Source organism: Cytobacillus sp. IB215316 (assembly GCF_033963865.1).
GTDB lineage: Bacteria > Bacillota > Bacilli > Bacillales > SM2101 > Nanhaiella > Nanhaiella sioensis.
Genome location: NZ_JAXBMC010000003.1, coordinates 230,687 through 400,183, shown reverse-complemented (window position 1 = coordinate 400,183; position 169,497 = coordinate 230,687). Strand labels below are relative to the sequence as shown.

Sequence of the window (169,497 nt, the reverse complement as noted above, 5' to 3'; positions counted from 1 at the left end):
GCACGCCGCCAGCGTTCGTCCTGAGCCAGGATCAAACTCTCCAATAAAGTTTGATTGCTCATTTGTTCAAAAAATTAACGTTGACGCTTTTGCTTTGTTTAGTTTTCAAAGAACATTGTTCTGTGTTATCGCTCAGAGGCGACTTAATTAATATAACATCTTCAACACTTGAGTGTCAATATGTTTTTTTATTTTTTCTGAAGTAGCTGTTTACTAACAGCGACAAGAAATAATATATCACGATAATTATCTTAATGCAACATGTTTTTAAAGAAAAAGAATATTGTTTTAAAAAAGTGTAACTCAATTTATAACATTAAATCTTGTAGTAACTATTTTTTTATATCATATATATGATATGTAGGCACTAAAAGCTATTTTGTATAAGGGGGAGATAAAATGATTATTATAAACGATACGCTATTTGACCCAATCGATTTAGATATAAATTATTTCTCTGGTCCACAACAAGAGATCATTAATAAAATGGCTTACTATCCAGAAAGATATGTATATGATAATATTAAACAGTTTCAATTTGAAATACATGTTAGAAGTGAAACTGTTAAAGCAGCAAAAGATTTGTTTGAAAGTGGTGTAAAGTTTGCCACTTTTGCAAATTCAAAATGTAATGAAGAGTATTGGGATCTTACAGATATGGGTGCCTTTGAATTAAAAGAAGGAATTAAACCATCGACAGGGATTCGAGATATTTTTAACAACGGGGTAAAATATGCTTTTGAATGTGCAACGGCTATGGTCATAACCTTTTATAAAGCACTATTAGAATCAATTGATGAACAAGATTTCAATAGATTATTTGCGAACCTTACCCTTTATGATTGGCATTACGATAAAGATTTAGGTTTAATAACGAAAGCAGGGAATGACTTTCTACCAGGTGATTGTATTTATTTTAACAACCCAGACTATAATCCTGCTACACCTGAGTGGCAAGGTGAAAACGCGATTGTTCTTGAAGACGATTTATATTTCGGGCATGGGATTGGAATAAAGACTGCTGAAGAAATGATAGAAGCACTAAATAAAAGAAGGAGAATGGGATCACTCGAGTCTGCATACCTGTTATCTCAAACATCAAGACCTAATTACAAAGCTTTGTCAGTGTATCGAAAAGAAATAAGACTTACTCATTCCATTAACTCATTTAAAATGATTATTGCTAACATAGGTAATAAAAACTATATAATGTAATGACTCTTTTCAATAACTTTGTTGCTATTGTTTTAATACATGTTTATTTCCTCGTAACAAAATCAACAAGCAATGCGAAAACAGCCTTCTCAAATGTACTACAGCTTTTACTTGATATCAAAAACTACTATTTGATTGACTTTCCAAACCTTCTTGCATTGCTTTCTACTATAAAATACGCAATTGCAAAAATGATAATGGCACCACCTATTACTTGTGTCCAAATCACTTGTTCACCTAGAATGAAGTATGCCAAAATTGAGGCTCCTACTGGTTCGAATAAAATACCTATTGAAACAGTTGCCGTACTTAACCACTTTAACGTCCAATTAAAAAGGCTATGTCCAAGCAAGGTTGGAACAATTGCCAACAATAAAAAGTAATACCAATCAGCCGTCGGGTATTGCAATAATGGATAACCTAGTAACACTACATAAATAAATAATGTGATCGTACTCACTCCGTAAACAACAAAAGTATATGTAATGACTGCTAAGCGTTTTCTAGTATACTGACCTAATAACAAATAAGCTGTAACCATAACACACGCAAAGATAGCTAGTATATCTCCAAGCAGTGCACTACCATTTAGTCTTAAATCCCCTATGCTAATAATAAAGCTACCGATAATAGCTAACAAACCAGTCATAAATGCTTTAAATGTTATTCTTTCTTGAAAAAACACCATTGTTCCTACAAATGCAAATAACGGTTGAAGTGATACAAATACAACAGAACTCGCTACAGATGTATACTGCAAAGATTCAAACCAAAGGATAAAATGAAAAGCTAAAAAAATACCTGCTCCAATTGAATATATCCATTCTCGCTTAGACATGAGAGCCATTTCTTTCATATTTTTAATCAGGAAAATTGGCGAAATAAATAGAACTGCAAACAGCATCCTATAAAATGCGATAACAGGTGCCGGTGCTGTAATGACTTTTACGATTACCGCAGAAGTAGAAACAGAAATAACCCCTATAATAAGTGCAGCATAAGGATTTAAGATTAATTTTTTCATAATAACCCTTTCTCTTGTAACGATAACTTATTGAACAATAAACATAAACTAGACTAGCACACACATATTCCCCTTCAATATCTAAAGAGCTAAGCTAAAGGGTCTATACCAAAATTGGTTCAGACCCTCAGCTAACTTATTTTTACTTAACGTTCTTCTCGTAAACTTTGTTGCTAATATTATCAAATTGGTACCAAAAAAGTGGTTTTACATGGTTAGTCATTCTTGTACAGTAGAAAAGGTGCCACGAACGCTAGTTGACTACGTGCTTATTTCTTAATATGAAAAACAACAATCACTGCGAAAGCAGCATTACTATACAAACAAGATGAAATATTTTAAGAGCTCAACAATTATAATAGTAGAAAAGATACACGAACATAAGACATATACGCGCTCATACCATAGAACGAAAAGCAATAATCAATACGAAAAACAGCTTTACTAAAATACTAACTGATCACACACTACTTTACTAGAACCTTATTAATCTCTTCATGCGTACCTAAATTGTGTGCTGTAATGGTTGAAGGGGATAGAGCATATAGTACATTATCAATATAGATAAGTCGGTATATTTCGTTCTCCCAATCTGGGTACAAAATATTATCTTGTTGATGTGTTACCGTTGAGTTTAACTGGAAACCATTCTCCAAATCTAAATGATATATATATCCACCTTGAAATGAAAAGATTTGTTCAAATTCACTATCTACTTTGTTATTATAAACTGCAATTGGAAACGCGAATAAGTTCATATCCTTGTTAAATAGTAATGCTTTATGGTCATAATTCAATGGTGAGTAAGTTCCCCTACCTCCAATAATTTCTGTGAATTTTTGTTGTGGATTTGTTACATCAGTAATATCGAAAAGTGAAATTTTCACTCCATCTGTTATAACTCTAGGCTCTAAATTCGGATCTTTATTAGCAATGAGTGTAGTATTTTGCCCAAAGCCGATAATATGATTTTCGTCATAAGGATGTAAATAGTTACTGAATCCAGGGATTTTTAATTCTCCCAATACAGCTGGCTTATTAGGATTACTCAAATCGAGAACAAATAATGGATCTACTTGTTTAAATGTGACAACATAAGCTCTGTCATTCATAAACCTAACTGAATAAATTCGCTCACCCATTGCTAAATCCTCTAATGAACCTACTGTGGTCATTTTGTCGTCCAAAACATATAAGTTATTTGAGGACGGGCGTTCATCACTCCACACCTGGCCTGAAGTTGTAGCAATACGAAAATACCCTTCAGCTTCATCCATAGAAAACTGATTTAATACTGTTCCAGGAACTTCACCATAGCTATAAAACTTTACATCTGAACCATCAATTGAGAATTTATATATTTCAGTACTTTGTGTAAATGTTTCTTCCATGAGCCTTTCGAAATTAGTTATCATCGGAAACTTAGTAACCGCTACATAGAGATTATCCTTAGACATATAGATATTGTGTCCACTACCCAACCAAGTTGTTACTTTCATCTCTTCATCAGGTTTTTTTACATCAAACGTTCCTATCATCATATAATTGGCTTCTTTTGAATCCGGAATATAACTTATTTCATCATAATTCACCATTTGTAAATCATCACTCACAGCTGAATCATAATAACTTGGTCGTAAATCAATTTGCTCCTCATCTTTCATTATCCAATAATGAGGATATTGATTAGCCACGAGATAGATAATTGAATCCACTTTCCTCGCTGTTACATAACTTCCTTCTAAAGAAACTGCTTTCACTTCTATTGGATTATCACGTTTAGTTATATCATATACATATGCGTTTGTGACCTGCTCTATAGGAGCAATTAAACTCCTTTTTGCTTCCTCATAATATTGTGTACCGTAAGTTGAGCCAATTACAATTAGTTTGTCACCTTCAATAAATAATTGTGAAGGAGAAAACTCCTTGTTAGAAATAGTCGCCACTACCTCCATATCATCCGCTGGAACGGCCTTTGTAATGATCACATCCTGGTTAGAAATATGGTAAATAAATTCTCCATCAGTTTTTACTCTATCCGCCTCATCTACACCTTGTACTTGATTATTCGTTTCTGAATACGAATTGCCTTCTGATAATGTAGATACTTCAGCATCTGCCTTTTCTTCCATAACTGTCATATCTCTGTTCGTTTCATAGAAATCAATAATGTCTTGGAAATATTCATGTAGCTCTTCTTTTGATCCAATTGTAGGGATTTCAGGTATGACTGTGAAAGAAAATGTCGTATTAGAAGGTAATCGTTTCCCGGACTCTAGAGCGACTTCCGAAGTAATAACAAGTGTATAGTCCTCCTTCACTTCATAGCCGTCTGCTGGAGCAGTAATCGTTAATAGCTTATTATCTTCACTTAACAGTAGACTAACGTCAACCTTTTTATTCTGGCTATTTTTTATATAGACAGATTGTGAAGAAATGGTTGATTCATCCACTGGTGATGAAAATGAAATTTCCCACATTTTATTTGGTAAGACGACTGATTGTTCATTAAGATCTATTAAGTCACTCGCAATGGCTGGACGAAATTGATAAAAGAACAAGCCAAACAGAAAGCTTAACGCTACTATACAAAAGCTAATTACAGAGAACTTCTTCATTTCTGTTCCACCTTTCTGAAAATTGTCTAAGGGCACCCCTATACTCTCATAACAATAGACGACAGTTGGTGGGAAATGTTACACACAATGGTTAATATGACCTATCCCGTTTTTTAAATGTTTTATCATATTCTCTATGTCTTGGTCATCATATCTATTCATACAGGCAATTTGCAGCCAATTATTCGCTTTTAAATAGCTACTTTCATAATGAAGATAGTATCCCTGTATATATAATTCATCTCCTATATCGGTAGAAAGCAAGTGCGAGGGAACAACGATTGTCATAATACCTGGTGATGAAAACTCTTCATCTACCAAAATCTTCAAGCCTATGCCCTCCACTTCTGATCGTATGAACGAATATTGTTTACGTATATGAGTGAACTTTTCTAATGTTTCATAGCTATCTAATGCAGTATGAAGTGCATGTAATAAATTGGATGAGTAAGAGAAAGCCACTCCTTCATTTTCGATATAAATACCTAAATCTAAGTATTTCGGAATAAGTGGAGAAGATTTTATTGATTTATTGTGATAGACAAACGATATGCCAGTGTAAGCTCCTAATCCCTTCCCACTTACCCCTGAGGCTAAAAAAACATCCTCCAAATCTACAGGTATGATCCCGACCGTACTTATACAATCTAAACACAGTCTAATATTATGTGTTGTGCTCAGTTCTTTAAGTCCGTCAATATCATTTATCATTCCTGTAGATGTTTCACAATGAACTGCCCATAACCATGAATATTCTGATTGGTGTATTTTTCTTTTAATTTCTTCTGAGCAAAACGGTTCTCCCCACGTTTTTTCTATCATATCAAATTGCAGCCCACATCTATTAGCATGGTCTACTAACCTGTTTCCGAACTCACCATTTACAAGGATTAGCCCTTTTCCTCTGTTTAGCTTTAATTGCATAGCTATCATGTCATTTGCTAGTGTCCCAGTCCCCATTAGCAACTGTACATTCATAGCATTCGTTAAATTACATAGTTTCCCTTTTACTTTACTCAATAATTTATGAAATTCAGTAGATCGATGAGAAATCGGCTTTTCATTTAACGCTTCTGTAACTTCATCTCTAATAGATACAGGTCCGGGTAGAAACGATTTCATTGTCGGCATCAAACGTCCAGCCACTGATTCTTCAAATGTATCTCTAGTTAAATACATCGGTTGGAAATAAGCATCTTCTTTCCCTACGAGCTGTGAAAATGGCTGAAAGCCCAATTGAGCATATAATTTAGCTCTGCGAGTTGTTCCCGATATTACAGCTAGATCATACCCTTTTTTCAAACAATACCTAGCTAATAATTGAGCAATCCCTACAAACACCCGCCCATTACGATACTCTTTTTTTACAGCTAACAATCTTATTTCACATGGAAAATAAGCATTAACAGGTAACTGTCCTTCTATTTTCCCTATCTTTTTGTCTAATGAAAATGGCCTATTATGTCGCAAAGCAACCATCCCAATTACTTCATCTCGGTGCTTACATATTAGGTATGTATTTTCATCATGAAATTGGTCTACTAATTCCTTTGATTTATTCGAACCATGTTGTGGAATTTCCTCTACAAAAGTTTCATAGTTTAAGGAATGAATTTGATTCAATTCATCAGCGTTTTTTGCAACTTTATAAATGTATCCCATATCCATCAGCTCCGTTTATAAATTATGAGGTTATTAATAACGGGAAATATATAATTAACTTTTCTTTATCTTGGATCGACACCTTAAGTTTTAATACCTACTTTTTCCATTTCAAGGAAATGTTATCTCTATGAGCAAAAATAATAATTAAAACAATAAATATTGCAATAACAACACTCAGTATTGAATAATTTAGAAATAACAATATTAGTGGCAACAAAGAAATTGCGGCTAAACCAGCAAGTGTAAAACTACGCATAACTAAATAACAAACGAAAAAGAATATTAACAACAATAAACAAATTAGCTCATCAAACACAATCAATCCACCTAATAATGTTGATATTCCCTTTCCACCCTTGAAACGAAGTGTGATAGGCCAAATATGACCTATTACAACAAGTAGTAGGCAAAGCAATTGAAATTCTAGTGAAAATGACAGCAGTTTTGCAATTCCAACAACAACTGCTCCTTTTAATGCATCACCACAGAACGTAAGAATAAAACCTTTTTTTCCAACAATACGTCCGGTGTTACGCGCACCAATATTTCCACTTCCATGATCTCGTATATCAACACCTGCGTAAAACTTGGTTACAAAAAGGCCTGTCATGATCGTACCAAGTAAATATGACACAAGACCAAAGATCAAAATATTCATCCAATGCCTCCTAAATAAAATCGTATATTTTATTAATTGGCTCTTTTCGTTAACATTGTTACTATTGTTATTAAATTAGAAATTGTTAAATAGTTTTGTTACTTGAGTCAGCCTTTTGAGTTAGAGTTGCTTCCATGCTTAAGTATTAATACGTTTAACAACAAGCGATGTAAAAAAAACTATTGAATGCTCAATCCCTTAAGTAATATCTAAATGATTAGAAAATTCTTATCATTACAAATACTGTACTTGTAAAATATTTTAACATACGAATGTATATTTCTCTTCTAAAATACTTATCTAAAGGTGATGCTTTATGATTGAAACTTCTCATTTGTTACAACTAGGCTTATCCGCCATTTTAGGCTTGATTATAGGTTTAGAGCGGGAATTGAAGAGGAAACCCGTTGGGTTAAAGACAAGTCTTGTTATATCTATTGTAAGTTGTTTATTAACGATTGTATCAATTGAGTCTGCTTACCAATTTCCGGACAGCAATCGCATCACAATGGATCCATTGCGCTTAGCTGCTCAAATCGTTTCAGGGATTGGCTTTTTAGGTGCTGGTGTTATATTACGGAGAGGAAATGACAGTATTTCAGGATTAACGACAGCTGCAATGATATGGGGAGCTGCTGGCATAGGTATCGCTGTAGGAGCAGGCTTTTATTGGGCAGCAATTGCAGGCGTTATCTTACTCATCATTAGTGTTGAAATCGTACCCATCTTAATTGGCTTACTAGGTCCAAAAAAACTACGTGAAAAAGAAATTCTACTTAAACTCATCGTTCAAGACAATACCCAAGTTTCAAACATACTTACTAGCCTTCAACAGGAAGAAATCACACTAAAGCATATTCGGATTAAAGATTCTGAAGAAACTAAGTTGATCCAAATGAAAATAACCGTCGATCAAAAACGCTATACAACAGATGTGTACTATACAGTTCAAAAAATCCCAGGTGTGAGCAGTATTGAAATAGAGAGCCTGTAACGTCACTTTACATTCTAAAAATATGGCTATTGATCTATGTTCAGAATTCATGCTATCATTTTCCATATAAGGGGCATTAGCTCAGCTGGGAGAGCGCTACACTGGCAGTGTAGAGGTCAGCGGTTCGAGCCCGCTATGCTCCATTATACGATAAAACTTACAAAAATCCCGTCACATCAACATTGGCGGGATTTTGTATGTCCAATGACTTACCGCTAGCTTGGGGCAGAAAACAGCTCCTATTGTCCACGCTGCATAGTGCTAGCGAAAATAAGGCCCTTTTGTTGCGTAAGTAATACGTAGCAAATGGAGGAACAAATTATGACACATTCGGAGAATTAATCGTGGACTTTCATTATGAATCTGAAATTTAGCGAACAAATGATTAAGAATGCGGTTAAAAACGTAATTGAACATGGGAAAAAGGCCACAAGTGTGGTTTACTGAAGGAATTTTGGTATGAATTTTGCTACATTAGTTATTAATACAAACATCGGCAAGCCTTGGAACATAAATAATATGTAGCGAAGGAAAGCTTCGCCTTGCTGAACTAGTAATTTACCCCGTTTAATTATGAACGGGGCTTTTTCAATACTCACGATTAATATTTGAGCATATATTAAAACATACGAATTAGTAAAGGAGGTCGGTCGCTCGGTGGTTCTGGCTTATGTAACAAATATAGACGGTGGTAGTATCTCGGTTATTGATACGAAAACTCATAGCGTGATTGCTACAATGTCAGTCGGTATGAATCCTCAAGATGTTGCATTCACACCGGACGGTAAAATCGCTTATGTCACCAATAGTGGTGGTGTGACTGTATCCGTTATTGATACGAAAACTCATAGCGTTATCTCTTCTGTTCAAGTGGGTGCGAGGCCAGCTTTCGTTGAATTTACACCTGATGGTAAACTTGCTTATGTGACGGGACGTGGAGATACTGTAGTTTCGGTAATTGATGTAAAAACACACAGTGTGGTTGCTACTGTGGAGGTTGGTGATGGCCCATTTTATATTTCGTTTACTCCTGATGGAAAACTCGCCTATGTGACAAATCCGAGTACTGTATGCGTTATTGACGTGAAAACTCATTCCGTTATAGCAACTATAAATGTTGAAGGAACCCTGCAAGATACAAAACTTTCTCCCAATGGTAAACTCGCTTATGTAACTGGCTCTAATGGAAATGACCCTTCTACAGTTTCAGTTATCGATGTAAAGACGCATTCTGTTATTGCTTCTATTTCAGTTGGAATCATGTCGTTTAGAGTAGCATTTACACCAGATGGAAAGCTTGCTTACGTCACTAATATATTTGATAACACTGTGTCAGTCATCGATGTTAAAACGCATAGCGTAATTGCGACGATTCAGACAGGAGGCCTTGTATTTGATGTCTCTGTAACACCCGATGGAAAATTTGCTTATTTTTCAGTAATAAGTAATAACGTGACTAATGCTATCTGTGTTATTGATACGAAAACACACATAATTATTTCTAACATAGATACCGACGTTTTATCCGGTACTGGTCTTTTTATCAATTTCACTCCCGATGGAAAATTAGCATATCTCCCGAATAATAATAACCCGGGCACTGTAACAGCCATTGACGTTAAAACGCACTCTATCATCGCCTCCATTCCAGCTGGTACTAATCCATTTAATTTGGCCTTCACACCGAATTAGCCCCACTCAATGCGAACGGGGCTGTTTTCGGAGGGAGTCCGAAAAGGCTTATCAACCAGTAAGTCAGTATATCCTGTCTATCTAACTCTTATTCACAGCCCATACAAACATCACTACCACATGCGACCAAGTACACGCCTCAACGTACCGTTTGCCTTTTGAAATTCCTAATCCTACTCCCAGTCCAGGCTAACTCTTGATCTATATTCATGAATGAGGATTGCACATTTGTAAGGAGGTAAGTATGATGGTTTTGGCTTATGTAGTAAACAACGATGACATTGGTAACTCAGGTTCTGTGTCTGTTATTGATATTAAAAAACACTCCACAATCGCCACAATCCCTTTTAGTAATATTCCAACTAATATTAACATCACTCCGAACGGAAAACTCGCTTATGTTTTAATTACAGATATAACTAATGCAGTTAGTTTAGTATCCGCCATTGATATAAAAACACATTCCATAATCGCTACTATGCAAATTGGTAGTACTGCTGGTTTCTTCTCACAAAACGTTGATATATCTTTCACACCTGATGGAAAACTCGCCTATGCGACTATTAGTGGGACAAATATCGTATCAGCTATAGATACCAAAACACACTCAGTTATTGCAACTGTGCCCGTAAATATACGTCCAGAAGCTTTTGCCTTTACACCTAATGGGAAATTAGCTTATGTAGTGAATAATGCTAATATAGGTAGTGTATCGGTCATCGACACGAAGACACATTCAGTGATTGCGAATGTAGCCGTTGGAGCTAGACCGATTGGTGCAGCAATAACACCTGACGGAAAGCTCGTTTATGTTATAAACTTTTCATCTAACAACGTATCTGTTATTGATGCGAAAACGCAAACTCATATAACTACGCTACGCGTCGGAATAGAACCTGCCAGTTTAGCTATTACACCAGATGGAAAACTAACCTATGTTGTAAATTCAAATTCAAATGATATAGGTTCTGTTTCAGTAATTGACGTACAAACTCAATCCGTTATCAGTACTATTCCTGTAGGAAATAATGATAACCGACCAAATAATATTTCTATATCACCAAATGGCAATTTTGCATATGTCGGTACTTTAAGTGGCACAACAGTCACTGTTATAGATACAAAATCTCATTTAGTTATAGCTACAATCCTAGTAGACAGCGGTCAACGTTTTGTGGAATTTACTCCAGATGGGAAATTAGCATACGTTGGGTGTGATTCGCAAAATACTGTCGCAGTTATAGATACAAAATCTCATTCAATCATTGCAAATGTTCTTGTTGGAGGTGCTCCAGAAGCTATTGCTTTTACATCAAACTAACCTCTTCGTAATAAAGTGAATTTTTGGCTTAGGACACCAACTCTCTAGCGTATTATTCACACCACCATTATCGAGTACAAAATCGTCAACACATAGCATGTCATACACAAACATTCAAAAGAACTCCGCTCAATTAAGAACGGAGCGTTATATTTTGCTTAGAATATTATTTTCTCCTTTATCTAGATTATGCAGTAGGATAAGAGTTATAAGGAACAGTATAAATATACTGGTCTGTATGTTCATTGTACTGAAGCCCATTTTCATTTAATCCGTAAGAAAATGAATATTTTATTCTATCCCCATCTTTTATAGGAACATAGTAGATCCATGTCCCATCAGACATTTGCTGCATACGTTCATTTATCACAGTATCATTATTTAACCGATAGCTAATACTAACTCCTGATAGATCTTTATTTTCTTTAGGAGTAAATACAAATTTTACAGCATCCACATAATAATAACTTACCGCTTTTGGTGATTTAGATATATCAATCGTACTATCTGTATCAGTTTGATGATGCTCATTATAAGTAATTTCTAGCGTATTATCTGAATCCATATAAACAATAGTATTAATATCTTTGCTTACACCTTGCTCATAATCTAACTTTATATCATTTTCAGTTCGAGCAATATTCGAGATACGCAAATTGGTAAATGCCCCATTAAAGACATTCGTTTTTCCATCAGTTGACCCTATATACATAACATCGTCAATATAAGATAATGATGATGAAACTGTCTCACCTATTTTTTCGCCATTAACAAAAGCTTTAGTTACATGCTGTCCATCATCATTCATACTATAAGTCATAGCTACAAAAATTTGATGTCCAACTTGTGCTACACCATCGCTAGAGTTGATTCTATCATAAGAATTTCCAACCGCTTCAAAAGAAATCCTACCATTGCTATTAAAAAATATCGTTGTTTTCTTTCCATTATTTTCATTATGAGCTTGAAAAACACGTTCAAAGTCTGTTAATTCATAAGGTGTTACCACAGCTTCAATCGTATACTCATTTGGATTAATGAGCACATTTCGAAAGTGATCTATCAATTGTGGCGTAAATTTATTATATGGTTCATTAAAAACCATACTTTGCTGGAGTGTGAGAGCAACTTCCTTTATATCTTTCCATCTAGAGTTAGCAATGTCCATTTGTGGGTTTAATAGAGCCGGATGATTATCAACATCGGTTTTATTTAAGACATTAATTAGTTGTTCAAAGCTATAATCAAGAACTACCCATGCATCCCTAATATTTGTAAATGTCAGGTTATTTGCAACAGTATTGATTTTGTCGATCAAAGATTGTATTTCATTTTGAAAGTTACTTAATGTGTTAATTTCATCATTTAATTTGTCAATATCATTTTGATCACTTATTTTGTCCTTCTGTAATTGAGTATTATCATATTTTTGTACATATGTTACGGTACACCCGTAATAGTTACAAGTTGTAACAGGTGTTTTCTCTTTCATTTTCTTATTTAGATCATCTATTTCATTCTGAAGTGCTTTGATCTCATTTTGATCATGAGATATTTGCGAGCCTACCTCATTATAGTCATCTGTAAAGTTAGTAACATCATTCGTTAAATCAGCATCAAAGCTATTTAACTTAGGTTGAACTTCATCAATTGTTGCTAGTTTTTCAGCAACTTTACCTTTCATGTCTGATAGTAATGATATTAACTGATTACTAGCACCAGCATGATCATTCAATTCACTAATAAGTTCCTTGGCTTGTGTATAAGCTTGCTCAAAATCGTTGCTATAATCGACCACATCACTAACAACCTTATACATTTGATTATTTATATCGTATAACCATGTATCAGCATGCTCTTTAGATGTTAGCTGATGGTCTGCAAAACTAGCACTTGAACCTAGTTCATCTTCAATCGTTTTTTCTTTAATTGCTAGTGCATATTCTTCTACCTGCTGAATCATATGAGACAAATTATTAACATTATCTTGTATTTGTACAGGGTCTATAGATATATCATTTTCAGCATTTGTTATTACAGTCGTATCAGAGTCGACCTCAGCAGCGTATGAATGATTTGTCATTACCGTATTAAGAAAAAACATTGCAATTAACAATAGTGGAAAATACTTTCTTCTCAAAATCCTCACCCCTTCACTAAAAGTGGACTCTTCATATGAACCTACTAAATATTAGCTAGACTCCATACACTAAAAGAAACAAGGATAATAGTAATTAATAATTGAAGAAATATAATAGGAAATTTCTTTGTAAAATTCCTTCTCGTATCCTTAACTAAATAAATCAAAATTAATACATAAATGAAAGCTAATAATAAACCAAGTACACCTACAATTTCATTCATTCGGACAAAAGATATGGAGATCACCCATGCGATAAGTAACCCGTACTTCAGAGACACTAACATGCTGTAATACCGATTATTTTCCATTTACCTTATCTCCTTTTCACTATTTTAACTGGGCTTATCCATGCAATGAATAATTTATAGCTGCCCCTTACTTTTAATTAAAGTTGTATACGGGGCAGCTCATATTGTTAATTTGTAATTGTTATTGTTGCTACATCTGAATAAACTGTGCCATCAAATGCCCTAACTGTATAAGTGTGTTCACCTGTAGGAGCATTATCTCCTGATAATACAACACTTGTATTTGTTAGTTTACTTTGTTTTACTACGCCATCAAGTGAGACATCATACGTGATATTATCTCCGTTAATTTTTGAAGCAAAAGTCGGCTTGTCCCAATTTAAAGTAACTGAAGCGTTACTACTATTTGCTGTTAAATTTGTTGGTGCATCAAATTGGTAAGCGTCAAGATCAGCAACAGATACAGCTTGGCCAAATGTGTTTAGTAAATTTGTATCTGCATAAACAGCTGCCCATTTACTTTGAGATATCTTAAGCTCTGCTTTAGCTCTTGAGATTTTATCTTCTACATTAGTATCAGCAGTTGTCAGGTGATCAAGTAAATAACCTAAGTCATTTTGTAAAGTAACCCACGTATCTTTTACATCATTAAGTGCTACAATCGCTTTGTCTATTTTATCAACCATTAAACTAACTTGTTCTTCGGCAATTTTAAATCCTGCTGATTGTTTTTGTAAATCAGTTAATTCATCCATTGCTGCGATGTACTCCCGCTTAACATCATTAATTTTTGATTGATAAACACCAACTGATGTACCGACTCCTCCCCCAACTGCTAGTATCCCACCAGCAGCCATACCTCCAATAATCCATGGAGATGTTTCAGGCGCAACAGCTAGCACTACCCCTGCTCCTATCCATAACGCTACTCCAGCTCCAGCAGAAGCGAGAGCAACATCTAATTCTTGTTGTCTAAGTGAATCCATCTGTTTTTCAAAGTTTGCAATATCTTTATTTAATTGATCAATTGCATAACCATCTTCCCCATTTTTCCCTAGCCATGTATCAAGTTGGTCTTTGTCACTTTTTAAATCTGTTGAATCCTTAGTAAGGTCAGTACTAAAGGCTTTCATGTCTTCAATCGTGTTATTTACATTTGTTACGTTGTCATTCGTTTCATCAATCATAGCTTCTATCATTTCTTTTGCACTATCTATATCTGATGAATTTAAATATTCAATAGCATAATCAGAATAGTACTGAAAGTCATCAGCAGAAGACCTTATATCGTTGTTCAGTTTAATCATTTTGGGTTCAAGGTCATCTCTCCAATAAGAGGCATTTTGTTTGGCTGTTGCTTGATGTATATCAATAGGAACTGTTACTAGTTTCCCATCATCGTCATTAAACTGAATCTGTTTAATAGTTCCTTGTGCTAATATTGTATTTGCATAAATATCAAGTGCAAGTTTATCAGAAATCAACTGTTGTGCCCGATTCTGAAACAAATCTATATTGTCTCCCATCTCAGAATCTTGTAGCTGAGTATCTTCAACTGTAACTACTTCCTCTGCAAATACATTATATGGGATTGAATTCCCTGCAATTGTTAATGCTAGTAAAGATGCCGTAACTACTTTTGTTGTTTTTTTCATTGTAAGCCTCTCCCTTTATTAGTATCATTTTTTTTCATACTTTTCGTAAACATTGTTTTGACCTAATTACATCAATTAAGACGTTGCCATAGCTTAAGAAAATCATAGATTTTAGTACAAAAAAACAACATGTTATTTAAAAGCGAAGTAATTTACTCTAAATAATTCAGCTTCCAGTAGTAGCATTTTCAACAGAATTTTTTAAATGAAGTTGATTGTTAATATAGCTAGCTTGGGCACCATTGTTTTGCCAGCTCTGTTTAGCGTTAAGTAATATATTACGTATTTCTTGAATACTAATATCACCCTGTTCAAATTTATCTTTTAAGTTTTGAATTCCAACATAGGCGGAATCCCATTCCTTATATAGATTTCTAGTTGATTGAATAATACCATCATTAGCATTATAGAAATTACTAAGCTGTAGCTGTATGCCAGCTAAAATTGCAGCTTGACTTTGTATTCCTTTTAACCCTAGGACAATATCATTATATTGTTCGGTCAGTTCTTTTACCTTTTCTTGTTTTTCCTGCAATTCCTTATTTCCATTCACCGCACCATATATGATCGTAAATGTAGCTAAAGCAATTCCTATCGGGGTTGGGGTCAGCTCGAATTCCACAGCCATTTCTAGTAAATAGGTCGTGAGTTCAAGCCCTACAACTCCAGCTTCTATATACTCTCCAGTTAAGATTGTATTTTCATTAGAAATTTCAACTCCTAAGTCATGAAGCTGTTCAAGAACCAGTTTACTTTTTTCATCTTCTAATTCAATTGTATTCAGTGCTGTGGTAGCTGCATTTTGAAAATTAAAGTGATCTTCCTGTAAATCGTCTTTATACACTTGATATGAAAACATCGTATCGTTTGCATCGTCCCGATAGTATTGTATGTCTGACTGCAATAAATCTAATAAATCTTTGAAGTCATTACGCGCTTGTTCATCCCCAGCTTCAATGTTATCTAAAGCCTCAATAAGAAGATCATAATAAACAGTGAATTCGTCAGCAAAATCTACAACATCAAGGTCCCTATCAATTAACAATTCATTTAAATTATTCGTATAATCACTAGCATGATCTCTAGCAATTTGTTGATAGGTAGGTAAATCTGGAAGTATGTCTGATTGAATCGTTCCTTGTGTTGATATTGCTGTTTTATATGAATCCATAATCACTTTACTAGCAGCAATTTCGTTTAATACTTTTTGCATATTAACAGGTGCAAGAATGATATCCTCTGTAGTTACATCAGAAACTACGCCTTGATTTGCTTGAGCAAACGCATAATTTGGCAAGATTGTGCTCGTGGCTAAAGTTGCTGCTAATGCTGTAGCAGCTATTGACTTCGTTGATAACCTCAAATTATTTTTCCTCCTATCTTGTGGAATAGATTTGAAATTCATTTAATAGATAACTTGTTTAACACTGTAGATACATGATAAATAATAAAATTGTTGAAAGTTTGATAGGAGTGTGAAGGAAGAAAGAAAGATTATGTGATAATGATGTGATTTTAATATTTACAAAATATTACAATTCTAATATTAGCAAAGCAGGAATGCTCATTATGTATTCTAGCTGTCTGAATTTGACGTGAGTCGATATACTTGAGCAAATAAATTAAATGAGCCCTGCTCATACCAAACAGGGCTTTACGGAGGATATCAATGAATTGTGTCTTATTATTCCGCACATGGTCGCTTATTATACTAGACAATATAGATCATCATTTTATCAACTATACACACCTTTTCAGACAATTAGTCATTACCAGCTTTTATGTTCATATGTTGTTACTAGGAATTTAATATCAAGTCTAATATAATGATTTTAAAAGCTCTGTAGGAGGATCGATATGTCCATTTATAAAGCAGGGAAAAATTTGTATAGATTGACTAAAGTTCTTAGAAGCAGCAAATCAATTAACAAAGGGACAGTTGGAAAAAAAATGATATTTAAATTAGGAAAGAAAGCACTAAGGAAAATGTTGAAATAAAGAATGAACAAAAGCGTTGATACATTTATATCAGCGCCTTTTCTCTCTCAACCTCCTTCACTTTTCCTTTGGCTGTTTTGCATTGATTGTTGCTTTTCCTACTAAGAACTAAATACGTAAAAACCAGCTATTTGTGACACCTTTTCTCATTTAAAATGAGGTCAATTGCCAAAAAAAGATTAATTTCTTTTCTTAAATAGTCTCGATAGCAACAAAGTTTACGAAAAGAGCCTTTTCTTTAAATATCCACCCCTTTCTCTTCGATTTGTAGGACACACCATTTCATAACCCTCTCATTAGCTCTTTGATTCTATACTTGGTAACTTCTCCGATCAAATTTAGTTTGAGAATTATAAACTGCCGATTAGAAAGATTTTTAAAAGACTTCTTTTGAAATCTTTGTTAAGTTTTTCACTAAATTAGTACCATCAGGAGTGACTTGATCATATTAGTCATTATGCTACTTAAGAAAAGATGTCACGAACTCTAGATACGTACGTGTTTATTCCCTTTGAAAAACAACAAACTTTGCTAAAACAGCATTTTGGTCTTAGCATTTATAAGAATTAGAGTGCTTAAATAAATTTTTTCATTTCATTCAACTTTTCATCCACCTTGATACGTCTATATCGTATAGGGCAAAAAACACCAAAGGAGGGAAGAATGTTATGAACAAGAGAAAAGGAATATCAGAACAACAACTGACGGAATTCATCTTGGAACACAAACAGAAATGCTATAGATTAGCCTATAGTTATGTAAAAAACTCTGAGGATGCATTAGATATTGTTCAAGAATCGATACAGAAAGCCCTAACATCCATTCATACTCTCCAAGATAAAAATTCTTTGAAAAGTTGGTACTATCGTATAGTCGTTAATACCTCTTTGGATTTTATAAGGAAGAAGAAAAAAGTTAGCGTAGTTGATACACATACAATGGAGTTAATAAGTCCAAGCAAATACGACAACTATGAACAGCTTAATTTGGAAATGATCATCGAGTACTTACCAGATAAATATAAAACTATTATCATTCTTAAATATTTTGAAGACTTAACATTAGAACAGGTTGCAAATGTGTTAAATGAGAATGTGAGCACGATCAAATCCCGCTTATACAAGGCTCTACAATTATTACGTATAAAAATTGACGATGATTATTTAGAGGAGGCAAATATAGATGAAAAAACACTTTACCAAAGCACAAGAAGAGTATAATCGCATTCCGGTCCCTAAAGAGTTAGATGACGTCGTTAATAAAGCATTAATGCAAGGTAGGAAGAAAAAGAAAAAGTGGTATTTAGCTGGATTAGCTGCCGCAACGATACTTTTTGTATCTAGCCTTAATATTAATCCAACAGTTGCTAGTACATTATCAGAAACTCCCATCATTGGTAGTATAGTGAAGGTACTTACTTTTAGAGAGTATGAAGTAACGGATGAAAAATTTAGTGTAGATATTAAAGTACCTGCCGTTCAAGATATGGAAAATTCCTCATTAGAAACAACCTTAAATGAAAAATACCTTGAAGAAAGCCAACAGCTATTTAATGATTTTATGGCAAAAATGGAAGATGAAAAGGATTCTGGAGGGAATTTCGCTCTTTCCAGTGATTATGAAGTTAAGACAGATAATGAACAAATTTTATCTATAGGTAGACTCGTTGTTGATGTCGCAGGATCAGCTCAACAAACAATTCAATATGATACGATTGATAAAGAAAATGAATTACTAATCACCCTCCCTAGCCTGTTTAAAGATGAAAGCTATGTGGAGGTGATAAGTGAAAATATTTTAAATCAAATGACAAACATGATTGAAAACGAAGAACTTACGTTTTGGATTTCACATCCAGATGTCAACATGCAATATTTAAGACGAGATCCGTGGGGAAAAATTCAACCTGACCAACAATTTTATATAAACAACGATGGTAAGTTAGTCATTTCGTTTGATGAATCAGCAGTTGCCCCTGCTTACTATGGAATAGTATGGTTTGAAATCCCAACTGAAGTACTTTCTGATATTCTCGTCTCTAATACGTACTTAAAATAGCTATATTAAATTAAATTGCTTGAGGGCTTTGTTAGGAGGCTGGGACAAAACCCAATTAAAATGAAGAAACCGCACGAAATCAAATTTATAAACCTTGATTTCGTGCGATTTTTTTTTGCGTAATGTATAAAAACCAGTTAGTTTTCCACTTATGTCCCAGCCTCCTAATTATTAGTTTTTATATTTCTATACAGGCCTTTTACATCATACATTTTTGACATATTACAAACTGTCATTTATTATTTCTACATGGATTAATCGATACTTAAGAACAAAGATCACCAAACGACAAACAGCTATCCAGTTAAGTACAAAACACGAAAAGGACGACGACTATGGATGCGAAATCACAAAATAATATAGAGCAAATGAGATCATTCAAAAAAGATTTAATTCGCTTTATGATGTCTTACAAGTTTGCTTTAGCTGAAGTGAATACGAAAATTGATATATTAAAACAAGAATTTCAATATATACACGACTATAATCCCATTGAGCATACTAACTCTCGCTTGAAGTCCCCAGAAAGCATATTAAGGAAGATCGATAGAAAAGGTATTGGCCTTTCACTACCTTATATAAGCGAAAACATTAAGGATATTGCAGGAATTCGTATTACTTGTTCTTTTATATCTGATATTTACAAAATAAAAGACATGCTAGAACAACAAAAAGATATAACAGTCATTGAGTGTAAGGATTATATCGAATATCCAAAACCAAATGGCTACCAAAGCCTCCATTTAATTATCCAAATTCCTATTTTCATGTCTGATAGAGAAGATCTAGTTCCTGTAGAAATTCAAATTCGTACGATTGCCATGGATTTCTGGGCAAGTTTAGAGCACAAAATATATTATAAATATAATAAGGAAATTCCAGTAAGAATCAAAAATGAGCTCAAAGAAGCAGCTGATACCGCTGCTAAATTAGATAAGAAAATGGAAGATTTACACAAAGAAATGAATCAAATTAAACAATTATCGCAGCATGAGGATATTCTTGGGGAACAACTGGCAAACAATGACACATTTAAACTAATACCAGCCATGTTTATGTCGGAATTTAATAAGAACAATAAGAACTAGCTATTTTAAGCCTTCCTTTAAATTAGGAGGAGTATCGTCTCCTCCTAATTTAACCATAAATATAATAGTACGTTAACTTAATTATTGTTCATAAGAGTTGGAGTGTTAAGCTCGAAAATAATCCCCTCTCCAATTAACAATGTCCTTCTTAATTTGTTTCCTTTTCAAATTTTCTTTTACGGCTTTCTCACAAAGTGTAGGAAATTCTTCGTCGCTAGCAAATCGTAACGCAATAATTTGATCGATTGTCAAATTAGAATCTAATAACCTACCTGTTAACACATACGCTCTTAAATTCTCTTCTGTTCGAATGACACGATCTTGTAATTTCAAAATATACTCTCGAACGAGAATAAACGTGATCATTAATCCAACTACCCCTACTAACATTAATGTTGCAGGCCAAACTGACTCACCATCTGATAAAGCAAACACTAAATTTACAATGGCTCCAATAAATGCAGCAAGAATAATTGGTAGACCTATAAAATGGTATGGTACATGGTAGCGAGTATGGTTTTTAAAATTTTGTTCTTTCAAATAAAGCGCCCCTTTACTGTTAAAATATTCTATAAATTCAGAATATCATAACAGTGACAACAATGGAACAATTTACTAAACTTAGACAAATATACCTATAATGTCTTAAATACTAGATAATAATTTCATACTACCCTTTAAGTAAAAAATCATTACCATCAAGATCTTTAAACTGAACAAATGTCCCCCATTCCATTTTTTTCGGTTCATCTAAAAACTCTACACCATTTGTTTTTAACATTTCGTATGTAGCTTGTACATTGTCACACTCAAACACAATGGATGCCTGCTTCTCATTCCAATCTTTCATCATGACCTTCGGATATATTACTAAATGAGATTGCGCACCTTTTGGAGCTACTTCTAGCCAATTAGCATTTGGTCCCATTGGGAATTCTGCCACTACTTCAAATCCTACTTGTTCTGTCCAAAAGTGTTTTGCTTTTTGCTGATCATCTACATACACTGCAACTGTTGCAATCTTATTAATCATTGATTCTAACCTCCATTCTTCTTACTACCACCATTGTAACTTATATGATCAAGATGACAACGGTTTTAATTTGCTTCTCTTCGTAAGCTTTGCTATTTTAATACCACGATTGCTAGATGCTTACATATTTTATTTCTTAGACCCCAAAAACCTACTTATGCAAAAAAAGTGGGAATCTCATCATTGAGAGTTCACCACTTTACGTGAATCCTATTCGTTTAAACCTCTTCTAACTCAGCAATCGGTACAGACCGTTTTTCATGATGATTACCTCTCATATGGACTGTAGCAACATTCCCTTGCTCATCACAACTATCAATCCAAACAGACACGCCGTTATAATGAACAGTTATATCATTTGGTGATGAAATGATTTGTTTCGCTCGTTTTATATCCATTACTATGCCTCCATCTTTTTAAAAGACTTATTTTCGTAGAAATTAACGCGTTACAACTAAAAATCATGTCATCTAATTAATATTAAAGTAAAACCATTTCTAGCTGTTTTACTGTCGTAAAAATAATTACAACGGTTACGAAAAGAGTCTTTTGTAATTTTCACTCCACCAATATCATTACAAAAAAAAGAAAAATTTATGCAAAATTGTCCAAATATCGAACACACTATTAGCATACATATTATTTTTCTAGACTAAATTTGAAAGGGCGAACAGCAATGAAAATGACAAATGATGAGAAACAAGTGCTAAGCGATACGATTGATCGCTTAAATGAAGGGCTTGATTCAATCATTGCTCTATATAACGAATCAGAGACAGACAAGCCAATTCTTGACTTTGAGGATGATGTGATTACCGCTATTGAACAAGCAAAGGAAAAGTATGGAGACCAAAATATAAATGATCATCTTAATAATATTATGAGAGAAATTCTCTCCATGATGACGTGACTCAGCTTCTGAATGAAATACTTATAGGCTTCAAAAAATTGAGAGGTGTACTTTTAGATTGGAGGTTAGGCCGTGAAAGTTGGTGGGCTATTAGCATCGTACTTACGTTGGCATGTTGTTTATAGGATACTATCCATTATTATTATAATGATTATCCTATTCGGTACAATTATTCATTTACTTGAACCAAACCAATTTCCTACAATATTTGATGGAATTTGGTGGGCAATCATCACTACTTCAACTGTTGGTTACGGTGACTTCGTTCCAGCTTCAACGATTGGAAGGCTGGTCGCTATTATTCTCATCTTAGCTGGGACAGGCTTTGTTACAACATACTTTGTTACTCTTGCGGCTACAGCAGTTGCTAAGGAGAACGAATTTATGGAGGGAAAAATCTCTTTTAAAGGAGAACATCAAATTATTATTATAGGCTGGAATGGTCGTGCGTACGAAACGATCACTCACCTTTCAAAACTTAAGCCAGCGATTGAAATTATCTTAATAGACGAGTCATTAGAGCACAATCCATTACCAAACAAAAATGTTCATTTTATAAAAGGAAACCCTTCACAGGATGATACTCTAAAAAAAGCGAATGTTAATTCAGCAATTATGGCGTTAATTACAGCTGATCAAAGCAAGGATGAATTAACTGCAGATATGAATTCTATACTAACACTTTTAGCAATCAAGGGGTTGAATTGTAACATATATAGTATTGTTGAAATCTTAACATCACATCACGTGAACAACGCTGAACGTGCAGGTGCAGATGAGATAGTCGAAACGACCAAGTTATCAAGTTATGTAATGGTCAATAGTCTACTATCACATGGAATGGCCCACACATTACTCAAAATGCTCGATCATCTAAAAGGCAGTAAAATCATGTACATACAAACGACAACAGACCTAATTAATCAAACATTCCGTGATGTTAGCCACAGTTTACTTTGCAAACGTATTTTATTAATAGGAGTCAAAAGAGGAGATGAATCTTATGTCAACCCCTCTCACTCTTTTCTAATTAAGGCACAAGACGAACTGTTAGTCATAATGGATTAGTGAAGTAACCTCTCTTCTAAATCTATAATGAGGGACTTCCCCATATCTACATATTTCGTTGGGACAGTTGCATCAGGATCTTCTGGCTCTGAAAACTGATTAAATGAAGCATTCACATTTCCAACATGTACGTTATCATCTAAACCAACTTGGTATTTATGTGTCAATAAGAATGGGGTACCAAGTTCAACGGTTGCTCCTTCTGAATCTAATTGACCATCGACAGCTTCAAAAGGAATACGAAGAAAATGATAGCCGACCTCGTTGGCAATTTTATAATCAAATGAGCCATGATCATAATCCCAATTTCCACCAATAACATAACCTAAAGGTTTTAGCTCTTGTTCCAACTTAAATAATTTAAAAGTTGTACCCGTTATCTTTGATGATAATTCAATCATTTTGTAACACGTCCTTTAGCTTTTGCTGTTTTCTATTAGCTTGTTGCTTTTTATGACTAGATGACAACCCCCATAGCTGTTATTACGTTCGTTGTCACTATCCTTACTTAGAAAAACTTATCATAGCTTGTTTAAAATGATGTAACTGAATTAAATAATATGTTGCTGTAATTGCAATAGCAATAAAGTTCACGATTTGGTGCCTTAGTAATAATAGCAACAACATTGTCAAAAAGAGCCTTACTCTTGTATTAGGTTAACCATCTATATATCATTCATCCATATGTATAATTGAACAAAAATAAAAAAGCTTGAGGAAAATCCCCTCAAGCTTCATTCATAATTATTACATTAATTCATTAATCATTAAGTCGCTTTTCTAGCTCAGCCTTCTTCTCTTCGAAACCAGGCTTCCCTAATAGTGCAAACATGTTTACTTTATATGCTTCAACACCTGGTTGATCAAATGGATTTACACCTAATAAATATCCACTCATGGCGCAAGCTTTTTCAAAGAAGTATACTAAATAACCGAATGAATACTCATTAAGCTCTGGAATTGAAACAGTTAAATTTGGTACTCCCCCATCTGTGTGAGCAAGCATGGTACCTTCAAATGCCTTTTTATTAACGAAATCGACTGTTTTACCAGCAAGGTAGTTTAAGCCATCTAAATCACTACTTGCCTCTTCAATCGTTAATTCATGACGAGATTTCTCCACATGAAGAATCGTTTCAAATAAATCACGACGACCTTCTTGGACATATTGTCCTAATGAATGTAAATCAGTAGAGAAATTTGCTGATGAAGGGAAAATACCTTTTTGATCCTTCCCTTCACTTTCACCAAACAACTGCTTCCACCATTCAGCAAAGTATTGAAGCGATGGCTCATAATTTATTAACATTTCTATCGTTTTACCTTTATTGTAAAGTACATTCCGAACAACTGCATATTGATAAGCACCGTTTTCTTCCAACTCTGAGTTAGAAAATTCGTTGCCAGCATCTTGAGCTCCTCGCATCATTTCTTCAATATTAGCACCACTAACTGCTATTGGTAATAATCCAACAGCAGTGAGTACTGAATAGCGCCCACCTACATCATCAGGAATGATAAATGATTCATATCCTTCTTCAGTAGCCAGAGTTTTCAATGCACCTCTAGCTTGATCGGTGGTAGCATAAATTCTTTTTCTTGCCTCGTCAATTCCATATTTTTCTTCAAGCATTTTTCGGAAAATACGGAAAGCAATAGCTGGCTCAGTTGTCGTACCAGATTTTGAAATGACATTAATAGAGAAATCTTTGCCCTCTAATACGTCCATCACATCTTTCATATACGACGAGCTAATATTATTACCTACAAAAATAATTTGTGGTGTAGTTCTTTGCTCTTTTGATAGCGATGAATAGAAAGAATGATTTAACATATCAATGGCAGCTCGTGCACCTAAATATGATCCACCAATTCCGATGACTAACAATATTTCAGAATCACCTTTAATTTTTTCTGCGCTTTTTTGAATGCGTGAGAATTCCTCTTTATTATAATCTGTAGGTAAATCAACCCACCCTAAAAAATCATTTCCTGCACCAGTTTTTTCATGCAAAGAATGATGAGCTACTTTTACCGCATCACGTAAATATGTAATTTCATGTTCTGAAAAAAACGATAATGCTTTTGAATAATCAAACTTAATATATGACATCTTGTTAACCTCCAAACTGAATAATAAATCTTTATAAATACCACTTTAGCGAAAGCCTGTGAGTAAATCAAGAACACCACCCTTATGTAAGCGTCTCCAAAATAAAATATTTTATGACAATATAGAAAAGCGGAGCCGACTGTTTAACCTCGACAAGGGTTGGAATATTTTCAACTGAAGACGCTTTTGATCTTCTGGTGAAAGGACGAAGTGACTCGAGGAGTGTAGGTGCTGAAGCTAGATAAACGCAAATAATATGTTTATCACTCGTTTTGTTATAAAGGATTAAGTGCGTTAACTTTACAAATAGTAAGCGAAGGCACCTCATTCTCCTTATATTAAGCTAAATGAGTTTGTCGATAATTAGTAAAACCCTTTCACCATCTATTCTTCTAATTGCTTCTCTTTTTTAATAAAACGGCTCATAATTATAAAAATCAGCCAACATATGATTACGATAATACCCGATAACATTCCTGTACCTAATATCACCCATCCACCAACTATTATTAGCAAGAATAAATGAATTGCAAGTACAATATTTGCAATAATTAGAGGGTAGGTTAATCTTCTTCTCTTTTCAAAATTTTCCGTAATGAAATACAATCCAAGAACAAAAAGAATAATTGGCAGTGCATAAATGACAAACTCCATATTTTTTCCTCCTAACACTAATGAGGATTTGTTAAAAAATTTACAGCTATTTTTATAACAGTTAACTGAGCTCTTACGATCGTTATTGTTTAAAGAAAAAAATATTTCAAATGCTCTAGTTGTATACATGTTTATGTCTTTTCCAACATTTAATGAGAGGAAAGCTCATTCTATTACCCTCACCTAATTTAATTTTACCATTATATTACAATTGTTTCATCAAATAATACAAGATAAAAAAGTTCAAATTCACATAGATGCATAAGGATCGTACAAAAGTAATGGCTTTTTTCGAAACTTGTTTTTTACCTATCTTTTAGTAACTGATATGTATAATATAATTGCTATAATCTCTAGAGAAGAAAAGATGCCACGAACGTTAGCAACATACGTGGGCTTATATCTAAGACGAATAGCAATAATTAATGCGAAAACAACCAATAGTAAAAGACCAATTACAATCGTAATTGGTCTATACTTATTTATACTACTCATTATTTTTAGCTAACTATTTTATAGTGACATTTTTAAAATGGTTAGTACATTCTCTTTGTTTAGCTTTTTAAAATTACCAAAATCACCATAAACAACAGTTTTTTCAGCCATTACTTCAAGGTTCGAATCATCAATGTCATAATCCGCAAGTCGTGAAGGTGCGCCAATACTTGACCAGAATGCACTAAGTTTATCAATGCCTTCCAATGCGATTTCACGATCACTCTTACCTTCTGGATTTACTTCAAATACTCTTATCGCTAATTGTTTAAACCTACCTACATTTTCATCAAGGACATGTCTCATCCAGTTTGGAAATAAAATCGCTAAACCGCCTGCATGTGGAATATCGTATACAGCTGATACAGCGTGCTCAATATTATGAGTTGCCCAATCTCCACGATAACCCATGCTTAACATACCATTTAAGGCAATCGTACCATTGTATAATATCGTTTCTCTATGCTCGTAGCTCTCTAAGTCTTCAAGCAGTTTCGGAGCTGTATCGATGACAGTTTTTAGTACTGCTTCACACATTTGATCTTGCAAAGGTGTATTTGAAACGTTATGAAAATATTGCTCAAATACATGACTCATCATATCAACCATACCATAAATTGTTTGATCTCTAGGTACTGAAAATGTATTGGTCGGATCAAGAATGGAGAATTTAGGGAATACTAAAGGACTTCCCCAGCCATATTTTTCTTGAGTTTCCCAATTTGTTATTACAGAACCTGCGTTCATTTCTGACCCAGTTGCAGCAAGTGTTAACACAGTTCCTAATGGTAATGCAGCTTCAGGAACTGCTTTTCTACTCATAAAATCCCATACATCTCCATCATATTTCGCACCAGCAGCAATAGCCTTTGAACAATCAATTACACTGCCGCCACCTACAGCTAATATAAATTCAATACCTTCATTCTTACAAATCTCCACACCTTTTCTTACTGTTGATAAACGTGGATTCGGTTCAACTCCTGCTAATTCAACAAACTCAGCATCAATTTCTGAGAAAATTGATGTAACTTTTTCATAAATACCGTTGCGCTTAATACTTCCCCCACCATAAACGAGCAGTACTTTTTTTCCATATTGAGGTATTTCTGTTTTCAATTGTTCTAATTGATCATTACCAAAAATTAGTTTTGTTGGATTAAAAAACGTGAAATTATTCATAACATCCTTCCTTTCACTAACATTATGATTTAAGGAATACAAAATCGCAAGCTCCCTGCTCAGTCCAAGACAAGGCTATCCTGCCCGAGCAAATCGAGAAAGTAAAGTGAAAGATTTTCACTCTAAAATAAGCTTGTCACCTTCTGATGTGTGAATTGACCCCTACAGTTATACTTATCTTTTTATAAAGCTCTATTCATAAACTTTGCTGCTATTGTTATTAGTTAAGGCTCTTTTCGTATATTTTGTTGCTTATATTATTAATTTAGGACAATAAAATAAGATATTAAGTATCATCGTATAAATTAGAAAAGAAAAGATGCACCGAACTAGCATGAAATACGTGTTTATATTCTATGTACGAAAAACAACTATTGGTTTGAAAACGCAGCTGAAAAAGGCTCTTTTCGTATACTTTGTTGCTTATATTATTAATTTAGGACAATAAAATAAGATATTAGGTATCATCGTATAAATTAGAAAAGAAAAGATGCAATGAGCTAGCATGAAATACGAATTTATATTCTATGTACGAAAAACAACTATTAGTTTGAAAACGCAGTTGAAAAAGGCTCTTTTCGTATATTTTGTTGCTTGTATTATTAAATTAGAACAACAAAATAAAACATAAGATGTCATCGTATAGAGAAAAATAAAAGATGCCAACGACACCTGTATATCCAATGCAAGTGCAAACAGTCAAATAAAAAAATTAAAGATCATGAATATTTTTCCTTAAATATGCCAAAATATATATTAATTAAGATAAAAAGGAGGCAATATATTATGGGTACTATGCAACGAATCGCACTTGTTTTTACTATTATTGGGGCTATAAATTGGGGGCTAATTGGATTTTTTCAATTCGACTTAGTTGGAGCAATCTTTAATGGGCAAGGTTCCGCTCTTTCAAGAATTATTTTTGGTATCGTTGGAATTGCAGGCCTCATTAATTTAGGGATATTATTCAAGCCTTCTGAGGAATTTGGAACAAGTACCGAGCCTAGAACGACTAGATGATATCACTTATGTCATGAAACTTATGTTAAATCAAAAAAATCGCCTTAAAAGGTAGGCGATTTTTTGATTTGAACTGAGCTGTTTTTATGACTAAAGATCCCCACATTAATAACGAGGAAATCTTTCATCGAATGGATAGAGATTCCACAAGATTCACTGATGCTCAAGTTTACTTATGTGGGGTTTATTTTTTTATTAAATCTTCTCGCTTAGACTGTTCAATCCACTCTTCAAGTTTCTCTTTTAAAGTATTAAAGCCTTGTTGTTCATCCATTTCCGTTACTGGCATTTGTATTTGACGTTTTTTAGGTTTTTTAGGTTTTTCAGTTTCAGCAGGTGCCTCTTGCGTCGCACGGATAGATAACCCTATTTTACCTGCTTCCTCATCAATGGATAGAACTTTAACATTAACTTCGTCTCCAACCTTCACATGGTCATTAATATCTTTTACATATCCGTGAGTAATTTCAGAGATATGAACTAACCCTTGTGTATTTTCATCTAAGGCAACAAACGCTCCATAAGGTTGAACACCTGTAACTTTACCTACAACAACACTTCCAATTGCAAATTTTTCAGACATGAAAACACTCCTAAACCGATATTCTTATTTCGTTTATACGCAATTAAACATTATATCATAAACAATAAGTTACCTCAAAGCAAATTTTCTATCTATTTTTATATAATTTGCAAATTGGACTAAAAATATGAGCATAACAAAGAAAACCATATTAGACGTATACTTCATCAATAACTAATATATTTTGTATTTACCTATCAAGTTTAAACCTTTACACTCCTAAAAAATCACTCCTACATTTAATCACTAAATATTCATATTTATAGTGATTTTTTTACTTTCAATCATGGTAAAATATTTATAAGAAATGAATGTGCTAGGAGGGAGCAAAAATGGGTACACTCGGATCAAACATTAAAATGTACAGAATGCAAAAAAAGCTAAGCCAGCGGGAATTGGCTATGAAGATTCGTGTAGGTACTGGTACGATTGAGAAATATGAATCTGGTGCACAACTCCCTGACACCCAAACAATATTAAAAATATCAACTGTACTAGATATCCCAGCACCAGAACTGTTAGAACAAATTTATCAAATAAATTCGGGGTTTGACGAAGAAATTGAACACCTTATAAAAGAAGTTGGCACTGAAAAATCAAAGCTCATATTACGTAAGGCAAAAGAATTTAGCGAGGAAGATTTCTTAAAAGTGATGCAAATGCTTTATGATATAAAATATGAACAGAAATAACAAAATGACGATAGATTTTAACCGCACTTGAACACATACTACGATTATTATCTTACACAAAATATTTTCAGACAAAACCATAATGGTTTTGTCTTTTTATTACGTTCTATTGGCAACCTTTGTTGTTATTTAATACCTTAATATCAAATTAGGAAAACAACGATTGATAAGAAACAACTTTCTAATAATGGCTATGCAGCCAGCCAAGTTAGCTATTTATAAAGCGATTAATACGTTTGATTGCTTCTTGCAATTGTTCCATTGATGAAGCATACGAACAACGGATATGCCCTTCTCCGCTCTCACCAAACACATCTCCAGGTACAACAGCGACCTTTTCTTGTATCAATAATTTTTCAGCAAATTGTTCAGAGGTCAACCCAGTACTTTTTATGGAAGGAAATGCATAAAATGCTCCCCCTGGTAGATGGCAATCGAGACCGATATCGACTAATGATTGCACAAAGTAGTTACGACGACGTCTATAGCTTTTTTTCATTCCATCAACATCCTGACGTCCATTTTTTAATGCTTCAATCGCACCGTATTGAACTGGGGTCGGTGCACACATCATGGAATACTGATGAATTTTGAGCATAGCCTGTAAAAGTTCAGCAGGAGCAGCAACATATCCTAATCGCCAGCCTGTCATTGCAAAACCTTTAGAAAAACCGTTTATTACAATCGTACGCTCTCTCATGCCATTTACATTTGCTATACTATAGTGCTGCTCATCGTAGGAAAGTTCAGAATATATTTCATCTGATATAACTACTAAATTGTACTGATCAACAATTTCTGCTATAGCTTCAAGCTCTTCTTTTGTTAACACCGCTCCTGTAGGATTGTTTGGTGAGCAAATCATAATCGCTTTAGTTTTCTCAGATATCACTTTTTCAATATGCTCTGGCTTTAGCTTAAATTGATCAGTTTCCGTTGTTTGTATAGCGATTGGTTTACCACCAGCTAATGTAACTAATGGTGCATACGAGACAAAACTCGGTTCAACAACAATCACTTCATCTCCTTGATTAACAATAGCTCTTAAAGCGAGATCAAGAGCTTGACTTGCCCCAACTGTAACAAGAATCTCTTGATCTGGGTTATACTGGAGCATATATTGGCTCTTTAAATATGATGCTATTTCCTGTCTCAGTTCAAGTAACCCTGCATTAGCAGTATATGACGTATACCCTTGTTCCAATGATAGTATACACGCCTCACGTATACTCCACCCTGTCACAAAATCAGGTTCGCCAACCCCTAATGAAATAACTCCATCCATACTAGCAGCTAGATCAAAAAAACGACGAATCCCAGATGGTTTTAAACTTAAAACTGTATCTGATAAAAATGATTTTTCTGTATGAATCATGGTGACACCACGATACGCTGATCTTTATCATCCTGATCGAACACTGTACCATCATGTTTATATTTTTTTAACATAAAATGAGTCGTCGTTGAGATTACAGAATCAAGTGTAGACAACTTTTCAGAAACAAAGTTGGCGACCTCTGGCATTGATCGACCTTCAATGACGACTGATAAATCATACGCTCCACTCATTAAATAGACAGATTTCACTTCCGGATAACGATATATACGTTCAGCAACTTCGTCAAAACCAACCCCACGCTTAGGAGTTACTTTTACGTCGATCATTGCAGTTACATTTTCGAGACCGTTGACTTTATTCCAATCTATCATTGGAACATATTGGACAATAACTTTAGAATTTTCTAATTTTTTAATACTTGCTTCAACTTCCTCTGTTGACAAAGAAACCATTTTTGCGATTGTTTGCGCAGGTAAACGACAATCAGCTTCTAGAACCTCAAGAATCTCAATTTCTTTTTGTGATAATTTCACGCATATCTCCTCCGCTTTTTTTCGTATACACTGTTAGAATTTCTTCTGTTAATTTATTTATTATAGCATTTCGGCAATTAATTCGTTAATACCTGAAATGCAATATGAACTTGAGTACCTTCTCCTACTTTACTGTAAAATGATATATTTCCATTATGGGCTACAACAATTTGTTTAACAATCGCTAAGCCGAGGCCGGTTCCTCCATCTTTCCGAGTACGCGCTTTATTTATACGATAAAACCTTTCACCTAATTGATTTAGATGCTTTTCATCCATTCCTATCCCTGTATCTGAAATGATTAGCTCACATTGATTATTTTTTGCTTTCTTTAACTGAACTGAAATATTACCACCTTTTTCAGTATAATGAATAGCATTATCTATAAGGTTATGAATGATTTGTTCAATACGATCTTCATCAGCATAAATAATAATTTCTGGATCCAACATCATGTTAAGTGAAATTTCACTTTCAAGCAAAATTGGTTCGTAAATTGCTAACGATTCTTCAATTAATTGTGAAAATACTAGTGGTACCTTTGTTAAGTTGTACACACTACTCTCTAGCTTTGATAAGTCAAGTAAATCATGCACGAGTCGTTGCATTCGAGCAGCCTCACGATGAATCAATTTAAGGTATCGCTGTATATCCTCCTGTTTTTTTACGACGCCATCGACAATTGCTTCACTATAACCTTTTACATAACTAATAGGTGTGCGTAACTCATGGGAAACATTGGCTAGAAATTCTTTCTTACGCTCATCCTCTTTTGCAATAGCACATGCCATATCGTTAAAAGCTTGTGCAAGCTTACCGATTTCGTCATTTGTTGTAATTTCTACTCGTTCTGTATAATTCCCCATAGACATGTGTTGGGCAGCTTGCTCAAGTTGCTTGAGCGGCTTAATTAGTGTTGTAATAATTTTCCTTCCAAGGAGAATGGATAAAATGACAAATAAAATAGCAACTGGAATCCATAAGTTAGTAATATCATTGATCATATCAGTAATATTCGCTAAAGGGGTATATAAATAAACAATGCCTTCTAGTCTATTTCCATCTAATAGAGGAATGATAACACCTAAAATTTGATGTCCCATTTTTTGTTCATATCCTATTTTGGATATGTGTTCACCTCTTAATAGTCGCTCTCTATCTTCTTCATCAATATAAGATTCATAATCAATATCAAACGGTAGACACGCACTTAATTCTCGAGGGTTTGTTATTAGCAACACTTCCGGCTCAGACATTTGGTTGTACCAATTAATTTGGTCAATTAATTGGTCTGTTATTTCTCCACCATTATAATTAGTCGCAAGTTGAGAGCCTTCTTCTTGAAGCGTTTTTCTTACATTTTCAACATAGTATTTTTCATAAAAATAATTTGATAATATATATGAAAAAAAAATTGTCCCAATAATGGCGAGACTAATAGTAATCCAAATTTTATGTGCTAACGTCAAATTTCTGATCATTGTAAACATCTTTTCACACCTCTAACTTATAACCGATACCCCATACAGTTCTAATCGAATCTCCAAACTCACCCAACTTTATTCTAAGCGTTTTAATATGTGTATCGACTGTTCTTACACCACCCTTATAATCAAAGCCCCAAACCCCTTCTAATAATTGCTCTCTACTCAATGCTTGACCTAGATGTTTACAAAAGAATAACAATAAATCAAACTCTTTAAGTGTTAACCCAATAGAGCTACCATTTATGCGCACTTTGCGACCTTTTTCGTTAATTTCTAATGAGCCAAATTTAACAAATAAACCCTCTTCATTATGCATGCCTTGATTTGTTCTACGTAAAACTGCATCAATTCGAGCAATTAATTCACTTGGACTAAAGGGCTTTACAATATAATCATCCGCCCCCATTTTCAAACCGTATACACGATCCCACTCTTCACCTCTAGCAGTTAAAAAGATAATCGGTATGTTGGAGGTTTGACGTAGCTTCTCGCAAAATGTAAAGCCATCGATATCAGGCATCATTACATCAAGAATGATGATATCAATATTAGTCTTATCGAGTATGTTAAATGCCTCATTACCATCAGATGCATGGTATGTTTCAAAATTATCGCGCTCAACATACATTTGAATAAGGTTTCTCATATCCTCTTCATCATCAACGATCATTACTTTCTTCTTCTCAGTCATCATCGTTCACCTTCTCTTTTAATTAACTGAAATGGCCCTTTGCCTACTTTGATAGTGCTTGTTATTTCCATTGTTTTTTGGTCAATAACATACACCTCATCACTATCATAGCTGGTGATATAAAGCTCATCATTCATTGCAACCATTTCAACAGGATTCACACCTACATTTATTGCTGATATCTCTTCATATGTACTTGGATTGAATTTGCGAATCATGCTTGATCCATGACTGAGGACAAAAATCCCCTCTTTTGATTCTGAGAAAAATATTGGCATTGTTGGAGCTGCAATTTCCTCCTTCAGTTTTCCTGATTCTAGTGAAAACACGCTAATATTCGTCTCAATTTTATTTGCATTACCATGCCCCCCTAGCCACAATTCTTTTTCCGCTTCTCGTAATAGTCCTCCAGTAGGCAAAGGATTTATGTTAAACGTATCGATAACCACATTATGAATAGCATCTACTACGGATAAACTTGTATCATCTATATTAACGACATATATTCTTTCTCCATCATTTGATTCAAACATACTAAATGGACGCTTCCCAATTTTTATTTCATTAAGCTCCTCACCAGTTAGAGAAAATTTTCGGATAGAATTTCTATTTTGGTCAACAAGATAAATACTGTTTTTATCAGAGGAAAGAATTCCATTTACAATTCCTGTTCCAGTTTTCCAAGGGGTTAATTCTTTCCCTGTGGATAATTCATACAAATAAGCACTTTCTTCATTCTTCCCATATAACATTAGTGTATCTTGATCAGGGAACATCAGCCCTCCTGTAACTGCTCTATTTATTTCCCAAGACTCCGTCTGTTCCTTATTAGAAATATCTATAAAAGATAGACTTGCATCCTTTATATTTACCGATAGTACAGATGATTGATGAGGGTTAATTGGCTTAAATTGTTGTGTGTTACTGCATCCTACAAGTAAAATGATTAGCATAACAGTAAGCATCAATACTTTTCGTTGAAACATATTTTTCACTCCTATATAGGGTTCAAACAATGAATCTTAGTTTGTATAATGAGTTATAGGTGGAATTTGTCAATCAGTCAAATAAGAATCCAACCTGCTATGTTCAAATATACTTAAGCTAATAGTTGTTCTTGCAATCATTATACATTTAAATTGTGTTCAAACAGTGAAGTTCATCTGCTATTGTTTAAGCGAATGGTTCTTAGTTCAACAACTAATTGACTTAATCAAGATGATTCGTATGCCTTTGAACCGGTGTATAAATATTTACATACTCTAAAAGCAATGTTGTTGCTCGTACTAAGAAATTAAACACGCACACAACTAGCGTTCGTGGCATCTTTTCATCTTTACAACGATGACTAACATATAAAACCACTTTTTATGGTGCTAATTTAGAAACAATAGCAAAGAATTTACAAAAAGAGCCTTTTTAAAAAGAAGTATACTAAAAAGAGGTAGGTGTGAAGAGCATGGATAATCATTTTTTTGATCAAGTCATTGATCGGAGACATTCAAATTCTGTTAAGTGGGATGGTACTAAACGTGTTTTTGGTGTAGATGATGTGTTGCCAATGTGGGTTGCAGATATGGATTTCAAGGCACCCCCACAAGTATTAAAAGCAATACAGTCTAGAGTAGAGCACGGTATTTTTGGCTACTCAGAACCACCTCTATCAACGAAAAAAGCTATTCAAAAATGGGTAAACAATAGGCATCATTGGAATATCCGAGATAGCTGGATAACTTACTCGTCAGGTATTGTACCCGCATTGGCAACTGCCATAGAAGCGTACACAAAACCTGGGGATAAGGTTATGATGCAAACACCAGTCTATCCACCGTTCTTTGACCTTGTCATAAAAAATAACCGAATTCCAGTCTATCATTCTTTTGATTTAGACGATGGCAAATTCGAAATTAACTTTGACAAACTAGAACAATTAATTGATAAACAAACAAAATTGTTCTTTCTATGCAATCCTCACAACCCTGGTGGAAAAGTTTGGACTAAAGGTGAGCTAACAAAACTTGGTGAAATATGCTCATTACATAACATTACCATTATCTCAGATGAAATTCATTCAGATATTATTTTAGCAGGCACCCATATTCCAATTGCATCAATTGATGAAAAGTTTGCTCAGCGAACTATTACTTGTATCGCACCAAGTAAAACATTTAACCTTGCGGGTCTTCAAACAGCTGCTATTATTACACCTAATACTCAGCTAAGATTAGCTTTTCAAAAAGTACAACAAAGGCAAGGGTTCTATACAGTAAATGCACTGGGTATGGTTGCTATGGAAGCAGCCTATCATTATGGAGAAGTTTGGCTAGAGAGCTTGATTGCATACTTGAAAGAAAATATTATGATTGTTGATCGTTATCTCAAACAACATCTACCTAGCCTAAAAATGATTAAGCCCGATGCTTCATATTTGATCTGGATAGATTGCCGTAATCTACACATGACAGATGAACAACTTAAGAGAGAATTATTAGTAGAAGGTAAACTAGCTTTGGAACCAGGCAGTAAGTTTGGTATTGCTGGTAATGGATTTGTTAGAATGAACATTGGTTGCCCAAAACAAACTTTATATGATGGATTAAATAGACTAAAGAAAGCACTAGGATGAGTAACAAACATATATAAAATCCTTTAATTTTACAAGCAATTTTTTCATGTATTTCTTTTAAAAGTCATTGTAAATCAGGTGGGGTAAATTCTCCACCTGATTTACATATCAACATTTATTAATGGCTTTTTTTGTTTCATTTTGTTCCCTAAATCACTAAGTAACAAGTATGTAAAAACTAAGTGTTCACGGCACCTTTGCTTCTTTATCTACTTACTGTGGTCATTTAATCACACTAGCAATTTTATAATATAACACTAAACAGCAATCTTAGTTATCATCCATTTATTCCTCTTCCTTCTCTTCTTTATCTTTTTCATTTTTATCAGATGTTTCTTCACCTTTGCTTTGCTCTTTAGAAATAACCCCACAAGCAATTCTTTCACCTGCATCCCCTGCTGGCTGACTCATTCCATCATCCTTATCTTGATGAATAACGAGCGCTGTACCTTCCATAGTAAGTAATGAATTTTTATCTTCTTTTAACGTAACTTCTGGGGCAGTAATATCTACTTTTACATTTCCATCATCTTTAACGGTAATATTGGGTAAGTCTCCTGCATGTGGGCCTTCAGGCTGTAACAGACCATGGTCTTTATCTTCTGGATTAAAATGATTACCCGCTGACTTAAAATCTGGAGGTTCACATTTACCAGTTTCATGTATATGTATTGCATGCTCGCCTTCAGGTAAGCCCTCTAAATCAAGCTCTATTTTTACACCTTTGCTTTGCTCTGAAAATTTTGCTGTTCCAAGTGAATCTCCATCAGCATTATACATTTCTACATCTACCTTTGTTGGGTTTTCTTCTGTACAACCTATCGTCAAAACAGAAATAAATAACAAAGGAAATAGTACTTTATACATTGTTACCTCCAAAAACACATTTTTCTTATATATTTCCCGCTATCCATTCCAAATATACAAAGGCTTATTGCGTTATTTTCTTGCTTTTGTAGCTAAATTAGAAAAGCTACTAATGGATTTATTCCGCTGACATCATCGTTAGAATAGAAAAGATGCCACATGAGCTTAGTTTAAACATTTTTTTGGATAGTACAAAAAAATAAGGCGATAACAGCCTATACAAAAAAAACCTACTGAAATTTACTCAGTAGGGTCTTTAATTTGGTGTTTCTCCTCTAATATTTTTGCTCTTTGTTCCTCACGTGCTGAAACTTTTTTAAATATAACGAATGTGACAAAAGCACCGATGGCAAATATAACAAAGGTTAACACTGCCGGTATATACTCCGTTTTATCTTCAGGGAAATACAAAAACAAATATAAAATAGCGAGTATTTTCATCTACACAACCCTTTCCAGCTACTCAATCACGCTAATTGATTCGATAATTACCGGTTCAATTGGTTTATCATTCTCTCCAACTTCAACGTTAGCAATTGCATCGACAATATCCATTCCTTCTATTACTTGTCCAAAAACAGTATGTTTAAAATCTAAATGTGGGGTTCCACCATTTTCAACATAGTATGCGATTATTTCTTTAGGAAAACCTGCTTTTTCCAATTCCGCTTCAAACCCAGAAGGAAGATTTTTATTTTGAACGATAAAAAATTGACTACCATTCGTATTTGGTCCACTGTTTGCCATTGATAGTGCTCCTCTAATATTAAAAAGCTGACGTGAAAATTCATCTTCAAAAGGTTGACCGTAAATACTCTCTCCGCCATACCCATTCCCTTCTGGGTCGCCACCTTGAATCATAAAATCATTAATAACTCGATGGAATGTTACTCCATCATAATAGCCATTTTCACTATGTGTAAGGAAATTTTCAACTGTCTTTGGCGCCATCTCTGGAAATAGCTTAATTGTAATTATACCCATTGTTGTTTTCATTTCTACAACTGGAAAATTTGTAGTCTCATCCGATAATTGAGGATACTCAACCTGATCCTCAGTTTCTTCTTCGTTGTTTTCTTCTTGTTGTTCATCATTTTCCTCATCGACTTGCTCTTGTTGTACTTGATCTGATGAAGTATTTTCCTCCTTCACTTCCGCAGTGCCACAGGCAGCAAGTATGAAAAATAGACTTGATATCATAACAATCATTTTTTTCATGGTTTTAGTCTCCCTCTTTTTTTATATCAACTATTATCATATAAAAAAAGCAAGTCCACCACCAGTAAAAACTAATCTTTTGTCAAGATGCACTTTTTACTTCATAATTAAAGTTAAATATGAAAGCTCTTTTCGTATACTTTGTTGCTATATTATTTGAATGATGTTGGTTATCTAAGTATGTCATCATTTTTACGATGATTAAATGCTACATAAGCTAACCTTGATAAACTAGAAACAATGCGAAAACAGCAAATATAAATGAATGGAGGAATCAGTTTTGACACAAAATCACTTCCAAACCGGCGACATTGTTACGGCGATATATAAGACTGGGAAATATGTTGGAGAAATTACTAACATTCGGGAAAATCATTATTTAGTCAAGATTAAAGCTGTTATTACCCACCCAATGCAAGGGGATCTACATAATCCTAAACAAATTAACGTCCCATTGTTTCATGAACGTCGCGCGTTAGCCTTTGGTGAACAAGCAAATATCCCCAAGAAGATGGTAAAGCAATATAACGGTAACATCCTAGACTATGAAAAATCTTTACGCACAGCTCTTGAGCTTATGAAAGAACAACTGCAAGAAGACAACAGTGCATGGGCACTTCAAAGTATTGATAACTTATTAAATCTAGAAAAAGAATATTTTTAAAAAGGGTCTGTCACCACGGTTATTTTACAGCTAAAGAATGTTACAAATACCATTTGTAACCATGTGCCAATATTAGCGTAAATAACACCCGGTTATGCTTTAATCATAGTTAACATGAGTACCCTAGATAACCTCTAACCTTAAGAGTCCATTAATTTCTTTTAAGCATCTTTCTTTTAAAAAGGCTGTTTTCGCATTGATTGTTGCTTTTCGTTCAAAGGTATAGGCACGTATACACCTAGCGTTCGTGGCATTAGCTCTCATAAAACTCATCATACTGTCGAATTTTAGTGAAAAAAACAACAAAGTTTACGAAAAGAGCTTAAAAATAGCTAAATATAAGCAATGTTTCGTCAACTTAGCGATCGTATTAAATGATTTCTTTCTGTAGCTTTCTCATATATAATATGTTGATAACAATATCTTACATCTAAGAGGTGTTTGTCATTTCAATTAAAAATAGAAATCTACTAATCATGTGGTTTGCAAACTTTTTTGTTGCTGCAAGTGCCACAATGATCATGCCATTCTTATCCCTTTTCATTGAAACGATGGGGGATTTTTCTGCTGACTATGTACAACGTTGGGCTGGTTTTGTATTTGGAATAACTTTTTTAACTGCTTTTTTTATGTCTCCTATATGGGGAAGGTTCGGAGATAAACATGGCCATAAAAAGGTTCTGTTAATATCTGGGTCAGGAATTGCGTTATGTACTCTATTGATAGCATTTGTTCAAAGTGTTGAGCAACTTTTTACTTTACGTCTTTTGATGGGCGTAGTGACAGGCTTTATCCCCACCTCCTTAGCTCTTATATCTGCGCAAACTCCAAAAGAAGAAGCAGGTAAGACTTTAGGCACATTACAAATGGGTACTGTTTCAGGTGGGCTCTTCGGTCCTTTGTTAGGTGGTTTATTAGCTGATGCTGTGGGCTTCCAATATACTTTCATTCTTACATCAGCTGGTATATTACTAGCTACGATTGTCGTTTTACTTGGAATTAAAGAAGTTAGACAAAGTAAGAAGAAAGATAAACAAGAAACATACTCTAGAAAAGAGGTACTTACCCATATCTTACACCAGCCAATACTCATTACCATTCTCTTAGTAACTACTTTGATCCAAATTGCGAATTTTAGTGTTCAACCTTTGCTAGCATTATACGTCATTGACCTTACCAATGGATCAAATATAGCATTTTTGGCAGGTATGGCTTTTTCTGCAACGGGCTTCGGTAACTTACTAGCAACAAGACAGTGGGGTAATTTAGGTGATAAAATTGGTCATGAAAAAGTACTTGTCCTTCTGCTAGTATTTTCTTCTATTACGTTTATTCCTCAAGGATTTGCACATTCATTTTGGCAACTTGTTGTTGCTAGATTCATTTTCGGTATAGCAGTAGGTGGTTTAATCCCCTGTACAACTGCATATATCCGTCAAGTTGCACCAGTTGCTATGCAAGGTGAAGTACTCGGATACAATGTTAGTTTTCGGTTTTTAGGTAATGTCATCGGACCAATGATGGGTGGCGTGTTATCTGGTTATTTTGGCATATCTTCTGTATTTTTTACTACTTCAGTATTATTTTTACTTGCTGCATGTATACTGTGGGGAGCTATTCATTATGTAAATAGACACTCCGAAAAGGCTCACTATTCATAGTGAATAGATTAGTTTTTTTCAAAATGCTGTTTTTGCATTAATTTGATTGCTGCTTTTCATCTATAGATATTAGCACGTATACAATCACATTCGTGGCATCTTTTTCTACATTTAATATTAAAGAGTTCTCATAATAATGTTCATTTTTAGGAAAAATAGTAACAAAGGTGACGAAAAGAGCCTTAAGAAAAAAAAATATGTTCATAAATGAACCAGGCTAATAGCCTACTTTCTTCCTATATAAAGAGAGGTTATTAGCCTAAAAAAAAACAAAGAATAAATTTATTCTTTGTTTGAGTCTAACAGTAAAAACACATATAATGTTCTTTAGAGAACTGAGGACATAAGGAGGAAAGTTATGAAAAACGTTGTCATTCATAAAATGGTGAAGTTTATTTTAACCGAAGGACACCTTAAGGGCTACTGGGATAAACATGGTCATGATTTAGATTTTGGTTCTTTAACGAATGAGCAACTCGTAAGCTTGGCGAAAAAAGTTTTGAATAATGCCTCTCATAGTCAACTTGAGCAACATGTTGTTGGCCGTGGCTGGCGGACGGAAGATGAAACAGTTGGAAAGCTTTTACTGGAAGATAATTCAGAAAAAGATGAACATATTGAAGTGATTGATACATCCGTCTCTGGCTCTAAATCAAAAAAACTACTAATCGACAGATTGTTAAAAGTCGATTGTGAGAAAGGCGACTTTTCTTTTTTTGTCGAAGACTTAAATATTGATGTAACAGCACTTGTATGTCCAAAATGTGGTGGAAAAGTTATCGCTGACAACTAGAAGCTACAGATAAATATTAGAGGAGTGAATATCATTGTATGAAGCAGTAACAACGGGAGTAAGTGACTTCCAATATTTTGCAGCTATTGCGATATTTCTAATATCGTATGCATTTATCATTACAGAAAAAATTAACCGTGCTGTCATCGCCCTTTTAGGTGCTGGATTAATGATCTTCTTAGGCATTGTTGATTTAGAAGCAGCTTATGAGCACCATATTGAATGGGAAACTATTACCTTATTAATTGGTATGATGATTCTTGTTTCTATTACGAGTCAATCAGGAGTTTTCCAATATGTTGCCATTAAAACGGCAAAACTAGCTAAAGGGAAGCCGATGAATATCCTACTTGCGCTTTCGCTGTTGACTGCAGTAGGCTCAGCATTTTTAGATAATGTAACGACAGTATTACTAATCGTACCTGTTACATTTTCTATTACACGAATTTTGAAAGTAAATCCAGTTCCTTTTTTAATTTCAGAAATCATCTTTTCGAATATCGGTGGTACTGCAACACTTGTTGGTGACCCTCCGAACATTATGATTGGTTCAGCAAACTCACATTTAACGTTTAATATGTTTTTAGTTAATTTAGCTCCAATCGTGCTTGTAATTATGGCTGTTACTTTTGTTATTATCTACTTTATCTATCGAAAACAAATGAAGGCAGACCCAGCTCTTATTGATAAATTAATGAACTTAAACGAAAAAGATTACATAAAAGACACTGTTTTAATGAAAAAATCATTATCAGTGCTTCTTTTAACAATCTTAGGTTTCTTTGTACTTCATAGTATCTTCCATATTCCTGCGGCAGTTATTGCAATGGCAGGAGCAACATTGTTAATGCTAATTGGTGTGAAAGAGCATGATTTAGAAGAAGTGTTTGCATCTGTTGAATGGGTAACAATCTTCTTCTTCGTAGGTTTGTTTACATTAGTAGGTGGACTTATTGATATTGGTTTAATTGGAAGCTTAGCTGAAAAAGCACTAGAGGTAACAGGTGGAGATATTGGTACAGCATCTCTTTTAATACTTTGGGTATCAGGTGTTGCTTCTGCAACAATTGATAACATTCCTTTTGTTGCTACGATGATTCCATTAATTCAAGATATGGCAGTTGGAATGGGCTTAACTCCAGCTTCACCGGAAATAGATGTATTATGGTGGTCACTCGCTCTTGGTGCTTGTTTAGGTGGAAATGGTACACTTATTGGAGCATCTGCAAACGTGATTGTAGCTGGTATGGCATCTAGAGAAGGTAAAGGATTTAGCTATATTGAATTCTTAAAAATTGGTGCACCGATTACAATCGTTTCACTTATCATCGCACATGTATATGTTTGGTTGAGATTTTTATAATATCTAAAAGCCTTTTTAAGAGGAGATTGGTCACTTATTATTGATCAATTTCCTCTTTTTATTGCGTTGGGGGTAATCATAAAGCTTTGTTGCTATTGTTAGTAATTAGTAAACTAGTTAAGACACATATCACACAACAGTCATCGTTTTAAAGAAGAAAAGATGCCGCGAACTCGCATTATTTACCGTATTTAATTACTTAGTACGAACAACTACAATTAGTTCGAGAACAGGTATAACTAAGGCTCTTTTCTTATACTTTTTGCTATTGTAATTAAATTTAAACAGGTGCTTAGCTATATTAAGCTATGTCGTCTTACAAGAAAGAAAAGATGCCGCGAACTCGCATTATTTACCGTATTTAATTACTTGGTACGAACAACTACAATTAATTCGAGAACAGGTATAACTAAGGCTCTTTTCTTATACTTTTTGCTATTGTTATTAAATTTAAACAGGTGCTTAGATGTATTAAGCTATGTCGTGTCATCTTACAAGAAAAGATGCCACGAACTCGTACTAAATACCGTATTTAAATACTTAATACGAACAACTACAATTAGTTCAAGAACAGGTATACCTAAGGCTCTTTTCTTATACTTTGTTGATATCTAAGCTAAATTAAAGCAGCTAGATGGTTATTTTTTATACAATGTAACACCTCAACAACACCAAATGATTACTCTTTATCAGAACGAAAGGAAAGAATACAGTGAAAACACACTTCATTTGTATCATCACATAATTTCCCACAATTCCTTGATAATTCTTTGACAATATTGCCTATAATATAATATATAAGTAATGTCTAAGCCCACAATGTCACGATTGAAAAGGAGGTTAGCCCTTTTCTTAACACCTAAGAAAAAGTTATAATGAAAATACCTTAAGGGGCGTAAATACATACGCCTCTTATGGTTGTGAAGACATATATGAGGAGGCTTTTTTCCATTGAGTTATTCAATATATCTAGTTGAGGATGAAATGAATTTAAACCAAATATTAACAACGTATTTGCAAAATGAGGGGTGGCATGTAAAATCGTTTCATACAGGACTTGACGCTAAGAACTCAATTAAAGAGCAGCCAAACCTATGGATTTTAGATATAATGCTCCCTGATATAGATGGCTATGAATTAATTAAAGCCATTAAAGAGCATGATGAGCAAACACCGGTTATTTTTATTTCAGCTCGTGATGAGGATCTAGACCGTATCATCGGTTTGGAATTAGGAAGCGATGATTACTTAGCTAAACCGTTTTTACCAAAGGAGTTAGTTATCCGCACAAAAAAACTATTAACTAGAGTTTATGGCAAGCAAACCGTACATAATGCCATTCATTATGGAAATTATGTGATTAACGAAGAAAAGCGAACCGTACACATAGAGAATGAAGAGGTTGTACTATCATCAAAGGAATTTGATTTATTATTATTGTTCGTTAAAAACATAGGGCAAGCATTTTCCCGTGAACAGGTTCTTGATTATATTTGGGGGAGTGATTACTTCGGTTCAGACAGAGTTGTTGATGATTTAGTACGGAGAGTTCGTAAAAAGGTTACAGAATTGCGTGTAGAAACATTATATGGCTTCGGATATCGAACGGTTGAATCAACATGAAAAATTGGCCCCTGTCAATTCAAATTTCTGTTGTATTTGCTGGATTAATCATTTTTATCGGTGTGACATTAGTTACATTTATTCCTAACACACTAAACTCTTTTTTTACAAACGAAATTTTCACGACAATTGAAAACTCACAGCTACAGATGACCAATGATTATACACCTTCAGAAAACTCACTTGAACAACAACAAAGTGAACAAAATGCGCGCTCCGTAAACCACGTTGTGTTAGATTTTAAGGGGAACATTGTAGAAAACGCTATCCTTCCAAAACAAACATTAGCTAACATGTACATTAATGCTCGGAGACAAAAGGAAGGAACTGCTCGTTATGAAACGCTTGTTCAAGGACAGACAATCTATTACACCATTAGTAAAATACAGATATTGCGACAACCAAGGGTTGTTGAACAAGGTTTTATCATTTCTTTTATGTGGGATTCATACCGTAAAGAGCTAGTACACACACTATTTTCTCGGCTAGTACAGTTAATGTTATTCGTCTTAATTGGTGGACTCTTATTAGCATTTTTGTTTGCAAAATGGCTATCAAAACCTATTGTTCAAATGAAAGAGCATGTACATCATATTGCAAACAGACAGTGGGATGAACCAATGGTTGTTAAACGACGAGATGAAATAGGTGTTTTATCTCAATCGATAGAAAAAATGAGAGTACAGCTAAAAGAGCAGGATACAGCGCAACAAACCATGCTTCAACACGTATCTCACGATTTAAAAACACCTGTGATGGTCATACGAAGCTTTGCTCAAGCAATTCGTGACGGAATTTATCCAAATGGTACGATAGAACAAACTGCTGAAACGATTGAAAACGAATCGAAAAGATTGGAAACAAAAATCAAGGACTTACTCTATCTTACTAAGCTCAATTATCTCGCCCAGCAACAAACTATGGATGAAACATTTAACGTAAAAGAGGTCATTGAAGAGGTTTATTCACAATTCCAGCTTCAACGTTCAGATATTCAATTTGAACTATCTCTTTTAAGCATTACGATAACTGGTGATCGTGAGCAATGGAGAATAGCCTTTGAAAATATTATTGATAATGCCTTAAGATATGTGAACAATATAATCAAAATTACTATGAATAAAGAATATGGACAAATAATTATTTCAATTTGGAACGATGGACCCACTATTCCAGATGATGAGATCGAAGACCTATTTAAGCCCTATACAAAAGGTAAGCAAGGAAATTTTGGCCTTGGTTTGACCATTGTAAAACGAATCGTAGATATACACAATGCAGAGATTACTGTCTTTAATAGAAATCATGGTGTAGAGTTTTTATTTCGAATTCCTCTATCGAAAAATGAATAAGCTATTTTTTTCGCAATAAAACCACTGCAAATAACAGATAAGATAAAAGAAATATAAGGACTGGGATAACTACCTTAAGTTCCACCATTATAACTCTCCTTATCACTTTGTATGAGGGACCACACCCTTAGTTTAACAAATAGTATTAAGGAGAGTATAAACCATTTGTAAGAATATTATTAAGATTGTTAATTTTTGTCTCGTCCTCCATTCCTAATATATAGTCGTAAGTTTCCTTCCTTAAAAACAATGACAACTATACAATCTAGAAATTTAAGTAAATAACAGCAGAACCTCATACATCTTCTCGAAAAAACAAAATTCGCAATATTTGACATTTTTCTTCGTTTAAAATATAATAAATTCTGGGAATATATTTTTCCGAGGAGATCGATATATGACAATGAATAAATTTAACATTCATTTAAACAAAGAAGAACAACAATTCTCTGTTTTTACTTTTATCGCTTCTGTTATTTTAATGATAGCAGTGTTTTTTTTTAATAATACTCATGTCATCTCTGAACAATTTTACTTTCCTATTTATATTATTGTCGGATTTATTTGTATAGCAGTTACCACTACTATCTCAACACAAAACGGATTTATTCCTCCCTCAAAAATGTCACGGCGACAATTATACATAAGTACTACTTTTTGGACTCTCTCATTATTAAATCTATTTAGACTCTTGTCTTATGATGGAATGCCTCAGTTTATAGTCACCCATTCCATAGAAACTTCTGCATGGTTCTGGATAATCATCCAAGTGTTATTAGCTTCATCATTATTTGTTATTTATTATTCTAATGATTTAGTACTGATCACACATAAAAAGTGGATTATTTATAGTATTTCTACACTAGTATCAATTATCTTATTTATGTCACTTTCTAAATGGGCTATTCATTTTCCTAAGTTATACGACATGAATGGTGGCATAACACCGATACATAGACTTTTAACATACTTTGTATGCTTGTTCTATTTTGCAACTATTGTTATACTCCACAAACGTTACCGATCTGTTAAGATGTATTCATATTTAATAATCATAAACGCACTAATCTTATTTATACTGGGTCAATTGTTGGTCATTTTTTCGCAATATCACCATGATTTCATAACCCTTCTTGGACAAATATATTTTCTTATCGGAACTCTTTTCATGTTGAAAGGAATATACCTTACAACAATAGCAGGGCCAATGAATCAACAGCGAAGAGTAGAAAAGGCACTCTATACAAATGAAAAAAAATTATCCGTTATTGTTGAAACAATTCCAAGTTCAATTATTATTGTAAATCGAGAGGGCGACCTTACATTTATAAACCCTGCCTTTGAAAACTTAATTGGTTTAAAAAAAGAAGATATTCTACAAAAAAACGTAGCTGATCCTTTTTGGAAAATATCCAAACTAGATGGTACACCCATCCTTAGTAGTCAATTTATTTATGAACCCATATTAGCAACCAAAACTGCTATTATGAATAAACACTGCTTTCTTGAACATAGTGATGGTCATAAACTAGTTCTTTCTGTTAATGCTGCTCCTATATTTGATGACAATCAAGAAATTACGAATATTATATATTCACTAAATGATATTACTGCTTATTGGAAAGCCCAAAACAAGATTAACGAACTTGCTTTTTACGATGAATTGACACACCTACCCAACCGACAATTATTTATTAATAAAGTCAGTCAAGCAATAAAGAATCAGTTACTCGGCAAAAATATTGTCATATTGTATATAAATTTAGATCGCTTCGAAAACGTAAATCATTCGCTTGGACATGATTTAGGTGATTTGTTTTTACAAACAATTGCCAAAAGGCTTAATTCATTAACAAATGATCAAATTTCGGTTGCAAAGGTAAGTGCTGCTTTCGCAGTCTTGATTGAGAACATTCATGAACAACATGCAGATCAATATGCACAAGATATATTATCAACAATCCAAGAACCAATTGTAGCCAAAGGCTTTACCTTCCATATTACAGCTAGTATTGGTATCTCAATATATCCTAAACATGGAACAGATGTAGACACTCTTATAAAAAATGCTAGTACTGCACTATACAAGGCAAAAGAGGTTGGGAATACATATAAGACTTTTGATCAAGAAATGACGAAAGAGGCATATGAACAGATCATGATCGAAAGTGAATTAAGAAATGCTATTGAAAAAAATGAATTAACATTGCATTATCAGCCTCAGATTAATGTTCTATCTGGAGAAATAGTTGGTGTAGAAGCATTGATACGATGGGTTCATCCACAAAAAGGGTACATATCTCCTGCAACTTTCATTCCTATTGCTGAAAAGACAGGATTAATAGTACCTTTAGGACAATGGGTATTAGAAACAACTTGCCAACAACTGAAAAAATGGCATAACAAAGGATTTAATACATTAAAGGCATCGGTTAATTTGTCAATGCGCCAATTTTTTCAACATAATCTAAGGGACACAGTTCAACATGCTTTAATTAAGTCACAGCTTGACCCACATTTCCTAGAACTAGAAGTAACAGAAAGTGTAACAATTGATATAGACAGAGCACTTAATGTACTTGATGATTTAAAAAAAATCGGGGTTCAAATCGCAATTGATGATTTCGGAACAGGTTATAGTTCTCTTAGTCATATAAAAAATTTTCCAGTAGATAAATTAAAAATTGATAAATCTTTTATATGTGATATAACAAATAACCCGAAAGATGCTGCTATTGTCTCTAGTATTACAACAATGGCCCAACAGTTAAACCTTAAGGTCATAGCAGAAGGCGTTGAAACTGAGGAACAAGTAAAATACTTAGATAAATTACGATGCCATACAATTCAAGGTTATTACTATAGTAAACCTATAACAGCAGAGTCTTTTGAAGATTTGCTAAAACCTAAAGTATCATAAGTAAACTGAAGAAAACTTGAATAGTAGTAAATCAGGTGGGAAGCCTACTCCACCTGATTGAAAAATCAATCAAAAAAAATCTGCTTCCTTATCTCTTCAATCTCAAGTTTCCAAGGATCAACAAATGAGTTTCTTGTAACATAGAAATGTATAATTTTTTGAACCGCCCCTAAGTCTTCTCCATAATATTCAATTTTTAGAGGAATGTCTACAACCAGAGATCCAGTGCTGTTTTCAGAAGGTATAGGTGATGTTCGGGCAATCCCTTCTAATGAATTAAATTTATTGAAATAGTCCTCTGCAACCATTCTTTTACCTCCTATTATACTTGCTGAAAATATATGTAAGTCGCGTTGGTTGACACTAAACAAAAAAGAATCAATTAGCTCCATTGGAGATATAGATAAAAAATATTCACCAGTGATGCCTGCTGCTTTTCGAACCATTAATTGATGAGAGAAATCTTCACTTCTTGATGAATGGGTTGTACTAGATTTGAAATGTATACAAAAGTGCCCGGGGAATCCATTAATTAAAGCACCACTTCCGTGAGGCATACCATGCATTGAAGCAGCAATTTTCTGATGATCAGCCATAATAATGATTGCACGTCTATTCCAGCTCCACTTCCCATTAAATATTTGTTTCATGATTTTGGTATCCTCTTTAGTAATTGGCTGGACGTCAGCATGCTTACTTCCTGCTCTTCGTTGACCATTGAAGGATAAACCTGTTTCAATATCAATAATTTTAAACGTACTATACTTTGGAATTATCTCATTAACTTGTTCCCAAGGGATGATCGTACCATAGTGCTGAGCTTTAAGTTTTTGTTGTATATCTTTAAGTTGTGAAACTAACTTACTTGGAATATTCCACTTTTTTTGTTGTTTAATATTGTAAAGTTGCCAGTTGTTATTTACATAAAACTTTTGGTTCACTCCATTACTTTTTATTACGATAAAAGTATCTGTTAACGGCATATGCTCTGTTGTATGCACACCTTTACTGTCTTTTAACTTTGAAATAATTTCCTTTGATTTTATTGTCATTTTACTTTCGTAAAGAGATGTTGGTGAGGATTTCACAATAATTGTTACTGTATGATTTTGCTTGGCCGCAGCAATTGAACTTGACATTCCAAAACTAATAAATAATATTACAAAGAAAATTGTTAATCTCATGCTCTTCCCTCTTCAAATATTAATATATATACCCAATTATTATTTACAAGAACATGACTGATAATCATAGTAAAACTTGGTCACACGAAAAAAGCTTGTAGAACTTTCGCTCTACAAGCTTTTAATTACTTCCTCATTCGTACCCTATACTGTAATTGCTGTTTCAATTCTTTGCTACATGCTGTTTTCGTATTAATTGTTGTTTTTCGTACTAGTTAATAAACACGGATACAACTAAAGCTTTGTATCATCTTTTCTTCTAAAAAATGATGATACATTTTTTGTAAATAACAACAAAGGTTACGAAAGATGCTTGCGAAAAACAATCATAAAATATTTGATTTAGTAAAAGTAGCGATGAAGCTTGGGCATCAAACCTTTAGTCATTACTGTCACTAAATCGTTCAACAAATGTTGCTAGTGTTCTTACCATTACTCCTGTAGGACCTGCTGGACCTAAATCATGTTGAGACCTAGTTGTTGCAGTTCCAGCAATATCAAGATGAACCCAAGGTGTATCCTCTGCAAATTCACCAATGAACGTTCCTGCCATAATGGCATGACCTTCCCGCCCAGGTGAGTTATTTAAATCTGCCATTTTACTATTACGTACTCTTTCTTTGTCTTTTTTTGTAATTGGTAAACGCCAAATTGGTTCGCTAGCTTCATAAGACGCTTCAAGTAGCTTTTCAAACAGCGGTTCATTATTTGTCATTGCACCTGTCATATCTTCGCCTAAAGCAACGATAACACCACCAGTTAAAGTAGCAACATCAATAAGGTAATTAGCTCCGTGCTGCTTTGCATATGTTATTCCATCTGCCAACGCTAATCTACCTTCTGCATCTGTATTTAGTACTTCAATAGTCTTCCCACTCATTGCAGTAATAACATCATCAGGTTTCAGTGCGTTACCACTAATCATGTTGTCAGTTGATGGTATAACAGCAACTACATTTTGATCTGGACGTAACTCTCCAATCACTTCCATAGCACCAAGCACGGATGCTGCCCCACCCATATCTGATTTCATACCTACAATCCCATTTTTAGGTTTAATTGAGTAACCACCTGTATCAAAAGTTATACCTTTCCCAACTAAGCCAATCACGTTCTCCCATTTCTCTTGTGCTTGATATTTAAGTACAATCATTTTAGGTGGTTCAACAGAGCCTTGATTTACCGCAAGAAATGCGCCCATACCTAATTTTTCCATATCTTCTTTTTCTAAAATCTCATACTCAAATTCATACCTTTTTGCTAGTTCAATAGCATAATTTGCCATATCAGTTGCAGTTAGCATATTTCCAGGTAAATTTACAAGTGTGCGTGCAGAGTTTGTACCTTTTCCATATGCATATCCAACTGCCAGACTAGCCTCAATTTCCTTAATATCATGTTCGCTGTATACTGTTATATGTGTTATTTCTTTTTTAGGTTCATTCGCCTTTTGTTTATAGTTAGCAAATTGATATGTAGCTAGTGGTAACGCTTCACCTATGGCATGTGATGTATCAAATACATCGATATTTTTTGTTGCAAACGAATCTACTGCAATTGCGACCTCTTCAAATTTCTCATTTCTTAGTTGTTTAAATAATTTACCAAAAGCTTGTTGAACAATCTCAAATGTAAGTTGTTCTTCTTTTCCTAAGCCAACGAAATAAAAACGCTTTATAGGTGATTTTCCTAGTGTATGTACTTTTGAAATAACCTTCTTCTTTGCTGAAATATCCCCATCCTTTAACATGTTAGTAATTTGACCTTCCAGAACAGTGTCAACCTCAGCAGCTAAGCCACTCAACTGTTTATTTTTCTCAAATAAACCGATGACAATGACTTCACATGATTGAGTAAAATCTAAATCATTTTTCACAATAAACATTGTTATACACCTCCACATATATGATAACGAATAAATTTACAAAAAGAAAACATTTCAAATTATTCTTCTCGTTCCTCATTTAAGTATAATAATAATGTAGGTAGTTTAGGCAAACCATCAATGTGTTCGAAAGAAACCCGATCCACATCTTGTGGTATAATAATAAGGCATTTTTCAATAAATTCATTGACTTCTTCCAAATTAATACCCCAATAAGATGGACGGTATTTCTGAATATATTGATGCCCTGCTCTCATCATTAAACGTGCGCCTTCTACATTTCCATAGCCATAATGATAAAGCGCTACTGTCATTTGAAGAAGTCCTTTTAAAAAGTAATTATGCTTTTCAGTCATCCATATTTCTTCAAGAAGGTCATGACATGTGTAATAATCTCCTTCATTAAATTTAATAAAAAATTGATAGTATTCTAATGGATAATTGGCCAAAGTATTTTACCTCCAAAAAGCGTAAGCGCTCGCACTTCTAAATGGGTGAGCACATTAGCTAGATCTTTTAAGGTATCCCTTGGGGATGAATGCTGAAACTGGACATTTAGAAAAGCGTATCATATTCTTTTAATTATATCAGCAAGAAAGGGCGTTTTAGTCAAATGGAATTAATGTCAAATTTTCCTTTATGGTCTGCATTACTTGCAATCTTCTTTGCACAATTTGTCAAAGTTCCAATTCAGTTTTTTGCTACTAAAAAAATTGATTGGTCATTACTAACTAGTACAGGAGGAATGCCCAGCTCTCATTCGGCTGCTGTAACAGCATTAACGACAGGCATTGCTATAGAAGAGGGGTTTGGTTCACCTATATTTGCCCTATCGACTGTATTTGCAATTATCGTTATGTTTGATGCAACTGGTGTCAGACGCCACGCCGGTGAACAAGCAACTGTGTTAAATCAACTAGTGTCAGACTTCAATAAATTCGTTGGAGAAGCAAAATTATGGCCTAAAAAACCTCAAGAAGAAAAGCGTAAGGAGTTGAAAGAATTATTAGGTCACCAGCCTATTGAAGTGTTCTTTGGTGGCTTAACTGGAATTTTTTTAACGCTCCTTTTACAATATTTGATTAGCATGTAAAAAATGGTGACTCTATAATTTATGAGTCACCATCACCTTTATGTTAGGCTATTTATATTGATTATTATTTTTTGTATAACCAAATCAATTTGTACAAAACTAAAATTCATGGTCCCATGGCATACGTTTAAAACCACCTCTTGCTGTTCTATAGGTAACAATAACAACAAAACTTTTGAAAAAAACTTATATTAATTTTTTGAGTTTATATATTGTTGTCTAAACACTTGCATAGATTCATTTTCATTTAAGACCGTTAAATCTTGCTCAGTAAGCTTACCTGATCCTCGCTCAATAATATAAACTTCAACAGTTTTTTTACCCCATTCTTCATACACTTCTTCAACAGTTTCGTAGTACAAATCAATTTTATTACCTTTAATGGCACCGCCTTTATCCGCAACAACACCATACCCATAATCCGGGATAAATAAAATTGTTCCAATTGGAAAAACTCTAAGGTCTGCAGCTACAGTTGAATATAAATCTCTTTTCACCTTCACCCCAGAGTATGTAATACCATATTGTGGATGACTTGGTGTTTTTCCAGTTGACTCAAAGCCTGCAGTATATCCTGTTGCTGTCACCTTCATTGAAGGATATTTACTCCAGTCAAGATCCTCAAGACTTAGTTCCGCATTTACCTCTTCACTTGATGAAATTTCAGTTGGATTTACAGCAATTCTGTTTAACAATTTTGAAGGTAAACTTATGTCCCTCTGTAAATAATTATATTCCGGTAAAAACTCTTCCTGTACTAAAGTAGATTTATGATAGTTATTTTGCACCCAACCGATAATTGACTTAGCCTCAACACCGGAAAATGACTGAAAAGTAACAAATAACGCAGCAACCAACAGCATAGTCATTACTGCTCTTCTAGTAATAGTTCTTAGTAAACTCATTTTTTATTTTTCACTCCTCTCACGAATCTATTACTTTCCAAAAAGAGAAAGAAATATTCATGAGAGAGGAAAAATTATTGTAACTATAGCATATCGATTGAAATTTGATTGACGATGTCACTTAGTTAAAACAATGAAATTATCACGTTATTGTTGAGATATTCAATATGTGAAAATAACAAAAATTAACAACAAAAAAAAGACCTCAAAATTTTGAGATCTCCGTTTAGAACATTTGGTAACCTTTTGCCCGTAATATTTTTATTGTAATTCCTGAGCAAATAGCACCAATTAAACCGCTAGCTAATATGATAACATCAGCTGGAGCTAACGATATAAAATTTTCATATAAATCTGTAAATGATGCACTTGGTTCAGTAAAATAATCTATAAATCTGACCTTGTCAATAATTAGTATAAAAATAAGTGGGCTAATAATTGCCATAATCCAAGTCATTCGTAAAACCATATTTAGAAGGAATCCAATTCCAAAGAATAAAATAAAAAATAACAGTATTGAAATGATTAAAACCGGTACACTCATTTCCATCCTACTCACCTCCAGCTACCACCATTAAGTGTACTGAATGATGGTATAGGGGTCAAGTACAAAACACTTTACTATAAGCTTTCATTCAAACTATGAAGATTAAAGAACCATTATAATGTGAACGTATTAATCTGCTTATTCATTTTACTGTCGTGTAATGTTCATTGTTCTATTTCTTGCCACTACCACCACAGTTAGTACATGTTTCTGATCCACCTAATAATAGTTGAATATAACCTTTGCCAGAGCAATATGGGCATTCTTTTTTGTCTGTTGAAATAGCTTCCATTAATAACACCCTCCATTAAGTTTTTATTTTAATTTAAATTTTCTGATAATATTACCAACAATTTTATAATAAGGAAAGGTACGTTATTGACGAAAAAGTACTTATGTAAGCGATTACAAAGGTCTTATACAACTGTATCCTTCTTTAATCACACTTTTTCAAATAATTAAAGAAGGCTAAAGTACGTCGATGAGAAAAATAAGAGAAATTTATACGATCAGAACTTAAAGAAACAATTTATATTTTGTATAACCAAATTGACTACCAGGGTTTATGTCGTCATACATCTTTCTGTTTTGCAATTCCTTTTGTGAAAAACGGATGAGTAATATTGATGAATCTGGATCTTTCACTAAGTCATCAGGTGAGATAAATGCTGCGTCATACAACTCTTTTTCTTGAATAACGATTTCCTCACTCTGAGCTTTTAATGAGAACAACACCATATTATCACTTATGTCATTACTTATAACACCTGTTCTCAAGCCAATCATTCCTTCTATTTCGCAAGCAATTCCCGTTTCTTCGTAAACCTCTCGCAAAATAGCTTCATCTAATGTTTCATTATGTTCTACAAATCCAGCAGGAAAGGACCATTTATTTTTGAGTCCACCGTATTTCTTCTTAACAACTAGCCATTCCCCATTATTTGATGTCACTACACCTGCAACTGCTAGCCATACTTTACCTCTATCTTCTCTCCCCATATTTATACAACTCCCATGTTATTTATCGTCTTACTATATACAAACCACATGCATGTATCTTATCGGACGCAAATATTAATTTTACATACTCTTTGTAATTTTAGGTAATGATGGTAATAAGTTCACCAAAAGAACCTAAAAAAAGCAATAGCACAAGTTTTATGCAATTGCTTTTTTTAGGTTTAGCTATTTTCGCATAGATTGTTGCTTTTAGCTAGTAGCACATTATACGAAAAGAGCCTTATGTTTAAAATATATTAAATTTTCCTTTTTTCATTACTAATGACGGTCCGCCTACTAAAAATAGCGCGCGATTATCTACCATTTTTTTCATAAATGAAGCTTTTGAGCCTGTGATTTTCTTACCGAATACAACACCAATGGCATCATCTTCACCCAATGAACATACTGTTCCTTTTATATCTGGTTTAAATTGTTCTAATTCTCCTTGTTCTCTTACGAGGACAGCTAAATTTTTCGCACATGTTTCTCCTTGTTGCATTGCAATTTGTGCTGTCGGTGGATATGGTCGATTAATTTCTTCGTTTATCATTAATGAACAATCACCTACGATAAATACATCATCATGTCCAGGAGCACGTAAATCAGCTTCTACCTTTACTCGACCACGCATTGATTCAAAGCCTGAATTTTCAACGATACTATTTCCACGAACACCCGCTGCCCATACAACAGTTTCTGACTTAATTTCTTCTACTTCGTCGCCTTTTGCAACAATAATACCTTCTGTTGTACATTCTTTTATAGCAGTACCTATTTTAAATTCTACACCTTTACGTTCTAAATGACCTACCGCATATTCAACTAACTCTGGATCAAATCCTGGTAATACAGTTGGTGCTGCTTCTACACATATAATACGTGGTTTATGTTCATCAATATCGTATTCACGACATAACTCAGGTATACGATTTGCTAGTTCTCCAACAAACTCAATACCAGTGAAGCCAGCTCCTCCTACAACGATCGTTAAACGTTCATCACGATTTTCACTGTCATTATTATAGTTAGCAAATTGATATTCAATATGTTCTCTTATTCGACGAGCAGCATTAATATTTGCAATTGAAAAAGCATGCTCTTTTAAGCCTTTAATACCGAAAGTTTCAGACTCAAATCCTAATCCGACAACTAAATAATCATAAGTTATTTCATTATTCTCAAGTACAACCAACTTCTCTTCACGCTTAATTTCTACTACTGTATCTTGGATAAAGTTAACTTTTCTGTTATCTATTACATTATTAATTGGATAACGTACACGATCATGATGTAATGTACCAGCCGATGCCTCATGTAACCACGTACTTTCATAGTGATAGCTATTTTTATTTATTAACGTAATTTCAGCTTCGTTAACGCCTAAATATTTTTGCAGACGAACTGTTGTCATTAATCCACCATAACCTGCACCTAATATAACTATTTTTGGTTTTCTCAACCGTATCACATCCACCTTTAATAAATTATATTGCGGTTATACTTATCATTCACCGCTATGAGATTTTTTATCGTTTTTTCTTTATGAAAAGCTTGGTATCTACCAATATAGTATTTTTTTCCAAGTTCATGAACAAAGAACAATGTGAATTTCTTCACTTACTAAATCAAAACACTATCAAAAAATATAGGTATGATAAGGGTTAAATTTGTCACAAAAATTTAACATATTTCCTATATTACATAATATTCTTTTTATACATGTTTTTCAAGCACAAATTCTACATTTATAAACTTAAGAATATTTAAAAAATAACCTTTTTCTTCAACGTTTCGACAAATTTTACACTTTAGTCCAATAATGGAGTTTTTTAAACTGTCACAATTTAATAAATCAAAAATTTCTGCATTTATGCTTAAGATATTTTTGAATGCATGTGGTATGATAAATAGTGCAGAAACAAATATACTATTAAATGTAGCTTCACATATGGGGGGATTTGGTTTGAAAGAAGATCAAAAAGTGTATGACATTACCATTATTGGTGGAGGTCCTTCAGGATTGTTTACGGCTTTCTACGGGGGAATGCGGCAGGCTAGTGTAAAAATTATCGAAAGCCTTCCACAATTAGGTGGACAATTATCAGCACTATATCCAGAAAAGTACATTTATGATGTAGCTGGATTCCCGAAAATCCGGGCTCAAGAGCTAATTGATAATCTAAAAGAGCAAATGGAAAAGTTTTCACCAACCATTTGTTTAGATCAATCTGTAGACAAGCTAGAGAAGCAAGAAGACGAAGTTTTTAAGCTAATAACAAATAGTGAGATACATTATTCTAAAACAATTATCATTACTGCTGGTAATGGTGCGTTTCAGCCTCGTAGAATTGACCTTGAAAAAGCTACAGAATATGAAGGGAAAAACCTTCACTACTTTATAGATGATTTACAAAAATTCAAAGGTAAAAAAGTAGTCGTGTGTGGTGGAGGAGATTCAGCTGTAGATTGGTCACTAATGTTAGAGCCAATTGCAGAGAAAGTATCCATTATTCACCGTCGTGATAAATTCCGTGCACATGAACACAGTGTAGAAAATTTAATAAATTCAAAGGTTGACATAAAAACACCTTATGTTCCTGTTGAAATTATTGGGGATGAAAAGGCTATTAAACAAATTGTCTTAGAGAAAGCTAAAGAAGGAACAAAAGAAGTGATTGATGTAGATGACGTTATTGTTAACTTTGGCTTCGTTTCATCTCTTGGTCCTATTAAAGAATGGGGACTTGAAATCGAAAAAAATTCTATCGTTGTAAACTCTAAGCAGGAAACCAATATTCAAGGTATTTATGCTGCTGGAGATATTTGTACGTATGACGGCAAAGTAAAGCTAATTGCTTCTGGCTTTGGTGAAGCACCTACCGCTGTTAATAACGCAAAGTCATACATTGATCCAAAAGCAAAGCTACAGCCATTACACAGTTCATCTATGTTCTAAAATGAACGCTCTTTTCGTTAATTAAAATTCACCAAATAATATGCTTTATTAAAATCAGCGATCATAAAAAACATAACAACCATTTTTCCAATGTAGGAAAGATGGTTGTTTTTTAATTATTACTTATCTCACTAAGATTTAAACACGTAAGCATCTATAGCGATCGTGACATCTTTTCTACTTTGCTAATGATGGAATTTGTAAAAAACTAATCATACTGTCCATTTTTAGTAATAATAGCAACAAAGTTTACGAAAAAAGCCTTTCATAAAGGATAGTCAAATTCTTAATATGAGCAACTACGTTACTGTGCACCTATTAGCCGATTTTATCAATTTATCGCACGATAGACTAATGAATCAAACCTCTATGTTTATTATTGAATAGACTAGTAATAAAAGAAAAGAGGTGAATTCATTGAACTGTAACTGTCTATTTAATTCTTGTGAATGTAAATGTACGTATGAGAGATGGAATGAGATTCCTTATGCTGGAGAAAGTGAGCCTCCTAAAAACCCTGAGGAACCCTATTCAGGATCATGGTCAACTTACTATATTAAGCGATGTGGCAATCAGTTTATTACTCTTCCAAACAAAGAACCTATTTATTTCTCTATTAAAAACCCAAATTATATAGATTGGAATGAACAACTAGAGAAAGTATTAGAAGTAAGAGATAACCTAGATGATCATAAAAAAACTGTAGCGAAATATTGGGGTACAGGTGTTGCGACGAAGCAATGGACACCAATTATTGATCGACTCATTGACACATATGGTGTCACAGCACCTAGAGCTGCTAGAATATTGGGTGCGGTGCAAAGTGCCATAAATGATACATTTGTCATTACTTGGTTTTATAAATTCCTATGGCTTGTCGCAAGGCCTGATCAGCTAGACCAAGAGTTAGCAACCGTTGTTTGTACACCAAGACACCCTACGTATCCTTCAGGCCATGCCGCTGTTGCTGGTTGTGCTGCAGAGTTATTAAAATATTTCTTCCCAGGGGAATCGTTAAGATTAGACGAATTAGCTGAAGAATGTGCCATTTCTCGATTATATGGACTCGTTCATTTTCCTATTGACAATGATGAAGGACTAAGCCTTGGGAGACAAATCGGTCAAGTTGTTGTTAACAATCTCAAGAAGGAAGTTGACTCACAATGTGACCCAATTGATACGCCATATGAGGATAACCTACACGCAGATCTCATGCCACCTCCGTATGAACAAGTCATTCCATTTGATTTCAATACTGAGTGCCAATCATTAGTCATACCTGACGATGACTAATATGAATAATATACAACAATCCACAATACCCCAGTAAAACCACTGTATAGGAGCGCTCCTATACAGTTTTTATGTAAATATTGTGGATATTGTGAATAAACTGTGGATAAAACTGTTAAAAAGTTAACTCTTTTGATAAATACTAGGCAAAGTAAATGAACTAAGATGTGTGACAGTTTCATTAAAAGGTTTTAACATCTTAGATTTTATTAATGAATTTTCTATATATTAATAATTTTTATTAATAATTATCTATATTCTTTTTCCCTTCAAAAAGTTATATTGATGCTGTTTTTATGCCACTTCAATATCTTTATGTATGAATAATAATGTTATTCATGAACTTTGAGAATATATTAGTTCCGTGGAAAGGTTGAGTTTCATTATACATTCTCAATATATATTTTTTAAAGCTGTGGACATTGTGCGTAAACTGTGGATAAAATTGTTAATAACTTCAACCTGCTAAAGGATAGTGCCGGCAACTTAGGTAAAATATTTACTTTACCTTTTATACACGCTCCTTCTTATTTTAATCATTGCTTTACATAAAAAGCGCTAAACTCGTTCGAAATCTTTTCTATGTTCTATAAAAATCATATTATAGACGTAAATTACTCAATTGTAGCTAATAAAAAGCAGCAAAGTTTACGAAAAGAGCCTTTATATAGTATCAATATTTTCAAAGAGAATAATAGAGTGTAGTAAATACCCTTCTCTACACTCTAAGGATGAATCTTTTGTTGTAGTTAAGATTTACTTATTACACAGATAGTTTATTAATTTGATAAATGTATTCAGGATACGATACTGCATCTCCTAAAATGGACATATACCAAGTAGCTGTTTCATTTGAATTTTTGTTCTCAAGAAGTTTGTTTAGAAAATATATTTCAGAGAAGTGCGTATCTTGAAATGAATGGTTTCTTAATTTCTTTTTTGCTTCAAATCTCCTTTGAAGGCGGTATAAACATAATAACATCCAACGAAAGTATATTGCTTGAAGCTGGGGATCCTTCGTTTCATCATATAGTGAAGTAAAGTCCTTTAATGCTTCTTCAAACTCTCTTTCAATGAAAGGACGATACCCTTTATGATTGATTAATATTTGATTATTATCGGATTGAACTGGACTATAGCAAATATCTTCTACATGATTTTGTATATTTTTATGGTATGCGACGACTTCCCAACGAGCAATTTTTAAGGAGCTATCAATTTCGTATACGACTGGAATTTTTATGACAGATGCTTTTGTTATATTTAATAGTTTAAGAAATTTAATGTAATCGCTTGGATTAATAAATGCATCTTCTGAAATTCCTATGTTCCAATCTTCCTCTGTATGTTGTCGCTTTACTTTAAATGATGCAACCTTCTTATAATAATCATAAATTTCATCTATAGTCACATGCCATTTAAATTGCTTGGCGGTAGAAAGCCCATTCGTTATAAGTAAATCAACTAATTCATCGTCATCTAGCACTTTTTTGATTTTACTAGTTAAGTCTATCGGATCCCTAATTCTACATAGTAGAACATTCTCTCGGTCAATAGCATATTCTAGTACGCCATCATTTTCCGTCGTAACGACAGGACAACCACAAGACATGGCTTCTAATGGTGGAAGAGAAAAGCTTTCATAATGAGACGCAGATACATATAATCTCGCACCTCTATATAAATCTGCGATTGTACTTTGACTAGGTTGAACGAAGGCTTTTGTAACCTTATTTCTCATGTCGTTTGACGGCTCCTCAGGTGTTATCCAAAACAACGATATATCGTATTCTTGTTGAATGACTTGATACGCTTCAATAATTTCACGTATACCTTTAAAAGAAGCAGATTCTGCACCCACCATTAGCATATACGGCTTCTCTGATTTGAATGAAGAACTTCCATCGTAAAAGATGCTTTCATCTATTGCGTTATGAATGACACTTGCTTCTCGACCATAATTTTTATTAATTAATTTAGCTGCATTTTTCGATACTGTATATATAAATGTTGGCAGTTCATATTGACGTTTAATAAATACCTTTAACGTGTCATTCATACTTTCATAATCAAACAAGTGAAAGTCACCTTGTTCAAAATAAACAACTGGCGCAATACCTGTGTCTATACAGGATTGAATATGATCCCAGTAGGTTGCAACAATAACATCACAATTTGGTATTCCTTTCGCTAATTCGATCGTAAATGGAACTTGTATATAAGTAGCATCAATTGGATACCAATGAGGTTTTTCAAAATGTGTCACAATTGTAACTTTAATGCCAAGGCGTGTTAAACGATTAACATGCTCAAAAATAATTTTTACTCCCCCACTTACAGCTACACTAGACATCACATAAACGATTTGAAATGAGTCTTCGGCTTTGTCTTTTTGGCATAAGACCTGTTTTTCAGACATGTGTTGTTGAGCTAATCGCTTGTTAAATTCTTTTAATTTTAGTTCTTCGTACATACTAGCCTCCTTACATTTAGTTGATGAAAAAAATTATACTTCGTATGACATATCATATTAGTAAAAATGATAAGGGTGTTGTCTTGAGGCTCAAAGATCACATAAGAATACTGCAAACATATTATGTTGTATTGATATATCAAAACAGGAGGGCGATCTGTGGTTACAATCAGTTTATGTATGATCGTTAAAGATGAAGAACAAACACTTGAGAATTGTTTAATCAGTGTCAAGGACGCTTGTGAGGAAATCATTATTGTGGACACTGGATCTACAGATAAAACGAAAAAAATCGCTTCAAAATATACAGACAAAATCATTGATTATAAATGGATTGATGATTTTGCTGATGCAAGAAACTTTGCTTTTAGCCATGCTACTAAAGAATACATCCTTTGGTTAGATGCAGATGATGTGGTTCAGCAAGAAGATTTTAAAAAATTATTACAGCTTAAACAGACACTTGACGAGTCTATAGATGCTGTATCTATGATCTACAATATCGCCTTTGATGAGTATGGGAATCCAACGTTTAGTTATAGAAGAAATCGTTTAGTAAAACGAGTAAATCAGTTTAAGTGGTTCGGAGTTGTGCATGAGTATTTATCAGTTTCAGGAAATACTATACAATCAGATATTGCGATCAGTCACCATAAGCATCTAAAGAAGAATGATGTGAGTGAAGGTAGGAATCTAAGAATCTATGAAAACCGTATAAAAAAAGGGGAAGACTTTACTCCGAGAGATTTGTATTACTATGCTAATGAGTTAAAAGATCACCAGTTCTACAATAAAGCCATTAGTTATTATGAGGAATTTTTAGCTACTGAAAAAGGTTGGATAGAGGATGAAATTAGGGCATGTCTTAATTTAGCTGACTGTTATATCCACTTTGGAGACAAAGATGAAGAATTGAATGCTTTATTGAAATCGTTAAAGTATGACTATCCACGTCCAGAAATTTGCTGTCGTTTAGGGAGCTACTTCATGGAAAAGAATGCTTATGAAACAGCAACATTTTGGTTTCACACAGCTCTTCATAAAAGAGATACAAATACCGACGGATTTCAACAACCTGCATACTCTACATGGTTTCCTCATTTGCAACTATGTGTATGCTATTGGAATTTAGGTGATGTAGATCAGTCTATTAAACATAATAAGGAGGCTGAGAAATACCGTCCGAATGATGAAAGTGTGAAATATAATCATCAATTTTTTTCAGAATACATGAAGGAAAATACAGCTAAACAAACAGATGGATAGGCCATTAAACACTATGAGTATTTCACAATTCAAACTTAACCTACAAAATTCCCTAACATCCGGAGTTGTAATAAATATATAGCCGTTTGATAAGAGATTATACCTTTATATAGAATCTACATCACTTCCTACCATATACAATACTGTGGGGAAGCTTTGTTGCATCAGCACAAAAATAATGAAACGTACATTCACTTTTTAAATGCACTAAAGCTCAAAGCTGATTATGTGACACCTATGCAAAACTTAAAAGCAATAGGTCAAATGATAGGTCTTAATTTACTATATAAATATAGAAATAAATATTACAAGGGTAGCTACCCGGTTAATAGTAATTCTTGTACTTAGAAAGTTGGTGTATATAACTTGTATTCATGGCCTTTGCAATATTCTTTTGTACTGTGAAATAAATTTAAAAACCCCATCAAAAATTATTAGTTAAGTTCTGTTTATATGCCTTTTTTTAAGTCATGCAAGCCTTTTTAAGTAAGAATATGGATATTACACCCAACCAATTTTATAAAACGAGCATAAATATAAATAGAATAAGGAGGTGTCAAGAATGTATAATTACGATGAAGATTGCACGTGTAGAGTCGTTCCACAACCAAAACCTGGACCACAAGGACCTCCAGGAAAACCTGGACCACAAGGACCAATGGGTGCTACGGGCGCTATGGGTCCCACTGGTGCTACTGGGATGACTGGTGCTACTGGGATGACTGGTGCTACTGGGATGACTGGTGCTACTGGGATGGGTCCGACGACGATATTTTTAGGTACAGACCAAACACTCACCCCTCCATTCCAGAATTTCATAGGATTAGGTATAATAGGTACTTTTGAACAAACTGCTGTAGCTGTACCGCGGGCTGCTACTACTATAGAACTTACATTTAGCGTGAAGCGGGGTAATGTTTTAAACATTAACCAAACGGCAACTGCTAACGTTTTTATGGATAACATGTGTACCGGTGCCCCTCAACAGCCCCCTCTCGTTTCTGTTCAGATAACTGGTGATGGTAGTACTTGTTGTGCTTCTGCTATGGCCCCTGTTACTCTTATGGGATGTGAATCTCTATCCGTACAAATTGATATAGGTGCTGGTGGCAACCTAACCAATGGTGTTGCTGCAACTATCACATTGACCTAACTGATTAAAAAAAGGGCACAATAGGAATTACCATACTCCTATTGTGCTTTCTTTAAGTGTTTTTTAATAAATATTGAATTAACAAATTTTATATAGCTTAATTTTTCCCTCTAAACTGAAAGTATTAAAGCCATGTCTCTTACCCTTATACCGACATTTTCGTTTACGATTAAGCTAGTATTAAATAATTCATCAGCCTTTTCCAAATCCCTATAGAATATAATTGGTACACTCAAAGTTCATTTTAGCCAGTCAATATATAACTTCGCTTTTCATGAGACAACAAAACTCTACGTTGAAGATTTTTTCTTGTATCATTATGTTTACTTTTATTATGGTTGCTTCAATGACATAGAAAAGGCCTCTTAACGGTTGTAGATACCATTCGCCGTTAAGAAGCCTATTTATATTTACAACCATCAATCGTCGTTTTAGGGGTTGTTATTAATACCACAACATGTAACATCTATAAACCTGATGCTCTTTTATCAACTAACACTCCTCAGGTGCACCCTCATTCGTTGCTGTACGGAACGATGAACCACAGCCACAATTCGCAATGGCATTCGGATTATCGATCGTAAAGCCTCCGCCCATTAAAGATTGTTTGTAATCAATTTTTACTCCCTTTAATATTGGTGCGCTTTCCTCATCAATGACCATTTGAATCCCGTGTTGTTCGAATTGGATGTCACTTTCTGCTACCTCATGTTCAAAGCCCATGCCATACGATAGTCCACTACATCCGCCACCTTGGACTCCGATGCGCAGAAGAGCTCCTTCTTCTTCATTTTCTTTCTTCATCGCATTGATTTGATGTGCTGCTGATTCAGTTATTTCTAATATATCACTCATTCATCTTCCCTCCAATCTGAGTTTTTAATTGTCTAGCTTTGCCTCATAGCCGCGCAAGTCGATTCAACTTAAAGATGACTATTGTACTTTTATTTTTCTTTTAGTATACCTTTCCCGTTTTGGCTATACAAATAATTAGTCCTGTCATAGCATGGGATTCTAAAGGTAGAAATTGATATATCTTCTAGTAGTAATACGTGCCCGTACAAATTGTTTCAGCAGGCCCTGTCATCATGACATTCCCTTCATTTGTCCATGTGATGCGTAAATCTCCACCTGCTAAATGTACAAGTGTTTCTTTATTACGTATCGTCTTTTCATTTAATACAGATGCGACTACTGCTGCGCATGCACCTGTTCCACAAGCTTGAGTAATACCTGATCCTCTCTCCCAAACTCGGAAATGAAGTTCGTGATCATTAACGACTTCAACATACTCAACATTAATTCCTTCTGGGAACCTTGCATCCTTCTCTATTAATGGTCCTTCTGACGTTAATGGAGCCTCATCAATATGTTCAACGTAAAAAATAGCATGTGGGTTCCCCATAGAGACAAGTGTCACTTCTCGCTCTTCACCAGCAAAAATATTTTTCTCACTTACAACAGCTTCCTTCTCATCACCAACCATAGGAATTTGAGAACGTTTTAGTTGTGGTTTGCCCATATCTATCGTTATACTAATGACCTTGCCTTCCTCTTCTTGAATTTGCGCATGTACAACACCTGATAGTGTTTCGATTGGAAATGCCTTGTCACTCACTATTTTATGTTCGTACACATATTTCGCAACACATCTGAGACCATTTCCGCAGTTTTTCCCTTCTGAACCGTCATTATTAAAAATTCTCATTTTCGCAGCTGCTACTTCTGACGGACAAATTAAAATCATTCCGTCTGATCCAATTCCTGTATTCACATTAGAAATTTTTATTGCAAGCTCAGCTAATTGTGATTCTTTAAGATTTTCCTCGAACATATTTACATATATATAATTATTGCCTAGACCATGCATTTTAGTGAAAGTCAGTTGATTCATTGCAACATACCCTCCATATATTTTTTCGTTCCGTTAGTCTTCATGTATATTGTACTCATTTTTTGTTCATACTGGAATTATCCCCCGTATGATATCGTCCTTCATATTATTTGAAGGACTTCTTTTTGTTTCTTTCGACTCATTATTAGCAGTACTAATTTCATATATTTTACGATATAATTATATAAATATTATTTTGTGCTTAGGAAATATAAACTGCTAGTTAGGAAGGAAGCAACATGAATACTATCCCTCCATTATATGATTATAAACCTACATGCTTGCTATGTAAAAAAACTTATACTACTAAAAAGGTTAGATCACGTTATACGAAGGTTTCTCTTCATGAGTCAGATTTCTGTCCTCAATATAAAAATGAAGAATACGATCCTTCACTTTATTATATTTGTGTGTGCCCTCATTGTGGGTTTTCTAGTTCAAATAAGTTTGAATCGGCTTTCCCGCCTTTAACGATTGAAACGATTGAAAAAAATATTTGTGACAACTGGGCAGGTAAAAATTACTGTGGGATTCGGACAAAGAAAGATGCCATTGATACATATAAGTTAGCAATATATAGTGCATTACTTAAGAAAGAAAAACATATAACAATTGCTGGGATGTATCTTCGTACAGCTTGGTTATATCGTAAATTAACAAATCAAAAACAAGAACAACGTTTTATGAAGTTAGCACTAGAGGAGTATATTCAGTCGTATATGACCCACGACTTTAACTTTACCCAAATGTCTGAAATTCGTATCTTGTATATGATTGGAGAATTGAATCGAAGACTTGGTAACGATGAACAAGCTATTCGATATTTTTCAAAAGTTCTTGAACAGCAAAATAACACGATTGAATACGGAATCATTAACATGACGAGAGAACGTTGGTATGAAATCCGTCAGGATCGCCAAATGGTCACTCTCGATTAGGACAGTTGTTGTTGGATTATTAATCTTAGAGCATGAAGATTAAAGCAAATTGAGCAGGTACCTTATCAATTTAAGAAAGCTATAGCATGACCAAACATAATAGTAATCAAAAAAAGTGCACTAATAAATGAGTGCACTTTGTTTATTCTGTTACGACATATATTATTTTTTGTACCAAGAATTAAATACGAATTACGAAGCACTTTTCCTTCAATAAAATGACGGCAGTCAAATTAATTTTCAATTTAGTACCATTAGCAACAGAATTTACGAAAAGAGTCTCATTAAAACATCGGATTATCCTCTAAATATTGATTTATATTATTTACGAGTTCATCAGCATCTTTTCCTACAACAATCTCTCCGTTGACAAGTGCAAACAAGGATTGGGCACATTTACCACAATAGCCTAAACATCCATACTCAATGATATCTAAATTTGGATCCTTCTCAAGCCTTTCACGTGCTTGTTGACCACCATTAGCTAAATTACTAATACAAAATTCAATAATAGGCTTCATTTTTTTCACCTCTCATCGATTTTATATGCTACTCATTTTTTGCTGTTTCGTCAACAATATTGCTCAAATTTTGTCAAGAAATATGGAATATTTGTTGTTATTTTGTCGTAATTTAGTTATACTTTTTTATGGTTTCATCATTATTTAGTTATTAACCATATTAATATGTATAACATTATATATTTTATAGAAAATTTATGAAGTACGTATCGTAATCTCTTACTTTTTTAACAAAGGGGAAGTCAACAATGAAAAACCTTGTCATTCTTGGTGGCGGATACGGTGGTATGCGTATCCTTCATCGCCTTTTACCCAACGAACTACCAAATGATGTCCAAGTTACTCTAGTTGATCGCATTCCATATCATTGTTTAAAAACCGAATACTATGCTCTGGCAGCTGGTACCATTTCAGATACGCATGTACGAGTATCTTTTCCTGAGCACGATCGGTTGAACCTCTTATATGGAGAAGTTACGAACATTAATTTGGAAGATAAAACTGTTGAATTTCAAGATCGAGAACCGTTATCTTATGATGATTTAATCATTGGTTTAGGCTGTGAAGACAAATATCATGGCGTTCCTGGAGCGCAAGAATATACGTACAGTATTCAAACAATTGATAATTCACGAGACACTTACCAAAAGCTTAATAACTTACCAGCAGGTTCCACTGTCTCTATTGTAGGTGCAGGACTAAGCGGCGTAGAGTTAGCAAGTGAATTACATGAAAGCCGCGTTGATTTAAACATCAAACTATTCGATCGTGGAAAACACATTTTATCGATGTTCCCTGAACGTTTAAGTAAGTATGTTGAATCATGGTTTTTAGAACATAACATAGAGTTAATTAACAATGCTTGTATTACGAAAGTAGAAGAAAATGTCTTATATAATCATGATGAAGGTATCTCAAGTGATGCAATTGTTTGGACAGCAGGCATTCAGCCAAATAAAGTCGTTCAAGCTTTACCTGCCGAAAAAGATGCACAAGGACGCGTAGTATTAACGAACCAGCATAACATTCCTGAAAATGAAAATGTCTATGTAGTTGGTGATTGTGCAAGCCTGCCACACGCACCTAGCGCACAACTCGCTGAAGGGCAAGCTGAACAAATCGTTCAAGTGCTTCTAAAGCGCTGGAATAATGAAGAACCACCAAGCGAATTCCCACCAATTAAATTAAAGGGTGTTCTAGGTTCTTTAGGTAAAAAACATGGTTTCGGTTTACTTGCAGATAGACCTCTCATGGGAAGAGTTCCTCGCCTATTAAAATCAGGAATTCTTTGGATGTATAAAAATCACAGGGGATAAACTTGGCCTCTGATTATCATCCAACATACCTCGAGCTACATTTAGAATGTCACAAGCGGGTTGACCACCCTAGAGCATATCAATACCAGAGGCTTTTGCCTCTGATTTTAATAAAACGTCATCAATGGCTGGCTATAACTATGCCAGGAGATTGACTAAATTACATGGTACATTAAACAAGAAAAGACGGGCTGTTACCCGTCTTTTAACTGTATTTTTTGCTATTAACCTTATTAAACGAGCTTTGGATTGCCTTCACTTAGTCATATGCTTGTTATCCTTGTTGATAGCCGTATTTCTCCATTTCTTCAAATACAGCTTTTAATTTAGGGTTCCCTTCACCAACAATATTGTCATTAATAACAACTACTGGATAAAACATATCCTCTTCTATCACTCTAGTAGCGAAGCTCTGTTTGTCCTTCTTTGAAGGGGGAGCATATATATCAACATATGATATTGTAAATGGCTGATTAGGAAATTTTCTCGTTATTGCAGCATCCAACCATTCATATGTTTCTTTCGAAGATGGTAAGTTTACACAACTAGGACATAATACTTCCGTACCGTATACACAAACTTCTACTTGTTGTAATATAGTCATAGGGTAAGACACTCCTCTTTTTCAGTGTTCTTATCTTATTGTACAAGAAAACGATTGCTAACGAAACTTTTTCTGTAACCCAATCGGTAAATATCCAAGTTCGTACGATAGATTTTTTTCATTACACTGTTTATAATAGATAATAAGGAAAGGAGTCGATAATCTTGGCTGAATTAGCAATGGAAGAACAAGTACAAGAAGTTTTAGATAAACTTCGCCCATTTCTTTTACGTGACGGAGGAGATTGTGAATTAGTTGACGTAGAAGAAGGTATTGTAAAGTTACGTTTATTAGGTGCATGTGGTAGTTGTCCGAGTTCCACAATTACATTAAAAGCAGGTATTGAGCGTGCACTTCTAGAGGAAGTACCAGGTGTAGTAGAAGTAGAACAGGTTTTCTAACCTGATATAATATGTCATATTGGTCATCCACCACTAGTTCACTAGTGCTAGAGCAAGACAATATGAAAAGCGAAACCTTCCTGAATGGAGGTTTCGCTTTTTTATTATATTGTTTTTGCATTGATTTTTTTGTTGTTCATCGTAAAATATAAACACGGAAAATACCTGTGATCTCGTCGCAATTTTTCTTCTATAAGACGATACCATTCGCTTACGACCTCACTGTGTTGCAATTTTATATAAATAACAACAAAATCTTATGAAAAGAACTTTTATTTACAGTAGACCGAGCTTTTATGGTCAGTTAATCTTTACAGTATAGTCAGTTCACTTCTTCCTTTTCTTTCGATGTTTGAACTACCGTGCTCCCTTGATTGTCTACAGAAAGAAATTCTATTTTATGTTGAGAAAAGCTGCTTTGTAGGGATTTTTGAAGATTTGCACCTTTACCTTTTTCAGCAAAACAAATAATTGTTGGTCCAGCTCCACTTAATGCTGTACCAAAGGCACCGTATCTTCTCGCACAAGAGCTAATTTCGTCTATGTCAGGAACGAGCTTTGATCGATATGGTTGATGAAAAAGGTCTAGCTCCATCATTTTTCCCGCAAGCGTCCAATTTTTAGTCAATAAAGAGCTTATTAACACATTACTAATTGAGCTTGCTTCAACAGCCTTTGAGAATGCAAAATCACTTGGAAGGACACTTCTAGCTTCAGCAGTTTTCAATTCAAATCCAGGTATCACGACTACAATATCGACATCAAAATCATGTACTGCGATAATGTCAGTTTCATGTTGACGGTGGCTACCGATTATTAACCCTCCATAAATGGATGCACCAACATTATCAGGGTGCCCTTCATATAAGCTAGCAAATCTAAGCTTTTCATCATTTGTCAGATGCAAATCACATAACACATTCGCTAGTTCGATTCCTGCAACAATGGCAGCTGCGCTACTACCAAGCCCTCTAGCAAGTGGAATTTCACCAGTAACGTCTACATAGCATGGAGTTAACTCTTTTTCATGTATATCAGCTACTTTTTGTGCAACTTGAAATATGAGATTATCTTTACCCGTCGGAATATCTCTTAACTCGTCTGTCAGCGAATGAAATAACCATTGTGTACTTCTCTGTACTTCAAGTGTTAAGTAGCGTGAAACAGCTAAGCCGATAGAATCAAACCCTGGTCCTAAGTTGGACGTACTGCCTGGTACTTTTATCACGATCCGTTCATTCATAGTCACGAATGAACAGCTCCTTGAATATGATCAAATACAACTTTCTCGTCATTCGGCAATACAACAGGCTTAATTTCTGTTGAATCAATGGCAACATTTGGATCCTTTAAGCCATTCCCAGTCAAAACAGCCACAACTTTGCTTCCTTTGATCATTTCTCCACTCTTTAGTTGTTTTATTACTCCTGCTATTGAGGCACAAGATGCAGGCTCTGCAAAGATACCTTCACTACGTGCTAACAGACGATATGCTGCTAAAATCTCATCATCTGTTACTTCATCAATTTTACCGTTTGATGATTTAGCTGCATCAACTGCATAATCCCAGCTAGCTGGATTTCCGATCCGGATCGCTGTAGCAATAGTTTCTGGGTTTTTAATTACTTCACCTCTTACAATCGCAGCTGATCCTTCTGCTTCGAAACCTCTCATTTGTGGTAAACCTGTCTCATGCTTTTCATTGTATTCTTTAAAACCTTTCCAATATGCGGTAATATTTCCTGCGTTACCAACAGGGATAGCTAGCACATCAGGGGCAGAACCTAATTGGTCACATATTTCAAATGCTGACGTTTTTTGCCCTTCTATTCTATATGGATTCACCGAGTTCACTAGCGTAACTGGCGCAATTTCACTAAGCTTACGAACCATTGTTAGCGCATGGTCAAAGTTTCCTTCAATTGCAAATATCTCTGCCCCATACATGACTGCTTGAGCAAGTTTCCCCATGGCAATTTTCCCATCAGGAATGACAATTATACATCGCATACCAGCACGAGATGCATATGCGGCAGCTGCGGCTGAAGTATTTCCAGTGGAAGCACAAATCACTGTGTCACTGCCTTCCTCTTTTGCTTTTGCTACAGCCATTACCATCCCTCGATCTTTAAATGAACCAGTTGGATTTGCACCTTCTATTTTGACATATAGGTCAATCCCTAGCTCCTTTGAGAGATTGTCAGCTCGGATTAATGGTGTATTACCTTCATGTAAACTTAGTAATGGTGTGTTATCAGTAATCGGCAAATAACCCTTGTAATGATGTAATAATCCTTTCCAAGCCATTATACATTCTCTCCCTCTATGCGATATGAACTTTTCACTTCATAAATAACATCTAAATCCTGTAATTGCTGCAAAATTTGCTCATAATCTTGTAATGAAGCGTGATGTGTCACTAATACGATTTCCGCTAAATCACTTTCTTTTAAAGGTAACTGTAATATTTTTTCAAAGCTTACATCTCGTGCTGTAAATAGACCCGTTATTTTCGCAAAAGCTCCAACTTGATCCTTCACATGGATACGTAAAAAGTATTTTGAAAGAATTTCTGAAGCCGCTTTAAGTTGCTTATCATATTGTGGAGTAATAAAGCTATTTCCATTAATACCAAGTCTCATGTTTTTCATTACTCCAACCAAATCTGAAACTACTGCAGTAGCTGTTGGTAAGCTACCAGCCCCTGGGCCATAAAACATTGTTTCTCCTACTGCTTCACCATAAACATATACGGCATTGTACTCGTCATTTACTGATGCTAACGGGTGTGACTCCGGAAGTAGCGTCGGTTGGACACTGACTTCAACTCGATCACCACTTCTATTCGCCAAACCAACAAGCTTCATTGTATATCCTAATTGCTTACTATATTGAAGATCCTCTTCCGTAATATCTGTTATACCTTTCACTGAAACGTCTTCTAAATCAATATTCATCGAAAAGCCGAGGGTAGCCAATATTGCCATTTTCCTTGCGGCATCTAATCCTTCAACATCTGCAGTTGGATCTGCTTCCGCATACCCCAATTGTTGTGCTTCTGCTAGCACCTCATCATAAGGACTACCAAATTTATTCATTTTCGTTAAAATAAAGTTTGTTGTCCCATTTACAATTCCCATCATTTTAGTTATTCGATCTGAAGCAAGACCGTCTACTAAGCCTCTTAAAATTGGAATTCCGCCTGCGACACTCGCTTCATAGAAAATATCACAACCGTTTTCTGCAGCAACTGTTAACAATTCTGATCCATATAACGCCATAAGGTCTTTATTTGCTGTAACAATATTTTTCTTATTTCTGAGTGCATCTAAAATATGTGAACGGGTTTCATCTACTCCACCCATTACTTCGATGATAACGTCGATGTCAGGATCATTAATCACATCATCAACATTCGTTGTGAGCACAGATGCATCTATCTTAACATCCCTATCTTTATTAACATCTTTTACAACGATTTTCTTAATTTTCACCGGACAGCCGACCTGATGCATAAGACGATCTTGATGGTTTTCAATAATTTTCACAACACCGGAGCCTACTGTTCCAAGACCTAATAACCCAACTGAAATTGACTGTACCATACTCCCCACCTCGTTCATTGTTTTCTCCATAGAAACATTTGTTTATATATAAAAGACATTATAGAGAGTATTACATATGATTACAAGCCTTTTTTTAAATGCAAAAATGTAATCGCATACTTTTATAATGACTGTTTTTTAGTGATTAGTTGTTGTATATCGTACTAAATTATAGACATGTATACAACTTGCCTTTCTTGGTAATCTATTTTCTTCAAAGCACAGTTCTTATGATTCAAAATACAGTTTACAAAATGAGCTTATATAAAAACCTCACTTATATAACCATTCCAATTTCTTTAATGATCCTTGCTGGTTTACGTGAGACAAGTAATCATATACTTCTTTAAGAAAATGCTCATACTGCTTTGTTGTTTGTAAGATGTTATCTAAAGCTTTTATATTCCTTTCTGCATTTTCTTGTTTATTATTACGATAATATTCTTCAATACAATCGAAATAATGTATCGGAAATAGTAAACGAGCAAACAATATTCTAATAAAAAAAGGAGATAGTTGCTTGGAGCGTCCATAATGATAAATAAATTGAGGAATTGTTCGGTTGTCAAACTTACCAGCTCTAAAATATTGGTGTCGCAACCACTCAGCAATATCTCTTGACGGATGATCAAAAACCCAATCTGTAGGAAACCTTACAAGCTGTTGATGTGACCATGTATTTTCTGTAAACCGCTGATGACAAACTGTTGCAGAATCTACTGGTTGTGGTTGTTCATCTAATTCTGTATCAACAAGAAATTGAATAGCGTTTTCTGTTATACCTAAGTAGTATGGAAATGAGCATAGAAATTTTTCATCGAAAGCATTTAGATTTTCTGCTCTTACTTTTCTCCCCCAGAATATTTCCATTTGATCAAGCCTTTTTTCCCATAAGTATTTCCACTGTCCAATCCTAGCAGTTCTCGTTACTGAATATGGAAACCCACGACCTATATGATGGAATTTGGCAAGTTCCTTTGCTATATGTACATGTTTTTTGTACGTAAAATTTTTATATTGTAACAAAGCATACCTTTGGTCATTAATAAGGGCAAACAATAAATTACTCTTAGCAGGTACGAACGTTGCAGTGAATTGGTCTCCTTTTTGAACAAAATACTTACTAAACTGATCAAGTTCCATTATTTCTTCATCTTCAAGATGATCAACACGGACTGCAACATAGGATGTACGGTTATTTCTAAGTGAAAGGAAACTACCTGGATTTGAAAAGCTCTCATTCACAGATATTCCAAAAAATTCATCTATTTGCTCTTTGTTCATTTTATTCTCCTTTCTTCACCATAATAAAGGCAATCTCATAATGGCTTAACTTAGCTAATTTACTTATATGTATGCTGCTAATTACTTGAATAATCTACAATGCTCCTTTATGATATAGAAAACAATCTGGCAAAATTTTTCACATTCTTAACAATGAACTAGTAAAATATAAGAAAAGTGAGAGCTAGAGCCATCGATGAAAACTTCCATAAAACATGAAGGTTTCTGTTCGTAAGATATGTATCTCATAGGTAATGTTAAAAAACAACTACATTCCATATGAGACGCTTAAATGTAAGAAAAAAACACTTAGGAATCAGGTGACTACAATGGAAATTGAAAAAAGCAACCAAATCGAAGCGAGCGCTAGAGAGCTATTAATTCAAAGAGGTGTTACAATCGATGATATTGCTGACCTTGTATATTTTTTACAAGTGAAATATCATCCAGATTTAACGAAGGAAGTATGTAAAGATAATATTGAACGTGTTTTATCTAAACGTGAAGTACAAAATGCTATATTGACAGGAATTCAATTAGACATTCTTGCAGAAAAAGGCTTACTTGAAGAACCACTTCTTTCAACAATTACTGAAGATGAAGGGTTATATGGGGTTGACGAAATACTCGCCTTATCAATTGTCAATGTATATGGTTCAATCGGGTTTACTAACTATGGATATATTGACAAAGAAAAACCTGGCATACTTAAAGATTTAAATGATAAATCCTCAGGTAAATGTCATACATTTTTAGACGATATCGTAGGAGCGATTGCAGCAGCTGCCTCAAGTCGACTTGCCCACAGATTCGCAAACACAGAGTAAGAAGAAAGGTGGAAGTGCCTTGAACATCCCCGACAAGCACTGGAGCCATTTCACATGAAGGCGCTTTTTGCCTTCGGGTGAAATGGTGAAGTGACTCGAGGGGATAGGCACAGCAGCTGGACAAGAAGAAAAGCGGAAGGTGCCCGCTTATCGACGACAAGCATAAGCCAGTTCGGCATGGAGGTTGCTTTTTAACCATCTTGACGGATTGGCTTATGACCTCGAGACGATGGCACCTGTAGCTAGACATGTAGAAAAGCGAATGTGCCTTGAACATCCCAAACAAGCACTGGAGCCATTTCACATAAGGTGCTTTTTGCCTTCGGGTGTATGCTTGCAATGACCTCGAGAGGCTAGGATGCAAACTTGAAATACCTTGCAACGTTAAAGGTTTATGTAAGAAAAAAAACTGTTAAAACGCTTAGAATTGAATGCACGTCAAATTGTTAAACAGTATCTAACAATTTGACGTGCAGTTTTTATGTGCTAAATATATTTTATTACGATGTTAATTAAACATTTTGTTGCGAATTAAACTTCTTAATGAAAGATGATGCGGTTTTTCCAACAGATTAAATAAGTTCCATCCATTCTTCTAAAGTATTGATGACGTGTGTTGGCTGCTGCTTATACCCTTTTAATAATTCCTTAGTCGTCACACCTGTATGAACTAATAACGTATCCATACCAGCATTCATACCTGCTAGAATATCTGTATCGTAATTATCTCCAACCATCACAGTATTTTCTTTAGCCACACCAAGTACTTTTAGGGCTTGGTCTACAATTATTTTTTCTGGTTTACCTATAAAGATTGGATCAACTTGAGTTGAAACAGTAATAACAGATGTTAGTGAACCGTTACCTGGTAATAACCCTCTCTCTGTTGGGATTGCAATATCACCATTTGTTGAAATAAAAGTTGCTCCATCTCTTACAGCAAGACAACCTAATGCAAGTTTCTCATAATTAATACTTCGATCAATCCCTACTACAACAAAATCGGGTTTGTTATCCTTTAATTCAATTCCTTGATCAGTTAATGCTGTTTGAATACCTTCCTCCCCTATTACGTATGCACTGGCATGCTCTTTTTGTTCTGATATGTAGTTAGCAGTTGCCATACTAGTCGTAAAAACCTGCTCTTCTGTAGACGGTATATCAAAATCTCTAAGCTTTTGTGCTACTTGTGCTGGTGTTCGAGAAGAATTATTCGTTACAAATAAATAGGGGATATTATTCTTGTATAATTTTTTCACAAAATCACTCGCTGCATCAATTTTATCTTTTCCCCTATACATGGTTCCATCTAAATCAATTAAATAGCCTTCATATTTCTTTGACATGTTACACTCTCCTAAATAGTCATTGTGCTTTCTTATCTTATCAAAAAAAACACTTTCTATAAAAAATAGAAAGCGTTTACTTTATTTTTTTCTATTCTCTGATGGCTTTTTTACTTCGTAACGACAATAATCATCGCCTTTTGCTAAACAAGAGCATGCAGTCACATCAGTTTTAAGTACATCTTTAAATAGTTGTAATTCACAAGCACATGCTTGTTCATAGTGCTCAGCAACTTCGGAAATTGGACAATTAAATTCGTTAATGTAAAATACGTCATCGTCTTTTTGTTCAATTTCTGCCATATATCCATTTTCATTTTGAATAGAAGCAAGTTCTTTAATTTTTTCCTCAAATGTTTTATTCTTCAATCGATCGTCATATCTTTTCGTCAATCGGTCTAATCTATTTTGGAAAAGTTGATGAATCATTTCTTGTCCGCCTATTTTATGAATATCTTCCAGGAACTCTAAGGTAACTGATTTATAATTTCGAGGAAATAGTTCTTCACCTTTAGCTGATAATTGATAGACATGTATAGGTCTACCAATTGCTTGACGTACAAGTGTAGATTGTATATATAAATCTCTTTCTAATGTATTTAAGTGTCTTCTAACAGCCATTTCTGTTATTCCAAGCTCATTAGCAAGTTCAATAACAGTCAGACGCTTTTTGAATTTAAGCAGCCTTAAAATTTCATCACGAGTTGAAGAGGATTTATTTTGCATGTACTTTCACCATCCTCTTCTTATTGTATACGATTTTACATGTTATAACAATTAATACGTTGCAAACAGCAGGCTACCATAGCATGCTATCGTTCATTTCTAAATGCTGATACTGGGCCTAATTCATTAGCTAAATAGTTTAGAACAGACGACGAAAATGTTTTAATACAGGCTATGTTATTCTGTACTTCAGCTATTAATTGTTTATGGTTTATATGTAAATAATCATGGACAACCATTTTACGGTAACGAATTATATTTTTAAGTGCCTCACCATCATCTTTGGAAACGACCTTTTCATCAATTAATATATCTATTATATCTTCATAACTTCCTGGATCTCGCATAATGAATCCATCAATGATTAAATTTCCTACATCTAGTACCGACTCAATCATAATATGTACTATTCGTTCCAATGCTAATTGTTCAATTTGCCCATTGAATGTTTGTTTACTTTCAAATAATTGCACATGATTATCTAAAAAGACTAATGTTACTTCTATTTTTTGTCTATCAACAAAATACATATGAGTCTCCTTTCAACTTACAAACTTGCACTTACCCTTATTCTACCACATCATAAGGTCCGATATTGTTGCTGCTTCCCTCCTAAATATTCAGATACTCATAAGAAAGTTGCGTGGTTGATTCATACGATATAATATACTAATAGTAAGGAGGGAGTACATATGAGTGAACGTTTCTTTTTATATGATGAAACTGCACAAACAACGACAAGATTTGTGAGCTTCATGGGAGAGCATCAACGTTTTGATTTGGCAATTATTAAATCAGATAAATATTACGGTAAGCACCTTGTCTTAAACTTACTAAGTAATAAATTTGCTATTATAGGTCAAGACGATTTGGATGAACCTGGGTTTCTTGAGGGAGCTTATCAGCTTAGTGAAGAAGACGCACATGAGTTGCGCTCATTTTTAGAAGAGATTGTATAATTCAGTCTGTTCACTGGGAATAATACCAATAGATCTAACTTTAAGCTGTTGGTATTATTCCAAAAAGTAGGTGTAGCCATCATGAATAATAATAAGAATGAATCTTACTCAGATTTTAATAATGTAGAAGCAATGAAAAATTATCTAGTTCCAGAACAACTCCCTGAAGGTCCTTATGGCTCACCTCGGGGACAAGAAGAGCAAGTTGAGAATAAAAGCTCCTCATGGGAGCCAAGTCAACGATATTATAGTGCATTTAACTATGAGGTTAAATCACTACATCATGATATTCCTCGCAAATTTCCTGGTGCACACCCTCCACATGACAAATAAAGTGCTCATGTGTTATGGCAAACCCTTGTCGTAAACTTTGTTTTCTATTTTTACAATATCACAAAGCTAGGTCTTTTAAACTTTGTGCTTTTTTACTTACTTTAAGCAACAGATGTGTACGATATGATTTTTATAGCCTTTAAAGGTAAAAGGTGCTAAACATGATTAGCCCTTATGACGAAAAGCAACAATTAATGGGAAAACAGCCTTAACAAAACAAAAGATATGGCTTAAGGCTAGTTGTATGTTGGCCTCTAATACGTCATGACAATAGTATTGATACTAGCTTACTTTTTTTTATTCTTCACTTTTCGCAAGACAAAATACGCACAGCCAAAATTACAATATTCAAATAAATACTCTGAGATTGAACTAATCTTTGTATCAAATGTTGCTTTTTGATTTTGATCTTCAAAAAAGCCTCGTAACCTTAATTGATTATAACCCCAATCCCCTACTATGTAGTCATACTTATTTAAAATATCTGAATATCTCGCTCGGAAATCCTCTTCTTTAAACCCATCTTTTATATTTTCAACTAATTCAAAACAATGGTTATTAATACAAATCATTAAATATACCTCCTACAGAAAAAGAAGTTCTTACCTTATTTTTACCATAAAAATTATAGAATTACCATTCGATTACTCTTATAAAACTGTTTCAATTGCACAATGTTAGTATATGAGGAGGTGTTTGAATTGAACAAAACGATGATACTGCTAGTCAGCATATCGAGTGCTTTTTATTTAACAGCTTGTGCAACCAATGCAGGAGAAAAACAAGCACTTTATGAAAGAAACGGTACAACAGTTAATGTTACAGATCGCAACGATTTATATAATGAAACAAACTTGAGAAACGATAGAGAGCCTACTCGTTATGGATATGTGAGACATCAGAAAAACCCTATACCTGGAAAAGATACATCATATGATCAGATGGCTAAATTAGACAAAGAACAAGCAGCTGACGTAATTGGAAAGTTATGCACTCAGCTACCGAACGTTTCAGATGTAGCCACACTCGTCACTGATGAAGAAGTATTAATCGCTTATGAAACTGAATCAGATGATAGAGACTTGATTGCCGAGCAAGTAAAGAGAACTGCAACATCAGTTGTTCCAGGCTACTACGATATTATTGTTGCAGATAATCTAGAAATAAGCAAAGAAATTGAAAGGTATGGAGCCTTGGATGCATCTAATAGTAGTATCGATAAATCACTTAGAGAAACCATTAAGAAAATGTTGACATATCCTCAAGGAACAGACTTTAATTCAAACAAATTGAAAGACCAAGACATGATGTCAAAATAAAGTTCATTATACACTGAAGTCCAGCATTGTAGCTGGACTTCTCATTTAAAAAATATTTATGCTTCCTGCGCTTTCTTTGCAGCTGCATTAACTTGTTCATCGGCATGATATGAAGAGCGAACAAGCGGACCAGACTCACAATGACTAAAGCCTTTACTTAACGCAATTTCTTTAAATTCAGCAAATTCATCAGGGTGATAATATTTCACAACAGGTAAATGACTCTTAGAAGGTTGTAAATATTGCCCAATTGTAAGAATATCAACTTGATTTTCTCGTAAATCATCCATAGCCTCTATAAGATCTTCCTTCGTTTCACCTAAGCCAATCATAATACTTGACTTAGTTGGAATATCTGGCTGCATTTCTTTCGCTCTTCTTAAAAATTCTAAAGAACGCTCATATTTTGCTCTAGCCCTTACTCGATCCGATAATCGCTTAACTGTTTCAATGTTATGATTTAAAATATCGGGACGTGCATCCATTAATGTTTTCAAATTATCATATTTTCCTCCCATATCAGAAGGGAGCACCTCTATAGATGTAAGTGGGCTTTTCCTTCTAATAGCCCGAACAGTTTCTGCAAACACTTCACTTCCACCATCTTTTAAATCATCACGTGCAACAGCTGTAACGACCACATGCTTTAAATTCATTAACTGGACAGAATCAGCAACACGTTCAGGCTCTTGCCAGTCAAGCTCTGTAGGCAAGCCTGTTTTTACTGCACAAAAACGACACGCTCTCGTACATATATCTCCTAAAATCATAAATGTCGCCGTTCTTCGCTCAGCCCAACATTCGTGTATATTTGGGCACTTCGCTTCTTCACATACAGTATGTAGCTTCTTTTCTCGCATCATTTTTTTAAGGCCTGTATAATTTTCGTTCGTATTTAATTTTATTTTCAGCCATTCCGGTTTACGTTTATATTCCTGTTTGTTAGCCAATTTTATCAACTCCAATTTATAGCTATCTCATTAATTATATATCCAAACAATGTGTGTATCCAAATTTCAAGCTTTTTGCATTGATTATTGCTTTTGCACAAAGATACATATCCCACTAGTTCATGACATCTTATCAAATTTCATCAAGCTGTAGTTTACAAATGAACAACAAAGTAAACTAAAAAAGCCCCATCCAATGTTATTTCTTCTGTCACTTTACCACATTTCTCAAGAAACGAACAAGAAAAAAGAATTACCAAGAATTTCTACTCGATTTTTATTATTAAAATACTACTTAGCTACAAACTAACATTAAGTAGCTCAGAGAGGGATCAAAGGAGCTTCACCAACAGAATTAACATGAGAAGGCTTAGCTTTAAGCGCTCAAGTTTGTGCGGTAATGGATACGAGTGATATAGCAAACAAACTCAAATTTTTTCCTCACTTTTTTAACACCTTTAATAGAAGGGAGAAATGAATTTCGTGCAACGTATTTCTATGGTATTATTAATCATTTTTGCAATCCTTTTTACTGAAACGTATGTCGTTCATGCTGAGGAAAAAAATGTACAACAAACTTACAATGAACGAATGGGACTATACAAGAAATTTGAAGCAGTCACACAAATCCCGTGGTATTATTTAGCAGCTGTTGATCAATATGAACGTAATGTACGACGAATTAGGAGGGACATTCCTGATGACGAAGGGATTATAGGTGTTTATATTAATTCAGATATGTGGACAGGTCCCTTAAATCCAAACAAAGCTGATCAAGACCTCTATTCCATTCAATTATTTGGCGGCATAGGAATGGACGGTGATGGTGATGGTTTAGCTGATCAGCAAAATGGGGAAGATGTTCTATATACCTTTACTCAACACTTTTTAGCTAATGGAACAGACCATGAAAGTATTAAAATTGCATTGTGGGATTATTATAAACGTGATATATCTGTTGATGTAATATTAAGTCATGCCAAATTGTATCAAACATATGGGAAGCTAGATCTTACTCAACACGCATTTCCTGTATCTTTAAATAGTAATTATAGTTATAGAAGTACTTGGGGGTATGCTAGGAGTTGGGGAGGCAGACGAAGCCACGAAGGAACTGATATTTTTGCTAATTATGGAACACCTGTACGCTCTACATGCTATGGAGTTGTTGAAATCAAGGGGTGGAATAGGCTCGGTGGCTGGAGGATAGGGATCCGTGACATTTCTAACACGTATCATTACTACGCACATTTAAATGGTTTTGCAGATAATATTAAGGTTGGTCAAGTTGTAGAGCCAGGTCAGGTCATCGGCTCTGTCGGTAGCACTGGTTATGGACCACCAGGAACTGCTGGAAAATTCCCTCCTCATTTGCATTATGGAATGTATAAAGACAATGGAAACATCGAATGGTCATTTGATCCATATCCGCATTTAAAAGCATGGGAACGACAAGAACGAAATAAGTAATAAAACTAAGCAGTTTGCTATGAATAAAATAGGTGGCCTATCAACTGAATGCGTATTTTGTCTTCTAACTTCAGACAAAAAAGCGAGCACACGTTTATCTTCTTAAGCTAAAGGCAAAGGTGCAATAAAAAGCATCGACAATGTAACTGTCGATGCTTTTTATTAGTTATTTTTTCTTCGCTTTTATAACAGCATTTGTTACACTTGCTGCTAAACCACCCCAAATGATAAGAATACCTAGGACCATCATTACGATTGCACTACCATCCATTACCCAGATACCTCCTTATCTTTTTTCACTTGTAAAGCTTTACTATCCCATTTTTTAAATGTGAATATGACACCAATAAGCATTGCGCCTATCGCAACTGTCCAACCCCAATTAAAAATGAATTCTCTTGGATAGTCTCCATATTCTGATATCAGGTTCGTCTTTAAGTTCTCAAACATCATATATCCTAATACGACTGGAGTAATAACTCCTAAACAAACTTTCCACCATAGACCTAGCTTGATATCTGAAATGGCATTTGCATGATTTTGAAGATTTTTCAAATCTCTTGCAATCCAAGCGACTAAGATAACTTCAAACAGTCCTGCTAATGCTACACCGAAGTTATTAATGAATGCATCTGCTACATCAAGGAAATTCAATCCCCCTTGTGTTGCAAAAACCAATGAGATAACCGCTGAAAGACCTCCAGCAAAAAATACAGCAGCTGTTCTCGACAATTTAAACTTATCTTGTACAGCAGCAATGTACGTCTCAGTAATTGATATTAATGATGATAATCCTGCAAGTACTAATGATCCGAAGAACAATACTCCGAACACTTCGTTCAATGCTGGGAACGAGTTAATTATTTCAGGGAATACCATAAAGGCTAAGCCAACTCCACCACTAACTACTTCATCAACAGAAGCACCTTGAGCTGTAGCCAAAAACCCTAATACACTAAATACTCCAATACCAGCTAATAATTCAAATGATGAGTTACTGAACCCTGTAATAAATGCGTTGTTTGTAATATCCGATTTTTTCGGAAGGTAACTAGAATAAGTAATCATGATCGCGAACGCAATAGATAAACTGAAGAAAATTTGTCCGTATGCTGCAACCCAAACCGTACCATCGGAAAGAGCACTCCAATCAGGCTTAAAGAACGCGTTTAGACCTGTAATTGCTCCATCAAGAGTTACTGCACGGATAACGATAATTAAAAATAATACAACGAGTGCTGGAATAAAAATTTTATTCGCAATCTCAATACCTTTTTTAACTCCCGCAAATAATACCCCTAGTGTTACAACCCAGACGATAATTAAAGGAATAAGTACTCCTGGAACAAGACTTCCAAAGCTTCCTGCGTCTGTAACTTGTAAATAATCACCTACTAAAAAGTCAACTGGTTTATCCCCCCAGCCTAGGTTAAAGGCAAATACAGTATAGCTCATTGCCCAGGCAATGATAACAGAATAATACGTTGAAATGACAAAGGCTATTGCAACCTGCCACCAACCAAGCCATTCTGAGCCTTTACTTACTTTTGCATATGATAGAGGGGCTGAGCCACGATATTTATGGCCGATTGTAAATTCCATAACAAGAAGTGGAATACCGGCAGTTATTAATGCGAATAAGTACGGTAAAAAGAATGCTCCTCCCCCATTTTCATACGCTGTTGCTGGGAAGCGCCAAATATTACCTAGGCCGATAGCTGAACCTACTGCTGCTAAAATAAACCCAGCACGCGTTCCCCACTGTGGACGATTATCCATATTTGCATTACCTCCTTTTAATATTTTACCTCTCCGTATCTAGTAAATAAGAATGATATCTACTCGACTAAATTTAAACGGAAAGTTTTATATATTCTGATTATTTAATATAATCTATTCATAGTATAGCTAGTTCTAATGACATTTGTCAAAACATTATTTGTTTTTTTACAAAAAAGATATTTCAAAATAATGGATATAAATAAACCATTGGTAGAGTATGCTCAAATGCTATTATTCATAAGGTTTTTAAGCTAAATTTAGATGTAAAAAGAAAGGATCAGCTCTTACAACTCATTATTTTGTATAATATATTAGAGTACCTAACCTTTATACTTTCAATGAGTGCTTAAGCTAATCCTTTTGGCTCACTTGCAATTCTATTTATTATTGTATGCGGCATTTACAGCCTGAGAACTACTACTTTGTTTCTGCTTGGCAAAAATAAATATACCAACTAACATTAAGAGTACAACAGCTAACCCTATTAAAGTACTATTCGTAAATCCTAATACTAAATAGCCTATAGAAGCTACTACTGCTGCAATAATAGCATATGGAAGCTGCGTCAATACATGATCAATATGATGACTTCCAGCCCCTGTTGAAGATAAAATCGTCGTATCTGAAATCGGTGAACAATGGTCTCCGAATACTGAGCCAGCTAAGACAGCAGACATTGCTGGAAGCAATATTGTTATATCTACTGTAGCCGCAATTTGTCCAGCAATCGGAAGCATTAAACCAAACGTTCCCCATGATGTACCAGTAGAAAACGCCATAATCCCAGCAATAAGAAACATGATAACTGGTATCATACCAATATTTAAGTTCGAACTTTCCACAAGTCCTGCTAAATATACACCTGTTTCTAATTGACCAATTAAATCAACAATCATCCATGCTAATAATAAGATCCAAATTGCAGGAAGCATTGATTTAATCCCTTCAACAATGCCTTTCGGAATTAATTCAAAAGATATTTTTTGAGAAATCGTAGCCTGTCTTATAAACATAATTAAAGTAATTAACAGACCGAATAAACCACCGTATAACAATGAACCCGTTACATCTGTATTTTCAAATATAGCTAGTGCAGTAACGGGAGTTCCCTCAGCAACATTTGCCCAACCTGTCCAAATCATCGCTACGACTACACCTACAATTAAAGCTATAATAGGAAGTACTAAATCCCAAACTGAGCCTTTGTCACTCACAGGTAAATTTTCTTTCAATTCACCAGGTACTTCTTTTTTGTCTGGGTCAACAACATTCCCAGAATCAACAGCTCTTTGCTCATGCGTTTTCATAGCACCTAAATTAACATTATAAATGCTGACTATAAACACCATTGCTATTGCTGAGATAACGTAAAAATTCATCGGAATCATTTGTACAAATGCAGCAAACGGTGTTATATCTGCAACACTATGTGCCGCTAGGATCGTACCAATTATACCGATAATGTATGCTCCCCAACTTGATACAGGTGATACTACACATATCGGCGCCGAAGTCGAATCGATCAAATAAGCTAGCTTTGCTCGAGAGATGCGATGACGATCTGTAAGGGGTCTGCTCACTTGTCCTACTGCCAAGCTGTTAAAATAATCATCAATAAATATAATAATCCCTAAAAATGCAGTAACTAGATGTGCCCCTACTCTAGTTTTTACACGCTTTAATGCCCACTCTCCGAAAGCTCTACTACCACCTGAAATAGAAATAAATGCAGTAATTAATCCTAATAATAGTAAAAAGAAAATAATATACACATTCCAAGTATTAAGAGCTCCGTCTGATACAAAGATTGCTGAAAAACTACCCCACATTGACTTACCAGCTTCGGTAATAGAGAATTCATGAAGAAGTAGAGCAGCAGACAAAATCCCTACCCCTAGTGAAAGTAAAACTCTTCTCGTGACAATAACCATAAGTATTGCCAACAGTGGTGGAATTAGCGAATAAATTGTTCCACTCATTTAAATAACCTCCTAAAAATTTTTTTTGGAGGGCTACTAATTTAAATAAAATGAAACAAGCACAAAAAGAGTAATGATAGAAAATAACCTATCATTACTCTTTGTAATGTTATGTTATCCTCCATCACGATCAGTAGCCCTCCATTATGAAATATGCAACGATGCTTTCCATAATGACAGTGTTACCCTTATTCAAGGTAACCCCAGCAAAAATATTTTCGACAAATTATTTTCACTTCGGCAAAAAATCCTTTCAGCTATGATCATCGTTGTCATCCTTACATAGCCTAATCATACTTTTTGCGTCCTCTACCTCATCGATCAGATAAGGTTAATTATTCAGTTTGAAATTATTATATCAATAAAATGTAGTTAAAACAAGCTTAATTCATAGGAATTTCAATAGAAGGTTGAGTATCGCCACCGCCATTATAAAAATCAGGTACTTTACCTTGAAAGACTTTACTATCTAATATGACATCTGTTTTTACTGGAACTGTTTCAGTAGCAAACGGGATGACAACCTGCACATTTACCTCTAATTCTACTTTCACAATTAGTAACACATTATTAATCCCCCATGGCTCCATTTCATATATTACATTGGGCTTCACACTACCAACCATATAAAAAAGAACTGGTATGGACGGTCCTAAATTACCTAACAAGGCATTATTAGTTGCTTGCCCTAGTGGTATATTAAAGATAACACCGTTACCTTCTTCATCACCTTCTGTTTCGATATCTACATCTGGTACCTCTAGTTCATTTACCTTGCCTTTCCGTACTTTCGCAAGGTTTTGTTGAACCCTATTTGTTATTTGTGCTGATATACTATTAATAACGCCAGTATTGATGTTAGTAATATAAATATAGCCATCCTCATCTGTAGTTACATTATTAGTTAGTCCTTCAGTCTCCATTCCTTCTTTGATCTGCTTATTTACTGCATTATTTATGACTAATGTAGCAATTCGTTCTGATTCTTTCTCAGCCACATCCATCAACGTCGGTGTTATTCCCTTATTAATAATCCATAAACCAGTAGCAGTAGAAAAGATAAAAAAGACAAACGTTAATAAAAAAACATACCGAAAGGGTAGCGGCCCTTTTTTTCGAAAACGGCGGTTGTATAGTGACAAAACAAGATCCCCCCTTACAAGCTATATGTATGCAGACAAGGGGGATTTAACGCTAGAATTTTGGTATTAATTTCTCCTTATTACTTGTAAATGTTCGCATTTCACAATCAACGATAACAATGTGCAACTCTTTACTTAAATTAATATCATACGGATAAGTGAGAATTTGCCCTTTTTCTTCTAATATACGAATAATTGGACGATCACTACTATTTGGGTTTTGTTTTGCCACAATACCTTTTCGACCATCACTTAAAACAACACCTAAACCATCTGGGTAAATCGCTACAGCTTTGCGGAAAGCTTCTACAATATTTTTTTCAAATTGAGTTCCAGATCCAGAATATAAAATCTCCAATCCTTCATGGGGAAGCATAGCCTTTCGATATACACGATTAGATGCTACTGCATCAAAAACATCAGCGACAGCGATTAGTCGTGCAAGGTAGTGAATTTCATTTCCTTTTATGCCCCTTGGATATCCAGATCCATCTAGCCTTTCATGATGTTGATATGCACAGTGAGCTGCTACCAAAGGTATTGTATCAATCTTGCGAAGTGCATCAAATCCATATTCCGTATGTTTCTTCACTTCTTCAAATTCTTCATATGTTAACTTACCTGGCTTAAGTAATATATTCTTAGGTACCATTAATTTCCCAATATCATGAAATAATGCACCAATACCAATTGTCTCTAACTCTTTATTTGTTAAATTCAATTCTAGACCAATCGCTAGCGAATACATTGTTACATTTAACGAGTGGTTAAAAATATAGTGTTCATACGAAAAAATGTCTGCTAAAAGTGTGAATAAATCTTTATTTGACTTTAATTCTTGAAGTAATTGATCAACAATTTTTTTGAAACGTTGTGAAGCTTCATAAAATGCTGATGATTTCAAAAATTGTTTTGGATTTTTAACCTCTAAAAATGTATGTTCAATTTCTTTTATGGCTTCCTTCCGTAAATCGATAGAAATTGCTTGTTTTGGGTTAATATCATTTGTTCGGTTATCATTTATGTATACAAAAGTTATACCTAACTGTTTTAATCGTTGAATCATTCGGTTAGTTAACTCAATATCATTATTTATCAAGGTTTGTCCAAAATCATTGTATATAGGCTTAGCTAATTTCGTGCCTTGATGTATTGAATCTACTGATACTAGTCTCATAAAATACTCCTCACAATTATAGTGATGGCTACTCAAGATTCTATGTAAAAGTATACACTATTTTAAACGTTAACATTGTCTCCTCCTCCCAAAAACTGAATCATTAGACAAATTTTACTTAAAAAATAGTCTGCTAAACATCTAGTTTACCAGACTACTCCATCTTTAAAAGCGCTTCTTTTCCTTTCATGCCACTTACAATGCCTAGCTTTTCTGCTCCGAGTGTTACCGATTCTAAAGGTGCATCTAGTAATTGTTCAATTGTCCTTACCCCGACTGCTCTTCCAGCTATGATTCCTCTTTCTTTCAGCTTTTCATTAAGCAAGGCTACATCAAGCGCACCACACATTATATACCCTTTATCATTCGTTACTGCCATGAAATTCGTCTTAGGAAGCTTTACAGTAATGGCAGTAAATTGTTGATTTTCAATTATGATTGGTGTCATTGTTATCATTGCGAAAACTCCCCCTCTCCTCCTTGTATCACTCCATGAAAAGGAAAAAACAACGGTATAAATGTTTTTATAATCAGCATAACCTTGTTACAAACTGAAATTAAGTCATTATACGCTATTAGAACGTCTTTAACGTCTTTAACGTCTTTAACCTCTCAAAAACTAAACTAGCAGCCACGAAATAACAGTTAACAGTTACATGCTGGAGGATTAGGAAGCATTCTTACTGTGCCCTCATATGAACCTCTTACTTGGTTACATGTAGGTTGAATAGTATTTGGTGTTATATTCATACACACATCGTTAGGAACGCCATCAATACATGAATTCACAAAACTAGCCTGTTCACCTTGTATTTCAAGCGCACATACATTCTTTGCTACAATCGATTTTTTCTGTCCTGGGAATACTCTAATTTCTTTTACTACATCATTTGTAGGTGATAATAATCTTGCGACAATTGTACAATTTTCTATTTGATTAGAATCTGAAGCAGGCATAGTTGGATCACAGTAAATCGAGTCATTTTGAATATTAATACACCAATCTCCTGCACACGTTGAACACTCGTATTGATCTACTACAGGCATCAATGAAGATGGGTCTATACAATCTTGAACGATACAACCGCTTATTTCACATAAACAACAATCCTCGATATTAATGTTACAATCACCTTTCGCGGTCTTACCACAACAGCTGGAAGTGCTTATATGTTTAACCATACTGAAATATCACTCCTAATATCTTGTATTATGCTACATGGTATGATATTTCTCTTAATCATGTTTACGCTTATGCCTACCTCTCAAGAAAAAGGCTCAGACTTTCTCTAAATCAAATTAACTAGTTCATATTGTGTATTGGTTACTTTCCCTTTGCACAATGTTGTTTTCGCTTCTATTGTTTATCGTACTAAGTAATTAAACACGTATTTAAATTTATGTCGTGGCATCTCTTCTTTTTATATAACGTAGATATTCTCACGAAACCTCTTGTAGCTGTGATTTTGTAATGATTGTACTACTTAGTTTTCGAAAAGAGCTTTACGTAAAGCTGTTTTCGCTTCCATTGTGGTTTGTCGGACTAAGTAATTAAACATGTACACAATTACAAGTCGTGGCATCTTTTTTTATTCAAAACTATGGCAACTGTAAATGATGACTACTACTAACTTTTCTTATTTTTGCAGCATTGAAGTTAGTTTTCAAAAAAAGAAGCCTTGCATTTAGCAATTTGTATAATTTATTTTGTGAATGAAACGGTACAAGCATGAATATGAATAGAAGCATAACGACTGATATAAGAGGAGGAATATGAATGAAGAAGGGGATATTTTTGCTGTTCGGCATATTGTTTATCGTGAGTGGATGTAGCCAAGCTGCTTCATACGACCTTTGTGGTTATGGATCTATGTTTTCGTTAGATGGAGATGGCTTTTTACTTGTCGAACCATCAGCAACAGTCTCGTATACAATTAATGAAAAAGTAGGTGCAATTGAGAGACAAATCGAGGAAGAGTACCACCCTGTTAATCACTTAGTCTCCAACCATTTAGAAGAAGGAACAGTCATTTATTCTGTCATGGAAGACCCCACTCTTATGATTGCAAAAATCAATAATGATGAGTATGCCTTATTCGAAAAAATTGATGAATGAATAGGGATAGGGAACATTACCCATGAAAGTAAAAATGACCTTCATGGGTAATGTTGATGGTGCTAGTCTATTTCACCATCCTGGAGGCTACGTTATCTGTATATATGAATGTTGAACTCATCTTCTAAAATAAATCCAGCTGTTTTGATGATAAACCATTATATTGTATCTCTAACATTGAAATTAACTGCTTGGCGTTGTCAGCTGCATCTCCCCCAGAATTATTATTAAACAACACATATATATTTTCAGAATTCTTCTTCAGTTGATGTAGATTTTTTATCCACTGCTCCAGCTCTACATCATTATATCGGTATAAATATCTAATTTCTCTCCAGTTACTAGAATTAGGTTTATTCCAGCCATGGACATTACGGCCATGAAAACGGACGAGTGTTTTTTGCTCATTTGTTGTATTAAGGATCGTTGGAATTGAACCTTCTCCTGCTTGGGGTTCGTCACATATACTATGTATCCAACCTTCTTGAATCATAAACTGTATCGTTTTATGTCGGTAATGATCAATAAACCATGATTGATGCCTAAATTCGAGGGCACATGGAATTTCCTGCATTCTTTCACGACAGTAACGTAAATAATCTACATGCTCCTTTTTACAATCAAACCAAGGCGGAAATTGAAATAGCACCATAGCGAGTTTTTTTCTTTCTATTAAAGGTTTCAGCGATTCTCTAAAGTCATTAAACATCTCTTCTATGTTATTAAATGGTACTTTCCCTCGTAAATGCCTAGTCATCCCTTGATATGCTTTAACAATAAATTGAAAGGAATTCGGTGTTTCATTTGCCCACTTCTCCATATTTTGTAGTGGTTGAATGGCATAAAAGGACGCATCTAGCTCTACGATTGGAAAATGAGCACTATAATGATGTAGCTTATCACGTGAGGAAGCCTTGTTTGGATATAAACTATCGTGATCACCCCAGCCTGTAAGACCGATGTAAATCATAATAACCTCCTATAAAATATAACGATGAACAACGCAAATTAAGAAAAGAACCCACAATATATGTGAGTTCTTTAACCATTATAAATTATCCGATTGAACCTTCCATTTCAAATTTGATCAGTCGGTTCATTTCAACAGCGTATTCCATTGGGAGCTCCTTAGTAAATGGTTCGATAAAGCCCATTACGATCATTTCTGTTGCTTCTTGCTCAGAAATACCACGACTCATTAAATAGAATAACTGTTCTTCAGACACTTTTGAAACCTTCGCTTCGTGCTCTAACGATATATTATCATTTAAAATCTCGTTATATGGAATTGTATCTGAAGTAGATTTATTATCCATAATTAACGTATCACATTCGATGTTAGATCTTGATCCTTCTGCTTTACGACCAAAATGAACAATTCCACGATAAGTTACTTTTCCACCTTGCTTTGAGATCGATTTCGATACAATTGTTGACGATGTGTTAGGTGCAAGATGGATCATTTTCGCTCCAGCATCTTGATGCTGTCCTTTACCAGCGATCGCAATCGACAATGTCATCCCTCTTGCGCCTGCACCTTTCAAAATAACAGCTGGGTATTTCATTGTTAGCTTCGAACCGATGTTACCATCAATCCATTCCATCGTAGCATTTTCTTCACATACCGCACGCTTTGTTACGAGATTAAAGACATTATTTGCCCAGTTCTGAATCGTCGTATAACGACAATACGCGTCTTTCTTAATAATAATTTCTACGACAGCACTGTGTAATGAATTTGTTGTATAAACTGGTGCCGTACAACCTTCTACATAATGAACGTGTGCACCTTCATCAACAATGATAAGTGTACGTTCAAACTGTCCCATATTTTCAGAATTGATTCTGAAATATGCTTGTAAAGGTGTATCTACCTTAACTCCAGGTGGAACATAAATAAACGATCCGCCTGACCATACTGCAGAGTTTAATGCAGCGAATTTATTATCAGTTGGTGGAATGACTTTCCCCCAATGCTCTCTGAAGATATCTTCATTTTCTTTTAGAGCAGAATCAGTGTCTTTGAACACAATTCCAAGATCTTCAAGGTCTTCCTTCATATTGTGATAAACGACTTCAGATTCATACTGCGCAGATACTCCAGCTAAATATTTTTGTTCTGCTTCAGGAATACCTAGTTTATCAAAAGTTGTTTTAATTTCGTCTGGAACTTCATCCCATGATTTCTCGGATTTTTCAGATGGCTTCACATAATATGTGATGTCATCAAAATTCAAGCTCGCTAAATCTCCACCCCATTGTGGCATCGCTTGATTATAAAAATGCTCTAGCGACTTCAAACGAAAGTCGAGCATCCATTGTGGCTCTTCCTTCATGCGAGAAATTTCTTCAACAATTTCTTTAGTTAAACCTCGTTTTGAACGGAAAATCGACACATCTTTATCCGCAAAACCGTATTTATAATCCCCTATTTCAGGCATTTTTTTTGCCATTGATCGCAGCCTCCTTTAACTAAATGTTCATCAGATGAGAAAGTTGGACATTTTCACGTCCTCTCAGTTACTCTTTCCCTTGTAAACCTTTTTCCATAGCCTTCCATGCAAGTGTTGCACATTTTATTCTCGCTGGAAATTTTGAAACTCCTTGTAAAGCTTCAATATCACCTAAATCGATATCATCGTCATACTCTTTGCCCTGCATCATATCTGAGAAGATTTTTGAAAGTTCCATTGCCTTTGAAATTGGCTGGCCTTTTATCGCTTGTGTCATCATGGACGCAGATGACATTGAAATTGAACAGCCATCCCCTTCAAATTTTGCATCAACAACTTTTCCATCTTCTACTTTCATCGTTAAATGAATCCGATCACCACATGTTGGATTATTCATATCCACCGTTACGCTATCTTCTTCAATAGCACCTCGATTACGTGGTTTTTTGTAATGATCCATAATCACTTGACGGTATAGCTGATCAAGATTGGCATTAAAAGACATTGCTAAAGTACTCCTTTGTTTTAATTAATGAAGAAACAAAACGATCTACATCCTCTTCATTATTATATATATAGAAGCTAGCACGGGCAGTAGCCGAAACATTTAACCATTTCATTAATGGCTGAGCACAATGGTGTCCAGCCCTTACTGCAATTCCATCAGCATCTAATACCGTTGCTACATCATGTGGATGTACGTCATTAACATTAAACGTAACTAACCCAGCTCGTTTGCTTGGCCCATATACAGTACATCCATCGACCTCCGATAGTCTGTGTAAAGCATATTGAGCTAATGTATGTTCATGTGCTTCAATCTTATCTAGTCCAATTTCTTCAAGAAAATCAATCGCTGCTCCAAAACCAATCGCACCTGCAATAATCGGTGTTCCACCTTCAAACTTCCAAGGTAGCTCTTTCCATGTCGATTCATATAAGTCAACGAAATCAATCATTTCTCCACCGAACTCAACTGGTTCCATATGTTCAAGTATATGTTTTTTTCCGTATAATACTCCTACTCCTGTCGGTCCGCACATTTTATGAGCAGAAAAGGCGTAGAAGTCACAATCTAAGTCTTGGACATCTACTTTCATATGCGGAGTACTTTGGGCTCCGTCAACAACCATAACAGCACCGTGCTTATGAGCAATCTTCGTAATTTCTTTAATAGGGTTAATTGTACCTAACACGTTGGAAACGTATACCATCGATACAATCTTCGTGTTATCCGTTATTGTGTTTTCTACATCCTCTAAGGAGATTGTGCCGTCTTCCTGTAAGGGTAAGTATTTCAAAGTCGCTCCAGTTGCTTTTGCAAGCTGTTGCCAAGGAATAATATTACTATGGTGCTCCATGTAGGTAATGACAATTTCATCACCTTCTGCAAGGTTGGCACGGCCATAACTAGCTGCAACTGTATTAAGTGCAGTAGTTGTACCGCGTGTAAAAATAACTTCCTCAGTGCTTCTTGCATTAATAAATTTTCGAACCTTTTCTCGCGCGCCTTCATAGCCATCTGTAGCCTTTGTACCTAAAGTATGAACACCACGGTGTACGTTAGAATTGTACTGGCGGTAATATTGATCAAGTGCTTCAATAACAGATGTTGGTTTCTGTGAAGTCGCTGCGCTGTCCAGATAAACTAAGCTGTTTCCATTAACCTCTTGGTTTAGAATCGGGAACATATCACGAATATCTTGGATATTCATTATTTTACTTTCCTTTCGATTACCTCAACTAACTGTTCTTTAACCGAATCAATTGGAAGCTCGTTAACAACAGGTGCTAAAAAGCCATGAATAACGAGACGTTCCGCTTCTTCCTTCGGCAACCCACGACTCATTAAATAATATAGTTGAATTGGATCAACTCGACCAACAGATGCAGCGTGTCCAGCTGTTACATCATCTTCATCAATTAATAGAATCGGGTTTGCATCTCCGCGTGCTTTTTCACTAAGCATAAGAACGCGTGATTCTTGTTCTGCATTAGATTTTGAAGCCCCATGCTCAATCTTTCCAATGCCATTAAAGATAGAAGAAGCTGCCTCTTTCATAACACCATGCTTTAAAATATAACCTTCAGAATGCTTCCCATGGTGCACTACACTCGTTGTGAAATTTTGAGTCTGCTCACCGCGGCCAACAACCACAGTTTTAGTATCTCCGTAAGATCCATCACCAATAAGATGGGTAATATTTTCCGATACCGTATCTCCGTCATTCATTAGGCCTAATGCCCACTCAATTTTCGCATCTCGACCAGCTACTCCACGGCGATTTACGTAAGTCGTAACACCTTGTGCCAGATTATCAACGGCACCATACGTTACTTTGGCATTCGTGTTTGCAAACACTTCCGTAATAATGTTAACAACTCCGTCATTAACCTCCGTAGTAGAAATATAGTTCTCTACATAAGTGACCGAGCTATTATCTTCAGCAACTATAATCACATGGTTCATTAATGTAGCGTCTGCATCATCGTGTACATATACAGCCTGAATCGGTGTATCAACCTCTACATTTTTCGGAACGTAAACGAATACTCCTCCGTTCATTAAAGCTCCATGTAATGCTGTTAGTCGGTGCTCATCAATCTTTACTCCATCGTTCATATAATACTTCTGTAAAAGATCACTATGTTCACGTGCTGCAGTTTGGATATCAGCTAATATAACACCCTTCGCTGTTAAATTCTGTGGTAACGTTAAAAATGCAGCTGTATTATTACGTTGAATATATAGGCTTTTATCATCTTTTTCACTTTCAATAAGTGCCTTTACCTCACTTGAAAGTTCGTCTAACGATGTATATTTTTCGCTATTTACTAGGTGGTTCTTAAAATTAGTAAAATTCCATTTATCTATTTTAGTTTTATCAGGTTTTGGCAGAGGTAACTCTTCATATTTCGCAAGAGCTTGTAAGCGGAGATCTAGTAACCATTCAGGTTCACCTAGTTCTTTTGACAAGCCTCTAATATAATCCTGATCGAATGCATGTTTCGTATCAATTGTTGACATGTCCATCCTCCTAACGCTTACGCTTCTTGGCCTACTGTTTCATCTTCAATTCCAAGCTCATGTTTAATCCAGTCATAGCCTTCTGCTTCAAGACGTTGAGCTAGCTCAGGACCACCTGATTTAACAACACGGCCTTGCATCATTACATGTACTTTGTCTGGAGTAATATAGTTTAATAGACGTTGATAGTGAGTAATAATTAAACAACCGAACTCAGAACTTCTCAACTCATTAATACCTTTGGAAACAACTTTTAACGCATCGATATCTAGACCTGAGTCAATTTCATCTAAAATTGCAATCTTCGGCTCAAGCATCATTAATTGCAAAATTTCATTACGTTTTTTCTCACCGCCTGAGAAACCCTCATTTAAGTAACGTTGTGCCATATCTGGGTCCATTTCTAAGAAGTCCATTTGCTTATCCATTTTACGAATAAACTTCATTAATGAGATTTCATCGCCTTCTTCACGACGAGAATTAATAGATGAACGTAAAAAGTCTGCGTTTGTTACACCACTAATTTCACTTGGATATTGCATAGCAAGGAATAGACCAGCACGCGCACGCTCATCTACTTCCATTTCCAGCACATCTTCACCGTCCAGTGTTATGCTACCTTGCGTTACTTCATATTTTGGATGACCCATGATTGCTGCAGATAAGGTTGATTTACCTGTACCATTAGGTCCCATAATCGCGTGAATTTCTCCACCTTTTATGTCAAGGTCTACCCCTTTTAGAATTTCTTTACCGTCAATAGAAACATGAAGATCTCTAATTGTTAATGTTGATGCTGCCATTACTATACCTCCAATTTATCTTCTATACTATTTGTTTAAATACTTTCATTCTCATTTTATTCTCATTACAATCTTATAACAAATGAAAAGTATTAGCAACCATTTAACACCATAGCTATACTTTTTAAATAAAAAAGTTTAAAAAGTATTTTCTTTCATTATATGTAGAAAAGTAAAGATTGTCTTCGACATATATTGTTTGCATAAAAAACAAAAAACATCCAAAATACACATCAAACTCATTATACGATAATAAGAAGAAAAAACCAGTGAAATCACTGGTTTTTCTTCTTATTTCTTATTCCGAAACAGGGACAACTGCTCCTTCAAATTCTTCAATAATATAATTTTGGATTTCTTCTGAGCGCAAAGCGTTAACTAATTCGACAATTTCCTTATTTTTTTCATCACCACTACGCACAGCAATAATATTTACATAAGGAGAATCAGCGCCTTCAATTGCTATAGCATCATCTAACGGATTTAATCCAGCATCAATCGCATAGTTTGTATTGATTAAAATAGCATCACCTTCGTCATTATTATAAAACTCAGGTAATAAAGCAGCGTCGATTTCAGCTTCAAATTCCAGATTTTTTGGATTTTCTACAATATCATCAAGTGTTGCTGCTACTTTTTCAACATCATCTGCTAACTTAATTAAGCCCTGTGATTCTAGCATTGTTAAAATACGCCCATGATCAGCCACTGAATTACTCATAATAATTACAGCGCCTTCTGGTAATTCATCTAAGCTGCTATATTTTTGTGAATATACTCCGATTGGTTCAATATGAACGCCACCTGCATTCACGAAATCATAGCCTACATCAGCCATTTGCGATTCTAAATATGGTATATGTTGAAAATAGTTAGCATCAAGGTCACCACTATCTAAATCTTCATTCGGTAAAATATAATCTTGATATGTTTCTATAACTAAATCAATTCCCTTGTCAGCTAATATCGGTTGTACTTGTTCTAAAATCTCCGCATGCGGTACATTCGAAGCTCCAACTACTAATTGCTTGTTCTCTTCTGATGCTTGATTAGTTTGACTCTTTTCTGATGAACTTTCTTTCTCACTCGTTCCACATGCTGCCAAAGCAAAAACTACGAGTAATGTACTTACGATTGCAAATATTTTTTTCATGATGATCTTCTCCTATCTTTTGTCTATTTTTGATGTTATAAAATCTCCAATGTATTGGAGGATAAACACTATAATAAGAATAAAAATGGTTGCTACAACAACAACATCGGTATGACGGCGAGAGAAACCTTCTAAATAAGCCAAATTCCCCAGCCCCCCCGCACCGATAATTCCAGCCATGGCAGTATAACCAACTAGAGCAATTGCTGTCACTGTAATTCCTGATATGAGTGCAGGAAGTGCTTCAGGTAGCAGCACCTTGAAAACGATGGTTCTTGTTTTCGCCCCCATAGACCGTGCCGCCTCAATAACACCTTTATCAATCTCTCGCAATGCAATTTCTACCATTCTTGCGTAGAAAGGTGCTGCTCCAATTACGAGAGCAGGTAAAGCGGCATTTGCTCCTCTAATTGTCCCAAGCATGAATTTTGTTAACGGAATTAATAAAATGATTAAAATAATGAATGGTATAGAACGAAAAATGTTTACAAAACTACTGATGATTGTATTAATCAGCTTATGTTCCAATAGGTTGTCCTTCGATGTTAGAAAAAGTAAGAGCCCTAAAATAACACCAAAAACAAATGTTGCAATCACCGATGTAACAGTCATATATAACGTTTCAAATGTTGCTTCCCACATTTTTTCCCAATTAACGTTTACAAATAGTTGACTAACCATGCTGTATCACCTCCACTGTCACATGTTTTTCCTTTATATATGTGATCGAGCGGTTTATCTCTTCATCGGTTCCTGTCATATGAATAAACAATGTGCCATATGCACCGTGCTGTGTATGTGAGATCTTTCCTTGTATAATATTAATACCAATATTAAACTGGCGGATTAATTCTGCTATTAAAGGTTGTTCAGCATCATCCCCAACAAACAATAGCTTAATTACTTTACCTTCAGGGTAGCTTTCTAAAATATGCTCAATTGTTTCTGTCGCTTCTTCTGGTTCTGTAATTTGCTTAACAAACTGCTGAGTAATAGAAGCTTTCGGTTGCTGAAACACCGATAACACTTCACCTTGTTCAACAATGCTGCCATCTTCCATTACAGCTACACGGTGACATATTTTACGAATCACATGCATTTCATGAGTGATTAACACAATTGTGAGACCTAGCTTTTTATTAATATCCACAAGCAGTTCAAGAATTGAGTCTGTTGTTTGTGGATCAAGTGCTGAGGTTGCTTCATCACATAATAATACTTTCGGACGATTTGCTAAAGCACGAGCTATTCCAACTCGCTGCTTTTGGCCACCACTTAGTTGTGAAGGATACGCATTTTCTCTTCCCTCCAACCCTACTAGCTTGATTAGCTCATCAACCCTTTTCAACCGTTCTTTTTTACGAATACCAGCAATTTCTAATGGAAATGATATATTCTCCCTTACAGTTCTTGACCAAAGCAAATTAAAATGCTGAAAAATCATACTAATTTCTTGTCGTGATTTACGTAACTCATCCCCTTTAATAGAGGTCATATCATAATTATTGATCGTAATTGTTCCTTCTGTTGTTGCTTCAAGCTGGTTTAACAAACGAATGAGTGTACTTTTCCCTGCGCCACTGTAACCAATAATGCCAAATATTTCACCCTTGCCAATATTCACATTGACATTATCTACAGCAACTACTTCTCCTTCTTGAGATTGATATACTTTTTTTACCCCAGATAGCTTTATCAAAAGGCTCACCTACTTCCTTAATCATATTATTCATATAAGTTTAGTGCGTTTTATGTTACAAACTAAACGATCTGCCAAATTTAGCTCTTCTAGCAGCTAGATAGTCGTTTTATCCATTATCATTGTTTTATCAAAGGCTCTTTTCGTAAAATTTGTTTCTATCGTTAACAATTCAGCAACTATAGTTGTTGTTGATTTTCAAAAGATTAGATGGCATGAACTATAGTTGTATATTTGTTTACTTCTTCATACAAACTACAACAATCATTATGAAAACAGCATGTGTAAAAGATAAGATATTACGAATACCAAATGAATACATGTTTATATTTTTGTACGAACAGCAACATTTAATGCGTAATCAACCTAATAGAAAAGCTTAACAACAAAATTAAAAAGCCTTTCCGCACATATGAGCAGAAAGGCTTAATTATATTCCTTTCTCTCATCTATCAAAGCATACGCTTCGTGTGAATTGGCACCATTTCAACTTCACCGTTGATGGTTGCCGGGCTTCATAGGGCACATCCCTCCACCTCTCTTGATAAGAGTATATATCAATGTTTTATTTATTCATTTTTAAAATTACATTTCAAAATTAATCTCTTTTAAAAAGTATAGTTGTGATTCTATCACGCTCATTTATATGTGTCAATGAATATCTTTATGGAATTTACATCCAAAACACATATCAATTCACCCTAATTATTTACTTTGAGTTAGTCCTGTAGCTGTCTCTATTGCTTGCTCTAAGTCTTCTAATAGGTCGTCAATATTCTCAATTCCAACTGACAATCTTATCAAATCTTCTGTTACACCTGAAGATTTTAAGCCCTCGGTACTTAATTGTTGATGTGTTGTACTTGCTGGATGGATAATCAAGCTTTTAGCATCACCTACGTTTGCTACATGCGACCATAGCTTCACATGATTAATTACTTTAGCGCCTGCTTCTCTCCCTCCTTTAATGCCGAACACAACGATGGACCCACTACCTTTTGGTAAATATTTTTTAGCAAGTTCTTTTGCAGGATGATCTTTATGGTCGGGATACAAAACCCACTCTACAGCAGGGTGTTTCGCTAAATATTCAACGACTTTCCTGGCATTATTAATATGTTCTTTCATCCGAACATGTAATGTTTCTAGTCCAAGGTTAAATTGATAAGCATTAAATGGACTTAATGAAGCACCTAAATCCCTTAATAATTGCACCCTAGCTTTGACGATAAATGCACTTTCTCCAAGTGCTTCTGCGTATATAAGATTATTGTAGCTTGGGTCAGGGGTTATAAAGTCTGGGAACTTCTCAGAATTCCAATTGAATTTGCCTCCATCAACGATTATTCCCCCTAAAGTCGTACCATTTCCTAAAAGCCACTTTGTAGCAGAATGAATGACAATATCAGCACCATAGTCAATCGGTCTACACAGATAAGGAGTAGCAAATGTATTATCAATGATTAGCGGAATTCCAGCTTCGTGAGCAATTGAAGCAACCTTCTCAATATCCAATACGTGTAAGCTTGGATTACCAATTGTTTCAGCAAATATTGCTTTTGTTTTAGAAGAAATGGCCTTTGCAAAATTTTCAGGTTGGGAAGGGTCAACGAAGTGAGTTGTTATACCATATTTCGGCAATGTGTTAGCTAATAAATTATACGTTCCACCATATAAAGTAGATGCTGCAACAATTTCATCATCTACTCCTGCTAGATTAAGAATCGCAGTCGTTATAGCAGCCATTCCACTTGATAATGCTAATCCACCAATTCCACCTTCAAGTAATGCCACTCTTTCCTCCAAAACAGTTACAGTAGGGTTGTGTATCCGTGAGTAAATATATCCTTCTTCTTGGAGTGAGAATAAATTAGCTGCATGGCTCGTATCCTTGAATCTAAATGCATTTGATTGATAAATTGGTACTGCTCTTGCACCTGTCACTGGGTCAGCTTCTAATCCTCCATGGACACTCAAAGTTTCTAAACGATAATCTTTCTCCTTACGCATTTTTTTCTTCCCCTTCCCCTTTAATATTTAAAGCAAATAAAGATTCTAGTAAAAGAATGTATCTGAATTTCCCTTGGCAAATGATACTTTGTCGACTTATCAATTTTTGTAACTTTTCTTTACCAGATAACAATTCGTAAAACTGTTGGGGTTCAGCACCTAATGAAATGTCTGCAGGACTTTGTTGCCGATTGCTCAGCTCCAATCCCCTTGCTGTTAACACAACTTGAACTTTCTCTTTATTACTTTCAAAATTAACAATGATTGCTTGGTTAGGTAGGAGTAGGTTTAAGTGTGAATTTTGAACGAACCTATTATTAAACTCGTTAAGAAATAAACTAAGTTCCATACATTCAGTTACGATAAACATATAACTAGCTGTTCTACATGTGTATAGGAGTACTTCACCAATTCATACAACCTAGTACAACAAACAAGTAATATATTTTCGGTAACTTCTCTCCCCCCTCGTTCCTTAGAATTATAAGAAAGTGTGCAAATGTTTAGACCATCTTCTACAAGCGTCGGAACCATCCCATATAAAGGAGACTATTCAATTTAGTTAACGTGTTTATTATCTAAATTGAATAGGCTCTTTAGCTGAACAGCCAAAAGAGTAAAGAACTTTTATATCCTCTATTAACTGAACCTTAGGTCACTTTTGCTCTTCTAGGTACGTGAAACAACTCGTAACGCTAAACATCCTGTAAAGCTTAAGGTCAACAAAATATTTTTATTATTTTAAAATTTTCGATATTTCAAGGCAAACTCCTTCAAGAAATTAAAAGTAATGCCGAGCTACCTATTTCTGAGCGCTCACTCCCTTGATGAGATTCAGGTTTTCCACAACTGAATTTGTTTTTGTTCAAATTACTGGAGGAGTATGGAAGCTGACCCAGATAAAAGGACTCTATCAGCCCTCACAAGGGATAGAGCCACCTAATCTGAAGCGAGTTTTTCCATCATATAATTGGATAAATGGCCTCGAGGAGAATGGCTCTAAAGTCTGGAAATAAGATATAGTTTTTTAATAGAGAACAAATGTTAATCTAGGTCCTTTAAGTGCTTATATAATACGTCTACGGATTGAAAAGCATAGATACGCTTAATGACCATATTATTTTTAAATATGAGCAAGCACGGTACACTTTGAATTTCGTACCGTTCTGCCATGTCAGGAACATAGTTAACATCCACTTTACCAAACTCTATTGAAGGTACAATTTCTTTTACAACGCCAAGCATTCGTTCTGCTAATTGACAAGTTCCACAAAGTGGCGTATAGAAATATACTCCCTTTAAACCTGAAGCTTGTAAAACCTTGTTTATTTGGTCTGTCCATTGCTGCATAATGCTTAAACCCCTTATAAGTATTGTCTTTTCACTATAAAATTTGCACGGAATAAAACTGCTGCAATATGTTTTAACGGAGCAGCTGCAACTTCACGATACACTTTATCAATATAAATATGTTGCGCTTCAGGAAACTCTCTTTTAAATTGCTGACGGAGCTTGTTACCAGCTTCATCAGCATCAACAAGAACAAATACATCTTGATGAAATGTTGAATCAATAATTTCGTCCAATTTAGTCACACTTAGCGTCCCATTTGTACAAATGATTTCTATTGGTTCATTTAAAACGTTTTCGACTTGCTGTTTATCAGTTTTCCCTTCAACAATAATGACTTTATTAATCTCAATAATCGCCATCGACATCACCCTCGTTGAACAATTCATGAACTTAATAACTAATTTCACATTAGTAGTTTATGTTATTCAAACTACGAATCTACACGCAATATCTTCTCTTCTAAAACAGATAAGTAATACAAATTTCAAATAACGTTTATGAATTTTTGCATGGTCTCTTTTCATAACTTCGTTGCAATTTTGATGAGTATTATGATAGCTCAAAAATTGTAAATATAGAAAGATGCCACGATTGTTAGATGTATACGTTCTCATTATCTTAACAATGCTAAAACAGCTAGCATCATCGCCATATTGTCTATGAAAAAACAGTGGAGCTGTTACCCCACTGTTTCAAATATCGACCTTAATATTGGTGAAGATAACTTAATCTTCCTTTGTCATTTCCTCATATTGTTCAGCTGACATTAAGCTTTCAACTTCACTCATATCAGCAGGCTTGATTACAACCATCCAAGCTTTTTCATATGGAGATTCATTTACGAATTCAGGCGTATCGTTTAAGTCTTCGTTAACTTCTAATACTTTGCCACTAATTGGAGCATATAATTCAGATACTGTTTTCACAGATTCAACACTACCAAATGGTTCATTGATTTCTATTTCATCACCCGGTTCTGGTAATTCAACGAAAACAATATCTCCAAGTTCTGATTGAGCAAAATGAGTAATTCCTATGCGGACTTGATCTCCTTCAATACGTACCCACTCATGTTCTTCAGAATAACGCAATTCCTTCGGTGTATTCATTTCAACAATCCCTCCAACATTTATAATCATTTTATATATATTAAAAGATGACCGTTTTAACAGTACCTTCTAATTTCAATGACTACCCCCAAGTGTCTTCAAATTGCTTTTCATTAAACCCTACCGTCACAGCACTGCCATTCGTTACGATGGGACGCTTGAGTAACATGCCATCACTTGCTAGAATATCTAATAATTCAGCCTCTGAAGCAGCTTTGACCTTATCCTTTAATCCAAGCTCACGATACTTTTTCCCACTCGTATTAAAGAACTTTTTAAGTTCTAATCCACTTTTATGATATAATTCTTCGATTTTTTCTCTCGAAGGGGGATTATCAACAATATGTAATTCTTCATAAGAAACATGATGTTCATCTAACCATTTTTTTGCTTTACGACATGTTCCACATTTCGGATACCAATAAAAAGATACCATATAATTCCACCACCCAACGACTTTTTTTGAGGGTTTGCAAACGAGAAACTTGGTCAAAATTCCCCTCTTCAAATGAATATTATCATATTTTTAATTAAATGCATAATCAAGAATTCACTTGTTATAACCTTCTCAGTTTTATTCGTCTTTTATTTTGTTATTCCTGCAATTCTTCTTGAGAAAAATAATCTTAATTTCGTAAGTAACTAGGCCCTATTGGACAGTACTAGTAACCTTTTATAATAAGACTCTTTGCTTAAAATAGCTCTTATTACGAAAAGCAACAATTTATGAGAACCCAGCCTTTAAGTGGCTCTTTACACAGGCTTTGTTGCCATAATTACGATTTAAACGATGCATATCATTATCTCAGACGCCAGGTGTATGTTTCTTCGTATGTAAATATAGTGGTTAAAAAAAGCTCCCATTTTACAGGAGCTTTTTTCAAGTAATGGCCAATATTTCGGTGTTGTTAAACTGTATAGCGTTCTGCTTCAATTAGTACTGCTGCAGCTTCACGCTTTTTAGCAATTACGTTAATCGGAGTATAACGAGTGAACTTGCGTAGTGATGATAGCATCATGCGAAGTGTATCACCTTGCTCTGTTGCAACAAGTGTTTCTTTTGCATGCGCTTCGATTTCGTTAAATGCTTCTTGGCAATAAATTTGTGTATATAAAAGTTTTTGGTTGTTTTTCTCTAGCCCAGTTTTGTTGATTGCTTTTTCTGTACGTAAGACAGCTGATTCCATTGCATATAAGTTGTTGACAATATCTGCAATATTTATTAAAATTTCTTGTTCTTTTTCAAGCTTTGGACCAAACTTTTGTGCAGCTAAACCAGCTACCATGATACCTATTTTCTTCGCATTTTTCACTAAATATTTTTCTTGTTCTAGTGGCTCATCACCAACCTCTTCAGGCATCATCATCATTAACTCTTCCTGTAAAGCTTGTGCTTTTTGTAATAGTGGAAGCTCGCCTTTCATTGCTTTACGTAAAAATGTCCCTGGTACAAGTAAGCGATTGATTTCATTTGTTCCTTCGAAAATACGATTAATACGAGAATCTCTGTATGCTCTTTCTACTTCATATTCAGCCATGAAGCCGTATCCACCATGAATTTGAACGGCTTCGTCAACAACATAGTCAAGTGTTTCAGAACCCATTACCTTCCCAAGGGAACATTCAATCGCATATTCGCCAACTGCTTTCCCTACTTCTCTGCCGTCTTTAACTTGTTCTGGTGTAAGAGCACCCATACGATCTTCAAATAAACCAACTGTTCTATAGATAGAGCTTTCAGAAGCATATAATTTTGATGCCATCGTACCGAATTTTTCTTGTGTTAAAGAGAATTTAGATATTGGTGTTTTGAATTGTTGACGTTGGTTAGCATATTGAATTGATACGTCTAACCCACGTTTTGCTGCTCCTGTTGTCCCTAGTCCAAGCTTATAACGACCAATATTCAAAATGTTAAAGGCAATGACATGCCCTTTTCCAGCTTCACCTAAAAGATTTTCTTTTGGTACATGTACATCCTCTAAAATGAGTGTACGAGTTGAAGAGCATTTAATACCCATTTTCTTTTCTTCAGGACCAGTAGAAACACCCTCTAAATCACGATCAACGATAAATGCTGTGAAATGCTCGCCATCGATTTTTGCGTATACGACGAATACGTCAGCGAAACCAGCATTTGTAATCCACTGCTTTTCTCCATTTAACACATAATGTGTTCCCTCTGCATTAAGTTTGGCAGTTGTTTTTGCGCCTAATGCATCTGAACCACTACCTGGCTCTGTTAAAGCATATGCAGCAATCTTTTCACCTACCGCTAGGTCAGGTAAATACTTCTTCTTTTGTTCTTCGCTACCGAATAATACAATTGGTAACGAACCGATTCCAACATGAGCACCGAAAGTAACCGAAAAGCCACCAGCTCTTGACATCTTTTCTGTAATAAGTGCTGAACTAATTTTATCTAACTCAAGACCACCATACTCTTCAGGAACATCTGCTCCTAATAGTCCTAGCTCACCCATTTGTTTTAATAGCTTAACCGAACGGTCAAATTCATGGTTTTCAATATGATCTAGCTGTGGCACAACCTCATTAACAACAAAATCTTCTGTTGTTTTACCTATCATAATTTGTTCATCTGTATAATCCTCTGGTGTAAATACTGCATCTGAACTAATATCTTCAACTAAAAAGCTGCCACCCTTTACTAATTGTTTAGTTGTATCTGACATTTTAATTTCCTCCTATAAAATAGTGTGTTGTTATTTATTCTATTGCAGTGCTAGTCATTCCCCTGTGACTAACACTGCTTTATGATTCCGACCAAATACCCCCTATTTGTTCCGAACACTCTATACTAATTCAAATACCCCAGCAGCACCCATTCCGCCACCAATACACATCGTTACAATCCCAAATTGTTCGTTACGGCGTTTCATTTCATGAATAAGAGATAACGTAAGTTTAGCTCCAGTACAACCAAGTGGATGCCCTAATGCAATTGCCCCACCATTCACGTTAACCTTTTCTTCATCTAAACCTAATTCACGAATAACTTGAATTGATTGTGAAGCAAACGCCTCATTTAATTCGAATAAACCAATATCAGCTAATTCTAACCCAGCTAATTTTAATGCTTTAGGAACAGCTACAACCGGTCCAACTCCCATGATTTCTGGCGGTACTCCACCGACTGCAAATGAACGGAATTTAGCCATCGGCTTCAAGCCAGATGAATCAGCTTTTTCTCTATCCATCACCATCACCGCAGCTGCACCGTCACTCGTTTGCGAAGCATTACCAGCTGTTACAGATCCTGTGACAGAAAATGCTGGTCTAAGTTTCGCTAATCCTTCAACAGAGGAATCCGGGCGTACACCTTCATCTTGAGAAAATTGAATTGTTTTTTCTTGAACTTTATTGTCTTTACCTACTGAACGCATTGTAACGTCTACTGGTACGATTTCGTCAGCAAACTTTCCTTCTGAAATTGCATTCGCTGCTTTCTGATGGCTTCGCACAGCAAATGCATCCTGTTCTTCTCTCGTAATACCATATTTCATTGCAACTTGTTCAGCTGTATGCCCCATGCCCATGTAATATTCTGGTGCACTCTCAGCAAGCTTCGCATTTGGACGAACAACATGACCCATCATTGGTACTAAACTCATTGATTCTGCCCCACCAGCAATAACTGTATCTGCGTGACCAAGCATGATTTTCTCTGCACCGTAGGCGATTGTTTGTAAGCCAGATGAACAATATCTATTTACTGTAACTGCTGGAACGGTGTAAGGTAACCCAGCAAGCGCCCCAATATTTCTAGCCATATTTAATCCTTGTTCTGCCTCTGGCATTGCACAACCAATGATTAAATCATCTATATTACCTTCATAGTTACCTGCACGTTTTAATGTTTCCTTTACTGCAGCAGCCCCTAAATCATCAGGACGTACATCTTTTAATGTCCCTTTCTTTGCTTTACCAACCGGTGTTCGAGCACCAGCAACAATAACAGCTTCTCTCACATCATTCCCCCGCTTTTCTCCGTATTTTTTCGAATAGGTGGAAGCATTTTTAGACGATGTTCAAAAACTATGCTTATTTAAGAAATACTGATCCACATAATTACTGCAAAACTCACATAGATGTTCTTTCCTAATCTCTATCCAGCCTTTTTGAACACATAGTAGTTATTATTAATTGCGTAACGGCTTACCTTTTACTAACATGTGTTGCATACGTTGCTGTGTTTTTGGTTCTCCAATTAAGCTAACGAACGCTTCACGTTCTAAATCAAGTAAGTATTGCTCATCAACCTTTGTTCCAAATGGTACTTTACCACCTGCAATAACGTGTGACAGTTTTTTCGCAATTGTTAAGTCGTGATCGGAGATATATCCAGATAAATGCATATTTTGTGCTCCTAATAATAATGTTGCATATCCTGTTTCCCCAACCACTGGAACCATCTCACGTTTAGGAGCTTGATAGCCTTTATCATAAAGTGATATGACAGCTTGTTTTGCATCATGGATAAGATGATCTCCATTAAAGCTAATGCCGTCTTGTTTTGTTAAGAAATTATAGTTTCGAGCATCAGGTCCAGATGTTGACACTTTAGCCATTGCTATCGTTTCGAATACTTTATTTGCGACAGCTTGCAGATCAAAATCTACACCTTTTGGCATTGTTTTCAGATGGTTAATGTAAAGCTCTTTATTACCACCACCACCTGGAATTAAACCTACACCAACTTCAACTAAGCCCATATATGTTTCACTTGATGCTTGAATCTGACTTGTCGGTAAGCTAATTTCTGTACCGCCGCCTAACGTCATAGCGAATGGTGCGGCAACAACTGGCTTAGCACTATATTTCACATTCATCATTGCTTGTTGGAAATGACGTATAACCATTTCAATTTCAAAGAAATTATCGTCCTGTGCTTCCATAAGCATCATTGCTAGATTAGCTCCGACACAGAAGTTTTTACCTTGGTTTCCTATTACTAATCCTTTATAGTTACGATCGACTTCTTCAAGAGAATAATTAACCATTTGAATGATGTCTAATCCAATGGCATTATTCGGAGAATGGAACTCTAAAAGTGCTACATCATTACCAATATCTATTAAACTAGCACCACTATTTTTCTTAATAACTCCATTTTTCTCTTTTAAACTCTTAAGATGAACAATTTTTTCGTTTTCCTTTAGCAGCTTGTATTCATCTTTGTCTAAGTATGCAACTCCACCGTTCTCTTTTTTATAGAAGGAAGTAATACCGTTTGAAAGCATTTCTTCTATCCACGCTGGAATCTCTTGTCCTTCAGACTTCATTTTGTTTACTGATTTCTCTAAACCGATTGCATCCCACATTTCAAATGGACCGATTTCCCAACCAAAGCCCCACTTCATCGCTTTATCAATTGCAACGATGTCATCTGCAATCTCACCTAATAGTTCAGCAGAATACAAGAGTGCTGGGCTAATAATATTCCATAGCAGTGCCCCAGCTCTATCGTCTGCATATACAAGCGCTTTCAATTTCTCAGGAAGCTTCTTAATTTGTTTACTCATTTCGATAGATGGTGCTTTTAGCTTTGTTCTTGGCTCATACTCAAACGTTTCTGGATTTAATTGTAAAATCTCTTTTCCTTTTTTCAAGAAAAAGCCTTGACCAGTTTTACTACCTAACCAACCTTTTTCAACCATCTTTTTCATAAATGCTGGAGTAACAAATACTTCTTTATCCTTACCTTCAACATTATCGTATACGTTTTTTGCAACGTGAACGAATGTATCTAAACCGACAACATCAAGCGTGCGGAAAGTTGCACTTTTTGGTCTACCAATTAATGGACCGGTTACCGAGTCAACTTCACCGGCGCTGTAGCCACCTTTTAACATTTCATTTACAGTGATGTGAAGCCCATAAGTTCCAATTCGATTGGCAATAAAATTAGGTGTATCCTTCGCTTCAACTACACCTTTTCCTAGTTTTTCTTCTCCATACTGCTTAATAAAAGATAAAACTTCAGGAGAAGTATCCTTTGTAGGTATAACCTCCAACAGTTTTAAATAGCGTGGCGGGTTAAAGAAGTGTGTTCCAAGAAAGTGTTTTTTGAAATCATCGGAACGACCTTCTGCCATTGCCTCGATTGATATTCCAGAAGTATTAGAACTTACGATACTTCCTGGCTTTCTTACTTGTTCAATACGTTCAAATACTTGTTTCTTAATTTCTAAATTTTCTACAACAACTTCAATTATCCAATCACATTCAGAAAGCCTTTCCATGTCATCTTCCATGTTACCTGCTTCAATTAACACAATATTGTCCTTTGACATTAGCGGAGCTGGCTTTTGTTTTAACAGTTTTTTAATTGCTTGAGAGCTTAACCGATTTCTTACACTTTTATCTTCTAATGTTAGCCCCTTAGCTTTTTCATCGTCTGCTAACTCTCGAGGTACAATATCTAATAATATAGTGGGAACCCCAATATTAGCTAAGTGTGCTGCTATTCCAGAGCCCATTACACCTGAACCAAGAACAGCTGCTTTTTTAATATGTTGGACCATTCCATTTCTCCTCCTCTGACTCTTTGAATGAATACTCATTCATTTTACTGTCAAAAAAAATACTGCCTACCTAGAATGAGTTCCTTTAATTATAAATATAAATGATTTTTCAAATTTTCGCAATATAGAAGCAATAAAATAGGTAATTTTTTTCAAAATACAACATTATTCTACAAGAAGATTAACAACGTTCTATAACGAATGGCTATTTTTCCTATGAAAAAAAAATGTAGTTATGTGCGTGCTTATTACGAAAAGCAACAATTAATGCAAAAACATCCTTATGTAAAGAGCCCCATAATTATTATCTTGATAAAAATGTTCACTTTGGAAACGTTAATAAAATGGAGGTGATGCGAAATGGCACGCATGAAGAAGAGTCCATCAAAAGCGGGAGTAAGCGCAGCAAGTGTAAAAGGGAATGCTGGTCCTACGGTTGAAAATGAGGGTGGAAAAACTCAAAGCCAAAATCAGCAATATAAAAAGCATAATATGCAACCCGAGGAATAAAAAGGCGTTTTACCGGTTAAACAATAGCGGAATGTCCGTTAATTACAATACTAAGACAGGTATACACACGAAGGCGTATTGCCTTCGTGTGAAATCATGGTCTGGGTTAAGCTTTATGATGGATATTCAGTCAACAGATAAACTTTAAATTTTTCCCTTTTACTAGCCGAAATGTATGGTTTACTATCCAAATTTGCACTTACACTTGTCAAATATGCTGTTTACTGTCCAAACTGCCTATACTATACCATGCGCTTTAACGCATCTGCTACGAATTCAACATTTGTTCCTACAATTACTTGAATATGATTGTCATCTACTTTCATAACTCCGTGAGCACCATGTTTCTTTAATGAAGCTTCTCTTATAGCACTGCTGTCTTTCACCTCTAATCGAAGTCGAGTGGCGCAGTTATCTATACTAGTAATATTCTCTTTACCACCTAAATCTTGTAGGAAGCTCTCAGCCATTGTAGTATATTTATCACCTGTTCCAGCTGATGCGCTAGGATCCTCCTCAATTGCCTCATCCTCTCGGCCTGGTGTTTTAATATTCATAACCTTTATAAGAACATAAAATACGATGAAGTAAATTACTCCATAAATTAATCCTACTACTAATAGTAAAAGAGGTTTTTGGGCAATTCCAAAATTCAATAAATAATCTGTAACACCCGCTGAAAATCCAAAACCGTCCTGGATGCCAAGTAAGTTCGTCACTACCATTGAACTCGCCGTTAATAATGCGTGAATAACATACAAAAGTGGTGCGATAAACATAAACGTAAATTCTATCGGTTCAGTAATACCTGTTAAAAATGACGTTAAAGCAATTCCTATCAGTGCGCCAGAAACTTGTTTTCTTCGTTCAGGTTTTGCGGCAGCTATCATTGCTAGGCATGCTGCGGGAAGGCCAAACATCATGATTGGAAAGAAGCCCGTCATAAATTGACCTGCTGTTGGGTCACCAGCAAAGAAGCGATTTAAATCCCCTGTTGCTCCTCCATATTCGCCGAACACAAACCAAACTAAGGTGTTTATGACATGATGAAGTCCTAACGGAATTAACAAACGGTTTAAGAAGCCGAAAACGCCAACACCAACTGCACCTGCACCAATAATCCATTCACCTAAACTATTAATCCCCTCTTGAATAGGTGGCCAAATAAACCCTAATGGCAAAGCAATTATAAGCATCACGATAGATGTAACAATTGGAACGAACCTTCTTCCTCCAAAAAAGGCTAACCATTCTGGCAATTTTATATCATGATAGCGATTATACAATTGACCACTTATAATCCCCGCTAAAATACCACCTAGAACCCCCATATTAATTTCATCATTAATAGCTTGCGTTGCATCTGTTAAGACAAAATATCCGACTGCACCTGCTAGTGCTGCAGCACCGTGATTATCTTTTGATAATCCTATTGCAATCCCTATTGCAAAGATGAGTGATAAATTAGCAAATAATGCTCCACCAGCAGCAGATATAAACGGGATATTTAATATATCCTCTGCTCCAAAACGAAGTAATAATGCTGCGGCTGGTAATACAGCAATTGGTAGCATAAGTGACTTCCCAATTCTTTGTAAAAATTTAAACATTTTTCATCTCCCCAATTCTATAAAAGATGTGTGACTCTATCTTTATATTGATTAATTAAATCCTGATTGTGGATATCTGAGCCTTGTACGTTTCCACTTAAGAAAATGGGTGGTTTAATATTTTTCTTTAATAGAATATTAATGGTCTCTACGATTACACTATTTATAATTGCAGTATTAATAATTGTAGAAGTTGGTCCAAATGGTTGCTGTAGTCGATCGTCAGTCATGACAGCATCTCCTATAGGAGTATAATTATCTATTACAAGATCGACGACTTCGTGCAAGCGTTTTTGATCTATATGCCTTGACTTTACATGTTTTGAAAAATCAAGCGATGTTAAAGCGATCACTTGAGCCCCTTTACTCTTTGCATATAGCGCAGCATCAATCGGAACTGGATTAATACCTGAAGTAGACACAACGATAAAAACATCATTTTCTTGAATTTGATATTTTTCAAGGTTAACTTCTATAAAATTATTAACCCTTTCAAGCATTGAAGACCTGACTGGGCCTTTAAATAACATTAAATCTTCTATAAGAATAGGGTTTACACATGCTAGCCCCCCTGCGCGATAGAAGATTTCCTCTGAGATGATATGTGAATGTCCACAACCAAATATATGAATAATGCCTTCTTTTTCAAGTGTATTTGCTAATATTGATGCAGCGTTTGTTAATGTTTGTTCATTGGATTTCACCTTATTAAGCAATCTTTCAACTTCATCCAAATATTGAATAAGCATACATCCACCCCCAAGAAAATAAGCTCCGCTTCCTTAATAAATTTTTTTTTATATTCTCCCTATACATCACCCCATTTTTTTTATTCATGACCAAATGACAGATTTGAGTCTAAAGTGCAACTTACAAAGAAAGTGACCTTTAATTAATGGTGATATTAATTTTACATCTCGGTGGCCATTCTTTAAGGCTGTTTTCGCGTTGATTGTTGCTTTTCATTCTAAGATGTCGATCGTTTGTGGCATCTTTTCTACTATTACAATGATTAAGCTCTCTTAAAACTCATCTTACTGTCCAATTTAAGTAAAAATAGCATCAAAGTTAAGCCTTCTTTTATTTAGTAGTAATGTTAAGGTCACTATTGAACATAATGTAGCTCTCGTTTAATTAACTTAATTTTCTGATATTTAAGCGGTGCATGAACGTTTATTTTGTAAACGCATTCATAATTTGCACCGATAGAGAGTTTTTCAACCTCTCCATCAACTTGCTAAAACATGCAATTAATATTTTACAGGTAGCCTAGTGGAACAACTATATCGTATCATTATAATATATAGTTGTCTATACCAATTTTTATATATGTATAGTTGTCTAGACAACTGATAATTAACATGATATGATATAGAAAAAAGCATAAGGAGTTTTCGATATGCTTATTAAAGGCTTAACAATTTATGCTGAAGATAGAATGATTGAACAAGGTACTATTAAGATTACTGATGGCAAAATTGAGTCAATCAGTCAACACATAGATGAAATTGATACTAACATCATTCAATTTCCTAACACTTATAAATGTCTGCCTGGGTTGATTGATGTTCATATTCATGGTGCACATGGTTCTGATATTATGGATGCCTCTTCACATGCACTGGATACAATTTCGAAAGCATTACCACAAGAAGGGACAACTAGTTATCTAGCTACAACAATTACACAACATCAATCAAAAATAGAACAGGCATTATTCAATGTCGGTAACTATATGGAATCTCAGAATGATGGTCAAGCTGAAATATTAGGAGTTCACCTTGAAGGTCCATTTATTAATTCACAAAAAGCAGGAGCACAACCTTATGATTACATTTTAGAGGGAGATATATCATTATTTAAAAGCTGGCAAAAGCTTTCAGGTAACAATATTAAACTGGTGACGCTAGCACCCGAAATAAACAATGGTTTGGCCTTGATTAAATATTTAAGTTCAAATGGCGTTGTTGCTTCTATCGGGCATTCAAACGCTACTTATGATCAAGTAGTTGATGCCATTAGTGTTGGAGCATCTCACATTACTCATCTATTTAACGGCATGAGCGGCTTACATCATCGAGAACCAGGTGTTGTAGGTGCAGCAATGATGCGAGATGAATTATTTGTTGAAATGATTGTTGATGGTATACACGTTTCTCCTAAAATGATTGAACTTGCTTACCGTTACATTGGATGTGAGCGAACAATTCTAGTTACCGATGCGATGCGTGCAAAATGTTTAAGAAATGGCATCTATGACTTAGGTGGTCAAAATGTACACGTGAAAAATGGTAAAGCAACTTTGGATGGAGGAGCATTAGCTGGTAGTTTATTAACGATGGATCAAGCAATGCAAAATATCTTGACTTACACAAATGCACCTCTTACTGAATTAACCATAATTGCCTCAAAGAATCCTGCTAAACAATGTGGCGTCTTTGATCGTAAAGGTAGTATAAAAGAAAATAAAGATGCAGACCTTATTATTTTAGATGAACAAAACAATCTAGTTATGACTATCTGTCGAGGAGTTATCTCATACGAGAGATAAATACACGAGGTGAATTTCTCATGAAAATCATACAAGCAGAAGACTACCATGATTTGAGTATTAAAGCCGCTCAACATATTATAAAAAACATACAAAACGAGCCAGATCTTGTTTTAGGTTTAGCGACTGGTAGTACACCTAAAGGTACTTATAAACAAATGATTAATGATTTTCAAAAAAATAACACATCTTATCGTTATGTAAAGACTATTAATTTAGATGAATATGTAGGCTTAGCTAAGGATGACATAAATAGTTACTTTACATTTATGAATGAGCATCTTTTTAATCATATTAATATTCCTTATTCCCAAACACATATTCCGAACGGAATGGCAAAGGATTTACAAAGAGAGTGCAATAACTACGATAGGCTTATTCATTCATTAGGTGGCATAGACCTACAATTATTAGGCATCGGACACAATGGGCATATAGGCTTTAATGAACCATATACTTCCTTTAACACCCGTACGCATATTGTAAAATTAACCTCATCAACTCGATATGCAAATGAACGATTTTTTCAACATATCAATGAAGTTCCTAAATATGCGATTACGATGGGTATTCAAACTATACTTGAAAGTAAACAGATACTTTTACTTATATCAGGTAAAGATAAACGAAAAACTGTCCATAAACTATTAGTAGAACAAAATATGAGCGAAGAATTTCCTGCATCTTCCTTATATGATCATTCACATGTTACAATCATAGCAGATAAAGCAGCGCTTTCACTAACTTAATAGCGAAAGGAGAGCTAGAAATGATCGACAGAGAATCACCTGTGCCAATCTATTATCAAATCGAAGAATATATAAAGAATTTAATAGATAATGAAGAACTCAACCCTGGTGATGCGATTCCTTCAGAAAGAGAATTTTCTGAACAATTTAGTGTAAGCCGCATGACCATCAGACAGGCGATTATAAACTTAGTTAATGAAGGATATTTATATAGACAAAAAGGCAGAGGTACTTTCGTTGGTGATAAGAAAATAGAACAAACATTACAAGGCTTAACAAGCTTTACTGAGGATATGGAAAAAAGAGGGATGAAACCAGGAAGTAAACTTCTTAAATTTGAGCTTATTCCAGCAAGCCGTAGTATTTCAAACAAGCTATTAATAAATGAACATGACCCTCTATATGAAATAAAACGGATAAGATTTGCTGACGACTTACCGATGGCAATTGAAACAACCTATATACCTGCAAATTTGGTAAAAGGCCTAACCGAAGACATAGTCAATCGTTCACTTTATTCTTACATTGAAAATGAACTAGGTTTACAAATAGACTCTGCGAAGCAAATTATTGAGTCGTCAATTGCGAGAGCAGATGAAGCGAAAGATTTAGGTATAAATAAAAATGCACCAATATTATATATTCGGCGACAAACTAAGTTAACCAACGGGCAGCCGCTAGAGCTCGTTAAATCAGTTTATCGAGCTGATCGATATAAATTTGTTATTAATATGAAGAGAAATTAACATTATTATTATTTTAAAATAACAAAAGAGCCTTTCGTTAATGGATGATGAATTTATCGAATGGCTCTTTTCGTAACCTTTGTTGCTAGAGTGACAATATTAGCAAAACAAAATGATTTATAATTCATTGACGTCATTTTATATCAAGAAATAATATATGCCGTGTTAATGTTTAAGTACGAAACACAAAATTAATGCGAGAACAGTTGACAAAAGCTGTTTATGTTTTTGTCCAAAAAATAACAATCAATACTAATCTCTAAGATAAAGTGAAATAGGCTTAAGAGTTAGACAATAAGGACTCAGAATCTACTTCCCTAGAGATTATCATCTTAGTATGAATATAACCCCAGAGTATAATAAAATCACCAGCCCTATTCACTAAAACCATCTATCGAATAAGGCTGGGTTTATCTTGATAATTTATCATTCTACTATTTTATTCTTTCACTAATTATACAAAGTTATGGAGAAGTCCAAAAATCTTTATTTTTTGACCATTCCCTTTACTACAAACGCAACATTTGCTGGTCTTTCCGCTAACCTACGCATAAAGTAGCCATACCAATCTGTTCCATATGGTACGTACACTCTCATTTTATATCCTTCATTTGAAAGCTCCAGTTGGCGTTCTGTTCTTATTCCATATAACATTTGAAACTCGAATTGATCATTCGGAATATTGTGCTCTTTAACGAGTTGTTTAGTATATTCTATAATCGCATCATCGTGGCTTGCTACAGCTGTATAATTCCCATTTAATAAATGCATTTTTATAATTTTTTTAAGGTTGTCATCTACATCTTTCTTATCAGGAAATGCTACTTCAGGGGATTCTTTGTATGCCCCTTTTACTAGCCGTAGATTAGGATGATAGTCATTTAAGTCTTCAATATCTTTTTCTGTTCTATATAAATATGATTGGATAACTGTCCCTACATTATCAAACTCTTTTCTTAACTCTTTGAAAATATCTATTGTTTTCTGGCATCGAGAATAGTCTTCCATATCGATAGTAACGAACACACCATTGTCTTTTGCAGCTTGTAAAATTCTACGCATATTGCTCATTACCACTTGGTCAGATATATCCAAACCCATAGAAGTCATTTTTAATGATAGCTGTGAATCTAAATTTTCTCTACCAATTGCCTTAATTGCTTCAATTGACTGATCTGCCATTTCGTTAGCTTCTTTTTCGTTATCAACAAATTCACCTAAATAGTCAATTGTTACAACTAGCCCTTTACTATTTAGCTCTTTAATCACATCAACAGCAAGGTTAATCGTTTCCCCTGCAACAAACCTACCTGCACCAAAACGCAAACCGTATTTTTTTGCTAACTTTGTCATAGGTTTATTCTTTGATAAAAATAAGAAAAAGTTTTTCATCACTTGTTCCAATTTATAATAACCTCCTTTTTGTAACCGCATTCATTTGAGTTAGCAGAGTCCTCAAAAAGTGTGGAAAAAGATGTTGTATAAACTTTGTACAAGCTAACCTGAAATGAGCTTTTCTTTTCGTAGTTTGAGTAAATCTCATTTCGTAGCTATGTGTAATTTCACTGTTCATGATCGTATGTGTTTTTTCGAGGAGTTAGTAGCCCTACTTTAATACGCCTACCACCATGATTTCTTCTTCGTACTTTTTAAACTCGCATTTTTAAGAAGGCTGTATTTATTTTTCTACTAGCCAGCATTATTTTATCATCTTTTATTATTTTTGAATATAATTTAACGCTATTTTTGTCGAAAATATGACAAATTGTTTAACAGGCTATTTTCACAGTGGTTGTTGCTTTTCGTTTTAAGTTTTTCTAACGTTCGTGTCATCTTTTCAACATTAAGATCAAACCCAATTTTAATGTCCATTTTTAGTAATAATAGCAACAAAGTTTACGATAAAAGCGTTAATAATAATTTGTATAGGTATTAGCCGTTAGGGAAGGATAAATTTTGAAGTTAATAAGGAGGGTTTAATGATGCAGCAACAAAATATGACTCAAAACCAAACAATGGCAATGCCACAGCCACCACAAGTAATATCAACAAAAGACTCGATGTACTTAACTGACATGCTTTCTTGGAATTTATTAGCTATGAAGAAAGCACATTTCTTTGCTAGACAATGTCAAGATCAAGAAATTATATCAGCTATAGAGCGAGCTGGACAAATGCATCAACGACATTACGGTATAATAATGTCCCATTTGCAAAATAACAATCAGCCAACCCAACCAATGCAATAAGGAGGTAACATCATCAATGAATAATCAAAACAAAATTCAAAACCCAAAAACACCGACACCTCAAACACCTGAAATGAACGAACGTGATTTTTTAAATGACATGCTTGCAACTGAAAAATATATGACAGATTCTTACTGTACAGCATTGAATGAAGCAAGTCATCAAGCACTTTATCAAGATATACAAAATGTCTTTAACGAAACACAAAATTGTCAAAGACAGCTATACAACCTAATGTTCCAAAAAGGTTGGTACAAAATCGAGGCTAGTGAACAACAGAAGCTACAACAATCTTATCAACAATTCCAAGGCTATACGAGTCAATTTCCATATAACAATATGACCCAATAAGAAAAATCTCTCATCCGGATTCTCCCCGACAAGCGCTTTATTTAAAGGTGCTTGTTGTTTTTTATTAGAACTTGAGGTTAGGGAAATAACATTTCGGCAACCAGTCTAACCAAAGCTTCCTTTAACAAAGTAGGACACACACAACTCTTTGTGTCTGCCCTACTTTGATGTACGATGTTCTTCATTTAATTGTTTAATTTCAGCGATAACCTTCTTCATTTCTTCCTTTGCATCTGGGTACATTTCATTCCAATGCTTAGCCAATGCAGGCATGCTTTTCGCAATATGAGTATAAAGCGCCCACATCTCAACCTTTTTGATTGTATCAGGAGTATGTTGACCAACTAATAAATCAGTATATTTTTCAAGTAAACCGTCAAACTGCTCTATAAATTTTTGTTCCACCATTTCAGCCCCTTTGAACAAATACTTTAACTGTATATATTATAATCTTACACTTTACTACATACAATTTATTACTCCTAAAAAAGAAAGGGTTGTTTCGATGAATTCGTACCCTTATTACAATCCTTTTCCTAAACAGCAAAATAAAAGACACACCCAACATGACAAAGTTGAGCCACATATCATTGTCGAAGGACGTGGGAAAGTAACTGTAAAACCGGACCTAGTTTCTATGCAATTCGGTGTTATTACTGAGGATCAGAGCGCCACCACTGCTCAACAACAAAATGCATTACAGTCAACACAGCTTATTCGTTCTTTAATTGAGTTGGGAATTGACAAAAATGATATTGAAACAATGGCATATAACGTATTTCCAAAGTATAAAACAGTTGATAACGAAAGCATACTCGAAGGATTTAAAGTTACACACCAGTTAAAAATTACGGTTCGAAACAGCCATATGTCTGGCGAAATTTATGATGTAGCATTTCAAAATGGAGCTAGCAGTGCTGGAAGGTTAAGTTTTGAATTATCAGATCCTGACCCCTACTATCTGCAGGCTCTACAAGCTGCTGTAAATCATGCCATTCGAAAAGCTGCTGTCATTGCAGAAACGATTCATGCACAAATTAATCAAGCTCCTACAAAGATTAAAGAGCTTGGTCACCCTCCATACAGGACATTTTCTGAAGATCAACCACTTATGTCTACAACAATTACTCCTACTACTTCCATTCTGCCTAGAGAAATTAGCATAACTGCGGAAATTGAAGCTCAATTTGATTATAAGAACTAGCCTGTTGATCAAGTCCTCAAAAAAGCAAGAGCCTAGCTATACTAATTGTTCTTCTTGACTAATCTACCCAAAAACGGCTATTCTCGCATTGGTTGTTGCTATACGTACTAATATATAAGCACGTATCCATCTAGTGTACCGGGCATCTTTTCTACTTTTACAATTATTAAGCTCTAATAAAATTCATCATATTGTCCATTGTTCATAAGAATAGCAACAAAGTTTACGAAAATAGCCTATAAACAAACAGCCAGGGAGAGAGTATGCTCTCTCCCTGGCTGTCTTATTGTATAGCCTTTTACTAGTCAAACCTTCTTTTCTTATAAGTAATTAACGTAACAGCAATCGCTACAACTACCCAAATAAGAAGAATAAACAGATTTCCAAAAATATCGCTATAGCTTCCAGTATCATTAAATTGAGTCCACATATAATTAAATTGCTCACTCGGTAAATAGCTTACTAGCTTTATAATCAATTCATTATCTGTCACCGAAGTGAATATAGAACCCATTCCTAATATGACCAAAATTGGCATTCCAACTACTCCGGTTTCCATTACTGTACGAGAAAGTAAACCTATCATTGTACCAACCGAAATATATATAATCAATCCTACAATTAACATCAATATAAAGAGTGGTAAAGATACCATCTGAAAATCACTAAGAAACATAACACCAGCAACGACAACCATTGTAGCTGCGGCTGATAATGTACTTTTTCCTACTAGAATCTCCAATGTACTAGCTGGTGAAAGTAATAGTCCTCTCAGTGTATTTTTTTCTTTTTCTTCAGCGACTATAGAAGCTTGTACGAAAGTCCCTACTAGCGTAAAAGTTAAATTAATTATAAACATTTGAGAGATTCCATCATTACTACCTACTCTACCAAAATAAGCTGCAAGTACTAAAGGCATAGCGATTGTTAACAGCATGTAAGAATTTTTAAGTAAATCAATCCAGTCCTTAATAAAGATTGCATTTACTCTTTTCAATGAAAATATCATACTAATTCCCTCCCAGTTAATTGTACAAAAATATCTCCGAGTGTCGGCTCATTTGAATGTATAGAAACAATATCACCTGATTTCATCAGTTCATAAATTTGTTCTGCCCCTTTTTCATCCTTATCTACAACTATAGTTCGATCCCCTTTTAGTAATAACGAAATGGAAGGATCTGCAAATTTAGTACGTAAATTTTGAGGTGTATCGAGTAACTCAATCTCGCCATTATTAAGAAATGCAACACGATCACAAATCTCTTCTGCCTCTAACATGTCATGTGTTGTTAAAAAGATTGTCGTTCCCTCTTCATTTAATTGGCGCAAACCATTGTGAATATTTTTCGTATTTGCTGGATCCAATGCTGATGTTGGCTCATCTAAAAATAATAGGTCAGGCTTATGAAGAATAGCACGAGCCAACGTCACTCTTTGCTTCATTCCTTTAGATAGCTTTTTAACTTGTGTTTTTTTCTCATTAACTAGGTTGACAGATTCTAATACTTCATCAATTCTGTTCACATCCACATCATATAGCTTACAATAGAGCACAAGATTATCGTAAACAGACAGTCGATCATATAGCCCACTATTATCTGTTAATACACCAATTCTTTTCATATAAGCAGGATCTTTTAATTTGCTTACATGTTCTCCGAACACTTGAACCTCTCCAGATGTATGTAGAAGTTGAGATGTTAATATTTTAATAGTTGTTGTTTTTCCTGATCCGCTTGGACCTAAGAAACCGAAAGTCTCCCCTTTTTTTACATTAAAAGAAACATCCTTCAAAGCTACTTTATTTTTAAATGACTTAACTAAATTACTTACTTCAATAATATTGTTCATAACATTAACTCCTTTTCCTAAAATTTTCGATTTAGTTAATTGTTTGTTTCGCTGTTGTATTTAGTATAGGCTCATTTCTTTTTACTAGCATTAAATTTTAGGTGAAAAGAGTATATCTGTTGATGAATAAATCCTTTTTATAGATGATTGGCGTTTCAAATTATGTATTATCATCAAATTTTATATTCCAATTATGCCCTTCAAATCATTTAATTTACCTTTTGATAACGGGATTGAGCTTTTTTTCGCATCATCTAGAATTAAACTATAACTATTACGTGTCCAGGTTATAACTTCTCTTACCTTTTGCAAGTTTACAATATAAGAACGATGGCACCTGAAGAAACCAAATGGATATAAGCGATCAAATAATTCATTTAATGTATAAGAACACGCAAAAGTCTCCCCTTTCACATGTAAATGAGCGATTCCGTCATTACTTTCAATAAAATCTATTTCTGTTGGATCAAAGAGAATGATCTTTTCATTCACTTTAGCCGGAATCTTTTCAAAACGAACTTGAGTATTGATTACTTGATCCTCTTCAACATCTTGAATATTTTTCTCAGTCATTTCCGCATTTGAAGCTGCTTTATTATTTGTCGGCCTGTTGTTATTCTTAATAATCTCCTCTTTAACGCCTTCGCCATCAGCTACATCTATCTTTTTTAACCCTTCTCCATTCAAACGATACACACAGTTCGTCATAATAATCGCATTTTCAAGATCGCTCGTCGTCAATAATATTGCTTTCCCCTGCTCAGCAAGTTCTTCAATTATCCTTTTTACAATCATTTTACTTTCAATATCAACATTTTGTGTTGGTTCTTCCATGATGAAAAACTGTGGATCTTGTAAAATTACCCGGGCAATTTGCAAACGCTTCTTTTCAGAAAAGCTAAGCTTGTCGATTTTTGTATTCTGTTTATCTATTAAACCAACCATTTTAACAATAACTCCAATATCGCCATCCACATTATACAGCCGCTTAATGAATTGTAAATATTGTTTCGGTGTCAGGCGTTCATAATAGCCATCATCAGACAATAGGACACCTATGTTAGGACTTATATCTTTAAAATTACCAATAAATGGTTTTTGAAAATAATTAATTTCTCCTCCAGATTTAGGTAATCTATCGGTCAGTATTTGAATGAATTGTCCACCAACTTCAATGTTACATTGGATTGCAACGATGTCTCCATTATGTATTGTTAAGTCTATAGGTGGGAATAAGACCGTATTCCCAATATTCCTTTCAAGCTTTTTCACACTTAATATGCCCATAGCTTCTTCACCCCTGTTTAATCCAAAGTTGTAATAAGGTACCTATTTATTCCTAGATTATACATTAAAACTATAAACATAATGCAAAAATAAAAAAATGAAGATCAAAAAATTCATTTTTTATCCCTTCTACTTCATAATATTAAGTGATATGAAAATTAAGGAGTTGGTTATGTTGAATTCAATATCAAGCACAGTTTCATTACATAATGGCATTGATATGCCATGGTTAGGGTTGGGGGTATATAAGACTGAGGATGGCAAGCAAGTAATAGATGCAGTTAAAGCTGCTATTCGTGCTGGGTACCGAAGCATTGACACAGCAGCAATATACAAAAATGAAGAAGGTGTCGGGCAAGCGATTAAACAAAGCGAGATACCCCGTGAACAATTATTTATTACATCAAAGGTTTGGAACTCTGATCAAGGCTTTGAATCAACTTTACGTGCTTTTGAAGAAAGTCTTGCGAGACTTAACCTCGACTACTTAGACCTTTATCTTATTCACTGGCCTGTAGAAGGCAAATACAAAGAAACGTGGCGCGCTCTCGAACAGCTTTATAAAGATGGAAAGGTCCGTGCAATTGGTGTAAGTAACTTCCACGTCCATCATTTACAAGATTTATTAACTGAAGCAGAAATAAAGCCTATGGTGAATCAAGTAGAATTCCATCCAAAATTATTACAAGAAGAGTTGCGTAACTTTTGCCGAGATCATCAAATTCAGTTTGAAGCTTGGTCACCTTTAATGCACGGAAAATTACTAGATAACGAACTTTTAACTGAGATTGCAAACAAACATAACAAAACAGTAGCTCAAGTAATTTTAAGATGGGATTTACAAAGTGGTGTAGTAACAATACCAAAATCAACAAAAGAGCATCGAATCATTGAAAATGCTTCTATCTTTGATTTTGAATTAACAAATGAAGAAATGCGTACAATAAATGACTTAAATGAAGATTTACGTTTCGGACCAGATCCCGATAATTTTGACTTTTAATAGAAAGTAATTGTCTTAACTGTTGAAGGGGCTATCTCATTACTTGTGAACAACTTAGTAAGCCCCTTTTAAATTTAACATTATTTATTTTCTCTGTTGAGATTCGCTGTTGTCCTTTGTCCAATAAAAACTTTCTTAGTTTATTTGAACCTCATTTTCTCAACTTCATATATGCTGATGGATCTAGTTCTTCACTCTCAATAACGACGGCTGTTAATCCATCATTTGACACAGTTTCATGCCACTCACCTTTGTTCCAAAACACTGCATGCCCAGCTTCTACATATTGTATTTCATCATTTTCACCTCTAACAGTGCCACTTCCACTTACGACTAATAGCAGCTGATCAGAAACTGCTTGATGATAGCCAACGATGCCTTCTTTATTTAGATACATGAATCCAATATGAGCTTTTTTATCTATGATACCTATACGCGACATGACAAAGTTTGAATCAAATCGTGTTATTTCTTTTCCCATATTTCTATTAAACTGATATATTTTCATTTATGACTCCCCCTACCATTTAATTTCAAGCGTTTAATTTTCAGTTAACTTAAATACAAAAAAAAAATATAATTTTACATTTTATAGCAACTGTTATTTTTTAGAGAAGTCTATTAACCTATTTTCTGGAATAGGAGAATTGCCTATATCTTTTGACAACATAATGAGCTCATTACATAAAAAACGACTGCGTCTTGATGGGTATGTAGGTTCCATATTTTCACCTATACAGACTCTCTCAGGTTGAACATTAAAAGTCCCAATTGGCACTTCATTAACTTTAGCATTATCAAAGTAAATTCGAAAATATTCGTTTTCATTCCAAGTTAACCTAACTGTTCTTTGTTTTTCACAGCATAACATTGGTGTATCAATAATAACTGAATTTACTTTTTGATCTAATGAGAGCCAAACCTTAAATTTTCGTTGATGAACATTGTAAAAGCATAAGAAAAAATTATTTTCAATAGCTGTAGGATATGAATTATCTCGAATCATAAAAAAATATATATAATCTGGATTTGATATGCCCTCCATTGATTTAGTATTAAAAGTCCATTCAATCATACCTTCCTTCTTATTGAAAGGAATATTAAGTGATTTTCGGCTATCAGGAGAAATCCAAGTACCATTGGATCCATAATTTTTGTAGTAAATCATATTATTTAGATTAAAATCACAATGTGCAGCTTCTTCAACCTTAGGTGGGTTTAGTAAATATACATATCTGTCTACTTTATTAAGTGCCTTTGCTTTATACTTTTTTAGTTTACTTTTAATCATAAATACGTTCTCCCCTTTTTTCGTCAATAAAAAAATCATCCCCATAGAAAGTTTGTTTAAACGAGGATGACTATATATTCTATTTCAATACTTTGAAAAAAATGTTAGTTCACAAAAAATTATGACCATCTACTAGCCATGACGCATACCTTCTAAATACTAGTTTATTTATTTCGGTTTCAATAACAATAAATGCGCATTTTTCTGGTAGTTATCAGAATCTGTGCTTGTCACATGATACTCTCCTTCAGCCCAGCTTTCCATTTGATCGTGGTAGTTTTTACTTAATACGTGTCCGCTTTGACCAGGTCCAACAACACTATAGCTTGTTGTCATATCAGCTAAATCTTGTATTACTCGCCATGATGCACCGTGATTAACTTCTCCTGTTTCTCTATTCCAACTAGCTGCTTTGACAGTAATATTACTACCGCTTACCGGGATTGGTGATGAGTTAAATAATAAATTTAATGGTTTAATTGCGGCAAGAGGGTGACTAAAAATAATTTCGTGAAAATTGCCCCATTTCCACTTATCTACATTATTCCCTTGTAGCTCAGCCGCTTTGTCAATAGCTCGCTGTAATGCATTCAAAACAACTTTGTCTAATCCCCCTGCGTCTTCAATCCACGGCCCTGGATTTCCTCCAATTGCCCTTCGAATCAGTTCATCAACAACTTGTGATTTTCCCCTAAAGAAACTGATCATATCCTCGTCGATCTTATCTTCAAACAACACATTTGAGATTTCTTCCATCCAAAAATGAAAAACGAGCGGTTCGGCTAAGTCCTTATCATCAATAAAATTCCATTGACGCATTTTACTTAACACTTCATCATCAATCGATCTTAGTTGAACATTATTTAATAGCGATAAGAACATTGGTACAAACTCTTCTGCGTATAAGTTCTTGTTATCAAGTTGAAGGTTTTTCATATCCTCCATTGAAAATGTATCTTTACTTAATAACACATCGCGAATCCGTTGTTGTCGATATGGCTGCGCCCATATATTTGACAGATGATAGGGATAACTATCATCAACTACTTTATTATTTGCAGTCGAAATAAACCCTTCTTCTGGATTTACGATCGTTGGGAGCTCCTCCCAAGGAACAAAGCCTTCCCATTCATACTCACCTGTCCAACCAGGAACAGGTACAAGACTGGTCCCATTCTTTCGAATTGGAATTAACCCATTTGCACGATAAGCAATCGTTCCATCTATTGACGCAAAAACAAAATTAGAAGCTGGGGCATAAAAGTATGTGAGTGCGTCTTTAAAATCATCCCAGTTCTCAGCCCTCCCAAATTTCAATACTACTTCAAGCTCTGGTGAAGGTTCGAGTGCCGTCCATTTCAGCGCAAGTGCTGTTTCTGGCTTCTCATCATGCGCAAACTCAGAAATAATAGGCCCATGACGGGTTTCTAGAACTTGATAATCAATGTCTTCTCCATCTTTAACAGCAATTGGCTCTTGTATGACTGTTGCTTTTTCCCATTCACCCATGTATTCAAATTCTAAGTCATTTTCTGGATTCCTTTTTTCAATATATAAATCTTGTACATCAGGACCAACATTCGTAATTCCCCACGCTATATGCTCATTTCTTCCAAGGATGATTCCAGGTGCTCCCGGTACAATTACACCGCTTACTTCAAAATTTGATGTTTTTAGATGTGTTTCAAACCATATAGAAGGAGTTGCAAGCCCGAGATGAGGATCATTCGCAATATATGGATAGCCCGATTCGGTTTTTTCCCCTGCTACAACCCAATTATTACTTCCATTTAACTCATTTGGCATATGAGCAGCTGCCAAGCTTTGTTTCACATCAAGTGGATTTTCACGTAATGCTTGCAAAATAGTTGCCCCGTCTTCAGGGTATGTCGGGAACAGATCAAATGTTTGTTCGTCAGAAAAATTTTGAGCTAAGTAATAGCGGAAAGCTTGCCCCTCCCAATGACCTCCTAAGTCATACGCCATATACTTACCTACAAGAATTGAATCATAAACAGTCCACTTGTCCGGTTTATAACCCATTAACCGAAATTCAACAGCAAGCCCCCCCTCTTCATTAACTGTATCGATGAATGCATTTACCCCATTGGTATAAGCTGTTAATATTCGCTGTGTCTCTTCTGATAAAATATCCCATGTCTCATTTGCAACACGATGTAAGCCAATTGTGCGGAAAAATTTGTCCGTATCGACTGCACTTTCACCAATGACTTCACTTAATTGACCTGATGCTTGACGTCGAATTAAATCCATTTGAAACAGACGCTCTTGTGCGGTCACGTACCCTTGAGCAAAAAACAAATCTTGTAAATTATTTGCTTCAATATGAGGAATACCCATTTCATCACGGTATACGGAAACTTCTTGTTGTAATCCACTAATTATAATTTCACCTTTTGTTTTTGGTTTACTTTGTAGAACGTAAATATATCCGGCTGTAAGCAACAGAGCGCAAACAATAATAATTGTAAATATACTATAGAATACTACCCGACGACGTTTCGTATTAAAAAGAAGTCGCTTACTTTTTTCTGATGGTGCCTCCAATAAACTCACCCCCTTTTATTATATTAATATTCATAATATTCTAATAAAAAGAACATAATCCTTTATATTACATATACTCATACCTATGCGCAGTATTAACGAAAAACTAATCTGGTGGAATTTATGTGCTTCTAACAAATATCAACCAAATGTATACAGAACTAAAACATCGGGTTTTATAGGTTCTTTTCGTAAACTTACTTTAATTTTTGTTACAAAAATTTGAGCAACTGATGTGTATGATATGATTTTTATAGTTTTTAGAGAAGAAAAAATGCCACGAGCATTAGATATATTCATGTTTAGGTCTTATTACGAAAATCAACAATCAATGGGAAACAGTCTTTTCAAAGTTTATAAAAACTCATGAATGACATCATAAAAAAAGATAGGAAATTAAAAAACTAGGTGGAGAAAATACTCCACCTAGATTAGAAAAATGATGCTACAACTGCTTATTAAGGTATGTATTAAAACTTAGTGTCTGGCTCATTTTGTGTAACGGCCGTATCCTATAAAAAACATTGCCCCTCACCTCGATAGGTTGCATATTCTCCTACGATTTCACCTTGTGAAATACCATACAAACACGAAAATCTCTCACATAGTTCACCACTTTTGGCATGGCGGAAAAATATCGGATCACCTAAAGATAAAGGTTCTGACCCTTCATAGAAAACCGGTGTTTGAACTTCTCCCGCCCCTTCCAAGGCATGCAAGCGAGCACCTGATGGCAAATACGGCTTAGGTATTTTATCATTTCCAACTGCACCTGAAGCTATATATCCACCACCAAGACATGTATAATACCGATCTTTCGGAGTTCTAACAATCTCTAACGCATAGCCTGCAGCAGGTTTATATTGGAAATCTTGATAAGAATCAAACAAGCTTGGTGAAAAAAATCCGGAACCTACTGTTACTTCCGTAACAACGTGCTCTTTACAAGTTGATGATAGGCTCCCTGTACCGCCTCCGTTAACGAACCTCAATGAAAAACCAAGATCTTCTACCCTTTTAACAACCTCTGCTCTTCTTTCACTAATCGCTTGAATCGAATGACTTTTTAGCTTTCTTACAATAAAGTTTTTTGCTGATTTTCCTGCTACAGCATCACCTACACCAGCAACCTGCGCTTCGTAACCCATTATGCCGTCTAGTTTAACGTATTGGCATTTTTTTATTACTTGCCCAATGTCATCCACATGTTTGGCAGATTGCAAAGGTGAGCGGTATACACCGAATCGAAAGCGTGGAAAATCGACAGACATATCTACGTCTATACAAATGGGGATCACCACGTTATACGTTGCACCAACTTGGTCAATTAGCTTAACATGTTCTACAGAATCAACCATTAACGTGATTAAAAAGCCTTGCTTAACCTGCTCTGCAATTGCTGTTAAATACGATTGATCTACAACAGGGTAAGCAATTAACACATCATTAAAACCATAATTAGCTAAGAAAATTGCCTCATTAGCAGTAAAGCACATAATGCCTTCAAACTGTTCATTACTTTCAATAATTCGTTTCATTATCGGTACACTTCTTATTGATTTACTACCCAAGCGTATTTTTTTTCCGTTACTGGCCTTTAAAATTTCTGTGATATTATCATCAAGTAAATCCAGATCAATATAAGCAAATGGTTTTTGTATATGCTGTAAAGTGTCTTTATAATATTGATAATTCATGTAAATCGCCTACTTCCTTATCAAATTAAAAAAATTCTACGATATCTCCCACTATTTTAACAGAAATTTCTGACAACAATCTACCTATTATCATATTCATAATTTTACTCTTTCAGTAAAAAATATAGAGGATCAATGTACTAACAATATAAAGGAGCTGAAAAAATGTGTTCAAAATTGTATTTGATTCGTATTGGGTTCGTTAGCGCATTATGCTTCGCAATTATTACAGGCTGCGGTACACCTAATGCTAATGAAGAGACCGGCGAAAATGCAGCTGGAGAAGAAACAACTGAAGAGCAAAATGAAACAAATGAAGAAGCACCCCAAGCTTCAACGGTTAATATCCCTGCTGAAAATATTATGTCTACCTTATGGCATCAAACGTCTGGCGAACGAAATGCTTTATATTATCAAGGATATAATATTGGCAAAATGATGCTTGACCAAAATTTGACAGAGAATATTGAAAAGAAGAGAGCAATCGTTTTAGACCTTGATGAAACTGTTTTAGATAATGACCCGTACCAAGCGTATGCGGCTGTAAATGAGGTTGAATATCCTGAAGGATGGGATGATTGGATTAACTCGGCTAGCGCAGAGCTTTTACCTGGTGCACTTGAATTTCTACAATATGCTGACGAACAAGGTGTTGATATTTACTACATTTCAAACCGTAAAGAAGAACAAAAGGAAGCTACAATTAAAAATATGGAGTATCACGGAATTCCTCAAAGTACTGAAGACCGTATTTTGTTGAAAACAGATGAATCCAGTAAGAAAGCAAGAAGGGATCAAGTTCTAGCGGACCATGAAATCATTCTTCTCTTCGGAGATAATTTAGCAGATTTTGCTGATGTTTTTGATAAACAGACTGTTCCAGAGCGTAACTCTTCGGTAGATGACTTAAAGGCTGATTTCGGTTCAAAGTTCATAGTATTTCCTAATCCAATGTATGGCGATTGGGAAGGAGCTGTATATGATTTCAACTGGGATTTAACACCTGAAGAGAAAGATGATAAAAGGAAAAAGGCTATGAAACCATTCGAACGAGCAAGCTAATAGTAAATGTAATAAACATACTCAAGGAGGAGCAATATGACTACAACCAATGTTGATTTAACAACTGTAATTAATGACAGACACTCTATCCGGGTTTATGACCCTTCAGTAAAAATTGATAAAAATGAGCTTAACGACATGATTCAGGAAGCAGCAAAAGCTCCTTCCGCATGGAACCTTCAGCATTGGAAATTTTTAGTTATTGATGACCCAGACTTACAAAATACCTTATTGCCGATTGCCTTCAATCAGCAACAAGTCGTTGATGCGTCAGCAGTCATTGCCATTTTAGGTGACCTTGAAGCAAATAAAAATGCTGAACGAGTTTACAGTGAAGCAGTTGCAGCTGGATTTATGACAGAAGAAGCAAAGTCCACATTAATTGGACAAATAAATGGAGCATACCAATCTCCAGAAGCGGCTCTTCATTCTGCCATACTTAATCCTTCCCTTGCGGCTATGCAGCTCATGCTCATAGCAAAAGCGCGAGGTTATGACACTTGCTCTATGGCTGGCTACGATAGCGCACAGTTCATCAAAACATTTAACATTCCTTCACGGTACGTACCAGTCATGTTATTAACGATTGGAAAAAAAGCGAAAGATGCCCATGCAACAAATCGTTTTCCTGTAGAAGATATAACACTTTATAACAATTTTTAACTAAGTGAGGAGCACCTGCAAAAGATGCTCCTTCTAATTATCATGATATAATACTCCTTATCACATAAAGGAGATCTCAATTAATGATTATTCATGATAAGATTTATGGCAATTTTGAAATTGATGGTGTATTAAAAGAGCTCATCCTATCTCCTCCTGTTCAAAGACTTAAGAAGGTTCATCAAGGAGGAGCTTGCTATTTAATGAATGAAAAATGGAACATAACCCGCTACGATCATTCTATTGGTGTAATGTTGCTAATAAGAAAACTTGGTGGCTGTCTAGAGGAACAAATTGCTGGATTATTACACGATGTATCACACACAGCTTTCTCTCATGTTGTCGATTACGTATACGAAAATGAGAATGAAGATTTTCATGAACGAATATTTGACAAGATCATTGAGCAGTCTGATATCCCTACTATCCTCTCAAACCATGGGCATGACTATAAAGAAATACTCTTCCCCATGGAACAATGGTCAATTTTAGAACAGCCTTTACCGGAGCTATGCGCTGATAGAATCGATTATACACTTCGAGATATGCATAGTTATTTTAATATTTCAAAGGATGAAATAAACAAATTTTTGAATTCATTAATTGTAAAAGAAGAGAAAATCTGTGTAAAATCACTTCAAAGTGCCGAATGGTTTACTGAAACATACTATAAAGAGGTCATTGATTTTTTCATGAGTCCAGAAAATGTTTATAGCTACCATCTTTTAAGCAAAGCTATAAAAATCTCCTTACAGCATAAATTAATAACATCAGATGATTTGTTAGACGATGATTACACCCTATTGAGTAAACTAACCACCAGTAATAATGCTGAAATACTCGCAATCCTACAACAAATCAATAGCAATGTGAAGTTAGAGCTCAATAATACCCATTACGATATTCACGGAAAACATAAAGCAAGACTCATTGATCCAGCTGTTGTTATAAACAATTTTATTAAGAAAGCATCGGAACTCTCCACATCGGTAGCACAACTTAATGACCACGCAGCACACAAGTTTCGTGAAGGCGTGTTTATAAAAATCGTATAGCATATTGTAAACAAAAGAAGAATGGGTGTTGACTAGTATCTTTTAATGGTGAATTACATAGTTGTTAAACAAATGGACTTACCAATAACAGTAAGTCCATCTACATCTTTATCGAGTTTTGTCGAAAGACTGATAAATTTAACAATCTGACCCATAAAACTGTAAAATTGACCGATAAGAGCTACCATTAAGTCGGAAAAATGTTCAAATAAAGATTTATATAGAAGATTACGATGCATCATTTGTTTGATCCTCTGAAACAGACTCTTCAGTTTCTTCTTCCTTCACTTCCGGGTCCTCTTTTACACTCTCCTCTACTTCTTGTTCTTCATCAATTACCGGCTCGTTATATCGCAAAACGACCATAACCTTTCGTTTGAGCTGACTTTCTAAGACACTTTCAATCGTCTTCTTAAATTGATCATCTAAGATGGATCCCCCGTCAATAGTGAGTTCAACTAAATACGCCCCTGTCCCACGCTGATACTGAAACATAAAATCTTCAAGTTCTGTACCTTCGAATAATAGCAGCTTTTCTGATACCACTTGTTCGATAACTTCTTCAGGTGTACCTGTTTCGATGACTTCAACGATTTTTTCTTCAGGTTTTGGAAATAACGACTGAAAAGCATTAGTGGAAGTCTCATTACTTACTTTTTGAACGAGTGTCACATCTGCCTCCAATTTTACAGGTGAAGCTAACTTATATTCCAAACTATTCTCAAGCTTGCGAATATCCTCTGGATAGATCACTCTTTCAGTATTTAATTCTGTATTAATCGTATATTCATTTTCCTCTTTGTTAAATTCAACGGACACAATTTTTGATTCAGGTGAGAGAACAGTTAATCCTTCTTCAAGTGCGTTCCTAATTGTTTTCTCTGTCCTGTCGGCCTCTATAGAATTCGCCATAAATATGATCAATGGGATACAAATTAAGAGGAGCAATGTAAATGGATAAATGATGTTATTCGTCACTAGTCTACTAAACAATGTCTTGCGTTCTTCGTTAACGGATATGTTTAAATAATTTGATAGCGTCGGATTGGTAAATCCAGCAATTTTAAAAATAATAATACCTATCACGATAATTGCTACCATATTTGCAAGAAATAAAAGTAATGCACCTGCAGCGTATTGAAATTCTTGCTTGGCAATCGTAATTCCAACTACACATAATGGCGGCATTAACGCGGTAGCTATCGCCACCCCAGGTAGTGTAGCACCTGACCGATAACATATCGCATACGTCCCTGCGGCCCCAGAAGCTAAAGCAATAATTAAATCAATTAATGTAGGCTCTGTTCTAGAAAGAATTTCTGGTGTTAAATCTGATACCGGTAGTAGCAAGGTTAATAGTGCTGACAAGATGATCGCAATTGATGCCCCTATAAACTCTGCTTTTATCGTCACCCTCAATAATTTGTTATTTCCGTTAATCAATGCAAGTGCACTACCTAGTATAGGATTCATCAGCGGTGCTATTAACATGGCGCCTATAATTACCGCGGTACTATTTGATAATAAACCGTATGTTGCTACTGAACATGACAATACAACCATGACGTAATAATATGTATCTGGTCTAGCTTCTTTCCTTATACTTTTAATAATCCGATTTCTATCATTTACTGATAGTATCCGTTTAAGCTTTTTTACCTCATTTACGTGCCCAAGTTCATCGGCATCGTTTATTCTTTCTTCCATATTATTTAGTCCTCACTAGTTTTAAATGAATTATACATCTGATCTTAATAGATTAGAAGATTATTGTAAAAATAACCTAGTCAACACATGCTTTTATTGTGAGAAAAACAAAACAATCGTATCCAAATTAGGAAAATGCTACAATAATATTTATGGGAGTTTCACTAGTACTAGTGAGGAGGGTACATACATGGAACAAGCACCAATTATTGAAGTTAAAAAACTTGTGAAAAGGTATGGGGATTTCACCGCTGTCAACGGCGTGGAGTTCAATGTTTATAAAGGTGAAGTATTTGGCTTATTAGGGCCGAATGGTGCAGGCAAAACAACAACGATGGAGATGTTAGTCGGCCTACGTAAACCAGATGATGGCACAGCAACAATTGCAACTTTTGATATAAAAAAAGAAATGAAAAAGGTTAAAAATGTGATCGGTGTTCAACTACAATCTACTTCATTATTTGAGTTACTTAAAGTTGAAGAGATTTTAGAGCTATATGCAAGTTTTTATCCTACTAACGTCTCAATTCCAGCATTAATTGACGAAATGATATTGACTGAAAAGAAAAATGATCGGGTTAAAGCTCTGTCTGGTGGACAAAAGCAACGTCTAGCAATCGCGCTAGCTTTAATTCATGATCCGCAAATTTTATTTCTTGATGAGCCGACAACAGGATTAGATCCACAAGCAAGAAGAACCTTATGGGACATTATTCTTAAATTAAAAGAAAGAGGTAAATCCATTATGCTGTCTACACATTATATGGATGAAGCTCATATCTTATGTGATCGCATTGCTATCATGGATCGAGGTCATTTAATCGCATTAGATACACCTCCGAACTTAGTAAAGAACCTTCAATCAGATAGTGCCGTTGAATTTCGACTACAAGGTGGAAATGGCACAGATTTCTCACACATCGATGGCGTCAAACAAGTTGGTCAACGAGAAGATGTGTATGTTCTATATACAGATCATTTGCAAAACACGTTAACGAGCCTCATCGAAACAGCTTCAAATGAACATCTTGAATTAATTGACTTACAAACGAGAACCGCCACATTAGAAGATGTGTTTATACATATGACAGGAAGGAGTTTGAGAGAGGAATGAAAGCGTATTGGCAATTAACTTTAGCTCAGCTTCGCATATTTGCACGTAATCGGCAAGTATTATTTTGGACATTATTTTTCCCCGTATTTCTCATGCTCATGCTCGGCTCATTCCTCGGATCAGGCAACAGCATCTCTCTCTCATTAGCTATTATAGATGAAGAGAAATCGGAGTCGAGTAGTGAATTTATTGCAGTTTTTGAAAACAATGAAACGATTCAATTAGAACAAGACATCACCGAAGAAGACGCTTTAGATCTATTAAAGAAAGGAGATTTTCAGCTAGTAGTCATTATTCCTGAAGGTTTTTCTGAAAGTATGACCGAAGTAAATGAAGATGAACCTGTATTTCAGATCCCAGTCTATTATAATGAAACAAATTTTGCAGTTTCTCAAATTGGCTTAACACTTGTTGATAGTGTAGTTGATGGAATTAGTAAGCAAATGGTTGACTATCATCCTGTCGTAGTAACAGAAGCACAAGGTGTTGAAGCCTTGGATCTACAATATATTGATTTTCTTGTACCAGGAATCGTTGCAATGATGATTATGAGTAACAACATGAACGGTGTTGCAGGACAAATTTCAGCGTGGAGAGAGCGAGGCATTTTACGTAGAATGCAAGGCACAACACTTAAGGCTTCAACTTTTATTGCTGCACAAATAACAGCAAGATTATTACTTAATGGCTTACAAGCAATGATTGTTTTGCTTATTGGAAATATCGTTTTTGATGTTCAAGTAAGTGGCTCATGGCTTAACCTTACCTTATTTGTTATATTAGGAACGTTAGCATTTATGGCTATTGGCTTTATTATTGCCGGAATTGCCAAAACACCAGAAAGTGCAGCTCCAATTGCAGGCTTTCTGTCATTCCCTATGCTATTTTTAGGAGGCGTATTTTTCCCAATTAACAATATGCCTGATTTTTTACAGCCTGTTGTTAAATTGCTTCCTATTTCACATCTGAGCACAGCTTTACGTGAAATTATGAATGTAGGTGCGTCACTGACAACTATGTGGCTAGAAGCGATCATCTTGATCGGTTGGCTTATAGGTGCATTTATCGTGGCGAGCTTCACGTTTAAGTGGGAATAATGACAACTATAAGTTATAATGTATTTCCTGTAGAGTTAATTTTTTATGTCTTACTATATTTTTAAAAATAGTCATTTATATTAATATAATCTTAAAAAGCCGATGTAATCATTTTAAAGTTACATCGGCTTTAATTATTGTTATTTTTTTAACTGTTATTAATTATTTATATTATTCCCACGAAATGTAAAGTGATATTTTATAAGTCGTTGGCCCTTTCTGGATCGATTATATCAGCTTGTTTAGCATCAAATGATAATACTAGGTTATCGATAGAATCACCTTTTTGGTGATTTTGATTATTATTATCTTCATATGTAATAATAATTTCAACTTCAACCGGCTGAACATCATCAGGTGTTAAAGCTGCATTGATAATATTTTTTTCATCAGCTGATTTTGCAGCAAGTAAAGAAACACCATCTAGTCCATCAATAAGTTCATCATCTACACGTATTTCTATTTTGAGGTCCTCATCTAATTGATTTAAAGAATCGTCGGTATCAATTGGGTTTGCGTCTGTAAGTTCATAGTTCATATCAAACAATACTTCTTGGATATCTAGTGTACCTATATTCGATAATTCAATTGTTCTTGTCATCTGTTCACCTGGTAATAGATTTGATACTTTAAACAATGCCGTATGTGATGGATCTGCTAGTAAATCTAAATTACCTGCTGTAATCTTATTGCCTGCAATTTCTTCTGTTTCAGTAATAAATGCAAATGTCCCACCTAGTAAAGATATTCCCATTATCAAAGATCCTATTGCCAACCCTAATTTCGTTTTCTTCTTCATCTTATATTCCTCCTTATGTTTTATATAAACCTTTATAAAAAACTTGGTGTAACTACGAATACTTCTAAAGTTCTTTTCCCCTGCTTTTAGATGTATCTGTAAATATTTCCTTAAATAAACTAAGTGCGTAGAGGATAAATAATATAGCTGGGACGAGTAGAAGAGTAGCACTACCCACCTTTGATTTCGAGTAATTAGCAATATACCCCATGTATGGGATAGTAAACCCGTCGTATTCTGCAACTACTTGTTTTGACCATACTTCATTTGTATCTGGCGTCGCGTTATTATCTCCTTTGGTCGTATAAAAAACATCGCCATTCTCATTTCTCACATCTATAACACGATGTGTTATGAGTACATTTTCGTCTCTCATATAGGTGATGACGTCCCCTTTATTAAAACGAGTCATATCTCCACCAGGCTTTACCGCAATGATCGATCCAGCTTTTATTGAAGGTTCCATCGATCCAGATAACACTGTTTTAACTTGATATCCAAATATGGTAGGCTCATTTGCAGAAAATCGCGAAATGACTATTAATAAAACCATTATAAGAAAAACTGACCCTAAAAGAATATTTAACAGCATACTCACTCTTTTTTGAAGTTTCATCTCTAGCCCCTTTATTTTTAAATATATAACTCTACTACAACAGTTGGAGCGAACTATAAGTATAGTCCACTCTATATCATTGAGATTGAGTAGATGTCAGCAATCACTACTATATCAATGAGTATATTCATACTCATCCGAATCAAATGCTGCTGTACCAGAGGAGTAAGTATAAAAGAATAATACAATATCACCATTTGTTAGATCATTGATTGTATACACCCATGATTCATCATTATTAGCTGTGGCAATGTTTTGTTGTTGTGCACCATTTATTGTATAGTGTAAATCTACAAAACTAGTTCCAGCTATGTTTGGTGTGAATATAAAAGTTGCACTGTCACCATTGTTTATCATTTCAATTGTAAAGTCTTCATGCTCAATCGTTTCGTCAACAATGTCTGCAGTATCTGTTAAAACATCAACTGTGCTTCCAGTTGATTGATTACCTGACTCATCTTTTGCAATAACTGTAAATGAATATGTTGTATTTTCTGTCAATCCAATAACCTCATAGTTTGTCAATGTTGTACTGTCTATATAAACTCCATTTTGATAAATATCATAATTTACTACCCCAACATTATCAATAGATTCATCCCAAATAATCATTATAGTCGTAGCACTTTTTGCTGATACAATAAGGTTATTAGGTGGTGCAGGTGCTTCTGTGTCATTTCGTATGATTCCTCCACCTAATCCTACGATATAGCTATATTGATCTGATTCATATGCTGGCTGACCTAAAGTATATGTGTACGAGAAATCAATCGTATCACCTTCACTCAGATCTATGATTGTATATTCCCATTGTCCTTCATTTTCGTTCATGCGAACATTTTGCTGTACCCCACCATTGACAGCATAGTGTAGATCTACGAAGTCTGACACACCATTAGTCGGATTGAACATGATTGTAACTTCGTTGCCATGATCAATAACTTCGATGGTATATTCGTCTTCAACGATTATATAGTCATTATTACCTATTGGTTCTTCATCGGTTGTCACTTCTATAAGATCACTTGCGTTAGATTCATTTCCTGCCGCATCTTTGGCAATTACTTTAAATGAATATGTGCTGTTATTTGTTAATTCTGTAACATGATATACAGTCGATACCGTACTAGCTATGATTTCTCCATCTTGATAAATATCATACTCTACTACTTTGATATTATCTGTTGCAGCATCCCATGCTATAGTCACTGTTGAATCACTTTTTTGTATGTATGTAAGGTTTGTTGGTGCCGTAGGTGGTTCTGCATCAGGCGTACTTCCTCCACTAGATCCAACGGTATAGCTATATTCAGGTGTGTCATTTGCTTGTCCGCCTAATGTATATGTAAATGAATAATCGATCGTATCCCCTGCACTTAACCCTCCGATTGTATATTCCCATGTTCCTCCATCGGCATTCATACGTACATTTTGCTGTGTACCATCTTCAACATCATAATGTAAATCTACGAAGCTAGATTGACTACCTTTAGGAGTAAACCTTAATGTAACTTCGTTGTTTTGATCAAGTATTTCAATTATGTACTGTGCGGCATTCGTTGTCACAATTAACAGGTTGCTTGCAATTGATTGATTACCAGCAGCGTCCTTGGCAACTACTTCAAATGTATATGTCGTGTTTTCTGCTAATCCAGAGACATGGAAAGTAGTTGTTGTTGTAGAGGAAATAAGCACTCCATTTTGATAAATATCATAGCTTTCAATTGCTATATTGTCAGTTGCTGCTGACCAAAGTAAATCTACTGTTGTTTCACTTTTATTAGTAAATCTCAGATTTGTTGGTGCTGATGGTGAGTCACTGTCTACAGAAGTAGTTGTAATGAAACCAGCGAATGTTTCCTTATCAGTAAAAAATGAGGACGTTGGTGAGGTAAAAGTGTGTAATGATACTAATCCTACATAGGAAATAACTACTAAATAGATTAAAAGTCTACTAAAAATAAATGCTATTGTTCCCAATAAGAGCCTCACCTCATTCAATTTGTGAGTGAACTTTTTACTACGCATTCAACTCAGTAAACCATTATACTGTACTATACTAAGTAATTGTACCTAAAAAAAATTACCATTTTAACCTAATTCATACTATCACTTTTTTATTCATCGTTCAAGAGCAATGTTTGATTGAAAAACCACTTCTCATGAACGAAAAAAAGACACATATTTCCCCCTAAGTATTTTTCATTCAGTTTTGTCGTATACTTGTTGTTAGTTACAGTAAATTACGAAAGCAAAACGTGATGATATGCGCTTTGTCTTTGTTATGTAGTAGATAAAAAGATGAAACGATAGTTGTATACTTGTTTATTTTGTTAGCAAAACAATCCAAATCAACAATAACCTTTCATTAAAAACAAAAAGATTGTATTTCATATTTAAATTACTTACCATTCGTAATTTGTAATATAGAAATACAACCGTTCTAAAAAATTCTTTCTTTATCCAAGTAACTTTTCTTCGTTAAGAATTGATCGTACGATATGTGATGCAGAATTTTCGAAAAGAGAAAAATAGTTTAGTGGGGTTCTTTTCGGAAAAAGCTGTTTTTGAATTCTTTTTGGAGATACCCCTTTTGTGTGAAGTGTAAGTACTTTATGTTGAATGTCTTCCAAGTAGGCTAACTTTATAGCAATTTTATTTCTTCCATCCTCAATCACCCCTGCATGAGAGCAAAACATTGTTGTGAAATCGTACGTTAATATTTTTTTCATAGATTCGATTAATACAGGAACAGATTCAAACGCAAACATGGATTTCGGTCGTGACATTAAGTAAAGATCGCCACTGAATAACCAACCAGTATCCTTGTTAAATAAGACAACATGATCGTGAGCATGGCCTGGGGTATGAATGACTTCAAATTTATATTTCTCTGTTTCGATAATTGGAGGGATTGCTTGAGGGGTAAAAGGCTTCCTATTTCCCCAAAATAACCTTCTATACAATGGTATTGGTTTTACGTGAGTGCAGTCATCTACACCTGATTCGTGCACATACATCGGCACATCATAATGACCTTGTATCCATTTCGATAACCCTGTATGGTCTTCATGATGATGAGTATGAACAACTTGTGTAAAAGGTATCGTTTTTAAATGTGATTTTAAGACATCCTCAATGCTGCTGGGACCAGTATCAATTAACAAACCATCAACAAAGTATAGATAGCTTTTTAGCTTAACGTTCATAAAAGAGACAGTGGACTGGACTATTTTTACTCCTTGATAATCAAAATGAGTTAGCACCTTTTTCATTCCTTTCAAGTCCATCTTTTTATAACAGTATAATTTATTTGATAAAATACTTACAAGTAATTTTTAGATAATTATGAATTTTAGTTATGAAATGGAATTTTATAATAAACATAAGAATGACAAACTATTATGCTAGTCAAATTTCTTAGTGAATGATTAATAACATACTGTATACTTTATCCCAAAGCCCCTTTTGAAAGTATCATGATAGACTTACTGTTAAACGAGATAAAGATATTAAATATGAAATACTTGAGGATGACTATATAAAAATTACTCATGTGTCATTAGATCAGAATGAAAATGATCAACAAACGCGATGAATTATACAATAATTAAAGACAATGTATTCACAAGTTTTGAACTTTTAAAGAAAGCAACAGATTTAGATATTGATACGGAATGGTCGCAGGAACAGAAAGTTAATGCCCAGGCGGACTAGAAGGAGTTCCAGTAAAGAAAAAAGAAGGATAAAAAAAGCAGCGAATAATGCCTTTTTCTATCCTTCTATTATATCTGGTCACTTCTGCTAAGCTGCAATACTTATAGTTAAGTAATCAACAGTTTTGCTTATCATTCACCTAATTCAGTTCCTTCAGCTTGTTTACCATTTCTTCTAATATAATGAATAATGAAGGTAACAGCGAATACCGCTAATAAAACTCCAAAAAACAGTCCTTCTTCGACATGGATGCCTAAAGTAGCAGCAGCAAGCATTTTTAGACCGATAATAGCAATTAACACAAATGCAGCTGTTTCAAGCTCAGGTATACGCTCTATAAGCGCTAAAAATACTTGAGCAATACCACGCATCATTAATACACCTAACATACCACCGATAAAAATAACCCAAATCTCACTCGAGACTCCAAAAGCAGCTATAACACTATCAATACTGAAAGCAATGTCCATGAGCTCCACAGCAAGCACTGTTCTCCAAAAGCCCATTTTCTTGTTTTTCACTTTTTTCTCGCTATGCTTCTTGATAAAGTGGGAAATCGCAAGCCAAAGCAAATATGCTCCACCGAGAATTTTTACCCACGTAATTTTTATTAAAATGACACCTAAGCCGATAGCAATAAAGCGGAACACATAAGCACCAAGAATACCATAGAATAAAGCTTTCTTCTTTTGCTTTTCAGGAAGGTGTTTGACCATAACCGCTAAAACTAACGCATTATCAGCCGATAATAAACCTTCTAAAATAATTAAACTACCGATAATAGTCCAATTAGTAGGATCTGATACGACTTGTTTAATTGCTTCTAATGAAAAAAATGATGCATAGCTATTAAATATTTCTTGAAAAAACTCTATCATAAAGCTTCATTTTCCCCTTCAATTACGACCTTATCGATCTTAATAATATATCCATTGTAACTTTTGCTAGATTGTATGATTTAGCTCTAGTACAAAAAAGCTTTCTAGTTTTTTATTTTTATCTCTCTTTTTCTAATTGGATTTTAATGCTCACAAATTCTAATTATAATCGTTTCTTACATGTAAGTAAATAAATACTCCGAACCATAAGATAATAGAAGATATTAACAAAGATCTATCCCATTCACTACATTTCTTATGGACTACGTTAAACAGCATAAATCAGGTGGCTAGTTTCTCCACCTGATCTTGTACTTTCAATAAATATGAGTGATTCAACCTTTAATCTAGGTATATATTGGCATCTTTTACTTAAGCTCTTCTCATAAAACTTTGTTTTTATTAACAAATTTGTACCATAAGAAGTGGCTTTATATTTTCGTCATCATTTTACAGTCGAACAGATGCCACGAACATTAGTGATATTCGTGTTTAAAGCAACAATTAAAATGGAAACAGCCTTTCCCTTCAAACCTCTTAAGCTGTTCCGATTTTTAAAGATAGCAACAGATTTCATTTTAGCTACCTATTTTACTTAATAACAATTCGAACCGTGTCGTTTCCTACCTTTACTTCTTCAAAATTAGTTAACGATTCAACAAATTCAAGTTCGTTCACTAATAAATTCTCACGTAATAAATGTTCAAAGCTATTCACTGCTTGTAGCATTTCATCATCAAGCTGCAGTGAAATATCGATTCTTTTTTCAACAGGTAACAATAATTTCTTACGATATTCCTGAACTGCACGAATGAGCTCTCGAACTTTCCCTTCATGTAAAAGATCAGCTGTCAATTGTGTGTCCAGAAGAACCGTAACTGAAGCTCCTTCTGCCATTTGATATTCGCCAATTGTTGATTTTTCTACAATGATATCCTCTAAACTTACCTGAAACTTCTTACCATCAATTTCCACAGTAAGTTCTTCCGTTTCTAACAGAGCTGCCACTTTACTTGCTGATTGACTCTGAAGATACTGATGAATGTGACTGCTGTATTTGCCATATTTAGAGCCAGCTTTTTTAAAATTTAACTTTAAGGAATAATGAAAATATCGACTCTCATTACTCTCATTCATAATCACTTTAACATTTAATTCTTCTTTAATGATGTCAGTATGACTTTGTAACCGTGTGAACTTCTCATCTTTGGTCATGATAATAAGCTGTTGAAGTGGCTGTTTCACTTTCAATCCTGCATTATTCCGAGCTTGCCTTCCGAGTTCTACAATTTGGCGTGTTGCATCCATTTCAAGTTCAAGCTGATGATTAATGATTGTATCGTCCACTACAGGATAGTCGCTTAAGTGTACACTTTCTCCCGTCAAGTTCTCAAAAACATCATCGGCAACAAAAGGAGTGAACGGAGCTAACAATTGACTACTTTTCGTTAGCACTTCATAAAGCGTCGCATATGCAGCTAGCTTATCATCGTCCATTCCCTCACGCCAAAAACGCTGGCGCGTTCTTCTTACATACCAATTGCTTACTTCATCCATAAAAGTATTTAATAACCTTGCAGCTAAAGTAAATTGGTAATCATCAACATACAACTTTACTCCTCGGATCGTACTATTTAAGCGAGATAATACCCAATGATCTAAGCTCGAATAATGAACATTTGTAAATAAATCAGGTGAGATTTGATCAATGCTTGCATATAAAGTATAAAAACTATGCACATTTACAAACGTGTCAACGAGCTTAGACTTAGCTTCAGCAACGACTGCTTTGGAAAAACGCTTCGAGTTCCAAGGAGCACTGTCTGCTATAAGCGCCCACCTTAACGCATCTGCACCAAATTCTTCAATTAATTCTAGTGGATCAAGAACATTCCCTTTACTTTTAGACATCTTTTGGCCGTTTTCATCGAGAATATGACCGAGTGAAAGTACTCTTTTATATGGAGCTTTTCCTGTGAATAATGTCGAGATTGCTAACAAACTATAAAACCAACCTCTAGTTTGATCAATACCTTCGGCAATAACATCAGCAGGAAATTGATCTTTAAACAATTCTCCGTTCTCAAATGGGTAGTGGTGTTGGGCAAATGGCATTGAGCCACTGTCAAACCATACATCCACTACCTCTGGAGTACGGTTCATATTGCCCCCACAGCTTCGACATTCAACCTTCACATCGTCAACATAAGGTTTATGCAGTTCCAAATCTTTATCAACATGCTCTACACTGTTCGCTTGCAACTCCTGAATGCTTTTTGGGACAAATTGTTGATCGCACTGTTCACATGTCCAAATGTTTAGAGGCGTTCCCCAATATCGATTTCTACTTATATTCCAATCAACAACATTTTCTAAAAATTTGCCGAACCTTCCGTGCTTCACATGTTCTGGGTGCCATGTGACCTGTTCGTTATTCCTAAGTAAGCGATCCTTTACAGCAGTCATTTTAATGAACCAGCTATCTGTCGCATAGTACAGTAACGGTGAGTCACACCTCCAACAAAAAGGATAACTATGCTCATATTTTTGCTTATGAAACAAAAGATTGTTTGCTGCTAAATATTTGATAATATCTACATCACAATCTTTCACAAACCTCCCTGCAAACATCTGAAGGTCATCTGTGTAACGTCCTGATTCATTGACTACATTGACGAAGCTTAACTCATATTGTTGTGCAGCGCGATAATCATCTTCTCCATATGCTGGTGCAATATGGACGACACCCGTTCCGTTACTATCAGTTACAAAATCCGCCTCAATAACAATATGACCCTTCTCTACAGAGATGTTGTCAAATGGAGCGTCATACGCTATTCCTACTAGCTCATCCCCCTTCATTCGTGAAAGAAGTTGATAATTTTCTTGTAGTACATTTTCAGCTAATGCTTCTGCTACGTAATACACCTCTTTACCTTTTTTAGCTTTTACATAGGTTATTTGAGGATTAATAGCTAATGCAACATTTGCAGGAAGCGTCCAAGGTGTTGTCGTCCAACCAAGAAGATATTCATGTTCACGATCTTTGATAGGAAATTTAACAGTTACACTTAAATCCTTTACATCTTTATATCCTTGTGCAACTTCATGGGAGCTTAACGATGTTTGGCAACTAGGACAATATGGTGACACACGATGTCCTTTATATAAAAGTCCTTGCTCATGAATCGTTCCAAGAATATGCCATACACTTTCGATATAACTATTTTCTAATGTCACATACGGATCCTCTACATCCACCCAATAGCCAATTAGCTCTGTAAAGGTGCTCCATTGTTGTTCATAAGCAAACACACTTTCTTTACACTTGTTTATAAATTTTTCGATCCCATATTTTTCGATATCATGCTTACCCGATATTCCTAATTGCTTTTCAACACCTAATTCTACAGGTAAGCCATGTGTATCCCATCCTGCTTTGCGTAACACTTTATATCCAGCCATCGTTTTATAACGTGCGACTAAATCTTTAATAACACGACCTAACACGTGCCCTGCATGGGGTAAACCATTTGCAGTGGGCGGTCCTTCGTAAAATACAAAGCTTGTGCTTTCTTCTCTATTGCTAATTGATTGTTTAAATGTATCCTCTTTTTTCCAACGTTGTTGGACTCTCTTTTCTCTATCGCTTGCTTGTTCTTTCACATCAACCTTTCTCACAGTACCACTCCTTTTAATTTTGGCTGTTTCGTATTATTGTTTTCGTTTTGAAAGTTTCATGGCATCTTCATACCATGATTGACTGTTGTAATTTAATAAGGCTGTTTTCGCATTGATTGTTGCTTTTCGTACTTAGATTTATAGGACCAATTCCTCTAGAGTTCGTACCATCTTTTCTACTTCATACTGTCCATATTTAGTAAAAATAACAACAAAGCTTATGACAAGAGCCTTTAATAAACGTAACAAAGGATACGAAAAGAGCTTAAAAGCACACAAAAAACCCCATCCCTATAAAGGGACGGGGTATCCGCGGTACCACCCTTTTTCTATCGACGCCGGTCAATAGCACTTAGCAACGTACAATCATACGTGTTCCTATTAACGGGGGAAATCCGTTCAAGCTTACTTCATTCAGCTTGACTTCTCGGAGATGATTGTTCAACTAAAGTCCGAACGCTAGCTTTCAGCACCTACTAGCTCTCTGGAGGACGGATCATTTAGTTTACTTGTTCTCGTCATCAAATTTTGTGTGCTTTTATTAAAAAGTATATTAATGGATATTTATTTTGGTGTCAAGAAATTTCTCATACACTTGCTGATTAGTTAATGATGTCATCAATAAGCCCATATTCCTTTGCTTCTTCTGCACTCATGAAATTGTCTCTATCTGTATCTCTAGACACCTTATCGAGTGATTGCCCTGTCCGATCAGCAATGATTTGATTAATATGTGATCGAAGCTTGACAATTCGGTTAGCTGAAATTTCTATATCTGTCGCTTGACCTTTAGCACCTCCTAAAGGCTGATGAATCATAATTTCACTATTTGGAAGCGCATAACGTTTCCCTTTTGTTCCACCAAGTAAAAGCATAGCACCAAAGGATGCCGCCATACCAGTGCATATCGTTCGTACATCAGGTTGGATATATTGCATCGTATCAAAAATTGCAAAACCTGCTGAAGTCGAACCTCCTGGACTGTTAATATAGAGTGAAATATCTTTCTCTTCATCATTAGCTTGTAAAAATAATAGCTGTGCTACTACACTTTGTGCCATATGGTCATTGATTTCTTCACTAACCATAATAATTCGATCCTTCAAAAGCCTTGAGTATATATCATAGGAACGCTCTCCACGACTTGTTTGTTCAATGACATAAGGTATTGTACTCATTTCTTTCCTCCATCATCATATTTATCTATGCTGCCATAGAAACTATGCCTACCCGAGAGGATATTGGACGTATCAACTTACTATTACATACTGGCTTTTCACTATCACTACTTAGAGAATCAATACTTGGAATCACGCGGATAAGTATTTCAGGATCATGCATTTTTAATGACAAATAAAGTGAAGTGATTAACTGTTCTTGTTCTTGCTCTGGCCACAAGCAATGAACTGGTGACAATGGATCATCAAGTGAAATGTTTTTTATCCGCTTTTTTCCACGATGAAGTATACTTTTAACAGCCGTTTCTGTCGTTGTTAAAATATTTGCAATTTCAGTAATTTGATATTGAAATGCTTCCTTTAAAATAAAAACGACTGCTTGCTTTGGTGTTAATTTTGACACTAATTTTTGGATGATATCTAAAGAATGCTCTAAGTGATCAACGTCAGTAACAATCGTTTCTGGAGTAGATTCAATTGTTTCTCGCTGTCTTTTTCGACAACTATCAATCCATTGGTGATAAGCTATTTTATTTAACAATGCGGAATTCATATCAGGCAAATCCTTATACCGCTGTAGTGCCTTGAGCAATGTTTCTTGTACAAGGTCATCCCCATCCCAACTATTTTGAGAAAGAAAATGACAGTATTTTGTTAGCTTTTGATAATGCTTCTCTAATTCATTTAATGACAAGGCTGCATGTTGATCGTCCAAGTTCGTGCAAGATTTAGCATTTGTGTACACATCTACTCCTCCTTTTTGCACCTCTCAATATATAAAACGAATAACGATAAAAAAAAGATACGGGTGATAAAATTTTTTCATGCCTTTTTTCAACAAACTTAAAAGCAAGATCATGAATTACAAGTCTTTACTAACAACATCACAGTTAATCAAAGGTCATCCTTCTAGCTTAGTATTCTCTTTTAAAGTACGTTTCACCATTAGTCATTATTCGGTCAATAACATCCCATTATTTTACCAATTTACATTTCATTTACTAAATATTAGTAATTTATCCATACCTCTTTTACATTTTTCTCTTAAACTATTATATGATCAAACATATAGGGAGGAAATAATGTTATGAAAAAATGGAATTGGAAGAAGTCACTGTTACCTGTGGCACTTGTTAGTACATTAACAGTAAGCAGTATCGGCCTTTTGCATGGTGAAGAAAAAGTTGTTAATGCAGCCTCATCAAAAAATGGCAAAGTAAAGAATGTGATCTTTATGGTCGGTGACGGAATGGGTGTTCCTTATATGACAGCTCTTCGTTATATGAATGATAATCCAGACACAATAAAATATGAAGAAACAGCTTTCGATCCATACTTAGTGGGATTACAAACTACATACCCAGACGATCATGAAGAAAATGTTGTTGATTCTGCTGCAGCTGCAACTGCAATGTCTGGTGGAGTAAAAACATATAATGGCGCTATTGCTGTAGATAACGATAAATCAGATGTAAAAACAATTCTTGAGCAAGCAAAAGAAGATGGTATGGCAACAGGTTTAGTAGCTACATCACAAATCAATCACGCAACACCTGCTGCATATGCTGCTCACGATGAATCTAGAAAGAATTACGATCAAATCGCTGATGATTATTATGATGACCTCATTAACGGAGGGCATAAAGTGGACGTATTGCTTGGAGGCGGTACATCATACTTTGATCGCGAAGATCGCAACTTAACTAAGTTATTCCAAAAGGATGGATATAGTTATGTTACAACACGTGATGAATTGTTAAAAGATAAAAACGACCAAATTCTAGGTTTATTTGCTCCAAAAGGTATGGACAAAATGATTGACCGTACTGCTGACATTCCTTCTTTACAAGATATGACAAAAACAGCAATTGACCGCTTAAGCAAGGATAAAGACGGCTTTTTCCTAATGATAGAAGGCAGTCAAATAGATTGGGCGGGTCACGATAATGATATCGTCGCAGCGATGAGCGAAATGCAAGATTTTGAAAATGCCTTTAAAGAAGTGATTGAGTTTGCGAAAAAAGATGGTGACACACTTGTTGTTGTGACAGCTGACCATTCAACTGGAGGTTTCTCTATCGGCGCTAACGGTGTTTATAATTTCTTCGTTGAACCGATCAAAGCATTTAAGAAAACGCCTGATTTCATTGCTAATGAAATTGTTGAAGGATTAGAGGTAGAAAAAGCCCTAAGTAAGTACATCGATTTAGAATTAACTAAAGAAGAAATACAAGCTGTAAAAGATGCTGCTAAAGCAGAAGAAGATACATTAACTGTTATTGACAATGCTATCGAAGCTATCGTAAATACTCGTTCTCTATCTGGCTGGACGACAAGTGGACATACTGGTGAAGAAGTACCAGTATATGCATATGGTCCTCAAAAGGAACTATTTGCAGGCTTCATTGACAATACAGACCACGGAAAAATCATTGCTGAATTATTAGAAGTTAAGAACAAGAAAAAGTAGGTTTTAAGAGGGTGCTATCATTTGATGGTACCCTCTATCTCATATTTATGTGAAATTTTCGAGCGCTTGTGGTCTTCAAAATGAAGCAATTAGTCAGGCTTACTCACCCTTCCACCATTTGTCTGTTCGATATTTTCACAGCAGTGGTTGCTATTCTAAGAAATAAAGACTTATAAAATGGCGTTTCGTCTTACTTTTTTAAAGCGATGACAATGGCAGAGAATCCCATTTGGCCTTGTGATTTCTTACAAACAGCCGCAAAGTTACGATAATAGTGTTCATGTAAAATATGAACCTAGCAAAACAAATTAAATTCAAAGTTAATGAGTCATATCTTGTTGTTTTAATATTTCAACCGTACCAGTCTCACCGTTAATTCTAACCATTTGTCCATCCTTCAATGTTGCTGTTGCAGAAGGTATACCGACAACTGCAGGAATCCCATATTCTCTTGCTACAATTCCACCGTGACTAACAGGACCACCATACTCCATGATTAGCCCTTTTGCAGTCATGAATAACGGTGTCCAAGCAGGGTTCGTACTTTCAGTAACAAGAATCTCCCCTTCTAATAACTCAGCTTTATTCGGGTCAAAAATAACCCTTACTTTGCCCTCATAAATACCTGCTGATAAAGGAACACCTTGAAGAATTTTGCTATGGGGATCAACATTTTGAGCTGAATAATATGTTTCTCCAGTATTTAATACAATGCGAGGGATCGTTGTTCTAGCAAACTCCCTTTTATATACCTCTTTGTTCGTTAGAATGGTAAGCCTTAATTGCTCCCTACTTCTTATATCCTGCGTCCTTAAAAAAAAGATATCTTCTTGATCTTCAATTAATCCTTGCTGTTCATACAACTGACCTACTTCTAACATAACCTCTCTGGCAAGTGCCAACATTCTGACGATATCAAACTTTGGATACTCTCTCATTCCAGCAGCTATTCGATAATCAATAATCATCTTTCTCATTTTCCTAGCTCTTCTTTTGCCTTTTAATACTTTAATTCTCTCATATATTTCATTAATTAACTGATCTGCTTTTTGCGCATTCCCATGAACTTCCTCAATGTTCCGATTGTACATTTGATCTACCATGTATGATTTTATTAAGTTCATGATATATGCTGGATCCTCCGACCATCTCTTCACACCAAAATCTAATTCAATCGTACTTCTGTGTCCAAATTCCTTTAACAACTGTCGCACTTTAGGGTGATTTTTTGTTGGTTCTATCCCCTCTTCATCAAAGTACTTTGCCAAATAATTAAGTTCCATACCTAATTCAACAGTTATACAATTTGGGAATGATTTTGTTAGCGGAACGATATCAAAATCATCACCTAACATTTTCGAGAGCTTTTTACTAATTTTTGAGAAATTAGCAAATTCCACACAATATAAGGCTTGCTTCTGAGATAATATGAATGCGTTGACAAGTGTATCCTTAATAAAATCCAACTTCTCTTCAACAGTTTGGAGAGAACATGCGAGCTTCATATGTTCTTCTACTACAGCATGACCTATCTTCTTCATCTGTCCATATCTGTCTTCGGAAGCGATTTTATTAGCTTCAACATATGGCTTAACCATACTAATAGCATATTTAATGATGCCCCAAGGTATTTTAAATTTGATTCCTTGGTTAGTAAACTGTTTTCCATGATGTTTTAATACAGCATTCATCGTACCTTCGAGTGGGAGATCGTTTCCCGCAAAAGCTTTCGCAAATTGCTTTCCAACAAATTTATTTGCTAATAAATAAGTGATATCAGCAAATATTCTTCCACCGGCCTCTTTTACAAACCCACCATCCAATGGCTTATTGCGACTTGTCATCACGTTTACGATCGTCGGAACCATATGCCCAAACAGCTCAAATCCTAACGGTGTAAAAGGCTCCTTCATTCCTAGCATAACTGTACTTACTGATAAATATGCTCTAAGTTTTTTATCTTGAATAAAACTGTCTATCGGGAATAATGAAGTGATGTCTCTTGACTGAACAATATATAATTCATCGTTATGATCTATAGCAAACTCAATGTCTTGAGGTTTACTAAAGTATGCCTCAACCATAATAGCTTCTTTCACAATCGATTCGATGTGCAGATTTTCCAATGAACTACCGTTCTTCAAACCGTCCCTTATTGGTACATATTCAATCCCATCTTCACCATATTGACACAAGCGTTCTTTTGAAGATAGTTCTTCTATCAGTACCTTTCCATTCGACTTCGCTACCGTATACTGATCTGGATTCACTTCACCACTTACAATCGCTTCCCCAAGCCCATAAGATCCATTAATGTATACCTCATTTCTATTCCCTGTAATTGGGTTTGCTGTAAATACAATACCGGATAACTTAGAATTGATCATCTCTTGAATGACGACACTATGAGTAAAACCTGACGTAACATCATACTTAGTTCTATAATCAATTGCTCTTTCATTCCAGAGGGACTGCCAACATAATAGAACTTTGTCAATGATATCTTTTCGTGTTACGTTTAAATACGTGCTATATTGCCCAGCAAAACTCATTCCAGGTAAATCTTCAACAGTTGAACTACTTCTAACAGCTACACGTTTACTAGCGATTTTAGTCAATTGATCTTCAATACGCTTTTGTAATTCTATTGAAAACAACTCTTTAGTGAATAATGATTTGATAGTCAAGGATTTCTCTTTCGCTGACGTCTCTTCATTTAAAATCCTGCTAATTTTTTCTCCTATGAAATTTTTTTGAATATATGAATTATAAGCATCAGAAGTAATAACAAAGCCATTTGGTACATTTAAGCCTTGATTATACATTTTGCTCAAATTGTACCCTTTGCCGCCAACAGCTTGAAAATCTTCCTCTCCTATTTCATAAAACCATCTAATCATCAAATTCCTCCTTATGCTCAAGCCGCTTTCTAGATTGCTGAACGTATTGAAGGGCTACTTCTTTAATTTGAATCATATTACTAGAAACACCTAATTCACGATTGATAAGATTTTCATTAAAAGCTAACAACATTTCAAATTCTTCATATGCTTCGACATCGGTAGAAAAAATAAGCTTTCTACATATTGAAACTACTCTAATCATTTCCCTAGACCATAATCCAGCCAACATATTTGGGTGTTTAACATGAAAGACTCCTTCTCGAACACCTTGCAAAATGAGCCGTGTATATAATTCCGTCGTCATTACTTCAAATTGACTAGCAAAATTTTTTAGAATGATATGATTTCCATTAAATGAAAAGATTTTTCTCATTTTTGGCCATTCAGGAATTTTGCCAAGCTTGTATTCAATCAGCTGTGCAAAAATATGATTCCATAATTCAATAGTTGAACGTTGTTGATGTTGAAGAAGCTTCTCATAATCAGTTTTTAATTCATCTATATAACGCGAGGTGATTGCTTCGAGAATTTCATCTTTCGATTTGAAATGATGATAAAATCCTCCTTTGGAACTGCCAGCTAAATTAATAATTTCTGATACTGTTGCTTTTTCAAACCCTTTTTCCGCAAACAAATCAAACGCTGCTTGTATAATCTTATCTTTTAACTCCAACTTATTAGCCTCCTTTTCAAACAAACCGACCGGCGGTCTGTTAAATGTATCTTACAATAAATTGCAAGTTCAGTCAAAGAAAATACCCTTATTGTGTAGGATTAATACTCTTGAAGATAATAACTGTTGTTAACACTATTTAAATTTTCAGAATAAATTGACTTTTTAGACGATGTGTAATATACTATCATTCACATAAGAATTCCGGAATTTATAAAAAAGGGGAACGGATATGCAAAATATAAATGGGAAAGTTGTCATCATTACTGGTGCTGGGAGCGGTTTAGGGAAAGAAACTGCCATTGCCTTTGCTAAATGTGGAGCTAATGTAGTTATTTGTGGACGGGAGTATGCTAAGCTTGAAGAGGTTGAGCGCTACATCACAAGTCAGTATAATGTTAAAGTTCTGCCTATCCGTGCAGATGTTTCATCCCAATCTGATGTTAGAATGCTTATACAGGCAGCTACGGCTAAGTTCGAACGGATTGACATATTAATCAATAACGCGGCTGTATTTGAACAATATCACATTTTCGAAAGCCCCTTGGATTCATGGGAGTACCAAATAACGAATAATGCTACAAGTGTATTCTTAATGATAAGAGAATGTTTACCAGTTATGAGAAGCCAAAAGTCAGGACAGATCATCAACATTACTTCAGGCCTAGCGAAGGAAGGTGCTGCTGGTTTTGGTGCCTACGCTGCCAGCAAAGCGGCCATTGAAGCATTATCCTATACTGTAGATGATGAAGAACATAAAAATGGCATTACGTCACACGTTTTTAACCCTGGTGCGATGAAAACGAATTTGGTGACAACAGGTGATGACCCTGCAAATATCGCACCCTATTTAGTTAAACTAGCACAATGGCAATCTTCTAGTGAAAAGAAAGTACTGCACGTAGACCATATCCAGAAAGCGGAATAACTTTTATTATGTAATTCTAACTGTTTTCACCAAGGTTTTATACATTTTACCTTGGGGACATCATTAGCTGGACGTTTAAAATTCAGCATTTGTATATGATTTTAATATCGGTATGAAAAGATCATTAGCTAAAAACAACAGGCCTGCTCCCTGTTGTTTTTTCATGTGGTTGATTTCGCATTCATTATTGCTTTTCGTAATTAGAGTCTAATGTCCGAGGCATCTTTTCTTCTGTACAACGAAATCTAACAAATTAAACGACGCTTTATGGTAATAGTTTGAAAGGAGCCTTTCATTTTAAATTGAATCCTTCTCTAATTTTGGTTTAGTAGCAACGGAACTTAGATGTTGTTTCATACTAACCATTTTCTTATATGAGTTAATTTTGTCTTCAAGCATCTTTTCCGTGTCAACCAAGGTTTTCACTTGATTTTGAATCTCACTCCTATGTTCTTCGAGCAGTTGTAAGCGAGCGATTGTTGTATGCTCTCCTTCGATATACAATTGTGCGTATTCTCTAATTTTTGCAATTGGCATTTGTGTCTGTTTTAGTTTCATCACAAATCGAAGCCAATTAAGATGTGCATCACTATATATTCTATCTTTATTCTTATTCCGATCTGGTTCTATGATTTTCTCTTTTTCATAATACCGTAATGTATGAGTACTGACTCCCAATATTTTAGCGACCTCACTGATTGTATACATGACATCCCCCCTATTCTTATATTACCTCCGTCAGCGTAGTGCTCACAAATAATTAAGATGTTAATGTATGAGAGTTATCGGTCAAATGACTAAAAGGTTTAAAAACTGTTCTACTCAGAATCATCTTTAATTTTGCCATTTCTTAAGGTAAAATAAATTTCCAAAGCGACTAATAAAACTAAGCCAACAATAATATACTTTACCTCTTGATTGGGATGACCGATCGTCAAGGCCATAGAAACGATAATGATTTTGATAAATTTACTGCTCACTTGCTACTCTCCTGTTCTCTTAGTTGCTTGAAATACTAAATTTTATATAGTAGTAAATGTTCATTGAAGTTAACAATTTATCCTTATTTTACTTCATAAAGTATTACTATTTTATATGAACAGCTCGTGATTTTACTTTTATATTTAATCGTATGATCAATTACACTTTGGATTGACGTTGAATACTTCAAAAGTTTATCTAGTTATTGAATGCTAAATTTCAACTTTTATTTCCTCTTATAACAATTCAATTATCATATGTGAGGCGCATAAAATGACAATTCGTTACACTATTTTGACTATACTATTTTTAAAGAAGGCTGTTGTCGCATTGATTGGTGCTATTCTCTTTCTAAGGTTTAAGCACGCATATATCTAGCTTTCGTGGTAACTTGCTATTTCAATTATGGAGCTCTCATGATACGGGCCATTTTTAGTAAAAATAGTACGAAAAGAGCCTTTATTACATTTCAATACCATCATTACTTAACACAGCCCTGACTATCCAATAAATTAATAAATCATAGCCCTTTTAATATAGCGAAAAACAAAGATTTTTATATAAATGAACGAAGAAGATTATAATAATGAGCATAGGATATTTTAAACAATATGTTTCATATAAATATATTAAACGAAACATTTACAATGTAGAATGACCGACAATAACTAGGGAGGGAACATAGTGCAACGAGATGAAAAGAAAAATGAAGTGCTTTCCCTATATGACTTGTATAGTAGGCGAGTTTTAAAGTTTATTTTTACATTAACTAAAGACTACCATACAGCTGAAGACTTAACCCACGAAACTTTTATAAAAGTATATAACTCGTATGGTCAGTTAAAAAATAAAGATAAAGTTGAAAGCTGGATATTCAGGATTGCTCACAATATTACAATGGATTATATGAGACGGAAAAAATTTAATATTTTTGAGCACTATAGTCATCAATACCGAGAGAAAGAAGCTAACAATACATTAGAAAGCGCTATTATGATCAATGAAAGCTTTCAAGAATTGTATGAAGCTCTTGGTAAGTTAAAACCGAGTTATCGTGAAGTGGTCATACTTAGAAAAATTGAGGGGATGTCTACGAAAGAAACGTGTGAAATTTTAGGTTGGAGTGAGAGTAAAGTTAAATCAACTTTACTTAGAGCTCTAAAAGCGCTACAACAAGAATTGTCGAAGGGAGAATGGGTTTATGAGTAACCAACATGATCATAACCTCTTTAAAGATGTGAAGAATTTAGATGAAAGTATTTCTTGGGATCCTAAAAGACAGTTCGAACTTAGAAAAAGAATAGAAAGTGAAATAAGTAATCCAAAGAGAGAGCGCAAATTAAAACACAATTTACTCCCAATAGCAGGTATGGTTGCAGCAATGTGCATCATTATCATTTTGTTTTCTTCATCAACATTATTAGAAGAAAGTGTGGAGTTGGGGAATACATCTGGTGAGCAATTTGCTGAAGCAGAACTTCAAGTAGAAGATGTGCTTACTGAGAATAACAAAATTTATACCGTAAATTTAGATGTTGAAAAAGGTTCGGAGTGTAACTTTTGGTTAAATAACCTGCATAATAGCTATAACTATAAATACAAAGTATATGCTCCTGACGGTACTCTCATTGGTAAATCAGAAACAGCTAAATCACAGGAGAGGTTATATGCAGTGGATTTAAGTAAATATGGATCAGGTGTTTATACAGTAAAAGTATATTCCCCCTATGGCAATATTGGTGGAAAGTATGTACTAAGGGTTAGAAATTTTTAAACACAAAATCGGTCAGAAGTTGTAGATTACTTTACTTCTTCCTACCGTATGAGATAAGCATACATAAATGTAAAATCTAAATTACCAAAAACAATTGGAGTGATTTAGATGATACAGAGTATATACGAAACCCATTTACAAGTGAAAGATTTAGATCAAAGCATTGCGTTTTTTGAAAAGCTCGGACTTCAACTAGCACATCGAATTTATGAAAGAAAATGCGCGTTCTTTTTTATTGGAAATAAGGAACAAATGCTTGGCCTATGGGAAGTACCAGCCGGGCAAGAATTTGCAAAGCGACATTTTGCATTCAGCGTACAATTAGCAAAACTAAAAACATCAATAGAATGGTTAAATGACAAAGATATTAAGCTCGCTGAAGATTTTTTTGGTAGAGAACCGATTGAACCAATCGTATTTACTTGGATGCCTGCTGCTTCAGTTTATTTTTATGATCCTGATGGAAACAGTTTAGAGTTTGTCTCGGTATTAGAAGGTGACCCGATAGATTTAAATGAGATGCTTTATTTAAGTGAATGGGATGAATTGAGAAAGGAGGAAGGAGCAAAAAAAGATTAATCACAAGGATTATAGTGATTTTTAGTCTAGATACGAAGAGATACCTATCGTCTGTATGGGTTTCATCTTTTTGGCTCAAAATCACCAGGAGTTTATTTTCATAAATTTCAAATATCATTCACACAATGCTAGCTTACAACCTACATCATGGTAATAATAAGTATATAATGTGATATACTGTTAATATACTATATTATTACAATAAGTGACAATGATTTTAAAAGAGCCTGTTGAAAACAATTTATATTATTGTTGATTTATTAAGTTTAGTGTCGTTTTTCATACACTTTATTTACAATTTCTTGTCACCATCGAAATTATCTCGGGTGGTGTAATAAGGAGGGACAATCATGATGTTCAAACCAATGCAAACTCCGTATGTGGGAATGGAAGTTTGCATTATCATGAAAGGTCATTCGATAATAAAGAAGGGAATAATCATACGTCAAGATATATTATTTCCAAAAACAACTCTTTTTGAGTTAGAAGATGGGAGAATTATTTCAGATAGTGAATGCATTGATTACATACCTCAAACAAATACGTTTCTTGAAAATATGATTTTTTCCAATTTAAAAGGGGAATGAAAGCTCAACGTATAATGAGTCACTATTACACAGTGACAAATTTATTAAACTATAAAAATATCATGTATATGCCCCATCTCCTAGTGTTCTAACTAAAAAAGTTGTCATGTGAATGATTTAATTTCAATCTCACTAAAGAATTTTGTTAATACCATTTCTTTAATTTTCTCTTCTATTTCTCTCCCTGTACTTGACTTAATGCAATATTTTACCACACCTTCGTTTATATCTGGATTTGTTAACCAAACTCCATTTCCACCTTGAATAAAATTTAATTCATCAAAGACCAATTGATTTTCATTCAGTGCTGTCACTACTAACTGCCCAGCTTTTTGAAAGGTTCTTAAAGAATAAATGAACTCTTCAAGCTTTTGTTGTATTTTAGGATTCATATTAGACAAAGCATACTCTTCAAATTTTGAATCTCCCTTTAATTTTATCAGGATATCGAACTGTTCCTTTGTTAAGTACGTATCTGCAACTTTTATTCTTTCTGTATTTGAAAATGAAAAACTATTTATCATTTCTTGAAAAGCCTCAATAGGAGTTCCTATTAATTGTAATTTATGTAAACCATTAGTTACTTCATATATTCTTTTTACTACTAATTGTGGTGTGAAATAATAGTAGCAGCTCTCTTGGTTATTATTTATAAATTGATTAAACCAACAGCATACAGACTCTGGTCTCAACGCATATATGAGGATTGCATGCTTTCTATCTATCTGGTATGTTTTATCTTCAAATAGAATATTCATTTTGAGTAATTTATCTTTTAATTCTAACCATGCCTCAATAATTTGCTCTTTAGTACAATCTTTAAATGGATCTTTTATGCCGACTATACATTCTAGTCCCATTAGTTCACTCAAAAAATAAAGTTCTTGCGTAGACAATGTAACTTCTAATGACTTCATATTACCTCCAAATAATATAACTATGTATTAATGCTCTCATCAATTATATTACTTACATTCGCATTGAATATGTTCTTTTTCTCCTTTTTAGGTCATACTTAATGTCTTTCGTAATGGTCTTTCCATTCACATGAATGCTGACGTTCATAATAAATGTTATTACACTCTCATCACTTAAATTCAAATTATAGTTGTTTATTTCTTCGATTAAACTACTCTCACCCACCAGCAAAGAATCATATTTCGGATCATCAGATGCCGATTTACCAAATTCAAGAGTAACATTTATATCTTCCTCAATTTCTTTAAAAGCTACATCATTCGTTCCAACTACTTTTATATGGTTGATTGTAGCTGTATTCAAATTATCATATTTCTTATATGCAACTATTCCTAACGAATACGAGTAGTACCCTTCCTCATCACTTCCGTACTTTTGGTTTTGTCTAGTTACAGGAAACATATAAATACCTTCATTTATATAAGGTTCATATGGAGCGTGATTAAAAACATCTTCAACTTTTTCAGTATAAAATCGTTCTGTTTCGGGATGAATTAAGTCTATGATAGTATATTGACCACAACCAACCATACTTAATAAAACAACAGCACTTATGGTAACTATAAATAATCTCCTGAACATATATTTCACCTCAATTATTTTATTGGTTCTTCTCATTCTTTTGACCTACTAGATAATATGGAATGACATCTGTTATTGCATGACCAGCATTACTAGAAATCCATTCGACCCAATCAAGGATTTCTTGTTTATCTTTTGGAAACCCTTCTGGTTGTAGTGCTGGATTAATGTAGTTATATGTCCCTTTTATGCTTGGATCAGCTATAGGTTCAAGCGTATCTCCATCAAAAACGGCTTCTCTACCATCTGGGTTTATATACTTCTCTTCAGGTTTTCCTTGATGATTATCATGGAGTACTGACATATCTTCATCAAGAAGGATCCATTCTGAACCTTTACTCGTTACTTCCTGATACGATGGATGAGAACCATTTAATTGATCTCTCTGTTCATAATGGTAGAATTCAAGATTTCCCCATAACTCTCTTCCAATAGTAGTTACTTGCATAGCGTCACGGACTTTAGAAAGAGGTTTTTCAATTTCTCGATTAAGTACATTTAGCCTAAATTGTTCATCCTCAATAAATTTATCTATCGGTCTTGTAAAATCATCTATTTCTTCTTGTACACCTTGATAAAAAGTTACTATACTGCGATCGAAGTTATTTTTCCAACCGCTTATATTCGCTATAGAAGGTTCAAAATCTATAACTTTTCGAATTTCTCTTTCTAATTCCCAAATTTGATCCTGCACTTTAAGATATTCAGCATACGGATTTTGGCCACCTAGTCCTTCGGTAACACGTTCAAAAAATGATGTGATAGGTTCCCATTCAATTAACTTCACTATTTCTTCTATTAAGCTTGCCTTTTGACTCTTTAATATTTCAATTTGAGCTTCATAAGTTTCAATATTTCTTTTTAAATAATGCTTCTCTTTGATATTGTGAATATTATTATTGTTCGTATTTGGGGAATAACCATTTATTCCCCAGTTCCAAATATCTATTGCGCTACTTCTTCTATTACCAAACGTGAGTGAAGATATATCCCTCATCTCATCTCCATTAAAATACTCGTCAGTATTAATACGTTCCCCTTTTGTAACCAAATGTTCTTCCATTGATTTATATCGCTGTGTTGCATCATTTATAAATCTTTCTATCTTTCTTAGCTCAGCTTCTAAATTTAGCAAATCATTGCGTGATCTATTTAGCAAGCTTCCAATTCCATCACGGGATATAATTCTCCAATCAATTTGGCTCTTTACCCTTGAGATATGATTATTTGTAAATAATAATGTTGATATGATCTGACCTAAGTCGCTATTTGTACTTTCTACCGAAGATATCCTTATATTTATCAAGTACATTCCTCCCTTCCTTAAGGGTAATTGCATCAAACTGAATATTTAAATTATTTATGTTTCACTTTGAGAATATAGAGCACTACTAAAGAAATACCCATCTGAAATATCCTTATATTACTAGTTTTGTATAATCTCAGGAATTACATTCGTTTTCGGATATCCATAAAAATACTCGAAGAAATTATGTACGTATCCTGGTGTTGGTTTTAATGTGAACTCCATTAGAAAGTTATCTGTCAAAGTTTCAACTTCCATAAACCCATAATCTACCTTGATATTTTCTCCACGTAACAGTGGATCTGTAAATAAACCAGCAGATATGTTAGACAGGTTATACTCAAAACCATATAATGCTAAAGCATTGTTTATATCTATCTCTATTCCTGATTCTCTAGTATCTGCAAATAAGTACCACACTGTCTCTAGTTCACTCATACTTTGTTCACTTAACTCTTCTACATAAGAAACATGAACATAATCAGAACCAATGTTATAAAGAAATTCTGGAATTACTGGGTTGGCAACTATTTCACCACGTACAGTTAATAGTGGATAAACCGTTTCATTATATAGCCTTACTACGGTAACCATAGCTTGCTCTCTTGTAATATTGTTTAATGGTAAAAATTCACCTCCAGAACCTTTCATAATACCTAGTCCTTTAAGTGCGTTAACTGCTGGTTGAGCCCCCTCGTAAATCTGATTAAAATCTTCATACCCTAAATCAGCTTCACTCAAATAGTCAAACTCATTGAATAGATGGACTGTATTCATAAGCATCATAGCAGCTTGCTGCCTTGTAATATAGTTATCAGGAGAAAATGTCGTTTCAGATGTACCATTTACACTACCCATTATGTACGCAAGTTGCACATGCTCTAAATCGGTATCTTCAAATGGAGTATCAATCGTTACCTTTTCTAGAATCGAGTCTTTTGTCCATCTAATTGGTGTTTCTTGAAATTCATATTGTTCGTCTAAATTTATTAACACGTAGTTAACTAATAATTCTGCAAATTCTTCTCTTGTGATAGGCTCTAAATAATCTGACTGTAACCTCTCAGGTATTAACCCTAACTCAATACCTTGTTGTATATCTTCTCTAAACCATTCTGACGGTTCGTTTTGTACAGCTCCTTGTACAGTTACCGGCATGAGTAAAACAAATATTAAGATATATGATAATAGCTTTTTCATTTCCTCTCTCCTCTAATTTAGTTTATATTCAATAGCAGTTCTTATGTTCTCTAGATTAACCCTAGACCTTAACAGAGCACTTATACTGTCATATTAATGCTTTAATTGTATACATTGAACATCCATCATACATGTCCCTCTCCCCCTACCTAAAGGCTTGTTCAAAAACTTCTACAACCTCTGCATTATTGTATGGAATTGTTCCTTTTAATGCCGAAGCCGAGATATATTTTAATCTAGGGATGACAATTAATTTAATTAACAGTGGGTCGATCTCTAAATCTAACAAGATATTCATAGGGTCAACAGGGGGATCGATTAAGATTACCTTACGGGCAATGTTTTCCCTCTTAAATGTAGCAATTGTTTCCTTGATCTGCGATATACCTCTCGGTGTACAGTCCGTTATGAAATGTACTGATAATGCAGAAGGCGATAGCTGATCAAGAAGTTCAGTTTGATGACTATCTAACACCAAATTTATATTTGGATAATAGTTTAAACGTGTTCTTAGTTCTGATATCAATTCATTAGCATGGTCTAAGTCATCAATATTTCCTTCGACAACGAGGAATTGTTGTTCAATTCTTTCACTAAGAAATGCATCTAAGCTAATTGGGGTGACACCGTATTGACTGTATTTAGATGAACCTGTTAGATCAATAAGGACGGTATTTTGCCTTCTAGATAATGTTCCTGCCCATATTAAAGAAGTTGATGTTCTTCCAACATTTTGAGGCCCAACGAATATACGAAGGCAATTTTTGATAATACTATCAACAATCACAACATCCTCTATTCTTTGAGCTTGTAATAGATTGATTAATTTCTGCTGGTATTCAATAATAGATCCGTCTGTCTCACATAATTGAAATACTAGGTCAATAAGATTAGAAATCTTCTCTTCTAAAACGGACATAGTGATACGATTGCTTTGAAGGTCTCTCATGATCCGAGCGGTGATTTCGGTAACATTTTTTGGTGTAAAAATGTTTTTTTGAGTTTTCAAAACTTCGTTGATATATTGGCTTTCGGACGGTAAACCATCATCTAAACTTTCTAAAAAATCACCTGCAGTACTATCAAGTACTTTAAATACTTCGATCACATTTTTTGCTAGTTCATGTAGCTCAACTTGTATTTGTAATCTTTCATCAATTAGAGCTCTTAATTTGCGCTGGTCTTCATACATCACTTTCTTAATAGCCATAGAGTCTAAAGCTTTTCTAATGGTATTGACCTTATAGTCAACAGTTGCCTCTACTGACTGTACAATGGAGGTCATAATGGATAATACTTTTTCAGCAATGATATTATTTTGTAAATCTTTATATGCTGACCGTTCTAAACCTAGAGACTTGATCTCCTCAAACTTTGAATCTGCGGACAAAGCAGTATCTTTGAACACATTTATTATTTTCGTATCTAATGTATCTAACATTTTGACTAGACCAGCATATTGAATATTTTCTTCCATTAATTCATTTAACACTGTATCGGTCTGATATGATCTCTTAAATAAATCCCAATCTGCAAATTGTCCAAGATTTTTTATACGCTGTTCAATCGTTCCTTCTTTTACTTGATTACTTACTAACTCTTCATTCTCTACAGTAGCAGCTGGAATTTGCTCAGAGGACGAGGTAGCCACTTCTTTTTCAGCATTTGCTATTTCTTTTTGCGCTAGTTCTGAATCTTCTTTGCTTACCTCTAATTGTTGTTCGTCATACAATAGCGTAGTTGGTTGATCAAACTTTTCTTGTTCAAGCTTATGTCTTACCCTATCTCTAGAATCTACTATTCTATGATCCTTTCCTACCGCTTTAAGCTCTATCACCTTATTTATTGATTCTTCTATAATAGCAGGGGTTATGCGCTTCACCTTGACCTTCTCTACATCCCCATCAATTAAGCCTTCATCCTTATCTTTTTGATAAATATAAATGATGCCTACTGATTCATGTTTCTTTTCAATCGCTGCTTTTAAAACTTTACCCTTAATACCTGAGACGTCTTTAGGACCAATTACCACAGCATTCATATTAGATGTTTGAGGATCGATTGGTAGCGTTTCTGCTATCTTAGTTGCATTCGTTTGAAATGCTTTATCACCTAGTGCTTTCTTTACATATGCGCCTAGAACATTACTTGCATAGATCATTGTTTATACTCTCTCCTTCCGCTGATGTTTATCTCTAGTTAAAAACGATTCCTAATCTGTTTGTCTACAATGTAAGATTGGCTAATTAAAGGAGCTTCAATCTTTCTTCAATTTCTTTAATAGATAAATTCAAACTATTTATTGTATTTACTAGTTGACTATGTTCCTTAGGTAAAACTTCTAAATGCTTCTTATTAATCACTTTTTCCGTCTCCAGTTTATTTCTATACCTTTGTTTTCTTTTTAAAATCTCAGCTAATGCGGAGCTTACTTGTTGATGCCCCATTTTTTCTTTCGCATAAGCATCTGCTAGCAATTCAGGTTTATATACTTCACCGTTAAGAATATGCTCCCGCCTCATTTCACTATATTTCTTCTTCCTATAGTCCTTTTTCTTTATGTGTGCTACTTCATGATGTAAAATATACTCTATACAAGTAGAAGAAGCTTTTAATAATTGCGATGTGAAACTTATTCCTACTTTTTTTGATTGACCTGTCCCATTAATAAATGCCTTCCTATGTTTTATAAGTTCTTTTGATAAATAAATAACACTAGCATTTGATACGTGGGATACTGTTAATAAAACGATGTATCCGTCAAAGTAGCTGTATTGTATCTTCATATTGCTTACCGAAATTAATGCTATATTATTAAATTGAATAGGAGATTTACTATTTATCATACCGCTCCTTACACGTAATAAATCAATAGGTATAACGTTAAACATAGTATTAATATTGGAATTATAAATACTGCACTATATATAAGTAGTAATATATTCTTACTTTTTCTCCTTCTTGCTTCATAATCAAATACTGAATCGAAACTAGGAACATATAAGTCTTGTTCTGGCTTACCACATATAGATGCTAAAAGTAATTGTTCGTCCAAAGCACTTATGTCGTCCTCATGAAAACTATCTTCTAAAACAAATTCAATTGTTCGGTCATGATTATTTTTCACAATTCCGATGTATTTCCCTAATTTAAAGTAGGAGAAAGGTCCTTTTCTTGCCATATCCTCACCAAATTGTGCTTTGAATTGTTGAGATGTTATTTCTTCGGTTCTCATCGTTTTCCCCTCATTCTTCAACTAGCATCTTTTAATTGAAGATTGTTCTATAATACAGCGACATCATACATGCTATTTTCTTAGTACTAAGTTTACAAACACATCTCGTCGTCTACTTTCCTGTGCACGCGAATGCCCCTTATCATGCATTATATCTTTAGAGCCAACTAACTTATTATCTATAAAATTATTCGTTTGCTGTAACGTTTCCTTTAACAAATCAACTGATTGAAATAGAGCTTTGATCGCATCTCTTGTAGCCTGACTCTGTTCAGTAGAAAAACCACTTTGCAAAGAAGGATCATTTAAGATGGCTATCTCTTTCTTAATCTCCTCTACATTATGCCCAGTCTCTTGCATAAATACTTTGCTTTCCTCATATAATACCTTCAGTATTTCAGGGTCCATAAGCTTTGACTTCCCACCCAATGCATCCACCTCCAAACTGTTTTCACTATGATCCTACTAAATCTTTAGCGTTAGCCACATCTACTACATAATTTCCCAATGTATTTTCTATGCCCTGACAATCCTTCGAGAGGCTTTGCAAGCTAGTATCAACATCAACCATCGCTTGCCTAATCTTACGAATAAAAATTAAATCTGATTGTTTAAAAGCTGAATCTAAGGTTTCATTATAGGCTTGAGTTACCATCGCTAGATTTTCAACACATTCAATAATTTTGCTAATAGATTGAGTGGCTTGATGAGCATTATCGATATGGTTTTCCACTCTCACTCCTCCTTTTTGAAGATACACTAGTAATAAAAAATACCTAACCCTATTCATTACTGTTGTTGACATATGACATTTTATTTAGGTTTATTTAACTAACAAAAAGATATATATATAAAGTTATATTCTCCTAATCAATAACAGACTAAGGTACAAACCATCCATATAAGATCAGTATCCTCTTTATAATCGGTACACAGGTAAATAAGAGTAATAACCAAAACACAGCAATTTTTAATAGTTGGCTATTTATTTTGTAAATGACTTGTAACACATAAAAGCTTGTTATGTAAAAGATAAATACCTCTAGAAAATAAAAATAATAATTAAAGTGACTGTATTCATGAGTAAAAAATATCGAATCGACCAAAAGTAACAAGATATATCCTATAAACACTCTGACTATGGCACCTTGTAAATATTGTATTCCCTCTAGCATATATCCCCTCTCACTTAACCTGTTCTGTAGCAAATAGACGATCAATTACGGATTCCATCTTTATAAAATATGGATCTACTTTGTATGTCAGCAGAAAACTACAAAATGGTGGTAATATAACCGACCATAATTTATGAGACCTAATTTCGAATAAATCGCTAAGCTCCCAAAGTATGATTACTTCTACAATGTATATAATTGATAGAACTATGATCATCATCATGGTACATGTCAATTGTATGATTACGTAAGATTGGGTAGCATCTGTTACTGGGAAAAACAGTCTAATAAATATTGTTATGAGCAATAAAATCACAAATACGTTACTTAGTATTTTTAAGAATGGGGCTTTTTCATTCAATGATTTTTTAATGATGTATGAATTTCTTACTGGTATATAGCATTCTATACGTTGTAACATAGTCATTGAATCTACCTTTGAACAATTCATATAAATCTTAGTTGTTAACATCCCTTTTGGAATAATAAGAACATATAATGAGGTAATGATTGAAAATGTCAGATAGAATATATCACTTATTGACATGTTTATCATTCCTCCTTAAAAGGACAATAATCTCCTCGTTTGTTCCTTTTCTGAATCAGTTATCTGAAATTCTTCCTGACCTGTTTCTTGTTTGATAGCTTCTCCTGTCTCTACAGCGGTATTTGATAACCCTGTGTTCACATTCTTATCACGATTATCCATTGCATGATCTTTCAAAATATTATTCATACCATTTCCTATCGTTTGTATAGAGCTACTATATTTTATAGCTGTCATAAAAAAGCGTTCCCATGGCATTTCATATTCAGTCTTAACTAAATAAGAGAAGTTCACCCTTTTTCTAAGCTCTTCCGGTTGATTAACGAAATGTTTTACATTAATTATTGCTGTTATAGTATGTAAAACCCCACAGCATTCCTCTAAATCTTTATCTATATTTAGATTTGTTAGAGATATGAATGGAGCTAAAATATTAATCGGTGTCGGTGCCGCCTTATAAAACCAATTCACTATC

162 protein-coding genes, 1 tRNA gene, 1 pseudogene, 2 riboswitches and 1 other annotated feature (1 of these 167 running past the window's edge) are annotated in these 169,497 nt (G+C 34.7%); of the genes and pseudogenes, 56 read left to right on the top strand and 108 right to left on the bottom strand.

The window, feature by feature from the left end:
• Nucleotides 1-399: 399 nt before the first annotated feature.
• Nucleotides 400-1,215: a protein-glutamine gamma-glutamyltransferase gene (locus SLH48_RS08965; protein WP_320257875.1), complete on the top strand. Its 816-nt coding sequence runs from the start codon at nt 400-402 to the stop codon at nt 1,213-1,215.
• 127 nt (nt 1,216-1,342) lie between these two features.
• Here SLH48_RS08965 and SLH48_RS08960 read toward each other — a convergent pair whose 3' ends face one another.
• The 4 genes from SLH48_RS08960 to SLH48_RS08945 form a co-directional block, all read right to left on the bottom strand.
• Entirely contained in the window at nt 1,343-2,239 is an 897-nt protein-coding gene (locus SLH48_RS08960; protein ID WP_320257874.1) for a DMT family transporter, read from the bottom strand.
• A gap of 467 nt (nt 2,240-2,706) precedes the next feature.
• Nucleotides 2,707-4,860 (bottom strand): beta-propeller domain-containing protein, encoded by a 2,154-nt coding sequence (locus SLH48_RS08955; RefSeq protein ID WP_320257873.1) that lies wholly within the window; start codon nt 4,858-4,860, stop codon nt 2,707-2,709.
• Between the two features lie 78 nt (nt 4,861-4,938).
• On the bottom strand, nt 4,939-6,522 hold the full coding sequence (locus SLH48_RS08950; RefSeq protein WP_320257872.1) for an aminotransferase class V-fold PLP-dependent enzyme: 1,584 nt from the start codon (nt 6,520-6,522) through the stop codon (nt 4,939-4,941).
• A 97-nt stretch (nt 6,523-6,619) separates the two neighbouring features.
• Complete coding sequence (locus tag SLH48_RS08945; RefSeq protein ID WP_320257871.1) at nt 6,620-7,183, bottom strand: glycerol-3-phosphate acyltransferase; 564 nt, start codon at nt 7,181-7,183, stop codon at nt 6,620-6,622.
• Between the two features lie 316 nt (nt 7,184-7,499).
• Here SLH48_RS08945 and SLH48_RS08940 point away from each other — a divergent pair, with 316 nt between their 5' ends.
• The 4 genes from SLH48_RS08940 to SLH48_RS08925 all read left to right on the top strand — a co-directional run bounded on the left by SLH48_RS08940 (nt 7,500) and on the right by SLH48_RS08925 (nt 11,190).
• Complete coding sequence (locus SLH48_RS08940; protein ID WP_320209485.1) at nt 7,500-8,177, top strand: MgtC/SapB family protein; 678 nt, start codon at nt 7,500-7,502, stop codon at nt 8,175-8,177.
• Nucleotides 8,178-8,247: 70 nt separating this feature from the next.
• Nucleotides 8,248-8,320, top strand: a tRNA-Ala gene (locus tag SLH48_RS08935).
• 514 nt (nt 8,321-8,834) lie between these two features.
• Nucleotides 8,835-9,869: a cytochrome D1 domain-containing protein gene (locus SLH48_RS08930; RefSeq protein ID WP_320257870.1), complete on the top strand. Its 1,035-nt coding sequence runs from the start codon at nt 8,835-8,837 to the stop codon at nt 9,867-9,869.
• A gap of 247 nt (nt 9,870-10,116) precedes the next feature.
• Nucleotides 10,117-11,190: a cytochrome D1 domain-containing protein gene (locus SLH48_RS08925; protein ID WP_320257869.1), complete on the top strand. Its 1,074-nt coding sequence runs from the start codon at nt 10,117-10,119 to the stop codon at nt 11,188-11,190.
• Here SLH48_RS08925 and SLH48_RS08920 read toward each other — a convergent pair.
• The 5 genes from SLH48_RS08920 to SLH48_RS08900 all read right to left on the bottom strand — a co-directional run bounded on the left by SLH48_RS08920 (nt 11,182) and on the right by SLH48_RS08900 (nt 16,599).
• Complete coding sequence (locus tag SLH48_RS08920) at nt 11,182-11,304, bottom strand: hypothetical protein (RefSeq protein ID WP_320257868.1); 123 nt, start codon at nt 11,302-11,304, stop codon at nt 11,182-11,184. The genes SLH48_RS08925 and SLH48_RS08920 overlap by 9 nt on opposite strands.
• 73 nt (nt 11,305-11,377) lie before the next feature.
• Nucleotides 11,378-13,330: an HBL/NHE enterotoxin family protein gene (locus tag SLH48_RS08915; protein ID WP_320257867.1), complete on the bottom strand. Its 1,953-nt coding sequence runs from the start codon at nt 13,328-13,330 to the stop codon at nt 11,378-11,380.
• A gap of 44 nt (nt 13,331-13,374) precedes the next feature.
• A complete protein-coding gene (locus SLH48_RS08910; RefSeq protein ID WP_320257866.1) occupies nt 13,375-13,641 on the bottom strand; it encodes a hypothetical protein in 267 nt (88 codons plus the stop codon).
• Between the two features lie 107 nt (nt 13,642-13,748).
• On the bottom strand, nt 13,749-15,236 hold the full coding sequence (locus tag SLH48_RS08905; protein WP_320257865.1) for an HBL/NHE enterotoxin family protein: 1,488 nt from the start codon (nt 15,234-15,236) through the stop codon (nt 13,749-13,751).
• Nucleotides 15,237-15,402: 166 nt separating this feature from the next.
• The gene (locus SLH48_RS08900) at nt 15,403-16,599 is read right to left on the bottom strand and encodes an HBL/NHE enterotoxin family protein (protein WP_320257864.1); all 1,197 of its coding nucleotides are present in this window, start codon (nt 16,597-16,599) and stop codon (nt 15,403-15,405) included.
• Nucleotides 16,600-16,905: 306 nt separating this feature from the next.
• Here SLH48_RS08900 and SLH48_RS08895 point away from each other — a divergent pair, with 306 nt between their 5' ends.
• From SLH48_RS08895 to SLH48_RS08875, 5 genes are all read left to right on the top strand, one after another.
• Nucleotides 16,906-17,046 (top strand): hypothetical protein, encoded by a 141-nt coding sequence (locus SLH48_RS08895; RefSeq protein WP_320257863.1) that lies wholly within the window; start codon nt 16,906-16,908, stop codon nt 17,044-17,046.
• 47 nt (nt 17,047-17,093) lie between these two features.
• Entirely contained in the window at nt 17,094-17,234 is a 141-nt protein-coding gene (locus SLH48_RS08890) for a hypothetical protein (RefSeq protein ID WP_214481003.1), read from the top strand.
• A gap of 668 nt (nt 17,235-17,902) precedes the next feature.
• The gene (locus tag SLH48_RS08885; protein ID WP_320257862.1) at nt 17,903-18,454 is read left to right on the top strand and encodes an RNA polymerase sigma factor; all 552 of its coding nucleotides are present in this window, start codon (nt 17,903-17,905) and stop codon (nt 18,452-18,454) included.
• Nucleotides 18,417-19,292 (top strand): anti-sigma-V factor rsiV, encoded by an 876-nt coding sequence (locus tag SLH48_RS08880; RefSeq protein ID WP_320257861.1) that lies wholly within the window; start codon nt 18,417-18,419, stop codon nt 19,290-19,292. The genes SLH48_RS08885 and SLH48_RS08880 overlap by 38 nt, the downstream gene beginning before the upstream one ends.
• Nucleotides 19,293-19,627: 335 nt before the next feature.
• Nucleotides 19,628-20,380, top strand: a complete 753-nt coding sequence (locus SLH48_RS08875) for a GTP pyrophosphokinase family protein (RefSeq protein ID WP_320257860.1) — start codon at nt 19,628-19,630, stop codon at nt 20,378-20,380.
• A gap of 105 nt (nt 20,381-20,485) precedes the next feature.
• Here the strand turns inward: SLH48_RS08875 and SLH48_RS08870 are convergent, their stop codons facing one another.
• From SLH48_RS08870 to SLH48_RS08860, 3 genes are all read right to left on the bottom strand, one after another.
• Complete coding sequence (locus SLH48_RS08870; RefSeq protein ID WP_320257859.1) at nt 20,486-20,920, bottom strand: DUF6526 family protein; 435 nt, start codon at nt 20,918-20,920, stop codon at nt 20,486-20,488.
• Between the two features lie 130 nt (nt 20,921-21,050).
• The gene (locus SLH48_RS08865) at nt 21,051-21,413 is read right to left on the bottom strand and encodes a VOC family protein (RefSeq protein WP_214481008.1); all 363 of its coding nucleotides are present in this window, start codon (nt 21,411-21,413) and stop codon (nt 21,051-21,053) included.
• Nucleotides 21,414-21,631: 218 nt separating this feature from the next.
• Entirely contained in the window at nt 21,632-21,811 is a 180-nt protein-coding gene (locus SLH48_RS08860) for an H-type small acid-soluble spore protein (protein WP_214481009.1), read from the bottom strand.
• 278 nt (nt 21,812-22,089) lie between these two features.
• On the opposite strand from SLH48_RS08860, the gene SLH48_RS08855 reads away from it, so the two are divergent.
• Complete coding sequence (locus SLH48_RS08855) at nt 22,090-22,323, top strand: hypothetical protein (protein ID WP_214481010.1); 234 nt, start codon at nt 22,090-22,092, stop codon at nt 22,321-22,323.
• A gap of 72 nt (nt 22,324-22,395) precedes the next feature.
• Nucleotides 22,396-23,391 (top strand): potassium channel family protein, encoded by a 996-nt coding sequence (locus SLH48_RS08850; protein WP_320257858.1) that lies wholly within the window; start codon nt 22,396-22,398, stop codon nt 23,389-23,391.
• Here the strand turns inward: SLH48_RS08850 and SLH48_RS08845 are convergent.
• From SLH48_RS08845 to SLH48_RS08830, 4 genes are all read right to left on the bottom strand, one after another.
• On the bottom strand, nt 23,388-23,792 hold the full coding sequence (locus tag SLH48_RS08845; RefSeq protein WP_320257857.1) for a YugN-like family protein: 405 nt from the start codon (nt 23,790-23,792) through the stop codon (nt 23,388-23,390). The genes SLH48_RS08850 and SLH48_RS08845 overlap by 4 nt on opposite strands.
• Nucleotides 23,793-24,151: 359 nt before the next feature.
• Complete coding sequence (locus SLH48_RS08840) at nt 24,152-25,504, bottom strand: glucose-6-phosphate isomerase (protein ID WP_320257856.1); 1,353 nt, start codon at nt 25,502-25,504, stop codon at nt 24,152-24,154.
• A gap of 384 nt (nt 25,505-25,888) precedes the next feature.
• Nucleotides 25,889-26,158, bottom strand: coding sequence for a hypothetical protein (locus SLH48_RS08835; RefSeq protein WP_320257855.1), 270 nt, complete (start codon nt 26,156-26,158; stop codon nt 25,889-25,891).
• 513 nt (nt 26,159-26,671) lie between these two features.
• Nucleotides 26,672-27,835 carry an iron-containing alcohol dehydrogenase gene (locus SLH48_RS08830; protein WP_320257854.1) on the bottom strand — a complete coding sequence of 388 codons (1,164 nt, stop codon included), beginning with the start codon at nt 27,833-27,835 and terminating at the stop codon, nt 26,672-26,674.
• A 786-nt stretch (nt 27,836-28,621) separates the two neighbouring features.
• Here SLH48_RS08830 and SLH48_RS08825 point away from each other — a divergent pair.
• Nucleotides 28,622-28,855: a DUF378 domain-containing protein gene (locus SLH48_RS08825; RefSeq protein WP_320257853.1), complete on the top strand. Its 234-nt coding sequence runs from the start codon at nt 28,622-28,624 to the stop codon at nt 28,853-28,855.
• A 184-nt stretch (nt 28,856-29,039) separates the two neighbouring features.
• On the opposite strand, the gene yugI is transcribed toward SLH48_RS08825, so the two are convergent.
• Nucleotides 29,040-29,438 (bottom strand): S1 domain-containing post-transcriptional regulator GSP13, encoded by a 399-nt coding sequence (gene yugI, locus SLH48_RS08820; RefSeq protein WP_320257852.1) that lies wholly within the window; start codon nt 29,436-29,438, stop codon nt 29,040-29,042.
• 332 nt (nt 29,439-29,770) lie between these two features.
• Here yugI and SLH48_RS08815 point away from each other — a divergent pair, with 332 nt between their 5' ends.
• Complete coding sequence (locus SLH48_RS08815) at nt 29,771-30,130, top strand: helix-turn-helix domain-containing protein (RefSeq protein ID WP_214481017.1); 360 nt, start codon at nt 29,771-29,773, stop codon at nt 30,128-30,130.
• 208 nt (nt 30,131-30,338) lie between these two features.
• On the opposite strand, the gene SLH48_RS08810 is transcribed toward SLH48_RS08815, so the two are convergent.
• The 5 genes from SLH48_RS08810 to SLH48_RS08790 form a co-directional block, all read right to left on the bottom strand.
• A complete protein-coding gene (locus SLH48_RS08810; RefSeq protein WP_320257851.1) occupies nt 30,339-31,505 on the bottom strand; it encodes an aminotransferase in 1,167 nt (388 codons plus the stop codon).
• Nucleotides 31,502-32,002: an Lrp/AsnC family transcriptional regulator gene (locus SLH48_RS08805; RefSeq protein ID WP_214481019.1), complete on the bottom strand. Its 501-nt coding sequence runs from the start codon at nt 32,000-32,002 to the stop codon at nt 31,502-31,504. Before SLH48_RS08805 ends, SLH48_RS08810 begins: the two co-directional genes overlap by 4 nt.
• Before the next feature lie 77 nt (nt 32,003-32,079).
• On the bottom strand, nt 32,080-33,492 hold the full coding sequence (locus SLH48_RS08800; RefSeq protein WP_320257850.1) for a sensor histidine kinase: 1,413 nt from the start codon (nt 33,490-33,492) through the stop codon (nt 32,080-32,082).
• A 4-nt stretch (nt 33,493-33,496) separates the two neighbouring features.
• Entirely contained in the window at nt 33,497-34,183 is a 687-nt protein-coding gene (locus tag SLH48_RS08795; protein WP_214481020.1) for a response regulator transcription factor, read from the bottom strand.
• Nucleotides 34,180-35,166 carry a YncE family protein gene (locus SLH48_RS08790; protein WP_320257849.1) on the bottom strand — a complete coding sequence of 329 codons (987 nt, stop codon included), beginning with the start codon at nt 35,164-35,166 and terminating at the stop codon, nt 34,180-34,182. Before SLH48_RS08790 ends, SLH48_RS08795 begins: the two co-directional genes overlap by 4 nt.
• 473 nt (nt 35,167-35,639) lie before the next feature.
• Between SLH48_RS08790 and SLH48_RS08785 the strand changes: the two genes are divergently transcribed.
• The gene (locus tag SLH48_RS08785) at nt 35,640-36,806 is read left to right on the top strand and encodes a MalY/PatB family protein (RefSeq protein WP_320257848.1); all 1,167 of its coding nucleotides are present in this window, start codon (nt 35,640-35,642) and stop codon (nt 36,804-36,806) included.
• A gap of 285 nt (nt 36,807-37,091) precedes the next feature.
• Here the strand turns inward: SLH48_RS08785 and SLH48_RS08780 are convergent, their stop codons facing one another.
• The 3 genes from SLH48_RS08780 to SLH48_RS08770 form a co-directional block, all read right to left on the bottom strand.
• Complete coding sequence (locus SLH48_RS08780; RefSeq protein WP_214481023.1) at nt 37,092-37,673, bottom strand: superoxide dismutase family protein; 582 nt, start codon at nt 37,671-37,673, stop codon at nt 37,092-37,094.
• 240 nt (nt 37,674-37,913) lie between these two features.
• On the bottom strand, nt 37,914-38,114 hold the full coding sequence (locus SLH48_RS08775) for a hypothetical protein (RefSeq protein WP_214481024.1): 201 nt from the start codon (nt 38,112-38,114) through the stop codon (nt 37,914-37,916).
• An 18-nt stretch (nt 38,115-38,132) separates the two neighbouring features.
• Nucleotides 38,133-38,891 carry a peptidylprolyl isomerase gene (locus SLH48_RS08770; protein ID WP_320257847.1) on the bottom strand — a complete coding sequence of 253 codons (759 nt, stop codon included), beginning with the start codon at nt 38,889-38,891 and terminating at the stop codon, nt 38,133-38,135.
• A 280-nt stretch (nt 38,892-39,171) separates the two neighbouring features.
• On the opposite strand from SLH48_RS08770, the gene SLH48_RS08765 reads away from it, so the two are divergent.
• The 7 genes from SLH48_RS08765 (at nt 39,172) to SLH48_RS08735 (ending at nt 49,267) form a co-directional block, all read left to right on the top strand.
• A complete protein-coding gene (locus SLH48_RS08765) occupies nt 39,172-39,555 on the top strand; it encodes a kinase-associated lipoprotein B (protein WP_320257846.1) in 384 nt (127 codons plus the stop codon).
• Between the two features lie 476 nt (nt 39,556-40,031).
• A complete protein-coding gene (locus SLH48_RS08760) occupies nt 40,032-41,216 on the top strand; it encodes an MFS transporter (protein WP_320257845.1) in 1,185 nt (394 codons plus the stop codon).
• Nucleotides 41,217-41,574: 358 nt separating this feature from the next.
• Entirely contained in the window at nt 41,575-42,009 is a 435-nt protein-coding gene (locus tag SLH48_RS08755) for a hypothetical protein (RefSeq protein WP_214481028.1), read from the top strand.
• A 34-nt stretch (nt 42,010-42,043) separates the two neighbouring features.
• Complete coding sequence (locus tag SLH48_RS08750; RefSeq protein ID WP_320257844.1) at nt 42,044-43,372, top strand: ArsB/NhaD family transporter; 1,329 nt, start codon at nt 42,044-42,046, stop codon at nt 43,370-43,372.
• Nucleotides 43,373-44,323: 951 nt separating this feature from the next.
• Entirely contained in the window at nt 44,324-44,995 is a 672-nt protein-coding gene (locus tag SLH48_RS08745) for a response regulator transcription factor (RefSeq protein WP_320257843.1), read from the top strand.
• The gene (locus SLH48_RS08740) at nt 44,992-46,347 is read left to right on the top strand and encodes a HAMP domain-containing sensor histidine kinase (RefSeq protein ID WP_320257842.1); all 1,356 of its coding nucleotides are present in this window, start codon (nt 44,992-44,994) and stop codon (nt 46,345-46,347) included. The genes SLH48_RS08745 and SLH48_RS08740 overlap by 4 nt, the downstream gene beginning before the upstream one ends.
• A 397-nt stretch (nt 46,348-46,744) precedes the next feature.
• Nucleotides 46,745-49,267 (top strand): EAL domain-containing protein, encoded by a 2,523-nt coding sequence (locus tag SLH48_RS08735; RefSeq protein ID WP_320257841.1) that lies wholly within the window; start codon nt 46,745-46,747, stop codon nt 49,265-49,267.
• Nucleotides 49,268-49,332: 65 nt separating this feature from the next.
• On the opposite strand, the gene SLH48_RS08730 is transcribed toward SLH48_RS08735, so the two are convergent.
• From SLH48_RS08730 to SLH48_RS08720, 3 genes are all read right to left on the bottom strand, one after another.
• Entirely contained in the window at nt 49,333-50,451 is a 1,119-nt protein-coding gene (locus SLH48_RS08730; protein ID WP_320257840.1) for a hypothetical protein, read from the bottom strand.
• Between the two features lie 379 nt (nt 50,452-50,830).
• The gene (locus SLH48_RS08725) at nt 50,831-52,336 is read right to left on the bottom strand and encodes a leucyl aminopeptidase (protein WP_320257839.1); all 1,506 of its coding nucleotides are present in this window, start codon (nt 52,334-52,336) and stop codon (nt 50,831-50,833) included.
• Between the two features lie 59 nt (nt 52,337-52,395).
• Nucleotides 52,396-52,785 carry a DUF309 domain-containing protein gene (locus SLH48_RS08720; RefSeq protein ID WP_214481035.1) on the bottom strand — a complete coding sequence of 130 codons (390 nt, stop codon included), beginning with the start codon at nt 52,783-52,785 and terminating at the stop codon, nt 52,396-52,398.
• A gap of 164 nt (nt 52,786-52,949) precedes the next feature.
• Between SLH48_RS08720 and SLH48_RS08715 the strand changes: the two genes are divergently transcribed.
• Nucleotides 52,950-53,429 carry a divergent PAP2 family protein gene (locus tag SLH48_RS08715; protein WP_214481036.1) on the top strand — a complete coding sequence of 160 codons (480 nt, stop codon included), beginning with the start codon at nt 52,950-52,952 and terminating at the stop codon, nt 53,427-53,429.
• Between the two features lie 191 nt (nt 53,430-53,620).
• Here SLH48_RS08715 and SLH48_RS08710 read toward each other — a convergent pair whose 3' ends face one another.
• From SLH48_RS08710 to SLH48_RS08690, 5 genes are all read right to left on the bottom strand, one after another.
• Complete coding sequence (locus SLH48_RS08710) at nt 53,621-54,334, bottom strand: 3D domain-containing protein (RefSeq protein WP_214481037.1); 714 nt, start codon at nt 54,332-54,334, stop codon at nt 53,621-53,623.
• A 226-nt stretch (nt 54,335-54,560) separates the two neighbouring features.
• The gene (locus SLH48_RS08705; protein ID WP_214481038.1) at nt 54,561-54,884 is read right to left on the bottom strand and encodes a YuiB family protein; all 324 of its coding nucleotides are present in this window, start codon (nt 54,882-54,884) and stop codon (nt 54,561-54,563) included.
• A 169-nt stretch (nt 54,885-55,053) separates the two neighbouring features.
• The gene (locus SLH48_RS08700) at nt 55,054-55,173 is read right to left on the bottom strand and encodes a YuiA family protein (RefSeq protein WP_214481039.1); all 120 of its coding nucleotides are present in this window, start codon (nt 55,171-55,173) and stop codon (nt 55,054-55,056) included.
• 224 nt (nt 55,174-55,397) lie between these two features.
• The gene (locus SLH48_RS08695) at nt 55,398-55,880 is read right to left on the bottom strand and encodes an NUDIX hydrolase (RefSeq protein ID WP_320257838.1); all 483 of its coding nucleotides are present in this window, start codon (nt 55,878-55,880) and stop codon (nt 55,398-55,400) included.
• A 247-nt stretch (nt 55,881-56,127) separates the two neighbouring features.
• The gene (locus tag SLH48_RS08690) at nt 56,128-57,351 is read right to left on the bottom strand and encodes an NAD(P)/FAD-dependent oxidoreductase (RefSeq protein WP_320257837.1); all 1,224 of its coding nucleotides are present in this window, start codon (nt 57,349-57,351) and stop codon (nt 56,128-56,130) included.
• Between the two features lie 495 nt (nt 57,352-57,846).
• Here SLH48_RS08690 and SLH48_RS08685 point away from each other — a divergent pair, with 495 nt between their 5' ends.
• Both SLH48_RS08685 and SLH48_RS08680 read left to right on the top strand, forming a co-directional pair.
• Nucleotides 57,847-58,839, top strand: a complete 993-nt coding sequence (locus SLH48_RS08685) for an NAD(P)/FAD-dependent oxidoreductase (protein WP_320257836.1) — start codon at nt 57,847-57,849, stop codon at nt 58,837-58,839.
• Between the two features lie 417 nt (nt 58,840-59,256).
• Nucleotides 59,257-60,132: a vanadium-dependent haloperoxidase gene (locus SLH48_RS08680; protein WP_320257835.1), complete on the top strand. Its 876-nt coding sequence runs from the start codon at nt 59,257-59,259 to the stop codon at nt 60,130-60,132.
• A 763-nt stretch (nt 60,133-60,895) separates the two neighbouring features.
• Here SLH48_RS08680 and SLH48_RS08675 read toward each other — a convergent pair.
• Nucleotides 60,896-62,605: a glycosyltransferase family 4 protein gene (locus SLH48_RS08675; RefSeq protein ID WP_320257834.1), complete on the bottom strand. Its 1,710-nt coding sequence runs from the start codon at nt 62,603-62,605 to the stop codon at nt 60,896-60,898.
• Nucleotides 62,606-62,764: 159 nt separating this feature from the next.
• On the opposite strand from SLH48_RS08675, the gene SLH48_RS08670 reads away from it, so the two are divergent.
• The 3 genes from SLH48_RS08670 (at nt 62,765) to SLH48_RS08660 (ending at nt 65,024) form a co-directional block, all read left to right on the top strand.
• Nucleotides 62,765-63,871 (top strand): glycosyltransferase family 2 protein, encoded by a 1,107-nt coding sequence (locus SLH48_RS08670; protein WP_320257833.1) that lies wholly within the window; start codon nt 62,765-62,767, stop codon nt 63,869-63,871.
• 159 nt (nt 63,872-64,030) lie between these two features.
• The gene (locus SLH48_RS08665) at nt 64,031-64,219 is read left to right on the top strand and encodes a hypothetical protein (protein WP_320257832.1); all 189 of its coding nucleotides are present in this window, start codon (nt 64,031-64,033) and stop codon (nt 64,217-64,219) included.
• Between the two features lie 214 nt (nt 64,220-64,433).
• Nucleotides 64,434-65,024, top strand: coding sequence for a hypothetical protein (locus tag SLH48_RS08660; RefSeq protein WP_320257831.1), 591 nt, complete (start codon nt 64,434-64,436; stop codon nt 65,022-65,024).
• Between the two features lie 492 nt (nt 65,025-65,516).
• Here SLH48_RS08660 and SLH48_RS08655 read toward each other — a convergent pair whose 3' ends face one another.
• Nucleotides 65,517-65,879 (bottom strand): iron-sulfur cluster assembly accessory protein, encoded by a 363-nt coding sequence (locus SLH48_RS08655; protein WP_320257830.1) that lies wholly within the window; start codon nt 65,877-65,879, stop codon nt 65,517-65,519.
• 184 nt (nt 65,880-66,063) lie between these two features.
• Entirely contained in the window at nt 66,064-66,918 is an 855-nt protein-coding gene (dapF, locus tag SLH48_RS08650) for a diaminopimelate epimerase (protein ID WP_320257829.1), read from the bottom strand.
• Nucleotides 66,919-67,157: 239 nt separating this feature from the next.
• On the opposite strand from dapF, the gene SLH48_RS08645 reads away from it, so the two are divergent.
• Nucleotides 67,158-67,856: a DUF2225 domain-containing protein gene (locus tag SLH48_RS08645; protein WP_320257828.1), complete on the top strand. Its 699-nt coding sequence runs from the start codon at nt 67,158-67,160 to the stop codon at nt 67,854-67,856.
• A gap of 284 nt (nt 67,857-68,140) precedes the next feature.
• Here SLH48_RS08645 and SLH48_RS08640 read toward each other — a convergent pair whose 3' ends face one another.
• Nucleotides 68,141-68,377, bottom strand: coding sequence for a YuzB family protein (locus SLH48_RS08640; RefSeq protein ID WP_214481050.1), 237 nt, complete (start codon nt 68,375-68,377; stop codon nt 68,141-68,143).
• Between the two features lie 248 nt (nt 68,378-68,625).
• Here SLH48_RS08640 and SLH48_RS08635 point away from each other — a divergent pair, with 248 nt between their 5' ends.
• Complete coding sequence (locus tag SLH48_RS08635) at nt 68,626-69,693, top strand: NAD(P)/FAD-dependent oxidoreductase (protein ID WP_214481051.1); 1,068 nt, start codon at nt 68,626-68,628, stop codon at nt 69,691-69,693.
• Nucleotides 69,694-69,967: 274 nt separating this feature from the next.
• Here the strand turns inward: SLH48_RS08635 and SLH48_RS08630 are convergent, their stop codons facing one another.
• A complete protein-coding gene (locus tag SLH48_RS08630; protein WP_320257827.1) occupies nt 69,968-70,297 on the bottom strand; it encodes a YuzD family protein in 330 nt (109 codons plus the stop codon).
• A 53-nt stretch (nt 70,298-70,350) separates the two neighbouring features.
• Here SLH48_RS08630 and SLH48_RS22480 point away from each other — a divergent pair.
• Nucleotides 70,351-70,698, top strand: a pseudogene (locus SLH48_RS22480) (NifU family protein).
• A 322-nt stretch (nt 70,699-71,020) separates the two neighbouring features.
• Here SLH48_RS22480 and thrB read toward each other — a convergent pair.
• From thrB to yutH, 4 genes are all read right to left on the bottom strand, one after another.
• Nucleotides 71,021-71,941, bottom strand: a complete 921-nt coding sequence (gene thrB, locus SLH48_RS08620; RefSeq protein ID WP_320257881.1) for a homoserine kinase — start codon at nt 71,939-71,941, stop codon at nt 71,021-71,023.
• A 2-nt stretch (nt 71,942-71,943) separates the two neighbouring features.
• A complete protein-coding gene (gene thrC / locus SLH48_RS08615) occupies nt 71,944-73,005 on the bottom strand; it encodes a threonine synthase (RefSeq protein WP_320257826.1) in 1,062 nt (353 codons plus the stop codon).
• The gene (locus SLH48_RS08610) at nt 73,005-74,303 is read right to left on the bottom strand and encodes a homoserine dehydrogenase (protein ID WP_320257825.1); all 1,299 of its coding nucleotides are present in this window, start codon (nt 74,301-74,303) and stop codon (nt 73,005-73,007) included. The genes thrC and SLH48_RS08610 overlap by 1 nt, the downstream gene beginning before the upstream one ends.
• A gap of 273 nt (nt 74,304-74,576) precedes the next feature.
• The gene (gene yutH / locus SLH48_RS08605) at nt 74,577-75,587 is read right to left on the bottom strand and encodes a spore coat putative kinase YutH (RefSeq protein ID WP_320257824.1); all 1,011 of its coding nucleotides are present in this window, start codon (nt 75,585-75,587) and stop codon (nt 74,577-74,579) included.
• 329 nt (nt 75,588-75,916) lie between these two features.
• Here yutH and SLH48_RS08600 point away from each other — a divergent pair, with 329 nt between their 5' ends.
• Nucleotides 75,917-76,414 (top strand): phosphatidylglycerophosphatase A, encoded by a 498-nt coding sequence (locus SLH48_RS08600; RefSeq protein WP_320257823.1) that lies wholly within the window; start codon nt 75,917-75,919, stop codon nt 76,412-76,414.
• Between the two features lie 572 nt (nt 76,415-76,986).
• Here SLH48_RS08600 and SLH48_RS08595 read toward each other — a convergent pair.
• The 3 genes from SLH48_RS08595 to SLH48_RS08585 form a co-directional block, all read right to left on the bottom strand.
• The gene (locus SLH48_RS08595) at nt 76,987-77,760 is read right to left on the bottom strand and encodes a TIGR01457 family HAD-type hydrolase (protein WP_214481058.1); all 774 of its coding nucleotides are present in this window, start codon (nt 77,758-77,760) and stop codon (nt 76,987-76,989) included.
• Nucleotides 77,761-77,841: 81 nt separating this feature from the next.
• A complete protein-coding gene (locus SLH48_RS08590) occupies nt 77,842-78,486 on the bottom strand; it encodes a metalloregulator ArsR/SmtB family transcription factor (RefSeq protein ID WP_320257822.1) in 645 nt (214 codons plus the stop codon).
• An 86-nt stretch (nt 78,487-78,572) separates the two neighbouring features.
• Nucleotides 78,573-79,016, bottom strand: a complete 444-nt coding sequence (locus tag SLH48_RS08585) for a DUF86 domain-containing protein (RefSeq protein WP_320257821.1) — start codon at nt 79,014-79,016, stop codon at nt 78,573-78,575.
• Between the two features lie 162 nt (nt 79,017-79,178).
• On the opposite strand from SLH48_RS08585, the gene SLH48_RS08580 reads away from it, so the two are divergent.
• Nucleotides 79,179-79,445: a DUF3055 domain-containing protein gene (locus tag SLH48_RS08580; RefSeq protein ID WP_214481061.1), complete on the top strand. Its 267-nt coding sequence runs from the start codon at nt 79,179-79,181 to the stop codon at nt 79,443-79,445.
• An 81-nt stretch (nt 79,446-79,526) separates the two neighbouring features.
• Nucleotides 79,527-79,778: a cytosolic protein gene (locus tag SLH48_RS08575; RefSeq protein WP_320257820.1), complete on the top strand. Its 252-nt coding sequence runs from the start codon at nt 79,527-79,529 to the stop codon at nt 79,776-79,778.
• Between the two features lie 287 nt (nt 79,779-80,065).
• Here SLH48_RS08575 and SLH48_RS08570 read toward each other — a convergent pair whose 3' ends face one another.
• Nucleotides 80,066-80,350, bottom strand: a complete 285-nt coding sequence (locus SLH48_RS08570; protein ID WP_214481063.1) for a YutD family protein — start codon at nt 80,348-80,350, stop codon at nt 80,066-80,068.
• A gap of 129 nt (nt 80,351-80,479) precedes the next feature.
• Between SLH48_RS08570 and SLH48_RS08565 the strand changes: the two genes are divergently transcribed.
• Nucleotides 80,480-81,097: a YhcN/YlaJ family sporulation lipoprotein gene (locus SLH48_RS08565; RefSeq protein ID WP_214481064.1), complete on the top strand. Its 618-nt coding sequence runs from the start codon at nt 80,480-80,482 to the stop codon at nt 81,095-81,097.
• A gap of 56 nt (nt 81,098-81,153) precedes the next feature.
• Here SLH48_RS08565 and lipA read toward each other — a convergent pair whose 3' ends face one another.
• Entirely contained in the window at nt 81,154-82,047 is an 894-nt protein-coding gene (gene lipA, locus SLH48_RS08560; RefSeq protein ID WP_320209554.1) for a lipoyl synthase, read from the bottom strand.
• A 474-nt stretch (nt 82,048-82,521) separates the two neighbouring features.
• Between lipA and SLH48_RS08555 the strand changes: the two genes are divergently transcribed.
• The gene (locus SLH48_RS08555) at nt 82,522-83,517 is read left to right on the top strand and encodes a M23 family metallopeptidase (RefSeq protein ID WP_320257819.1); all 996 of its coding nucleotides are present in this window, start codon (nt 82,522-82,524) and stop codon (nt 83,515-83,517) included.
• 166 nt (nt 83,518-83,683) lie between these two features.
• Here the strand turns inward: SLH48_RS08555 and SLH48_RS08550 are convergent, their stop codons facing one another.
• The 7 genes from SLH48_RS08550 to SLH48_RS08520 form a co-directional block, all read right to left on the bottom strand.
• Nucleotides 83,684-83,788, bottom strand: a complete 105-nt coding sequence (locus SLH48_RS08550; RefSeq protein WP_214481066.1) for a methionine/alanine import family NSS transporter small subunit — start codon at nt 83,786-83,788, stop codon at nt 83,684-83,686.
• Complete coding sequence (locus SLH48_RS08545; protein ID WP_214481067.1) at nt 83,788-85,296, bottom strand: sodium-dependent transporter; 1,509 nt, start codon at nt 85,294-85,296, stop codon at nt 83,788-83,790. Before SLH48_RS08545 ends, SLH48_RS08550 begins: the two co-directional genes overlap by 1 nt.
• Nucleotides 85,297-85,676: 380 nt before the next feature.
• Complete coding sequence (locus SLH48_RS08540; protein WP_320257818.1) at nt 85,677-87,278, bottom strand: Na+/H+ antiporter NhaC family protein; 1,602 nt, start codon at nt 87,276-87,278, stop codon at nt 85,677-85,679.
• 126 nt (nt 87,279-87,404) lie between these two features.
• Nucleotides 87,405-87,598: riboswitch (Lysine riboswitch) on the bottom strand.
• Nucleotides 87,599-87,661: 63 nt separating this feature from the next.
• On the bottom strand, nt 87,662-88,420 hold the full coding sequence (yunB, locus tag SLH48_RS08535; protein ID WP_214481069.1) for a sporulation protein YunB: 759 nt from the start codon (nt 88,418-88,420) through the stop codon (nt 87,662-87,664).
• Nucleotides 88,421-88,472: 52 nt separating this feature from the next.
• The gene (locus tag SLH48_RS08530) at nt 88,473-89,597 is read right to left on the bottom strand and encodes an HD-GYP domain-containing protein (protein WP_320257817.1); all 1,125 of its coding nucleotides are present in this window, start codon (nt 89,595-89,597) and stop codon (nt 88,473-88,475) included.
• A gap of 154 nt (nt 89,598-89,751) precedes the next feature.
• Entirely contained in the window at nt 89,752-90,054 is a 303-nt protein-coding gene (locus tag SLH48_RS08525) for a YunC family protein (protein WP_320257816.1), read from the bottom strand.
• Nucleotides 90,055-90,242: 188 nt separating this feature from the next.
• Nucleotides 90,243-90,779: a hypothetical protein gene (locus SLH48_RS08520; protein ID WP_320257815.1), complete on the bottom strand. Its 537-nt coding sequence runs from the start codon at nt 90,777-90,779 to the stop codon at nt 90,243-90,245.
• A gap of 595 nt (nt 90,780-91,374) precedes the next feature.
• On the opposite strand from SLH48_RS08520, the gene SLH48_RS08515 reads away from it, so the two are divergent.
• Nucleotides 91,375-91,713 carry a hypothetical protein gene (locus SLH48_RS08515; protein ID WP_320257814.1) on the top strand — a complete coding sequence of 113 codons (339 nt, stop codon included), beginning with the start codon at nt 91,375-91,377 and terminating at the stop codon, nt 91,711-91,713.
• 124 nt (nt 91,714-91,837) lie between these two features.
• On the opposite strand, the gene SLH48_RS08510 is transcribed toward SLH48_RS08515, so the two are convergent.
• The 18 genes from SLH48_RS08510 to SLH48_RS08425 all read right to left on the bottom strand — a co-directional run bounded on the left by SLH48_RS08510 (nt 91,838) and on the right by SLH48_RS08425 (nt 111,866).
• Nucleotides 91,838-92,683, bottom strand: coding sequence for a DUF72 domain-containing protein (locus SLH48_RS08510; protein ID WP_320257813.1), 846 nt, complete (start codon nt 92,681-92,683; stop codon nt 91,838-91,840).
• A gap of 85 nt (nt 92,684-92,768) precedes the next feature.
• On the bottom strand, nt 92,769-94,166 hold the full coding sequence (gene sufB, locus SLH48_RS08505) for a Fe-S cluster assembly protein SufB (protein WP_214481075.1): 1,398 nt from the start codon (nt 94,164-94,166) through the stop codon (nt 92,769-92,771).
• 67 nt (nt 94,167-94,233) lie between these two features.
• Complete coding sequence (sufU, locus tag SLH48_RS08500; RefSeq protein ID WP_214481076.1) at nt 94,234-94,671, bottom strand: Fe-S cluster assembly sulfur transfer protein SufU; 438 nt, start codon at nt 94,669-94,671, stop codon at nt 94,234-94,236.
• On the bottom strand, nt 94,661-95,881 hold the full coding sequence (locus SLH48_RS08495; RefSeq protein ID WP_320257812.1) for a cysteine desulfurase: 1,221 nt from the start codon (nt 95,879-95,881) through the stop codon (nt 94,661-94,663). The genes sufU and SLH48_RS08495 overlap by 11 nt, the downstream gene beginning before the upstream one ends.
• Nucleotides 95,881-97,194 (bottom strand): Fe-S cluster assembly protein SufD, encoded by a 1,314-nt coding sequence (gene sufD / locus SLH48_RS08490; RefSeq protein WP_320257811.1) that lies wholly within the window; start codon nt 97,192-97,194, stop codon nt 95,881-95,883. The genes SLH48_RS08495 and sufD overlap by 1 nt, the downstream gene beginning before the upstream one ends.
• A 17-nt stretch (nt 97,195-97,211) precedes the next feature.
• The gene (sufC, locus tag SLH48_RS08485) at nt 97,212-97,997 is read right to left on the bottom strand and encodes a Fe-S cluster assembly ATPase SufC (protein WP_214481079.1); all 786 of its coding nucleotides are present in this window, start codon (nt 97,995-97,997) and stop codon (nt 97,212-97,214) included.
• Nucleotides 97,998-98,295: 298 nt separating this feature from the next.
• On the bottom strand, nt 98,296-99,150 hold the full coding sequence (locus SLH48_RS08480) for a MetQ/NlpA family ABC transporter substrate-binding protein (protein ID WP_320257810.1): 855 nt from the start codon (nt 99,148-99,150) through the stop codon (nt 98,296-98,298).
• A 12-nt stretch (nt 99,151-99,162) separates the two neighbouring features.
• On the bottom strand, nt 99,163-99,831 hold the full coding sequence (locus SLH48_RS08475) for a methionine ABC transporter permease (protein WP_214481081.1): 669 nt from the start codon (nt 99,829-99,831) through the stop codon (nt 99,163-99,165).
• Nucleotides 99,824-100,849, bottom strand: a complete 1,026-nt coding sequence (locus SLH48_RS08470) for a methionine ABC transporter ATP-binding protein (RefSeq protein ID WP_320257809.1) — start codon at nt 100,847-100,849, stop codon at nt 99,824-99,826. Before SLH48_RS08470 ends, SLH48_RS08475 begins: the two co-directional genes overlap by 8 nt.
• Nucleotides 100,850-101,291: 442 nt before the next feature.
• A riboswitch (SAM riboswitch) is annotated at nt 101,292-101,400 on the bottom strand.
• Nucleotides 101,401-101,554: 154 nt separating this feature from the next.
• Nucleotides 101,555-102,859 carry an O-acetylhomoserine aminocarboxypropyltransferase/cysteine synthase family protein gene (locus tag SLH48_RS08465; RefSeq protein WP_320257808.1) on the bottom strand — a complete coding sequence of 435 codons (1,305 nt, stop codon included), beginning with the start codon at nt 102,857-102,859 and terminating at the stop codon, nt 101,555-101,557.
• Nucleotides 102,852-103,229: an SCP2 sterol-binding domain-containing protein gene (locus tag SLH48_RS08460; RefSeq protein WP_320257807.1), complete on the bottom strand. Its 378-nt coding sequence runs from the start codon at nt 103,227-103,229 to the stop codon at nt 102,852-102,854. The genes SLH48_RS08465 and SLH48_RS08460 overlap by 8 nt, the downstream gene beginning before the upstream one ends.
• Nucleotides 103,230-103,903: 674 nt before the next feature.
• Nucleotides 103,904-104,209, bottom strand: a complete 306-nt coding sequence (locus SLH48_RS08455; protein ID WP_214481085.1) for a thioredoxin family protein — start codon at nt 104,207-104,209, stop codon at nt 103,904-103,906.
• Nucleotides 104,210-104,223: 14 nt separating this feature from the next.
• Nucleotides 104,224-104,571: a toprim domain-containing protein gene (locus tag SLH48_RS08450; RefSeq protein WP_214481086.1), complete on the bottom strand. Its 348-nt coding sequence runs from the start codon at nt 104,569-104,571 to the stop codon at nt 104,224-104,226.
• A gap of 366 nt (nt 104,572-104,937) precedes the next feature.
• The gene (gcvH, locus tag SLH48_RS08445; protein ID WP_320257806.1) at nt 104,938-105,321 is read right to left on the bottom strand and encodes a glycine cleavage system protein GcvH; all 384 of its coding nucleotides are present in this window, start codon (nt 105,319-105,321) and stop codon (nt 104,938-104,940) included.
• Between the two features lie 82 nt (nt 105,322-105,403).
• A complete protein-coding gene (locus SLH48_RS08440) occupies nt 105,404-105,757 on the bottom strand; it encodes an arsenate reductase family protein (protein WP_214481087.1) in 354 nt (117 codons plus the stop codon).
• A gap of 472 nt (nt 105,758-106,229) precedes the next feature.
• Nucleotides 106,230-108,014: an acyl-CoA dehydrogenase family protein gene (locus SLH48_RS08435; protein WP_320257805.1), complete on the bottom strand. Its 1,785-nt coding sequence runs from the start codon at nt 108,012-108,014 to the stop codon at nt 106,230-106,232.
• Between the two features lie 120 nt (nt 108,015-108,134).
• Nucleotides 108,135-109,310 carry an acetyl-CoA C-acetyltransferase gene (locus SLH48_RS08430; protein WP_320257804.1) on the bottom strand — a complete coding sequence of 392 codons (1,176 nt, stop codon included), beginning with the start codon at nt 109,308-109,310 and terminating at the stop codon, nt 108,135-108,137.
• Nucleotides 109,311-109,481: 171 nt separating this feature from the next.
• On the bottom strand, nt 109,482-111,866 hold the full coding sequence (locus tag SLH48_RS08425) for a 3-hydroxyacyl-CoA dehydrogenase/enoyl-CoA hydratase family protein (RefSeq protein WP_320257803.1): 2,385 nt from the start codon (nt 111,864-111,866) through the stop codon (nt 109,482-109,484).
• A gap of 360 nt (nt 111,867-112,226) precedes the next feature.
• Between SLH48_RS08425 and SLH48_RS08420 the strand changes: the two genes are divergently transcribed.
• Complete coding sequence (locus SLH48_RS08420; protein ID WP_214481091.1) at nt 112,227-112,376, top strand: YuzL family protein; 150 nt, start codon at nt 112,227-112,229, stop codon at nt 112,374-112,376.
• Between the two features lie 242 nt (nt 112,377-112,618).
• Here SLH48_RS08420 and nagE read toward each other — a convergent pair whose 3' ends face one another.
• Together nagE and SLH48_RS08410 are read right to left on the bottom strand one after the other, a co-directional pair.
• Nucleotides 112,619-113,986, bottom strand: a complete 1,368-nt coding sequence (nagE, locus tag SLH48_RS08415; RefSeq protein ID WP_320257802.1) for an N-acetylglucosamine-specific PTS transporter subunit IIBC — start codon at nt 113,984-113,986, stop codon at nt 112,619-112,621.
• A gap of 17 nt (nt 113,987-114,003) precedes the next feature.
• Entirely contained in the window at nt 114,004-114,735 is a 732-nt protein-coding gene (locus tag SLH48_RS08410; RefSeq protein ID WP_320257801.1) for an SIS domain-containing protein, read from the bottom strand.
• A gap of 650 nt (nt 114,736-115,385) precedes the next feature.
• Between SLH48_RS08410 and nagA the strand changes: the two genes are divergently transcribed.
• Genes nagA through SLH48_RS08395 form a run of 3 tightly spaced genes read left to right on the top strand, consistent with a single transcriptional unit; the run spans nt 115,386 to nt 118,032 of the window.
• The gene (nagA, locus tag SLH48_RS08405; protein WP_320257800.1) at nt 115,386-116,537 is read left to right on the top strand and encodes an N-acetylglucosamine-6-phosphate deacetylase; all 1,152 of its coding nucleotides are present in this window, start codon (nt 115,386-115,388) and stop codon (nt 116,535-116,537) included.
• Between the two features lie 20 nt (nt 116,538-116,557).
• A complete protein-coding gene (gene nagB, locus SLH48_RS08400; protein WP_320257799.1) occupies nt 116,558-117,286 on the top strand; it encodes a glucosamine-6-phosphate deaminase in 729 nt (242 codons plus the stop codon).
• A 20-nt stretch (nt 117,287-117,306) separates the two neighbouring features.
• Nucleotides 117,307-118,032 carry a GntR family transcriptional regulator gene (locus SLH48_RS08395; protein WP_320257798.1) on the top strand — a complete coding sequence of 242 codons (726 nt, stop codon included), beginning with the start codon at nt 117,307-117,309 and terminating at the stop codon, nt 118,030-118,032.
• A gap of 486 nt (nt 118,033-118,518) precedes the next feature.
• Here SLH48_RS08395 and SLH48_RS08390 read toward each other — a convergent pair whose 3' ends face one another.
• Nucleotides 118,519-119,436, bottom strand: coding sequence for a proline dehydrogenase (locus SLH48_RS08390; protein ID WP_320257797.1), 918 nt, complete (start codon nt 119,434-119,436; stop codon nt 118,519-118,521).
• 578 nt (nt 119,437-120,014) lie between these two features.
• Between SLH48_RS08390 and SLH48_RS08385 the strand changes: the two genes are divergently transcribed.
• Both SLH48_RS08385 and SLH48_RS08380 read left to right on the top strand, forming a co-directional pair.
• Nucleotides 120,015-120,281, top strand: coding sequence for a hypothetical protein (locus tag SLH48_RS08385; protein ID WP_320257796.1), 267 nt, complete (start codon nt 120,015-120,017; stop codon nt 120,279-120,281).
• Between the two features lie 16 nt (nt 120,282-120,297).
• The gene (locus tag SLH48_RS08380) at nt 120,298-120,633 is read left to right on the top strand and encodes a spore coat protein (protein ID WP_214481099.1); all 336 of its coding nucleotides are present in this window, start codon (nt 120,298-120,300) and stop codon (nt 120,631-120,633) included.
• Nucleotides 120,634-120,792: 159 nt separating this feature from the next.
• On the opposite strand, the gene SLH48_RS08375 is transcribed toward SLH48_RS08380, so the two are convergent.
• The gene (locus tag SLH48_RS08375; RefSeq protein WP_320257795.1) at nt 120,793-121,038 is read right to left on the bottom strand and encodes a YusU family protein; all 246 of its coding nucleotides are present in this window, start codon (nt 121,036-121,038) and stop codon (nt 120,793-120,795) included.
• A gap of 100 nt (nt 121,039-121,138) precedes the next feature.
• On the opposite strand from SLH48_RS08375, the gene SLH48_RS08370 reads away from it, so the two are divergent.
• The gene (locus SLH48_RS08370; protein WP_320257794.1) at nt 121,139-121,837 is read left to right on the top strand and encodes an SIMPL domain-containing protein; all 699 of its coding nucleotides are present in this window, start codon (nt 121,139-121,141) and stop codon (nt 121,835-121,837) included.
• A 301-nt stretch (nt 121,838-122,138) separates the two neighbouring features.
• Here SLH48_RS08370 and SLH48_RS08365 read toward each other — a convergent pair whose 3' ends face one another.
• From SLH48_RS08365 to SLH48_RS08355, 3 genes are all read right to left on the bottom strand, one after another.
• Complete coding sequence (locus tag SLH48_RS08365) at nt 122,139-122,846, bottom strand: ABC transporter permease (protein ID WP_214481102.1); 708 nt, start codon at nt 122,844-122,846, stop codon at nt 122,139-122,141.
• Complete coding sequence (locus SLH48_RS08360; protein ID WP_320257793.1) at nt 122,843-123,691, bottom strand: ABC transporter ATP-binding protein; 849 nt, start codon at nt 123,689-123,691, stop codon at nt 122,843-122,845. Before SLH48_RS08360 ends, SLH48_RS08365 begins: the two co-directional genes overlap by 4 nt.
• A 180-nt stretch (nt 123,692-123,871) precedes the next feature.
• Nucleotides 123,872-124,978: a LytTR family transcriptional regulator DNA-binding domain-containing protein gene (locus SLH48_RS08355; RefSeq protein ID WP_320257792.1), complete on the bottom strand. Its 1,107-nt coding sequence runs from the start codon at nt 124,976-124,978 to the stop codon at nt 123,872-123,874.
• Between the two features lie 172 nt (nt 124,979-125,150).
• On the opposite strand from SLH48_RS08355, the gene SLH48_RS08350 reads away from it, so the two are divergent.
• Nucleotides 125,151-125,981, top strand: coding sequence for an aldo/keto reductase (locus tag SLH48_RS08350; RefSeq protein ID WP_320257791.1), 831 nt, complete (start codon nt 125,151-125,153; stop codon nt 125,979-125,981).
• 151 nt (nt 125,982-126,132) lie between these two features.
• Here SLH48_RS08350 and SLH48_RS08345 read toward each other — a convergent pair whose 3' ends face one another.
• From SLH48_RS08345 to SLH48_RS08330, 4 genes are all read right to left on the bottom strand, one after another.
• Nucleotides 126,133-126,489: a cupin domain-containing protein gene (locus SLH48_RS08345; protein WP_320257790.1), complete on the bottom strand. Its 357-nt coding sequence runs from the start codon at nt 126,487-126,489 to the stop codon at nt 126,133-126,135.
• A 93-nt stretch (nt 126,490-126,582) separates the two neighbouring features.
• A complete protein-coding gene (locus SLH48_RS08340) occupies nt 126,583-127,272 on the bottom strand; it encodes a hypothetical protein (protein WP_320257789.1) in 690 nt (229 codons plus the stop codon).
• 168 nt (nt 127,273-127,440) lie between these two features.
• Nucleotides 127,441-129,840 carry a penicillin acylase family protein gene (locus tag SLH48_RS08335; RefSeq protein ID WP_320257788.1) on the bottom strand — a complete coding sequence of 800 codons (2,400 nt, stop codon included), beginning with the start codon at nt 129,838-129,840 and terminating at the stop codon, nt 127,441-127,443.
• Between the two features lie 512 nt (nt 129,841-130,352).
• Complete coding sequence (locus SLH48_RS08330; protein WP_320257787.1) at nt 130,353-131,537, bottom strand: amino acid deaminase/aldolase; 1,185 nt, start codon at nt 131,535-131,537, stop codon at nt 130,353-130,355.
• Nucleotides 131,538-131,702: 165 nt separating this feature from the next.
• Here SLH48_RS08330 and SLH48_RS08325 point away from each other — a divergent pair, with 165 nt between their 5' ends.
• The 3 genes from SLH48_RS08325 (at nt 131,703) to SLH48_RS08315 (ending at nt 134,317) form a co-directional block, all read left to right on the top strand.
• Entirely contained in the window at nt 131,703-132,599 is an 897-nt protein-coding gene (locus tag SLH48_RS08325; protein WP_320257786.1) for a 5'-nucleotidase, lipoprotein e(P4) family, read from the top strand.
• A 36-nt stretch (nt 132,600-132,635) separates the two neighbouring features.
• On the top strand, nt 132,636-133,262 hold the full coding sequence (locus SLH48_RS08320; RefSeq protein ID WP_214481112.1) for a nitroreductase family protein: 627 nt from the start codon (nt 132,636-132,638) through the stop codon (nt 133,260-133,262).
• 83 nt (nt 133,263-133,345) lie between these two features.
• Nucleotides 133,346-134,317 carry an HD domain-containing protein gene (locus SLH48_RS08315; RefSeq protein WP_320257785.1) on the top strand — a complete coding sequence of 324 codons (972 nt, stop codon included), beginning with the start codon at nt 133,346-133,348 and terminating at the stop codon, nt 134,315-134,317.
• Nucleotides 134,318-134,370: 53 nt separating this feature from the next.
• Here the strand turns inward: SLH48_RS08315 and SLH48_RS08310 are convergent, their stop codons facing one another.
• Together SLH48_RS08310 and SLH48_RS08305 are read right to left on the bottom strand one after the other, a co-directional pair.
• A complete protein-coding gene (locus SLH48_RS08310; RefSeq protein ID WP_320257784.1) occupies nt 134,371-134,559 on the bottom strand; it encodes a hypothetical protein in 189 nt (62 codons plus the stop codon).
• The gene (locus tag SLH48_RS08305; RefSeq protein WP_320257783.1) at nt 134,546-136,024 is read right to left on the bottom strand and encodes a TIGR00341 family protein; all 1,479 of its coding nucleotides are present in this window, start codon (nt 136,022-136,024) and stop codon (nt 134,546-134,548) included. Before SLH48_RS08305 ends, SLH48_RS08310 begins: the two co-directional genes overlap by 14 nt.
• Nucleotides 136,025-136,214: 190 nt before the next feature.
• On the opposite strand from SLH48_RS08305, the gene SLH48_RS08300 reads away from it, so the two are divergent.
• Nucleotides 136,215-137,138 (top strand): ABC transporter ATP-binding protein, encoded by a 924-nt coding sequence (locus SLH48_RS08300; RefSeq protein ID WP_214481117.1) that lies wholly within the window; start codon nt 136,215-136,217, stop codon nt 137,136-137,138.
• Entirely contained in the window at nt 137,135-138,235 is a 1,101-nt protein-coding gene (locus SLH48_RS08295; RefSeq protein WP_320257782.1) for an ABC transporter permease, read from the top strand. The genes SLH48_RS08300 and SLH48_RS08295 overlap by 4 nt, the downstream gene beginning before the upstream one ends.
• Before the next feature lie 199 nt (nt 138,236-138,434).
• Here SLH48_RS08295 and SLH48_RS08290 read toward each other — a convergent pair whose 3' ends face one another.
• The 8 genes from SLH48_RS08290 to SLH48_RS08255 form a co-directional block, all read right to left on the bottom strand.
• Entirely contained in the window at nt 138,435-139,034 is a 600-nt protein-coding gene (locus SLH48_RS08290) for a TasA family protein (protein ID WP_320257781.1), read from the bottom strand.
• A gap of 64 nt (nt 139,035-139,098) precedes the next feature.
• Entirely contained in the window at nt 139,099-139,650 is a 552-nt protein-coding gene (gene sipW, locus SLH48_RS08285) for a signal peptidase I SipW (protein WP_320257780.1), read from the bottom strand.
• 114 nt (nt 139,651-139,764) lie between these two features.
• The gene (locus SLH48_RS08280) at nt 139,765-141,630 is read right to left on the bottom strand and encodes a fibronectin type III domain-containing protein (protein ID WP_320257779.1); all 1,866 of its coding nucleotides are present in this window, start codon (nt 141,628-141,630) and stop codon (nt 139,765-139,767) included.
• 479 nt (nt 141,631-142,109) lie between these two features.
• On the bottom strand, nt 142,110-142,925 hold the full coding sequence (locus tag SLH48_RS08275; protein WP_320257778.1) for an MBL fold metallo-hydrolase: 816 nt from the start codon (nt 142,923-142,925) through the stop codon (nt 142,110-142,112).
• 573 nt (nt 142,926-143,498) lie between these two features.
• On the bottom strand, nt 143,499-144,245 hold the full coding sequence (locus SLH48_RS08270; protein WP_320257777.1) for a TerC family protein: 747 nt from the start codon (nt 144,243-144,245) through the stop codon (nt 143,499-143,501).
• A 591-nt stretch (nt 144,246-144,836) separates the two neighbouring features.
• On the bottom strand, nt 144,837-147,911 hold the full coding sequence (gene ileS / locus SLH48_RS08265) for an isoleucine--tRNA ligase (protein ID WP_413785404.1): 3,075 nt from the start codon (nt 147,909-147,911) through the stop codon (nt 144,837-144,839).
• Nucleotides 147,912-148,220: 309 nt separating this feature from the next.
• Nucleotides 148,221-148,457 (bottom strand) — a binding site (T-box leader).
• 71 nt (nt 148,458-148,528) lie between these two features.
• Nucleotides 148,529-149,104, bottom strand: coding sequence for an ATP-dependent Clp endopeptidase proteolytic subunit ClpP (clpP, locus tag SLH48_RS08260; RefSeq protein ID WP_214481129.1), 576 nt, complete (start codon nt 149,102-149,104; stop codon nt 148,529-148,531).
• Between the two features lie 25 nt (nt 149,105-149,129).
• Entirely contained in the window at nt 149,130-149,849 is a 720-nt protein-coding gene (locus SLH48_RS08255) for a sigma-70 family RNA polymerase sigma factor (RefSeq protein ID WP_320257775.1), read from the bottom strand.
• Nucleotides 149,850-150,191: 342 nt separating this feature from the next.
• Here SLH48_RS08255 and SLH48_RS08250 point away from each other — a divergent pair, with 342 nt between their 5' ends.
• Entirely contained in the window at nt 150,192-151,574 is a 1,383-nt protein-coding gene (locus tag SLH48_RS08250) for an alkaline phosphatase (RefSeq protein WP_320257774.1), read from the top strand.
• A 320-nt stretch (nt 151,575-151,894) separates the two neighbouring features.
• On the opposite strand, the gene SLH48_RS08245 is transcribed toward SLH48_RS08250, so the two are convergent.
• Both SLH48_RS08245 and SLH48_RS08240 read right to left on the bottom strand, forming a co-directional pair.
• The gene (locus tag SLH48_RS08245) at nt 151,895-154,474 is read right to left on the bottom strand and encodes a PEP/pyruvate-binding domain-containing protein (protein ID WP_320257773.1); all 2,580 of its coding nucleotides are present in this window, start codon (nt 154,472-154,474) and stop codon (nt 151,895-151,897) included.
• Nucleotides 154,467-155,150, bottom strand: coding sequence for a TetR/AcrR family transcriptional regulator (locus tag SLH48_RS08240; protein WP_320257772.1), 684 nt, complete (start codon nt 155,148-155,150; stop codon nt 154,467-154,469). Before SLH48_RS08240 ends, SLH48_RS08245 begins: the two co-directional genes overlap by 8 nt.
• A gap of 232 nt (nt 155,151-155,382) precedes the next feature.
• Between SLH48_RS08240 and SLH48_RS08235 the strand changes: the two genes are divergently transcribed.
• Entirely contained in the window at nt 155,383-156,078 is a 696-nt protein-coding gene (locus SLH48_RS08235; RefSeq protein ID WP_320257771.1) for an SDR family oxidoreductase, read from the top strand.
• A 297-nt stretch (nt 156,079-156,375) separates the two neighbouring features.
• On the opposite strand, the gene SLH48_RS08230 is transcribed toward SLH48_RS08235, so the two are convergent.
• Both SLH48_RS08230 and SLH48_RS08225 read right to left on the bottom strand, forming a co-directional pair.
• Complete coding sequence (locus tag SLH48_RS08230; protein ID WP_320257770.1) at nt 156,376-156,786, bottom strand: MerR family transcriptional regulator; 411 nt, start codon at nt 156,784-156,786, stop codon at nt 156,376-156,378.
• Nucleotides 156,787-156,896: 110 nt separating this feature from the next.
• A complete protein-coding gene (locus SLH48_RS08225; protein ID WP_320257769.1) occupies nt 156,897-157,058 on the bottom strand; it encodes a hypothetical protein in 162 nt (53 codons plus the stop codon).
• Nucleotides 157,059-157,743: 685 nt separating this feature from the next.
• Here SLH48_RS08225 and SLH48_RS08220 point away from each other — a divergent pair.
• The 4 genes from SLH48_RS08220 (at nt 157,744) to SLH48_RS08205 (ending at nt 159,999) form a co-directional block, all read left to right on the top strand.
• A complete protein-coding gene (locus SLH48_RS08220) occupies nt 157,744-158,268 on the top strand; it encodes an RNA polymerase sigma factor (protein ID WP_320257768.1) in 525 nt (174 codons plus the stop codon).
• Nucleotides 158,261-158,833, top strand: coding sequence for a hypothetical protein (locus SLH48_RS08215; protein WP_320257767.1), 573 nt, complete (start codon nt 158,261-158,263; stop codon nt 158,831-158,833). Before SLH48_RS08220 ends, SLH48_RS08215 begins: the two co-directional genes overlap by 8 nt.
• Nucleotides 158,834-158,941: 108 nt before the next feature.
• The gene (locus SLH48_RS08210) at nt 158,942-159,412 is read left to right on the top strand and encodes a VOC family protein (RefSeq protein ID WP_320257766.1); all 471 of its coding nucleotides are present in this window, start codon (nt 158,942-158,944) and stop codon (nt 159,410-159,412) included.
• A gap of 350 nt (nt 159,413-159,762) precedes the next feature.
• Nucleotides 159,763-159,999: a hypothetical protein gene (locus SLH48_RS08205; protein WP_320257765.1), complete on the top strand. Its 237-nt coding sequence runs from the start codon at nt 159,763-159,765 to the stop codon at nt 159,997-159,999.
• 104 nt (nt 160,000-160,103) lie between these two features.
• Here the strand turns inward: SLH48_RS08205 and SLH48_RS08200 are convergent, their stop codons facing one another.
• From SLH48_RS08200 to SLH48_RS08150, 11 genes are all read right to left on the bottom strand, one after another.
• On the bottom strand, nt 160,104-160,916 hold the full coding sequence (locus SLH48_RS08200; RefSeq protein ID WP_320257764.1) for a hypothetical protein: 813 nt from the start codon (nt 160,914-160,916) through the stop codon (nt 160,104-160,106).
• A gap of 52 nt (nt 160,917-160,968) precedes the next feature.
• Nucleotides 160,969-161,559 (bottom strand): hypothetical protein, encoded by a 591-nt coding sequence (locus SLH48_RS08195; protein WP_320257763.1) that lies wholly within the window; start codon nt 161,557-161,559, stop codon nt 160,969-160,971.
• A 19-nt stretch (nt 161,560-161,578) separates the two neighbouring features.
• Nucleotides 161,579-162,865 carry a hypothetical protein gene (locus SLH48_RS08190; RefSeq protein WP_320257762.1) on the bottom strand — a complete coding sequence of 429 codons (1,287 nt, stop codon included), beginning with the start codon at nt 162,863-162,865 and terminating at the stop codon, nt 161,579-161,581.
• Between the two features lie 120 nt (nt 162,866-162,985).
• Nucleotides 162,986-164,065: an S-layer homology domain-containing protein gene (locus tag SLH48_RS08185; protein WP_320257761.1), complete on the bottom strand. Its 1,080-nt coding sequence runs from the start codon at nt 164,063-164,065 to the stop codon at nt 162,986-162,988.
• Between the two features lie 145 nt (nt 164,066-164,210).
• Nucleotides 164,211-166,226, bottom strand: coding sequence for a hypothetical protein (locus tag SLH48_RS08180; protein WP_320257760.1), 2,016 nt, complete (start codon nt 166,224-166,226; stop codon nt 164,211-164,213).
• A gap of 85 nt (nt 166,227-166,311) precedes the next feature.
• Complete coding sequence (locus tag SLH48_RS08175; protein ID WP_320257759.1) at nt 166,312-166,911, bottom strand: YgjP-like metallopeptidase domain-containing protein; 600 nt, start codon at nt 166,909-166,911, stop codon at nt 166,312-166,314.
• Between the two features lie 8 nt (nt 166,912-166,919).
• Nucleotides 166,920-167,300: a hypothetical protein gene (locus tag SLH48_RS08170; protein ID WP_320257758.1), complete on the bottom strand. Its 381-nt coding sequence runs from the start codon at nt 167,298-167,300 to the stop codon at nt 166,920-166,922.
• Nucleotides 167,301-167,372: 72 nt separating this feature from the next.
• A complete protein-coding gene (locus tag SLH48_RS08165) occupies nt 167,373-167,729 on the bottom strand; it encodes a hypothetical protein (protein WP_320257757.1) in 357 nt (118 codons plus the stop codon).
• 25 nt (nt 167,730-167,754) lie between these two features.
• Nucleotides 167,755-168,033 carry a hypothetical protein gene (locus SLH48_RS08160; protein WP_320257756.1) on the bottom strand — a complete coding sequence of 93 codons (279 nt, stop codon included), beginning with the start codon at nt 168,031-168,033 and terminating at the stop codon, nt 167,755-167,757.
• Between the two features lie 452 nt (nt 168,034-168,485).
• Nucleotides 168,486-169,022, bottom strand: a complete 537-nt coding sequence (locus SLH48_RS08155) for a hypothetical protein (RefSeq protein WP_320257755.1) — start codon at nt 169,020-169,022, stop codon at nt 168,486-168,488.
• Nucleotides 169,023-169,037: 15 nt separating this feature from the next.
• Nucleotides 169,038-169,497 carry the 3' portion of a hypothetical protein gene (locus SLH48_RS08150; RefSeq protein ID WP_320257754.1) on the bottom strand. 179 nt of this gene lie beyond the right edge of the window, so 460 of the gene's 639 nt are visible here — the last part of the coding sequence; its start codon lies beyond the right edge, outside the window; the stop codon is at nt 169,038-169,040.

Excerpts from the sequence above, each read along its gene's own strand:
- SLH48_RS08965 (WP_320257875.1), top strand. The coding sequence starts at position 400 with ATGATTATTATAAACGATACGCTATTTGACCCAATCGATTTAGATATA.
- SLH48_RS08960 (WP_320257874.1), bottom strand. The coding sequence starts at position 2,239 with ATGAAAAAATTAATCTTAAATCCTTATGCTGCACTTATTATAGGGGTT.
- SLH48_RS08955 (WP_320257873.1), bottom strand. The coding sequence starts at position 4,860 with ATGAAGAAGTTCTCTGTAATTAGCTTTTGTATAGTAGCGTTAAGCTTT.
- SLH48_RS08950 (WP_320257872.1), bottom strand. The coding sequence starts at position 6,522 with ATGGGATACATTTATAAAGTTGCAAAAAACGCTGATGAATTGAATCAA.
- SLH48_RS08945 (WP_320257871.1), bottom strand. The coding sequence starts at position 7,183 with ATGAATATTTTGATCTTTGGTCTTGTGTCATATTTACTTGGTACGATC.
- SLH48_RS08940 (WP_320209485.1), top strand. The coding sequence starts at position 7,500 with ATGATTGAAACTTCTCATTTGTTACAACTAGGCTTATCCGCCATTTTA.
- SLH48_RS08925 (WP_320257869.1), top strand. The coding sequence starts at position 10,117 with ATGGTTTTGGCTTATGTAGTAAACAACGATGACATTGGTAACTCAGGT.
- SLH48_RS08920 (WP_320257868.1), bottom strand. The coding sequence starts at position 11,304 with ATGTTTGTGTATGACATGCTATGTGTTGACGATTTTGTACTCGATAAT.
- SLH48_RS08910 (WP_320257866.1), bottom strand. The coding sequence starts at position 13,641 with ATGGAAAATAATCGGTATTACAGCATGTTAGTGTCTCTGAAGTACGGG.
- SLH48_RS08905 (WP_320257865.1), bottom strand. The coding sequence starts at position 15,236 with ATGAAAAAAACAACAAAAGTAGTTACGGCATCTTTACTAGCATTAACA.
- SLH48_RS08895 (WP_320257863.1), top strand. The coding sequence starts at position 16,906 with ATGAATTGTGTCTTATTATTCCGCACATGGTCGCTTATTATACTAGAC.
- SLH48_RS08890 (WP_214481003.1), top strand. The coding sequence starts at position 17,094 with ATGTCCATTTATAAAGCAGGGAAAAATTTGTATAGATTGACTAAAGTT.
- SLH48_RS08885 (WP_320257862.1), top strand. The coding sequence starts at position 17,903 with ATGAACAAGAGAAAAGGAATATCAGAACAACAACTGACGGAATTCATC.
- SLH48_RS08880 (WP_320257861.1), top strand. The coding sequence starts at position 18,417 with ATGAAAAAACACTTTACCAAAGCACAAGAAGAGTATAATCGCATTCCG.
- SLH48_RS08875 (WP_320257860.1), top strand. The coding sequence starts at position 19,628 with ATGGATGCGAAATCACAAAATAATATAGAGCAAATGAGATCATTCAAA.
- SLH48_RS08865 (WP_214481008.1), bottom strand. The coding sequence starts at position 21,413 with ATGATTAATAAGATTGCAACAGTTGCAGTGTATGTAGATGATCAGCAA.
- SLH48_RS08860 (WP_214481009.1), bottom strand. The coding sequence starts at position 21,811 with ATGGATATAAAACGAGCGAAACAAATCATTTCATCACCAAATGATATA.
- SLH48_RS08855 (WP_214481010.1), top strand. The coding sequence starts at position 22,090 with ATGAAAATGACAAATGATGAGAAACAAGTGCTAAGCGATACGATTGAT.
- SLH48_RS08845 (WP_320257857.1), bottom strand. The coding sequence starts at position 23,792 with ATGATTGAATTATCATCAAAGATAACGGGTACAACTTTTAAATTATTT.
- SLH48_RS08840 (WP_320257856.1), bottom strand. The coding sequence starts at position 25,504 with ATGTCATATATTAAGTTTGATTATTCAAAAGCATTATCGTTTTTTTCA.
- SLH48_RS08835 (WP_320257855.1), bottom strand. The coding sequence starts at position 26,158 with ATGGAGTTTGTCATTTATGCACTGCCAATTATTCTTTTTGTTCTTGGA.
- SLH48_RS08830 (WP_320257854.1), bottom strand. The coding sequence starts at position 27,835 with ATGAATAATTTCACGTTTTTTAATCCAACAAAACTAATTTTTGGTAAT.
- SLH48_RS08825 (WP_320257853.1), top strand. The coding sequence starts at position 28,622 with ATGGGTACTATGCAACGAATCGCACTTGTTTTTACTATTATTGGGGCT.
- yugI (WP_320257852.1), bottom strand. The coding sequence starts at position 29,438 with ATGTCTGAAAAATTTGCAATTGGAAGTGTTGTTGTAGGTAAAGTTACA.
- SLH48_RS08815 (WP_214481017.1), top strand. The coding sequence starts at position 29,771 with ATGGGTACACTCGGATCAAACATTAAAATGTACAGAATGCAAAAAAAG.
- SLH48_RS08810 (WP_320257851.1), bottom strand. The coding sequence starts at position 31,505 with ATGATTCATACAGAAAAATCATTTTTATCAGATACAGTTTTAAGTTTA.
- SLH48_RS08800 (WP_320257850.1), bottom strand. The coding sequence starts at position 33,492 with ATGTTTACAATGATCAGAAATTTGACGTTAGCACATAAAATTTGGATT.
- SLH48_RS08795 (WP_214481020.1), bottom strand. The coding sequence starts at position 34,183 with ATGATGACTGAGAAGAAGAAAGTAATGATCGTTGATGATGAAGAGGAT.
- SLH48_RS08790 (WP_320257849.1), bottom strand. The coding sequence starts at position 35,166 with ATGTTTCAACGAAAAGTATTGATGCTTACTGTTATGCTAATCATTTTA.
- SLH48_RS08785 (WP_320257848.1), top strand. The coding sequence starts at position 35,640 with ATGGATAATCATTTTTTTGATCAAGTCATTGATCGGAGACATTCAAAT.
- SLH48_RS08780 (WP_214481023.1), bottom strand. The coding sequence starts at position 37,673 with ATGTATAAAGTACTATTTCCTTTGTTATTTATTTCTGTTTTGACGATA.
- SLH48_RS08775 (WP_214481024.1), bottom strand. The coding sequence starts at position 38,114 with ATGAAAATACTCGCTATTTTATATTTGTTTTTGTATTTCCCTGAAGAT.
- SLH48_RS08770 (WP_320257847.1), bottom strand. The coding sequence starts at position 38,891 with ATGAAAAAAATGATTGTTATGATATCAAGTCTATTTTTCATACTTGCT.
- SLH48_RS08760 (WP_320257845.1), top strand. The coding sequence starts at position 40,032 with ATGTGGTTTGCAAACTTTTTTGTTGCTGCAAGTGCCACAATGATCATG.
- SLH48_RS08755 (WP_214481028.1), top strand. The coding sequence starts at position 41,575 with ATGAAAAACGTTGTCATTCATAAAATGGTGAAGTTTATTTTAACCGAA.
- SLH48_RS08740 (WP_320257842.1), top strand. The coding sequence starts at position 44,992 with ATGAAAAATTGGCCCCTGTCAATTCAAATTTCTGTTGTATTTGCTGGA.
- SLH48_RS08735 (WP_320257841.1), top strand. The coding sequence starts at position 46,745 with ATGACAATGAATAAATTTAACATTCATTTAAACAAAGAAGAACAACAA.
- SLH48_RS08730 (WP_320257840.1), bottom strand. The coding sequence starts at position 50,451 with ATGAGATTAACAATTTTCTTTGTAATATTATTTATTAGTTTTGGAATG.
- SLH48_RS08725 (WP_320257839.1), bottom strand. The coding sequence starts at position 52,336 with ATGTTTATTGTGAAAAATGATTTAGATTTTACTCAATCATGTGAAGTC.
- SLH48_RS08715 (WP_214481036.1), top strand. The coding sequence starts at position 52,950 with ATGGAATTAATGTCAAATTTTCCTTTATGGTCTGCATTACTTGCAATC.
- SLH48_RS08710 (WP_214481037.1), bottom strand. The coding sequence starts at position 54,334 with ATGAGTTTACTAAGAACTATTACTAGAAGAGCAGTAATGACTATGCTG.
- SLH48_RS08705 (WP_214481038.1), bottom strand. The coding sequence starts at position 54,884 with ATGGAAATGAGTGTACCGGTTTTAATCATTTCAATACTGTTATTTTTT.
- SLH48_RS08700 (WP_214481039.1), bottom strand. The coding sequence starts at position 55,173 with ATGGAAGCTATTTCAACAGACAAAAAAGAATGCCCATATTGCTCTGGC.
- SLH48_RS08695 (WP_320257838.1), bottom strand. The coding sequence starts at position 55,880 with ATGGGGAGAGAAGATAGAGGTAAAGTATGGCTAGCAGTTGCAGGTGTA.
- SLH48_RS08675 (WP_320257834.1), bottom strand. The coding sequence starts at position 62,605 with ATGTACGAAGAACTAAAATTAAAAGAATTTAACAAGCGATTAGCTCAA.
- SLH48_RS08660 (WP_320257831.1), top strand. The coding sequence starts at position 64,434 with ATGTATAATTACGATGAAGATTGCACGTGTAGAGTCGTTCCACAACCA.
- SLH48_RS08655 (WP_320257830.1), bottom strand. The coding sequence starts at position 65,879 with ATGAGTGATATATTAGAAATAACTGAATCAGCAGCACATCAAATCAAT.
- dapF (WP_320257829.1), bottom strand. The coding sequence starts at position 66,918 with ATGAATCAACTGACTTTCACTAAAATGCATGGTCTAGGCAATAATTAT.
- SLH48_RS08645 (WP_320257828.1), top strand. The coding sequence starts at position 67,158 with ATGAATACTATCCCTCCATTATATGATTATAAACCTACATGCTTGCTA.
- SLH48_RS08640 (WP_214481050.1), bottom strand. The coding sequence starts at position 68,377 with ATGAAGCCTATTATTGAATTTTGTATTAGTAATTTAGCTAATGGTGGT.
- SLH48_RS08635 (WP_214481051.1), top strand. The coding sequence starts at position 68,626 with ATGAAAAACCTTGTCATTCTTGGTGGCGGATACGGTGGTATGCGTATC.
- SLH48_RS08630 (WP_320257827.1), bottom strand. The coding sequence starts at position 70,297 with ATGACTATATTACAACAAGTAGAAGTTTGTGTATACGGTACGGAAGTA.
- thrB (WP_320257881.1), bottom strand. The coding sequence starts at position 71,941 with ATGAATGAACGGATCGTGATAAAAGTACCAGGCAGTACGTCCAACTTA.
- thrC (WP_320257826.1), bottom strand. The coding sequence starts at position 73,005 with ATGGCTTGGAAAGGATTATTACATCATTACAAGGGTTATTTGCCGATT.
- SLH48_RS08610 (WP_320257825.1), bottom strand. The coding sequence starts at position 74,303 with ATGGTACAGTCAATTTCAGTTGGGTTATTAGGTCTTGGAACAGTAGGC.
- yutH (WP_320257824.1), bottom strand. The coding sequence starts at position 75,587 with ATGAACAAAGAGCAAATAGATGAATTTTTTGGAATATCTGTGAATGAG.
- SLH48_RS08600 (WP_320257823.1), top strand. The coding sequence starts at position 75,917 with ATGGAAATTGAAAAAAGCAACCAAATCGAAGCGAGCGCTAGAGAGCTA.
- SLH48_RS08595 (WP_214481058.1), bottom strand. The coding sequence starts at position 77,760 with ATGTCAAAGAAATATGAAGGCTATTTAATTGATTTAGATGGAACCATG.
- SLH48_RS08590 (WP_320257822.1), bottom strand. The coding sequence starts at position 78,486 with ATGCAAAATAAATCCTCTTCAACTCGTGATGAAATTTTAAGGCTGCTT.
- SLH48_RS08585 (WP_320257821.1), bottom strand. The coding sequence starts at position 79,016 with ATGTATTTTGTTGATAGACAAAAAATAGAAGTAACATTAGTCTTTTTA.
- SLH48_RS08580 (WP_214481061.1), top strand. The coding sequence starts at position 79,179 with ATGAGTGAACGTTTCTTTTTATATGATGAAACTGCACAAACAACGACA.
- SLH48_RS08575 (WP_320257820.1), top strand. The coding sequence starts at position 79,527 with ATGAATAATAATAAGAATGAATCTTACTCAGATTTTAATAATGTAGAA.
- SLH48_RS08570 (WP_214481063.1), bottom strand. The coding sequence starts at position 80,350 with ATGATTTGTATTAATAACCATTGTTTTGAATTAGTTGAAAATATAAAA.
- SLH48_RS08555 (WP_320257819.1), top strand. The coding sequence starts at position 82,522 with ATGAATTTCGTGCAACGTATTTCTATGGTATTATTAATCATTTTTGCA.
- SLH48_RS08550 (WP_214481066.1), bottom strand. The coding sequence starts at position 83,788 with ATGGATGGTAGTGCAATCGTAATGATGGTCCTAGGTATTCTTATCATT.
- SLH48_RS08545 (WP_214481067.1), bottom strand. The coding sequence starts at position 85,296 with ATGGATAATCGTCCACAGTGGGGAACGCGTGCTGGGTTTATTTTAGCA.
- SLH48_RS08540 (WP_320257818.1), bottom strand. The coding sequence starts at position 87,278 with ATGAGTGGAACAATTTATTCGCTAATTCCACCACTGTTGGCAATACTT.
- SLH48_RS08530 (WP_320257817.1), bottom strand. The coding sequence starts at position 89,597 with ATGAGACTAGTATCAGTAGATTCAATACATCAAGGCACGAAATTAGCT.
- SLH48_RS08525 (WP_320257816.1), bottom strand. The coding sequence starts at position 90,054 with ATGATAACAATGACACCAATCATAATTGAAAATCAACAATTTACTGCC.
- SLH48_RS08520 (WP_320257815.1), bottom strand. The coding sequence starts at position 90,779 with ATGGTTAAACATATAAGCACTTCCAGCTGTTGTGGTAAGACCGCGAAA.
- SLH48_RS08515 (WP_320257814.1), top strand. The coding sequence starts at position 91,375 with ATGAAGAAGGGGATATTTTTGCTGTTCGGCATATTGTTTATCGTGAGT.
- SLH48_RS08510 (WP_320257813.1), bottom strand. The coding sequence starts at position 92,683 with ATGATTTACATCGGTCTTACAGGCTGGGGTGATCACGATAGTTTATAT.
- sufB (WP_214481075.1), bottom strand. The coding sequence starts at position 94,166 with ATGGCAAAAAAAATGCCTGAAATAGGGGATTATAAATACGGTTTTGCG.
- sufU (WP_214481076.1), bottom strand. The coding sequence starts at position 94,671 with ATGTCTTTTAATGCCAATCTTGATCAGCTATACCGTCAAGTGATTATG.
- SLH48_RS08495 (WP_320257812.1), bottom strand. The coding sequence starts at position 95,881 with ATGAATATCCAAGATATTCGTGATATGTTCCCGATTCTAAACCAAGAG.
- sufD (WP_320257811.1), bottom strand. The coding sequence starts at position 97,194 with ATGTCAACAATTGATACGAAACATGCATTCGATCAGGATTATATTAGA.
- sufC (WP_214481079.1), bottom strand. The coding sequence starts at position 97,997 with ATGGCAGCATCAACATTAACAATTAGAGATCTTCATGTTTCTATTGAC.
- SLH48_RS08480 (WP_320257810.1), bottom strand. The coding sequence starts at position 99,150 with ATGAAAAAAATATTTGCAATCGTAAGTACATTACTCGTAGTTTTTGCT.
- SLH48_RS08475 (WP_214481081.1), bottom strand. The coding sequence starts at position 99,831 with ATGGTTAGTCAACTATTTGTAAACGTTAATTGGGAAAAAATGTGGGAA.
- SLH48_RS08465 (WP_320257808.1), bottom strand. The coding sequence starts at position 102,859 with ATGCGTAAGGAGAAAGATTATCGTTTAGAAACTTTGAGTGTCCATGGA.
- SLH48_RS08460 (WP_320257807.1), bottom strand. The coding sequence starts at position 103,229 with ATGTTTATCGTAACTGAATGTATGGAACTTAGTTTATTTCTTAACGAG.
- SLH48_RS08455 (WP_214481085.1), bottom strand. The coding sequence starts at position 104,209 with ATGCAGCAATGGACAGACCAAATAAACAAGGTTTTACAAGCTTCAGGT.
- SLH48_RS08450 (WP_214481086.1), bottom strand. The coding sequence starts at position 104,571 with ATGGCGATTATTGAGATTAATAAAGTCATTATTGTTGAAGGGAAAACT.
- gcvH (WP_320257806.1), bottom strand. The coding sequence starts at position 105,321 with ATGAATACACCGAAGGAATTGCGTTATTCTGAAGAACATGAGTGGGTA.
- SLH48_RS08440 (WP_214481087.1), bottom strand. The coding sequence starts at position 105,757 with ATGGTATCTTTTTATTGGTATCCGAAATGTGGAACATGTCGTAAAGCA.
- SLH48_RS08435 (WP_320257805.1), bottom strand. The coding sequence starts at position 108,014 with ATGTCAGATACAACTAAACAATTAGTAAAGGGTGGCAGCTTTTTAGTT.
- SLH48_RS08425 (WP_320257803.1), bottom strand. The coding sequence starts at position 111,866 with ATGGTCCAACATATTAAAAAAGCAGCTGTTCTTGGTTCAGGTGTAATG.
- SLH48_RS08420 (WP_214481091.1), top strand. The coding sequence starts at position 112,227 with ATGGCACGCATGAAGAAGAGTCCATCAAAAGCGGGAGTAAGCGCAGCA.
- nagE (WP_320257802.1), bottom strand. The coding sequence starts at position 113,986 with ATGTTTAAATTTTTACAAAGAATTGGGAAGTCACTTATGCTACCAATT.
- SLH48_RS08410 (WP_320257801.1), bottom strand. The coding sequence starts at position 114,735 with ATGCTTATTCAATATTTGGATGAAGTTGAAAGATTGCTTAATAAGGTG.
- nagA (WP_320257800.1), top strand. The coding sequence starts at position 115,386 with ATGCTTATTAAAGGCTTAACAATTTATGCTGAAGATAGAATGATTGAA.
- nagB (WP_320257799.1), top strand. The coding sequence starts at position 116,558 with ATGAAAATCATACAAGCAGAAGACTACCATGATTTGAGTATTAAAGCC.
- SLH48_RS08395 (WP_320257798.1), top strand. The coding sequence starts at position 117,307 with ATGATCGACAGAGAATCACCTGTGCCAATCTATTATCAAATCGAAGAA.
- SLH48_RS08385 (WP_320257796.1), top strand. The coding sequence starts at position 120,015 with ATGCAGCAACAAAATATGACTCAAAACCAAACAATGGCAATGCCACAG.
- SLH48_RS08380 (WP_214481099.1), top strand. The coding sequence starts at position 120,298 with ATGAATAATCAAAACAAAATTCAAAACCCAAAAACACCGACACCTCAA.
- SLH48_RS08370 (WP_320257794.1), top strand. The coding sequence starts at position 121,139 with ATGAATTCGTACCCTTATTACAATCCTTTTCCTAAACAGCAAAATAAA.
- SLH48_RS08365 (WP_214481102.1), bottom strand. The coding sequence starts at position 122,846 with ATGATATTTTCATTGAAAAGAGTAAATGCAATCTTTATTAAGGACTGG.
- SLH48_RS08360 (WP_320257793.1), bottom strand. The coding sequence starts at position 123,691 with ATGAACAATATTATTGAAGTAAGTAATTTAGTTAAGTCATTTAAAAAT.
- SLH48_RS08355 (WP_320257792.1), bottom strand. The coding sequence starts at position 124,978 with ATGGGCATATTAAGTGTGAAAAAGCTTGAAAGGAATATTGGGAATACG.
- SLH48_RS08350 (WP_320257791.1), top strand. The coding sequence starts at position 125,151 with ATGTTGAATTCAATATCAAGCACAGTTTCATTACATAATGGCATTGAT.
- SLH48_RS08345 (WP_320257790.1), bottom strand. The coding sequence starts at position 126,489 with ATGAAAATATATCAGTTTAATAGAAATATGGGAAAAGAAATAACACGA.
- SLH48_RS08340 (WP_320257789.1), bottom strand. The coding sequence starts at position 127,272 with ATGATTAAAAGTAAACTAAAAAAGTATAAAGCAAAGGCACTTAATAAA.
- SLH48_RS08330 (WP_320257787.1), bottom strand. The coding sequence starts at position 131,537 with ATGAATTATCAATATTATAAAGACACTTTACAGCATATACAAAAACCA.
- SLH48_RS08325 (WP_320257786.1), top strand. The coding sequence starts at position 131,703 with ATGTGTTCAAAATTGTATTTGATTCGTATTGGGTTCGTTAGCGCATTA.
- SLH48_RS08320 (WP_214481112.1), top strand. The coding sequence starts at position 132,636 with ATGACTACAACCAATGTTGATTTAACAACTGTAATTAATGACAGACAC.
- SLH48_RS08315 (WP_320257785.1), top strand. The coding sequence starts at position 133,346 with ATGATTATTCATGATAAGATTTATGGCAATTTTGAAATTGATGGTGTA.
- SLH48_RS08310 (WP_320257784.1), bottom strand. The coding sequence starts at position 134,559 with ATGATGCATCGTAATCTTCTATATAAATCTTTATTTGAACATTTTTCC.
- SLH48_RS08305 (WP_320257783.1), bottom strand. The coding sequence starts at position 136,024 with ATGGAAGAAAGAATAAACGATGCCGATGAACTTGGGCACGTAAATGAG.
- SLH48_RS08300 (WP_214481117.1), top strand. The coding sequence starts at position 136,215 with ATGGAACAAGCACCAATTATTGAAGTTAAAAAACTTGTGAAAAGGTAT.
- SLH48_RS08295 (WP_320257782.1), top strand. The coding sequence starts at position 137,135 with ATGAAAGCGTATTGGCAATTAACTTTAGCTCAGCTTCGCATATTTGCA.
- SLH48_RS08290 (WP_320257781.1), bottom strand. The coding sequence starts at position 139,034 with ATGAAGAAGAAAACGAAATTAGGGTTGGCAATAGGATCTTTGATAATG.
- sipW (WP_320257780.1), bottom strand. The coding sequence starts at position 139,650 with ATGAAACTTCAAAAAAGAGTGAGTATGCTGTTAAATATTCTTTTAGGG.
- SLH48_RS08275 (WP_320257778.1), bottom strand. The coding sequence starts at position 142,925 with ATGAAAAAGGTGCTAACTCATTTTGATTATCAAGGAGTAAAAATAGTC.
- SLH48_RS08270 (WP_320257777.1), bottom strand. The coding sequence starts at position 144,245 with ATGATAGAGTTTTTTCAAGAAATATTTAATAGCTATGCATCATTTTTT.
- clpP (WP_214481129.1), bottom strand. The coding sequence starts at position 149,104 with ATGAGTACAATACCTTATGTCATTGAACAAACAAGTCGTGGAGAGCGT.
- SLH48_RS08250 (WP_320257774.1), top strand. The coding sequence starts at position 150,192 with ATGAAAAAATGGAATTGGAAGAAGTCACTGTTACCTGTGGCACTTGTT.
- SLH48_RS08245 (WP_320257773.1), bottom strand. The coding sequence starts at position 154,474 with ATGATTAGATGGTTTTATGAAATAGGAGAGGAAGATTTTCAAGCTGTT.
- SLH48_RS08235 (WP_320257771.1), top strand. The coding sequence starts at position 155,383 with ATGCAAAATATAAATGGGAAAGTTGTCATCATTACTGGTGCTGGGAGC.
- SLH48_RS08230 (WP_320257770.1), bottom strand. The coding sequence starts at position 156,786 with ATGTATACAATCAGTGAGGTCGCTAAAATATTGGGAGTCAGTACTCAT.
- SLH48_RS08215 (WP_320257767.1), top strand. The coding sequence starts at position 158,261 with ATGAGTAACCAACATGATCATAACCTCTTTAAAGATGTGAAGAATTTA.
- SLH48_RS08210 (WP_320257766.1), top strand. The coding sequence starts at position 158,942 with ATGATACAGAGTATATACGAAACCCATTTACAAGTGAAAGATTTAGAT.
- SLH48_RS08205 (WP_320257765.1), top strand. The coding sequence starts at position 159,763 with ATGATGTTCAAACCAATGCAAACTCCGTATGTGGGAATGGAAGTTTGC.
- SLH48_RS08200 (WP_320257764.1), bottom strand. The coding sequence starts at position 160,916 with ATGAAGTCATTAGAAGTTACATTGTCTACGCAAGAACTTTATTTTTTG.
- SLH48_RS08195 (WP_320257763.1), bottom strand. The coding sequence starts at position 161,559 with ATGTTCAGGAGATTATTTATAGTTACCATAAGTGCTGTTGTTTTATTA.
- SLH48_RS08185 (WP_320257761.1), bottom strand. The coding sequence starts at position 164,065 with ATGAAAAAGCTATTATCATATATCTTAATATTTGTTTTACTCATGCCG.
- SLH48_RS08180 (WP_320257760.1), bottom strand. The coding sequence starts at position 166,226 with ATGATCTATGCAAGTAATGTTCTAGGCGCATATGTAAAGAAAGCACTA.
- SLH48_RS08175 (WP_320257759.1), bottom strand. The coding sequence starts at position 166,911 with ATGATAAATAGTAAATCTCCTATTCAATTTAATAATATAGCATTAATT.
- SLH48_RS08170 (WP_320257758.1), bottom strand. The coding sequence starts at position 167,300 with ATGAGAACCGAAGAAATAACATCTCAACAATTCAAAGCACAATTTGGT.
- SLH48_RS08155 (WP_320257755.1), bottom strand. The coding sequence starts at position 169,022 with ATGTCAATAAGTGATATATTCTATCTGACATTTTCAATCATTACCTCA.